The sequence below is a fragment of the Paenibacillus mesotrionivorans genome, assembly GCF_046098205.1.
Taxonomy (GTDB): domain Bacteria; phylum Bacillota; class Bacilli; order Paenibacillales; family NBRC-103111; genus Paenibacillus_AR; species Paenibacillus_AR mesotrionivorans.
Genome location: NZ_JBJURJ010000002.1, coordinates 230,687 through 461,372 on the forward strand (window position 1 = coordinate 230,687; position 230,686 = coordinate 461,372).

Annotated in this window: 179 protein-coding genes and 2 pseudogenes (2 of these 181 cut by a window edge); 48 read left to right on the plus strand and 133 right to left on the minus strand. The window is 55.2% G+C overall.

What is annotated here, in order from left to right; all coding sequences use genetic code 11:
- Nucleotides 1–770 carry the 5' portion of a class I SAM-dependent methyltransferase gene (locus ACI1P1_RS03465; RefSeq protein ID WP_416214968.1) on the minus strand. The gene continues 37 nt to the left of window position 1, outside the view, so only the first 770 of its 807 coding nucleotides appear in the window; the start codon lies at nucleotides 768–770; its stop codon lies beyond the left edge, outside the window.
- 102 nt (nucleotides 771–872) lie between these two features.
- Nucleotides 873–2,120: an S-layer homology domain-containing protein gene (locus ACI1P1_RS03470; protein ID WP_416214969.1), complete on the minus strand. Its 1,248-nt coding sequence runs from the start codon at nucleotides 2,118–2,120 to the stop codon at nucleotides 873–875.
- Between the two features lie 246 nt (nucleotides 2,121–2,366).
- On the opposite strand from ACI1P1_RS03470, the gene ACI1P1_RS03475 reads away from it, so the two are divergent.
- On the plus strand, nucleotides 2,367–3,959 hold the full coding sequence (locus tag ACI1P1_RS03475; protein ID WP_416214970.1) for an FAD-dependent oxidoreductase: 1,593 nt from the start codon (nucleotides 2,367–2,369) through the stop codon (nucleotides 3,957–3,959).
- 99 nt (nucleotides 3,960–4,058) lie between these two features.
- On the opposite strand, the gene ACI1P1_RS03480 is transcribed toward ACI1P1_RS03475, so the two are convergent.
- From ACI1P1_RS03480 to ACI1P1_RS03495, 4 genes are all read right to left on the minus strand, one after another.
- Complete coding sequence (locus ACI1P1_RS03480) at nucleotides 4,059–5,558, minus strand: DEAD/DEAH box helicase (RefSeq protein ID WP_416214971.1); 1,500 nt, start codon at nucleotides 5,556–5,558, stop codon at nucleotides 4,059–4,061.
- Nucleotides 5,559–5,651: 93 nt separating this feature from the next.
- Entirely contained in the window at nucleotides 5,652–6,236 is a 585-nt protein-coding gene (locus ACI1P1_RS03485) for an RNA polymerase sigma factor (RefSeq protein ID WP_416214972.1), read from the minus strand.
- A gap of 176 nt (nucleotides 6,237–6,412) precedes the next feature.
- Nucleotides 6,413–7,198, minus strand: coding sequence for an SDR family NAD(P)-dependent oxidoreductase (locus ACI1P1_RS03490; protein WP_416214973.1), 786 nt, complete (start codon nucleotides 7,196–7,198; stop codon nucleotides 6,413–6,415).
- A gap of 25 nt (nucleotides 7,199–7,223) precedes the next feature.
- Nucleotides 7,224–7,682 (minus strand): chemotaxis protein CheX, encoded by a 459-nt coding sequence (locus ACI1P1_RS03495; RefSeq protein ID WP_416214974.1) that lies wholly within the window; start codon nucleotides 7,680–7,682, stop codon nucleotides 7,224–7,226.
- A gap of 798 nt (nucleotides 7,683–8,480) precedes the next feature.
- On the opposite strand from ACI1P1_RS03495, the gene ACI1P1_RS03500 reads away from it, so the two are divergent.
- Both ACI1P1_RS03500 and ACI1P1_RS03505 read left to right on the plus strand, forming a co-directional pair.
- Nucleotides 8,481–9,752, plus strand: a complete 1,272-nt coding sequence (locus ACI1P1_RS03500; RefSeq protein ID WP_416214975.1) for a MerR family transcriptional regulator — start codon at nucleotides 8,481–8,483, stop codon at nucleotides 9,750–9,752.
- A 16-nt stretch (nucleotides 9,753–9,768) separates the two neighbouring features.
- Nucleotides 9,769–10,698: an NAD-dependent epimerase/dehydratase family protein gene (locus ACI1P1_RS03505; RefSeq protein WP_416214976.1), complete on the plus strand. Its 930-nt coding sequence runs from the start codon at nucleotides 9,769–9,771 to the stop codon at nucleotides 10,696–10,698.
- A 447-nt stretch (nucleotides 10,699–11,145) separates the two neighbouring features.
- Here ACI1P1_RS03505 and ACI1P1_RS03510 read toward each other — a convergent pair whose 3' ends face one another.
- The 7 genes from ACI1P1_RS03510 to ACI1P1_RS03540 all read right to left on the minus strand — a co-directional run bounded on the left by ACI1P1_RS03510 (nucleotide 11,146) and on the right by ACI1P1_RS03540 (nucleotide 19,213).
- On the minus strand, nucleotides 11,146–11,952 hold the full coding sequence (locus ACI1P1_RS03510) for an ABC transporter permease (RefSeq protein ID WP_416214977.1): 807 nt from the start codon (nucleotides 11,950–11,952) through the stop codon (nucleotides 11,146–11,148).
- The gene (locus tag ACI1P1_RS03515; protein WP_416214978.1) at nucleotides 11,936–12,754 is read right to left on the minus strand and encodes an ABC transporter permease; all 819 of its coding nucleotides are present in this window, start codon (nucleotides 12,752–12,754) and stop codon (nucleotides 11,936–11,938) included. Before ACI1P1_RS03515 ends, ACI1P1_RS03510 begins: the two co-directional genes overlap by 17 nt.
- Nucleotides 12,755–12,756: 2 nt before the next feature.
- Nucleotides 12,757–13,788, minus strand: a complete 1,032-nt coding sequence (locus tag ACI1P1_RS03520; protein ID WP_416214979.1) for an ABC transporter ATP-binding protein — start codon at nucleotides 13,786–13,788, stop codon at nucleotides 12,757–12,759.
- A gap of 271 nt (nucleotides 13,789–14,059) precedes the next feature.
- The gene (gene ahpF, locus ACI1P1_RS03525; RefSeq protein ID WP_416214980.1) at nucleotides 14,060–15,592 is read right to left on the minus strand and encodes an alkyl hydroperoxide reductase subunit F; all 1,533 of its coding nucleotides are present in this window, start codon (nucleotides 15,590–15,592) and stop codon (nucleotides 14,060–14,062) included.
- Between the two features lie 13 nt (nucleotides 15,593–15,605).
- The gene (gene ahpC, locus ACI1P1_RS03530; RefSeq protein ID WP_416214981.1) at nucleotides 15,606–16,169 is read right to left on the minus strand and encodes an alkyl hydroperoxide reductase subunit C; all 564 of its coding nucleotides are present in this window, start codon (nucleotides 16,167–16,169) and stop codon (nucleotides 15,606–15,608) included.
- Between the two features lie 164 nt (nucleotides 16,170–16,333).
- Nucleotides 16,334–17,752: an aspartate ammonia-lyase gene (locus ACI1P1_RS03535; RefSeq protein ID WP_416214982.1), complete on the minus strand. Its 1,419-nt coding sequence runs from the start codon at nucleotides 17,750–17,752 to the stop codon at nucleotides 16,334–16,336.
- A 42-nt stretch (nucleotides 17,753–17,794) separates the two neighbouring features.
- The gene (locus tag ACI1P1_RS03540) at nucleotides 17,795–19,213 is read right to left on the minus strand and encodes an NAD-dependent malic enzyme (protein WP_416215175.1); all 1,419 of its coding nucleotides are present in this window, start codon (nucleotides 19,211–19,213) and stop codon (nucleotides 17,795–17,797) included.
- A gap of 901 nt (nucleotides 19,214–20,114) precedes the next feature.
- Between ACI1P1_RS03540 and helD the strand changes: the two genes are divergently transcribed.
- From helD to ACI1P1_RS03575, 7 genes are all read left to right on the plus strand, one after another.
- Nucleotides 20,115–22,481, plus strand: coding sequence for an RNA polymerase recycling motor HelD (helD, locus tag ACI1P1_RS03545; protein WP_416214983.1), 2,367 nt, complete (start codon nucleotides 20,115–20,117; stop codon nucleotides 22,479–22,481).
- A gap of 5 nt (nucleotides 22,482–22,486) precedes the next feature.
- Nucleotides 22,487–23,272 (plus strand): HAD-IIA family hydrolase, encoded by a 786-nt coding sequence (locus tag ACI1P1_RS03550; RefSeq protein ID WP_416214984.1) that lies wholly within the window; start codon nucleotides 22,487–22,489, stop codon nucleotides 23,270–23,272.
- Nucleotides 23,273–23,362: 90 nt separating this feature from the next.
- Nucleotides 23,363–24,058, plus strand: a complete 696-nt coding sequence (locus ACI1P1_RS03555) for a response regulator transcription factor (RefSeq protein ID WP_416214985.1) — start codon at nucleotides 23,363–23,365, stop codon at nucleotides 24,056–24,058.
- Nucleotides 24,048–25,586: a sensor histidine kinase gene (locus tag ACI1P1_RS03560; protein WP_416214986.1), complete on the plus strand. Its 1,539-nt coding sequence runs from the start codon at nucleotides 24,048–24,050 to the stop codon at nucleotides 25,584–25,586. The genes ACI1P1_RS03555 and ACI1P1_RS03560 overlap by 11 nt, the downstream gene beginning before the upstream one ends.
- Nucleotides 25,587–25,818: 232 nt before the next feature.
- Nucleotides 25,819–26,721, plus strand: coding sequence for a LysR family transcriptional regulator (locus ACI1P1_RS03565; protein WP_416214987.1), 903 nt, complete (start codon nucleotides 25,819–25,821; stop codon nucleotides 26,719–26,721).
- Between the two features lie 37 nt (nucleotides 26,722–26,758).
- A complete protein-coding gene (locus tag ACI1P1_RS03570) occupies nucleotides 26,759–27,565 on the plus strand; it encodes a histidinol-phosphatase (RefSeq protein ID WP_416214988.1) in 807 nt (268 codons plus the stop codon).
- A 322-nt stretch (nucleotides 27,566–27,887) separates the two neighbouring features.
- Complete coding sequence (locus ACI1P1_RS03575) at nucleotides 27,888–28,859, plus strand: cation diffusion facilitator family transporter (protein ID WP_416215176.1); 972 nt, start codon at nucleotides 27,888–27,890, stop codon at nucleotides 28,857–28,859.
- Nucleotides 28,860–28,979: 120 nt separating this feature from the next.
- Here the strand turns inward: ACI1P1_RS03575 and ACI1P1_RS03580 are convergent, their stop codons facing one another.
- Nucleotides 28,980–30,116, minus strand: a complete 1,137-nt coding sequence (locus ACI1P1_RS03580) for a glycoside hydrolase family 88 protein (protein WP_416214989.1) — start codon at nucleotides 30,114–30,116, stop codon at nucleotides 28,980–28,982.
- 51 nt (nucleotides 30,117–30,167) lie between these two features.
- Nucleotides 30,168–31,190 carry a LacI family DNA-binding transcriptional regulator gene (locus tag ACI1P1_RS03585; protein ID WP_416214990.1) on the minus strand — a complete coding sequence of 341 codons (1,023 nt, stop codon included), beginning with the start codon at nucleotides 31,188–31,190 and terminating at the stop codon, nucleotides 30,168–30,170.
- Between the two features lie 696 nt (nucleotides 31,191–31,886).
- On the opposite strand from ACI1P1_RS03585, the gene ACI1P1_RS03590 reads away from it, so the two are divergent.
- Nucleotides 31,887–34,025 (plus strand): HelD family protein, encoded by a 2,139-nt coding sequence (locus ACI1P1_RS03590; protein WP_416214991.1) that lies wholly within the window; start codon nucleotides 31,887–31,889, stop codon nucleotides 34,023–34,025.
- A gap of 55 nt (nucleotides 34,026–34,080) precedes the next feature.
- On the opposite strand, the gene ACI1P1_RS03595 is transcribed toward ACI1P1_RS03590, so the two are convergent.
- From ACI1P1_RS03595 to ACI1P1_RS03615, 5 genes are all read right to left on the minus strand, one after another.
- Nucleotides 34,081–35,379, minus strand: a complete 1,299-nt coding sequence (locus tag ACI1P1_RS03595; protein WP_416214992.1) for an MFS transporter — start codon at nucleotides 35,377–35,379, stop codon at nucleotides 34,081–34,083.
- Nucleotides 35,376–35,855 (minus strand): MarR family winged helix-turn-helix transcriptional regulator, encoded by a 480-nt coding sequence (locus tag ACI1P1_RS03600; protein ID WP_416214993.1) that lies wholly within the window; start codon nucleotides 35,853–35,855, stop codon nucleotides 35,376–35,378. The genes ACI1P1_RS03595 and ACI1P1_RS03600 overlap by 4 nt, the downstream gene beginning before the upstream one ends.
- Nucleotides 35,856–36,044: 189 nt before the next feature.
- Nucleotides 36,045–36,806 (minus strand): succinate dehydrogenase iron-sulfur subunit, encoded by a 762-nt coding sequence (gene sdhB, locus ACI1P1_RS03605; RefSeq protein ID WP_416215177.1) that lies wholly within the window; start codon nucleotides 36,804–36,806, stop codon nucleotides 36,045–36,047.
- Nucleotides 36,807–36,808: 2 nt separating this feature from the next.
- Nucleotides 36,809–38,572, minus strand: a complete 1,764-nt coding sequence (gene sdhA, locus ACI1P1_RS03610; protein ID WP_416214994.1) for a succinate dehydrogenase flavoprotein subunit — start codon at nucleotides 38,570–38,572, stop codon at nucleotides 36,809–36,811.
- 135 nt (nucleotides 38,573–38,707) lie between these two features.
- Nucleotides 38,708–39,370, minus strand: coding sequence for a succinate dehydrogenase cytochrome b558 subunit (locus ACI1P1_RS03615; RefSeq protein ID WP_416214995.1), 663 nt, complete (start codon nucleotides 39,368–39,370; stop codon nucleotides 38,708–38,710).
- A gap of 213 nt (nucleotides 39,371–39,583) precedes the next feature.
- Between ACI1P1_RS03615 and ACI1P1_RS03620 the strand changes: the two genes are divergently transcribed.
- The gene (locus ACI1P1_RS03620; RefSeq protein ID WP_416214996.1) at nucleotides 39,584–40,510 is read left to right on the plus strand and encodes a LysR family transcriptional regulator; all 927 of its coding nucleotides are present in this window, start codon (nucleotides 39,584–39,586) and stop codon (nucleotides 40,508–40,510) included.
- A 45-nt stretch (nucleotides 40,511–40,555) separates the two neighbouring features.
- Here ACI1P1_RS03620 and ACI1P1_RS03625 read toward each other — a convergent pair whose 3' ends face one another.
- The 7 genes from ACI1P1_RS03625 to ACI1P1_RS03655 form a co-directional block, all read right to left on the minus strand.
- Nucleotides 40,556–41,413 carry a polysaccharide deacetylase family protein gene (locus ACI1P1_RS03625; protein WP_416214997.1) on the minus strand — a complete coding sequence of 286 codons (858 nt, stop codon included), beginning with the start codon at nucleotides 41,411–41,413 and terminating at the stop codon, nucleotides 40,556–40,558.
- A 666-nt stretch (nucleotides 41,414–42,079) separates the two neighbouring features.
- The gene (locus ACI1P1_RS03630; RefSeq protein WP_416214998.1) at nucleotides 42,080–42,370 is read right to left on the minus strand and encodes a CD3324 family protein; all 291 of its coding nucleotides are present in this window, start codon (nucleotides 42,368–42,370) and stop codon (nucleotides 42,080–42,082) included.
- Nucleotides 42,371–43,107: 737 nt separating this feature from the next.
- Nucleotides 43,108–43,890, minus strand: a complete 783-nt coding sequence (locus ACI1P1_RS03635; RefSeq protein ID WP_416214999.1) for a LamB/YcsF family protein — start codon at nucleotides 43,888–43,890, stop codon at nucleotides 43,108–43,110.
- 35 nt (nucleotides 43,891–43,925) lie between these two features.
- Nucleotides 43,926–44,960 (minus strand): 5-oxoprolinase subunit C family protein, encoded by a 1,035-nt coding sequence (locus ACI1P1_RS03640; RefSeq protein ID WP_416215000.1) that lies wholly within the window; start codon nucleotides 44,958–44,960, stop codon nucleotides 43,926–43,928.
- A 179-nt stretch (nucleotides 44,961–45,139) separates the two neighbouring features.
- Nucleotides 45,140–45,886 (minus strand): 5-oxoprolinase subunit PxpB, encoded by a 747-nt coding sequence (pxpB, locus tag ACI1P1_RS03645; protein WP_416215001.1) that lies wholly within the window; start codon nucleotides 45,884–45,886, stop codon nucleotides 45,140–45,142.
- Nucleotides 45,887–45,909: 23 nt separating this feature from the next.
- The gene (locus tag ACI1P1_RS03650) at nucleotides 45,910–46,707 is read right to left on the minus strand and encodes an alpha/beta hydrolase (protein ID WP_416215002.1); all 798 of its coding nucleotides are present in this window, start codon (nucleotides 46,705–46,707) and stop codon (nucleotides 45,910–45,912) included.
- A gap of 659 nt (nucleotides 46,708–47,366) precedes the next feature.
- Nucleotides 47,367–48,410: an acyltransferase family protein gene (locus ACI1P1_RS03655; RefSeq protein ID WP_416215003.1), complete on the minus strand. Its 1,044-nt coding sequence runs from the start codon at nucleotides 48,408–48,410 to the stop codon at nucleotides 47,367–47,369.
- A 281-nt stretch (nucleotides 48,411–48,691) separates the two neighbouring features.
- On the opposite strand from ACI1P1_RS03655, the gene ACI1P1_RS03660 reads away from it, so the two are divergent.
- From ACI1P1_RS03660 to ACI1P1_RS03670, 3 genes are all read left to right on the plus strand, one after another.
- A complete protein-coding gene (locus ACI1P1_RS03660; RefSeq protein ID WP_416215004.1) occupies nucleotides 48,692–49,012 on the plus strand; it encodes a YbjQ family protein in 321 nt (106 codons plus the stop codon).
- The gene (locus ACI1P1_RS03665; RefSeq protein WP_416215005.1) at nucleotides 49,009–49,278 is read left to right on the plus strand and encodes an HD family phosphohydrolase; all 270 of its coding nucleotides are present in this window, start codon (nucleotides 49,009–49,011) and stop codon (nucleotides 49,276–49,278) included. Before ACI1P1_RS03660 ends, ACI1P1_RS03665 begins: the two co-directional genes overlap by 4 nt.
- A gap of 82 nt (nucleotides 49,279–49,360) precedes the next feature.
- Nucleotides 49,361–50,179, plus strand: coding sequence for a sugar phosphate isomerase/epimerase family protein (locus ACI1P1_RS03670; RefSeq protein WP_416215006.1), 819 nt, complete (start codon nucleotides 49,361–49,363; stop codon nucleotides 50,177–50,179).
- A 92-nt stretch (nucleotides 50,180–50,271) separates the two neighbouring features.
- Here the strand turns inward: ACI1P1_RS03670 and ACI1P1_RS03675 are convergent, their stop codons facing one another.
- On the minus strand, nucleotides 50,272–56,430 hold the full coding sequence (locus ACI1P1_RS03675) for an immunoglobulin-like domain-containing protein (protein ID WP_416215007.1): 6,159 nt from the start codon (nucleotides 56,428–56,430) through the stop codon (nucleotides 50,272–50,274).
- Nucleotides 56,431–56,751: 321 nt separating this feature from the next.
- Entirely contained in the window at nucleotides 56,752–57,840 is a 1,089-nt protein-coding gene (locus ACI1P1_RS03680) for a ParM/StbA family protein (protein ID WP_416215008.1), read from the minus strand.
- A gap of 247 nt (nucleotides 57,841–58,087) precedes the next feature.
- Between ACI1P1_RS03680 and ACI1P1_RS03685 the strand changes: the two genes are divergently transcribed.
- Nucleotides 58,088–59,077: a M23 family metallopeptidase gene (locus ACI1P1_RS03685; protein WP_416215009.1), complete on the plus strand. Its 990-nt coding sequence runs from the start codon at nucleotides 58,088–58,090 to the stop codon at nucleotides 59,075–59,077.
- Nucleotides 59,078–59,079: 2 nt separating this feature from the next.
- Entirely contained in the window at nucleotides 59,080–59,526 is a 447-nt protein-coding gene (locus tag ACI1P1_RS03690; RefSeq protein WP_416215010.1) for a bactofilin family protein, read from the plus strand.
- A gap of 97 nt (nucleotides 59,527–59,623) precedes the next feature.
- Here ACI1P1_RS03690 and ACI1P1_RS03695 read toward each other — a convergent pair whose 3' ends face one another.
- On the minus strand, nucleotides 59,624–61,471 hold the full coding sequence (locus ACI1P1_RS03695; protein WP_416215011.1) for an ABC transporter ATP-binding protein: 1,848 nt from the start codon (nucleotides 61,469–61,471) through the stop codon (nucleotides 59,624–59,626).
- 724 nt (nucleotides 61,472–62,195) lie between these two features.
- Here ACI1P1_RS03695 and serS point away from each other — a divergent pair.
- Entirely contained in the window at nucleotides 62,196–63,485 is a 1,290-nt protein-coding gene (serS, locus tag ACI1P1_RS03700; protein WP_416215012.1) for a serine--tRNA ligase, read from the plus strand.
- Between the two features lie 546 nt (nucleotides 63,486–64,031).
- On the opposite strand, the gene yyaC is transcribed toward serS, so the two are convergent.
- The 4 genes from yyaC to xylA all read right to left on the minus strand — a co-directional run bounded on the left by yyaC (nucleotide 64,032) and on the right by xylA (nucleotide 70,527).
- Nucleotides 64,032–64,604, minus strand: coding sequence for a spore protease YyaC (gene yyaC, locus ACI1P1_RS03705; protein ID WP_416215013.1), 573 nt, complete (start codon nucleotides 64,602–64,604; stop codon nucleotides 64,032–64,034).
- A gap of 146 nt (nucleotides 64,605–64,750) precedes the next feature.
- Nucleotides 64,751–66,439, minus strand: a complete 1,689-nt coding sequence (locus ACI1P1_RS03710; protein ID WP_416215014.1) for a formate--tetrahydrofolate ligase — start codon at nucleotides 66,437–66,439, stop codon at nucleotides 64,751–64,753.
- Between the two features lie 122 nt (nucleotides 66,440–66,561).
- A complete protein-coding gene (locus tag ACI1P1_RS03715) occupies nucleotides 66,562–68,955 on the minus strand; it encodes a PAS domain S-box protein (protein WP_416215015.1) in 2,394 nt (797 codons plus the stop codon).
- 255 nt (nucleotides 68,956–69,210) lie between these two features.
- Entirely contained in the window at nucleotides 69,211–70,527 is a 1,317-nt protein-coding gene (gene xylA / locus ACI1P1_RS03720) for a xylose isomerase (RefSeq protein WP_416215016.1), read from the minus strand.
- 208 nt (nucleotides 70,528–70,735) lie between these two features.
- Between xylA and ACI1P1_RS03725 the strand changes: the two genes are divergently transcribed.
- Nucleotides 70,736–71,989 carry an ROK family transcriptional regulator gene (locus ACI1P1_RS03725; protein ID WP_416215017.1) on the plus strand — a complete coding sequence of 418 codons (1,254 nt, stop codon included), beginning with the start codon at nucleotides 70,736–70,738 and terminating at the stop codon, nucleotides 71,987–71,989.
- 299 nt (nucleotides 71,990–72,288) lie between these two features.
- On the opposite strand, the gene ACI1P1_RS03730 is transcribed toward ACI1P1_RS03725, so the two are convergent.
- The 12 genes from ACI1P1_RS03730 to ACI1P1_RS03785 form a co-directional block, all read right to left on the minus strand.
- Nucleotides 72,289–74,694 (minus strand): hypothetical protein, encoded by a 2,406-nt coding sequence (locus ACI1P1_RS03730; protein WP_416215018.1) that lies wholly within the window; start codon nucleotides 74,692–74,694, stop codon nucleotides 72,289–72,291.
- A 115-nt stretch (nucleotides 74,695–74,809) separates the two neighbouring features.
- Entirely contained in the window at nucleotides 74,810–79,555 is a 4,746-nt protein-coding gene (locus ACI1P1_RS03735) for an immunoglobulin-like domain-containing protein (protein ID WP_416215019.1), read from the minus strand.
- Between the two features lie 19 nt (nucleotides 79,556–79,574).
- Complete coding sequence (locus ACI1P1_RS03740) at nucleotides 79,575–84,260, minus strand: immunoglobulin-like domain-containing protein (protein WP_416215020.1); 4,686 nt, start codon at nucleotides 84,258–84,260, stop codon at nucleotides 79,575–79,577.
- 171 nt (nucleotides 84,261–84,431) lie between these two features.
- Nucleotides 84,432–86,219 carry a beta-glucuronidase gene (gene uidA, locus ACI1P1_RS03745; protein ID WP_416215021.1) on the minus strand — a complete coding sequence of 596 codons (1,788 nt, stop codon included), beginning with the start codon at nucleotides 86,217–86,219 and terminating at the stop codon, nucleotides 84,432–84,434.
- Between the two features lie 278 nt (nucleotides 86,220–86,497).
- Entirely contained in the window at nucleotides 86,498–88,201 is a 1,704-nt protein-coding gene (locus ACI1P1_RS03750; protein ID WP_416215022.1) for an S-layer homology domain-containing protein, read from the minus strand.
- A 105-nt stretch (nucleotides 88,202–88,306) separates the two neighbouring features.
- Nucleotides 88,307–90,604 (minus strand): GH36-type glycosyl hydrolase domain-containing protein, encoded by a 2,298-nt coding sequence (locus ACI1P1_RS03755; RefSeq protein WP_416215178.1) that lies wholly within the window; start codon nucleotides 90,602–90,604, stop codon nucleotides 88,307–88,309.
- A 556-nt stretch (nucleotides 90,605–91,160) separates the two neighbouring features.
- Entirely contained in the window at nucleotides 91,161–93,452 is a 2,292-nt protein-coding gene (locus tag ACI1P1_RS03760) for an AraC family transcriptional regulator (protein ID WP_416215023.1), read from the minus strand.
- 49 nt (nucleotides 93,453–93,501) lie between these two features.
- The gene (locus tag ACI1P1_RS03765; protein WP_416215024.1) at nucleotides 93,502–95,049 is read right to left on the minus strand and encodes an extracellular solute-binding protein; all 1,548 of its coding nucleotides are present in this window, start codon (nucleotides 95,047–95,049) and stop codon (nucleotides 93,502–93,504) included.
- Between the two features lie 72 nt (nucleotides 95,050–95,121).
- The gene (locus ACI1P1_RS03770; RefSeq protein ID WP_416215025.1) at nucleotides 95,122–96,003 is read right to left on the minus strand and encodes a carbohydrate ABC transporter permease; all 882 of its coding nucleotides are present in this window, start codon (nucleotides 96,001–96,003) and stop codon (nucleotides 95,122–95,124) included.
- A 101-nt stretch (nucleotides 96,004–96,104) separates the two neighbouring features.
- Nucleotides 96,105–96,998, minus strand: a complete 894-nt coding sequence (locus tag ACI1P1_RS03775) for an ABC transporter permease (RefSeq protein WP_416215179.1) — start codon at nucleotides 96,996–96,998, stop codon at nucleotides 96,105–96,107.
- 397 nt (nucleotides 96,999–97,395) lie between these two features.
- On the minus strand, nucleotides 97,396–99,381 hold the full coding sequence (locus tag ACI1P1_RS03780) for a methyl-accepting chemotaxis protein (protein WP_416215026.1): 1,986 nt from the start codon (nucleotides 99,379–99,381) through the stop codon (nucleotides 97,396–97,398).
- Nucleotides 99,382–99,515: 134 nt separating this feature from the next.
- On the minus strand, nucleotides 99,516–100,421 hold the full coding sequence (locus ACI1P1_RS03785; RefSeq protein WP_416215027.1) for a LysR family transcriptional regulator: 906 nt from the start codon (nucleotides 100,419–100,421) through the stop codon (nucleotides 99,516–99,518).
- Between the two features lie 141 nt (nucleotides 100,422–100,562).
- Here ACI1P1_RS03785 and gdhA point away from each other — a divergent pair, with 141 nt between their 5' ends.
- Nucleotides 100,563–101,942 (plus strand): NADP-specific glutamate dehydrogenase, encoded by a 1,380-nt coding sequence (gene gdhA / locus ACI1P1_RS03790; RefSeq protein ID WP_416215028.1) that lies wholly within the window; start codon nucleotides 100,563–100,565, stop codon nucleotides 101,940–101,942.
- A gap of 62 nt (nucleotides 101,943–102,004) precedes the next feature.
- On the opposite strand, the gene ACI1P1_RS03795 is transcribed toward gdhA, so the two are convergent.
- From ACI1P1_RS03795 to ACI1P1_RS03805, 3 genes are all read right to left on the minus strand, one after another.
- On the minus strand, nucleotides 102,005–104,038 hold the full coding sequence (locus tag ACI1P1_RS03795) for a methyl-accepting chemotaxis protein (protein WP_416215029.1): 2,034 nt from the start codon (nucleotides 104,036–104,038) through the stop codon (nucleotides 102,005–102,007).
- 125 nt (nucleotides 104,039–104,163) lie between these two features.
- On the minus strand, nucleotides 104,164–104,325 hold the full coding sequence (gene sda / locus ACI1P1_RS03800; protein WP_416215030.1) for a sporulation histidine kinase inhibitor Sda: 162 nt from the start codon (nucleotides 104,323–104,325) through the stop codon (nucleotides 104,164–104,166).
- The gene (locus ACI1P1_RS03805) at nucleotides 104,306–104,641 is read right to left on the minus strand and encodes a hypothetical protein (protein ID WP_416215031.1); all 336 of its coding nucleotides are present in this window, start codon (nucleotides 104,639–104,641) and stop codon (nucleotides 104,306–104,308) included. Before ACI1P1_RS03805 ends, sda begins: the two co-directional genes overlap by 20 nt.
- 322 nt (nucleotides 104,642–104,963) lie before the next feature.
- On the opposite strand from ACI1P1_RS03805, the gene ACI1P1_RS03810 reads away from it, so the two are divergent.
- Nucleotides 104,964–105,413, plus strand: a complete 450-nt coding sequence (locus tag ACI1P1_RS03810; protein ID WP_416215032.1) for an AbrB/MazE/SpoVT family DNA-binding domain-containing protein — start codon at nucleotides 104,964–104,966, stop codon at nucleotides 105,411–105,413.
- A gap of 64 nt (nucleotides 105,414–105,477) precedes the next feature.
- On the opposite strand, the gene ACI1P1_RS03815 is transcribed toward ACI1P1_RS03810, so the two are convergent.
- From ACI1P1_RS03815 to uptA, 5 genes and pseudogenes are all read right to left on the minus strand, one after another.
- A complete protein-coding gene (locus ACI1P1_RS03815) occupies nucleotides 105,478–105,747 on the minus strand; it encodes a hypothetical protein (protein WP_416215033.1) in 270 nt (89 codons plus the stop codon).
- Nucleotides 105,748–105,962: 215 nt separating this feature from the next.
- Nucleotides 105,963–106,589, minus strand: coding sequence for an MBL fold metallo-hydrolase (locus ACI1P1_RS03820; RefSeq protein WP_416215034.1), 627 nt, complete (start codon nucleotides 106,587–106,589; stop codon nucleotides 105,963–105,965).
- 36 nt (nucleotides 106,590–106,625) lie between these two features.
- Entirely contained in the window at nucleotides 106,626–107,189 is a 564-nt protein-coding gene (locus tag ACI1P1_RS03825; protein WP_416215035.1) for a thioredoxin family protein, read from the minus strand.
- 34 nt (nucleotides 107,190–107,223) lie between these two features.
- Entirely contained in the window at nucleotides 107,224–107,676 is a 453-nt protein-coding gene (locus ACI1P1_RS03830; protein ID WP_416215180.1) for a nuclease-related domain-containing protein, read from the minus strand.
- Nucleotides 107,677–107,736: 60 nt separating this feature from the next.
- A pseudogene (gene uptA / locus ACI1P1_RS03835) lies at nucleotides 107,737–108,324 on the minus strand (undecaprenyl phosphate transporter UptA); the annotation flags it as partial.
- A 338-nt stretch (nucleotides 108,325–108,662) separates the two neighbouring features.
- Between uptA and ACI1P1_RS03840 the strand changes: the two are divergent.
- Entirely contained in the window at nucleotides 108,663–109,115 is a 453-nt protein-coding gene (locus ACI1P1_RS03840) for a cupredoxin domain-containing protein (RefSeq protein WP_416215036.1), read from the plus strand.
- 186 nt (nucleotides 109,116–109,301) lie between these two features.
- Nucleotides 109,302–109,622, plus strand: coding sequence for a dehydrogenase (locus ACI1P1_RS03845; RefSeq protein ID WP_416215037.1), 321 nt, complete (start codon nucleotides 109,302–109,304; stop codon nucleotides 109,620–109,622).
- 61 nt (nucleotides 109,623–109,683) lie between these two features.
- On the opposite strand, the gene ACI1P1_RS03850 is transcribed toward ACI1P1_RS03845, so the two are convergent.
- From ACI1P1_RS03850 to map, 4 genes are all read right to left on the minus strand, one after another.
- On the minus strand, nucleotides 109,684–111,222 hold the full coding sequence (locus ACI1P1_RS03850; protein ID WP_416215038.1) for a PAS domain S-box protein: 1,539 nt from the start codon (nucleotides 111,220–111,222) through the stop codon (nucleotides 109,684–109,686).
- 126 nt (nucleotides 111,223–111,348) lie between these two features.
- Complete coding sequence (locus tag ACI1P1_RS03855; protein ID WP_416215039.1) at nucleotides 111,349–111,732, minus strand: VOC family protein; 384 nt, start codon at nucleotides 111,730–111,732, stop codon at nucleotides 111,349–111,351.
- Between the two features lie 22 nt (nucleotides 111,733–111,754).
- The gene (locus ACI1P1_RS03860) at nucleotides 111,755–113,311 is read right to left on the minus strand and encodes a sensor domain-containing diguanylate cyclase (RefSeq protein WP_416215040.1); all 1,557 of its coding nucleotides are present in this window, start codon (nucleotides 113,309–113,311) and stop codon (nucleotides 111,755–111,757) included.
- Nucleotides 113,312–113,506: 195 nt separating this feature from the next.
- Nucleotides 113,507–114,253, minus strand: a complete 747-nt coding sequence (gene map, locus ACI1P1_RS03865) for a type I methionyl aminopeptidase (RefSeq protein ID WP_416215041.1) — start codon at nucleotides 114,251–114,253, stop codon at nucleotides 113,507–113,509.
- A gap of 80 nt (nucleotides 114,254–114,333) precedes the next feature.
- On the opposite strand from map, the gene ACI1P1_RS03870 reads away from it, so the two are divergent.
- Together ACI1P1_RS03870 and ACI1P1_RS03875 are read left to right on the plus strand one after the other, a co-directional pair.
- A complete protein-coding gene (locus tag ACI1P1_RS03870) occupies nucleotides 114,334–115,101 on the plus strand; it encodes a sulfite exporter TauE/SafE family protein (protein ID WP_416215042.1) in 768 nt (255 codons plus the stop codon).
- A gap of 499 nt (nucleotides 115,102–115,600) precedes the next feature.
- Entirely contained in the window at nucleotides 115,601–117,340 is a 1,740-nt protein-coding gene (locus tag ACI1P1_RS03875; protein WP_416215043.1) for an NAD(P)H-hydrate dehydratase, read from the plus strand.
- 75 nt (nucleotides 117,341–117,415) lie between these two features.
- On the opposite strand, the gene ACI1P1_RS03880 is transcribed toward ACI1P1_RS03875, so the two are convergent.
- From ACI1P1_RS03880 to ACI1P1_RS03895, 4 genes are all read right to left on the minus strand, one after another.
- On the minus strand, nucleotides 117,416–118,282 hold the full coding sequence (locus tag ACI1P1_RS03880; protein ID WP_416215044.1) for a YitT family protein: 867 nt from the start codon (nucleotides 118,280–118,282) through the stop codon (nucleotides 117,416–117,418).
- Nucleotides 118,283–118,607: 325 nt separating this feature from the next.
- Nucleotides 118,608–119,090, minus strand: coding sequence for a dihydrofolate reductase (locus ACI1P1_RS03885; RefSeq protein ID WP_416215045.1), 483 nt, complete (start codon nucleotides 119,088–119,090; stop codon nucleotides 118,608–118,610).
- On the minus strand, nucleotides 119,087–119,779 hold the full coding sequence (thyX, locus tag ACI1P1_RS03890; protein ID WP_416215046.1) for an FAD-dependent thymidylate synthase: 693 nt from the start codon (nucleotides 119,777–119,779) through the stop codon (nucleotides 119,087–119,089). Before thyX ends, ACI1P1_RS03885 begins: the two co-directional genes overlap by 4 nt.
- Before the next feature lie 35 nt (nucleotides 119,780–119,814).
- Entirely contained in the window at nucleotides 119,815–120,960 is a 1,146-nt protein-coding gene (locus ACI1P1_RS03895) for a metallophosphoesterase (RefSeq protein ID WP_416215047.1), read from the minus strand.
- 174 nt (nucleotides 120,961–121,134) lie between these two features.
- Between ACI1P1_RS03895 and ACI1P1_RS03900 the strand changes: the two genes are divergently transcribed.
- On the plus strand, nucleotides 121,135–121,266 hold the full coding sequence (locus tag ACI1P1_RS03900) for a hypothetical protein (RefSeq protein ID WP_416215048.1): 132 nt from the start codon (nucleotides 121,135–121,137) through the stop codon (nucleotides 121,264–121,266).
- 86 nt (nucleotides 121,267–121,352) lie between these two features.
- Here the strand turns inward: ACI1P1_RS03900 and ACI1P1_RS03905 are convergent, their stop codons facing one another.
- Together ACI1P1_RS03905 and ACI1P1_RS03910 are read right to left on the minus strand one after the other, a co-directional pair.
- Nucleotides 121,353–121,694 carry a Uma2 family endonuclease gene (locus ACI1P1_RS03905; RefSeq protein WP_416215049.1) on the minus strand — a complete coding sequence of 114 codons (342 nt, stop codon included), beginning with the start codon at nucleotides 121,692–121,694 and terminating at the stop codon, nucleotides 121,353–121,355.
- A 65-nt stretch (nucleotides 121,695–121,759) separates the two neighbouring features.
- Nucleotides 121,760–123,796, minus strand: coding sequence for a molybdopterin-containing oxidoreductase family protein (locus ACI1P1_RS03910; protein ID WP_416215050.1), 2,037 nt, complete (start codon nucleotides 123,794–123,796; stop codon nucleotides 121,760–121,762).
- Nucleotides 123,797–123,926: 130 nt separating this feature from the next.
- On the opposite strand from ACI1P1_RS03910, the gene ACI1P1_RS03915 reads away from it, so the two are divergent.
- Nucleotides 123,927–124,808 (plus strand): radical SAM/SPASM domain-containing protein, encoded by an 882-nt coding sequence (locus tag ACI1P1_RS03915; protein ID WP_416215051.1) that lies wholly within the window; start codon nucleotides 123,927–123,929, stop codon nucleotides 124,806–124,808.
- 148 nt (nucleotides 124,809–124,956) lie between these two features.
- Nucleotides 124,957–125,313, plus strand: coding sequence for a hypothetical protein (locus tag ACI1P1_RS03920; RefSeq protein WP_416215052.1), 357 nt, complete (start codon nucleotides 124,957–124,959; stop codon nucleotides 125,311–125,313).
- Between the two features lie 296 nt (nucleotides 125,314–125,609).
- On the opposite strand, the gene ACI1P1_RS03925 is transcribed toward ACI1P1_RS03920, so the two are convergent.
- Nucleotides 125,610–127,655 (minus strand): Na+/H+ antiporter, encoded by a 2,046-nt coding sequence (locus ACI1P1_RS03925; RefSeq protein WP_416215053.1) that lies wholly within the window; start codon nucleotides 127,653–127,655, stop codon nucleotides 125,610–125,612.
- Nucleotides 127,656–128,066: 411 nt separating this feature from the next.
- Nucleotides 128,067–128,984: a Gfo/Idh/MocA family protein gene (locus ACI1P1_RS03930; RefSeq protein ID WP_416215054.1), complete on the minus strand. Its 918-nt coding sequence runs from the start codon at nucleotides 128,982–128,984 to the stop codon at nucleotides 128,067–128,069.
- A 117-nt stretch (nucleotides 128,985–129,101) separates the two neighbouring features.
- Here ACI1P1_RS03930 and ACI1P1_RS03935 point away from each other — a divergent pair, with 117 nt between their 5' ends.
- A complete protein-coding gene (locus tag ACI1P1_RS03935) occupies nucleotides 129,102–129,662 on the plus strand; it encodes a hypothetical protein (protein WP_416215055.1) in 561 nt (186 codons plus the stop codon).
- 185 nt (nucleotides 129,663–129,847) lie between these two features.
- On the opposite strand, the gene ACI1P1_RS03940 is transcribed toward ACI1P1_RS03935, so the two are convergent.
- The 11 genes from ACI1P1_RS03940 to ACI1P1_RS03990 form a co-directional block, all read right to left on the minus strand.
- Complete coding sequence (locus ACI1P1_RS03940; RefSeq protein WP_416215056.1) at nucleotides 129,848–131,389, minus strand: extracellular solute-binding protein; 1,542 nt, start codon at nucleotides 131,387–131,389, stop codon at nucleotides 129,848–129,850.
- A gap of 106 nt (nucleotides 131,390–131,495) precedes the next feature.
- Nucleotides 131,496–132,371: a carbohydrate ABC transporter permease gene (locus ACI1P1_RS03945; protein ID WP_416215057.1), complete on the minus strand. Its 876-nt coding sequence runs from the start codon at nucleotides 132,369–132,371 to the stop codon at nucleotides 131,496–131,498.
- Between the two features lie 20 nt (nucleotides 132,372–132,391).
- Nucleotides 132,392–133,273 (minus strand): ABC transporter permease, encoded by an 882-nt coding sequence (locus ACI1P1_RS03950; protein WP_416215181.1) that lies wholly within the window; start codon nucleotides 133,271–133,273, stop codon nucleotides 132,392–132,394.
- A 183-nt stretch (nucleotides 133,274–133,456) separates the two neighbouring features.
- On the minus strand, nucleotides 133,457–135,307 hold the full coding sequence (locus ACI1P1_RS03955) for a sensor histidine kinase (protein WP_416215058.1): 1,851 nt from the start codon (nucleotides 135,305–135,307) through the stop codon (nucleotides 133,457–133,459).
- Between the two features lie 17 nt (nucleotides 135,308–135,324).
- The gene (locus ACI1P1_RS03960) at nucleotides 135,325–136,935 is read right to left on the minus strand and encodes a response regulator (protein WP_416215059.1); all 1,611 of its coding nucleotides are present in this window, start codon (nucleotides 136,933–136,935) and stop codon (nucleotides 135,325–135,327) included.
- Between the two features lie 161 nt (nucleotides 136,936–137,096).
- Nucleotides 137,097–138,368, minus strand: a complete 1,272-nt coding sequence (locus ACI1P1_RS03965; RefSeq protein WP_416215060.1) for an anti-sigma factor domain-containing protein — start codon at nucleotides 138,366–138,368, stop codon at nucleotides 137,097–137,099.
- Nucleotides 138,365–139,078, minus strand: a complete 714-nt coding sequence (gene sigI, locus ACI1P1_RS03970) for an RNA polymerase sigma factor SigI (RefSeq protein ID WP_416215061.1) — start codon at nucleotides 139,076–139,078, stop codon at nucleotides 138,365–138,367. The genes ACI1P1_RS03965 and sigI overlap by 4 nt, the downstream gene beginning before the upstream one ends.
- Nucleotides 139,079–139,180: 102 nt before the next feature.
- Nucleotides 139,181–139,504: a hypothetical protein gene (locus ACI1P1_RS03975; protein WP_416215062.1), complete on the minus strand. Its 324-nt coding sequence runs from the start codon at nucleotides 139,502–139,504 to the stop codon at nucleotides 139,181–139,183.
- Between the two features lie 51 nt (nucleotides 139,505–139,555).
- Nucleotides 139,556–139,849 carry a hypothetical protein gene (locus ACI1P1_RS03980; protein ID WP_416215063.1) on the minus strand — a complete coding sequence of 98 codons (294 nt, stop codon included), beginning with the start codon at nucleotides 139,847–139,849 and terminating at the stop codon, nucleotides 139,556–139,558.
- Between the two features lie 142 nt (nucleotides 139,850–139,991).
- A complete protein-coding gene (locus tag ACI1P1_RS03985; RefSeq protein WP_416215064.1) occupies nucleotides 139,992–140,204 on the minus strand; it encodes a hypothetical protein in 213 nt (70 codons plus the stop codon).
- Nucleotides 140,205–140,337: 133 nt separating this feature from the next.
- Nucleotides 140,338–141,132, minus strand: coding sequence for a helix-turn-helix domain-containing protein (locus ACI1P1_RS03990; protein WP_416215065.1), 795 nt, complete (start codon nucleotides 141,130–141,132; stop codon nucleotides 140,338–140,340).
- Between the two features lie 148 nt (nucleotides 141,133–141,280).
- Here ACI1P1_RS03990 and ACI1P1_RS03995 point away from each other — a divergent pair, with 148 nt between their 5' ends.
- Entirely contained in the window at nucleotides 141,281–143,242 is a 1,962-nt protein-coding gene (locus ACI1P1_RS03995) for an FAD-dependent oxidoreductase (protein ID WP_416215066.1), read from the plus strand.
- A 140-nt stretch (nucleotides 143,243–143,382) separates the two neighbouring features.
- Here the strand turns inward: ACI1P1_RS03995 and ACI1P1_RS04000 are convergent, their stop codons facing one another.
- Complete coding sequence (locus tag ACI1P1_RS04000; RefSeq protein ID WP_416215067.1) at nucleotides 143,383–144,447, minus strand: stalk domain-containing protein; 1,065 nt, start codon at nucleotides 144,445–144,447, stop codon at nucleotides 143,383–143,385.
- A gap of 205 nt (nucleotides 144,448–144,652) precedes the next feature.
- Here ACI1P1_RS04000 and ACI1P1_RS04005 point away from each other — a divergent pair, with 205 nt between their 5' ends.
- On the plus strand, nucleotides 144,653–145,231 hold the full coding sequence (locus ACI1P1_RS04005) for a cupin domain-containing protein (protein ID WP_416215068.1): 579 nt from the start codon (nucleotides 144,653–144,655) through the stop codon (nucleotides 145,229–145,231).
- A 77-nt stretch (nucleotides 145,232–145,308) separates the two neighbouring features.
- Here the strand turns inward: ACI1P1_RS04005 and ACI1P1_RS04010 are convergent, their stop codons facing one another.
- The 11 genes from ACI1P1_RS04010 to ACI1P1_RS04060 form a co-directional block, all read right to left on the minus strand.
- Nucleotides 145,309–146,382 (minus strand): ABC transporter substrate-binding protein, encoded by a 1,074-nt coding sequence (locus ACI1P1_RS04010; RefSeq protein WP_416215069.1) that lies wholly within the window; start codon nucleotides 146,380–146,382, stop codon nucleotides 145,309–145,311.
- Between the two features lie 40 nt (nucleotides 146,383–146,422).
- The gene (locus tag ACI1P1_RS04015) at nucleotides 146,423–147,199 is read right to left on the minus strand and encodes an ABC transporter permease (RefSeq protein ID WP_416215070.1); all 777 of its coding nucleotides are present in this window, start codon (nucleotides 147,197–147,199) and stop codon (nucleotides 146,423–146,425) included.
- 48 nt (nucleotides 147,200–147,247) lie between these two features.
- Nucleotides 147,248–148,033, minus strand: coding sequence for an ABC transporter permease (locus ACI1P1_RS04020; protein WP_416215071.1), 786 nt, complete (start codon nucleotides 148,031–148,033; stop codon nucleotides 147,248–147,250).
- Between the two features lie 12 nt (nucleotides 148,034–148,045).
- Entirely contained in the window at nucleotides 148,046–148,921 is an 876-nt protein-coding gene (locus ACI1P1_RS04025; RefSeq protein ID WP_416215072.1) for an ABC transporter ATP-binding protein, read from the minus strand.
- The gene (locus ACI1P1_RS04030) at nucleotides 148,914–150,473 is read right to left on the minus strand and encodes a nitrogenase component 1 (protein ID WP_416215073.1); all 1,560 of its coding nucleotides are present in this window, start codon (nucleotides 150,471–150,473) and stop codon (nucleotides 148,914–148,916) included. The genes ACI1P1_RS04025 and ACI1P1_RS04030 overlap by 8 nt, the downstream gene beginning before the upstream one ends.
- A 37-nt stretch (nucleotides 150,474–150,510) precedes the next feature.
- Nucleotides 150,511–151,851, minus strand: a complete 1,341-nt coding sequence (locus ACI1P1_RS04035; protein WP_416215074.1) for a nitrogenase component 1 — start codon at nucleotides 151,849–151,851, stop codon at nucleotides 150,511–150,513.
- Nucleotides 151,848–152,795: a cysteine synthase A gene (gene cysK / locus ACI1P1_RS04040; protein WP_416215075.1), complete on the minus strand. Its 948-nt coding sequence runs from the start codon at nucleotides 152,793–152,795 to the stop codon at nucleotides 151,848–151,850. Before cysK ends, ACI1P1_RS04035 begins: the two co-directional genes overlap by 4 nt.
- A 21-nt stretch (nucleotides 152,796–152,816) precedes the next feature.
- Complete coding sequence (gene nifH, locus ACI1P1_RS04045) at nucleotides 152,817–153,695, minus strand: nitrogenase iron protein (RefSeq protein ID WP_416215076.1); 879 nt, start codon at nucleotides 153,693–153,695, stop codon at nucleotides 152,817–152,819.
- A 20-nt stretch (nucleotides 153,696–153,715) separates the two neighbouring features.
- Nucleotides 153,716–154,063, minus strand: a complete 348-nt coding sequence (locus ACI1P1_RS04050) for a NifB/NifX family molybdenum-iron cluster-binding protein (protein ID WP_416215077.1) — start codon at nucleotides 154,061–154,063, stop codon at nucleotides 153,716–153,718.
- Between the two features lie 18 nt (nucleotides 154,064–154,081).
- Nucleotides 154,082–154,978 carry a radical SAM protein gene (locus tag ACI1P1_RS04055; RefSeq protein ID WP_416215078.1) on the minus strand — a complete coding sequence of 299 codons (897 nt, stop codon included), beginning with the start codon at nucleotides 154,976–154,978 and terminating at the stop codon, nucleotides 154,082–154,084.
- 256 nt (nucleotides 154,979–155,234) lie between these two features.
- Nucleotides 155,235–157,001 carry a methyl-accepting chemotaxis protein gene (locus ACI1P1_RS04060; RefSeq protein ID WP_416215079.1) on the minus strand — a complete coding sequence of 589 codons (1,767 nt, stop codon included), beginning with the start codon at nucleotides 156,999–157,001 and terminating at the stop codon, nucleotides 155,235–155,237.
- A gap of 268 nt (nucleotides 157,002–157,269) precedes the next feature.
- On the opposite strand from ACI1P1_RS04060, the gene ACI1P1_RS04065 reads away from it, so the two are divergent.
- On the plus strand, nucleotides 157,270–159,270 hold the full coding sequence (locus ACI1P1_RS04065) for a glycoside hydrolase family 15 protein (RefSeq protein ID WP_416215080.1): 2,001 nt from the start codon (nucleotides 157,270–157,272) through the stop codon (nucleotides 159,268–159,270).
- A gap of 497 nt (nucleotides 159,271–159,767) precedes the next feature.
- On the opposite strand, the gene ACI1P1_RS04070 is transcribed toward ACI1P1_RS04065, so the two are convergent.
- From ACI1P1_RS04070 to ACI1P1_RS04080, 3 genes are all read right to left on the minus strand, one after another.
- Nucleotides 159,768–160,097 (minus strand): glycine cleavage system H family protein, encoded by a 330-nt coding sequence (locus ACI1P1_RS04070; RefSeq protein ID WP_416215081.1) that lies wholly within the window; start codon nucleotides 160,095–160,097, stop codon nucleotides 159,768–159,770.
- 329 nt (nucleotides 160,098–160,426) lie between these two features.
- Nucleotides 160,427–161,416 (minus strand): lipoate--protein ligase, encoded by a 990-nt coding sequence (locus tag ACI1P1_RS04075; protein ID WP_416215082.1) that lies wholly within the window; start codon nucleotides 161,414–161,416, stop codon nucleotides 160,427–160,429.
- Between the two features lie 246 nt (nucleotides 161,417–161,662).
- The gene (locus ACI1P1_RS04080) at nucleotides 161,663–162,211 is read right to left on the minus strand and encodes a peroxiredoxin (protein ID WP_416215083.1); all 549 of its coding nucleotides are present in this window, start codon (nucleotides 162,209–162,211) and stop codon (nucleotides 161,663–161,665) included.
- A 1,367-nt stretch (nucleotides 162,212–163,578) separates the two neighbouring features.
- Here ACI1P1_RS04080 and ACI1P1_RS04085 point away from each other — a divergent pair.
- A pseudogene (locus tag ACI1P1_RS04085) lies at nucleotides 163,579–164,748 on the plus strand (right-handed parallel beta-helix repeat-containing protein); the annotation flags it as partial.
- Nucleotides 164,749–164,933: 185 nt separating this feature from the next.
- Here ACI1P1_RS04085 and leuB read toward each other — a convergent pair.
- The gene (leuB, locus tag ACI1P1_RS04090; protein ID WP_416215084.1) at nucleotides 164,934–166,013 is read right to left on the minus strand and encodes a 3-isopropylmalate dehydrogenase; all 1,080 of its coding nucleotides are present in this window, start codon (nucleotides 166,011–166,013) and stop codon (nucleotides 164,934–164,936) included.
- 150 nt (nucleotides 166,014–166,163) lie between these two features.
- Nucleotides 166,164–167,075 (minus strand): helix-turn-helix domain-containing protein, encoded by a 912-nt coding sequence (locus ACI1P1_RS04095; protein ID WP_416215085.1) that lies wholly within the window; start codon nucleotides 167,073–167,075, stop codon nucleotides 166,164–166,166.
- A 139-nt stretch (nucleotides 167,076–167,214) separates the two neighbouring features.
- On the opposite strand from ACI1P1_RS04095, the gene ACI1P1_RS04100 reads away from it, so the two are divergent.
- Nucleotides 167,215–170,100: a family 78 glycoside hydrolase catalytic domain gene (locus ACI1P1_RS04100; RefSeq protein WP_416215086.1), complete on the plus strand. Its 2,886-nt coding sequence runs from the start codon at nucleotides 167,215–167,217 to the stop codon at nucleotides 170,098–170,100.
- 307 nt (nucleotides 170,101–170,407) lie between these two features.
- Here the strand turns inward: ACI1P1_RS04100 and ACI1P1_RS04105 are convergent, their stop codons facing one another.
- From ACI1P1_RS04105 to ACI1P1_RS04160, 12 genes are all read right to left on the minus strand, one after another.
- Nucleotides 170,408–171,814 (minus strand): amino acid permease, encoded by a 1,407-nt coding sequence (locus ACI1P1_RS04105; protein ID WP_416215087.1) that lies wholly within the window; start codon nucleotides 171,812–171,814, stop codon nucleotides 170,408–170,410.
- Nucleotides 171,815–172,364: 550 nt separating this feature from the next.
- A complete protein-coding gene (locus ACI1P1_RS04110; RefSeq protein ID WP_416215088.1) occupies nucleotides 172,365–173,243 on the minus strand; it encodes a carbohydrate ABC transporter permease in 879 nt (292 codons plus the stop codon).
- Between the two features lie 16 nt (nucleotides 173,244–173,259).
- Nucleotides 173,260–174,237: an ABC transporter permease gene (locus tag ACI1P1_RS04115; protein ID WP_416215089.1), complete on the minus strand. Its 978-nt coding sequence runs from the start codon at nucleotides 174,235–174,237 to the stop codon at nucleotides 173,260–173,262.
- Nucleotides 174,234–176,093 (minus strand): hypothetical protein, encoded by a 1,860-nt coding sequence (locus tag ACI1P1_RS04120; RefSeq protein WP_416215090.1) that lies wholly within the window; start codon nucleotides 176,091–176,093, stop codon nucleotides 174,234–174,236. Before ACI1P1_RS04120 ends, ACI1P1_RS04115 begins: the two co-directional genes overlap by 4 nt.
- A 136-nt stretch (nucleotides 176,094–176,229) precedes the next feature.
- Complete coding sequence (locus ACI1P1_RS04125) at nucleotides 176,230–177,918, minus strand: type 2 periplasmic-binding domain-containing protein (RefSeq protein ID WP_416215091.1); 1,689 nt, start codon at nucleotides 177,916–177,918, stop codon at nucleotides 176,230–176,232.
- 749 nt (nucleotides 177,919–178,667) lie between these two features.
- Nucleotides 178,668–180,920, minus strand: a complete 2,253-nt coding sequence (locus ACI1P1_RS04130) for a helix-turn-helix domain-containing protein (RefSeq protein ID WP_416215092.1) — start codon at nucleotides 180,918–180,920, stop codon at nucleotides 178,668–178,670.
- 114 nt (nucleotides 180,921–181,034) lie between these two features.
- Nucleotides 181,035–181,709: a DUF6609 family protein gene (locus tag ACI1P1_RS04135; protein ID WP_416215093.1), complete on the minus strand. Its 675-nt coding sequence runs from the start codon at nucleotides 181,707–181,709 to the stop codon at nucleotides 181,035–181,037.
- 123 nt (nucleotides 181,710–181,832) lie between these two features.
- On the minus strand, nucleotides 181,833–183,380 hold the full coding sequence (locus ACI1P1_RS04140; RefSeq protein ID WP_416215094.1) for a 2-isopropylmalate synthase: 1,548 nt from the start codon (nucleotides 183,378–183,380) through the stop codon (nucleotides 181,833–181,835).
- A gap of 96 nt (nucleotides 183,381–183,476) precedes the next feature.
- On the minus strand, nucleotides 183,477–184,466 hold the full coding sequence (gene ilvC / locus ACI1P1_RS04145) for a ketol-acid reductoisomerase (protein ID WP_416215095.1): 990 nt from the start codon (nucleotides 184,464–184,466) through the stop codon (nucleotides 183,477–183,479).
- A 939-nt stretch (nucleotides 184,467–185,405) separates the two neighbouring features.
- Nucleotides 185,406–185,897 (minus strand): acetolactate synthase small subunit, encoded by a 492-nt coding sequence (gene ilvN, locus ACI1P1_RS04150; protein ID WP_416215096.1) that lies wholly within the window; start codon nucleotides 185,895–185,897, stop codon nucleotides 185,406–185,408.
- Nucleotides 185,857–187,644, minus strand: coding sequence for a biosynthetic-type acetolactate synthase large subunit (gene ilvB, locus ACI1P1_RS04155; RefSeq protein WP_416215097.1), 1,788 nt, complete (start codon nucleotides 187,642–187,644; stop codon nucleotides 185,857–185,859). Before ilvB ends, ilvN begins: the two co-directional genes overlap by 41 nt.
- A 796-nt stretch (nucleotides 187,645–188,440) precedes the next feature.
- Entirely contained in the window at nucleotides 188,441–190,873 is a 2,433-nt protein-coding gene (locus tag ACI1P1_RS04160; RefSeq protein WP_416215098.1) for a hypothetical protein, read from the minus strand.
- A 121-nt stretch (nucleotides 190,874–190,994) separates the two neighbouring features.
- On the opposite strand from ACI1P1_RS04160, the gene ACI1P1_RS04165 reads away from it, so the two are divergent.
- The 4 genes from ACI1P1_RS04165 to ACI1P1_RS04180 all read left to right on the plus strand — a co-directional run bounded on the left by ACI1P1_RS04165 (nucleotide 190,995) and on the right by ACI1P1_RS04180 (nucleotide 195,450).
- The gene (locus ACI1P1_RS04165) at nucleotides 190,995–191,870 is read left to right on the plus strand and encodes an AraC family transcriptional regulator (RefSeq protein ID WP_416215099.1); all 876 of its coding nucleotides are present in this window, start codon (nucleotides 190,995–190,997) and stop codon (nucleotides 191,868–191,870) included.
- Nucleotides 191,871–192,050: 180 nt separating this feature from the next.
- Nucleotides 192,051–193,226 carry an iron-containing alcohol dehydrogenase gene (locus tag ACI1P1_RS04170; RefSeq protein ID WP_416215100.1) on the plus strand — a complete coding sequence of 392 codons (1,176 nt, stop codon included), beginning with the start codon at nucleotides 192,051–192,053 and terminating at the stop codon, nucleotides 193,224–193,226.
- A gap of 120 nt (nucleotides 193,227–193,346) precedes the next feature.
- Nucleotides 193,347–194,444: a flavin monoamine oxidase family protein gene (locus ACI1P1_RS04175; protein ID WP_416215101.1), complete on the plus strand. Its 1,098-nt coding sequence runs from the start codon at nucleotides 193,347–193,349 to the stop codon at nucleotides 194,442–194,444.
- Nucleotides 194,445–194,463: 19 nt separating this feature from the next.
- On the plus strand, nucleotides 194,464–195,450 hold the full coding sequence (locus tag ACI1P1_RS04180; protein ID WP_416215102.1) for a DUF3231 family protein: 987 nt from the start codon (nucleotides 194,464–194,466) through the stop codon (nucleotides 195,448–195,450).
- A 40-nt stretch (nucleotides 195,451–195,490) separates the two neighbouring features.
- Here the strand turns inward: ACI1P1_RS04180 and ACI1P1_RS04185 are convergent, their stop codons facing one another.
- Nucleotides 195,491–196,348, minus strand: coding sequence for an RCC1 domain-containing protein (locus ACI1P1_RS04185; protein ID WP_416215103.1), 858 nt, complete (start codon nucleotides 196,346–196,348; stop codon nucleotides 195,491–195,493).
- Nucleotides 196,349–196,544: 196 nt separating this feature from the next.
- On the opposite strand from ACI1P1_RS04185, the gene ACI1P1_RS04190 reads away from it, so the two are divergent.
- The 3 genes from ACI1P1_RS04190 to ACI1P1_RS04200 are packed head-to-tail and all read left to right on the plus strand — an operon-like array spanning nucleotide 196,545 to nucleotide 199,793.
- The gene (locus ACI1P1_RS04190) at nucleotides 196,545–196,919 is read left to right on the plus strand and encodes a GntR family transcriptional regulator (RefSeq protein ID WP_416215104.1); all 375 of its coding nucleotides are present in this window, start codon (nucleotides 196,545–196,547) and stop codon (nucleotides 196,917–196,919) included.
- A 5-nt stretch (nucleotides 196,920–196,924) separates the two neighbouring features.
- Nucleotides 196,925–197,827, plus strand: coding sequence for an ABC transporter ATP-binding protein (locus tag ACI1P1_RS04195; protein ID WP_416215105.1), 903 nt, complete (start codon nucleotides 196,925–196,927; stop codon nucleotides 197,825–197,827).
- A complete protein-coding gene (locus ACI1P1_RS04200; RefSeq protein ID WP_416215106.1) occupies nucleotides 197,802–199,793 on the plus strand; it encodes a hypothetical protein in 1,992 nt (663 codons plus the stop codon). The genes ACI1P1_RS04195 and ACI1P1_RS04200 overlap by 26 nt, the downstream gene beginning before the upstream one ends.
- 83 nt (nucleotides 199,794–199,876) lie before the next feature.
- Here the strand turns inward: ACI1P1_RS04200 and ACI1P1_RS04205 are convergent, their stop codons facing one another.
- The 3 genes from ACI1P1_RS04205 to ACI1P1_RS04215 all read right to left on the minus strand — a co-directional run bounded on the left by ACI1P1_RS04205 (nucleotide 199,877) and on the right by ACI1P1_RS04215 (nucleotide 203,128).
- Nucleotides 199,877–200,275 (minus strand): hypothetical protein, encoded by a 399-nt coding sequence (locus ACI1P1_RS04205; protein WP_416215107.1) that lies wholly within the window; start codon nucleotides 200,273–200,275, stop codon nucleotides 199,877–199,879.
- 497 nt (nucleotides 200,276–200,772) lie between these two features.
- Nucleotides 200,773–201,912, minus strand: coding sequence for a carboxynorspermidine decarboxylase (nspC, locus tag ACI1P1_RS04210; RefSeq protein ID WP_416215108.1), 1,140 nt, complete (start codon nucleotides 201,910–201,912; stop codon nucleotides 200,773–200,775).
- A 16-nt stretch (nucleotides 201,913–201,928) separates the two neighbouring features.
- Nucleotides 201,929–203,128 (minus strand): saccharopine dehydrogenase family protein, encoded by a 1,200-nt coding sequence (locus tag ACI1P1_RS04215; RefSeq protein ID WP_416215109.1) that lies wholly within the window; start codon nucleotides 203,126–203,128, stop codon nucleotides 201,929–201,931.
- Between the two features lie 467 nt (nucleotides 203,129–203,595).
- On the opposite strand from ACI1P1_RS04215, the gene ACI1P1_RS04220 reads away from it, so the two are divergent.
- Entirely contained in the window at nucleotides 203,596–203,928 is a 333-nt protein-coding gene (locus ACI1P1_RS04220; protein WP_416215110.1) for a helix-turn-helix domain-containing protein, read from the plus strand.
- 55 nt (nucleotides 203,929–203,983) lie between these two features.
- Here ACI1P1_RS04220 and ACI1P1_RS04225 read toward each other — a convergent pair whose 3' ends face one another.
- On the minus strand, nucleotides 203,984–204,757 hold the full coding sequence (locus tag ACI1P1_RS04225) for a DODA-type extradiol aromatic ring-opening family dioxygenase (RefSeq protein ID WP_416215111.1): 774 nt from the start codon (nucleotides 204,755–204,757) through the stop codon (nucleotides 203,984–203,986).
- A gap of 312 nt (nucleotides 204,758–205,069) precedes the next feature.
- Between ACI1P1_RS04225 and ACI1P1_RS04230 the strand changes: the two genes are divergently transcribed.
- Nucleotides 205,070–205,621, plus strand: coding sequence for a helix-turn-helix domain-containing protein (locus tag ACI1P1_RS04230; RefSeq protein WP_416215112.1), 552 nt, complete (start codon nucleotides 205,070–205,072; stop codon nucleotides 205,619–205,621).
- Between the two features lie 42 nt (nucleotides 205,622–205,663).
- On the opposite strand, the gene ACI1P1_RS04235 is transcribed toward ACI1P1_RS04230, so the two are convergent.
- The 9 genes from ACI1P1_RS04235 to ACI1P1_RS04275 all read right to left on the minus strand — a co-directional run bounded on the left by ACI1P1_RS04235 (nucleotide 205,664) and on the right by ACI1P1_RS04275 (nucleotide 213,927).
- Nucleotides 205,664–206,221: a type 1 glutamine amidotransferase family protein gene (locus tag ACI1P1_RS04235; RefSeq protein WP_416215113.1), complete on the minus strand. Its 558-nt coding sequence runs from the start codon at nucleotides 206,219–206,221 to the stop codon at nucleotides 205,664–205,666.
- A gap of 150 nt (nucleotides 206,222–206,371) precedes the next feature.
- The gene (htpG, locus tag ACI1P1_RS04240; protein WP_416215114.1) at nucleotides 206,372–208,246 is read right to left on the minus strand and encodes a molecular chaperone HtpG; all 1,875 of its coding nucleotides are present in this window, start codon (nucleotides 208,244–208,246) and stop codon (nucleotides 206,372–206,374) included.
- Nucleotides 208,247–208,854: 608 nt separating this feature from the next.
- Nucleotides 208,855–209,472, minus strand: a complete 618-nt coding sequence (locus tag ACI1P1_RS04245; protein WP_416215115.1) for a nitroreductase family protein — start codon at nucleotides 209,470–209,472, stop codon at nucleotides 208,855–208,857.
- Between the two features lie 164 nt (nucleotides 209,473–209,636).
- Nucleotides 209,637–210,659 carry an SDR family oxidoreductase gene (locus tag ACI1P1_RS04250; RefSeq protein WP_416215116.1) on the minus strand — a complete coding sequence of 341 codons (1,023 nt, stop codon included), beginning with the start codon at nucleotides 210,657–210,659 and terminating at the stop codon, nucleotides 209,637–209,639.
- 72 nt (nucleotides 210,660–210,731) lie between these two features.
- Nucleotides 210,732–211,655, minus strand: a complete 924-nt coding sequence (locus ACI1P1_RS04255) for an aldo/keto reductase (RefSeq protein ID WP_416215117.1) — start codon at nucleotides 211,653–211,655, stop codon at nucleotides 210,732–210,734.
- Nucleotides 211,656–211,824: 169 nt separating this feature from the next.
- The gene (locus ACI1P1_RS04260) at nucleotides 211,825–212,595 is read right to left on the minus strand and encodes a TetR/AcrR family transcriptional regulator (protein ID WP_416215118.1); all 771 of its coding nucleotides are present in this window, start codon (nucleotides 212,593–212,595) and stop codon (nucleotides 211,825–211,827) included.
- 8 nt (nucleotides 212,596–212,603) lie between these two features.
- Nucleotides 212,604–212,909: a hypothetical protein gene (locus ACI1P1_RS04265; protein ID WP_416215119.1), complete on the minus strand. Its 306-nt coding sequence runs from the start codon at nucleotides 212,907–212,909 to the stop codon at nucleotides 212,604–212,606.
- Nucleotides 212,910–213,066: 157 nt separating this feature from the next.
- Nucleotides 213,067–213,459, minus strand: coding sequence for an iron chaperone (locus ACI1P1_RS04270; protein ID WP_416215120.1), 393 nt, complete (start codon nucleotides 213,457–213,459; stop codon nucleotides 213,067–213,069).
- Between the two features lie 15 nt (nucleotides 213,460–213,474).
- Complete coding sequence (locus ACI1P1_RS04275; RefSeq protein WP_416215121.1) at nucleotides 213,475–213,927, minus strand: HEAT repeat domain-containing protein; 453 nt, start codon at nucleotides 213,925–213,927, stop codon at nucleotides 213,475–213,477.
- Nucleotides 213,928–214,068: 141 nt separating this feature from the next.
- Here ACI1P1_RS04275 and ACI1P1_RS04280 point away from each other — a divergent pair, with 141 nt between their 5' ends.
- Complete coding sequence (locus ACI1P1_RS04280; RefSeq protein ID WP_416215122.1) at nucleotides 214,069–214,620, plus strand: CDP-alcohol phosphatidyltransferase family protein; 552 nt, start codon at nucleotides 214,069–214,071, stop codon at nucleotides 214,618–214,620.
- Here the strand turns inward: ACI1P1_RS04280 and ACI1P1_RS04285 are convergent, their stop codons facing one another.
- The 3 genes from ACI1P1_RS04285 to aac(6') form a co-directional block, all read right to left on the minus strand.
- The gene (locus ACI1P1_RS04285) at nucleotides 214,621–215,151 is read right to left on the minus strand and encodes a hypothetical protein (protein WP_416215123.1); all 531 of its coding nucleotides are present in this window, start codon (nucleotides 215,149–215,151) and stop codon (nucleotides 214,621–214,623) included.
- A 222-nt stretch (nucleotides 215,152–215,373) separates the two neighbouring features.
- Nucleotides 215,374–215,910, minus strand: a complete 537-nt coding sequence (locus ACI1P1_RS04290; RefSeq protein WP_416215124.1) for an AAA family ATPase — start codon at nucleotides 215,908–215,910, stop codon at nucleotides 215,374–215,376.
- Between the two features lie 30 nt (nucleotides 215,911–215,940).
- Entirely contained in the window at nucleotides 215,941–216,378 is a 438-nt protein-coding gene (gene aac(6'), locus ACI1P1_RS04295; protein WP_416215125.1) for an aminoglycoside 6'-N-acetyltransferase, read from the minus strand.
- Between the two features lie 218 nt (nucleotides 216,379–216,596).
- Here aac(6') and ACI1P1_RS04300 point away from each other — a divergent pair, with 218 nt between their 5' ends.
- Nucleotides 216,597–218,372 carry an ABC transporter ATP-binding protein gene (locus ACI1P1_RS04300; protein WP_416215126.1) on the plus strand — a complete coding sequence of 592 codons (1,776 nt, stop codon included), beginning with the start codon at nucleotides 216,597–216,599 and terminating at the stop codon, nucleotides 218,370–218,372.
- Entirely contained in the window at nucleotides 218,359–220,134 is a 1,776-nt protein-coding gene (locus ACI1P1_RS04305; protein ID WP_416215127.1) for an ABC transporter ATP-binding protein, read from the plus strand. Before ACI1P1_RS04300 ends, ACI1P1_RS04305 begins: the two co-directional genes overlap by 14 nt.
- A gap of 88 nt (nucleotides 220,135–220,222) precedes the next feature.
- Here ACI1P1_RS04305 and ACI1P1_RS04310 read toward each other — a convergent pair whose 3' ends face one another.
- The 6 genes from ACI1P1_RS04310 to ACI1P1_RS04335 form a co-directional block, all read right to left on the minus strand.
- A complete protein-coding gene (locus ACI1P1_RS04310; protein WP_416215128.1) occupies nucleotides 220,223–220,471 on the minus strand; it encodes a zinc ribbon domain-containing protein in 249 nt (82 codons plus the stop codon).
- Nucleotides 220,472–220,510: 39 nt separating this feature from the next.
- The gene (locus tag ACI1P1_RS04315; RefSeq protein ID WP_416215129.1) at nucleotides 220,511–220,831 is read right to left on the minus strand and encodes a carboxymuconolactone decarboxylase family protein; all 321 of its coding nucleotides are present in this window, start codon (nucleotides 220,829–220,831) and stop codon (nucleotides 220,511–220,513) included.
- Between the two features lie 2 nt (nucleotides 220,832–220,833).
- Nucleotides 220,834–221,052 carry a hypothetical protein gene (locus ACI1P1_RS04320; protein ID WP_416215130.1) on the minus strand — a complete coding sequence of 73 codons (219 nt, stop codon included), beginning with the start codon at nucleotides 221,050–221,052 and terminating at the stop codon, nucleotides 220,834–220,836.
- Nucleotides 221,027–221,665 (minus strand): TetR/AcrR family transcriptional regulator, encoded by a 639-nt coding sequence (locus ACI1P1_RS04325; RefSeq protein WP_416215131.1) that lies wholly within the window; start codon nucleotides 221,663–221,665, stop codon nucleotides 221,027–221,029. The genes ACI1P1_RS04320 and ACI1P1_RS04325 overlap by 26 nt, the downstream gene beginning before the upstream one ends.
- A gap of 104 nt (nucleotides 221,666–221,769) precedes the next feature.
- Nucleotides 221,770–222,198 carry a MarR family winged helix-turn-helix transcriptional regulator gene (locus tag ACI1P1_RS04330; RefSeq protein ID WP_416215132.1) on the minus strand — a complete coding sequence of 143 codons (429 nt, stop codon included), beginning with the start codon at nucleotides 222,196–222,198 and terminating at the stop codon, nucleotides 221,770–221,772.
- A gap of 17 nt (nucleotides 222,199–222,215) precedes the next feature.
- Nucleotides 222,216–223,253 carry an epoxyqueuosine reductase gene (locus ACI1P1_RS04335; protein ID WP_416215133.1) on the minus strand — a complete coding sequence of 346 codons (1,038 nt, stop codon included), beginning with the start codon at nucleotides 223,251–223,253 and terminating at the stop codon, nucleotides 222,216–222,218.
- Between the two features lie 563 nt (nucleotides 223,254–223,816).
- On the opposite strand from ACI1P1_RS04335, the gene ACI1P1_RS04340 reads away from it, so the two are divergent.
- Together ACI1P1_RS04340 and ACI1P1_RS04345 are read left to right on the plus strand one after the other, a co-directional pair.
- Nucleotides 223,817–225,067 (plus strand): multidrug effflux MFS transporter, encoded by a 1,251-nt coding sequence (locus ACI1P1_RS04340; RefSeq protein WP_416215134.1) that lies wholly within the window; start codon nucleotides 223,817–223,819, stop codon nucleotides 225,065–225,067.
- 122 nt (nucleotides 225,068–225,189) lie between these two features.
- Nucleotides 225,190–227,382: a GDYXXLXY domain-containing protein gene (locus ACI1P1_RS04345; protein WP_416215135.1), complete on the plus strand. Its 2,193-nt coding sequence runs from the start codon at nucleotides 225,190–225,192 to the stop codon at nucleotides 227,380–227,382.
- 95 nt (nucleotides 227,383–227,477) lie between these two features.
- Here the strand turns inward: ACI1P1_RS04345 and ACI1P1_RS04350 are convergent, their stop codons facing one another.
- From ACI1P1_RS04350 to bglB, 4 genes are all read right to left on the minus strand, one after another.
- Nucleotides 227,478–227,822, minus strand: coding sequence for an ArsR/SmtB family transcription factor (locus tag ACI1P1_RS04350; protein WP_416215136.1), 345 nt, complete (start codon nucleotides 227,820–227,822; stop codon nucleotides 227,478–227,480).
- Nucleotides 227,823–227,824: 2 nt separating this feature from the next.
- On the minus strand, nucleotides 227,825–228,250 hold the full coding sequence (locus tag ACI1P1_RS04355) for an SRPBCC family protein (RefSeq protein ID WP_416215137.1): 426 nt from the start codon (nucleotides 228,248–228,250) through the stop codon (nucleotides 227,825–227,827).
- A gap of 107 nt (nucleotides 228,251–228,357) precedes the next feature.
- Entirely contained in the window at nucleotides 228,358–229,197 is an 840-nt protein-coding gene (locus ACI1P1_RS04360) for a ribosomal RNA small subunit methyltransferase A (RefSeq protein ID WP_416215138.1), read from the minus strand.
- Between the two features lie 463 nt (nucleotides 229,198–229,660).
- Nucleotides 229,661–230,686, minus strand: partial view of a beta-galactosidase BglB gene (gene bglB / locus ACI1P1_RS04365; protein ID WP_416215139.1) — the 3' portion only. Its footprint extends 60 nt past the window's final position; 1,026 of the gene's 1,086 nt are visible here — the last part of the coding sequence; its start codon lies beyond the right edge, outside the window; its stop codon occupies nucleotides 229,661–229,663.

Below are 230,686 nucleotides of genomic sequence, written 5' to 3' on the forward strand. Positions count from 1 at the left end.
ATTTTGGGGATACCTTTGTCAAATACCTCCGAGGACTGGTTGGGCTCCTCCACCAAATGGCGGATAATTAGCCCCGATTGGGCTGCGGCCGTAACGACCTCCCCCAGGTTCCAATAACGCACCTTGGCCTTGGGCAGTACGGCCTGCTCCTCCTCTGGCAAAAACTTGCCGTAGGCTACATCCACCTCTTTGATAGAGGTATCGAAGTAATCTCCCGTCACCTTATGCTTGCGGATGTTGGCTGTCGTTCCCCTGGAGGTGATAAGCTTCATGGTAACGGGATGGAAATCCTGGAGCACCAGCCGTCCACCCGGCTTCAGAAGTCCCCCAACCAGCTTCATCAGAGGCTCGAGATCGGTAAAATAATGGAGGATTCCCCCTTCCATCAGCACCAGATCATAGTCGCCGCTTATTTCCTCCCGGGGCAGCTCCAGCACATCGGATACCACATAATGCAAAGGAACTCCGGCTTCACAGGCCAGCTCACGGGCGAACCGGGCATTCTGCTCGGAGATGTCCACCACCGTGGAGTCTGCACCCAATAACGCCATCGCGATTGCCTTAGACCCGTGGGAACCCAGCAGGTTGGCGGCCTTTTTCCCTTTTAAATCTCCCATGTACCCATACAGGCCCTTCAGCCGGGCGGCGGGGTTGGCCTTGATCCGTGCCGCCGCCTGCTCCACAGAGCCGAATCGGCTGATCCAGGCCTCATAGGTACTGTTGTTCCACGCCTTCTCATTGGCGCTGGAATGTTCTTTTTGATCCGGCATGCAAGCCCTCTCCTCCGAAAAGTAAGCTCAATCATTGCTATCTTACTTTAGCGGTTATCGGGGGCGCATGCAAGCGCGGAATACAATCACGCGGAACCGGAATTATTGAATCTTGATTTCGGTTACCAGGGCGTTGGAGCCCTTCAGCTCCACCACACGGTCTGTAGCAGGAAGGCTGCCTCCGGTAATGGAAACCGTAGGCGCCACATTATATACCGCCTCTTGGACAGAACCGCTTACCGTCTGGGCAATCTTGATCGTGGCAATTTTACCTTCAGTTGTCAGTGTCATATCCTTATAAAGCCCGATAACACTAAAGGTCGGATTCGTAACCGCACTGGTCACCTCCACAAAAAGGGCAGTGCCGTTATAGGTGCGAATTTTCAGCGTATCGCCTGCCACCAAAGCATTCAACGCCACCCGGGTTCCATTGCGGTAAATAAAGGCGTTGGCGTCAACCACTACGGAAACCGTTTGTCCGTCCTTCTCCACCAGAAGCACGTTGCCGGCAGGAGCGGCGGACAGCTTGCCGGTTACCAGAGTTTGGTCCTGGCCGGAGCCGTTACCGGGAAGCTGCTCACCGGTGCGGTCCAGCAGGGCTGCCAGCTCGGCACGGGTCACAGGGCGTTCGGGACGGAACGTATTGTCCTCATAACCATCGATGAGTCCTTTTTCCAAGGCTACCTTCACATAACCCACAGAGCCTGCGGGAATCTGGTTGGCATCCCGGAAGGTCAGCTTGTCGTTCATTCTGGCTTTGGCTTCTGCATCCAGCTTCAGGGCTTTAACCAGAAGCGTAGTGGCCCATAAACGGTCGGCCGGCTTTTCCGGCTGAATCTTGTCGTCGGTCTCCAGGAACAAATCATTCTCGGCAGCTACCGCCACATAACCGGTTGCCCAGCCATACTGCCTTTTGATCAGATCCGCGTCCTTAAAGTTTAGGTTGGAGTTCATTTCCTCCTGGGACTCGGCCTTCTCCCGCAGGCCCATCAGACGAACAGCCGCTGTCAGCGCTTCAATGCGGGTGATTGGCTTACGGGGCTGGAAGCTGCCATCCTCATACCCTTCGAAGACCCGTTTGGAAGCCAGGCTGGCAATATACTTCATCGCCCATTCCACGTCGGCCCCTTTGACATCGGGGAAATTCAGAATAATATTGATGTTTCCATTGGCTTTGTAGTTGTCCTTGGTTTGGCTGGTATACTTGTTATCATTGTTTCTGCCTTGGTCCTTACCGTTTCCATTTCCCTTGCCGTTGCCATTGGCCAATGCAGAGGCGCCGCCTCCCGCCAGCATGGATACAGCCAGTCCTGCAGCAATCATCGCTTTCATTGTCTTCTTTGTCTTCATTCGTAGAGCACTCCCTCGCTTTGGATTAGGTTTGTCTGGTTCTGGCCAAGAACCGCTTCGCGAAGTGGGGGTTGATGCTACAAGGTTTCGGGTGGCAAGAAGAGATTGAGGGGGTGGGAGGAACATGTTAGACTGGTAAAGGTATAGGGAACCCCCAAAAGTGAAGCAAAGCGTTGCAGCAAATTCCGATTACTTTTGGGGGAGCCCCGCCTGTTTTAACCAAATTTACATAAGAAGGAGATGTACATGCGCAGAAAAAAGAAGTCCACCTTGCCTAAATGGGGGCTGCTTGCCCTTCTGGTTGTCATTCTGGCAGGCGCCGCCATCGGGTATGCCAAGCTCCGCAGCGGGGATGGGAGCAGTGCCTCCGCCCCGGAAACACCGGCTGGCTCCGCCCCCGTATCCAGCCACAGTCCGGCTGCCGCCTCACCTGCCCCTACCAAAACACCCATTCCTTCGGAAACCGTAGATGTGGCCATCATCGGCAGCGAGCTGGAAGGGATGTATCTGGCCCGGGCTGCAGCGGATGAAGGATTACGCGTCAAGATTATCGACCCCAGGGCCAAGGCCGGCGGTCAATTGCTCCAGGGAGAGATGCTGTTCCTGGATGAAACCCGGGACGCCAGCGGCAAGCTGCTGGTGCAAGGCCGGGCCAAGGAGCTGTTCGACGGCTTCCGTGCCGGACGGATCCGGAAGCTGAGTGAATTCCAGACCTATTACGCCAAACTGGCCAACGGCATTCCGATGGAATCAGGCATCACGATACAGGATGTGGCTGTTGCCCCGGGAGTTCAGGGAACAGAAGCCGTGCAATCCGTCATTTACAAAACCGCAGACGGCAGTGAGAAAAAGCTGACCGCCTCCTACTGGGTGGAAAATTCAGATTTTGCCGCATTGGCTTCCCGCTTGAAGGTCACCCGTCTGCCGGGGCTGGAGAAATTTTACGGCCAGGATCAGATTGAATATATGAGTGCGGGCATGATGATGAAGTTTAAGAATGTGGATTGGGCCCGTTTCCAGGCTGCCTACAAGGAATCCGTCAATGAGAGCTTCGCCATCGGGCTCACCGGGGTGACCCGGGGGTACAAGCCTACCAACGACAGCGTCTTTTTGCGGGGGCTTAATGCAGTCAGCCAGCGGGACGGGGAAGTCATTATCAATGCCTTCCTGATTTACCAGGTGGACCCCTCCGACGATGCCTCCATTGCCGCAGCCAAGGAGCTGGGCCAGAAGGAAATCCCCCTGATCCTGCAATACTTCAAGAAGAATATGACCGGCTGGGAAAACGCCGAGCTGAACGGCTTCCCCGACTATCTGTACATCCGGGAATTCAACCACTATGAAACGGATTATGTGCTGAAGGTATCCGATGTGCTGGGAGCCCGGATGTTCCCGGATAATGTGAGCATCGCCGGATATCCCCTTGACCTCCAAGGCCTGAAAGCCAACAAATGGGGGATTGAGATGGGCCGCCCGGACAAATACGGCATGCCCCTTCGCAGCTTCCAGCTGAAGAATTACGAGAACGTGCTGATGGCCGGCAAAAATGTGGGCACCACCGCCATTGCATACGGCAGTGCACGGATTCAGCCCAATACCTCCTTGGCCGCAGAGTCCATCGGTGTCATTCTGGGCCAGATCCACGGCAAGAAGAAGCTGCGGGAGCTGACCGAAGCGGATTGGAGCACCCTGCATCCGTATCTGGAGAGCAAGTATAACATCAAGGTGACCGGTGTAACCGGCACCAACAAAATCGCGGGCTGGACAGCGGAGGAAATCGCCAAGCTGGATACCGGCGCGATTATCTACCCGAGCTATGTGAAAACACGGAAGCCGTAACCGTCCATGTCTGCGGACAAAACAAGCGCCAGTCCTTCCCGGTTCAGGGGAGGGACTGGCGCTTGTTTATTGTTTGCAGCCGCTACAGAAGCGACCGGCTTACTCCTGGGAGCCCCGCTTTTCCTTGAGCCAGCGCGGCGCCCCTTTATTCTTCTGATCGGCCTTGCGGGCCACCTTGCCGCCGCGTGCAGGGGGCTTGGCCTCCTGCTGCCGGGTACCGGGAGCTTTATCCCGCCGCGGCGATGCAGCAGGACTGGAGTCACGCCCGTAAGCACGTCCATCCTCGGAGCCCTGGCGGCGTCCGGCAACAGTGCGGCCGCCCTTCTCCCCTGATTGCTCACGGAGCTCAGGCGCTCTGCCGCGTGCCTCGCCCGCTCCTCTTGCCCGGTCAACTACAGGGGCACGTCCGCCGCGTCCTGTCTGTGCGTTCCCCTCTTGGTGAAGGAGACGTTTGGGCAGTTCGTTTTCACGCACAAGCCGGCCCTCAAACAGCACTCTTTTCTCAAAATCAATGCCCAGACTCTTGGAGAACTTCTCCAGAATAAACAGCTGGTTAGGGGCACACAGGGCTACCGACACACCCTGCCGGCCCATCCGGCCCGTCCGTCCGGAGCGGTGTACGTAATGGTCCGCATCCACGGGGAGATCGAAGTGGAACACATGGGTCACCTCGGGAATGTCCAACCCCCGGGCAGCCACATCCGTAGCCAACAAAAGCTGCAGACGGCCTTCCCGGAAGTCCTTCATCACCTTGGCCCGGTCCTGCTTGCCCGCCTCACTGTACAGACCTTCGACAGAAAGCCCCGCATACTGGAGCTTGGCCAGAATTTCACCAATGTCGTTCACCTGGTTGGTAAAGATAATTCCAGACCGGGGCATCAAGGTCTTGACCAGCCTGCGCAGGGTATCGATGCGCTCCCGGTCCGGTGTAACCACGTAGAGATGCTCCAGTGTGCTTGCCGTTTTTTGCTCGGGTTCGATCTGTACGGAAACCGGGTCCTGCATCCAGCGGTCCGCCAGATAACGGACCGGATCGGGAATAGTCGCCGAGAAGAAACAAAGCTGCCGGTCCCGCATGGCGCTTTTGATCACCGTTTCCACCTCACGGCCTTCACCCTGCTCGAAGATATGATCCGCTTCGTCCACGATAATGGTTTTGACATGGTGCATGGACAGCTTCCGCAGCTTGATCAGCTCCAGCACCCGTCCGGGGGTGCCGATGACCACCTGGGGATGCAGCCGCAGCCGGTCGATTTGCCTGCTGATGGAGGCGCCGCCGATCAACAGCTGCGCATCCACCCCGGTGCCCTGGGCGGCCTGCTCCATCACCCGGAAGATCTGGGCCCCCAGCTCCCGGGTAGGGACCAATATCAGCGCCTGCTGCTTCTTCAGAGCAGGATCAATCCGTTCCAGCACGGGAAGGGCATAAGCCAGCGTTTTGCCGGAGCCTGTCTGGGACTGGGCAATCAGGTCTCGCCCCTCCAGAATCACAGGAATCGCTTCCTGTTGGATGGGGGTCGGTTCGGTTATATTCATGCTGTGCACATTTTGAATCAAGGCCTTGCGAAGGGGAAGGGCCTCGAACGTATGAATGGTCATATAAAACTCCTTTATGCTTCAAGGATGGCGCCTGCCGGCGTTTTTCCATTATAGGATGCCCCGGGACCAAAAGTCCAACCCTGCAGGCTGCCCCTATTGTCTGATCCTCACACCATCCCAATTTTCCTTCAGCTTGTCCCTGACCGTTTCTCTGGCCCGGTAAAGCTTCTGGCGTACCACATTCTCGGTTGTGCCCAAAGCAGCGGCCATTTCCCGGTAGCTCAAATTGCTGTACCAGCGCATCTCAATCAGCTGGCGGTACTCCGGCTTCAGAAGGTTTAGATATTTGCGGATATCCTCCTTCATCAGATTCACTTCCACCTCTTCCTCCAGGGAAGGGCGGACAATCCCCGCAGGAGTCCCGCTGCTGCCGAAAATCTCGTCCGTCTCCAGCTCATTCCGGTTGCGCTTGAGCTTCCGCAGATAATTCAGCGCAACCGAACGCGCCACCATCCGAAGCCAGCCCTCGAGCCTCCGTACGTCCTGCAGCTGGTGAGACTTCTCCAGCGTACGCAAAAAAGACTCCTGGATGACATCCTCCGTAGCCGGATATTCCTTCAGAATAAAATAAATCAACGGATACACCAGTTTATAGTATTCTTTATAAATCTCCTGCTGGGTCGCTCTGGGCAGGGACATATAATCCGATGTGAACAGCATGGACAGGTATGTAGACATGGAAAAAAAACCTCCGATAAACTGCTGAACGCATATGTCGCTTTTAATCTTATATTAGGGGAAGTTGCGCCGGGAAACAATGCAAATTTCTCAGCTTGACCATCTTTGTGAATTTCCAAGGTATCAGACGGAAAAAGCACACCCCCGCTCTCCCGGAGAATGCGCTTAGCTGCCACCTATTTTTTGTTCATAAGACGCCCCACCGGGCCATCGGCCAGACGGGGAAACAGCCGGAGAATCCGCGCTCCCGCAGCCGAAAAAAAAGGCAGGTCCGCTTCCTTGCGGCCCTTAACAATCGCCTCCGCCGTTTTGCGGGCCACCTGCTCCGGACGCAGCATCATCCACCGGATATTCTTCACGTAATGGCCCTCCGGATCAGCCTGGTCAAAAAAAGGAGTGTCAATGGGCCCGGGATTAATGGCCGTGACCGTAATCCCCGTTCCCGCCAGCTCCTGCCGAAGGCTGTCGGTGAAACCCAGCACCGCATGTTTGGAGGCGCAATAGCCGCTGCCCTTGGCTGTACCGATTTTGCCGGCGAGGGAGGCGATATTCACAATCTGCCCTTTGCCCGCCTTCTGCATATAAGGAAGAACGGCCTTGGTGCAACGGACCGTCCCCATATAATTCACGTCCATCATCGCTTCAAAATGCTCCAGAGGCGCATCATCCGCCCTCTCGAAGATTCCGAAGCCGGCATTGTTAATCCATACATCGATACGCCCATGTCTCGACACAATCTCCAAAACGGCTGCCTGTATGCTCTCAAAAGAGGTGATATCCATCGCCATCCAGGAGGTTCGTTCCCCCAGCTTGCCTGCCAAAAGACTAAGCCGCTCCGGAGAACGTCCTGCGAGCACAACATAAGAGCCCCGGCTGACCAGCTCCGCCGCCAGGACGGAACCAAGCCCGCCGGAGGCGCCGGTAATGACAGCGACCGCTCCGTCCAGGGAGATTCCCTTCATTGTATCAATCGTCCCTCCTGTCCGATCAGGAAATCAGCACTTGAATATCCATCTCGCCGATGCCATTGATAATCAGCGGAATAGTAAGAGCCTTTTTGGCGGTAAACCCAGCATGGTTGGCCGATTGCAGTACCACCGGAGGCGTAATGTCCACCTTTACTCCTTGATTAAACAAAATGGTGCTGGCATTGCCGCTAATCATATTGCCCAGCTCGGAGATGGCGCTTTTGCTCATTTCGTCCATTTCGGTAATGGTAAAACCGCCCATCATCGCCGAAACCAGCTTCAGCGCAACCGATTCATGAAGCCCAAATACGATATCCCCTTGCATTTGGCCGGTAAGCCCAATCTGAATCCATATGTAATTGTCGGCAAGCTTCACATCTTTAATGCCGAGCTCCCCCGTGGTCGGGCGCACGCATATCATCTGCTCCAGCACAATACTGGCAGATTCCAGAAATGGATTTATGTATTCCGCCTTCATTATAGGCCTCCTAACCGCTCCCAGGGATCCTGCACAAACTTATTTTTTTCATTATAAACGATAGCCTAGGACTAGTATACTACAAAAAACGCTAATTTTTTCAATTTTTCATTTCCAATAAAAGAAAATAAATCCGATTCGGAATGACGGGCAGGTCTGGAAAGACGGACTAAGGGACTAAAATCAACTTTTTGGTCTATTTTGAAACCAAATGGGATGGGGCGGTATCTAATCCTTTTGTATAGACTTGCCTGCTCCCAATGAAGGAGGACCATCCCAATGGATATTTGTTCCGTGCTTATACTCAAGATATGGGGGAAGGGCAGACTGTCCAAAAATCCAGTTCTTGCTGGGTAATCCCAATGTAAGCCAAGGTGACACTGGGAGAGGAGTGATTCAATAACTTTTGAATTCGGGTGATATCGACGCCATTTTGATATGCATGTTTGAAGACAGCCCCTAGCCATACGAAAAAACAGAAGGGAATTCGATTCAAAATATCGAATTCGCTTCTTAATTTGGAATATACTCATTCAGGCCACACAACCCTAGGGCCTGTCTTCAAACCCGCTTAAGGGCACCTTTGCCCGTCTTTTCGCCCCTTGCTTCGTTACTTCCGCTTGACGTACCCCCGGTACGCCTTCGCGAAAGTGCCTTGCCATGAACGAAAATCCGGCCAAATCTGCTCCCCTCGGAGTTTGAAGACACACCCTAAAAAAAGCTTGAGGGTGACGTAGGGTCACCTTATACAATACATTCAGGCAGGCAAAAACGCCGCAATCATGGAGGAGCTTGCATATGCAGCCGCAAGGACTAAGAATGACAGCAGGCCAATTCGCCAAAAAAGCGGGGGTGACAATCCGGACAGTCCGCTTCTACGACAAGGTAGGTCTGCTGCCAGCGAGCCACAGAGCAGACAACGGCTACCGCTATTATGAAATGCAGGATCTGGCGCGCCTTCAGAGAATCCTGACCTTAAAATACATCGGTCTATCCATCGATGAGATTAAGAAGGTGATCCGCAGGGACGGACAGGAGGAGGACTTACGGGAATCCCTGCGGGTGCAGGATACGATTATCCGGCGCAAAATGGAGCATCTCCGCCTTGTCCGCAAGGCTGTTGCTGAAACACTCACGGAGCTGGAGGCACGTGATGCGGAAAAGCCGGCAGATCACGGCGTGTACCAAAACGGGCAATCTGAAGGAAAGGAGCTTGCCGGGAACAACGGGTTGTGGGAGCTCTTCACCTCCATTATCCGCGTCGTGACACAGGAGGAGCAATGGGTGGAGCAGTATCACAATGCATCCAATCTTCATACCCGAATCAGGCTGCATGACGGCTTCAGTGTCAATCCCTGCAGCTGGCACCAATGGCTGTTCGACTGCTTGGAGCTGCCTTCTTCCAGCCGCATTCTGGAATTGGGCTGCGGGGACGGGAGCCTATGGCAGCGTAATATGGGCCGCATCCCGGAGCATTGGGACATTACGCTGACGGATTTCTCGGAAGGCATGCTGCAGGATGCCAAGGACCGGCTAACGGAAGATGGATCTCCCCGCTCCTTCCGCTTCATGCAGGCAGATGTGCGGGCCATTCCTTTTCCAGACGGCAGCTTCGATGCCGTGCTGGCCAATCACATGCTGTATCATGTCAACAGCAGACATGAGGCGCTGCAAGAAATATACCGGGTGCTAAAGCCCGGAGGACGCTTCTATGCCTCCACCATAGGACGCAACCACTTAAGAGAAATGAAGGAGCTGCTGAGGGGCTTCAACCCGGAGCTGGTCCTCTCTGAGAAGGATTTTGCCGACGAGTTTGGACTGGAGAACGGTGAAGTGCAGCTGGAGGCGGCGGGATTCCGCCATATTGAACTTAAACGCTACAAGGATTCTCTTCGGATTACGGAGGCGGAGCCGCTGATTGCTTATATCTGTTCGACCACGGGAAATAGCAGAAGCGCACTATCCGGAAGCAGCCTGGATAAATTCAGAACCCGTGTGGAGAGTCTTCTGCACCGTAAGGGCTTCATTGGTATTACGAAGGATTCCGGACTGTTCACCGGATATAAATGAAGGGAGATGTCAATCCATGAAAATACTAATTACAGGCGGGGCCGGCTTTATTGGCTCTCATGTGGCGGAGACATATTTGGCAGAGGGGCATGAGGTTGTTATTGTAGACGACTTAAGCACGGGACGGCGTGAGCAGCTTCCGGCGCAGGCTGTTTTTTACAAGCTGGATATCCGCTCAGACGGAATGGATGCCATATTGGAAAAGGAACGGCCGGACGTGGTAAGCCACCATGCCGCCCAGAAGTCCATTCCCAAGTCTGTAGCAGATCCTCTCCATGATTCCGATGTGAATATTACCGGGACACTTAGGCTCTTGAACTCCTGCGTCCGTTACGGGGTCAAGCGAGTCATCTTCGCTTCAACAGGCGGTGCTCTAGCCGGAGATTCCGCGGCCATTCCTACACCGGAATCCGCTCACCCCATGCTTATGTCGCCTTATGCCGTAAGCAAGTACGCCATAGAGCAATATCTGCGTCTCTACCAGCTGAGCCACGGCTTGGAATTTATTGCACTGCGGTATGCCAATGTGTATGGGCCCCGCCAGATGCCGGACGGAGAATGCGGTGTTATTCCCATCTTCATGAGAAATGCTGCGGCAGGAATATCTTCAACTCTCTACAGCTACCCGGATATGCCTAAGGGGACAACAAGAGATTATGTGTATATCCGGGATGTATGCCGGGCTAACGTGTCAGCCTTGTCCTGTGAGGCCGGGCAGGTAGTGAATATCGGCAGCGGCCAGGAGCTGTTCATTGCGGATATCTATGAAGCGGTATGCCAAGCCATGAAGCTAAGTCTGCCGCTTAAGAGAGCAGGCGTCCGTGCCGGTGATCTGCGCAGAAGTGCTCTGGACTGCTCCAAGGCAGCCAGCCTCCTCCATTGGTCGGCAGAAACGCAGCTCCCGGATGGACTTCAGGAAACCGCCGCATGGTTTTATGCCTCTTAGAATCCGCCTTAAGTGGAAGAGAAACCGCCAGACATTCCGGCAGGAATGCCTGGTTTTCTTATGCCATGGTTTGCCCCGCGTCTGCGGTAATGATCTGCCCGGATGGTCTTCTGCTCCAGACCCCGGACCATTTGGAACGCGTAAACCCTTTAACGGAATTAAGCGACGCTTAGACGGCGAAAATGCCCTCCGCGGTTTTCTAACGGAACTCTCCGACTCTTAGAGGCATGGTAGTGGGGGGAAATCAGACAAATTGAGCTGTAAGCGCCGCTGGGTTCCGTTACATTCCAAATCAGATGGATTTTGCCTGCTAAGAGCCGATGAGTTCCGTTACAGCAATGCGGCCCGTATGTCGCCCGTATGTCGCCCGCCTGTCGTCTGCCTGCCATCTGCCGTCTGCCTTTCGCCCGCCTGTCGCCCGTATGTCTCGCCCATATCGATGAGCGGTCAGCTCTTCATACCGATCCGGTTGCCGGAGCTGTAACGGGCCAGCCCTTTATAAAATACGGTGATGGCGCTTATTCCCAACAGTGCTGTCACCAGCAATAGACCGGCCAGAAAACCAGCCTCCGGCGTCCGCAGCAGACCGATGGGCATATAGCTGATGAATCCGGCGGGGATCACGGTGAAGAGCAGAATTCTGCCCATCCCCTTAAAAATATCCGTCGGATACGTGCTGAAGGTAACAAAACCGATGAAAAACTGGTAGCCCAAATTTTCGGCGTTGCCGATGTAGAAGGCCAGGGATTGCGTGAGGATGTGAAAAAAGGTGAACAGCAAAGTGGAAAAGAGGGCGGCTATTGCGAACCTCCCGAACCCGGCAAAGGCGTGGTCGCCGAATATCCCGTAGCACACCAGCCCGAACAGCAGGTCCCCGGCGGCCAGAAGGGACATCCGGTTAACCAGCACATTCAGCAGCACCGGCTTCGGCTGGATCAGATAGGCATCCAGGTCCCCTCCCGCCACCAGATTGGCAATCCGCAGCGCATTGCCGAAGAGCACGTTGGAGATGCCGTAGCCGGTGGTGCTCACCGCCCACACCATCATCACATCATTCAAGGACCAGCCGTTCACCAGGGGAAACCGCTGGAAGTACATGGCCCAGAAGAAGAGGAACACCGCATTATTCAGCATCATCATCCCCGCCGTCAGGAAAAAGCTCATCCGGAACTCCATGGCGCCTGCCAGATTTAGCTTCCACGCTGTCAGGACAAAACCGTATTTGCGCACCAAGCCTTTACCCGCCGTTGACATTGAGCCGTCTCACTCCCTTCCGGTACACCACAAACAGGATAGCACCGAATCCCCCGATCCATAACGCCTGAATACCCAGCATTTGCACCATACGCAAAGCATCGAACTGGATAGCTGATTTCACCGGAAAATAAATCATAGTCTGGAAGGGCAGGAAGCGGCAGATGGTGCGGAAAGGCTCCGCAAACAGCTCCAGCGGCAGCAGCATACCCCCTATGGTAAACAGCAGCTTATCATAAACAAACACCAGCCCCTGGATTTCCTCTACCCAAAATGCGCAAAGAGCCAGCAGCATCCGGATCATAAAGTTCAGCGTCGCTCCTCCGATCAGAACGGGAAGAAACCCCAGCCATCCCCAACCGAAGTCCGGCAGGCCAAACAGGAAAATGCCTAATGCGCCGCCTACCAGCAGGTTGGAGACAAGCCGCACCAGAAACTCTCCGGCGAATTCCGCATACCGGTAGCCTACATAGCTCACGGGGCGGCAGAGCAGATAACCGATGCCGCCGGATTTAACCTCCTCCTCCACTGTCACGTGGAGCTTGGGCATAGCCATGGTCAAGGATTCGGAGAAAATCAGATACCAGATCAGCTCGTGGTAGCGGTAGCCGCCGATGACCGTTTCGCCCGAGCCTTCATAGGTCACGCTCCACAGCTGGGTAAACACATAGAGGATCAGGAGCAGAAAAAGGGTGCGGATAAACAGGTCGGCGGCATACATGAGCTGGTTCTTCACGGTAATTTTGCCGATGGCTCCATATTTCCCCCAGCCGGACTTGCCCCATCTGAACACAAATTGCACGGCTAACTCCCCCCTGCGAGAGGTGCGGAATCCGCAGGTCGGTCCGCCACCCGTTCTGTCCGTTCATAAATTTTGGCGATGATCTCCTCCATGGGCGGGTCCTCAATGGTGACGTCTCCGATCTTGCAGCACGCCACCAACTGGCCCAGCACCTCCTCCATCCCGATGACCGAGGTATCCACGTTGAGCTTGAGCCCGTTAGCCGTTTGCTTCAGAATCCGCACGCCCGGCAGCGGCGGCAGAACGCAGACCTCGCGCAGCCGCAGCTCGATGGTTTTGTAGGTGAGATATTCCCGTTTCATCCGGGATACCCGCTCATCCAGAATGATCTCCCCGTGATTGATGACGATGGCCCGTTTGCACAGCTGCTCGATGTCTCCGGCATCATGGGAGGTCAGGAACAGGGTGGTGCCCTCCTCCCGGTTCATCTCCAGAATCAGCTCGCGGATTTTCTGCTTGACAATTACATCCAGACCAATGGTCGGCTCATCCAAAAAAACAACCCGGGGCCGGTGCAAAAGCGCGGCCACAATTTCACAGCGCATCCGCTCCCCAAGAGACAGTCGGCGTACGGGAGTGTTCAGGTATGGCGTAATTTCGAAGCGCTCCGCCAGCTCGTCGCGGCGGCGGATGAAGTCGGCCTTCGGCAGCTCATAGATGCTTCCCAACAGCTCGAAGGAATCCACCGGGGGCAGATGGTACCATAGCTGGGATTTCTGACCGAAGACCGAACCCACCAGGAATCCCAACCGGCGCCGCTCCTCCCAGGGACAAAGGCCCAGCACCTCCGCCGTACCCGCTGTGGGATGGAGGATGCCCGTCAGCATCTTGATGGTGGTGGATTTGCCCGCTCCGTTTGGCCCCATAAAGGCCAGAATCTCCCCTTCCTCCACCTGGAAGCCGATGGGCTTCACCGCCAGCTTCTCTTTGTACACCGGCCGGAACAGCGCCTCTGCGCTTCCTCTTAAGCCGGCCCGTTTTTCCTTCACCCGGAACGTCTTCTGCAGCCTCTCCACCCGTATTGCCGCCGCCATTTGCCACACCCTCTCCTTTGAGATCTATCTGTCTTCCAGATACGAAAAAAAAGACCTGGCAAGCCCGTTGAAACGGAACTTGCCGAAGGTCTTTTATCCCTACGGTGTTGCGCATATGGTATGGTACGCGCCGGCCTCGCTCGGTTCGGCGGCTGCACACGGCAGCCCCGGCTCCCTAGAAGCCCTTCCAATTATTGTTCCCCATGATAGCACAGGGGCAAGCCGGCTGACAAGAACAATTTACATGGTTTGTCAGGTCGCCTACTTACTGCTAATTGCGGATCAGATAATCGAAGGCGCCCAAGGCCGCGGTAGCGCCGGAGCCCATGGAAATGATGATCTGCTTGTAGGCACTGTTAGTGCAATCCCCGGCCGCAAACACACCAGGCACATTGGTTGCACCGTGGCGGTCCACTACGATCTCGCCGAAGCGGGTACGTTCAACGGTATCCTCCAGCCACTCGGTGTTGGGCACCAGACCGATCTGGACGAATACACCCTCCAGCTCGATGTGCTGCTCCTCCCCGCTGTCGCGCATCAGGTACGTGAGCCCGTTCACCTTGTTGTCGCCGGTGATTTCCTTGGTCTGCACATTCTTCAGCACCGTCACGTTGGGCAGGCTGTAAAGCCGCTTCTGGAGCACCTCGTCCGCCTTCAGCTCCGGCATAAACTCCAGAACCGTCACATGCTTCACAACACCGGCCAAATCAATAGCCGCCTCAATGCCGGAGTTGCCTCCGCCAATTACAGCCACATGTTTGCCGGCAAACAGAGGTCCGTCACAGTGGGGGCAATAGGCCACACCCTTGTTCTTGAACTCGGCTTCCCCGGGGACACCGGTGTTGCGCCAGCGGGCGCCGGTAGAAAGAATGACGGTTTTGCTTTTGAGCACGGCACCGCTCTCCAGCTCCACCTCAATATAGTCCTTCTTGTCCAGGTGTCTGACCCGTTGGGCCTTCATCACATCAATGGGGTATTCACTCACATGCGCCTCCAGGCTGGCAGCCAGCTTGGGGCCTTCCGTGTAGGTCATACTGATGAAATTTTCGATACCCAGCGTATCCAGCACCTGGCCGCCGAAGCGTTCGGCCACAATGCCGGTGCGGATGCCCTTACGGGCCGCATAGATGGCTGCGCTGGCACCTGCGGGACCGCCGCCTACAACCAGAACATCGTAGGGCTCCTTGGCAGACAGCTGGCTGGTATCCTGTCCGCTGCCCAGCTTGCCCAGGATCTCCTCCAGAGAGGTACGTCCGCTGTTGAAGAACTCGCCGTTTAGGAACACGGCGGGCACGCCCATAATTTCCTTCTTCTCCACCTCGTTCTTGAACACACCGCCGTCAATCATGGTATGGGTAATGCCCGGATTGAGCACGCTCATCACGTTCAGAGCCTGTACCACGTCAGGACAGTTATGGCAGGTCAAGCTGACATAGGTTTCAAAATGGTATTCGCCCTTAATGGCTTTGATCTGCTGGATGACAGCATCCTCCACCTTGGGAGCTCTCCCGCTTACCTGCAGGAGCGCCAGCACCAGGGAGGTGAATTCATGACCCAGCGGAACGCCGGCAAACACGATCCCGCTATCCCCCGCTCCGGCGCGGTTCACGCTGAAGCTGGGGGTTCTGGCCAAGGCGGTTTTCTCCACCTTGATCCGGGGCGACATACCGGCGATTTCCTCAACGAGGGCCAGCATCTCGGCCGAAGCAGCATCCGCTCCTGCGCTTACTTGAAGAAGGAGATCCCCCTCCAGAAGCTGCAGGTATTGGGCAAGCTGCGCTTTAATATCGGCTTCTAAGGCCATTTATCTCAGCCCCTTAAATTTTTCCTACAAGATCAAGGCTCGGCTTCAGAGTTTCGCCGCCTTCTTGCCACTTGGCAGGGCAAACCTCACCTGGGTGATTGCGCACATATTGGGCCGCCTTGATTTTGCTGACGACGATGCTTGCGTCACGGCCGATGCCGCCGGCATTGATTTCAACGGATTGGATCACGCCGTCCGGGTCGATGATGAAGGTGCCGCGGTCAGCCAGGCCGCTGACTTCGTCCAACACATCGAAGTTGCGGGAGATGGTGTGGGACGGGTCACCGATCATGGTGTAGGTGATTTTGCCGATAGCATCGGAGGTATCATGCCAAGCCTTGTGGGTGAAGTGGGTGTCCGTGGAAACGGAATATACCTCAACTCCAAGTCCCTTCAGGGCTTCGTATTGATTCTGCAGGTCCTCCAGCTCAGTGGGGCAAACAAAGGTAAAGTCTGCCGGATAGAAGCAAACTACACTCCATTTTCCTTTGAAATCCTCTTGGGAAACATCGACGAAATTGCCGTTGCGGAAAGCGGACGCTTGAAACGGGAGCACTTCTTTTCCAATCAGAGACATACTGTAATTCCCTCCTAAGGTTTATATTTACTTTCTTATTATAACGCTTTGACGAAGAATTTCATGCGAACCGGGCTACATGACTAAGAATATCACTGTTTTTCTTCCGAATCATGAAGGTGGGATGAAGATAGCATGAATATCGTGTGAATAAATGAAATCCGTTACCCCTGCTCCTCCAAAAAGCGCGCTCCCGCTATCCCCGGTGATGTCATCTGGTACGGGTCAAGGATCTCTTCCAGCTCCTCCGGCGAAAGCAGATGCTTCTCCGTGATGATTTCCTTGACGGTACGGCCGGACTTCATCGCTTCCTTCACCAGCTGGGCGGCCACCTCATAACCCAGATGGGGGTTCAAGGCCGTAATAACGCCGAAGCTCTGTTCCACATAGCGGCGGCATCCCTCCCGGTTGGCCTCCATTCCTTCCAGAGCGAATTCCCGGAAGGCGTCCAGACCGCGTGTCATGATCTGGAGGGACTGCAGCAGATTGAAGGCAATTACCGGTCCCATGACATTCAATTCGAACTGGCCCGCCTCACAGGCCACACAGATGGTATGATCGTTGCCCATCACCTGGAAGGCCACCTGGTTCATGACCTCCGCCATCACCGGATTCACCTTGCCGGGCATGATCGAGGAGCCAGGCTGGCGCGCTGGCAGCAGGAGCTCATACAGGCCCACCCGGGGCCCGGAGGCCATCAGGCGGATGTCGTTGCAGATTTTGGACAGGTTCACGGCGCAGACCTTGAGGGCTGCGGACAGCTCCGTATAGGCATCCGTATTCTGGGTGGCATCCACCAGGTCGGCGGCGGGATGAACGGGAAGCCCCAACTGCTCGGACAGGCATTCCGAAACTCTGGCGATATATTCCGGCTTGGCGTTCAGCCCGGTGCCTACGGCAGTGGCGCCCATGTTCACAGTAAGAAGCTCGGCGCCGGCTCGGCGGATGCGCTCCCGGTCCCGCTCCAGGACGGCGGCATAAGCCGCGAATTCCTGGCCCATGCGGATGGGCACCGCATCCTGGAGATGGGTGCGTCCCATTTTGATTACATCGTCAAAGGACTTGGCCTTCTCCCGAATTTCGGCTGTGGTCCGGTCCATCGCCCCCAGCAGCTCCTGGGACAGCCAGTAGGAGGCGATCCGCAGAGCGGTGGGAATGTCGTCATTGGTGGATTGGGACATGTTCACATGGTTATTGGGACTGCAGTGGAAGTATTCCCCCTTCTGCTTGCCCAACAGCTCCAGAGCACGGTTGGCCAGAACCTCATTCATATTCATATTGATGGAGGTGCCTGCGCCCCCTTGAATGGAATCCACAATAAATTCCCGGTCCAGCTTTCCCTCCGCCGTTTCCTCAGCTGCCTGGACAATGGCCTCGCCCACTCTGCGGTTCAACAGATGCGCCTCCATGTTGGCGCGGGCCGCTGCCTTTTTTACCTCGGCCAGTGCCTTCACCAGCGTCCGGTGCACAGGCACGCCTGTAATGGGGAAGTTCTCCACTGCCCGCATGGTCTGGATGCCGTAATAGGCTTCGGCGGGAACCTGCTTTTCTCCAAGAAAATCCTTCTCCGTACGGGTTTCCATAGGGCTGTCTCCTTTATGTCGCTGCGTTTCTTTCGTTGAAATCTAACGCTTGTAGCTGTCGGACAAGCCGTAGCCGGTGTAATCACAGAGGCTGCGGAACTCCGGCGGAATCCGGCGGGCCACACCCGTATCGATTGCGGCGGTGATGACGGCGCTGCGGACAGAATCCACCACTTTTTCATTAAAGATGCTGGGAATGATATAGTTCTCGTTGACTTCATCATCGGATATAACCGAGGCGATGGCACGGGAAGCAGCCAGCTTCATCTCTTCATTGATGAGGCGCGCCCGGCAGTCCAACGCCCCCCGGAAGATACCGGGGAAACAAAGCACGTTGTTGATCTGGTTGGGATAGTCGCTCCGTCCGGTAGCCAGCACCCGCACATGGGGCTCGGCCAGCTCCGGGTCAATCTCCGGCTCAGGATTGGCCATGGCAAATACAATCCGGTCCTCTGCCATACGGACAAGGTCCTCCACCTTCAGAACACCCGGGCCCGAAACTCCGATGAACACATCGGCGCCTTCAATCACATCGGATAAACCGCCGGTCAGCCGGTCGGGATTGGTGCGTTCAGCCAGCCAGTTCCACATTTCATTGGCATAGGTCCGGTCCGCCGTAATGGCCCCTTCCCGGTCAACAGCCACCAGGTTTTTGACGCCGGCGGCCAACAGCATTTTGCAGCAGGATACCCCTGCCGCTCCGGCCCCCACCACCACTACGCGGATAGAGCCGATATCCTTATCCGTCACCTTCAGGGCATTCAGCAGCCCGGCCATCATCACCACAGCGGTGCCATGCTGATCGTCGTGGAACACAGGAATATCCAGCTCCTCGGTGAGCCTGCGTTCAATTTCGAAGCAGCGGGGTGCACTGATGTCCTCCAGATTGATGCCACCGAACCCGGGAGACATGGCCTTGATGGTGCGGATGATTTCCTCGGTGTCCTTGGTATCCAGACAGATGGGGAAGGCGTCAACATCCGCCAGTTGTTTGAACAGCATCGCCTTGCCCTCCATCACTGGCATCGCCGCATGGGGACCGATATCCCCCAGCCCAAGCACAGCTGTTCCGTCGGAGACCACCGCCACCGTATTGCGTTTGATGGTCAGGGCAAAGGCCTCCCGGGGTTTGTTGTGGATAGCCATACAAACCCGGGCTACGCCGGGGGTATACACCCGGGACAGGTCATCGCGGTTTTTGATGGGCATGGTAGGTTCGATGCGGATTTTGCCGCCCAGGTGAACCAGAAAGGTCTGGTCGGACACATGCAGCACCGAAACGCCGCTCAGGTCCTCCAGGGCGTCCAGCAACTCCTGGTACGCCGGCACCGGAATATTCACCGTAATATCCCGGGTGGATTTTTCCTTGCTGGAGCGAATGACATCAATGGCCACCAAATCCCCGCCAAATGAGCTTACTGTGGACACCACGCTGCTGAAGCCTACTCCGCTTTTTTCCATTTCAATACGTATAATAATGCTTGTCGTTGCTGCCAACAGAATTCATCCTCCGATTAAACCGTTATATAATCGTATTCAGTATACTTCCCTTGCCCCGCCAATTCCAGCCATTGGTCAAAAAAGACGGGGATCCTAATAAAAATAATTTTAAGGTGATTTTTATCCTGTTTTAAGCTTCTTTTCAGGTTCAGGGGTTATTCTGTTCATACTCCCTTTCTTTAAATATAATGTCACTTTTCCCCGGCATCTGGACGGGGGCTTTTTTTTTGTATGCTGACGCTGAAGCTAGTGCATCCGGGCTCGCGCCAAAATCTTGGCTCTCCGCAAGGGTCCAGCCTTCCTCTGCTTGACTCCTTATGGTGACTTACGCTCCTAACGGCGGTGAGCGCCGCTATTTGGGACAAATCGGCATCCCAAAAAATCTAACGGAAGCAGGGGACGTTATTGCGCCAAAAAGGGGCTTGCGGCCGGACATTTTGCCCAAATAGCGGCTGTGGCCGCCGTTAGATTTTTTGAAGGGCTATTTTTGTTAAAAATAGAGGCTTCTACGTCCGTTAGAATCCCCCGCCCCATTAACGGGCTCCATCTCCGTATGAGAAAGCGCCGTTAACCGAATCAAATCCGCCTTCTAACTCCCCGCTCTGGTCCGGGGAAAAAGGCCATAAAAAAACACCCGCCGCCTCTCACAGGCGTCCGGGTGTTGCTGTTCGTGGGAAGACATGGTACAATGATAGTTGCACCATTCTACATAAATAAAAATAAGAAAAACCAAAATTGATTTTCCTACGCTTATTGTAGCAGAAAAAAAATAGCCCGTCAAACTTAATTTTTGGCCTCCTCTCAAAAAAATGAAGAGTTGCTGCCCTTTTACGCTAACCAAACTTGATATGGAGGTACACCCATGAGCATAAATCCTGAAGCTCAAAAAGCGGAGGAAATCCGGCTGGCTCTGACTCTCCGGGAAATCGACGCCCAGTTGGTCAAAAACCAAAGCGTATCCGACGACCGGAGAGATGATGTAATCGATGTCCGCAAGATGATTTGGGAAGAAATGCGTCTGGACAACGCCAACTGGGCATTTAAATTCGAGGCTGCCGGGGACGTAGTTATGAACTCCCTGGAGCTGGCCCGGATCGAGCGGGGTTATCTGAGTGCGCAGGCTGCCGCCCGGAAGCTTCGGCTGATGCGCAGCACCCCATATTTCGCCCGTATCGACTTCCAGGAGGACGGAGCCCCCGCAGGGCAGGAGCCGGAGCAAATCTATATCGGTTTGTCCTCCCTGCTGGATGACCGCACACTGGAGCCCATTGTTTACGACTGGCGGTCACCGATTGCCAGTATGTACTACGATTTTACCTTGGGCGACGCCCGCTACCCTACCGATGAAGGCCATGTGGACGGGGAAATCCTCCTGAAGCGCCAGTTCAAAATCGTAAACGGCCTCCTCCAGCTGATGTTCGATTCCGGCATTCGGATCGGAGACGACATGCTGCAGTTTATGCTGGGCAAATCCTCCGACGACAAGATGAAAAGTATCGTAACCACCATTCAAAGCGAGCAGAATCAAGCTATCCGCTACGAGGAGCATCCTATTCTGATCGTCCAGGGGGCGGCGGGCAGCGGAAAAACCTCCATCGCCCTGCAGCGTGTCGCTTACCTGCTTTACAAATACCGCAAAAGCATTCAGGCAGATCAAATGATCCTCTTTTCCCCCAACCCCATGTTCAGCGACTACATCTCCAATGTGCTTCCGGAGCTGGGTGAGGACAATATGCGTCAGACCACCTTCCAGGATTTTGCCGAGCACCGTTTGTCCGGCTTTATATTACCGGAGGACCGCTACACACAAATAGAAGCCATGCTGACAGGAAATCCGGGTGAACCGGGATATGATGCGAAGGCAGCAGGAACCGCATACAAGTCCTCTCAGGCTTTTCTTCAAGTTATCCGCAATTATCTCGTCCTTCTTGAGGAGGAAGGGTTGGCCTTCGATGCCATTCCGTATGGAGCTCAGGTCTGGAAGAACGAAAAGGCCTTGGCGGCTCTTTTCTACGGCGACTTCCGCCATCACCGGATGGATGTCCGGCTGGAGCGGATGGGCGAGCTGCTGCTGGGTGAAATTCCCCTCCTGGAGGAACGGCAGGCCCGCAAGCTGTACAAAACCATGCTCCGCCACCCCAAGTATCTGGGTACCGAGGATGAGCTGAAGCAGCAGAGCAAGAAGCATGTCCACACCAAAACTAACGCCATAAAATCCTTTGTCCGCCGGCTTCAATTCATTAATCCGCTGCGCACCTACCGGCAGCTGTTCGCCGACCAGGAGCTGTTCCTCCGCGCTGCAGCCGGTACGCCGGGAATTCCGGAGCCGGAGGTATGGAAGGATATCTGCACTTATACACTGGAGCAGCTGGACAGCGGGACCGCCCCCCATGAGGATGTGCCGCCGCTGCTTTATTTGCTGGAGAGCGTTACCGGATGGAACAGCTTCAACAGCATCCGTCATGTAATTCTGGACGAAGCCCAGGATTATTCTCCCTTCCAATATGAAATTATCCGCCGCCTGTTCCCGCGCAGCAAGCTGACCCTGCTGGGCGACTTGAACCAGGCCATTACTCCGAATATGCGGATCGAGTCCTACGGCTATGTGGAGGAGCTGTACGGCAAGGAGCAAACCGGGATTCTCCGGCTCTCCAAAAGCTACCGCTCCACATCCGAGATTGTGGAGTTCACCAAGGCGCTCTTGCCCGGCGGCGAAGCCATTGAGGCCTTCAGCCGGAGCGGGGAAAAGCCCCAGCTGGTAAAGCTGGCAGCGGAGCCGGAACTGAAAGCCCGGCAGGTGGTTGGGCTGATCGGGAAGCTGCGGGACGGCGGCTCCCCTTCCGTTGCTGTGATCTGCCGGACAGCTGCGGAGAGCCAGGCTGCTTACGAAGCGCTTCAGGCCGCAGGTGCTCCCGCCCACCTGCATCTGGTGACACGGGAGGAAACCAGCTTCCGCAATACGCTGGTGGTGATCCCCGTTTATTTGGCCAAGGGGCTGGAATTCGATTCTGTTATTGTGTGGGATGGAGGCGCATCGGTTTATGGGCGTGAGGAGGAGCGGAAGCTGTTCTATACCGCCTGCACCCGGGCCATGAATACTCTGTATGTAGGTTACACCGGGGAGAAAAACCGCTTCCTGGAGCCGGTGAACCATTCCCTGTATGAAGAGCAGGCAGCACCGGGTTTTGTTGGAGAATCCGCAGGTGCAGGCACTCCTGCAGGAGGTTGAGAGAGATGCCGGGATTTATTATTGATTTGGACGGAACCATGTACGCCGGACGGAATCCCATTCTCTATGCGGATGAGTTCATCGGGGCTCTGCGGAGCGAAGGCTGGCCTTATCTGTTTCTGACCAATAACTCCACGGTCCATCCCGGTGAGGTAGCGGCGCTTCTGGAAGAGCTCACCGGGATTCCAGTGGCCCCCGGGGAGGTGCTTACCTCCGGAATGGCTGCAGCGCGCTATATCCGCTTGCACGGACAAGGGAACCGGGTATTGTGCATCGGGGAACAGGCGCTTCAGGAGACCTTGGCGGCAGCGGGCTTTGTGCTTACGGCAGAGGCTCCCGATTACGTGGTGCAGGGCATTGACCGGGAATTCACCTATGCCAAGCTGACCCAGGCCGTGAACGCCATCCGCGGCGGGGCCATGTATATCCAGACGAACCCGGATCATCTTCTTCCAAAGGAAAACGGACCCATCCCCGGCTCCGGAGCCATCGGTGCCGCCATCCGCACCGCCTCCGAGACGGAGCCGGTGGTGATCGGCAAACCATCCCCCATTATCAGCCGGTACGGTATTGAACTGTTGGGGCTGCCGCCGGAGGAGATTTGGATGGTGGGCGACAACCTGCGTACCGATATCGCCGCTGGCGCCGCGGCAGGTACCCGCACCGCACTGGTGCTGACCGGGCTGGCGGGGCCTCATAATTATGAGGCGCTGATTGAGAGCACCGGCATCAAACCGGATGTCAGCGTCCATCATCTGATGGACTTTTACCGGTGGCTGAAGGCTTGCTAAGATATTCTTAAGAATTGCCCGTAGGCCCTGTTAAGATTTTGCCGGTAAAATGAAACTCGAAGTATGTGCGTATCCGAAGGAGTGAATCCCATGCCCTCCGAAACGATCCTTGTGGTGGATGACGAAAAGGACATCCTTGATCTGTTGGAGATTTATTTGACTAACGATGGTTATAACATTCTGAAAGCCTCGGACGGTTTGGAGGCGCTGGATGTGGTGTCCAAGCAGGTGGTGGATCTGGTGATCCTTGACGTGATGATGCCCAAGCTAGACGGTATCCAGACCTGCCTGAAAATCCGCGAGCAGCGCAATATGCCCATCATCATGCTGTCCGCCAAAAGCCAGGACATGGACAAAATTATGGGGCTGTCTACCGGAGCCGACGACTATATGTCCAAACCCTTTAACCCTCTGGAGCTGATGGCCCGGGTGAAATCCCAGCTTCGCCGTTACACCCGGCTGAATGTGCCCAACGCCCGGAAGGAAAACGAAATCGAGATTGATGATCTCATTATTAATACCACCACCCATGAGGTGAAGGTGGACGGCCGCGACGTGAAGCTGACTCCGCGGGAATTCGCCATTCTGGATCTCTTGGCCCGCAACCGCGGCATGGTGTTCAGCATTGAGCGGATTTATGAATCGGTGTGGGGCGAAGCCTTCTTCGAATCCGACAACACCGTGATGGTCCATATCCGCAAAATCCGTGAAAAAACCGAGGAGAACCCGCGCCAGCCCAAATATATCAAAACCGTTTGGGGGGTCGGCTACAAAATTGAAGCTTAAACCGGGGATACGCAGGCTTCTATTCTGGAACCGCCTCCAGCGGCTGGCGAGTATCTGCCGCAGAGCCGCGGAGACCACCCGACTCAGCATTATCCGCAGCATCCGGCTTCAGCTGATGTTTACCTTTGTGCTGTGCCTGTCCGCCGCAGCTCTTGTTTACGTTGCGGTGAACGTTTTCTTCGGGGAGCTGAACCGTTCCCCTGTTCTGGATTACCAATACGGCATCGAAAAAATCGACGACCAAGCCCGAGCCATCGCCTCCTATATTAAAACCCCCGATGTCAGCTACCAGGGGATTACCGACTACATTACCCGCAATGCGGGTTTTTCGGGTAACAAGGTGCTTTTGACGGACCTGGAGGGAAAGGTTTTTTTCAAAACGCCCGATGCCATTGAAACCCAGGTGGACATCCACAGCATCATTTCCAAAGCTATGGAGCGGCGCTATACCAGCACCCCGGTTCAGGAATTCACCAGCTTTTACCCCGTTGATCTGAAGGACCAGCCTGCTTATCTGATTGTCAGCGGCGTTCCCCAGCCCAGCATTTCCTACAAAAGAGGCTCCAGCCCCTTCACCCTGATGACAGCTATTGCGGCCTTTATCTTTCTGTTCTATTGGCTGACCAAACGGAAGATGGATTATATCGAAGAGCTGGCCAGCGGCCTGCAGGAAATCTCCAAGGGCAATCTCCAATTCCGCGTGCCGCTGCGTTCGAAGGACGAGTTGGCCTCCTTAGCCTCCACCATTAACCGGATGACCGCCGCCCTCCAGACCACCATGGAAGAGGAACGCCGGGCCGAACGGACCAAAAACGAGCTCATCACCAATGTTTCCCACGATCTAAGGACTCCGCTGACCTTGATTATGGGGTATTTGCGGCTTCTGAAGGACCGCCACTTCGAGGACGAGGCCCAAGCCCATAATTACGCCCAAATCGCCTACAGCAAATCGGAAAAGCTGAAGGTATTGATCGATGATCTGTTTGAATACACCAAGCTGTCCAATCAAATTGTCAACATGAATCTGGAACGGGTCTGCGTAAATGAGCTCTTGGAGCAGCTGACGGAGGAATTGGTTACCTATGCGGAGGAAAGCGCCCTGGTGCTGGTGAAGGATATTCTATCCGAGCGGCTTTACGCCATGATCGATGCCGCCCAGATGATACGGGTTGCGGAGAACCTCCTGGTCAATGCGGTGAAATACAGCCACAAACCAGGTGTTGTCACCGTCAAAATGGATCGCGACAACGGATATGCACGGGTTTGCATTATTAATCAGGGCGACCCGATTTCGGAGGACGAGCTCCACCGGGTATTCGACCGGTTCTACCGGGTAGATACCGCCCGCACCTCCGCCGGAGGAGGCTCAGGCTTAGGACTGGCCATTGCCAAAAGCATCGTAGAAGCCCATTCCGGGAAAATTTGGGCAGAGTGCGAGGGCAATGAAATCCGCTTCTGCGTGTTGATCCCGCTGGACCTGCCTGCCGGTCCTGAATTAGGGCCCGGCTCCAAACGCCCCCGTCCATAATCCCTATATATAAAGTACAAAAGGCCCTCCCTGCAGGGCCTTTTCCGCTAAGTGCCCATCCCCCAAAAAATATGCCGAAAGTTATAATTGCGTCCAGAGTTTGAATCGCATATAATAGGAGGGATTGAGAAAATTATTTTATATACGTGATTATTTCCATAAATTAAATCTATATTTTTATTTCGGTCAACCGCCGGAATGCTGCAGCCGTAGTCCAGGAGGGCCCAATCAAATGAATATGAATCAATTGGAAACCTTTATCACTATCTCCAAAACCATGAGCTTCCGCAAGGCGGGAGAGATTCTCAACCTTACCCAACCCGCGGTATCTGCCCAGATCAAGAGTCTGGAGGACGAATACCAAAGCGTGCTTATTGACCGCAACCAGCCGGTTACCCTAACGGACAGCGGGCGTGTTTTTCTGGAGCATGCCATGAAAATTGTCCGCACTGTAGAAGAACTGAAGCAGCGCCTGGCCGACTTGGAGAATACCCCTCAGGGCCATATCCATCTGGGAACCACTACCTCCATCGCCATGCAGACGCTGCCGAGGGTTCTTTCCTATTTTCAGAACCAGTTTCCGCTGATTAAAATCACCATTCACTCCATGCCCTCCTCCCAGATTATGGCCAGTGTGGAGAACGGCAGCGTGGATATTGGAATCGCGTATCTGTTCGAAAAAAATCCGTATCTGGAATCGTCTATCCTGTATTACGATACCTTCGAGCTTGTGGTGGCCCCGGATCATCCGCTGGCATCACATGAATTTGCTACCATTGAGGAGCTGCGCCATATTCCCCTGGTGATGCTCTCCCAGGATACGGCTGGACGCCGGTTTGTGGATGCTCTGTTTAAGAAGCTGGACATTGTGCCGCAGACGGTGATGGAGCTCTCTAGCAGTGAGGAAGTAAAACGGATGGTGGAGCTGAATATGGGCGCAGCCATTATCTCCAGATTGTCCATCGCCAAGGAGCTTCGCCTCGGCACACTCAAGATGATTAAGGTCAATGAATTGGAGATTAGCCACCCGGTTGGGGTAGTATATAAATCAGGGCGCTACCTGAGTTCCGCGATGCAGCAATTCCTGAGCGACCTGAAGGGAATGCCGCAAAACCAGTTTCTCGGTTCGGAATAAAGCGCCGATAACGCATACGTTTTAAAGGAGAACAATCATGAAATTCGATTTGCATACCCATCACAGCCGTTGCGGCCACGCCCGCGGCCAAATCCGCGATTACGTCGAAGCAGCACTCCGCGGTGGATTGCAGGTCATCGGCATCTCGGACCATTCCCCCTATTTCGGCGAAAAATCCGACCATGCGCAGCCACGCATCGCCATGGCCAAAAGCGAATTTCCCCGCTATGTGGAAGAGGTGCTGGCCCTAAAAGAGGAATACCGCGGACGGATTGAGGTGCTGCTTGGAGTGGAGTCGGATTTTTTCCCTGAGCATGTGGGGGCGTACCGGGCTATCTATGACAAGTATCCCTTTGATTACATCATCGGGTCTGTCCACCAATCCGGAGGAGTCAGCATCTTTAACAAAAGACGGTTCAGGGGTTTGTCGGAGCAGGAGAAAATCAGGGAGAAGGAGCAATATTACGATCTGATTCTCCAGTCGGCCAAAAGCGGCATGTTTCAGATTCTTGGACATATCGATGCCATGAAGGGCTTTTATCCCGCCTTTTCGGATATCCGCACGGAAGCAGTGGAAAAGACGCTCCGGATCATCGGGGAAGCGGGTATGGCTATAGAGGTGAATACCTCCGGAAAAACCAAGGATGTGGGAGGCTGGTATCCCTCCGATGAGATCTTGGAGATGGCCCTGCGTTACGGCGTTTCCGTTACCTTCGGCTCGGACGCCCATGACCCGGAACGGGTGGGCGATGATCGGGAGCTGGTGGCCCGCCGCCTGAAGGAAATCGGCTATAAGGAATGGGTTTATTTCAGCGCCAAGAAGCGGATTGCTGTCCCCCTCTGATCCGCCATCGAGGATCATATTATTTCGCAGAAACCGGAGCCGGACTCCGGTTTTTTGCAGTTCATAAAAAAAGTGACCCTCGCCGGTAGCGGCAGGGCCGAATCCATCATATATGAAAAAAAGGGGGTCTTGCTGTTATCATAGCCCGGACTTGTTAGAAAAGGGTAACGCTTGTATTTCATTTGTGTTACAAGTTGGATGAAAACAAGGATTGTCCCCAATCTGGAGCAATTTTCATTATCAGGATCCATAAAATGCTCATTTGCCACGGATTTCCACTATTACGTATACTACAGATATAGACTACAAAAGGGAGGGCGGCATCTTGTTTCAGGACTTCCACCATCAGCTGCATGTAAAGCAGCAAACGGCATCCAAACGTACACTGTGGATTACCTTATGGATTACTGTGTTTTTTACGCTTGTGGAAATTATCGGCGGGCTGGTGTCCAATTCTTTGGCTTTGCTTTCGGATTCGGCCCACATGATCTCGGATGTGATTGCCCTTGCTCTTAGCATGGTAGCCATCTATCTCGCATCCCGGCCTCCGACTCCGCGGTTTACCTTCGGCTTCCTCCGTTTCGAAATTATCGCGGCTTTTCTGAACGGGCTGGCCCTGGCGGCAATTTCCATCGGTATCGTCATTGAGGGCATCCGGCGTATGATTAACCCGCCGGAGGTAAATTATCCGGTGATGCTTTTCATTTCCACCATCGGCCTTATCGTTAACATTGTGCTCACTTATGTTCTGAGCAGAAGCATGAAGGAAGAGGATAACCTCAATGTGAAAAGCGCCTTATGGCATTTTATCGGGGATCTGTTAAGCTCCATCGGCGTTATTGCCTCCGCTCTCTTGATCCTCGCCACAGGCTGGCATTGGATGGATGCCTTCATCAGCATAGCCATCGGCGGTGTCATTCTTGTGGGAGGCGCCCGCATTATCCGGGAATCCTGCCTGGTTCTGATGGAATCTGTCCCCGAGGCCTACGATCTTCAGCAGATTCAGCAGGACATTCTGTCCATCCCTGGAGTGGAGGATGTGCACGAAATGCATCTGTGGGCCATTTCCAGCGGGCATTATTCATTAACCGCCCATGTTTTCGTCAACAAGGATATGCAGCCGCTGTGTGTGATTCTGGCGATTAACGAAATGTTAAAGGAGAAATACAGCATTGTTCATGCCACCATTCAAACGGAGCATGCCCAGATCCATCCCCACGGCGAATACGGCCGCCGCTTTCTGGCGGAACGGGGGAGAGAGGACGAGGATCCCGGGTTTTCTTGCCCGGTGTGACGAATCGCAGAAGAAACCAAAAACGCCGGTCCCGATGAAGGGCGCCGGCGTTTTCTTTATTTGTTCATAGGAGGCTCCGCTTAGTGCCTCCCGCGGTCAAGCTCCGCTTCCAAATGAGGCTTATTCGTACCAGTAGCCTTTATGATTTTTTTCAAGACGCATCAAGGCTTCCAGGTAGTAGTAGTCGCCCCAGATCATGAAGTCGTCGGGGCTGTGGCCCAGGCGCACGGCATAGGAGCCATGCTCGATAAAACCTTCGGCGTCCGGCTGGTTCATGGTGGAGTAATGCTTCACCAGACCCTCCATGGTCTTCTGCACACCTTCCTCGAGATAAGCGCGGTCAGGGTCATTTTCAGGCAGATGCTTCAAGAGCTCCAGGATACCGCAGGCCGTGATGGCCGATGCGGAGCTGTCGCGTTTGGTTTCCGGTGTGATTTCCACGTCGAAGTCCCAATAGACCACGTTATCTTCCGGCAGACGCTCCAGGAAGTACTTGGCCATTCTTTTGGAGGTATCCAGATACCGGTCATCCTTGGTGTAATGGTAGCCCAGGGCAAAGCCGTAGACACCCCAAGATTGGCCGCGGGTCCAGGTGGAGCCGTCGGTATTGCCTTGGTGGGTGCCGCCGCGGACAGGCTCGCCATTCTCCGGATTAAACCAGAAGGTATGGTAAGAGGAGTCATCGCCGCGCACCAGGAACCGGCGGGATTTTTCGGTATGCAGGATTGCCTTGTTCTTGTAATCCTCGTTGCCGGTTTGCTCGTAGGCCCAATACAGAAGAGGCAGATTCATCAGGCAGTCGATGATAATCCGTCCGCCGTTCTCGGTATCCCCTTCTCTGCCCCAAGCTTGGATCAACCCTGCCTTGGGACGCCAGCGGCGCAGCAGTACATCGGCGGCGGCGATAGTCAGCTCGCGTGCAGCCTCATCCTTTTCGATCATCCATTGAGCCTTGGAGGAAAGGGAATACAGAAAGCCGATATCATGGTGGTCCAGGCTCTTCATGGTATTCAGGCGGTCGCGGAAGTTCTCCACGGTTTTTTCGGCAGCATCCCGGATGGCTTCATCCTTGCTGTATTCATAGGCGAGCCAGAGAATGCCGGACCAGAAGCCGTCCGTCCAATCGGTATTGTCGTTTAACAAATACTTGCCGTTTTCACTGACATGGGGGAATTGGCCTCCAAAACGCGCGATATTCGCTCTTGTTTTTTGAACCGCATCTTCAATTGCCTGTTTCCAAAGACTCAATCTGCTCATCTCCTGTTTTTAGATACATGTATAAAAGTGCGTCTTCAAGTTGGGAGAGGGTTATTCGGTGGACATCCGGGGAATCAGCCGCATGGGAATATGAATCTCATGGGCCGGACTGCCGGTTGGTTTCACCGTTTCAAATCGCTCCAGGGAAATATTCCGCAGCGCCGCACCTTCCTCCAAATGCTGAAGCAGCATACATACCGCATGGGAAACCTGATTGTCCAGATCGATATCCAGACTGGTGATGGAGGGCCAGTTATGCTGGGCCACCGATTGGTTATTGATGCCCACAACCTTGATCTGGCCGGGAATATCGTACCCGCGGGCCTGCAGCCGGGAGATCAGCATAAACGCGTCGCCGTCGTCAAAGGCCAGGATACCCAAGGGCTCACCTTGTTTCACTACATCTTCAATAGACTCAAAAATCTCGTCCTCATACATGCCTTGAGTCGGAATGATCCGATGTGGAATTCCGCAGCCCTCCACACCACGCTGAAAGCCGACAAGCCGCTGCTGGTTGGTAGTCCGGGCTCTTACGCGGCTAATATAGAACAATTGCCTGCAGCCTCTCTCCGCCAGATGCAGCACCGCCTTCTCCGCTCCTCCGGCAAAATCCAGATTAACGGCACCCAGCGCCACGTTCTCCGGCCAGTTATAGGCGTTAAACAGCACCATCGGTGTGCCTTCGCCGACAAACTTGCGGGTGGTCTCCGGATTCATGGCCAAGCCGTGGCAAAACAGTCCGTCGACCCGGCGGCGCAGAAGTGTTTCCATATGCCGCTTCTCCAGCTCCGGCTTCCCGGTGGAGGAGTATACGGACAGATGGTAGCCGAATTGATGGACCACATCCTGCATGGCGTGGGCAAAATCCGCAAAATAACCGTTAAAATGGGGCAAAACCAGGCCCAGCTCATAGGTTTTTTTGCGGCTGAGGCTGGCCGCCATCTCATTGCGGCGGTAGCCAAGCAGCTGCACCGCGTCCTCCACCTTGCGGATGGTTTCCTCCGCCAGGGGAACATTCCGCCGGTTCAGTACATTGGAAACAGTGGCAATGGAGACACCAGCGGCCCTAGCCACGTCGATGATGGTAATCTGTTTGTTTTTCAGGGCCGTGCACCTCCGGTTATCGGGTTACAGCTTGAATACGTTTACTTGATTAGTTGAAACGTTTAAATAATGCTTTAGATTTATTTTAGCCTAATTAACAGTTGGCGTCAATGATAGACATGGCAGTCATTGGGCAAGCATGTGGCTGTCCAGCCGCCCCATCGAATATGATTTTTCGAGTACAATTTTTGTAAACCACTGTTTTCGGCGGGTTATATATGAAATTTCGAGTTCATTCCGAGGAAAAAGGTAACATCGGGGAATTTATATATGATATTTCATATATAACACACTAAATCAAGGCTGCTCTACAATTTATATATGATTTTTCGAGTATAGCCTCTAGAGGAGTTTCCAACAAACGGTTGCGCCACTCCACCATTTGTGATATTCTTACAGTTCCGCTTTATCGGCCTAAAACATATGGTGAAACCTTAGCTTATGCTTACGATGCCGGTTTTTACTGGCGTAAAAACCTTAGCTTATGCTTACGATGCCGGTTTTTACTGGCGTAAAAACCTTAGCTTATGCTTACGATGCCGGTTTTTACTGGCGTAAAAACCTTAGCTTATGCTTACGATGCCGGTTTTTACTGGCGTAAAAACCTTAGCTTATGCTTACGATGCCGGTTTTTACTGGCGTAAAAACCTTAGGAGGTAACTGAATATGGATACCGACATTCAAAGTGCCTATCAAGAAGAGCTCCTCCGGTTGGAGGAGGCCGGACGGATCATCAGCCGGCAGCTGGATGAATTAAACGCCATGTCCCGGTATAACGGGAGTGATTTTACGGAGCAGGTTCTGGAGGGACTCCGGGAAGAAACCCGGCACAAGCTGGCAGTCGCCCTGCCGGAGCCCTACTTCGGAAGACTGGACTTTCAGGAGGCCGGACATAGCGACCCGACTCCCCTCTACATCGGCAAGGCGGGAGTAGAGGACCGGATCGGCGGCCATCCGCTGGTCATAGACTGGCGGGCTCCTGTAGCCAGTCTTTTCTATTCCTTCACAGGCGGCGACGGGCCGGCGGAATACGATTCCCCCGACGGGCTGGTGGAGGGGCTGGTTTACCTGAAGCGGAACCTGGTCATCCGCAAGCAGATTCTCCAGCGGGTGACGGACAGTTACCTGCGGGGCAGCAGCCAAGGTGCAGTGACGGATGAGTTCCTCCTGTACCGTCTGGGAGAGAACAAGGATAACAAGCTCCGGGATATCGTCTCCACCATCCAGGCGGAGCAGGACAAAATTATCCGGGCCGCCAAAAACAAGGCTCTGATTATCCAAGGCGTTGCGGGCAGCGGCAAAACCACCGTGGCCCTGCACCGGCTGGCCTTCCTGCTCTATCAGTACCGGGATCAGGTGAAGGCGGAGCGGATGATTATTTTTGCCCCTAACCGGATGTTCCTGGATTACATCTCCGGGGTGCTGCCGGAGCTGGGGGTGGGAGACATCGCCCAAACCACCTTTGCCGATTGGGCGCTGGAACGGCTGGACGACAACCTCAAGCTGGGCAGCGAGGCCCAGGATCTGGAGAAGCGGTTTGCGGTTGCACCGCACCAAGATACCACCGGGAACCCTGCGGAATCAGAAGAGCCGATTCCCTCAGGCAGATGGAAAGGCTCCGCGGAGCTGGCAGACCGTCTCAGCCGGGAGCTGGACGTATACGAAAAGGAATATTGCGCTCTGCAGGATTTCACTCCCTGGGAGGGGACCCGTCAGCTGCCAGGCAAAACCATTCGTCATTGGTTCTATGTAGAGACTGTCCATGAACCCATCGGCAAACGGCGGCAGCGGGTGGAAGCCCGGATCAGACGTTGGCTGGAGATGGAGCTGGAAGCCACACGAGACCCTAAGATCCGTAAGGACCGCAAAAAGCTGGCTGGCGCCAGACTGAAGGCTTATCTGAAAAGCTGGAGCCCTCCCTCGGCACTGGATTTCTACCGGAGACTGTTCGAGCCGGAAACCCGGCCGCAGTGGGTTCCGGAGCAGCGGGCAGAGGAATCCAGGAAACGTCTGGCCAAACGCGAGGTGCTTCAGGAGGATTTAGCCGCCCTGTTATATATTCATAACCGCTTCTACGGCATTCACGGCAATGACCGGTTCGACCATATTGTAATCGACGAAGCCCAGGATTTTTCCCCGCTCCAGGTATTGGTCCTGAAGCAGCACAGCAAAAATCATTCCTTCACCATACTGGGCGACCTGGCCCAGGGTATCCATGATTACAAGGGTGTCCATAGCTGGGAAGAGTTCGCCGGACTGTTCGATGGGGAGGAAACGGAAACCTTCCAGTTGAACCGAAGCTACCGCTCTACTATGGAGATCATCCAGTTTGCCAATGGAGTTATCGCCCACAGCGGAGTAGCGGTCAGCCCGGCTGTCCCTGTTTTCCGCAGCGGCGAGCAGGTCCGGGTGGAGCAGACCGCCAAACGGATGCCCGCTATTGTGCAGGCTGTCCGCGAGCTGTCGGAGGAGGCACACGGCACCATCGCCGTTATTGGCCGCACTGAAAAGGAATGCGCCGCCATCCACAAAGAGCTGGTCAATGCAGGCTTTTCCCCTGCATTGCTTACTGCCTCCCAGCAATCCTATGGCGGCGGACTTTCCGTGCTTCCTGTCTATCTGTCTAAAGGCTTCGAGTTCGATGCCGTGCTGGTGACGGATGTGGATGAAACCCGCTACAAGGCTTCCCCCCGGGATGCCAAGCTATTGTATGTGGCCTGTACCCGGGCGCTGCATGATCTGCGGCTCCAGTATACGGGTCAACCATCACCGCTGCTGCCTGATGAAGAGGCAACACACTCATAAAACCGAAAAACCTCGCTTTCCCAACGGGATATTCCCATGGAAAGCGAGGTTTTATTTATGGCTCTGTGCGGACTGGCGCGGCAAGCTCCGTTTCACCGAGTCTCTTCCGCAGCCTGCCGCCGGCAACGGCCACCGCCAGATATAGCACTAGAAACAGAAGCATAATTCCTGCGGAAAACCGGTACATCACCGCATAGCTGGTGGCCGCAGCCACCACTCCCAGGCCCATGGAGCCCACGGCAACCCCCAGATCAATGCTGTTGTAAAACAGGCTGTTGATCAACCCATGGCTGGACCGTGGAGATCCGCCCAGCATCCAGGCCTGCACAGTAGGCTGGACGGCGCCATAGCCCAATCCGAACAGGAGTGCGGAGGACATGAGCATCACCATGGAGTGGGTATAGGACAGCAGTCCGAGGCTTGCCACCAAAACCATAGCGGCGGGCACCAGAACCACAGCATGCCCCCGGGTATCATAAAGCCAGCCCGAAACCGGCCGGACAGCCAGCACCGTGAGGGCATTAAACAGGAAAAACAGGCCGATATTGGCCAACCCGATGTCCCGCCCGTACAATGCCAGAAAGCTGAGAATGCCTCCGTAGCAGGAGGACAGCAGCGTGTTCAGTGTTAACGGCAGCCACAGCCTGCCGGCCAGCCCTGTTGAAGGCGGCTCCTCCCTCTGCCGGACACCGCCGGAAGCATTGCCGGCTGCCCGTTGAACTTCCACAGCGCTTCTTTTGCTTGATTCAGCCTGGGAAGATACTCCCGCCGCCCGCGTAATGGCCAATAGAGGAATAACCGCCGCTGCCGCAACCGCTCCCCACACGGTCAACACGCCGAAGCCGAAGCCGTCCAGAAGCGCCAGGCCGATCATTGGCCCAAAGGACATGGCCAAGCTGGTGGACAGGCCAAAATAACCGATGCCCTCCCCCATCCGGCGGGTGGGGATAATCCGGCTCACCAAGGTGGGCATCACCGTGCTGCCCATGCCGAAGCCGATCCCGAATAACATACGTAAAGCCAGCAGCGAACCCAAGGAATCTGCCAGCGGATAAGCCAGCGTAGCCGCTACGGAAATCCCAAGACTGGTATAAAGCAGCCCTGTTTTGCTGATCCGCTTCATCAAGGCGGCTGTGGCGAAGCGGGCCGCAATAGCCGTCAGCGCAAACAGGCTGGTGACCAGGCTGAGCGCCACATCCCCCGGGGCGAACCGGTCCTTCACGTAGGACGGAAACGGGGACAGCAGCATTTGGAGACACATGAACATCAGGAAATAGCTGATGGTCAGAACAATAAAGGAGCGGGTCCATAATGGCTCGGCACCGCCCGGCTGGGACAAAGGTTTGCCGCTCATTCCTTAACCCCCTGTTCCTTCTCCAGGAGGGCATCGGCGAAACGGATAATCTCCTTCAACCGGGCTAACAGTGCGTCATACGCCTCTTCCCCTAAACTATCCGCCAGCTCCCTGTTTACTCCACGCTCCAGCGGCTCTGTGTTCTGTGCCAACTCCCTGCCCTTACCGGTAGGATACAGACGGAAGGATCTCCGGTCCTGTTCCCCCGGCTTCCGGGAAATCAGCCCCTTCTCCTCCAGTACATCCAGAATCCGGGTCACTGTCGGTTTATCCTTACAGGAACGTTCGGCAATCTCCTTCTGGATCAGACCCTCCTGCCCGGCAATCAAATGAAGCACCGACCATTGTTCGGGACTAATCCCATACTCCTTCAGACGCTGCCCAAAAAGCTGGGACATCCGCCGGGAAGCGACACCTAATGCAAAGCCTAGCGATTGGTTCAGCTCCCACTTCACATCATCCAATGATTCCTTCAATTCAATCCCTCTTCCAAAATAGTTGTTTAAACAATTATATGTAAAACAACTATTGTGGGTCAATACCAGAAAAGCAGCCTTCCCCAAAAGGGATAGGCTGCTTGTAATTTAAAATAGATTTCTCCGGGGGCTCCCCCAAAAGTAATCGGAATCTGCTTCGAAGCATCACGTCACTTTTGGGGGACCGCTTTACATCCCCAGCCATTTTTTGAACAGACGTTTGGTGGTATCCGCATTCATGGCTCCGATGGAGGTGGTCAGCGGAATACCCTTCGGGCAGGAACGCACGCAGTTCTGGGAGTTGCCGCAGCCCTCGATGCCGCCGTCGGTCATCAGAGCGTCCAGGCGTTCCTCCTTGTTCATTTCCCCGGTGGGATGGGCATTGAACAGACGCACCTGGGAAATAGCGGCAGGCCCGATAAAGTCCGTTTTGTCGTTGACATTGGGACAGGCCTCCAGACAAACGCCGCAGGTCATACATTTGGACAGCTCATAGGCCCACTGGCGTTTGGATTCCGCCATCCGCGGTCCTGGCCCCAGATCATAGGTGCCGTCAATGGGAATCCACGCCTTCACCTTCTTCAGCGCCTTGAACATCCGCCCCCGGTCAATAACCAGGTCCCGGACCACCGGGAAGGTGGACATAGGCGCAACCCGGATCGGCTCCTCCAGGTGATCCACCAAGGCGGTGCACGCCTGCCGGGGTTTGCCGTTAATGACCATGGAGCAGGCGCCGCAGACCTCCTCCAGACAGTTGGACTCCCAACAAACGGCAGAGGTTGAACCTCCTTCCGCGTTTACGGGATTCCGCTGGATTTCCATAAGCGCCGTAATCACATTCATATTGGGACGGTACGGAATCTGGAACTCCTCCGTATACGGCTTGCTGTCCGAGCTGTCCTGCCGGGTGACGATGAATTTGATGGAGCGTTTCGCCGCTGCTTCAGCCATAGTCATTGCGCCCCCTTCTTTTTCTTGTCGGTGGTGTAATCCCGCTTCCGCGGGGTAATCAGCGAGGTGTCCACAGCCTCATAGGTGATCTTCGGCCCGTCGGGATGATGGGTGGCGATGGTGGTTTTCAGGAATTGTTCGTCGTTGCGGTCCGGAAAATCAGGCTTGTAATGGGCACCGCGGCTTTCATCCCGGAGCAGCGCCCCCAGCGTCATGGCATCCGCCAGCTCCAGCATATTCCACAGCTGCCGGGTGAAGGCCACACCCTGGTTGCTCCAGCGGGAGGTATCGTTTACATTGACCCGGGCATAACGCTCCTTCAGTTCCTTGATCTTGACAATGGTTTCCTCCAGGCGTTTGTTCACCCGCACCACCGTCATATTGTTGGTCATCCAATCCCCCAGCTCCTTGTGGAGGACATAGGGATTTTCATTGCCGTCCTTTTTGAGCAGGTCCTCATATTGCTTTACCCGTTTTTGGGCCTCCCGCTCGAATATGGTAGAGGAAAGATCCTCGGCATGCTTGTCAAGCCCGCGGACATATTCAATGGCTTTCGGCCCCGCCACCATTCCGCCAAAAATCGAGGACAGAAGGGAATTGGCCCCCAGCCGGTTGGCGCCGTGGTACTGGTATTCACATTCCCCTGCGGCGAACAGCCCGGGGATATTGGTCATTTGATTATAATCGCACCATAGTCCGCCCATGGAATAGTGGACAGCAGGGAAGATTTTCATGGGAATCTTCCGCGGGTCCTCACCCATGAATTTTTCATAGATTTCGATAATGCCGCCCAGCTTGATGTCCAGCTCCCGGGGATTCTTGTGGGACAGGTCCAGATAAACCATGTTCTCCCCGTTGATCCCCAGCTTCAAATCCACACAAACGTGGAATATCTCACGGGTGGCAATATCACGGGGCACCAGATTGCCGTAGGCGGGATATTTTTCCTCCAGGAAGTACCAGGGTTTGCCATCCTTGTAGGTCCAGATCCGGCCGCCTTCGCCCCGGGCGGATTCGCTCATCAGCCGCAACTTGTCATCCCCGGGAATGGCTGTAGGGTGAATCTGGATAAACTCCCCGTTGGCGAAATGGACCCCTTGCTGGTAAACAGCAGAAGCGGCCGTACCGGTGTTAATCACCGAATTGGTGGTTTTTCCGAACACGATACCCGGTCCGCCCGTGGCCAGGATGACGGCGTCCGCCTTGAACACCTCAATCTCCATACTCCGCAAATTCTGGGCGGTAATGCCGCGGCATACCCCTTCATCATCAAGAACGGCGGACAGGAACTCCCAATGCTCATATTTGGTTACGAGCCCCGCTTCCTCCTGGCGCCGGGCCTGCTCATCCAAGGCATACAGCAGCTGCTGGCCGGTAGTCGCTCCCGCAAAGGCAGTGCGGTGGTACTTGGTGCCTCCGAAACGCCGGAAGTCCAAAAACCCTTCGGGTGTCCGGTTAAACATAACCCCCATCCGGTCCATCAGGTGGATAATGCCCGGTGCAGCCTCGCACATGGCTTTGACCGGAGGCTGGTTGGCCAGAAAGTCCCCGCCGTATACCGTATCGTCAAAATGCTCCCACGGGGAATCCCCTTCCCCCTTGGTATTGACTGCCCCGTTGATGCCCCCTTGAGCGCATACCGAATGGGAGCGCTTAACGGGAACCAGGGAAAACAGATCTACATGAACGCCGGCTTCCGCGGCTTTAATCGTTGCCATCAGACCGGCCAAACCGCCGCCGACCACAATAATGTTCGAAGTCGCCATATCCGTCCCCTCCTAAGGGCTTTCCGTAAGGAAAGCCAGCATCGTAAGCATAAGCTTGGGTTTTCTGTAAGAAAACCTGCGTCGTAAGCATAAGCTGGGGCTTTCCGTTAGGAAAGCCCGGAATCGATAGAATAATCAGGGCTGCAATAGCGCCGTCACGGGCCGCTGGCTGAAGTCCATACCGGCGAAAGCCGTCAGCGCCAGAATAAACATCACGGACATTACCACGAATACGCCCATCCACACATAGCCGGAAATCCGCTGGGAGCGAGGACCAATGGTGATGCCCCAGCTGACCAGGAAGGACCACATGCCGTTGGCGAAGTGGAACGAAACCGAAACCACCGCAATCACATAAATCACAAACGCCCAGGGCTGGCTGATAATCTCATGCATACGCACGCCTAATTGGTCATGGGCTACATTGCCCAATGCCACCTGGACCCGGGTTTCGAACACGTGCCAAACAATAAACAGAAGCGTAATCACTCCCGTCACCCGCTGCAGAGTGAACATCCAGTTGCGGAAATAGCCGTACTGCTTGGGGTTGTTGCGGGCGGTATAAGCTACGTACAAGCCATACACGCCATGGTACAGGATGGGCAGCCAGATGCCGAAGAGCTCCATAAAGAATACCAGCGGAAGGCTGTTCAGCCACTCCACCTTGGCAAGAAAGCCCTCATGCCCCTCGTGATACGCTGCGTAGTTGGTATAAAGATGCTCCACAAGAAATGCGCCCACCGGAATGACACCCAGCAGGGAATGCAGCTTACGGTAGAAATAGGAATTCCCCTTCATACGCAAAAACCCCTCTCAGCAGCGTTGTCACAAACCGTTCACAAAACTCATATTACCATTTTCCCTATTATTTCTCATGTAAACGCTGCATTTCTAAATGTGAACATTCTGTGTCTCCCCTTATGTTAACGCTTTATGGCTTAATAGGGAAGTGCATTTTTATTATAATGGGTTATGTATGTTCGCTATATGAGAGAAAAGAGGATAACTTCCGTGCAGAATAACCTGGATATATTCGCTGTTGTTGTGGAGCAGGAAAGTCTGAATAAAGCCTCCCGTGTACTAAATTTGTCCCAACCCGCATTGTCCCGGAAAATCATGCACCTGGAGGAGGAGATGGGTGTCGCCCTCTTCGAGCGCAGGGGCAAACGTCTGGAGCTGACCCGGGCAGGCCGCATTTGCTATGATTATGCGCTGCGGATGCGGGAAATGACCGCCGAGTTCGAAACCCGGCTGCGGCCCTTCATCTCCCCCGAGATGCCGTCGAGCATTACCATCGGAGCCAGTCTCACCACCCTGCAATCCAGTCTCCCGGAGATTATTTCCCTGTTCAATAAGGACCACCCGCAAACCGACATTCAAGCCATTACCGGCAAAACCCATGAAATCGTCGAACTGGTGCGGGAAAATAAGGCGGATTTTGGACTGGTCGCCTCGGTGATCGACCATCCGCGGCTGGAGTGTTACCCCTTGTTCGATGACCACCTGTCCCTGGTGCTGCCTGCCGGGCATCCGTACCTGAGCCGGACGGATCTGACCATGAAGGACCTGCATCAGCTGCCTATGATCCTCTTTTCCAAAGGAACCTGGTATCGGGTGCTCATGGACGAGCTGTTCGAGCAGCATGACGCTTATCCCAATGTCAAAATGGAGATCGACTCCTTCGAAGCCATTCTCCGATTAGGCTCCGTATTGGGCTGTGCCACGCTTCTGCCCGCCTCCTACCTGGAGCGGACCCTTGGCGGAGGGAGCTCGGAGATGAAGGCTATCCAGCTGCCCGAGCTGTTGGCCGCCATCCGCACCACCTCCCTGATCTTGAACACGGAGGGAAGCGTTCAAACCGCCGTACATGCGTTTGTGGCGCGGGCGCAGGAGTTTTACCGGGCGGAAGGGAACCGGAGGGTGGATGGGCAAAAGTAGGCAAAAAAAGCCCGCCCCCGTAAACCGGAGGGCAGGCCGTCAAATTTAATGCAGCTTTCTCATTATATTTTTGTGAACCCGCTTCGGGGTCATAAACGGGGAACCGGCATTGATCCGCGGAATCTCCATCCAGTTGGTTTTGCGGGTCACTATGCCTGGCTGAACGGTGAAGGCATAGCGGAAGCCGCCTTCCTGGAGAAGCCCGGGAACCTTGGCGTTGAACATACCATACGGATAAGCATAAGCATCTGCCTTGGACCGGAAACGCTTCAGCTCCGTTGAGCAGGACAGGGTATCCTGCCGGATGCGGCTGGTGTACTCCTCATCCGTTTCCGGTTTGCCTTTGTTTTCGAGCTTCCCCGACAGATAGGATTCCTTCGGATTCACCTGCTTGTGCAGGGCATTGGAGTGACATTGCAGCTCGGCGCTATTATGATCGGCAAGCTCCGTCATCTCCGCGGCGCTTAGGGAAGGAATCGTGCTCCTCTCCGGATGCCCGATAAATTCCGTCACAATAAAATTGACGGCCTGCACCTGATTCCGGGACAGCACCGGGACCGCATGGGTATAAAAGCTTTTGTATCCGTCATCAAAGGTAACCAGCACCGCATTGCGCGGCACCTCACCGCCCTGGGTGAAGCGGCGGAAATCCTCCATGGTAATAAAGTGGTAGCCCCGCCGCTTCATATCCTTCAGCTGGCGGTCCAGAAGCCCGGGTGTAATGGTCACCGAGCCCATATCCTCATCCGCCACGTGATGATAGACCAGCACCGCTACCTTATCCTTATAATAAGGGCGGGAATGGTTGTTGTCGGCAACGGCAAGGCACAGCATGGTTAACAGCACAACAACGAACAAATAGCGGACAAGCGACGGAAGTGCAAAAAAACGGTGTTGCGGCAAACGAATAAACCCCTCTCGACAATATAAGAAACCGTATCCATTGTACGGCAAACCGCGATAGAAAAAAAGGGAAAGAATAGGATAGAGGCATTCCCTCTTAAAATAAGCCCGGCAAAGCTGCATAAGCCCACAAATGTTAATGGGGGCTTACGTTTGTTGTTGGGGAAGCGGATGGCTCCGGACAGTTGGAGAGTCCGAGCCAGACTAGGTGGGCCATCCGGGACGGACACCGGAGCGGGGATGGGAGGTTAGCTTGCAAGGGCGGACTCCGGAGCGGCAGGTTAGCTTGACTTGATGGGGTGGCCGAGATAAGACTGGTGTTTTGCTTGAATAGAAGAGGCTTCCCGATGGGATGCCCATCTAACGGCGGCCAGAGCCTCTATTTGGCTCAAAAGGCCTGCGGCAATTTTCTAACGGATGCCAGCGCCGTTATTGGCTCCAAACAGGCCTGTTTCTGGCCATTTTGCTCCACATAGCGTCTCCCACCGCCGTTAGAAAAATATCAACGCCGATATCGCATAAATAGCGGCTCTCACCGCCGTTAGCCGCTCACTCACCCTCTCACGGGCAAACCAAAAAAAACACCCTCACCTTGCCGGACCGGCAGGATGAGGGTGTTTGGGGATAGCGGGGACGGTTATGGAGCCGCGACGGGAGATGGCTTCTCTAGGGCGCTGCATTCGTAACCCGTTCCCTGGTTTTGACGATAATCTTGCGGATGCTGTCCTCAGACAGATGGTACATCTGGATCAGCTCGAAGATGGTGGAGCCGCTTTTGTAGCGGCCATAAATTTCACGGTTGCGTTTTTCAATGATCAGCCGGGTGCCGTTGTTTTCGCCCCAACCGGCACGCTTCTGTTCTTTTTTGGGAATATAAATGATCTCCCCCTGGATGTAATCCTGAAGCTGCTTAAGCAAGCTAGGGGGAAGAACGTCCTTTCCGTTTTTGTAACTCATACAGTACCTCCTGGTTATTTGTCATTACGATGATAGAGCGGACATGGGTTCCGGTAAGCTGATTGAACAGCACTCCTGCAACTTGCTTCATCATTTGACACACCTCCTTAATTTGGTATTTTTTCAATATTTTTCCGTAATGGGGAATAAAAAAAACACGATAACCACATCGTGCCACAACATGCGCGTACGCATACGTATTGTTGGTCCGGGGGATGGTTATAGTCCTGCGTTTATTCAGTTGGCAAGCACCTCATTATTCATTCCAAACCCAACAGTAAACAGCTTTTTCATTGTCGCCATCTCCCTTCGCATCATGTTTACCGGCTATACCGCCGATAACGTTACCATTATATAACACATGCCTTATGTACATCAAGCAAAAAATTTCTTATCTGTGAAACCTCTCCAGCGGGGCTGTCCTGAAATAACACGGTCCATGCCGCAAGCCGGATGTGTTATGGAAGCCTCGAAATCGGTGAAGCCAATTGGAGGCGGGAATCGCAGCAGAAGCGATTATCAACTAAAAGAGGGACCTTGCGGTCCCTCCCCTTTCTACAGCTGACTCCCGCTAATTAGGCGGAAATCACCTCGTGGAAAGTAATCATGTCGATCACACTCCTTTCGTAAAGGATTCGCCGGCTCCTTTATTAAACCCCATAGGAAGCCATGTCCTCAAGGGAAGAAATGAATATATCGAATCTCTCCTGATTCTCTACCGCAAGCTCCTGCACGGATCAGCCCATTGGCGGGCAAACCCGGATGCCGTTCTCCTCCAGCTCCAGACGGATACGCCGGGCAAATTCCGCTGCCCCGGGATGATCCCCATGGATGCATACAGTCTCTGCGGCCATGGCTACCCGGCTGCCGTCCGAGGCGGCAACCCCGCCGGTCCGCACCATCTCCAGCACCCGGGCGATGGCCTGACTGCTGTCATGAACAACAGCTCCCGGCTCCTGCCGTGGCGTGAGACTGCCGTCCGGACGGTAGCCCCGGTCCGCGAAAACCTCGGAAACCGTAGACAGCCCTGCATCCTGTCCGGCCCGGATCAGCCGACTTCCTGCAAGGCCGTAGAGCAGAAGCGATGGGCAAAAGTCCCGGACGGCCTCCGCCACAGACCGGGCCAACACCCCGTCAGCCGCCGCCATATTGTAGAGGGCGCCATGGGGCTTCACATGATGCAGACGTTCCCCGTAGGGACGCAAAAAAGCCTCCAAGGCTCCCAACTGGTACAGCACCGCCCCATAAATCTCCTCGGGAGACAAACGCAGCTCGCGCCTGCCGAAGCCCTGAAGATCCGGCAGGCCGGGGTGGGCACCGATTCTGACCCCATGCTCCAGGCACAGCCGGACGGTGCTTGCCATCACCGCAGGATCTCCCGCATGGAAGCCGCAGGCGATATTGGCGGAGGTCACATAAGGCAAAATAGCGGCATCGTCCCCCATCCGGTAAGGGCCGAAGCTCTCTCCCAAATCGCAGTTCAAATCCACAGCGGGTTGGCCGCCGGCACCTTCCGTCATGAGACCTTCTCCTCCTTTTTTAGCGCAAACAACGTTTACTCTTCACCAAACCAATGCAACAATGCGGCCTCGAAGCGGGCCAGTGCTATACGCCGCTCCAGATACAGCTCCTCCGCTTCCGCCAGTTCGATCTCCCGGAAGCGGAGCTGCACTCCGGGACGCAGCTGGCCCAGCAGCGGCAGGTCCACCGCCGCCACCTGGGCGATGCGGGGGTAGCCTCCTGTGGTGCCGCAGTCCGGCAGCAGCACAATGGGCTGGCCGTCCGGAGGCACCTGGACGGCTCCCGGGGCTACCGCTTCCGATACCATGGAAGCGGTGGTATCTATGGGCGTGCCCTGCAGGCGCACGCCCATGCGGTCGGCTTCGGGCCGCACCGTGTACGGCCCGGCGAAGAAGCGCCGGAGCACCTCCGGCGCGAACAGGGCGGCCTCCGGCCCGCGCAACGCGCGGACCGTCCAGGCCGCCTGCCCTGGCAGCGGCGCCGGCGTGGCCAGCCCCGGCGCCGCTGCAAACCCGCTGCGCCCGCCGGGCTGCCGGCGCAGCAGAGCCACTAGCCGCCGGGCTGTGCCGGACGGCGGCCCCAAGAGCAGCAGGTCGTCCGCCTGCAGGGGACGGCCGCCAAACCCGCCCAGGCGGGCGCGGGCATAGGTGCTGCGGCTGCCCAGCACCTCCGGCACGGCGATGCCGCCCGCCACAGCCAATACCCCCCGGCAGCCTGCGGCAGCACGCCGGATGGTTAGCACCGCGCCCGCCGGCACATAATACGGGCGCATAGGCTCCAGGGCCTGACCGTCCAGCCAGGCCTCAAAAGGAGCGCCGCACAGCGCCACAGCCGCTTCACACCCGAACATGAGTGTTGGCCCGGACAAGGTAAGCTCCAGCCCCGCCGCACCGGGCCGATTGCCCACCAGCAGGTTGGCTATGGCCAAGGCCTGCGGGTCAGCCGCTCCCCCCGCAGGAACACCAGCGTCACGGAAGCCGGAACGGCCCAGATCCTGCACCGTAGTGGACAATCCGGGAGCCAGCACGTGGAGAGCTCCGGCTTCCAGCATATCGTCTTGCGTCATCATGCGAACAGCCATCCACCTCTTTCTGCCAATCTGAACCGGGCAAGGGAGAATGTTTCCCGAGTAAGCTTCCCCTTCCCGATTCCCCTCATAACCATAACACCTCTAACTGTTTCATCTGTCTAAAAGTATGGCCGATACCGCAGGATGAACATCCCGCCTGCGGCAGGGGCCTTGTTCCTTCAGGGCAGCCGCTCCTCCACAGGCACAAATCTGACCCTGTCCCCCGTCCGCAAAAGCGACGGCTCCGTATGGTCTGGCCGGAACAAGGAAAGAGGCGTCCGGCCCACCAGTCTCCAGCCACCGGGGGATTCCAGCGGGTAGATGCCCGTTTGGCTTCCGCCCACCGCAACGGAGCCTGCCGGAACCCGCAGCCTGGGGGTAGGCAGCCGGTCAACTGCCAGCTGCTCCGGCAGCCCGTCCAGATACGGAAAACCCGGCACAAACCCGATCATCAGCACACGGTATTCCGCAGTGCTGTGCTGCCTGATCCACTCTTCCGGAGTGGTACCGCATAAGGCGGCCACCTCCTTAAGGTCAGGTCCCCACGGTCCTCCATAACGCACAGGAATGTCGATCAGCCTAGGCAGGGCTTCTGGCTGCTCCTGCACCTTGTCCCATTCCAGCTCCAGCAGGCCGCATACCACATCCTGCAGGCTTTCCGGCCGCAGAGCCTCCAGCTCAGACCATACCGGCATGATCTTGTCCAATCCCCGGTACAGAAGATAGGGATCATAATAAACAGTAGCGGTATGGATACCCGCCACCGCCTCCACAAAGCCGGGAAAGGGCGACGCCTCCAGATGCCGGACAAAAGGCAGCCAAAAGCCCGGAGCGATACCGGAACTGTCTGATCCGCCCAGGCTTACCGTTACCGCCCGCTCACCCATGGAGCGGAACACCAGAAGCTTACTTTTATCCGCTTTCACATCCCCCGCCTCCTCACAGAGCCTTAAATGAGCTCCCGCCGCTTAAACCAGCGTGCGCATAATTCCGGCCATACCCAAGCCTCCGGATGATCCTCCGCCAACCCCAGCCCGTGGGAACCGGATTGGAAGGAATGCAGCTCAAAAGGAACCTTGCAGCGGCTTAACGCCCCTGCGAACAACAGGGCATTCTCAACGGGAACAGACGGGTCGTCGGAGGTATGCCACAGGAAGGTAGGCGGCGTATCCGCCGTTACCTGAAGCTCATTGGAGAAAAGCCGGATATCCGCTTCCGACGGCTCCGGGCCAAGCAGGTTGGTGCGGGACCCGTCATGCCGGAATTCCCCCATGGAAATAACAGGATAACACAGCACCATAAAATCGGGGCGGCAGCTGAAGCGCTCCACCGGATCCTGTGCGGCGGCGTCGCCTGCATCATAATGGGTACCGGCAGTAGACGCCAGGTGCCCGCCAGCGGAAAACCCGAGAATCCCCAAACGTCCGGAATCGATTCCCCACTCCTCCGCCCGGGAGCGGACATAACGCAACGCCCGCTGGGCATCGGAAAGCGGTGCGGGATGCTGGTACGGCGCAACCCGGTAGCTCAGTACAAAAGCATGAAATCCCAGGGAATTGAGCCATTGGGCAATAGGCTCCCCCTCATGATACGCCCTCATGCCGTAGCCGCCGCCCGGCAGCACAACCACGGCAGGGACATTGGCCCCCGCCCCCTCCAGCAGATACGGTGTAAGCGCCGGACGGTCCTCCAATTCCTCGCCTTTGCTGTATGGCGCCCCTTCCGGCCATAACTCGATACGTTCCATTGAAATATCCCCCATTCAAAGGTTGTCAGACATGTTGGCTATCCATTTTGTACACATTGCAACTCCCATTATACCGCCAACGGCAGGCTTGGAATATATGGATTTTCCGCAGAGCCATTTCCATTGCTCCGGCTTCTCCCCACTCCCACTGCCCTATTCCCCCACCGCCCTCTCTCTAGTCCCTCCTTTTTCTCTCCAGCAGCTGCCAAAGGTCTACTCCACAGGTTGAGCTGTACTCCTTACGGAGCTAAGCGACCCTTATACCGGATTTTGGTGCTCATTGCCACGCTAACGGAACTCAGATACCCTTACCCGCCACCCAGCCCCATTTCTACCCCGCTTCCCCCGTCTAAGGTGCTCTCAGTTCCGTAACAAACCAATTCCCCGCTTTTTGAGCCTCTAAGAGCTGGTGAGTTCCGTTACAGCTGCCACAGACTTCTAACTAGCCGTTCACGCTGCGGTTCCCGCCGCATCAAGGAACGATGACATGTCGAAGAAGGCCCATCAAACCGACTCTGCCGGTATCGAGGCTTCCATAACCTATCCGGCCTATGGCTCGGACCATGTTATTTCAGGGTAGCAAAAAGAGCAGAACCCCACCCTACGGGCGGAACTCTGCTCTGTCCCCGTGAACATGCTGCCAACCCACACGTTGTTCTTTACCTGGCTCCAAGCACACCTCTTGCCTTCTCCTCCATCCGGTTCAACCAGGAGGTGTTCGGCTCGATGACCAGATGGGTCCATTTTTTGACGAAGGGCTGGGCCAGAAGAATCGTTGCTCCGATGGTGCAAACCAGAAGGGCCGCGATTTCCAGCGGATGATCAATATGCGCATAGATCCCGGAATACACGGTAAGGCGGACTAGAAACCCATGGAGCAAAAACACATATAAGGTCCGGGTGCCCCAGTCGGTCATGATGGATTTGCCGTGGGGAACAAAGGCCAGCAGCCCGACGGATGCAACCAACTGAAGTCCGTACAGCACCAGCCGGTAGAGACCTGCGTACCATTCGCCGTGGCCCATCTGGGTGTAATTCAGGGCACCCACCAGCCAGCGGGGTTGAAGCTCCATGGCATTGGCGGCGAAGTAGATAAACAGGCCAACCGACAGAGCGGCGGCGATCACCCGTCGGTAGCCGGACAGAAATGCGCGGAAGCGGGTATAATCGAAATAATAACCGATGACGAAAAAGGGCAGGAATACTAATGCCCGGGTGATGCTCAGTACCCCGCCGTCAAATCCGCCGTAGCCGATGAGAACGGCAATGCCTACCGCAGCAAGCACCGGATGCTTCAGCTTGAGGAAGGTGAACAGCAGCATCATAAGCCGCCAGATGATATGTCCCATTAGAAACCAGCACAGCAGGTAAGGCATAAAGAAGGAATGTTTGATGCCAGGCACCTGGAACGCCAGGATATCCAGCACGGAGTATAACGTTTGGAAGATAAAATATTGGAGTGCAATGGTTTGCAGCACCTTTTTCCCCGGCTGTCCGGTCAGGGAATAACGGGCAAAATATCCGGTAACAAACACAAACAGGGGCATATGGAAGGAAAAAATCCAAAGAAACAGCGCCCGCATTTCTTCGTTCCGGCCAATCAGGGGTTCAATGATATTGCCCACAAACACACTGACAATCAATAAAAAGCGGGTATTGATCAAAAACGTATCTCCCGATAAGCCTGCTTTATTTTCTCCCATTTCTGCCGTTCACTCCATCCGCCGCAGTAGGTGCCGCTATATATGTTTTCTCCCCTACAATATAGCAATCCCCTATTCCCGCGGTCGATAAGCAGCCGCCTCTTGTCAAAAAGAGTTCACATCATTTTGACCAAAATAAAACATTTTTCACCTAAAAATGGTTCTTATAAAGAATATGCATGAAGCCTTATTCACAAAATGGAAGAAACCTTACGGCGATCCCGTCGTATATAGGGTAAGAAGTTATAAGAAGAGGCATCCGAGAAGAGGAGGAATTATAGATGTTGATTTCAACAACAGAAAATCTTGCAGGACATGAGGTTACAGAGGTGCTGGGCACCTCCTTCGGTGTAGTAGTGCGGGCCAGAGGGCTGGGCGGGGATATTATGGCATCGCTTAAAGGACTGGTGGGCGGTGAAGTCAAGCAATATACCCAAATGATCGAGGATGCAAGACGCCAGGCCATTGACCGGATGGTACAGAATGCGGCGGCAATGGGTGCCAATGCCATTGTGATGATGCGCTTTGACAGCGGCGATATCGGCAATAACATGAGTGAAATTGTGGCATACGGCACTGCGGTCCGGGTTATAAGGCAATGAGCGGCGCGGAGTCTTCCGGCTTTGATTTTGCCGCTGTATTCGCCTTCCTCTATTTACTTTTGTGGATCGTAATTCCGATCGTTATCCTTGTGCTAGGCTGGCTGGTGTACGACAAACGCTACAAGTCCAAAACACCCGGCCGGGAAAACCAGCCGCAGAACGGCTTTCTCCCCACTCCCGAGGTTTTCATCGACCCCAAGGACGGGCTCCGCTACCGGGTATATTACAACCCGTACACCGGCGAACGGGACTACATCCGGGAATAGAACGGGCCACTGACTTACACTTCCTGATGTGGTAAAATGGAAATGTTCGGATTTTAGCACATTTTCGGGAGGTTGCAGGTTCATGGAATTTGGTTTGTTAGCGCACTGTGTGGGGCAGCAGCCCCTTGATACCCTGCCGCGGCTTGTGGCAGAGCATGGTTTTAAATATGTTCAGCTGGCTCTGGCCAAGGCCCTGTCCGGTGTGGATACCGGGCTGGGCAAGCTGAGCCCCGGGCTGGCCAATGCGGTAGCGGAGGAATTTGACAAGTACGGGGTCAAAATCCCGGTGCTGGGCTGTTACATCGACATGGTGAATCCCAATGAAGAAGCCCGCCGCTACGGCATCGACCGGTTCAAGGAGCATATCCGCATGGCCCGTCATTTCGGTGCCGCCTTCGTGGATACGGAAACCGGGCATGTATCGGAGAAATATCCGTCGGAAGCTGCATGGGAGCTGACCCGCCGCACGGTAGAGGAGCTTCTGGAGGAAGCCGAGAAGTGGGGCGTGATTGTCGCTGTCGAGCCTGCCAACGGCCATATTATCGGCACGGCACGGGACTGGAGAAGGCTGCACGATGAGGTGAAATCCTCCCATCTGGCTGCGGTTATCGATCCCTGCAATATCCTGCGGGACAAGGAATTCCCCCACGACCAGGATGAGGGGATCCGTGAAGCGTTCCGCCTGATGGGCGACCACATTGTGCTTGCCCATTGCAAGGACTTGTATGTGGATGCGGACGGCAAGGTGAAGGAAACCTTCGCCGGCAACGGCACGCTGAATTACCCGCTGTTTGTGGAGCTGCTGAAGCAGCATAAGCCCCATGTTCACATGACATTCGAAAGTGTCGCCCCCCACGAGATGGCCGAGGCGCTCCGCTTTATGAAGAGCCACTTCGCCTAACATGGCGTCTGCGTGCCAGCAATGGAAAAAGGCCAGCCCCGGATAACGGAGCTGGCCTTTTTTTGGTGTGGGTTCCCTGGTTGGTTCTTTGTTTACTGCTGCTGTTCCAAAACCTGCATAAACCGGTAGATCAGCGTGGCCGCTTCTCCCCGCAGGGTTTCACTATCCGGAACAAAATAGTCAGCGCTTCTCCCTTGAATCAATTGGAGGAGCTTGGCGGCATACACATCGTGATGCGCCCACCCGCCGATTTGCTCCGAATCCTTAAATTGCTCCGCTTGGCGGATCTGCTCCGCTGTCGGCTCCTGATGCTCTGTCGTGCGGTAGGCCCGCATAACCATGGCCGTCATCTCTTCCCGGGTAACCACCCGGCCCGGCTCAAACTCGGTTTCGCTGACGCCCTTGACAATCCCGGCCTGTCTGGCTGCCGCAATGTACGGGGCAAACCAATCCCCGTCCTTCACATCCGTGAAGTCGGCTGTAACAGCGGCTGCCGGAAGGTTCATCACCTTGGTGATAATCGTGGCGAACTCCGCTCTGGTAATACCCATGTTCGGGTTGAAATTGCCCGCGGCATCCCCATCCAGAATCTGCCGCGCAGCCAACAGCTCCACAACCTGCTTGGACCAATGCCCCTTCAGGTCCGGAAAGCTTTTGCTCAGCTCCATCACGGCCACCTTGCCGGGTTTGCTCATATTCACGGTCACGAAGCTGCCGGACTTGTCCACGGTACCGCCTAGATACACCCATTTCCTGGCGCCTTCGTCATAGACGAACACACCAAGGTGATCCTCATTAACGGCTTTGGTTTTGTCATAAGAAACGCGGATCTGGCCGCTTTTGCCTGCCGCATCCCCCGTAAAGGATATTTCATACACACCGCTTAGCCGCTTCATTTCCTTGTCCGCAGGTTCTTCCGCCGGGGAAGCGGAGGCCTTGACTTGGATGTAATCCTGGCCCTCCAGAACCGTAATCTCCTTAGCCGGCTCCGGGGTTTTCGGAGTTTCGCCGGCTGTCTTCTCCGGCTGGGTGGAATCATCATCGGAGGTATACACCTGAACAGTCCGCTTCTTCACAGCTTTATTGCCAGCCAGGTCAGAGACTGTATAGGTCACGGTGTAGATGCCTGCCTTTGCGGTATTGACCTCACCCGTAATGATAATCTTGCCTGTAATGTCCCCTTCCAGATTGTCCGACGCGGTTGCCCCATACTCCGTATAGCGGCCGTTAAGGGGAATATTGATGGTTTGTTTACCGGTTATGACAAGCTCCGGTACGATGGTATCCCGGTTAAGCTCCCCGTAAATCCGGTTGACGATGGAGTTGAATGCCTGCTCCATATCCCGGTAATCCACATAACGGTCATCCGGCCGTGCGGTTCTTCCATCCAGAAGATCCCGGGCGGTATCATTTTTGTATTCCGCATTAAAGGAATTATATGTGCCGTATTCCCCCAGATCCAGATCCTCGTCCTCCAGAATGGTCAGAACCTCACGGAGGGTAATACCAGGCTCATTGATCAGCTTGGTGAGCTCCTCGCGCTTCTGCTCCACCGTCAGCTCCATTACCGAATAGATGCTCAGGTGATTGGTGAGGATCTCAACCGTACCCAGGCCCTTCAGATATTTACTCCGCACGTACTCCCACTTGCCGGTGCCCGGGTTGAAGTAGAAGGACATCAGGGCCTTGTCACCCTTTATTGCCCCCACTGCAATTCTCAGGGCAATATCCTGCTGGGAGGTAAAGTTTGTAATCTCCTCATCACGGATCAGATTTCCCTGATCATCCTCTTCAATCACTCTCATTTTGAAGTCAAATACCCTGTTTTCATAAATCCGCATGGATTCATGAATGCTGCTGACCGCCTCCACCATCTCATGATTGGCCGGATCGGCAGTATTCACCTGCTCGGCAACCAGCTGCAGTCTGGCATTGGCCCCCAAACCGGCTGTATCCACCGCATCAACGGGGATCAGGATAGACGTGTTTTGGGTTTCGAATTGGATATTGACGCCCGCTTTTTTGGCATGCTCCAGCTGCTTTTTGCTGATGCTCACCTTGATCGGATTGGCCGTGGTCACCTCATCCTCCACGATAATGCGCACGGAGGGTTCTCCGGTTTCCTTGGCGCCCTCTACAGCATCCTCCCATACGGAATCCGTTACCTTCTCATCATCCTCGGCTACAATGGTGGCATCCTTGGACACTTGCTTTTCCACTACGCGGATGGTTCTTTCCACCATTCCCTCATTGCCTGATTGGTCAACTGCCTTATAGGTAAGGGTATACAGGCCTGCCTTCTTGGTATTGAAGTACCCTTGAATCACAACCTGGCCGGTCAGGTCCCCGTCGGTATCATCCAGGGCCGTAAAGCCTTTTTCCACATAAAGAGCGCCTAATTCCAGAACAACCTCAGCATCACCCTTCAGCGTGATAACGGGTGCCGTAATATCGGCCATCACCCGGATGACGAACACCTTGGTTTCTACTGCAGAACCCTTCCGAACCGTGGCGGTCAGCGTAACGGCCGTGTTCTCCAGAGGCGGATGCACCAGAATTCCGTCTTCGCCGATCATGTCCTTATTGCTGCTCTCCCAGGTCACCGACACTCCTTCCTCCAGCTCCGCCGGAAGGAATACATCCTTGGTCACCCGATCCTTGTGATTGCCCTTCTGATAAACAATCTCCAGCGTATCCAGGCTGTTCTTCACCGTTTCCACATCGTTATCAATGGTGAAGCTCACCGTTGAGGTGTTGCCGTAGGCATCCTCAGCCACCAGGGTGTAGCTTCCATTCTTTGCAACGGTGCTTCCGCTGGCAAATGGCATCCCGTTCAGTAAAGCCTTCCCGTCACTGATGGTAATGCTTCTGTATTCCTTGTAAATCCCGCCTTCCTCCACACCCTGAATGAGAGGCGGTGTTCTGTCCACAATCACCTTCTTCTCACTTGCGGGGGAAATATTGCCTGCGCGGTCAATGATATACACCCTGTATTCGCCATCCTGGGGCGGCGCCTGGATCGTATCCGCATTTCCCGCTGTTTTGTGCATGGTATCCCCTTCAGTAAACACCTCTGTACCCGGCGGTGCCAGCCAAATGGTGTCTGTAGGATCGCCTGTACCGCGGATATTCACGGTGTGCCCGTCCATCCCGGCAATGATTTTATCCTCCGCCAGAATATCGTTTTGAGTGTCCGGGGCGGATTTGTCCAGATGTACAATTTTGGTAACCGTCGTTTCATTTCCGGAACGGTCAATCACCTTCACACTGATTTCATAAACGCCTTCCACATCAATCACAAAAGGCTCGGTATACGGTACAAAACCCTCCATACCGGTGAAGGTGTAATACACTTGTGCATAGGTTGCCTCGGTTACCGATCCGTTGTCTGTTTCCTTCCGGATGGACACGGTATAATCTCCGTTGCTGTATTCCTTGTCCGGATGAAGGAGCAGGGTGGGGAACACATGAAGCTCTCGGTTGATGGCTACAGTTTGGTGGGCCGCCGGGCTTTCATTGCCGGCGAGGTCGAAGCTTTTGGCCTCCAAGGTCACGGTTCCGGTTCTGGACACGGTGACCGGCCCTGTATAAACCACCCATTCACCGATCTCGTCTCCATACACCTGGCGGGTTACCGTGTAGGCAATCCCGGATCCCGCATCCGAACCGGGCGTTACGGTGAAGATAAAATCCTGGTTGTAAAAATCGCGATCCGGCATCCTGGTGATAACCGGCTCTTCAGGCGCTTGTTTATCGATATTGGTTATTTCGATGGTGTTGATGCTTTCATTGCCGGCTGCGTCCTTGGCATATACCGTGTATATTCCATTCTCCTGGACCGTGAAGAACCCTTCAAAGGAATTTCCCTGGGTTTGGAAAGCGGCCGCAGTTACTTCCCCGTACGCATATTTGGTCACGGAGATACCGGTGCCTGTTCCGTCATGGATGGAGGCCGCAACTGTCACATTCCCGTTGGTCCAGTCTACGGTGCTTGCTGTCAATGCCGCAATCGAGGGAGGAGTTGTATCCAGCAGCAGGGTCTCTCCTTGTGGAGCAGAAGAGTTACCGGCTCCGTCTACAGAACGGAGATGCACGGTGATGCTGCCATCCTGAAATCCGCTCAGATTCAGCTTATCAGAACCAAGTGACCATTTGCCGTCGGCATCCGCGCTCACCTGCTTCACGATTTTATTCCCGGCGCTGTCCTCCAGCGCAATCTCCACAACAGCAAGCTGCTCGGCGCTGCCCGACAGGCCAACGGCTGTTTTCTCCAGGCCGTTAATCATGCCGTCTTTGCCAACCGGCTTGTCCAAGGTGGGGGTTAAGGGAGGTGTGGTATCCTTCTCTACAATATCTGTGGCCGGATTGCCTTGGTTACCCGAAGCATCCACCAAATATACGTGTAAGGTGACCATGCCGTCAGCCAATCCACTGGTGTTAATCCCCGTTACAAGCTGGTCGGCTGCCGTAATGGTTCCTGTTCCGGTGACCGGTGTTCCGCCTTTATTGCTGGTAAGCGTGTAGTGGAACACCGCTCCCAACTCAGCCCCGGAGAAACGGAAGGAAACCGCGGGCGCATACGTGCTGTTGATCACATTCTGATCGATCAGGGCTGTGTAGCCTGCCGGTGCCACAGTATCCTGCACAGTTATGATGCGGCTTATTGTAGCGGTGTTTCCCGCCGCATCGGTTACGCTGTAGGTCAGCGTGTACGTTCCCGGCACAGCCGTATTTACCGTTCCTGTAACCTGTATGTTCTGCGTGACATTGCCGTCCACAAGGTCCGCAGCCGACACACCCGCCAAGGGGTCAAAGCTGCTGCCTGCTTCAATGGTTGCGGCAGCTGCACCGCTAATGGACGGCGCTGTCCGGTCGGCTACCGTTACCTTACGGGTTACGGTAATAGTTCCCCCGTCCCCATCCGCTACGCTATAGGTGAGTGTGTATGTGCCCGGCACAGCCGTGTTTACATTGCCTGTTACCTGCAGGGTTGCCGTAATGTCAGCCCCCAAAGCGTCTGTCGCAGTTACTCCGGACAGCGCATCGAAGGTTCCGCCCGCTTCTATCGTTGTATCTGCAGCACCGTTAATGGCGGTAGCGGCAATATAGAAGGTGAGCTCCTTCAGCGTGGAGGTTACACCCGTATCATCCATCAGGTACACCTTCAGGGTGTGCGCTCCGGGAGTTAAGCCGTGGGGGATGGTGTAGGTATATTGGAAGTCCTTGTTTTCCCCCTTAAGCACAATCACCGTTCCCAGCACTTGACTAAGATCATCACGGTCATCCACAATGGCGACAATATCCATCTCGGTTCCTACATCATCATTGTTTCCGGCTTTGCCGCCGATAATGACTTCATCTCCGGACTTGAAGGTTTCCCCATCAACCTCGGGGGAAAAGGTGGGGTCCGACAGAATCGGCGCTTCGTTTTTGGGTCCTACGCCGATAATGGTCGAGATAGAACGGGACTTCCCGGCGTCTACGGAAACCGGGTCATACCAGGCCGCTGCCGCCGTATCCTTGGATGTAACAATTTCTCCGATCTTCGATTCATGCTCAGCCCAGGACATGCGAGGATTATCGTCCCAGCTTAGAGTTATATCGTTCCACATGCCTACCCACAGGGCATCCGCCTTGGTTACATGCATCGTATCCTTAAAGAAGGCGGAAACCTGAAAGCCTTGATCGAAATTTCGCCATCCGTTGGGAACCAATTCAAAGGGAGAACCGTCATTCTTGTCAATTTTGGTATCCCAATAAATGAAAGTGCCCATATTTTGAGGAGTGTTCTTCAGGTTTTCCATCTTCATTTCAACCTTCATGTACCCTCCCTCCAGCGTCGCATTGACAATGGAGAGCATCAAGGTGTACCGGGCTACTCCGGGATCGACTCTTGACATGCGGATGACATTATTGCTGACTGCAAACTCTTCAATTTCAAGGTTGTACCAGCTTCGTTTTCCATGGTCATCCTGCACATCAATATTGGAGGTAGAGCTAGTTTCGCCATTATAAAATGCCAATTTGGGTCCGCTTGGCGTATTGAGCATGACCGCATATCTGCCGTCCTCATCCATGGTCACGGTAATTTTGGTGGACTTGATCTGCTTCTTGGCAGTTGTATCCGCCGTTACACTCACCGTATCCAGGATGACTGCGTGCGCCGGTTTGGCCCACCCTCCCATCACCGCAAATAGGACCATTAGCCCTAAAAGACTAATGATTGCTCCTCTGGTGTAGCTTCTGTTCATCCGCTTCTCCCCTTGCTTTCGTTTTTCTTCCCTCAGAGCTCACAGCACCTAAACTAAAATAATTATAAAACAGACTGATCTCTCTATGTTATAGCATCAAAAATAGCGCCAGTCTAACAAATTTAGATCAATTTCGATTCAAATTTAGGAAAAATTTGTCGAATATAGTCGGAACTGCGGAATACAATCAAGTAGAGGAGGCATCCTAGCTCACGTTGGGGGCTCCCACCTAGAGATAACGCCCATGCTGGGCGTACGCGCAAAAAAAACGGCCTGCCGCGCAAGCCGTTTTTTGCGTTTCTATTTTTTTGTTTTGCTTGGTTAGGCCTTCTGCACCGCAGTTTTGCTCTTCGCCAGCTTGTAATAGCCGTATACGTTCAGCAGCTCGCTTTCGTCAGCGAAGCGCAGCTTCAAGCTGCCCGCAGCGGCCTGGAGGTACGGCTTTAATGCCGCCGCGCCCCCTCCAATGACATAGAAGCATTGGATATCGGGAACCTTCTTCCAGCGTTTTTTGATCAGCTCCACCATACGGTTGGCCGCCCGGGTAAAGTACATATCCACAATGGGCTTGATATCCGTTTGCCCCTCCCCCATTCGCCGGATGGTGAATTCACGGGCTTTGATCCGCTGGGCCAGCTTGGAGCGGCTGGGGAACCGGTAGCCGTACTGGTCCTCCACCTCACGAATGATCATATCCATGTAGTGGGCCAAGCCGATTTGCTCTCCGGTGCTGAACTGGTTGTCGATATTCATCCGTTTGATCAAGGGAAAATCCGTGGTCAGGGCGCCGATTTCACAAACCCCGATAGTGCCGTGGTACAGCTCCTCATCACGGATTTGCAGGGAATCGTGAGTGGCCATGTGGAATACCGCTGCCGCACCCTCAATGGATACAATGGCCCGTCTTACGATAACCTTCACCTTGCGGTTGCGCAGCCGGGGAGTGGTGAGAAAGGTCACCTCATGCTCTCCCACCAGCCGTTCCTCGAAGCTTCTGTTATACCGGGAAAAAGCCCTCACCGGCAAACCTGTGCCCAGGACATATTCCACCTCGTCATACCCCTGGTAGCCGCTCTGGCTGGCAGAGCCTGTAGCAACACCGGCATAAGCAAGTGCGGTCAGCGCCACAATCAGGGACTGATCGGATAGAGCCTTGTTATCCATATCCTCCAGCTCCGTATTATCCTCATTCTCCATGGCCAAAAGGCCTACGAAAGAGCGCTCCCCGTTTTTTGCCAGCTTGGGGCTATGCACGATTACATCCAAGGCCTTTAACGGCTGATCCTCCTCCTGCAGAATATGGCGCTCAAAGCCGGGCGCCACTACGTTGGGAACCAGAAGAGGCTCTCCTCCCCCATCCAGCACAAGCTTGATGCTGTCATTCCCCAGATCCAGGCCAGCCACTTTCATTATGTATTCCCCCTGACAGGTCATTAAAATTCCCGGACCGTACCATGTAGTCCATTGGTTAGAATTTCTATTTTTTATGCCAAAATCCTCCGGGACTATGGAATCATTTTCTAATTATTATTCAAAATATGCAGGTTTTCGGCATTTTTTGACGAACTTCAACTCTTAAAAGTCTACATCACTTGCGGACCGGGCCTGCCCGGCGAGATGCCGGCGCAGCGGTTAAACTACCATCAGGAGAACGTTCATGAAAGCAAAACTGCAGCTGAAGCACTACACCGTCATGCTCATCCGCGATCCCCGCCAATCCGTGCTGCGGCTGCGTATCCCGGTTTTGGCCATGGTTGCCGTCCCTCTGCTGTTTGGAGCCGTATGCTCTTGGGCCTATTTGTCCACCTACCATGCCTTCTCCGCCAAACGGACCAGCCATGAGCTGCAAACGGTGCTGAACGAACAAACCCGGATCTATGAGAGCAATGTGTCGGGACGGGATACAACCATCGACCATCTTCAAGAGGAGCTGCTGCGGCTGTCCCAGCAAGCCGGGGAGCTGGACCAGAGGATGGAGGAAATCCGCAAGCTGGAGGAGGAAATGCAGCGGTTGGTCGGACTGGGCGGCGGTTCAGGAGGGCAGGCCGGAGTCCTGCCGAAGGACGAAGATTCCGCGGGTATAGGCGGCTCCAGCAGAGCCGTAACCGACCAGGACACAGATGAGCTCATCGCCCAAACCACCGAGCATTACAATACCATTTTCGACTCCATGGAATCCTTGTACACCCAGTTAAGCGAGACCAAAATCCGGGTAGTGGAGCAGCAGCTCCGTCTGGCCCACATACCCAGCATCTGGCCGGTGGAATCCCGGACCATCACCTCCCCCTTCGGCATGCGTCGGGACCCCTTTACCTTCTCCATGGTCTATCACAGCGGTCTGGACATTGGAGCCAAAACAGGTACTCCGGTCCACGCAACGGCAGACGGAAAGGTAAGCAGCACGGGCAATGATTCCTATCATGGCAACAACATTGTGATCGACCACGGTAACGGCCTCAAAACGTGGTTCATGCATTTGAGCAAAATCGGAGTGGAGAAGGGGGAAGAAATAACGAAGGGTCAGGAAATCGGGCTTGTGGGCTCCACGGGAAGAAGCACAGGTCCCCACCTCCATTACGAGGTGCTGAAGGATAATAAAAGCGTTGATCCCAACACCTATCTAAAGGGTACGCGAAAGGAAGAATAACCATGTTCAGCAAAAAGAAAACGGCAGGTACCAACCCCGACGCCATGGATACGGTCATAGGAGAGGGGAGTGTGTTCGAAGGGAAGATCCGCTCCCAGGCAGGGGTGCGGATTGAAGGCACCATCCACGGGGATGTGGAAAGTGCAGGAGATGTGGTCATCGGTGAAAAGGGGATTGTGAAGTCCAACATTCATGCGCGGAATGTGGTGATTGCCGGGGCAGTCCACGGCAATGTGACCGCCAAGGAGAGCTTGACCATTCTGACCAGCGGGCAGTTGAACGGAAACTCCAGCGCCTCCCGTCTGGTGGTCAACGAAGGAGCCGTCTTTAACGGCGGCAGCCGTATGGAGAGCAAGGCGCCGGAAGGTCTGGAGCTCCCCTCCGTGCCGCAGGAAAAGGCGCCCCCGTCCATGATGGGCAGCGCCTTCGGCGATTCAATCGCCATGTAAAGGGCCCCCAAAAGTACCCGGACTGCGCTTCAGAGCTTCGCTTCACTTTTGGGATTTTGGTTTCCGGGGGCACCCCCAAAAGTACCCGGACTACGCTTCAGAGCTTCGCTTCACTTTTGGGGGTACTCTTCAGGAATTGGGTCCGGTACAGTCTGGCGTAGAGACCGTTTTGGGCCAGCAGCTCCTCATGGGTGCCCTGCTCGGCCAGTCTGCCTTCCTCCAGCACCAGGATCCGGTCAGCTGCCAGAATGGTGGACAACCGGTGGGCAATCACCAGCGTAGTGCGTCCCAGCATCAGCCGCTCCAACGCCGCCTGGACATAGGCCTCCGATTCCGAATCCAGATGGGAGGTGGCCTCGTCCAGCACCAGAATCCGCGGATTGCGGAGGATGGCCCGGGCAATCGCCAGCCGCTGGCGTTCGCCGCCGGACAGCCGGTGTCCCCGTTCGCCGACCATAGTGTCGTAGCCTTCGGGTAACCCGGCGATCATGTCATGAATGTAGGCATCTCGGCAGGCCTGCTCCAATTCCGCGTCCGTGGCATCCAGCCGGGCAAACTGCAAATTCTCCCGGATGGTGGCGTGGAACAGGAAGGAATCCTGAGTGACGAAGGCCAGGCCTTTGCGCAAAGAGCTTTGGGTAATCATCCTCAGAGCCTTACCGTCCACCTCTACTACCCCTTCGGTTGGATCATGCAGCCGGGCCAACAGGCCAATCAGGGTGGTTTTGCCCGCGCCGCTGGGGCCGACAATGGCTACCAGCTCTCCCGGCTCCGCCTGGAAGCTGATGCTGCGAAGAGCATGTTTCCCCTGAGAAGACCCGCCATAGCGGAAGGACACATTCCGGTATTCCACACGCCCCGCTATATTATAGAGCTCCTGCGCCTCCGGCGCATCCTTGATGTCCGGCTCCATATCCATGTACTCAAACAGCCTGACGAATATTCCCATGGCCGTGGCCGCCTCTACATGAAGGTTCAACAAGGTCGTCACAGGCCCGTAAAGCCGCCCCGCATAAAATACAAACGCGACAATGCCGCCCACCGTTAAGCTGTTATTCATAACGGAAACCCCGCCGTACCAGAAAATCACGGCCGTTCCCAATGGTGCCAGCAGCCCAACTGCCATGGAGTACCAGCGACCCACCAGATTGACCCTCAGCTCCAGCCCCATGACTTTTTCATTGAAGGTGCCGAACCGCTGCTCCTGGTATCCCTCTCTCCCGAACAACCGGGTGAGCATTGCTCCGGAAATACCGAACAGATCCCCCAGCATGGCGGACATCTCTCCGCGGGCCCGCTGGGTTTCCACCCGCAGCCGCTTCCGGGTAGCCGATACCCGGCGTACGGGCCAGATGAACAAGGGCAGAATAACAAGGGCAATCAAAGCAAGCTGCCAATTTAGCCGGATCAAAATAACCGCTGTGGTGATGGTAATTGCCGCTTGGGTAATGGCATTCACCACGGTCCCCGTTACGATTCCTTGTACCGCCTGGACATCTCCTGTCAGCCGCTGGATAATCTCTCCCGACCTGGAGTGCGTATAGAAGGCCATGGATTGCCGCTGCAAATTCCCGAACAGCTTATGCCGCAAGTCCCGCATGACGCTTTGGCCGACCTTGTTATTCAAGTGGTTCTGCCACACGCCCAAAAGTCCGGCTGCCACTGGCAGCAGCACCATCAGCAAAACCATCTCCAAAAGCAAGTCTTTATTCCCGTCGGGAATGGCATGGTCCACCACCTCCTTGACAAGCAAAGGCGGCACCAATCCGATCAAAGCCGATGCCAGCGCCAACAGCAGAATCAGCCCCAATAGACGGGTATATGGCTTGAACAGCTTAAAAGCTCTGGCAAAATCCATTTCGCTCCACTTGGCTTTGGGCGAATCCGGCCCCTTATGTATTCCTCCCGGCGGCATTCCCCCGCCGTACATCCCGCCCATCCGCATGATGACTCCTCCGGTCCATTCATCGTAAACACTCCCATGCTCTCCATTTTCCCACGCATGCGGGTCCGGTGCAACCATCTGCCGGTATACAGGCTCGCCCGCAGTGTTTTATGGGTGTCGTGTTCCTGATTGTACCGCCGCAGGGCTCCAAAGAGCCGCATATGCCCAATGGCTGAGCTCGAAATTTCATACACAAGTTGCCTCTCCGGGCCTAAATTATTCGATTATACTCGTAAATTCATACATAACTTCCTGAATTCGGCGCTGACACAGGAAATATAGTCGATATTTCATATACAATCGTTCGTTTTGCGGATTTTCCAGAGATTATACTCGAAATTTCATATCCAGCATCATCCATCAGGTTACCATACTTCTTATTCCCAGCCGAGCCTCCCTTGCAGCCGCCCCTGGAATCATGTATACTAGCAACTAATTCAAAAGCAGCATTAGCCGATGACGAGCTTCCAACTCCGAGGCGTATTCGCTAAGAAGAGCGGAGCTAGCTACCCTCTCTTCCAAGTTTACCGGCCCGCCCGTTACCGCGGAACCAAAGAGGATCGGAATTATCCGTCGAGGAAATTCCGGTCAAGTTGGGTGGCACCGCGAGTCCAAGCGCTCCTCGTCCCATACGGATGAGGGCGCTTTTTGCATTTTTCCGGGAAAAATGCCCGTTCGGGCACATTTTCTTACGGAGACATTCAGCGGACAGGAGCGGATACGGATGTTAGACATGAAATGGATTCGGCAGCACAGCAAGGCTGTACAGGAGGCGGCGGACCGCAAGGGGATCGCCTTTTCGGTGGAGGAGCTGCTTCAGGCGGATGAGAACAGGCGCCGGCTGCTCACCCAAACCGAGGAGGGGAGGCAGGCCCGCAACCGGCTTTCCCAGGAGGTGGGGCGCCATCTGCAGGAGGGACGACAGTCCGAGGCTGAAACAGCTAAGGCCCAAGTCAAGGAATGGAATTTGCGGTTGTCCTTTCTGGAGGAGCATTTGCAAAAGGCAGACACTGTGGTCCATGAGCTGCTGCTGCTAGCTCCGAACATCACGTCGCCGGATACGCCGGCCGGTGCTTCGGATGCGGACAATGTGGCAGTGCGCCATGTAGGCAGCCTGCCGGAGTGGGCGTTCGCGCCACGGGACCATATGGCCCTGGCGGAGCTTCACCGCTTGGCGGATGTTCCCCGCGGTGTCAAAACCGGAGGCGCCCGCAGCTATTATTTGACGGGAGCGGGCGTGGCGCTGCACCGGGCTGTCCAGCAGCTGGCCATGGATATGCTGGCAGAGCGGGGTTATCAGTGGATGGAGGTCCCCCTGTTAGTGCGGGGAGAAGCGCTGGTAAATACCGGGTTTTTTCCGTTGGGCCGGGATCAGGTTTACCGGGTGGAGGGTGCGGACAGCTACCTGGCAGGTACCTCGGAGGTGCCTTTGGTATCCTTTTATGCCGGAGAGATTGTGGATGTGGACCAACCTCTGCGCCTGGCGGCATCGTCCGTTTGTTTCCGCAGCGAGGTGGGTGCTGCCGGCCGGGATGTCCGTGGACTGTACCGGGTGCACCAGTTTTCCAAGGTGGAGCAGGTAGTGCTCTGCCGGAATGATCCCGAAGAGTCGGAGCGGCTGCTCCAGGAGATTACAGCAAACGCCGAAGAACTGCTCCGGCGTCTGGAGCTGCCCTACCGGGTAATGGCGGTTTGCGCCGGCGATATGTCCCAGAAAACCTATAAGCAATACGACATCGAAACCTGGATGCCCAGCCGGGAGGCCTACGGGGAAACCCACTCGTCGTCCAACCTGCACGACTTCCAGGCCAGACGCGCCAATATCCGCTACCGGGACAGCGAAGGCAAGCTGCGTTTTTGCCATACACTAAACAACACCATGGTGGCGACGCCGCGGATTCTCATCCCGTTATTGGAAAACCACCAGGAGGAGGACGGCTCGGTCCGGATCCCGGCCGCCCTGCAGCCGTATATGAACGGGTTGACCAAGCTGGAGCCTCCACAGGTGCTGTGATTGGAACGTCAAAAGTTAGCAGCGGTGTCAGCCACCAAAGGGGGGTACCCCGCCCGGTCACCGTACCGGGGGGTGACAGCCGTGGCCCTGCTCCTTCACACAATGGCTTTTTGAGGTCCGTCTACGCGCTTCACCGACAGCTGGGATTGCGTGTAACGGAACTCAGCGCCTCTTAGCCGGGCAAATTCGACTGTTTATCTTTTTAACGGAACTACGAAGCGCTTAGCGGCTGAATTGCGGTAAAACAGGAGCTCCGAAGGGCGCTAAGCGCTTCTGAGTTCCGTTACAATCCGGATTAGTCCCAAAGAACCTCGTAAGAGCTTCTGAGTTCCATTACAGTTCCAGTTAGCCCGAAGATGCACGTAAGCGCTTCTGAGTTCCGTTAGCGCAGGAGCGGCATAATGACGTAGTAGATGAAGAATTGCGATGAACAATTGCAATGAAAGATTTCGAAGAGCGTTATGCGCAATATAACGCCAAGAAGCCCGGCCAATTAGGCCGGGCTTCTTCACATTATGCGGCATACACACTTACCACCAGGCGTTATCACGCCTCCGCCGGGAAAATCTCCAGCGCCGCCTGGACCACCTGGCGGGCCATCGGCAGCACCCTTCCCAAGGGTGCTGTTTGCAGGGCGGTGTAGGGATGCGCCCTGTTCTCGCAGACAATGCCGCCGATGGAGTAATCCCCCACCGGCGGCAGTCCACGGCGGAGCGAAGCCCCGGGAACCAGGGGCCCCTCCCGCATCAGGAACAGACCCGTGCTGGCGGCGGTTCCCAAGCAGGCGTCCACCGCCACCAGCCTGCACCCCGGAGCGGCCAGCATAGCCTCCAGCTCCAAAATGCGCTCCCCCCAGGTATCCCCGTCGCAGGGGCGGTCCAGCGTCCCAACTACGCGCGCGTAGCCTGCCTCCTGCAGCAGCGTCCCTGTCAGCGGACCGAAGGCATCGCCGCTGGAACGGTCGGTGCCGATACACAGGAACACCAGCTGCTCCCGGCCCACACCCGACATACGGAGGCGCCGGAATAGCTCCGGCAGCTTGCTTCCGCCCGCCGTTTTGCGCCAGCCGCTTCCCGCACCTGGAGAAACTACCGGTCCCCCGGACCACTGTTGGGCCATCTGTCCAAAACCTCCATCTATCTTTCTCCCGCATTGTCCTCGGCCCAATCATAGAACAGCCCGTATTACAGCACGTCCTGAAATCTGCCTTTTTTGCCTCCAACTGCGCGTATCATGCCAAGGATGCCCCTGTCATGCGTGTCCACTTAGAACAACCCGTGAACGGTGCCGTCCTGGTCGATGTCCATCCGCAGAGCCGCCGGCACCTTAGGCAAACCCGGCATCCGCAGAATATCTCCCGTCATAGCTACAATAAAGCCTGCACCCAGGGAGGGCTTCAGCTCGCGGATAGTAATGGTAAAACCCTCCGGCCTGCCCACAAGAGCTGCCTGATCGGAGAGGGAATATTGGGTTTTGGCCATACAGAGGGGCAGCTTGTCCCAGCCGTTCTTCTTGAACTCCTCAATCTGTTTGCGGGCTTTATCCGAGAAGTTTACACCCTCCGCACCGTAGAAGGTCCGGGCAATGGCCTCCGCCTTGACCGGAATCTCATCATCTGCCCGGTATGCGGGAACAAACCCTTCCCCCGCCCCTTCGGCAGCTGCCACAACGGCCCGGGCCAGACCCTCGCCGCCGGCTCCGCCCTGCTCCCATACCCGGCACAGCTCCACCGCAAAGCCATGCTCCCGGCACAGCTTCTTCAACAGCTCCACTTCACCTTCGGTATCTGTGGGGAACTCATTCACCGCCACCACAAAAGGCAGGCGGACAGCTGCAATGGACTCCGCATGCTTCTGCAGGTTGGCAAACCCACGGGCCAATGCAGCCAAATCCTCGCGGGCAAGCACATCCTTGGCTGCGCCGCCGTGCAGCTTCAGCGCCCGGACCGTAGCAACGATTACTACCGCTGCGGGACTCAAGCTCCCTTTGCCGCATTTGATGTGCAGGAACTTCTCTGCACCCAGATCCGCGCCGAAGCCCGCTTCCGTCACGGCATACTCACCCAGCTTCAGCGCCATCCGGGTTGCCGTAAGGCTATTGCAGCCGTGGGCGATATTGGCGAAGGGGCCGCCGTGGACCAGCGCCGGGGTATTCTCCAGCGTCTGCACCAGATTGGGCTTCACCGCTTCCTTCAGCAGCACCGCCATGGCCCCTTGAGCCTGCAGATCACGCACATATACCGCTTGTCCTGTATAGGTGTAGCCGATGAGCATCCGGGAGAGGGCCTCCTTCAGCTCGCCCAGCCCTTCAGTCAGACAGAGAATCGCCATAATTTCGGAAGCGACGGTTATTTCGAAGCCGTCCTCCCGGGGCACACCCTCCGTTTTGCCGCCCATGCCGATCATAATATGGCGCAGCGCGCGGTCATTCATGTCCACCACACGCTTCCACACGATCCGGCGGGGGTCCAGCCCGAGGGAATTACCCTGCTGCAGATGGTTGTCGATCAGAGCCGCCAGCAGATTATGGGCCGAGGTAACGGCATGCATATCCCCGGTAAAATGCAGATTGATGTCCTCCATCGGCACCACCTGGGAATAACCCCCGCCTGCCGCTCCTCCCTTCAGCCCGAAGCAGGGGCCCAAGGACGGCTCCCGCACCGCAAGCACGGTTTTGCGCCCGATCCGGTTCAGCGCCTGGGCCAAGCCCACACTGACCGTTGTTTTGCCTTCGCCTGCTGCAGTGGGGTTAATAGAGGTCACCAGAATCAGCTTGCCCTCCGGCTTGTTCTCCAACCGGCGCAGAACGTTCAGGTCAATCTTGGCCTTGTAACGTCCATACCCCTCCCACTCTTCTTCGTGAAGCCCCAATTCCGCCGCAATGACGCCGATCCGCTCCATGCGGGCCTGCCGTGCGATCTCAATATCACTGACGATTGCTCCTGTTGCCATCATTTCACCTGGTCCTGTCCTTGATTTATGGAAAACATCCTTGCACATGCCAACAGAATACCATATTTGGACAGGAAAAACGACTGCCCCCCGATTTGGGGGGCACCAACTTCTAGTTCACCCTTCTAGTTCACCCGGACCGGCAAATTAACGTCGAAAATCGTCCCGATGCCCACCTCACTCTGAACCTTCACCGTGCCGCCGTGCTCCTGGATAATCCGGAAGCTGACCATAAGCCCCAGGCCGGTTCCTTTTTCCTTGGTGGTATAAAAGGGCTCTCCCAGCTTCTGCAGCCTCTCCGGAGGAATGCCCTGCCCCTGGTCCTCGAAGCGGACGTTCACCCTGCCCGGAACGGGGTGGGAGAGGCTCACATTGATTGTTCCGCCCATGGTCATGGATTCCACCGCATTTTTCAGCAAATTAATAAAAACCTGCTTCAGCTGGTTCTCATCACAATCCACGATCACCTCATCCTCAGTCAACACATGGGTGACGATTTGAACATTGTTCAGAAGAGCCTGGCTGGTTAAAAACGCGATGACCACCCGGACAACCTGCACCAGGTTGCGGGGCTCCATCTTGGTAATCTGCGGCTTGGATAACACAAGAAACTCACTGACAATATTATTGATCCGGTCCAGTTCCGACAGCATCAGCTCGAAGAAAAACTCGTTCTCGTTGGTTCTTTGCTGGAGCAGCTGCAAAAAGCCCTTCAGCGAAGTTAGCGGGTTGCGGATTTCGTGGGCAACTCCGGCGGCAAGCTGCCCAACCACCGATAGCTTCTCCGATTTCAGCAGCATTTCCTCTGCCTGCTTGCGCTCGGTGATATCCCGTCCTACAATAAGCAAATTCGTCTCTTCCCCCAGCTCCAAATCGGGGATACAGCGGCAGGACACCTCCAATACAACCCATTGGCCCGCCGAATGCCGGAACCTCAGCTCCACCACCTCCACAGCTTGGGAAAAAATGGAGTCCTGAAGCAGCTTCTTTAATTTGCTTCTGTCATCCTGGTGAATCATAAGGCAGACGCATTGCCCCATCAATTCCTCCGGCTCCGTTCCCAGCAGAAACCGGCTGGAGGGTGACCAATATTCGATATCGCCCTGCGGAGTCAGCACGCCGATGATATCCGTCATATTTTCCGCGATGAGCCTGTATTTCATTTCACTGCGGCGGAGTGCCGCCTCTACCCGTTTGTTGTCGGTAATGTCCCGTGAGATGGAAGCGATGGCGATGGCATTCCCGGCATTGTTGCGGATAGGCGAAATGGTAACGCTCACATCAAACTCCTCGCCATTGCGCTTGATCCTCCGGGTTTCATAACCGCTGATATGGCCGCCGAATTCCACCACCTCATGAAAGTTCTGCACCTCCTCCTGCAAGTCAGCGGGCACAGTAAGATAGACGCTTTTGCCGATACATTCCTCGTAGGACCATCCGAACAGCCCCATAAACGCCTCATTCACATGCAGGGTGTCCCCGTTCAAATCTGTCACACAAATGGCATCGGAGGTATTGTTGAAGAAGGACTCCAGCATCTCCTTGGTCCAGGTCAGCTCTGCCTCCGTTTCCTTCCGTTCGCTGATATCCATACAATAGCCCAGAATTTCCCGTCCCTCCGCCTCACCTCCGAAGGGCTGCAGCGTAATCAGGCATGGAATGGATGCGATGCTGGTCTCAAAAACCACCTGCCGCTCCTCCTCCCACGCGATGTGGAAATAGTAGCGGATCGACTTGGCGGTTTCCGGCGGGAACACCTCCTGGAGCGTACGGCCGATGATCCGTTCATCGGGAAGTCCCAGCTTCAGAGCAAGCTCCCCCGTCCAGAGCGTACACTTGAAATCTCCTTCGGCATTGCCTATGTATTTGAAAATAATGCCCTGCTGATGGCGCAGAATTTCGTTAAACGAACGCTCCGATCGTTCCAGCTCCTGACGGATCCGCCGTTGCCCGAACAACCCGCGAATGGTCACCTGCTGCAAGAGCCTGCCGGAAGCGAGGAAACAAGTGAATATCCATTCGCTCTCCTGCTCCAGTCCCTCGGGGCTTAAGCTGCGCAGCTCCATCCGTCGGAACTGGTCCGGCTCCGGGGCGGCAATGCCCTCCAGCCTTTTCCTGTCCTCGGGATGAATGAATTGGAGCAGTTGGCGGTAGCTTGCCAATCTGGTGGAGGCCAGCCATTTTTCGGCGGCGGCATTCAGGTAGACAGGCTCATTCCCATCAAACAGAAACACAGGATCCGGCTGGATGCCCAACAGCTTAAATTCCTCCTGCTTGTCCTGCGCTTCCGCAAAAGATGCCGCACCGGTTTGCCGCTGAAGGTCAGCCCGGCTGCGCCCCTCCGCCTTGTCATAATAATAGCCGGCAGCATAGGCTGTACCCACAAATCCCAGAAGCCATACCAGCCCGGCAGGCTGGAACGCGGGGAATCTCCCGTCACGAAACCAAACTGTCATATGCATCAGGCTGACGAACGCCACCGAAATCAAAACTGCAACCGTTTTGCCTCTCCGTATCATCCTTAAGATGTCCCCTTCCAACTCCCATGGCTTACCTTGCCAGTGGCAGCAAGAGACGCCATTCCCTATAAGCTAATTCTACGTTAAACCTTACCAGTTTCCCAGTTAAAAATGAAAAAAACTCCTGTCAAAGGAAATTCAAGAAGTGTATGGTCAGAGCGCAGCCCTTAAACGGGTATAGCAAAAAACCGAAAGCCCTTTTGGAGGGCTTTCGGCTTATATGCTGCTGTTGCTTTTGCCTTAGGTTACAAGGTCTTAAGCGTTCAACAGGTATTGGTTCAGTACGGATTTGATCAGCTCTTGACGGCCGGAAGCATTCACAATGGGGTTGTTTTGCAGCGCGTAAGCTTCCAGGGACTTGAAGTCCACCTTGCCGGCTACGATATCCGCACCGATGCCGGTTTTGAAGGAAGCATAACGGTCGTCAACCACATTTTCCAGAACCTTGTCCTCAAGCAGCTTGGCGGCTACTTCCAGACCTCTGGCGAAGCTGTCCATACCGGCGATGTGGGAGTAAACCACGTCGATCGGCTCGAAGGAAGCGCGGCGGGTCTTGGAGTCGAAGTTTACGCCGCCGCTGCCCAGGCCGCCGTTTTTCAGGATTTCATACATAGCCAATGTGGAGCTGTACATGTTGGTCGGGAACTCGTCGGTATCCCAGCCCAGCAGCTCGTCGCCTTGGTTGGCGTCGATGGAGCCCAGTGCGCCGTTGATCCGGGCAACAGTCAGCTCATGTTCGAAGGTGTGGCCGGCCAAGGTAGCGTGGTTGGCTTCCAGGTTCAGCTTGAAGGTTTTATCCAGATCATAGCCTCTCAGGAAGGAGAGGGTTGTAGCGGCATCAAAATCATATTGGTGCTTGGTAGGCTCCTTCGGCTTCGGTTCGATCAGGAATTGGGCTCCAAAGCCGATTTCCTTGGCATAATCCTTGGCCATGTGGAAGAAGCGCGCCAGGTTGTCCAGCTCCAGCTTCATGTCGGTGTTCAGGAGAGTTTCATAACCTTCGCGGCCGCCCCAGAACACATAGTTTTCAGCACCCAGCTCCTTGCCCACTTCCAGCTGCTTCTTCACCTGTGCGGCAGCGTAAGCATACACCTCAGCGTTGCTGGTGGTAGCGGCGCCGTGCACAAAGCGCGGGTTGGAGAACATGTTGGCGGTATTCCACAGCAGCTTGCGGCCGGAGGACTTCATGTTTTCCTTGATTTGGGCAACGATAATATCCAGGTTCTTGTTGGTTTCCTGCAGGGTGGAGCCTTCCGGAGCGATGTCGCGGTCATGGAATGCAAAATAGGGAGCATCCAGGATTTCCATCAGCTCGAAAGCGGCTTCTACACGGGCCTTGGCCAGATCCAGGCCGCTGAAGCGGTCCCAATCACGCTGCATGGTGCCTGCGCCGAACGGGTCAGAGCCGTTATAAGTGAAGGAATGCCAATAAGCTACGGAGAAGCGGAGCCATTCCTTCATGGTTTTGCCGGCGACAATAGCCTCCGGATTGTAGAATTTGTAGGACAGCGGGTTGTTGGAGTTTTTACCTTCATAAGCAATTGCCGAAACGTTTCCAAAATAAGCGGCCATTTATGATTCCTCCTGTAAATATCAATCTCGTTTTTCTTCACCCTTATCATATCACCGGATACTTAGTTTGTCTATTGATTAAACTAACTTTGACAGAAATTCGTTTTATCCGCTAAAATAATAGTATTCACATGGAATCCTACCCTTTATAATGAGTAAATATTCCGGCAAGCGGTCCGGACCGAATGCGGCCTGAGGTGAGCAACTTTTGAAGATAACCGGCGATTTGAACCTGATGAAAAAAATTAATAAATCCATCGTCCTGGAGCTCCTGCGTAAGGCGTCCCCCTTGTCCCGGGCCGAAGTGGCTAAAACCACGGGTCTGACCAAAGCTACGGTTTCCACTCTGGTGGCCGAGCTGATGGAGGAGAACCTGCTGTACGAAATCGGTACAGGCGAATCCAGCGGCGGGCGCAAGCCGGTCCTGCTGGTGTTCCGCCAGGATGCAGGGTATGCCATCGGCGTTGATCTGGGTGTGCGGGATATCCATGCGGTCCTGACGGATCTTAAGGGCACCATTGTCCATGAAACCCGCTCCTCCTTACGGGGGATGGATACTCCCGAGCAGGTTCTGGGGCGGCTGAAGGATTGCCTGCGGCGCCTGATGAACAAAGCACCGGCCAGCCCCTACGGCGTGGTCGGTATCGGTGTCGGTGTGCCGGGCATTACGGATGATAAGGGCACCGTCCTGTTTGCTCCCAATTTGGGCTGGCGGAATGTGCCGCTCCAGTCGCTTTTGGAGGCGGAATTTAAGGTGCCCGTGATCATCGACAATGAAGCCAATGCCGGAGCTGTGGGTGAGAAGGAATTCGGCATCGGCCGGGATGTCTCCAACCTGATCTATATCAGCGTGGGCATCGGCATCGGCTCGGGCATCATCCTGAAGGATGAGCTTTACCGTGGGGCATCGGGCTATTCCGGCGAAATGGGCCATTTCACCGTGCATGCGGACGGCCGCCCCTGCCGCTGCGGCAACGTAGGCTGCTGGGAGCTGTACGCTTCGGAGCAGGCCATCCTGGCCGAGGCGGAGGCGCTGCTTAGCCCCGATGCGGCCGATGACGGCAGCGGGGCGGAAACGGCCGCCGAAGCGGATGACAGCGCCACAGAGGTGCCGCGGCAGGCAGAGCTGGAGGCGCTGGCCTCTCTGGCCGATTCGGGCAATGAAGCGGCTCAGGAGCTGTTCCGCCGGACGGGGCGCTACCTGGGGGTTGGTGTGGTGAATATCATCAACACCTTTAATCCCGAGCTCATCATTATCGGCAACCGGTTTACCCTGGCGGAGAGGTGGCTGGCCCCGTCCGTCCGGGAAGTGATCCAGGAGCGGGCCTTGCCCTATCACCGGGAGCGGCTGCGCCTGGAGTTCGCCGGCTTGGGCCTGCGCTCCAGTGTGGCCGGCGCCGCCTCCTTTGCCGTATCCGGCTTCTTCGCGGACCGGCAGGTCAGCGTGGGTATGAACGGCTAAAGCTAAAGAATGGAAAACGGGCATCCCAAGAGGGGGTGCCCGTTTTTTCTCAGCTATGTTTCTAACGGCGGTGGGAGACGCTATTTTGCCCAAAACGGGGTTTTGCAAAATCTAACGGAAGCAGAAGCCGTTATTTGACATAAAAAGAGCTTGCAGCAGGGTTATGGGTTTGAATAAAGGCTGTGGCCGCCGTTAGATTTTTGGAGGTGGTGTATTCGCCAAAATAGAGGCTTTCACTGCCGTTAGAATCTCTCATCGCCCAAGGCTGCTCTTTCGAATAGAATCTGCCCCCGCTCTTCCTACGGCTCCAGCCGGATGGTGTCCAGGGACAGGTCGTAGCCGGTGCTGGCGCTGTTTTTGCCGGTTACCTGGAACCGGATCTCCTTTATGCCCGGCTTGTCGAACACCACCTTACCGATGAGCGTATCCGCATAAGTCTCCGTTCCCGCATACTGGTCCTGCACGCCGCCAAGGGCCATACCGTCCACGTACACCTGATATTTACCCCGGGTGGTATAGGTTTTGCCGCTGATGTACAGCTTGTACTCCCCCGCCTCCTTCACATGGACCAGAAAACGGATATGACTGTTAGCCCCCGCACCAGACGCGGCAAACTTGACGAAGGCGCCTCCCGAGGCGGCTGCATCAGCAATAAAATAGTATGGAGCGTGATCAGCGGGTGTGCCCGTCCGCGGTGAAAGCTGCTCCAGCTCGCCGACAACCGCGCTCCGGGGAACCAGCTCGATAAAATCAAACCCGGCATCATACCCGCTGCTGGCGGCATTCTTATCCTTGGCCGTCAGCCGGAACTTCTTCGAACCCGAGGCCCCGAAATATTTGTTTCCCACATTGATTTCCTCGTAGCTCTGGTCAGCTGCGTACAGATCATTCCAGCCGCCTACAACGGCACCGTCCACCGTCAGTTCGAACTTGCCCCGGTCGGGTCCTTTTTTGACCCGGGCCTTCACGGCATAGGTCCCCGTCTGCGGCACATTCAGCGTATACTCCACATAATCCCCCGCCGCATTGGCGTCGAACTTGTTGAAGGCCCCGCCTGAGGCGGCAGGGTCGCTGACATTGGTCTGAGCATCCCCGGCGGAGACGGTTTTGCCCACGCCGGAGGCTTCCGTCTCAAAACGGTGCACCGGCGTCAGCACCATCAGGGTGGTGGTGTTTTTGCCCATATAAAAGGACGGCCGTGTCAGCGTGCTGCTGTAGTCCAGCACCACATCCTCGATCTTCTTCAGCGGGGCATTGTCCGCGCCGCTGTTATAGTTGCTGTTGGTATTGTCAATCTGATACCGCTCCAGACGCATCTTCCGGCTGCCGGAGAACAGCCCTGCGGGAATGTTGTTGATGGTGGCCGTTACGTTATAATCCATCCCGGCCCCATCGGCAACCTGGTCCCATTGGTAATTGACGAGCAGCACGGCAATCCCCGTGTCATCCCGGGTGGCCAGACTATGTACGCCTAAGCCGGTGACGGCATTCAAGGCTCCGGCTGAGGTGGAGGAGGCGATCCGGGAGTTTTTCAGCATGGATTGCATCCTCAGCACGTTGTAGTACGGCAGGGGCACACCATCCAGACCGTCCACGAACATATCCTTGCGGGGATTGTCGCCATGGTCAATGGTCCAATGCATGGGCATGGACATGCCGCCCTCCACATAATACATGCCCGTTGTGGCCATAGCGGCGGCCTGGGTCAGCTGGTCCGGGGCCTCCGTATTATCTGAATGCTCCTTGGGGCCGCTGGCGGGACCGGGAAAAACACCGTATTCCGTGACGAACACCTTGGTCTCTGGGTCTAACCCCCGGTTGGTCAATTTGGTCTCCAAAATGGATTTTTCATTCTTCACCGCTGCAGGCCCGGGATTCTCCGTCACCCCTGTCCCTCTTTGACGGTATTGATGGTAAGAGATAAAATCCAGCCGCTTGCCGGAATTGGGATCATCCCGGAAGGCATTCAGGAAAGCATCCAGATAGATGGTATTGTAAAAGCCCAAAGCAGGTCCGCCCAGCTTCAGGGGAATCGGCGGATTCAGCTCCGCATTGATTTCGTTGATGATACTGCAGAATACCTTGTACCATTCGTAATACAGCTTGGGGCTGGGAGCGTAGCCGGTGCTTTTGGGCGGTACCGCAGGCATTTCGTAGGCTTCCGTGTCCCAATCCTTGTCCGGTTCATTGAAGGCCTCAATATATTCGATCTGCGGATAACGGGTTTTGTATTCCTTGATGCCGTTCTTCAGGATGTTCCGGCAGGCGGTGGCATCGGTTAAGGTCATGGTGGACGGATTAAAGCCCATATCCGCCTGATCACACTGGTCCACATTCAGGATGATCCGCTGGGCGTACTGGTCCAGCTGCTCCATGTACGCATTTTGGTAATCGTAGTTGTACACCCCCGTTGTCCGGTTGTAATACTTGACGGGTTTGTACCAGGCCCGTACGTAGCGGGTATCGTTCAGCTTCAGGTTCTGCCAATAAGCCGGCCCAGCCGTAGCTGCGGATTTCTGCCCCGACTGGTTCAGATACCAGCTGGGATTGTTCATCCCGCTGTCCAGCACAGTCCCCGCATTGACGGTGACCGCCGCCGCGGCAGCCGCCTCCGCCTCCTCCGGTGCAGCCTGCGCCAGAGGCATAAGCAGGGCCAACGCCATCAGCCCCCTCCCCAATTTATCTGCCCATTTTGCCTTCATCATCAACTCATCCTTTCTCCACATTAGTATGTAAGCGCAATCATTTCATTTGAGAAAAGCGGGATTGCCGCATTCCTTCAAGCGTTGGCAATCCCGCTGCAGCTCCAATTTTGTTGTGTTATTGCAAAACTACTTTATCCGACAAGGCTTCAGGCAGCGCGCCACCCGCAGGGAGCAATTGATCCACTACCAGCACCCGGATGGAATACGCCGGATTCTCCGGGTCAGCCACATCGAAGTGTGCAGCCAAGGTGGTCAGTCCGGCAATATCGGTCTTGAGAGCCGCATGAGAAACCGGAGCATCCCCCTTCATCAGTTGGAAAAAGACCACCTCATCCCCTTCATGGGCCAGAGCACCGTCTACCGGAATAACCGTAACCCGGGCGGTTAAACCTTGGGTCCTGTCTCCCACCAGTCCGCCCTTCACCATAAAGGGCTTGCCCTCTCCCACAGTGCCGGACACCGTAACCGTCCGGATCACCTCTTGGGCAGCATTGCCCGCCTTATCCTGAACATTGTACCGCAGGGTGTACACACCGGGCACCGCCGTATCCACCTGGCCCGTCACCACAATGGTGGCCGACAGGTCACCGTCCACATTGTCCGTAGCAGCAGCACCGGGGTCTGTGAATACACTGCCCGCGGGAATGGACATTACTGCCTCACCGTTTAGTGTAATGACCGGCTTCACCGTATCCGGCACCGGAGTGGTATCCCCCGGCAGCAGGGCCACCACATAGTCGTCTATCTGCGCCGGACGGTTGGCAGTCCGGATGCCCGCTTTGCCTTGGGTCAGCGGGGGCGGGTTGTCGGGGAACAAACCGCTGCCCGTATCGGTAACATCGAACACCAGCTTGTCGTCGACATATCCCATCAGACGGCTGCCGTTCACAACCAGCCGGAGCTGGTACCATTTCCCCGCTTCATAAGGGAAGGGCTTCTTGATGGAGGATTCCTTCAGACTGTTGTTGACCATTCTGCCCAGAGCAATATAGCCTGTGCTGCCCCCGGCCAGATTGTTCTCGCCGTTATGGATGCGCAGCATGTAGAAGTTCTTCAGATCATCGGACGCACGGGCGATAATGCCTGGCAGACCGGTATCCGCATTGGCTTTGACTCTGGCCCGCACCTCATAATTGGTCCAGGAGCTGCTGCCGACACTGAAGGCCATATTGTCGTTGGTTGTTTTTTCCAGAGCTCGACCAGATACATCCTCCGTCACTCTCAGGTGCTGGGTTTGGGTATTGTCTGCGTTTCTCCAGCCTGTTGCCGCATCCTGATTGTAGGTGCCGGTTTCGAAGGTTTCAGCCAATAACACCGTTCCAAGAGGCGCCTCCTCATTAGCCGTAAAATGAAGGGTGTATACCTGGCTGTTGCCCGCCTCTGCGGTCACCTTCACGCTCAAGGTACCAGTTCCGCTTACGATGGGGGCGTTTACCACCTCCACTGTGGCCAGATTGCTCACCGTAGCCATGGCTTCCTTCACGGAGACAAACGCTGTACGGGAGGGAATCTTCACCTGGTAGTCATACACACCGGGGGCAAGAAGGATATCGGCGGGCTGCAGCACAGCCGGATTGTAAGCTCCACTATCCGGAATCACCGACAGCTTCAGTGAGCTTAACGTGGCATCCTCGCTGGCCTTGCGCAGGCTGACACGGTAATAGGTAGCCCCGTTGCCCTCCGTGGATTGGGCGGCGATCAGATGCACCACCTCTTCCCCGGTTCCTCCCAAAGGAAGCGCACCGGAGCTGGCAGGAGATACGACCGCATTGGCCCCTCCGTAGACCGTCCCGGTTACCGTAGCCTTATCCGAGCCGGGGCCGGATAGCTTGACCAGATAGTCGTTTTTCAGCGGATTGAAGCCGCTGATGGACACTCCATTTACCTGAATGTCACTGAGCAAAGGCATGATGGGATACACCCGGATATCATCAAACTGTACCTTGGTTTTGCTGCCGCGAATCCCCGCCAGACCTGCAGGAAGCAGGGCATCCTTGCCGTCGTAGACGTCATGGTCGGTGTATTCCACCATCAGCATACCGTCCAGATACCCCTTCAGATTCGGCCCAACCGCCTCCAGCCTGAGGGTGTACCAGCGGGCGGGATCGATGCCATCCAGCACAACGCTGTCCAGCTCGATATTATTCTTTTTGCCGGTAGGCATATCGGTGTTGTCCCGCTGCAGCACCAGCTTGGAGATGCCGCCGTCCTTCACCAGCAGGAGGGAATAATGCAGGTTCCGGTGCTCATCGGCACGGCCTTTGCCTGCTCTGGCGGTAACCCCCATTTTTACATCGCCGGTATAAACAGGGTTATCCATTTTCACCTTGGCTTCCATACCGTAATCCGCCCAGGAGTTCTCCCCGAAAAAGCCGAAGTTATCCGACACAGAGCCGAAGGTTTCATGGGGAACAGTATAGGTGCTGCCCGTCACCGTATCGGTGCCGTAGTCCCAAACCGTGTATTTGCTGCTGTAGCCTTTGGTTTTCCAGCCGGACAGGTCACGGTCCTCCGCTGTTTCGAAGCCGTTCTTGTACAGCCCGTCGGCGAAAATGCTGATATCGTCAATGGACAAGGGCTGCCCGGTGTAGGAGCCGGTCACCGTCAGCTTCACATAACGGGCGGCAGCCGGGAACCAATGCAGGGAATTCCCCTTGGACCAGGCGCCGTAGGTGGCGTCCACAACGGTGGAATATGAGCTGTTGTCCGCACTGGCCGAGATGGAGTACCGGTAGCCCTGCAGCTCCGCCTGGCTCCACTTGATCTCCGCGCCGCTCACCTGGAAGGTCCTACCCAGATCGATGACCACCGATTGGGGATAGTTGCTTGAAGCTGCCGATGCAGCCGTACGCCCGTCGCCGTCCACCAGAGCCGGCAGATTCTGCAGGTCCCCGGTTACCGTTTTGCCGGCGGACACGATGTTATTGATGCTGGCATCCACGGCCTCCAGCTCGATGAGCATCACCGCATTAGGCGCCAGAGTTTCGTTGAATACCTCTGTGCCGGTGATGTTGGCGGTTCCTTGGCCCACGACCTCCAGACTGTCGATTTTGTTATACGCATAATTGCTGTGGGTGGCATCCACCAAATATTTTTTGTAGCGGAGAGTTTTCCCCTGGAAGCCGGCAGGCAAATTCTGCACCTGAACGCTGACTTCCTTGGTGGTGGTCCCGTCCAGCTGATGGTTCCAGACCATCAGGGTAGCTTTGGCGTCGCTGTTTTTGGTGGCCAGCATCCGTACACCCGTATTGCCTGTATCATTGCCGGTGACCGCAACCTTCTCGTCTCCCAGCATGGCCAACAGCCGCATGGTATTAAAATACGGGGTGAAATATGTTTTGCCCAGCACCTCGTAATAGTGCAGCTTGTCGGTGGTGCCGACGATCTGGAACTTGTTGACTTGGGCATTGCCCCAATGAATCCTTACCTTGGCAATCTGCTGGGGGGACCCCAAATCAAATTTCAACCAGCTCCAATAATCCCCCTGCAAAAACTCGGTAGCCGGATCCCCGTCTGTAACAGCGGCAATGGCGGGATCATTGACGGCGTTAGGAACCGTGATTTTTTGCCCGTCCACACCATAAAACTCAATATCCCGGATCTTCATCTGCTGGGAGGTGGCGGATTCCCTCCAGCCGCGCAGATTCATGTACTGTACAGGCTTCGGATCGTTGGCCGCATACTCCTGCCAGCCAACAGCACCGCTGCTCAGAGCGTAATCCACATCGAACTGGTTCTTGAAGTACGCATTCAGTGTATGGACCGCCACCCAGTTCATGGGGATATCCACAAAGCCCTTTTCATAAAAATACGCCGAATCCGTCATAAAGGCCGCCTGTTTGGCCAAGGCCACATTGCTGGTGCTGTCGCTTAACCCCCCGCCGCCCTTCCAGCCGTATTCACTGACGATCAGGGTCGCGTTGGGGTATTTATCCTTCAGATAATTGCGCATCTCCACCGCTTGGGTTTCATTCTGGGTCACCTCCTGGCGGTACCGGTGCCAGGAGACAAAATCCACCTGGTAATGATTCTGGTAAGCAATGTCCACAAATTGCTTTTGTTTGGCAAAATCATAGCCGGACAGCACCGGGCCGCCCACCTTCAGGCGGACGCCGTTGGCACCGAAGGTATCATTCAGGCCCAACTGCTGGTTCACCCAGACCACCGCCTTGGACATCCCCTCGTACATCCGCATATAACCGGGGATATCGTTCTTCATATGCCCGTAATAGGCAGGCTCCAGGTTGGGCTCATTGCCCACCTCGATGTACTCCAGCTTGGGATTCTTCTCCTTGAGGGTTTGGATAATTACCCGTATGGCCTTGTCGTACTCATCCCAGTTCATGGTTTCTTCCCCGGCCAACAGGCGGTTTTTGCCCGGATTGGCATCACCCCCGTAGGAATAAGCCAGAGAGATCAGGAGGGATTCCGAAAACTGCCCCATAAAATCATAGGTTTCCTTGCGCCCGCTGAGCAGGTCCGGATTGGTGGCCAGATTCTGTGGGGTATCGATGCTGTAAGCCAGACGGTCCGGATTATTGGCGTCCTTGTTGTAGTACCAGTTAATTTTGACAAAATCCCGGACCACCTTGGTCTTGATTCCCGCCAGTTCCTCCACCACGTGGACAGGCAGCGGGGAATAGTTGGTATTGTTAAATTGCTCCGTGCGTATTAATGTGCCGTCGCTGACGCCGTAATCGGCGGTCAGTACCTGGGCTGTGGAGGAAACCTCCGCTTGGACGGTCCCTGGGAAGGCGGGAGCCAGGCCCAGGGCCATGGATGCGGCCAACAGTCCTGCCGTCAGTGCGCTGAAGGGAGCTTTGCCCCGTTTCCAGCCCTTTTTGCTGGTTAAATCGCTCATATCGTTGGTACCCTCCTTTTTAATTCAATACCGCCACATCGGATAACGCGTAGGGAAGGCGGCTTTCATTGAGCTCCAGGCTGTCCAGGACAAATACCCGTACGGTATAGGCCGTATTCTCCGGATCGGCTGCGTCGAAGGTGGCGGACAGGGAAACCGGTTCTGTGCCGGTTATATCCTTCTCAATGGCTGTATAGCCCACGGGTGTTATGCCGTTCATTAGCTGGAAGAACACAGCCTCCATCCCGTCATGGTCTGCTGTCCCGCTCAGCCGCTCTACAGCCACAGTTGCGGTTAGGCCGCCGGTCCGTTCCAGCGTGCCGGTGATCCCGAAGCTTTTGGCTACGGCAAGCACGTATACGGTCCGGGTTACCTCCAAGGCGCTGCCTCCCTTGCTGTCCGTCACATTGTAACGGAGGACATAGGTGCCCGGCACCGTAGTGTCCACCTGCCCGCTTACGGTAATGGCCGCCGCAAGATCGCCGTCCTCCGCATCCAGAGCCGCCGCACCCGGATCGGTGAAGCTGCTTCCCGCCGGAATGGACATCACCGCCGGGCCGTACAGGGTAATGACGGGCAGCGCATTTTCGCCGGAAATCCCGGTCACCAGAAGATCGTCGAAGGCCGCTCTGGCATTGGCTACACGGATGCCGGCTTTGCCGGAGGTCCAAGGGGTGAAGGCCGTATCAAATACATCCGGTCCGTCCGTTACGTCAAAAAGCAGCTGGTCATCCACATAAGCCTTGATGTGGTTGCCCTGAAGCACCATTCGGAGCTGGTACCACTTGTTCACATCAATGGGAGCGGAAACCGTCAGATTGTTGGGCTCCTTCAACGTATCGTTGATCACCTTGCCCAGGGAAATCTTGCTTTCATTGGGCTTGATGCGGAGCATGTAAAAATTCTTGTTATCCGCCGATACCCTCGCCGCCAAACCGGGATAGGAGGTGGGGTCAACCGCTTTGACCCGGACGGAAATATCCGCATCTCCCGAAACACTGCTGCTGTTGGACATGATGATATTGTTGGCGTTGACATCCCGCTGGGCGAATTTCTCTCCGTAAACCTCATCCACTACGCGGAATTGCCCAACCGCAGGCTGGGTCCAGCCTGTGTGGATGATGCCGTCGTTGAAGTGTTCCTGATACGTAACGGCGCCACGTGCAGCCTCAGGCCGTACGGTGAACCGTAAGGTGTAATCCTGCACCGCACCGCTTTCGGCTGTTACACGAACGACCGCGGTTCCTTGTCCGTTAACCAGCTGCGGCTGTTGAATCACCTCTGCTCCAGCGCCGTACCCTGCACCTGCAGGCACCGCATTCCGGATGGTAACCACCCGGGTCAAGGAGGGAAGCTGCACCTGGTACTCGTATTGCCCCGGTACCAGCACAGGATCGCTGCCCGCAGACAGCTTCACAGATGCCAATTCCGTGTTTGCGGACACGGCACGCACATACAGGGAATACGGCACGGCAGCACTGCCGTCTGCAGACTTAGCCAGTACGGTAACCTTGCGGGGTGTGTTGCCTGCTGTGCCCAGATCCAATTGCCCGTTCCCGCTGATCCAGGCGGTGCCACCGGAGGGCTGGACGGTTGCGGCAATGCTCACCTTGGACAGATCTGTTCCGTGGGGAAGCACGGCTGCACCAACGCTTTGTCCGTTTGCCATAGAGGCCACCGGCTTGCTGTTCACCTGAATGCCGCTTAATTGGGGCAGAAGCGGCGTTATCTTGATATCCGTGAAATCCGTATTCACATTCCCGGCGATCAGCCCCGGTTTGCCGCTGCCGTAGTCGCCCATGGCTTCATCCGTATAATCCAATACGAACTGGCCGTTTACAAAAAATTTGAAGGTATTGCCAACGGCCTCCACCTTGAGGGTGTACCAGGTCTGCGGCTCCACCTGGAAAGGCAGGCTGGCCTGCTTCAGAATACTGCCTGCACTGCCGTTTACCACCTTGTATACCCGGGCATCGTTATTGCCTGTAATCCGGAAGCGGTAGGCATTATTGTGAGCGGAGGTGCCATGGCCTCGGACCAGCAAACCGGGATTGAAGGCGGCGCGTTCCGAGGGCATGTCGGCTGCCAGCCTGGCCTTGGCCTCCACCGTGTAGTCCTTCCAGGCTGCGCTGCCGAAGGTGGCTTGAGCCACCTGCGTATTGGCTAGGCTCGCCCTTGTATACCCTGCTGCGGGAGCCCAGGAGCCGTTGCCGCCGGTTGTCCAGCCTGTCGGATTGGCAGCGCCGGCAAAGCTATGCTTCAACAGCGCCGGTTCCCCCAGCACCTTGATGTCCCGGATGGATTCGGGAGCCACAGGAGCGTCCTGGCCCACAATGCCGGTAACCGTCACCCGGACGTACCGGGCGTCAGCCGTGAAGCGTTCATGGGCATCCCCCCATGTGGGTTTATATTCCGTTCCGCCGACACCTGCTCCGGCGGCCATGGTGTGATCAACCGCCTTGGTGAAGACAGTGCCGTCCAGACTGGTTTCCACCATGTAGCGGAAATTGTAGAGAGCATCGTTGGCCCAGTCGATGTTTATTCCCTTCACTGCGGTTTCTGTCCCGAGGTTCAACGTGAGCACTTGGGGATAAGCGGCATTGGACGCCGTCCATACGGTGGCCGGATCGGCATCTGTCAGCGCCGCTCCGTCGCCTGATGGAACCGTGGCTGCTGCATTTACGGATACGATGGCATCTGCTGCCTCATCCGTGGCCATAAGCTCGATGAAGCTCACGGCATTGCGGGTGAGGGAGAAATCCAAGCCCGCACTACCGCCATGCGGCATAATCCGGTCTTCCATCACATCGAGACGGTCGTCATTGTCGTATTGAAGATTGCTGTGCACCTCATCCGCCAGATAGCGCTTCATATGCACATTTTTTCCGGTAAAGCCGGAGGGCAGATGGTCCACATTGATCCTCACATCAAACCCTTCCGCCCCATCCAGCTGCGTATTCCAGACCATCATGGTCACCTTGTCGCTGCTGTTCCGGGTGGCCATCATCCGCACGCCGGTGGCGTCGTTGCTGCCTCCATGGGTTGCAAGCAACGTATCTCCCAACCAGGACTGCATCTGCAGCGCGTGGAAAAAGGGTGTTGCCTTGACATGGCCCAGATAATCGTAGATGACAATCTGGTCATCGGAGCCGTAGGACCGGAAGCGGTATACCGGCATTTCCGGGGAGGCGGTTACATTATGCCATTTGATGGAGACGGTTTTGACCGTTGGGGCGGCGGCACCCAGATCGACCCGCAGGGCCACCTTGGACTCCACTGCTACAGTAGTGTCGCTGCCGTCCCAGAAGGTGCTGTCATTCCCGTCTGTCACTGCACCTGTAGGCGCATAATTGCCTGCCCCGTTGCTGGCGCTGACGGCCCCGGCGGGAATGGCGATTTCGGCACCCGCTTCATCATACAGCTTGATTTCCTTAATGCCGAGGACGGGTTTCCCCCGGTTGGCGGCCACTGTTTCACCGGGAGCGGTATCCCCGACTCCGCGAATGTACAGATACTGGCGGGCCGCAGGCTCCTGGATGTCATAATTTTCAAAGCCTGTGGTTCCCCTGCTCAGCTGGTAGCCCGTCAAAAATTCATTCTTGAAATAGGCGGTATCATGGCTGGTCACCCAGGACATGGGCATAATAGGATGCCCGGCGCTGCCCAAGCTCATCTGGTAGGAAGTGTCCGCCATAAACGCAGCGTTTTTCGCCAACAGCTCCTTGGAGGGGTTGTAGTCGGTCCCTCCGCCCACAAAGCCATATTCGCTGACCACCATGGGGATGCTGAGGTTGCGCTCATCCAGCAATCGTTTCACAGTGGCGGTCTGCTCCTGGAAGGCAGCGGAGTCCGGACGGTAATGATGCCAGGAGATAAAATCCACCTGATCCCCTGCGGCTGCCGCACGGTCCAGAAAACCCACCAGCAGAAGCTCGCTGAATTGAGCCAAGGTGGGGCCGCCCAGCTGCAGCGGTTCCCCGGGCAGACCCAGGCTGTTGACGTGCTTCACCGCGTTGGAGAAGGCTCCGTACATCTTCATGTAATCGTCCAGATTGGCCCGGGTGGTTCCCTGGAAGGCTACATCCAGGTCGAATTCGTTGCCCGCCTCGATGTACTTCACCTTGGAGTTGGCCCGTTTGATGCCCTCCAGAACCACCTTCATGCCCTTTTCCAGCTCTGCAAAATTGGTCCCGTTGGGTCCGAGCACACGCTTGGACAGGTCAGCACTGCTGAACTTAAACACCAAAAGCATATTTTCGGAATACCGGGTAAAAAAATCATTGTCCGCTTTCCGCATCCCCTGCAGATAAGGATTGCTCTGATTAGCCGGGTCATCGATGGAGGAAACGTTTTCATTATAGAACCAGTTAATCATGATAAAATTGCGCAAGGCTTGGGTTTTGAGACCGTCGGGTCCCAACGCTTCTACAACCTGCTCCACGTTATTAATGTTCTTGTTGATGTTATTGGCGTTGTTGTACTGCTCCGCCTTGGCCCGCGCTACCGTATCGGCCCCGGCATCCACGTTGAACTCCACCAGCCTGCTTTGAACGCCGCTGTCTCCCTGGGTTGCCCCCGCAGGAATGGGTTGCGCCCCAGCCGCACCCGCTCCGGCCAAAATAGAGGAAAACAGGCAGGCCGCAGCGGTAACTGCCGCCAATACGGGCCGGCGTTTATTGCTTTGGTTTTTCCAATCCGGTGACATGATTCGTTCCTCCTTCGAAAAGGTAATAGTCCTTCCTGCCTTAGCCCAGTTGCTGCTTTATGTAGCGGATCATGTTGAAGGGCCGGCTCATCTCTACTCCCGACTGATGCAGACTGCCGGGCTGCGCACCCGGTGTTCCGGCTTGACATGCGCAGCCCGCAGCATGCGGGTTTATTTCACGGGATAGCTCCCCATCTGCTCCCATCTGTCCTTCAGCAGCCTGGCAGCCATCTTGGGCTGGCGCTGACGGGTGAAAATCCCTTTTTTGTTCCCGTTGATCCGGGTGGTTCCTTGTTTGGTGGCAAAATCGGCAAAGGCCCAAACATGCTCGCCGATGACAAAATCCAGCCGGTCAAATACATTGTGATACCGGGTCAACAGCTCGCACTGATACTCCTCGGTAAACATCACCGGCGGGTCCTGGTGGAAGCCGGCAATGGCATCTGCGCCGTATTCGCTCATAATCACCGGCTTATTGAAGTTGCGGTTCCAGCCGGTGAGCTCCCATTCGATCTGATGCTCGATGAGCTCCAGAGCGCCGGGGTCGTTGTACCAGGAATAATAGCGGTTCACACAGATCACATCGAACATCTGGGCCACCTGGCATTTATCCGGCAGCGCCCATTCCACAACGGTAATTGGGCGGGTGGCATCCAGCTTGCGGGCCAGGTCGGAAACTTCCTTGTAGTAGGGCACCGCTTCCTCCTGAAAGGTGGACGCTTCGTTAGACAGGCTCCACATGACGATGGACGGGTGGTTTTTGTCCCGGGCGATCATGTCTGTCAGCACATCCTTGTGATGGGCCAGTGTTTCGTCGTTGGCCTTATCCGGCGTATACACCTTCTCATTGTAATTGAAGAAGGTGAAACCTACGGCCGGCACCTCGCCGATAACCACAATCCCCTCCCTGTCCGCCATATCGAGGATTTCCTCCGCGTAGGGGTAGTGGGAGGTGCGGAAGGAGTTGGCGTTGATCCATTTCAATAGGTTGAAGTCCTTGACGTTGATAGCCTGGTCCAGACCCTTGCCCTTGATGTCGCTATCCTCATGCTTCCCGAAGCCTTTGAAGTAGAAGGGCTCACCGTTGATGAGGAAGCGGTTCCCCTCCACCTTTACGGTGCGGATGCCAACGGTCAGCGGATAATGATCCAGGAGGGCGCCTTCTGCGTCCAGCATCTCCACGTGCAGGGTATACAGGTAAGCGGCAAGGGGCTTCCACAGCTTGGCCTTCTCCACCGTCAGGCTTCCCGACGCACCGTTTGCCTCCGCCACCACTGTGCCCGCCTTATCCGTCAGCTTCACCCGGACAGCGGCCTCGGGGTCGGAGCATTCCACTGTGTAGTGGACCAGTCCATTGGCGCCCTCCACCTCCGTGGTTACCGCTGTGTCCCGGATGTACTCCTTCGGGGTGCAGTACAGCTTCACCGGACGGTGCAAACCGGCATAATTGTAGAAGTCATGGAAGTATTCCTGGATTTGGTACCCCTCCGGGTGACGGGGGTCGTCGAAGGTTTTGATCCGGCCGGGGGGCAAGGTCTGCCAGGTAAGGATATTGTTGACGACAATCGTGACACGATTTTCTGCGCCGGAGCAGACCAGGTGGGAAATGTCCATTTCGAAGGGCAGGAAACCGCCCTTATGGGAGCCGGCCTCCGCTCCGTTCACCCACACCACCGCATGATGGCAGGCGCTGCCTACACGGAGCATAATGCGCTGGCCGTTCCACGAACGGGGGATGAGGAAGGTTTCCTCATACCACACATCGCCGATATGGTCACGGATGGCCATATCCTGGGTGATATCGTTGTAGCTGGCCGGTACGGGCATGGGAATGGTGTCCGTCAGGGGTTGGGCAAACCATTGCTCCTGACGGCCCACATTGTCCAGATCGGCCTTAAAGCGCCACACGCCGGACAGCTCCTTCACTTCACGGGAGCAGGTATCTTTGGGGTACAGCATGGTTACATCACTCCTATTCTGTCTGTAATAACAAGGTCCAGGCCAGAGGCCGGATTTGTTATGGAAGCCTCGAAACCGGCAAGGCCGGTTTGAGGGCAGCTCCTGTAATAACAAGGTCATTGGGAATCGGATTTGTTATGGAAGCCTCGAAATTGATGCAGGCAATTTGAGGGCAACTCCTGTAATAACAAGGTCATTGGGAATCGGATTTGTTATGGAAGACTCGAAACAGGCAAAGCCGGTTTGAGGGCAACTCCTGTAATAACAAGGTCCTGCCTTTATTTCATCTGGTAAATCCGGTACATCAGCACGGCTGTTTCGGCCCTGGTAGCGGGAGCGAGCGGCAGGAGCCGGCTTCCGTCACCCTCCAGCAGCTTCGCTTTGTACAGAGTTGCCAAACTGTCCGCTGCATAAGAAGCCACCGAGGACGCATCGGCAAAACCCTGCAGATCCGCCGCCGTGCCCTGAGCCTTCACCGCCCCGGCAAGCGACAAGGCCCGGTAGGTCAGGGTAAACATATCCTGGCGGGTGATTTCGGCAGCCGGATGAAAGCTGTTGCCTTCGGCCCCTTCCGTGATACCGAGCTTTTTGGCAATGCTTACGGAAGTATAGTAATAATCATTGGGCGAAATATCATCGAAGGAACTGTTGAATTCGGCTGTAAGTCCCAGCGTTTTCACCAGCAGATGCAGATAATCGGCCCGTTTGATATTGGCGGCGGGGGCAAAGGTGTCCCGGGAGGTGCCTTCGATGATGCCTCTGGCTGCCAGCGCTTCAATTTGCTTTTCTGCCCACGGGTAGCTTGCAGTGTCACTAAAGCCAACAGGACTGTAAACCACGGCATATTTGCTGAAATGTGTGGTTTCAAAGGTGACCGCCCCATTGTTGTACCGGCTGCTAGGGATTACGCTGGTGTTCCCGTTGTCACCGATATGCCAGACCACGATCAGGTCGGTTCTTGCCTGCTCGGAGGCGGCAGGCTGGTAAGGAACGGTGATGATTGCGGGAACCGGACTGCCGGACCAGGAAGCGGGTTTGCCATCCACGCGGAACGCAAGCTCCAGCACGGGTTTCCCACTGGCTGCTTGGGCAGCCTCCGCAGGAAGCGAAGCCGGATCGGCACGGCCGATGACCAGAGCAAAATTAGAGGTTGGTGGAGTCTCCAGACCTGCCAGCATAGCGGAGGTTACGGTGACGCTGGCTAGCTCTGTCTTCACCAGCAGCGACTGTCCGGTTGGCAGAGCTTCCAGTACCGCCGACGGCAGGCTCAGCTGATATTCCTTCGCTCCGCTGACGGCATCGAGCTGGATGGCAACTTGCCCGCCAGTTGCTTTTTGGAGGGCTTCCTTTAACGCTTGCTCCGATACGGACGCTGTAACAGCTCCTGCCGCATTCATTGCGCCTTTGACGGCAATATCCGCTTGTTCGGCTGGTTTAGCCGTTGAAGCGGGAGAGGCCGTTGGCGAAGGGGCAGTGGTGACCCCCGGGCCATCCTGTGATCCACTATCCGGCGAATCACTGGGCGACTGGCTCGGCGATTGACTAGGCGAGGTGCTAGGCGACACGCTCGGTGACTGGCTTGGTGACACGCTCGGCGATACGCTGGGGGAGGTGCTTGGTTCAGGCCCGTTGCCCCCTGCCTTCACCTGAAAGGTAACAACGGCCACATCCTGTCCCATCCCTGCGCTGACCTGATACGTTCCTTCGGGAGCGGCAGCGGGAAGGGTAACTGTTTGGCCTGCGGCAAGCTCATCCTTGCTAAGCAAATCCAGCTCCAGCAAGGTGCCGTTGGGACGGAGAATCCGGACCAGTACCTCTTCCAGCGCTGTGTCTCCCCGGATGACGACGCTTTCACCAGGTTCGGCAGCAGATATGGAATCCAGCCGGGTTGATGCCCCTTCCGCCAGAACCAATCCCGGCAGAAGCAGCAGCACCACCAGCAGGGCAGAAACCGCCCTGTATTTCATTTGCCATTTTTTCATCCACTTATCACCTCTCGCATCATATTAAGGAGGCTGCCCCGAAGAGCCGGAAGGCTTCTTCCTTTCTCCGGGGGTTGGCCTCTATTAAATTGTCCTGTTATCCCATTAACCCAGCCAAACGGTAACCAGATACTCCTGGCCGTCCTCGTAAGGAAGGGTATTTCCCTCCCATGTTCGGCCATTGATCTCAACCCTGCGGACACCGCGGGCTGTACCCTCAGGATTCAACACGGTCACTTGGTAACGGGCGTTCCGGAAAACCCGGTCTACCCGGTATTCCCGCCACTCCTCCGGAATACAGGGATCGATCACCAGTCCTTCGGCGGTGGCACGGGTACCCAGCACATACTCCAGTGTGGTCCACAGCATCCATCCCACTGTCCCCGTAGAATGATGATGGCTGGATTGGCCGAAGTTCGGTGAGTCCTCCAAGCCGAAGTAGAAATTGGGCACAAAAATCGGCACCTGCAGGTTCACGGCAGGAGGATTATCCGGGTTGGTGGGCAGGGTTTTGCTGATGGTATCCAGCGCTTGTTTGCCCCGTCCCACAACACAATCCGCGAAGGCCTTGAACATGGAAGCGTGGCAATAAACCGAACCATTCTCCGTAGTGCCCTCCAGCTTGATGCTGATGCGCCCCCACTTGGGGTTCCATTCGCTGAAAGACGGCTCCAGCAGCTTCGGCCCGAAGGGAGTGTCCAGGCTGTCGATAGCGGCCAAACAAGCGGTAAGCCGTTCGCCTTGAGCGATGCCGCTCATAATGGCCCAGGTTTGGGTATTGAGGAACAGCTTGCCCTCCTCATCCTTGACTGTCCCGAAGGGAACGCCGAAATCGTCAAATCCAGCCACATACCAGGCGCCGTCCCAGCAGGTGTCATTGACGGCCTTCTCCAGCTTCCCGGCGGCCGTTTCCAGACGTTCGGCTGTTTCCATATCTCCCCGCTTCAGGCAGAAGGGAAGGATGGATCGGATGGCATACACCAGCGCCATGGTGCTCCAGGCGGATTCACCCTTGCCCAGACGGCCGGGACCGTTGATGGGATCGTTCCAATCCCCATCCCCCATGAGGCACAACCCGTGTGCACCCACCGCTTGGGTCATATAATCCACGGCCAGCAGCAAATGGTCGTAGATGGAGGCGGTTTCGTCCGTATTCTTAAAGCCTATCGGCCGGTCAAGCAGCTCCAGGCTGCCGTTTTGGTTTACTAATGCGGCAAAGCATACCAACAGCCAGATAGGTCCGTCCGTATGGTTCAGCAGGCAAAGATTCTTGGGCGCCGAGCCGTCGGTCATAATCCATTGTTTGATAAATCCGCTTTTCTCCTGGCCCTTCAATACGGAAACCATGTATTCCACGGCGCCCGGGGCATCTACCAGGGCATAACCCAACGCATCCTGCAGTTGGTTGCGGATGGGGCAGTAGTTGGACATCCGGTTGGTGCGGGTTTGCAGCACAATTTGCTTTTTTAGCCAATAATTCATGAAGGCATCCACATTGGAATCCGGCGTATTCACCAGGAACGCATCGGTTCTGGATTTCCAGATATCCTCCACCTCAGCCAGGAGAGATGCCCAGCCTTTTGCCAGCAGCAGTTTCCGGCTTTCCTCAATCTCACCCATGGAGTTGGCAACGCCCACTACAAACCGGATTTGGATTTCTTCTCCCGGCTGCAGCTCCAGCTCATGCTGGAGGGCACCGATGGGATTCTCCGCTTCGGCAATCTTGTTGGAGCAGCGTCCTTTCTCCAGAGCCGCCGGCATATCGCGGACATCATCCCCGCCAAAAAAACGCCGTTGGCTGCAGTCCCAATAATCCGCCTTCCGGTCGGCATACACATACACCCAGTTGGTGTGGTCGTGTACCTTCTCCTTGTCGTCATAGGTAACGTGGTAGGGGAAGGAGAAGCTGGCCAGGATTTGCTTTTGTTCGTCAAAGGTACATTTGCTTCCCATAACGCCGCCGTTTTCCAATGAGAACACAGAAAACAGGGAAAACCGGCGGACCGCTCCGCTGGTGTTGCGCAGAGTAGCCGTCCATACCTCCTGCTGGCCCTCTGCCGGGACAAATACGTGTATCGACGCTTCGATCCCCTTGTACACGGAGCGGAGTTCGCTGTATGCAAGGGAATGGGCGCAGGTAAACTGCTCCACCTCGGAGCGGAGCGGCTGGTAGCCCGGGCACCAAACCTCGGCGGAATCCTGATCCCGCAGATAAAAATACCGGAAGCCCCGGTTAAATGTACGGTTCTTGGGCTGGAAGGCCACGCTGTTTCCTTGGCCGGTTTCGCTCACTTCCATGTAGTAGGTATCGTTGAACAAGTAGTTAAACCAACGCGCCGGAGTGCGTGGTGTTGTAATCACAAACCTCCTGCCGTTCTCTTCAAAATGTCCATACTCCTTCACCTGTTCCAAACTGAAAAACTCCTCTCCTCTTGAATAACCTGGTCCACGCCGCAGGCCGGATAGGTTATGAAAGCTTCGAAATTGGTGCAGCCAATTTGAAGGCCACACCTTGAATAACCTGGTCCACGCCGCAGGCCGGATAGGTTATAGCGGCTCCCTTCCACGGAGGCGCATGTACCCGGTTTTTCGCGTTTAATTTGGCCTTACGGCCCAATTAACACGGTTATACTCGGTTTTTCATATATAATATGGCCTGCTCGTCCTGCAGCGCGTGATTATATATGATTTTTCGCATACAACAACGCATTTCGCCCATTTCAGGGAAATTGTATGCGATTTTTCGTGTTCAGTCGGCCCAACTTCCCTAGGCCGTGTTTACAAACCCGCTTGAGGGCATCTTTCACCACCTTTTCGCCCCATGCTTCGTTACTTTCGTTTGACGTACCCTCCGGTACGCCTGCACAAAAGTGCCTTGCCTGGATCAAAAATTCGGCAAAATCTGCTCCACTCGGAGTTTGCAAACACACCCTCACCCGGGCAAAAGAACAGGGAGCTTTTACACTCCCCTGTTTTTGTCCCGGTATTGGCCCGGGGTCATTCCCTCCATTTTGCGGAAATAACGGATGAAATTGGCCGGATTATTGTACTTGAGCTTTTCGGCGATGTCGGTGATGGTAAGCTCCGTTTCCTTGAGCCACCGTTTGGCCACCTCCAGCCTGTATTGTGCCAGATAATCCGTAAAGGTCACGCCGGTTTCCTGACGGAAAACACGGCTGATATATTGCGGATGATAATTGATCCGGGCCGAGCATTTTTCCAGCGTCAGATCGGTATCGAAGGCCTCCTCGATGAGCCGCTTGACCTCCTGGGAGATAGACGTAAACTGCGCCTGCCGCCGCTCCTCCAGAAGATCGATGCCGGGAATGATCAGATGGGACAGGAACCAGTCCTCGATTTCCCTGCCGGTATGCAGCTTAAGCAAATCCTCAAAAAAGGAGCTGCTGTCCGACTGGAGCAGGTGAAGGGAAATGCCCGCATCCTGCAGCAGCTTGGTCAGGTCCATCATCAGGCGGATCAGGGCCAGCTGGTAATCGTTATGGTCGTAATCCTGCCGCCACAGCTCGGCCATCAGCTCGGACAAGGCTTTCCTGGCGCCTTCGGAATCAAGAGACTTGATGCATTCCAGCACGTTATCCCCCAGCTCCTTGGGATACACAGGGTTTTTCCCCTTGTCAGGCTGCACATCCTCGATAAACAGAATGGCCTCCTCCCCCAGCCGGGCCCGGTATTTCAGGGCATTTTTGCTTTCCTCATATCCGCGGGAGGCATCTGTCCATTCCTTGAAGGAGCGGCTGATCCCGGCGCTGGTCTCCATCTGCAGGTATTGCTTCACGGAAGCCTGGACACGGCTGGCCACATCAAAGACGGATTCCTTGAACAGCTCCTCCGATTGGGCGGCACTGCCGACGAGAATCACCACAGATTCCTGAATCACCACCGGGGACAAACGTTCCTCCTCCGGCACAATTTCCGCTGCAATATTGCTGATGGCGAACAGCAGAAGATCCATATCCTTTTCCGTAAACCGGTTGGGGTCCAGCCGGTCGATCTGGAACATCAGCACCCGCATCACCGTCCATTTTTCCGCATGGGATTGGCCGTAATACGGGAGTCTGTTCTGGATTTCCTGTCCCTTCACCTCACCCAGCATCAGCTTCCGCACCAGGAGCTCCGTTAATTGGTGCTTCTGGCCCTGGATTTCAAAACGCAGCCGGGACTGGTCGGTGAGAATCCCCTCAATCCGCTCGGAGATGGCGGTGAACTCGTCCTTCTTCCGGTCCGGCCCCTCCTTGCCCTCCAAGAGGGTGCGGTACATCCGGCCTACCGGGCTGTACATTTTCCGCGAACCGACCAGAGCCACAAGAACAGTGGCAGCCAGGACGCCGACACTGACAAGAATGGAGGTCAGCCCGATGGCAGTGGCTTGGCGAGTAAAAGCGGAGGTGGGGACAACCGATACATAGGTCCAGCCGTTATAGGCGGATTTTCGGTAAGAGACGGTTACCTTCTCTCCTCCCTCCAAGCCGCTGATGGTTCCGAAGATTTCCGGATTCTTGTTGATTTCGGAAATATAGGGGACATCGTTCACCACCGTGCCGATTCTGGCATTGTTGGTATCGGCGATAATCCGGCCGTCCCGGTCAACGATAAAGATACTTCCGGCTTGGCGCTCACTGTCAATCTGCTGATTCAGCTGCTGGGCGGACAGCACAACGCAGATCAATCCCCTTGGATTAGCGGCATTGATCGGCCATTTTTTCACACTGATGATAGCGTTTTTCAAATCGACGGTTCCGCCTTCTCCTTGAGTAGGGGCAGGCAAACCGCTGATCCACACAGAGCCTTGGGGAAATCCGGAAAAACCACGGATCATGGACTTCAAACCCGGATCATTATAGTCGTTGAGCCCTGCATTGGTAATCAGCCAATCCTGTTGAAGACTGTACAGATAAACATCCTTAATGCCCATTTCAAAGGTTTGAATGGAGGTCAGGATGTTGTAGATGTCTTGGATAAGCACTCGATTTTCCGTCCCCAAAGGAAGGGGAAAGGCGCTGGCCACGCTGGGGACGCTCAGCACCTGGGAGGTGGAATAGTCCACCATCTTCAGGGTTTGCTCCACCCGCAGCTGGCTTTGCCTCAGAATCTGGGTATTGCTCTCCTCCACCTGCTCAAGCACGGATTGGGAGGAGTAGTGATAGGAATACCAGCCCAGCGTCAGAACAGGGAATGTTCCGACCACGATTGTAAGCAACACTAGTTTTAACAAATAGCTGGATCTGCGCATGCTATCACTACCCCCGGCACGTTATTTGGTGCCTTCCATTATATCATGATTATTTCTTGGTTTTGTTGTAGGCGGCGGTATACTCCTCCATGATCTTGTCGCCGCCGTCCTTCTTCCACTTGGCTACTGCCGCATCGAAGCCGGCTTCATCAATTTCGCCCATAATAAACTTGATGCGTGCGTCCTCAATGATCTTATCCAGCTCGGAGCCCTTTTCGCTGTAGGTATCGGATACATAAGATTGCAGCGGGTTGGCAACGGCAATGGAGGCATTCTTCTTGTACAGCTCATCGCGCAGCTGGTACAGCGGGCCGCCGTAGCCCTTCACCTTATCACGCAGCACGGCCAGCTGGGAGGAGTCGCCCATTCCGTATTCCACCAGCATCTTGGAGTCTGTGGTTTTCACATAGTTGCCGTTTTCGATCTTGTACTGGCGGCCTTCCAGACCGTTCACCAGCATGTTTTGAATGTCTTCGTCACACAGCTTGTCGAAGAAGTTCAGGACGGACTTCAGATCCGCTTCGGTTTTGACACTGGTTTTGGGGATCATGAACAGTCCGTAGGAGCCGGAGCCGCCGGCAGCCTTCGCGCCTTGAGGACCCTCCAGGGTGTTGGTCATGGTGATGGCGCCAGTCGGAACAACCTTCTTCACAGCTTCCTCAATGCCTTGGCCGTCGTTAAGATTGGCTACCCATGCACCGGCTTTGTTGCCGTTGATCAGTTGTTTGCCGTCCTTCACTACAGCGAAGTCCAGATTGATCAGCTTTTCAGTGTAAAGCTTTTTGTAGAACTTCATGGTTTCCTTATAGGCAGGGGACAGGTGGGCCGGGCTGGCCTTGCCGTCCTTGATCTCCCAGTTCGCCGGGCCGCCGTGCCATACCAGCATGGAATTCCAGCTGCCGGACACCTGGGACTCGGCCATGCCGGTGGTGTCGGCTTTGCCGTTTTTGTCCGGGTCATTGTTCACAAACGCTTTCAGAACGTTGTAGAAATCATCGATGGTTTTCGGCACCTGCATACCTACGTTATCCAGCCAGTCCTTGCGCAGCATAACGCCGTCCCGGGCCAGATCCCGTTCGCGGTAAAGACCGTACACCTTGCCGTCGATGGACACGGCGTCCAGGGCGATCTTGTTCATGCGGCTCAGGTTGGGATAATCCTTCAGGTACGGGCCTACTTCCCAGAACATGCCGGAGCGTACGGCATTGACAATGTACGGCAGCTTTTGGTTCAGCACCAGCACAGCACTGGGGAGTTCGCCGGAGGCTACAGTGGCGCTCAGCTTATCGGAATAAGTGGAAGAAGGAATCCAGGTCAGGGTCAGCTTGGTATTGGTGCGCTCCTCCAGCTTCTTGAAGATTTCGCCGTTGGTGTCGAGGAACTCAGGGTTGTAGCTGGTCAGCATCAGGGACATTTTGAACGGAGCCTTGGGTGCAGTGCTGGCTTGAGTCGTAGACCCAGCCGGCGAGCTTGCGGAAGGTGAAGCCGCGTTGTCCTTGCTGTCGCCGCCGCAGCCTGCCAACGTGCCGGCGGCAATCGCCATGGCGCTTGCCAAGGCTGCGGATTTGATCCATGCCTTTTTGCTTGTGGTGTTCATAAAATGTGATCCTCCCTTTTATTGTGTACAGATAATGAAATTAGTATATACAATTGGCGCCGGTACAGGTTTTTAACCCTTCACGGACCCCAACAATACCCCTTTGGCAAAATGCTTTTGCAGGAACGGATAAACAATCAGAATCGGAATGGTGGAGATGACGATAACCGCCATTTTAACGGCTTGGTCGGGCGGGACAAAATCCTGCTCGAAGGCCGTGGTGTCTCCCAGGCTGCCGCCTTGGGACAGGATGACAATCTGGCGAAGCAGCACCTGGATCGGCCACTTGGTGGAATCGTTGATGTACAGGACGGCGCTGAAGAAGGTATTCCAGTGTCCCACCGCATAAAACAGGGAGAAGGTCGCCAGCACCGGCATGGACAAAGGAAGTACGATCTTGACCAGAATACCGGGATCGCTGGCGCCGTCAATCTTCGCCGATTCCTCCAATCCTTCCGGAAGCTGCTGGAAGAAGCTGCGGATAATAATCAGGTTGAAGGCGCTGATGGCGCCGGGCAGAAGCAGGGCCCAATAGGTATCGATCATATGAAGATTCTTCACCACCAGGAAGGTAGGGATCATACCGCCGCCGAACAGCATGGTGAAAATCACCATCAGTTGGATGGGCTTGCGGAAGTCCAGATCTCTTCTGGCCATGGGATAAGCCATCAGACAGGTGAAGATCAGGTTGATAAGGGTACCCACCACCGTAATAAAGATGGTGACCAGCAAGCTTCTCACCAGGGTGCTGGTGGAGAAAATAAACTTATAGGCGCTTAGGGAAAACTCTGTGGGAAAGAGGATAAAGCCTCTTTCCAAGAGCTCATGCTGCGTTGCAAAGGAGCCTGCTATCACATAGAGAAACGGAATAACCGTGACCAGTGCAAACACACCCAAGACGATCACATTGGTTGTATCGAAGATTTTGTTGCCGATTGATTTATCCTGAACCATAAGGCTCTCTCCTTCTCTGTACGCTTACTTTTTGGAATTATGGGGGCTCCCCCGAAAGTAATCGGAATTCACTTCGTAGCATCACGTCACTTTTGGGGTACTTAAAGTATCCCCTCTTCGCCGAAGCGTTTGGCCAATGCATTGGATGCGAAAACCAGAACCAGGCCCACCAGAGATTTGAACAGCCCTACTGCGGTACTGTAGCTATACTGGCCTTGGGAAATCCCGATGCTGTAAACATAGGTGTCGAACACTTCGCCAACCCCGCGGTTGATGGAGTTGAGCATCAGGAAAATTTGCTCGAAGCCGGTATCCAGGAAGTTGCCCAGCCGCAGAATCAGAAGAATGATAATCGTCGGTTTAATGGCCGGCAGAGTAATATGCCACAGCTGGCGGAAGCGGTTGGCGCCGTCCATTCTGGCGGCTTCGTACAATTGGGTGTCCACACCGGCAAGCGCGGCCAGGAAAATAATCGTGCCCCAGCCTGTCTCCTTCCAGATGACCTCACCTGTGATAAAACCGCGGAACCACTCGGGCGCCATCAGAAACTGGATCTTATCGCCGCCCATGGAAGCGATGGCCTCATTGACCAAACCACCCTCGGTAGTAAAGAACAGATAGGCGATGGAAACAATGACGACCCAGGACATGAAGTGAGGCACATAAATCATGGTTTGCACAATCCGCTTATACCCTTCCATCCGCAGCTCATTCAAAAGCAGCGCGATTACGATGGGAAGCGGGAAGAAAAAGGCGATGTTGTACAGCGCCAGAATCATCGTGTTCTTCAGCAATTGCCAGAACAGCGGGTCGCCGAAGAACCGGCTGAAATGCTTCATGCCCACCCATTGGCTATCAATGAAACCCAGGAACGGCTGATAGTTTTTGAAAGCCAGCAGCACTCCGTACATGGGTGCATATTTGAATATCAGAAAATACAGGATTCCGGGCAGCATCATAAAATAGAGCCAGCGGTTACGGGCGATCCGTTTCATTTTCTGCCGGCGGTGTACCTTGCCCAAGGCAGGCACATGAGGCACAACAGCTTCATTGCTCATATCAGTCTCTCCTTTTTTTGTGTCACATTCGCAATCTTTGTGTATGGTCCAGCGTCTCTCCTCGCTACATCTGCATCTTAGCCTCCGGCATCCATTGCAGTCCATAGTCATTCCTGCACGACATTCCCGCCTGTCCTCCAGCCGCAGCAGCCGCAAAGCCTTGCGCCGCAAGGATATTCATTTCGAAACCTGTTCTTTGTCATTGTTTGATGAGGGGATTCCGGGTGGATTGTCATGAGAATCAAAGCTTTTGTCGCCATACAAAAAAGACAACGCTGCTGCGTTGCCTTTCGGACTGTTTCCGGCTTTCTCTGCTTTGGAGAAACCGGGTTGTCTATGATTTGAATTTGCTAATCTCCCGGGACAAGGTTTGGGCCACATCCTCCAGCTGCCGGGCCAGATGATTCAGCTGCTCCATGGAAGCGGTTTGCTCCTGAACCGAGGCGGAGACCTCCTCCGTGCCGGCCGCGGTGGCCTGGCAGATGGCTTGCAGCTCCGAGGTGTTGGCGCTGATCTTATCCTTCTCCGCCGTCAGGGCTCCTACCGCGGCTATTACCCGGGCAATTCCCTCCAGGTTGGCTTGCACCGTCTCCTGGATGGAGACAAAGCCGGAGCGTGTTTCCCGAACGACAACGGCTTGCTTGGACATGGATTCGCCAGCCTTCTCCGTCATCTGTACGGCTTCACGGGTATTGCGTCCCATACGCTCCACCAGCTCCGAGATGGAAGCCAAGGCTTCCTCTGAGTGAGCGGCCAGCTTGCGGATTTCTGCAGCCACCACTCCGAAGCCCCGGCCCTGCTCTCCGGCCCTGGCCGCTTCAATGGCCGCATTCAGGGAGAGGATATTGGTTTGGGCGGTAATTCCGGCGATTACAGACACGAATTCACCGATTTGCCGGGAGGATTCCCCTAAGGAATACATAGCATCCTTAACCGAAGCTGCCGCCTCCACCGTATTGCGGGTTTGAACGGACAGCTGCTCCAGCCGTTCTCCATTTACCGCAGCTACCTCCATCATCGATTGGGTCAAGCCGTGCATGGTGCCCGTTTCCTGTTCCACCGAATCAATATGGCGGGCCATCTCCTGAACGACAATGGCATTATGCTCCACAATTTCCGCCTGGTCGCCTGCCCCCGAGGCCATCTCCTGCATGGTCACCGCCACCTCGGAAGAGGAGGCCGTATTCTCCGCGGCACTGAGCTTGAGAATATGGGAGGATTCCGCCAACTGACTGCTGGTCTGCCGGATATGGTCCATTAGCGTGCCCATCTGTCCGGCCATCTCGTCGAAACCATCGGCCAACTGCCCGATTTCATTGCGCTTTCGGATGCCGGAGCGTACGGACAGATTGCCCTGCCGGAACTCCAGCATAGCGGCTTGAAGCCTGCGGATCGGCCTGATAATGGCCTGAGTTAACGGCCAAGATAATAGCCCCGCCACCATCATCACAGCCAAAAGGCTGATCAGACTCGGGGTAAGGAGACCTGCCGCCTTGTCCTCAAATTCACGCAGATTGGCTACACCGGCGATTTTCCAGCCGGTTTTGTCGTTGGTCACATAGCTTAATATGTTATGGCTGCCGTCACTCTTATACTGCACAGTGCCGGCTGCACCCTTCTCCTGCATTTGCTTCACAAATTCCGAGCCGCTTTGGTCGGAGCCGATCTGGCCGTTATCCCGGTGGGAAATAATCCTGTTTTGGGCGTCCAGCATGAAGACATGCCCTGTATCTCCCAGCTTCACGCTATTGATTAGCCCCAGAATGGAGTCGATTTTCAAATCTGCCCCTACGACACCCACAAGCTTGCCGTCCGCCACTACTGCCCGTGAAACGGTCAGTACCAAGGTTTTAGTAGCTGTGTCGATGTAAGGCTCTACCCATACATTTGCGCCCTTCTGGGCCGCTGCCTTCTGGTACCACTCCCGTGAGGTTGGGTCGAAACCGTCAGGCAGATCTGCCGCCGGTTCCACCAGCATCCCCTTGTCCCCCAAACCCACATATACATTGGTTAGCTGATCATCCGCCTTCAGGGCTTCCTGGAAAAGGTTTCGCACGGCAGGGAGCAGCGTTTGGCTTTGTTTGCTGTTCAGCCCGTTCTGGATGACATGGGCAAGCTCATTATTGCCGGCCAGCATCTCCACCAGCCGCTCATGCTCCTTCAAATATAGGCCCAGGTTTCCGTTCAGCAGATTCATAGCGGTTTCATTACCCGCTGTTTGGTTTTCCACTGTCATCCGGGTAGCAAAATAATAGCCCAGATAAGTTACGATCCCGCTGGCAGCAATAATCAATACTAAAAAGGGGATCAAAATTTGCATACGAAGACTTTTTCTCATCGCCGGAGTCCTTTCGTCATTGCATTCTCGCTGTTTGTCAACTCTATTACTCTATCATATCTCCGGTATGAATAGTACGGTTTTCCCATGCAAATTTCGACACTTTTCAGCATTTTTTACTCTCTTCTATCATGTTCCTTCGAATAAAATTCGGACAAAAAATTATAAAATAACTCTTCTGTGGGCAGCAGCTTCCGGTGGGCCGGACAGATCACCCCGATGGTCCGGGTTACGCCGGGATTAACAACCGGTATTTTGACCGTAGCGCGGGGAAGGCTGTCCATCAGAGTGACCTCCGGCATCAGTGCATATCCGAGACCCGCGGACACCAGTCCCTTCAGGGCGTCGATATCATCCCCCTCAAAGGCAATAACAGGCGCGAACCCAAGCTTAAGACAGGCGCGCAGCACAAGCTTCCGGAAGATCGTGCCTTCAGGCAATGTCACCATGGGCACGTCCTTCAACTCCTGCAGTTGAAGGGACGGGCGGTTGGCGAGGGGATGCTGGACCGGCAATAAGGCGACAATATTTTCGGTAAATAAGACCTTCCCCTTAATCCTTGTCTCCTCTTCCGGGACGGGAGCAATTAAAGCAAGGTTAAAATCACCGCTTATCACTCCGTCGATTAAATCCTGATACAGCCCTTGTCTCATCTGGAACTTGGCCTCCGGGTATTGCTGGCGAAACGCAAAAATGGCCGTTGGCAGAACATGAGCCGCCATACTGATGGGGAACGCTATACGGACTGTCCCTTTTTCCGGCTCCAGATATTCCTTCACACCCCGTTCCGCCTCGTGGATCATATTCATGGCCTGCTCCACCCGCTCCAGGAAAATTCTCCCGATGGGGGTCAGCTTCACCCGCCGGCCTTCATGGACAAAAAGGTCCACCCCTAATTCACTTTCCAGATTAATCAGCTGCCGGCTTACGGAGGACTGGGCCACATGCAGAGCCTTCGCCGCTTCGGTCACATGCTCCCGTTTGGCAACCTCCATAAAATACCGCATTTGTCTGATCTCCATCCTGCACCTCCCGTTCATGCGCAAAACACATGAGCTATATCGTATTTTAATATTGGAGCGATGATTTATTAAATTATAGAATGAAAACACAACATAAGAAAGATAAATTGGCTTTCATTTATTATCGAAGGAGTGGACCCATTGACTGTTTCAGCGAATGTAGAGCAAACTTACACCCAACAGGCACAGGATTACATGAACACTGTTTTCGAAACTGTCCGGACGCGGAATCCCCATGAAACCGAATTCCATCAAGCGGTGAAAGAGGTTCTGCATTCCTTGATTCCTGTCTTCAGCAAAAATCCGTCCTATATGAAGCTCGGTATTCTGGAGCGCCTGGTTGAGCCTGACCGCCTGGTTTCCTTCCGGGTGCCCTGGATGGACGATAACGGGAACGTCCGGGTCAACCGCGGGTTCCGCGTGCAATTCAATAATTCCATCGGACCTTACAAAGGCGGAATCCGGTTCCACCCTTCCGTTAACGCCAGTATCATCAAATTTCTGGGCTTCGAGCAAACCTTCAAAAACTCCCTGACCGGGCAGCCCATCGGCGGCGGCAAAGGCGGCTCCGACTTTGATCCCAAAGGGAAATCGGATTTGGAAATCATGCGTTTCTGCCAAAGCTTCATGACCGAGCTTAGCAGATATATCGGACCGGACAAGGATGTCCCGGCCGGGGATATCGGCGTCGGAGCCAAGGAAATCGGCTATATGTTCGGCCAATATAAGAAGCTGCAGGGTGTTTATGAAGCAGGTGTGCTCACCGGTAAGGGAATCGGCTACGGCGGAAGCTTGGGCCGCAAAGAAGCTACCGGATACGGCACCGTATACTTCGTGGATCAAATGCTGGGTGATGCGGGACTTTCCTTCAGTGGCAGCACGGTCGTTGTATCAGGATCAGGGAACGTCTCCATTTATGCAATCGAAAAGGCGATGCAGTTGGGAGCGAAGGTGGTAGCGTGCAGCGATTCCAGCGGATATATCTACCACAAGGACGGCATCCGGCTGGATACGCTGAAGCGGCTGAAGGAAGTGGAGAAGAAAAGATGCCGCGATTATATTCTGGAGCATCCGGATGCGGTGTATACAGAGGGCTGTTCGGGGATATGGAGTATTCCCTGCGATATTGCGCTGCCGTGTGCCACCCAGAATGAAATCGACAAAGCATCGGCTGAGCTGCTGGTTCAAAATGGGGTGAAAGCGGTGGGAGAAGGGGCCAACATGCCCTCCACACTGGAGGCCATTGGGGTTTTCCTGGACAATAAGGTTCTGTTCGCTCCCGCAAAAGCGGCCAATGCAGGCGGCGTGTCCGTATCGGCATTGGAAATGGCCCAAAACAGCGCAAGGCTGTCCTGGTCCATGGAAGAGGTGGACGCAAAGCTGCAATTGATTATGAAGGATATTTACCGGTCGAGCATGATGGCATCCATGGAATATGGAGCGCCTGGCAATCTGGTGGTCGGCGCCAATATTGCCGGCTTCCTGAAGGTAGCCGACGCCATGATGGCGCATGGGTTCTAAAAGAGTGTAGCCGCAAGCAAAAAAGGCAGCCCAGCGGGCTGCCTTTTGTTTGAGGGAGAACGTTATAGGGAGAACTTGGACAGCTCAGACTGCAGCTCCCCTGCCAGTACAGCCAGGCTCTGGCTGGAGGCGGCAATCTCCTCCATAGCCGCTGAAAGCTCCTGGGTGGTGGCGGATACCGCGGCGGATTCCATCAGTGCCGTGTGACTGGCATCGTCTGTATCCTTGGCCGCTTCCGCGAGAACCTCCGCTCCGCGGACAATCTTGCCGATGGACTGGGAGATGCTGGCCACCTGCTCCGACAATCCCAGCACCGACTCCTTGATCAGACTGAAGGATTGGTTGGTTTCGTCGGCCAGACGGATCGCCGACACAATGGAATCTCTGCCGTCCTTGGTTACAGACAGCGCCTGGCTGAGGCTGGCCTGGTTGCGGGCGATCAACGCCGTAATCTGGGAGGCAGCGCCGCTGGATTCCTCGGCCAGTGACCTGACCTCCGACGCCACCACGGCAAAACCGCGCCCATGCTCGCCTGCCCGGGCAGCTTCAATCGATGCGTTCAAGGCAAGCAGGTTGGTTTGTCCGGAGATGGAGGAGATGATGCCGACTATTTTACTGATTTCGGCGAAATTCCGGTCGAGCTCGTCCATAGCTACGCCAATTTTGTCAGAGCCGCTGCCCACCGCATGAATTTGCGCCAGGGTTTCCGCAACCGTCCCGGAGCCGGTGTTTGCCGACTCGGAGGTTTTGCGGGCCACCTCCGCCGCGTTATCGGCAGCCTCCGCAATTTGGCTGGTGTGGGCGAATAAATCCTCGGCTACCTCATTCAACCGGTTGACGGAGACGGCCTGCCGCTCCGAACCCTGCACAATAGAGGTGAAGGACTCCACCACCTGGTTGACGGCCACAGAGGACTGATGGGCGCTGGCTGTCACCTCCTGGCTGGAGGCAGCCACCTGCTCGGATTGGGCATACACGCGGGTGATAAGCCCCCGCAGGGTGGTGCGCATATCCCTGAACCCGTCCGCAAGCTGGCCGATCTCGTCCTCAGAGCGGATTTGGCGGGCCTGCTCCTGCAGATTTCCGGAGGCCAGCATTTTGCAATCGTCACGGATGACAGTAATGGGTTTGGCGATCAAACGGCTTATGTATGCAATAGCTGCTGCAGCCAGGACCAGACACAAGAGAGAAATCACCAGAATGCTGACGGCCAGGCTGGACAGCTCACGGTTAACCTCATCTGCCGGCGCGGTGACCATCATCATCCAGCGGTTCCCCCCGGGAAGGTCAAAAGGGGTAAACACGGAAATATGCGTGACCCCATCCACAAATTTATAAGTGCCCCGCATCTGGCTGCCCGAATCCGCTGCGGACTTAAATAGCGTCAGAAGCCGGTTATCCAGCTGCTTTTGCTTAACCTGAAGCTCCGGAGCAATTTCCTTCTCCGTCAGCTTCAGCTTGCCAGCCAGCTCGGGCATAGCCGGATGTACGATAATATCGCCGTTGGCGTCGGCCAGCATGCCATAACCCGTATCCATGAAGGTTAGGCCCTTCATCAGCTCCCCAAGCTTGTCCAAGGCAAAGGAGCCGGTGAGCACACCGTTCAGCTTCTCCCCGTTCAGAACCGGAACCGCCACGTAAAAAGCGGGTTTACCCGTTGTAGAGGAGATCTGCAGGCTGGACACGGCAGGCTGCTTGGTTTCCACCACGGTTTTGAAAAAATCCATATCCGCCATGCTCATGGAGGTGGCGTCGGACCGCACTCCCGTACCGTCCGGAAAAACAAAAAACATGCTTTCCAGATAGCCGGAGCGTTTTTTGTTATCCTGCAGCACATGAACCACATTCCAGAGGTTGCTCACATCCTGCAAGCCGGGAACGGAGGCAAAATCAGCGGATTGGATTACCGCTTCATTAATGAAGCCCTGAATCCGGTGGCTGTAATCCTGGCCGATGGCCAGGGCCGTATCTTCCACACTATTCGAAAGAGATCGTTGGGCAAAAAAATAGCTGATCCCGGAGACCAATCCGAAGGAAAGAATCAAACAGGGAAGCAGAAACACAAGCAGTTTCAGATAAAGGCTACGAATTTTCACACTAATATTCCTCCCGGTGTAAGGATACCTCTCAAGCAGTCAAAAAAAGGCACATATCGAAGATTGTACACCGAATTTGCCCAAAACAAAAGCGTTGACCGGAACAATTCCGGCCAACGCCTATATCAGGCACCCATTTTGCAGTTGTTGCCAATATATGATGTGCTGCAATCCAGATCTCTTCGTTTCATTTCCATGGCCAGCAGATCTATGAATGCTTGCTCCAATCCGAGCCGAACGGCATCGCGGTAACAATGAACCAGCACTTCATTGCTCAGCAATTCCATTGTTTTTTTCCCTCCTCTGATGAACATGCTCCAGGTGACGCGCCACTGTTTCCCAGGAAGATTGGATCGAAAAAGCCTCCGGAAGTTCTACCTGTTCCATTTCTTCTTTCACAGCGTCGATAAACAATTGGGAAAAAAGCTCATCAAAAGTCAGTTCTTCCAACCCAGACACGTCCTTTATTTCCAAATATATACTCATATTGTACATGACCCCGGTCAAATGTTCAGCACATTTCACGTTCGCACCCATGCAAAAGTGCTTGCAACCTCGCGCAAAAAAAACGAGAATAAAAGTATAAAAAAAGCACTTATCCATATACAATCTCTCTTAGGTTTGGTAAAATCTAGTCAAGATATCGATGATTGCCCATTCACTTCTCTTTTCGTAAAAAGGATAGGCCCTCCGGTGCCGGTTTCCCTCCGCTCCAAGCGGCGGCAGGCTTTAGGGGGATGCAGATAGAGGGATTTTTGATCATGGGCAGCTGCATGATTTACATACAACTGGATGCATGCACTTCGGTTTAATTACAAGGTATTGCAAGTTATAATTGCACTGAAACGAAACGTCCACTGCAGCCCTGCGTGCCGCGGACGCAATGCGGATCAGTTGAAACAGGATAAAATTGGAGGTTTTTTACATGGACGGCAATTATAAAACGTTCGGAATCGTACGCGAGCTGGATAGTCTGGGCAGAATCGTCATCCCCAAGGAAACCAGGGATCTGTTGGGTATCCGGCTGGAGGATCCCATCGAATTCTTCGTGGATGAGAACACCATTATTGTCCGGAGGTACAAGTCCAACTGCTGCCTGTTTTGCATGGATTCCCATGACCTGGTGCACTTCCGCAACCAGCTGATCTGTAAATCCTGCATTAAGGAGGTGCTGAAGCATAACCGGGAGCAAGGGCCGGCTGTGCAGGCCCCCCCTGTTCAGGAAGACAGACGCCGCTCCAAGTCGGATAAGCTCAAGCAGGTGGAGGACATCCTCAAAGAAAAGCCTAATCTGCGGCAGCAGGAGCTGGCGGAGATGCTGGGAATTTCCCAGGGCTATGTAAGCCAATTGCTGCGCAAGCTGAACAACAGCTGATTCCGCTGCCTAACATAAAGAGCCGCCCTTCCTTTTGGGAAGAGCGGCTTCTTGGACGTACGAATTAGCACTTGCCGATAAATCCGACTCCGCGGCTGATGATAACCAGAAGAATGAACAGCACCAGAATGAGAGCCGCATCGGAATATACCGGAGGCTTCGGTTTGGCATAGGGGAACATGTAGATGTTCTCTGTGACCGTTACATTCGGCATGACATTAGGCATTGCATTGGGCATTGCATTGGGCATTACATTCGGCATCATGTTGGGCATGGCGTTGACGGAAGCAGGCGAAACCATAGGGGACATATTGTTGGCATTACCATAATTCATATGGGTGAACCTCCTTAGGTTGTTGGGATACACCAACAGTCTATGGGTGGAGATCACTGGAAAACACGGTATTCACCCATACCCGGCAAAATAGGCGCCACCCCGTGTGGACTTCCTGCCCTCTATGTCCGACCATTTTTTTGATTTATTTCGGGGGCTCCCCCAAAAGTAATCGGAATCTGCTTCGAAGCATCTCGTCACTTTTGGGGGAATGGTTACTCGATATACGGGTTGTTGGCTCTTTCAAAGCCGATGTTGGTCCGCTGGCCATGGCCCGGATAAACCTGTACACGGTCATCCAGCTTCATCAGCTTGTTCTTGAGGGTATCCATCAAGGTTTCGTGATGGCCTCCCGGCAGATCCGTGCGGCCCACCGAAAGCTTAAATAGCGCATCCCCGGCAAACAGGATATCCCCCCATAAAAAGCTCACGCTGCCCGGGGAGTGTCCGGGGGTATGGATGACCTTAAAGGTTTCACCCAGCAGCTTCAGCACCTGGCCGTCGTCCAGGCCATATTCCGCCGGATCGGTAACCACAGGCGGCCCTACCTCGGGCCACATCAGGGAACCGTTCTTCTTGGGATTGGTCAGCCAATCCGCCTCCAGATCATGCAGATAAACCGGGCAGCCCTTCAGCTTCCGCAGCTCATCCACCCCGCCGATATGGTCAAAATGGGCGTGGGTCAGCAGAATGGCGGTTACCTCAAGGTCCTGCACACGGCGGATCAGCGGCTGGGGATTGGTCCCCGGGTCAATGACCACCGCTTGTCCCGCTTCGGCGTTGGTCAATAAATAGGCGTTGGTCCCCAAGGGCCCCAAGGGGATAGTCTCAATCTTCAGCAAAGCGGCAGCCTCCAATACGAAAATCTATCATTTCCATTAAAAAGAAGAAATCAGCTCACGCAGCTCCGTCACGATCACCCGGTGATACCCGGTGCCCTCGCCGTAGCGGCGTCCCATTTCCTGGCGTGCCTCCCCAAGCTTCTCCTGGTAATCCGCTGCTTCCCGGTCTGGATTGGCCAGCTTGAAGGCGGTCATCGCCTCCTGCACATGCTTGGGACGAGGTCCCCAATGCCCCAGGACATACCCGCCCGCATCGGTAAAAATTACAATGGGAATCGCTTTGCCGCCCATGGTCAGGAACTGGTCCATCACTTCCGGATGTTCCTCCATGATCAGAATCCGCACAGGGATACCCGACGGCTCCAGAGCCTTCAGTACCACGGGAACATTGCGCACCACATCTCCGCACCATTCGGCGGCCAGAATCAGACAGCGCAGATCATCCCGGTTGCGCAGGGATTCGAAATAAGCGCGTTCCTCCTCCTGCCAGCTGAAGCTGTCCGTCCATTCCTGAAACTTCTCCTTGTTCTTCGTCATGCCCTCGATAAATTGCTGCGGCTCCAAGCCTGCTCCAAGCAGGGAATACAGATTTTTGCTCATTGGATCTCCTCCTGATCTGTTGGGTAATGAGGTTCTACCGAATGGGGGAGCCGGATTCCTCCAACAGCCTGACCACTCTGTCCACGTCTTCGGGAGTTAACCCCCGTTTGGTGTGATGGCTCCGGATGGCATCCGCCAGTTGCTCCGGCTTCACGGCTGCAAAAGCTTGGCTTTTCCCGCTCAAGGTACAGTCCGGGTTGCTAAAGCACAACACCCCCGTCACATCCGCCTCTATTCTATTGTCCCGCAAAAGCTCCTTCAGCACAAATTCTTGGCGGTACAATTGTGCCGTAGGGTCCTCCTTATGTCCTCCATTACCGCGCTCCACCCCTCCGGAAGTAAATGTAACGGCGCCGTCCCAGTCCTTCTCCTCAATATGGAACACCCCGTTGGGGCCGACCACCAGATGAGCAAACTCCCGGGAAGCGCTGCTGGTGCTGATGGATCTGCTATGGAGCACGCGATAGCCGCTGCCGATGGCATTCAACCGGACGGCGATGGTTTCTCCGCCTTTCGGGGAGCCGGTATCCGCTGCGACGGCGGGATTTTTTTTGCGGAAAATGACTTTATACAGAACATATAAGACCGTCAGGGCCAATGCGCCCCAAAGAATAGGCTGAGTGTAGGGCCCTGCCTTCTCGTCGATGCTTTCCCAATTTTCGCCCAGCTTTTTGCCCAGCGTAATAAACAAAATTGCCCAAGGGATAGAGGCTAACCCGGTATAAATCAGGAACTTGGCCAGGTTCATTCTGGCAATTCCCGCCGGGATAGAGATGGCCTGCCGGACCACGGGGATAAACCGGGAGGTAAACACTACACCCGCCCCATACTTGTTGAACCAGCGTTCGGTCAAATCAATGTGCTTTGGTTTGATGTGCAGATATTTGCCGTATTTGTCCACGAAGGGCCGTCCCCCGTAGATGCCGATGGCATACAGCACAATTTGCTGGAGCAGACAGCCGATGGTGCCGAAAATCACGGCCTCCACCATATTGATCTGGCCTTGATAGGCCAGATATCCCGCATAGGCCAGAACAATTTCGCTCGGAATCACCTCAATGGCCAGTCCGATCAAAATACCCCAATAGCCCATACCTGTAATGACTTCCAGAATGCGGTGCACAAGCTCTCCCATCTTCATCCTACCTTTTCCGGTCCTCACGGACATTTTGTTTTCATTCTAAAGTGTTGCTTTACGTAATAATTTCCGGGGGCTCCCCCAAAAGTACTCCGTATTCGCTTCGAAGCATCCCTTCACTTTTGGGGGATTGCTTTGGGGATTAACTCATCCTATTCTATCACAAATCCGGCTAGTACCCAATTGCTGCCAAACCGGACAGGGTTCGTACTATCCGGCATTACGCCCGCATAGTTTTAAGCGTAGGACGTGCCCCGTGGCGCAGGGGGCAACAGGGCGTGCCTAAATTTCAGACACCGCCCAACAACCATATTTATACGGGAGAGTGAGCCCTTATGTCAAAGGTAATCATGCTGAAGCGTCGCCATCTGTGGGTCGGTGCCCTGGCTTTTATTTTCCTTGCAGGCGGGCTGTTCTTCTACCGGCTCTATCACTCCGGCGACCAGCCGGTTGACGGCCAGCCGGAGGGTCCCCGGACCATTCACATGGTCACGGCAGAGGCCAAATCCACCCTGGAGGACGGCACTGTCATTGAGGCCTACAGGTGGGACCCGGGTACCATATTCGTGGAAAAAGGCGAAATCATCAACCTGGTGCTGTACGGCGTCAACGGAGACAGCCATCCCTTTTATATCGAAGGCACCCGCATCAAGGGGGAAGTGAAAAAGGGCAAGGAAACCACCGTGGCTTTCCAGGCCTCCAAGGAGGGGGTTTACCGGTTGATCTGCCTGACCCATCCGGACAAAAACCACAATGGGCCGATGATCGGCTACATAGTGGTGGATTAAGGCAGACCTTAGAGACTGCGACGAAATAAGTAGCGCTAATTTGTTGATAAAACTCCCAAAACCGTGGAGATTTTGTCAGCAAAAGCGGATACTAATTTCCTCGCAGCTTCTTAGTCTGTCGCCCATTGGGCCCTCGCCGCATACACTACTTATGTCTTCCAAGATACAATTAGGCTGGTGGTATCCATGCAAACCAATCCCATGCGCAATGCCAAGCACGAAAAGCCTCTTCCCACTGCCCGTCAAATTCGCCGCTCCTGCCAAAAGGAGCTGTACCGGACCATCAAGAGGCTGAAAACCTATATTGCCCCCGAACCCTTGAAGCAGGCGGAGGAGCTGTATTTCAAAAAGGTAGCCCTGAATCTGCTGTGGATTGTGGAGAACGGGAGCAACCGGAAGGCTCTGGCGGACTGGTGGGAAAAGGAAGTGAGCCCCTCCATTGCCCCGCTGTGGAATGTGGGGGAGGAGGAGCTGAACCGGGCGTTCCGCGATTCCTTCGGCGGATAACCGTGACAGCAGAAAGCGGGCATGCCCTCGGCATCGCCCGCTTTCTTCGCATCCCGCCGGGTCAGTTTCCTCTGCCGGTGGTGGTAATATGAGGAGGACAGGCTTGGACTGTGACCCTGGTTTCGGGCAAGGCCTCGCAGTCCTCCGTGTCCAGGTCCTCCGACAGCTGGCGGAAATTCACGGGAAACACAATCTCCACACAGGTGCCTCTGCCTAACTCGCTGGCAATATGCAGCCTCCCCTTATGATTGGCAATGATCTGCTGGCTAACCATGATTCCCAATCCGGTTCCATTCTTCTTGCTGGTCAGGAACGGCTCTCCCAAGCGGCGCAGCATATCCGGGGGGATCCCGGACCCGTGGTCCATGAACCGGAACTTAATCCGTTCCTGTCCCTCAAGAGCCGCATCAATCCTCATTACTCCCCCTTCAGGCATGGATTCCATTCCATTTTTGATGATGTTCAAAAACACCTGCTTCACAAGATTTTCCTCACAGAGCATCCGGGGCAAATTCTGCTCAATGCCGGCTTCAAGCCGCACGCCGCTCATGTGGGACTGGGGCTGCAGCGCCCGTAGTGTATCCTCCAGGAGCTCACCGGGGTCCTTATACAGGAATTGGTTCAGATGGGGCTTGGAGAGAATGATAAACTCGCTGACAATAAAGTTGATCCGCTCCACTTCATCCAGCATCAGATCCAGATATTCCTGGTTTCCGGTTTGGCGCTGCTTGAACAGCTGGACGAAGCCGCGCAGCGTGGTCAGGGGATTGCGGATTTCATGGGCTACACCGGCGGCAAGCTGGCCGATCACCGACAGCTTCTCGGAGCGGCGGAGCAGCTCCTCCGTCTCCTTGCGTTCGGTAATATTGCGGCAGATGGCTGCCAGCGCAACCGGCTCTCCATCATCCAGACGGACGGGAGACAGGGTCAGACTGACATGAATTTCTTTGCCTTCCTTGGTTTGGCGGACGGTTTCGTACCCGCTTACCTCTTCCCCGTTTTTGACCTTGCGGATCAATTCCAGAAATTCCGGCGCGTCCTTGTCCTGCAGGAAAGGCTGAAATGCGCCGGTCACCTCCTCCTCCCTGTAGCCGTACAGCGCCTCAAAGGCCGGATTGGCACGCTGGATGTTCCCGTCCAGATCGGTCAGATAGATAGCATCCGTGCTGTGTTCAATCAAGGAGCTCCAAAAAATGTTGGCTCTTCTCAGACTCTCCACCACCCGCAGACGCCCGGCCGTATCCGTATCCTGCTCCAGGGATACGTCCAGATAATGAGGGGAGACATCCGGTACGGCCAAGCTTTCCGGCTCCACCGCCGCAGCACTCTCAGCAGCGGACAGGATGGCGGAGGGATACGGTGATGGCTTTCCTGCAGCTGCAATAACCGGCAAACGCAGGACAAGCACAACCCCGATAATCAGGGCCGCGATAGAAAGAACATCGGATAACGCCAAATACCAAAACAGACTCTTGTCCAATGATCCGGAACGGAGGAACAGTTCCACTGTGGAGGCCAGAAGGCCATTGGCAAGGACCAGGATGCAGGAGATAAACCCGAAATGAAATGGCGATTTCCAACGGCGAATGAAATGGGTCATGGGTCTTTCCTCCCGTTCAGGGAATGTGGAGGACATTCTTACTTAATATTTCTTCCTTTTTTTCCGGAATCCTTCACATCATTACAGGATGGAAAACTTTTGACCCATTCTCTCCATCCCAAGTGCTCAGAGGGCGGGCTGGAAAAACTCTAAACGCTCCCCGTTGGGGCCGAAAAAGAAAGCAATCCGGGTCCCGCCCAGTATGGTCCGGGGCTCCTCATCCAACAGCCGGATGCCCAACCCCTTCAGACGCTCCAGCTCGGCTTCGATATCCGTTACCGTAAAGGCGATATGATGGACAATTCCACTGTCCGACATCCCCTCCGTGCCTCGTCCGATCAGCTCAATTTCCGTCTCCGGGTGGCCGGGAAAGGAAAGAAACGAAAGCTCCACTCCGTTATCCAGCTGCTTGCGTGACGCCAGATTAAGACCCAGCACCTCCGTATAAAAGGCGATGGATTCATCCATATCATTGACGTATACTCCGATGTGCTCCAGTTTTTTGATCATGTGTTTTCCTCCAAGTAATTTTTTAGGGGGTGGGGACAGTTTGTCCCGACAGCTCCACCCGGTTTCTTCCCATCCGTTTGGCTTGGTACAAGGCCTGGTCCGCCCGGGATATCATATCCTCCAGCGTGGATGTGCCGTAGCTGTAGTCCTTCCGGTAATCAGCCACGCCGATGCTGACGGTCAGGGGGATTTCCAACTCCTCCTCCCTGTATGGCTGTTCCATAAAAGCCTGGCGGATCCGGTTCCCCAGCTCAACTCCGCCTTCTGCCGGGGCATTGGGAAGCAGAATCAGAAACTCCTCGCCCCCGTAACGGGATACCATATCGCAGGACCGGATGCAGGACAGGAGAAGGGAAGCGGCGTGGATAATCACGCGGTCACCCACCAGATGGCCGAAGGTATCATTCACCTTTTTGAAAAAATCAATGTCCAGCATAAGCACGGAGCAGGGCTGTCCCGCCCGTATGCAGGTTTCCAGAAGCCGCGGCCCTTCGGTCAAAATATGCCTGCGGTTATATACTTCCGTCAGTTGATCCACCACCGCCGTCATTTCCAGCATCTGAATGGTGGACTTCAGCTTTTTGCCGGTACGGTTAAAATTCTCGCACAGCTGCTGAAGCTCCTCGGGAGCGGAGGCGAACTGGTTGGGAGGAATGCGGAAGTCATAATCCCCCTCCCGGATCGTGCTTGTCCCACGCAACAGAAGACCGATGGGACGGAGAAGCCCTTCCGTAAACTTGAAGGTTAAAACAAAGCTTAGCAGCAGCATGGCGATTACAATGATGGCCATCAGCAAAATATCGGTATAGAGGGCCCGGAAGATGTCGCTGTGCTTCATTTCGGCCACAACCAGCCACTCCTTGTCCTTCACCCAGCCGTACTGCCCCATTACCCGTTCGCCGGCATAATTGGCATACGCCTTGTTGGAGGAGGTTCCGGCTTGGGCCAGATCGGCAATGGGTGAAGTGTTGACCAGATTCAGGGGAGTCCCCTCCACTCCAAGAGGAACGGTAATGAATTGCCCGCTTCTGTTCAGCAGATATGTTTCTCCGGCATTGCCAAAATCGAACTGGTTCATCACCTTTTCCAGGATGCCGATATGGATGACGCCGCAAACCAGCCCGTTGAAGACGTTGTTCTCATCCATGATAGGCGAGGAAATGAACAAGAAGGGTCTGCTGGAATTTTTGCTGATCAATACATCGGTAATCAAGCTTCTCCCGGCCTTGGCCTCCTTGAAGTAGTCCCGGTCGGACACATCCCCGCTGCTGTCGGGACTCTGGGAATCCATGATAATCTTCCCTTGGGCGTCTACATATAGGACAGCTGTATATTCTCCTTCCTCCGACATGAAGGATTTGAAGATGCGGCTGATTTCATCCTTGCTTCCGGTCCGTCCCGACATAAGATGGGATAAAAGCCCGATCTGGGTGCTGTGGTTCTCCAGCCAACGGTTGATGAAGGTGCTTTGCAGACCGATGGCATCCTTCAGCTGCTGCCGCGTTTCTCTTGTTTTGTAGCGCGCCTCCGTTATGGAGGTGCTGATGAGAATCAAGGCTCCCAGCACAACAATAATCAAGCTGACCCAAAACCGGAGTCTTTGTTTAAGGGTGAGCAGTCCTAAGCGGCAAGATAGTCGGTCCAGCAATGGCTCACCTACTTTTTCATTGGTGCAAACGCGTAGATGCGTGTGTCTATTCCATTATAAAGTCGGTATCTGCCTCCGGCAATCGGCGGCGGCAATTTGATAACGGCAGCCGCCAATCCGCCGGAATCAATGCTCCGTCAGGATCAAAGGCCCTTGGGCGGTTATCGCGATGGTATGCTCGTATTGGGCGGACAACCCTCCGTCCACAGTCCGTGCCGTCCAGCCGTCCGCGTCCACCTTGGCATAGTAGGACCCGGTGTTCAGCATAGGTTCGATGGTGAAAACCATCCCTTCCTTGATCCGCGGTCCCTTGCCCTTGGGTCCGTGATGGGGAACCTCCGGATCCTCATGCATGTCTTTGCCGATGCCGTGACCGATAAAATCCCGGACGACGGAATATCCCTCAGCCTCGGCGAAGGTTTGGATCGTGTTGGAGATATCGCCGATGCGGTTGCCGGCTACCGCCTGGGCGATCCCCCGGTACAAGGCATCCTTGGTGGTTGTCAAAAGCCGCAGGCCCTGCTCGCTGACACTCCCCACGGGATAGGACCAGGCGGAGTCCGCCAGCCAGCCGTTCAGGTTCACCACCATATCGATGGTGACAATATCGCCATCGGCCAGAGGCTCCAGCTTGGGGAAGCCGTGGCAGATCACATCGTTTACCGAAGCGCAGGTGGCATATTTATAACCATGGTAGCCCTTCTGCTCCGGAGTGGCGCCGTGCTCCTTCATGAAGCGTTCGGCAAACTGGTCAATCTCCCAGGTGGTGACCCCGGGGCGGATCATCTTCTCTATTTCACGGTGGCAGGCGGCTAAAATCCGCCCCGCCGCATGCATCTTCTCAATTTCTTCTTTTGTCTTCAGAATAATCATCTTGGCAGGCTCCTTTTTTTCGTTATACTGGGATGAGACCGCTTTGGGATACGAATTATGGATTAAAGGAGAGAATGGTAGTGGATCATCCGGATTTGTACATGCTGCTATTTTTGGTGGGCGCCGGGTTCGTGGCAGCCTTCATTGATTCCGTGGTAGGCGGCGGAGGGCTTATTTCCATGCCGGCGCTGTTATTTGCGGGGCTTCCTCCCGGCCTGGCTTTGGGGACCAACAAACTGGCGGGCACCATGTCCTCGCTGACCAGTTCGGCCTCCTTCCTTTTTTCCGGAAAAATGAATTTTCGGCTTGTGGCATGGCTGTTTCCGTTATCGCTGGCAGGAGCGGTGCTGGGGTCCCTGACGGTCCAGCAGATTCCCGCCACCTTCCTCAAGCCCATGGTGGTGGTGATGCTTATCGCGGTAACTCTCTATACATTATGCAAGAAAAGCTGGGGAAATCAAAGTCATTTTGCCGGAGCCACAGGGCGAAACCGGACGGTGCTGATCAGCGGTGCGGTGGCCTTGGGCTTCTATGACGGCTTCTTCGGACCGGGTACCGGCTCCTTCCTAATTTTTATGTTCCTCCTGCTGGGCTTTGATTTTGTCGGAGCCTCCGCCAACTCCAAGGCGCTGAACCTGGCCAGCAATTTGGGGAGCCTGGCCACCTTCTTCGCGCTGGGGGTGGTCAATGTCCCCTACGGCCTGCCCATGGGCATCGCCATGATCGCCGGAGCCTTAACCGGCTCCCGGTTAGCGATCAAGAACGGCAGCACCTATGTAAAGCCGCTGTTCCTCGGGGTGACTACCCTCTTAATCGGCAAGCAGATCTGGGATCTGCTGGTGGGGTAAAGATGGGTAAGGTCCGCAGAGGAAGCTCCGGCCGGGAAGGCGGGAGAGGGGGGACGAAAGGGCTAAGGACGGCTGAGCGCAGCGCGGGCTAGTGAAGGTCGGTGGTGGCTATGTGCGCATAGCGGGATAGTGCAGAGCGTTGGCTGGCTATGTGCGCATAGCGGGATAGTGCAGAGCGTTGGCTGGCTATGTGCGAGACAGGTTGGTGTAGTGCGTTTACCGGCTATGTGCGCATAGCGGGATAGCGCAGAGCGTTGGCCGGCTATGTGCGGGACAGTTAACGGAATCCGGTTTCCGCTAATTAGGCCGTGCTGCTGCCAAAAAGCGTGATAGCGGAAGAGGCTTTCCGTTATCCATATTGGGAAGGCAGCAAGCGGGCCGTTTTTTGCGGAATAACGGAAACGGGTTTCCGCTATGATCATTTTTCCCTGCTCCTGGAGCAAATAACGGAAATATGCTTCCGTTATCCGAAAACCATTCTTTTAGGGAGGTTGGAAGCATGTTTGTGGTAACGTCGGAGGAAATGCGCAGACTGGACCGCCTGACCATCGAGGATATCGGCATCCCGGCCATGGTGCTGATGGAGAATGCGGGCAGAGCCATTGCCCAGGAGGTGCTCCGGGTCGCGGCGGTGCGAGGCGGCGGGGACGGCGGCCTGGTGAGTGCGGAGTCTGACGGCAGAAGCCAGGGCGTGGAGCACAGCAGCAACGCGGTGGACAGCGCACACCGCCGGGAGTGCTGGCTTGTGCTGGCCGGCAAGGGCAACAACGGCGGCGACGGTTTTGCGGCGGCCCGCCATCTGATGGAGGCGGGTCTTGCCGTAGACGTGGCGCTGGCGGTGCCCGCCGCTGAGCTTGAAGGCGTTGCCGCGGCCCAGGCGGCCATCGCCGCCCGCTTCGGCGTGCCCTGCCTGGACGCGTCGGCGTCCGGAGTACCGCTCCGCTGGGAGCGGTACTCCGGCATCGTCGACGCGCTGCTGGGCACCGGCGCGGCCGGGCCGCCGCGGGAGCCGTATGCGGCGTTGATCCGCGCCGCCAATGCAAGCGGGCTGCCTATCGTGGCAGCCGATATCCCCAGCGGCATGGACGCCGATACCGGCGCCGTCCATGCCGCCTGCATCAGGGCCATCTCCACCGTGGCCCTGGCCTTCTTAAAGCGGGGGCTGGTGCAGCACCCCGGCGCAGAATACGCCGGGCAGGTCACCGTGGCGCCCATTGGCATACCAACCAGTCTGGCCCGCGGGGAGAATGTGCCGGTGCGTTACGTCAATGCCCAGACCGCGGCAGCGGCCCTGGGCATTGACCCGCACCGCTCCCGGGCCGCCGACACCCACAAGGGCACTTACGGCCATGTGCTGGTGGCCGCCGGCTCCGCCAGCATGATAGGCGCGGGCCTGCTCTCAGCAGGTGCCGCGCTGCGGGGCGGCAGCGGCCTGGTGAGCTGGGCCTTGCCCGCCTCCCTATCGCCGCTGGCCGTCAACCGCCCGCCGGAGCTGATGCTGGCGCCATTGGCAGAATCGCCTTTACCTTCCCATCACCTGACTCCCGACCAGGCAGCTGCTGCCACTTCTCCACCACGTTCCCGTTTCACAGCTGCTGCTGACTCACCAGACTCCCGCTCCTCAGCTGTGCCAGCCGGCTGGGCTGCCGTCCCGCCCCAGGCTCTGGCCGGGCTGGCCGCCTCCCGCAGCGCCATGCTTATCGGCCCCGGCCTGGGACGGTGGGCATGCGACACCGCCTGGCTGCGGCGTGTCTGGGAAGAAACCCGCTGCCCCTTGGTGGTGGATGCGGACGCCCTCAATATGGCGGCAGAGGCAACTGACTTCTCCGCCTGGAAAGCGCCCGAAGGCCGGCCGACTATCCTCACCCCACATCCAGGGGAAATGTCCCGCCTTCTGGGCATCCCTACTGCTCAGATCCAGCAGGACCGCATCGGCACGGCCATCCGCTACGCCAAGGAGCATGGTGTGGTACTGGTACTGAAGGGAGCCTGCACTGTTACCGCACTTCCCGACGGCCGCGTTTATATAAATGGCACCGGCAATCCGGGCATGGCTACCGGCGGGGCAGGAGATGTACTGGCCGGCTTAATCGTATCCCTGCTGGGCCAGGGTCTTCCCGCGGGTGAGGCAGCTGCCTTGGGGGTATATTTGCATGGCGCCGCCGGTGACAGGGCGGCACAACTGCGCCCCGGCGGCCCTGCTTCTCTCCTGGCAGGAGATATAATCGCGCAGCTCTAGTCCATTTTTGCAAACACGTCCTAACATAAACACCCCCGGCTTTTGTCCATCCGGGGGTGTTTCCACATTCATTTTTTATCCCAGCCGCCGGAAGCGGCCCATAACCTCCACCGTTTCCAGCACATTGACGAAGGATTTGGGGTCTGTCTCCAGAATGGCCTTGCGCAGCTCGGCCAGCTCGTAGCGGGTGGTAACGGTCATCAGCATACAATTGCCTTCGTGGCTGTAGCCGCCCTCCGCATTCACCACCGTGACGCCATGGGGCAAAAGCTTCAACCGCGCCAGCATCTCATCCCGCCTTTTGGTGACGATAAAGCAGGTGACCTTCACATGGCGGATATGGATCATATCCACCACCTTGCTTTTGACGAAGGTACACAGCATGGTGCACAGGGCCAAATCCCAGCTTTTGAAATAGCCCAAGGTCAGAATAACCATACCGTCCATAATGAACAGCACTGTTCCGATAGGAATGTCGCGTTTACGCGTAATGATGGAGCCCAGGATATCGAACCCGCCTGTAGAGCCGCCCGCCCGCAGAGAGAAGCCGATGCCCCCGGCAATAATTACACCTCCGGCGATAGCCGCCAGAATCGGGTCGCTGACCACCTTAACACTGGGCAGCACACTGAGAAACCAGGTGGTGGAGGCAACGGATACGATGCTGAGGAAGATATAACGTTTGCCAACAGCAACCAGGCCCCAAATGAGAATAGGCAGATTCATGCCAAAATAAAACAGTGAAATATATTTCGGATTGCTCAAGTACCCGATCACCGAAGCAAGACCTGCGACGCCGCCGGAGAGCAGCTGGTGCGGAATCAAGAACAGCTTCAGCCCAACGGAAACCAGCAGAGCGGAAACAATAATCATCACCACATCACGTGCCTGCTTCATAAGTCCCTCCATGGAAACTGGGGTGGCCAGATTACGAATGTACATGATAGAATCCCCTTTTTTCTTTTCCTCATGATGATGCATGAAGGAAACCCGAAAACACTCGGTTGAAAGTATTAGAAAATAATTTTATCATGGTGATTATATTTTTTATCGGAAACAGTGACTATGATTTCCCTCACACTTTATGTGAGGTTATGAATGAGCTTTTTTATCTTCGCCCCGGTGCCCGAAAGAAAATTAAAATAGACGAAATGTTGTGAAAACAAGGATTCGGAACACATCCAGACACGCCAAAAAACCGCCTTCGTTCAGAAGACGGTTCTTTGTCAATGTAGAGAGCTTGGGGCAGGGTCCCTATGATTTCAAGTTAACGCCGCCGGAACTCCCGGAATTCGTAGGAATAAGGGTTGTCCTTATCGGTTACTCCCGGAACAGCTTCAGCCTGCTCCCACTGCTCCTCATCCAGCTCCGGAAAAAAAGCATCCGCCTGAAACTCCCCGTGAATCCGGGTGAGCAGGAGCCTGTCCGCCCGGGGCAGAAACAGGCTGTATATCTCGGCGCCGCCGATAATAAACACTTCCCCGTTCCCGGCTACCCGGAGTGCTTCCTCAGGTGAAGCGGCCCATAGCACACCCTTCGCTTCCGCAGGAGCCGGATGGCGGCTCATTACGATATTCGTCCGCTCCGGAAGGGGCCGTCCAATAGACTCCCAGGTTTTGCGGCCCATCAGCACCGCGTGGCCGGTAGTAATCCTCCGGAAACGGTCCAGATCGGCGGGCAAACGCCAGGGCAGCCGGCCCTGCAGACCGATTCCCCGGTTTTGGTCAGTGGCTGCGATTAGTGTAATCATGCCTGCTCGAAAAAGGGATCCAGCCACGGTTCGGCTTTGACCACCTCTTGCCGGAGCTTCTCCGCCAGCTGGGCAATTTCCCACTGTGCGCCGCGGCCGGGGCGGCGTTTGCTGTAGAAGGTCAACAAGGCACGCAGGTTGGCGGTCATGGTAATGTTGGTGGACGCTGCGTTCGGCAGCACAAACCGCGCATCCTCCCGCGGCACTCCCAGCTGCGCCAGCTTGTCGTAAGCAGCCTGCAGGTTTTCCATCAGCTCCGCATAATACTCCGCAGCCTCCGGTATATCGGCAATCTTCGGCGGCACAACATAATGGAAGCCGCCCTTCTTTTTGTCGGAGGCATCCGAGACGTACCGTTGGGACTGGACGGAGAAGCTGAAGCCAGCCCGGTGGCGGGTCAATTGGGCCAGCAGAACCCGTGATACTCCTTCAAGAGCAAAGGTGAAGTTGATATGCTCCATGGTGGAGGTATGGCCGGAGCCGACGATATGGCGGAACAACCGGTCCGCATCGCTGCCCCCTTGTCCGTCCGTAGCAGTTTGCTCCTGATATTTTTCGTACTGTACACCTTCGAACAGATCGCTGGGCTCCGTGGGGCTATAGCAGGTTCTGATAGCGGTAAAGGCGATTTTTCTGGCTTCGGGTGTATACGTCAGCAGCTCCACGTGCATGTTGATTTCATTTCCCATGATGGCGGTTCCCCCTTATGAATGATTGTCCTGTATTAAATAAATTTCAGACGGATATCAAGAATTTCCGAACGGCTTCCCAGCCGGATGGGCGGCCCCCACAATCCGAAGCCGGAGGATACAATGACATGCATGGCGCCTTTTTTCAAATAACCCCAATCCAGCTCGAACAATCTCCTCGTCACCAGATGTGCCGGCGCCATTTGCCCTCTGTGGGTATGACCGGATAACATCAGATCTACTCCCGCCTCTGCGGCGGTTTGCAGGGCATAAGGCTGGTGGTCCATAAGAATTACCGGGCGCTCCGGATCCGCCTCCGCCAGCAGCTGTCCCACACTAAGGCGGCCTCCCGCTTCAATCTGCTCTGCCGCCCTGTCCTTGCGTCCGGCAATGTAGAAGCTGCCCCCCACATCCACTACCTGGTCTGTCAGGACCTTGATGCCGATGTCCTTCATCCGGCGGATATAATCGCCGATATGGCCGCCGTAATACTCATGGTTGCCAAGGGAGGCATACACGCCAAGCGGCGCCCGGAGGAGCTTCATGGACCGGGCCATGTTTTCCCGGATAAAAGGCTCCAGACTGTCATCCAGCACATCCCCGGCCAAAAGAATCACATCAGGCTTCAGCTTGTCCATCGTGTTGGCAAGCCGGACCAAATGCGGATTACCCACCACAGCACCCAGATGAATATCCGACGCCGCGGCGATTCGGAGCTCCTTACGTCCGTCCCCGCAGGCCTTGGGCACCTCCAGCTCATAATGCCGGACAACCGGCTTCCAGGCGTTGCGCGTTCCTGCAAGCATCACGCCTGCCAGGACAACCGCAGTGGTCCAGCCTGTATAGAGCAAAGCCGGGCTTCTCTCTATACCCGTAAGACGCAGCAGACCATAAGCCAGATCCGCCAAAGGCACCAAAATCAGCATATAAAAAAGAATGGCCAGGCCGTAAGAGCCGATAATTTTGAGCCATTTGCCCAGGGTATAAGGCAGCGCCTTCCGCAGCAGCATGGCGGCGATATAGGACAAGGCCAAGATGCCATACCCCAGCCAAAACCACCAAACAGAAACATCCGGTATGGCTTCGCGCCAGAAAACCGCCCCGTTCCAGCCCAAATACAGATTTAGCGCCGCAAAAACGGCCAATGACAATATAGCTGATAGAATCATGCCAGGTTTCATATGATCGGACTCCTATCCGTTTTCCGTTAATCCGTATTGTCTCATATCCGGCAAGTTATTTTCAAACGGTTGAGGGGGTATATCCCCTCCGGCAGCAGTTCCCTTGTTTAAATGCCTGGCGGGAGCCGCAAGCTAAGCCTGTTTCCCATCATAATGCCCATAGGAGGATAACCAATGGCTAAGAAAACCCTGAAGCAGAAGATGCAGGCCATGGCTGACGAATCATCCAACGCCCAAGGCACCAAGGATTCCAAGCTGACGCAGAATGAGGCCAAATTCCACGTCCCTAACCGGCCTTCTATCTGATCTTATCCGCACAATCCGATTTCAGCAAGAAGCTCCGGGACAACCAACGTCCGGAGCTTTTATTTCACCGCAATTCCTTAATAGGCTTATTCAAAAACCTCACTAAGAGACAGCTCCCATTCGGGAAACAGCCCTACCGGATCACAGATCACCGATAAATCCGGCTGGACCACTGTATCCGTTTGGTCGTCCTGTTCGTTTCCCTTGGGCAGGCGGACATCAAAGGGGGCAATATAAACTTGGCAGCGGCGGCCTTTCAGAAAGTTGGAAAAAGCGTTAAAGGCCCTGCCCAGAATCTCCTGATGGATCCGGTTAGGCGCCGGAGTCATAGCATACACCTGTCCGTCCACCAGCTCCACCCGTTCATCCTCGGGCCATGTCAGATAATCCGCATAGGTGTACCGTTTATTTTCCGGTGGCATACTCATTTGCTTTGCCCCCTTTTCCGTTTATGGTAACTCTACTCTACCATAAGTCCGCAGCCGGGAAACGCCTACAGGCGCTCAACCTCCACCCGTCCGGAGAAAAAGACGGCTCCCCCGCCCATATCCGCCGTACGCGCAGGCGTCAGGGCATTGACCACCCGCTTCTTTCCTGTGGCATCCGCCCACAGCCCTTGGCTGACCAGCGTACCTGGGAGCACATCCTCCCCTACAGCCGCCTTCATTACACACTCGCCGCGCCGGTTCCACACTTTGACCATATCCCCGGCGGTAATTCCTCTTGCAGCAGCATCCGCGGCATGCATATGGAGCAGCGGCTCCTTTTCCAGACGGACATGCTTCTCATTATTGGAAAAGGTGGAGTTCAGGAAATTATGGTTCGGCGCCGGCACAAACAGGAACGGCAGCCCGTCCTCATCCGGCAGGGGTACATACTCCGGCAGCGGCGGATAACCGTCCTGCAGCATGGCTTTGGAAAACAGCTCAATTTTGCCGCTGGCCGTAGGCAGCTTGCCCGGGAACAAGGGGCGTACCTTCCCCTTCACAAAGCCGTGCTCCTTCAGCAGCTCATAGGTAATCCCCTCCAGCACGGGGTTTTTGGGCGCATCCAGAGCCTGACGAATGATCTCCTCCTCGCTGTCCTTCAAGGCCTGATCCTCATATCCCATCCCCACTGCCAGAAGGCGGAACACCTCTACGTTGGACTTGCTCTCCCCCAGCGGCTCCAGCACAGGCTCCTGCAGGTGGATATAATGATGCCAGTAGGATTCATAGAGATCCGTGTTTTCCAGGGAGGACGTTGCCGGCAGCACAATGTCCGCATAACGGGCCGTTTCCGTCAGAAACAGCTCGTGCACCACTGTAAACAGATCCTCCCGGGCCAAACCCTCCCGCACCTTGTTGGCATCTGGTGCCACAATAGCCGGATTACTATTGTAGATATACAAAGAACGGATAGGCGGTGTCAGCTCCAGCAGCGCCTCACCGATGCGGTTCATGTTAATTCTCCGGGTGGATCTCTTCAATAGATCATGCCGTTGGAGCGCCCGTTCATTCAGGGTCAGGTACCCGCTGTTGCTTTTGATGGCGCCTCCGCCCTTGTGCAGCCAGGCGCCGGTAATCGCCGGCAGACAGGCAATGGTCCGTACATTCATCCCGCCATTGTCATGATGCTGCAAGCCGTTGCCGATACGAATGAAGCTGGGTTGCGTATTGCCGTACATCCGTGCCAGCTTGTACAGGTCATCCACGGGGACGCCCGTAATAGTTGAAACCCTTGCCGGATTATAGGCACGGACATGCTCCCGCAGTTCCTCTGCCCCGACAGTATACTCCCGTAGAAATGCTTCATCCGTCATATTTTCCGCGAAGAGAATGTGCATCATCCCTAACGCCAGCGCCGCATCGGTGCCCGGACGCAGAGGAATAAACCAGTCGGCCCATTTGCCGGTCCGGTTCTTATGGACATCAATGGCCACGATCACCGCCCCCGCCTTGCGGGCCTCCTCCGCCAGCATAACCTGATGCATATTGGTGCTGACCGCATTGACACCCCAGAAGATGATCAGCTTGGCATTCACCGTATCCTCAGGGCTGGTGCCGAAGTCGCCGCCCATGGTATACCCGTAGCCGACGCCTCCCGCGGCAGAGCAGATGGAGCGCTGCAAACGGCTCGACCCCATCCGGTGGAAAAAACGGCGGTCCATCCCCTCCGTGCCCAGATAGCCCATATTGCCATAAAAGCTGTAGGGAAGGATGGATTCAGCCCCTTCCTCCGCAATCAGAGTTTTCCAACGGGAGGTAATCTCATCAATGGCTTCTTCCCATGTAATCGGGGTAAATTCCCCTGACCCCTTGGGGCCGGTACGCTTAAGCGGTGTGCGGAGCCGGGCCGGATCATGAATCCGCTCGGGGAGATTGCGGACCTTGTTGCAAATGGCTCCTTTGGTAACGGGATGGGAGGGATCCCCCTCTACTTTGATAATCTTGCCGTCTTTTTTATGGATCAAAAGCCCGCATTGGTCGGGACAGTCCAGGGAGCAAACGGAAGGAAACACGCCGTCAGCGGCGAATCGGGCAGCAGTCATGGAGCTTGTCTCTCCTCATTTATGGTTGATGTTTTTCGAATATGATTGTTATTCATTATAATCAATCCGTAGGTGCAATGCGAACAAGCTGGTATAATGAAGTATCAGCGATAACGGATTGGAGAACGCAATGAAAGCCTTCCAAAAAGTCTACATCGAGATCACCAGCATCTGCAACCTGTCCTGCAGCTTTTGCCCGCCTACAGAAAGAAAGGCGATGTTTATGGAGCAGGAAGCCTTCCGGGATATTCTGAAGCAGGTGGAGCCCTATACCGACCAAATATGCCTTCATGTCAAAGGAGAGCCGCTGCTGCATCCGTCCATCGGGGAGCTGCTGGATATTTGCGCAGAAGAGGGACTAAAGGTCAATCTCACGACCAACGGCACGCTGCTCCCCAAAAAAAGCGCTAGCCTTCTCGGTAAGACGGCTTTACGGCAGGTGAACCTCTCGCTGCACAGCATGGGAGAGCACCGGGAAAAGGGCGAGGCATACCAGCTGGACTATCTGCGGCAATGTCTCCGGTTTGCCCAAGAGGCGGCCGGCCAGGGGATTTATGTCAGCCTGCGTCTATGGGATGCCCCGCGGACGGAGGAGCCGGGCGGGCTGGAGCTGAACCGGCGGTTGACGCAGATCATGGAGGAAACCTTCGCTCTGCCGTCCGAAGCCTTGGAAGCAGCGGCGCCCGGCAAAGGCCTGCGGGTAGCGGACCGGATTTATCTGAACCGGGATTACCGGTTCGAGTGGCCCAGCCTGGATGCCACCGAGGATGAGGGCAAGGGCTTCTGCCATGCGCTGCGCACTCACGCAGCCATTCTCTGTGACGGCACTGTGGTCCCCTGCTGCCTCGACGGGGAAGGTGTTATTGCCCTGGGCAATGTGCGGGAGCAGCCGTTTGCGGAGATTCTGGAAGGCGACCGGGCCCGCAGGCTGCGGGACGGCTTCTCCGGCAGGCGCGCCGTAGAGGAGCTCTGCCGGAAATGCGGCTACCGGAAGAAATTCGGCGGCGGGTAGATGCATCCATACCTTTTCTATCAAAAAAATGAAATGGTACATGTCCCCCAGTCTTGATATAATGATACCAATCGTCTGGGGAACCTATTGTTTACGTTATGTACTGTTTGTCCGTTCTGCCAGACTCCACCAGGGAGGCTTGTCCGTTATGTCCACCAATGATCCCATTCTGCTCCAAATCCTGCAAGCCGTCCAGACCCTGGGCGAAGATATGCAAACGGTCAAATCGGATATAAAGGACCTCAAGGGCGACGTCACCAATCTTAAAGCTGGACAAGCGGAGCTGTTCCAGCTGTCCTCGGCGATCCGCAATGCCCAGGAGCTCACCAATGCCAAGCTGGAAGGGTTGACCCTCGATGTGCGCCGGGCGGAGGGCAATCTTGTGCGGATCGAGGAGAAGCTAGGAGAAGAGATCCTCGATATGCGGGGTGAAATCCGCTTTCTCAATCACCGTATAGCCGATGTGGAGCTGACGGTGGACAAACTCAAGGAAAAGCGCTTGTAAGCTTTCATCCAACACCCTATGTATGCAGCGGCTTCCGGCAACGGAAGCCTTTTTCCGTTATGGCGGGCAAATGCCTTTATAACGGGAAATAAGGGAAGCATATTTCCGCTATTGCCGCAAAGTCACCCCTGTTCATGGCCCTTAACGCCCTATAACGGAAATCCCCTTCCGCTAACGGGCCTACTCCAGGCCTCATCACTCCGATAGTGGAAGTACGCTTCCGTTAAATCATTCAAAGCATCCCGCGCCTCTACAAAAACCCCGGTTGCCGCGAGCAACCGGGGTTTTCCGCGTATTTACACCATTTCATCCTGCTCCAGGAGCACGGCCTCCCGCGCCTTAATGCGGCGGCGCAGCTCACCGGCGGTTTCACGGTTGAGCTCGCCGGTTTCGTACATGGCTTGCACCACATTCCGCTCGGCTTGGATCGCAAAACCATGAAGCTCCTTCCGCTGCTCATGGAAGCTCCGGTCATTGCGCCGGGCCATGGAGGAAATCCGGTTGAACCGCTCCAGCACCTCCCGGTAATGGCTGATTACCGCAGCCCGCTCTTCCTTATGGACCGGTGAACCGCTTTGCGCCACCAGGAACTGGAGTGCGGCCTCACTGCTTTGCAGCTTCAGCTTTCTTACCGCTTCAAGATCCTTCCGTTTTCCGGCAAACCGGTCAAAACCGGCCTTATGGCCGAATGGACGCTTCAATCTGCGGAAAAACAGCTTCATCATTGCTTTCCACATCCGCATGGGATTGGCCATCAGGGCCTCCATCTGATCCATCATTCTGAAGAAGATTTCCGCCTGCTCCGGGGTAATGCGTCCTTCGTCAAGCTGGATTTGGGCGAATTGGCGCTCTGTATGCAGGGCATCAAGCCGCAGCTGAATCTCCGTTCCTTTGTTCAGCCGGGCGCCTTTGCCTGATGAGGTTTTTCCCTCCGTCTGCCCGATCCATTGGCGGTAGTCGGCGATCACCGAGGAAACAGCGGCTTCATTCTCCTCGGAGGACTCATGGCGCACCGCCTGGATGGCTGCGGCCAGCACCTTAATTTGGGCCTCCTCCAGCTGGGACTGGCCGGACGCGGCATCCTTCCGGCGGGCAAGCAGCGGAAGAAACAGGCTGGCCGACAGAAGCGACAGCAGGATCACCACCGCAGCCAGGAAAATAATCAGGTCCCGCTCCGGAAATGGCGTGCCGTCATTCAGCACCAAGGGAATGGAGAAGGCACCTGCCAGAGTGACGGCCCCGCGGACACCGGAAACTGAGGTCATCAGCAGCATTTTCAGGGAAACAGAGTCGGTTTTGCCTTCGCCCTTTCCCACTCTCGTGAATACCAGCGTCCACAGAAAACGCAGACCCAGCAGCATCACAAATATGGCGGCGGCATAACCGAACATATGCAGGTTATTAAGCAGGGGATTGCGGATGACGGTAATGCTCACATCCGGAATCTGCAGGCCTAGGATCACGAACACCAGACCGTTCAGGATAAACAAAATAACGGACCAGGTGCTGGAGGAAACCGTGTTGAGCTGGGATACGTTCAGCTGGTTAAAGGTGGAGTAGTCACGGGAACGGTCATCCTCCACTGCGTGGACAATGCCGCCTGCAACGGCCGCAAGAATGCCCGATACGCCCAGATGCTCTGCGGTCAGATACAGCATAAAGGGAGTCAGCAGTTGGATCAGCATGTGGATGGTCACATCCTCCATGCCGAACCGGCGCAGCAGGTTACGCACCCCGATGATCACAAAGGCCAGAGCTGCACCGAAGAGAAGACCGCCTACCGAAATGACCAGAAAGCTGAAGGAGGCTTTGGGCAGAGAAAACACTCCTGTAACGGCAGCCGCGATGGCAAATTTAAAGGCCACCAGACCGGAGGCGTCATTCATCAGTGCCTCTCCCTCCAAGAGGCGCATGAGGCTTTTAGGCAAATGCAGCCGTCCGGCTAACGAACTGACTGCCACCGCATCTGTAGGAGACAGAATCGCCGCAAGGCCAAAAGCCGCCGCAAGCGGAATGGAGGGAAGCATCCAGTGGATGGCATAACCTACGGCAAAAACCGTCACAAACACCAGACCCACCGCCATCAGCAGAATGGGAGCCCGGAGGCGCCACAGCTCCTCCCTGGGTGTGTGTTTCCCGTCATTGTACAGAAGCGGTGCAATAAACAGCACGAAAAAAAGCTCCGGCTCCAGCTCCAGATGTACGCCGGAAGGCATCATTGCCAATAATGCGCCAAGAGCAATCTGGATCAGCGGAACCGGAATCATCGGCAAAAACCGATTTACCACATTAGAAACGCCGATCAGGCCCAGCATTACCAGCACTGCCAGGAAAATATGCATGATCTACTCCTCCGCCATGAACTGTCATAAAATAGGTCGATCCTTCCATTATACCCAATGCGTATGACCAACGACAAGGAGCAGCAAAAGCGTAAGGTGAAGGAGCGGTGAGGATGGAGGTATGAGATTCACCAAATAGAGGAATGGAAGGTTCCGCTAATCCATTCCCAGCTGCGGGAAGGGGGCCTTAAGGGAAGGCCAACTTTCCTTATTCCCCACCACAGTGTATGAGCTCCTGCGGCAACGGCAAAATAACGGAAGCAGAGCTTCCGTTATCCGCCCACAAACGTGTCCTTGCATTTGAATAGCGTAGCTTTCCCTTCCGTTATTTCCGCTACCTGAAATAACACAAGCCTCCGCCGCCTGGGAGTGTATTTTGGAAGCTACGAAACTGGCTGCCTGTCTCCGCGCTTACAGCCGTTCAATCAGCCGGTGGACCGGCAGCACCTTGTCAGCGCTGATAGTGCAGGCTGCCGGATTTGACAGGCTGGCCAGGAAATGCTCCACCGCCCCGGTAAAACCGCGGCGCTGCGGAACCGGCTCCCAGCTGCCGAACCCAGCCTCACGGACAGCACCGCCGGCTTCGGCAAACGTGCCCTGCTCCAGATTCACCACCCGCGCGCTCCGGCCGCCTCCGTGCAGCTCCAGCCGCTCCAGGTCCAGACCTGCGCTGCGGACCATGCTGAAGGACGCTTCACCGGAGTCAAGCGCCAGAGTACCCGTCCCCCACAGCAGCCGCCCATCAGCATCCGCCTGCTGGCGGTACCGGACCTCCGGCTCCATCTCGCCGGACAACCACAGCACCAGATCCATCATATGGATCAGATCATCATACAGGGTTTGTTTGGCGCTATGCTTCTGCTGCCGGATGCGATGCTTCTCCGCGGAGCACAGCCGGAAGCCGCCGGCCTCTTCCATCCAGGCTTTGGCTTCCACATAAAGCGGGGCAAAACGGCGGTTAAAGCCCACTGCCAGCAGCTTTCCCGTTTCCTGGGCACATGCGGCCATCTCCTCCGATTCTCCGATTTCGTAGGAAAGTGGTTTGTCCACATACACAGACACACCGGCCTGAAGACATTGCATTACGATCCCGTAATGGGTTTCCGTGGGACTGTGCACAAATACGGCATCCAGCTCCACCTCTCCCAAAAGCCGGTCCAGTCCGGTATACCGTCCGGGCACCCGGAGACTATGCCCCACCCGCTCCACCGTCTCGGCAGAACGGCTCATCACAGCGGCGATATCCACACCGCTGTGGGCAGCCAACACGGGTATATAGGCCTTCTGCGCAATGTCCCCCAAACCGATGATCCCTACTTTTGCCCTCATTCGGATTCCTCCCGCAATTGTCATTTTTCAACAGCTTTTAACCCGGCTCCGCTTATGGTAAGATAGTCATGTTATCCATATTGTCTTCATGATCGACTTAGGAGGCCTTCTAACCTAATGACCAAATCCAAACACAGCCTGGCCCTTATCGCCGGCCTGATTCTTTTCTTTGGCCTGATTGCTTCGGCTATCTTGCTGGAATCGGCTTATTTGCTGTATGCCGCTACCGGTATCCCCATTCTGCTGGTTCCCTTCATTCCCGATCTGAAAACCAGCCAGACGGTGAAGCCCGGCCAAGCCGCTCCCCGGATGCGGGTATACCGCACCAATAATGAAAGCGGGGAAGGGTTTATTATTCTGGAAGCTCTCCACGGGGGCATTCCCTGGAATAAAAAGCGCCTGTATTTCCCCTTGGATGGACTGCCGGCTGCCGTACCCTCTGCTTATCCAGCCGGTACCGCAGGCATTCCCGTTCTGCAATACGACTTGGTTCCCCACCGCCGCCGCAAGGACATGTACGGCATTGAGCTGGCTAATGTGGCCGCCCGGTTCCGCACTCTGTCTTATACCACCGACGAGGTGACCCGGCTTGTGATCCGCTTGGAGGACCTGCGTCCTGCCGACCCGGCCAAAACGGAGCATCGGACGACTCCCGTCCGCAAGAGCTTTCCCGCTTAAGCCTGGCAGCTTATTGTGATGTTGTGTTGTGATGTTGTGAAAATAGTAACATATCCCTTTTCTAAATAAAAGAAGAACACCGGGTGCTTTAGACCCGGTGTTCTTCTTTGCAAATCTGGAGTCCGGAGCTTTTTCTCCTGCCTCATCACTTTACAAATTATGGAATATATACATGCAGGTGCACATTATTTCTTGGTTGCATACCACTCATTAATTTCCTTATAGCTGGCTTCCCCGCCGGATTGCTTGTATTTATTCGTAAAGGATTCCACGCTAGTCAGAGGCTCTTCACCAACAATGACCTTGATTGCAAAGTCATTCATCATCTGGTTCAGCTGAGAGTTTTCCTTCGAGTAGGTAGGCATAACAGGCGCAACCCCCAATGGATCGGGAATTCTCATTTCCTTCGGCATGACCTTGTTCAGGTAAGCCCAGCCCTCATACAAACGGGCGTCCTTTTGTACCCGTGCTTGCCAGTAAGTGGGGAAATTCTTCTCGTCGATTCCGGTCAAATAGTTGCTGGACTGATTCCGCTCGTCTGTGAAGGCAGGCTGAATGGGAATGTACATGCCATCCTTGACCGAATAGTGTTTGCCTTCTACACCAAGTGCAATTTCCTTAAAGGCTTCTTTTTCCAGCTTGGCGTTCATCCACTTGATGGCATCCTCCGGATGTTTGGAGGCCTTGGGGATGAAGGTGAGTCTGTCGAAACCGGATCTGCTGCCGAGCCCAGCCTTGCCGTCTTTACCCTTGAGAATGGGCAAATAAGCGAATTTGGCATCAGGGAAATTCTTGTTCAGAGCGTCGCCGATGGAGGGAATGTCTGCCCAGTTCAGCGAAATCACCCCAGCTCTGCCGCTGGTGAACTTCTCCTTCATGGTGGCATCCTTGTTAACGGCAAATTCCTTGTCAAGCAGCCCTTGCTTGTAGAGATCGGCTACATAGCTCAGATAGTCCTTGAAGCCCGGGTGCAGCGGCCGTGGCACAAGCTTGCCATCCAAAGCATTCCAGTTGTTCGGCATGCCGAAGGAGCCGATCAGATTCTCGATAATGGGAGCACTGCCATTAATGGTCATAGGGGCGTTCTTATCGCCGTTGCCGCCCGGATCCTTTTCCTTAAAGGCCTTCAGCATGGCAGTGAATTCATCCACTGTCGTCGGCATTTGCATACCAAGCTTGTCGAGCCAATCCTTGCGGACCATAAGACTGGTGCTTGAGAATTCCTGTGCTCTGTTGGGAATGGCATAGATTTTGCCGTCAACCTTTACTGCATTAAAGCTTTCTTCAGAAACCGCCGCTTTAATATTGGGACCGTACTTGTCAATCAACGGGCCCAAGTCCACCAATGCCCCTTTTCTCGCATAATCGGTATATAAGGGCCTGCTATCCGAATACGTGATGGAATCATACGGCTCCGCCGAGGAGAGCAGCAGATTCAGCTTATCATCGGCCTTGTCCGCAGGGAGCATGTCGTACTTCACTTTATAACCGGTTTTCTCTTCAATGACCTTGGCAACAGGATAGTTGTTATAATCATCCTTCATCCAAATTGACAACGCTCTCAAATCAGGCTTGGGACCGTTGCTTGGAGCAACCGTTCCGTTTGCGGCAGCTGACGCGCCGGGAGACGCTGCAGTATCCTTCCCGCCAGACGAACCGCCGCAGCCAGCCGCAGTGACTGCAAGACCTGCAGAAACGGACAATAGAAGCCATTTGCTTTTTTTCATGTATACCCCTCCATATTTAAGTAATGAATCCTGCTTGTATAGGTAAGCCTCTGCCGAATAAGTTCCGCCAGAGGCGCAGCCTACGTGCCATTGCAACTCTTTTCCATTAACCTTTGACAGAACCGATCAGTACCCCTTTGATAAAATACTTCTGCAGGAAGGGATACACACACAGAATCGGAACGGTGGAAGCTACAACCGTAGCTGCCCGGATGCCCTCTGGTGACATATTCATCAGATCATCGAGACTTTTGTTGGCGGCGTTGGAGGTATCCGCATCCATGACCACATCCCGGAGATACAGCTGCAGGGTTTTGAGGGAGGTATCATTGATGTACAGCATGGGATTGAAGAAGTCATTCCAGAACCCTACCGCATAAAACAGCGAGATCGTGGCGATCACCGGCATGGACAGGGGCAGGATAATCCGGAACAGAATGGTGTACGTTTTGGCCCCGTCGATCCGTGCGGACTCCTCCAAGGCTTCCGGAAGATTCTCGTAATAGCTTTTAATAATCAGCATATTGAACACACTGATCATGCCGGGCAAAATCAAGGCCCACAGGTTGTTGATCAGATTGAGATTGCGCATCAGCAGATAATTGGGAATCATTCCTCCGCTAAACAGCATGGTAAATACGAACAGTACCATGACGAAGGAAATGCCTGGCAAGTGCCGCTTGGACAACGGATAAGCAGTGACGGCCGTCAGCAGAATGGACAACACCGTTCCCACAACCGTAACTCCTACAGAGACCGTAAATGCCCGGATGAAGATATCCGAGGATATAACCTGCCTGAGCGTATCCAACTGGAAGCCCACAGGGAAAATCCCCACCTTGCCTGAAATGATCGCCCATTCCTCACTGACGGATTTAGAGAATACATTGGCTAATGGCAGAAGCATGGCCATACCCATGATGATCAGGAACAGATAAACAAAGCTGTCCAAAAACCAATCCCCGGCTGTTCTATTTTTCATTGTGCCACCCCTCCTTTACACTACCAGATTCCCCGGTTTAGCAGTTTTTTACTGAGATAGTTGCCGGAAATCACAAGGATAAAGCCGACTACCGAATTAAACAGGCCCACCGCCGTACTGAAGCTGTAATCCATCTTCCCCAGACCGACACGGTATACAAAGGTGCCGATGACATCCCCGGTTTGGTAAACCACGGGATTGTACATGGTCAATATCTGCTCGGTCCCTGCCTCCAGTACATTACCCAGGCGGAGAATAAACATCAATACGATGGTAGGAAGAATTCCCGGCAGGGAAATATACAGCATCTTCCGGATCCGGCCCGCTCCGTCGATGGAGGCGGCTTCGTACTGCTCCTGGTCAATACCGGAGATGGCTGCAATGAACACAATGGCATTCCAGCCCACTTCCTTCCAGCCCGCCGTGAATACTACCACACTCCGGAAGTATGAATTGCTCATAAAGAAGCTGATGGGCTCTCCGCCAAACCACTGGATTATATTGTTTATCAATCCGCCCGAAGGGGACAGAATAGTGATGAATAATCCGGAAATAATAACCCATGACAGGAAGTGGGGCAAATAAATAATCGTCTGAATGGTCCGCTTGAATACCATCACCCGAACCTCATTCAATATCAGTGCAATAAGAATGGGTATCGGGAACAGCAAGACAATCTTGTATACGCTGATCAAAAGGGTGTTGGTAAACACCTGGGCAAATTCCTCAGAATGAATCAGCTTCTGGAACTGCTCAAAGCCCACCCAATCGCTTCCACCGATTCCTTCGAAGATGTTAAAATCCTGAAATGCAATAACCACTCCGTACATGGGCGTGTACTTGAAGATCAATAAAAAGATAAGCCCCGGAATCAATAATAGGTAATAGTCCAAATTCCGCATGGCCAGCTTCCATTTGCTTGAGTTAGCACGTTTGGTTGCTGCAGCATGTGCCTTTTTGTTCAAATCTGTTGCACTTACGCTCACTCCGGTCACCTCCATGTCCTCTGTTTATCTGATGTCATTATTATACACAGCACATGAGAACGCTTTACAGGAGGTAATCCTACTATTTCTGGTCTCTCGTTATTGTTCTTGCGGACCGATGGCTTTGACCCGGACATAGATGGTTGTTCCTTGGCCAGGTATGGTTTCTATGGACAATCCGTACTGCTCACCTGCAAAAATGCGGATTCTTTCGTTCACATTATATAAGCCGTACGAGCTGCCCGAGCCGTCAGCCCGCATGTCCGGGCGGGGCAGCAGCAGCAGCTTCCTGGCCGTCTCTTCCTCCATGCCGATTCCGTCATCCGTGACCGATAGCAGCAGGGTATCCTGCTCCAGCTTTGCGGCAATCCGGATGCTGCCCCTTTTATCCTTGGCTTTACGGATCCCGTGAAGCAGCGCATTTTCCACCAGAGGCTGCAGAGTCAGCTTAGGAATCAGATACCCCTCCAGACCGGGCTGCGCTTCAATGTGGAAGGAGAAGGTTGAGGGAAAGCGGTTTTGCTGAATTTCCAGATAGACCTGGGCCAGATTCAATTCATCCGCGACACTGACGTGATCCTTGCCCTTATTCAGGCTAAGCCGGAAATATTGGGCTAGGGCCTCGATCATTTGGCTGGTATCCTCAGCATGATGGGCAATGGCCGACCAATTAATCATGTCCAGAGTGTTATACAAAAAATGGGGATTGATTTGGGCCTGCAGCGCCTTTAGCTGCGCCTCCCGCTCCAATACCTTGGCTTGGTAGGTTTCCTCCATCAGATTATTGACCTTGCGGATCAGCTGGTCCACACTCCGTTCCAAAAGACGGAAATCCCCTTCCGGTGCATGGCGGTACTCCTCCAGCCAGCCCACACCCTCCTTGCGCATCATTTTCAATACCACCTGAATCCGTTTGGTTAGACCTTGTATAGTAAAGGTCAGCAAAACAAAAACCAGAACCAGAAACAGGACGGTGATGGCTACGACCGTAGCGATACTGGTGAACTGGTTCTGGGCTACGGCACGGTGGGCGATTTCCGATTGGGATACCTCAGCCAGCAGCTTCCACCCGGTGGATTCAATCGACGCGAACATCACATACACATTCTCTCTGCCATTGCTCCGTTTCACAATGCCTTCATCGGTCTGGAGTACGGTGTGCATGATCTCCTCCGGCAAATCGCCCCCTGTATACTCTCCACCGCTTACATTCGCAGGAGCCTCCAATGCATAGATCAGCTTTCCCTCCTTATCCACGATATAAGGGGAATAAACCGCAGATAAATTGACTCCCGACATGACCTCCTTCAATACCTGATTCGAGATATCCAGCATAAGCACACCTAATATCTCCCCGTATTGAAGCGGATTGCGGAGCACCCTCCCTACAGAGAAAACATCCTTTTCCTCCATATCCAAGTAATTCTCCCGATACACGCCAGTCCAGACCATGCCTCCGCCGGCATCCATGATGTCCTTATACCACGGACGTTTTTCCAGCATGGACATGGGCAGAAGATTGATCCGGTCTCCGGCATATAAACGGGAGGGATCCACAAAAATTCGAAACCGTTGGATATCCGTATTGGTCTGCACCGTATCCGCCAGATTGCGCAGGCTCTTCATCTGCTCCAATTGTTCGCTAATCGTGCTCTGGGGCAACAGGCTGGTGTACATCTCCTTATTCATAAAAACCGAATTACTGATATCGAGAATGTGATCCAGCTTGTAGGTCAGATTCATCCCCGCCTGACGTAAGGTCTGCTGCATAGAGCGGGTGACCTCCTGCTCCAAAATCTCCGAGGAACGCTGATAATAAGAGGCCAGCATGATTGTAACGGGCACAAGAATAAATACAACATATGCTAATATCCATTTTTTGGCAGAAATAATCCCTTGCCATAGATCCTTCAAATAATCCCAATTTAGTTTCAGCGATTTTTTTCCCAAGGTTCTCCCCCTTTTACCTATAGCTGATCCCTGTAAGCACTTGGTGTGAACCCGGTCATTTTCTTGAACAGCTTGCTGAAGTGGCTTGGGTCCACATACCCTACGGCATGACATATTTCATAGAACTTATTGCGGGGGTCGCGGAGCAGCTCTTTGGCCTTTTCAATCCGTACCTTGGTCAAATATTCGAACAGGGTCTCGCCTGTTTCCTGCTTGAAGAGAAGACTGACATAAGTAGGACTCAGGAAAACACCTTCAGCAATTTCGACTATAGTGAGGTTTTCGGCATAACGCTCCTGGATAAGCCGGTGAATGCGGTCGATGACACTGCCTGTCCTGCCGCTGCGTTTCTCCCTCACACAGGAGCAAACCTCATCCAAATAGCTGCTTACATGTTTTTTCAAATCCTGGATGGTTTCCTGGCGCAGCACCATCTCCCAAGCCTCTGTCTCCTTGGCCTCCCAGTCCCCGTTAAGCGCATTCAGCTCCAGCAATACTCGGGTGGACAGCAGAATAAGCTGTTGACTTATGTTTCTTCCATAACGAAAGCCTTCCTTGCGGCTCCGGCTCATGGAATCGAAGATTTCGTCCAGCTCCCTGCCCAGTCCGGTATTATCTCCCGATTTGATGGCTGCCAGCACCTGCTCTGCGGTTTCGGCCAGCCGGTAATGTTTACTCTCAACGGATTGCAGACTGTCCACCGTCAGGATCTGGTTCTTCCCCAAGTACCATTTTTGGGAGGCCGCCTCTCTGGCTTGCTTGTAGGATAGAGGCAGCTCGGACAGCTTATTGACATATTCCCCTACACCAATGGTTACACTGAGCTTCAGCCACCGGCTCAGGTTATCCCGGACCGCCGCAGCCAGGACCAGCAGGCCGTCCTCCTCGCCCTCCATTTCCGGTCCCTGCAACAAAATACCGACATATTCACCGGTTACCTTCTCAAAAACAACACCCCGTTTCGTTTTATCCATTAGCTCTTGAATGATATTCAGCGCCGCGTAAGACAAAAGCTGCTTGTCCCGTTCACTGCGGGAATCCATAACCTGGGAAAGATCGTCGATGACCACAACCATTACAATATAGGCCTGAGCATCCAGCAGAGGCAGGTTCAGAAACCGGATCCTCTCCCTGACCCTCTCCTCCTTGAAGCCGTCGGAAATAACGGACAACAGGAATCTTTCCCGAAGAAGCGGCAGACTCTCGGTGAGTTTGACCTGCATCTCATTGACCAGCTCCTTCGCCTTTGCCTCTTCCTGGAGAGAGGTGAGGACCCGGGTAATCACTGTATGAAGCTCCTTACGGCTGACCGGCTTAAAAATATAGTCCACCGCATGGACCTTTAACGCGGACTTCAGATATTCCGCATTATCAAACCCACTGATGAAGATGATTTTGGCATGGGGAAGAATATTGCGGATCTCCGTTGACATGGCAATGCCGTCCATAGAAGGCATCTTCACATCTGTCAGCACAATATCCGGCTCCACTTCTTTGATCAAGGCCAGTCCCTTATCCCCGTCGTCCGCCGTCCCCACCAGCTCGATCCCGTACGCGGCCCAATCGAAATAAGTACCAAGCCCGTTTACCACTGACGGTTCGTCATCCACTATGACAAGCTTGTACACCCTGCTTCACTCCTTGGTAATTCGAATCGATACGTCCAGTATACTGCATTTGCCCGAGGATAATAAAAGGAATACCGCTGGAAACCACCCGTCGGGCAATAACGCAAAAAACCGGAGGCGGTTTCCTCCGGTTTAGCCTTGGGTCCGATATATCACTGATATTAGTGTCCGGGGCCCTTTTTCTCATCATCCTTGCCGTTATTCCGTCCGTTGTCGTTGTTGCGGTTATCATTATTCTTGTTGCCGTTGTCTTTTTTGTCATCCTCTTTCTTTTTGTCGTCCTCTTTTTTGTCCCGGTCGTTCCGGCCGTCATCCTTCTTGTCGTCGTCCTTCTTGCCGCTCTGGCCGTTATTCTTTTTATCGTCGTCCTTTTTATCGTCGTCCTTTTTGTCATTGCCCACAGCCGGGGTTTTCCCGGGGGCACTGCCGTTCCTGACCGGAGAGGACGAGGCGGCAGGTTTTACGGAGGACTTAGGTGTAGCCGTGGGCGTAGGAGCCGTGTTTTTGGTTGGTGTTGCATTGGCTTTGTTGGTGGGTGACGTGGATTTCTGCGGAGATTTGGTAGGTGTCGGCGTCGCTTTTTTCTCCTGCAGCTTCTTGTCCAGCGTACCGTCCTTCTCTTCCTTCAGCAGCTCCCGGATGCTTTCCTTCTCCAGCTTTTTCGGGTCCACCAGCTTGGCGATCCCGCCCTCCGTATTGGCGATATTGTGGATGGAATCCTTCTGCAGGTCCTCCACCTTAATATCATGGCCTGCATTTTTGGCGTTCAGGTAGACGGTATATTTGCCCAGAGACAGCCCGTTTTCCTTGGCGGTTTCCACAATTTCCGGCGGCGCCGCGAAGGCGGTAACCTGGATTTTATCCGCTTCCTGCGGATGTTTGGTGACCACATGGGCCAGAACCTGCTGTTTCAAGGCCTCCGTTACCTGGGTATCATCCAGGGAGGAGTCCTCCTTCACGATGGTACCGGCGATGACGATGTCGGCCTCCCCTTCGGCAAAAATCTTCATTTCTTCGGCTTTTTGGAGGATTTTGTCCGTAACGTCATCCATGGACCGGCCCTTATAGGAGACGCTGCGGGTAATTTCCAGACCCTTGTCGTTCAATCCCTTCATTTCACGGACCCGTTTGTTCTTATCGATGCCCAGTTCAATACTAGGATTGATATCGATTGAAATATACGCCACGACGGATTTATCGGTAAATACGGAGGTAAGTCCGGTAAACAGGATCATAACCAGCATCACGGCGGCCACAAAGCCGGACAGTAGAGCAAATGCGGGACGGCGACTGCGGCTTATTCCGGGGGTATAGACAATTTCCTCACCCACGTCGCAGCTCCGGTCCATCCGGGGGATACGTTCAAACAAACCTGACGGAGTCATGACGATGAGGTATTTTCCGCTGACTTCCATTACAATGCCCTTGCTCATGGCTCCATCCTCCCGTCTTCCTCCGGCCTAGCAAATCGCAGATATTCACGTAAATAGGGAAAAGGCCCGTTATAAATAATGGCCACCGCTATAATATACTTGCGGTTGCGCTCCAGCGTCTTCCGGGAAAATCCGGTCCGCTCCAGCATCTCCTTAATGGGAAGCATTCGTTTGCCCAAAAGCAGGCGCATCAGCCCGCTATCCTGGGCCAGCATCAAACCGACCTTGGCCAAGCTTTCACGGGAATCGGCATGTTTGGGGGAAGCCTCCACCAGATCGGAGAAGCTGACGCCGAAATCATTCAACACATGGTTCAGTTCCATAATCTCGCTTTTGCGGTCCTCCATATCCTTCTGCAGCTCATACTCCCGGATCGCCTGATGGATATCCACCGGATTCATCAGGTTCTCTTCTTCATCCTCCATATCGAAGGAGCTGTAGGGCACCTGTTGCTGGAACCGCTGCTCCTTGCGGATGAAGTCGATGAGCCTGCGGCGGATAACCATCTCGGAGAAGCTGAGAAACGGGCGTCCCGTTTCGGGGGAATATTGGCTTATAGCTTCATTAAACGCAGACAAGGCCACCGCGAACTCATCGTCCCGGGAGGGATCAATGTACCGCTTGCAGAAGCGGCTGGTGACCTTGGCCACATAAGGCTGGTAATCGGTAATAAACTGGTTGCGCAGACGCATATCCCCTGCTTGGATCAAACGAACCAGCTCCTCCGGGGGCCGGCTGCTCCCGGAGGTGTGAGATTGGCTTTTGCCTAAGAAGCGCTTCATTAAAACAAGTATCAAAAGTCCCACCTCACACTACAGGTTTCGTTTCGCCGCATCGTCTTGCGGGGGTAAATCAAAATAATTTGCAGGCTGCCCCACACGGGCAAACGCCTCGGCCGGCGTTAATTCGGAACGCAGCAGCTTCTTGAAATCCCGGGAGCCTACCAGATCCAGATATCCTGCAATAGCAGGGCGATAGGACTTCAGAATGACCATCAGCTCCTCCAGCGGCACCTTAAAATCATTCACAGCCATCTGCTCATTCAGAAAGCCCGTCACCATCACGGATTCCTCGGAGTCATCGGGAAGCTCCCGCAGGAGCTCCAGGTACTCCACCACAAATTCCTCATATGTCATATCCGTTCAATCTCCTTTTTATTGGATTTACGCGTCAGACCATTGGCCGTCTTATGTATCGGAGCGGGCCTCCAGCCGGCCGTCTTCCCGCATATATAAGCGTTTGGCCGGATTGTTGGCCAGCTTCACATTGCACATTTTGAGGGTGTGCTCCTCCTCCAGATCGAACACTTCCCATTTCTCCGGTTCGTCATATCCCTGCCCCGCCAATACCGATGCCATCTCTGCAGCAGCAGTATCCTCGTCCTCCCAGGACTTTACGCCATGGTACATGAAGTCATAGATATTTTTCTGGCTGCAGGAAAATATTTCACCCGTCTCTTTATGCTTCAACACATAATACATGTAAATGCCTCCTTAGACCACAATCGACTCATTATATCATATTTTCCACATGGCACTCCATGTCAGACTTTGGACAGGCCCCCGCGGGAACGGCGAAAAAGCCCGCGTTTGTGCGCGGACCCTAAGTGATGGTTGTCTTTAGTCACTGCTGGCTGTTCTCCTCCTGCAGCCGCGAAACCTGCTCCAGCGGCAAACCGGTAATCTCCGAAATCTCCGGCGGCGTCATAATCCCCCGGCGCAGCAGCTGCTCGGCCACTTCGATCTTGCCTTCGATCTTGCCTTGCAGCTTTCCTTCCCGGCGTCCTTCCATCAGGGCTTTCCGCTTCACCTTCGGGTCGATCCAGGGTTTAAGCATTTGCCTGACCTCCTCATCCAGCTTAACTTGTTCCCGCGGCTTTTTCCGTTTATCAGCCATAATCGTTTTCTGTTGCCATCAGTATATCATAGTTAATGAACCGCTAAGCTATTGACGCAAACAACGCCTCCCACTACAGCCTGTACATCCGCCTGTATACCGAAGGCCGCAGCTTAACGGTTTTTTCGAAAATCCGGCTGAAGTAGTAGCCGTTGTCATAGCCGCATAAGGAGGCCACATGCTCCATGGTAAAATCCGTATCCGTCAGCAGCGCCTTGGCTCTTTCCAGCCGGAGGGCGGTGAGATACTCCTTGGGCCCGGTCCCGAAGGCTGCCTTGAACTGGCGGGTTAAGGCCACCTGGCTGATGCAAAGAGAATGTGCCAGCTCCGTCAGCTGCGCTTCACCGAAGGCGTTCGTCTCCAGCCATCTGCGGGCCGCCAGCATACGGGGCTCGGGAGCACTGCGGGACAGCCCCGCCTCCTCTGAAATTTCGTGCATGATGAGAAGCAGCAGGTCATGCAGGTAGTGGGTGGCCGCTGCCTGTGCCTTCTCCTCCTGGCGGTCGGAGGAGGGTTTGATCAGGCGCAGGGTGGAGAGCAGCCGGGCTCGGTCCGTTACAGAAAACCGGTACCTGCCGTTACGGGTTATTCCGTCCAGCAGGGCTTGTCCCTCAGAATTGGAGGGCTGAAAAACTAGATAATGGATATTCATAAGAGACAAGGATTCTCGTTCCAAAACCACACCGGGCGGGCCCAAAAGCACTACTCCCGGCACCATCTCCCCCTCCTGTCCGCCCAGCTTGTACCGGAAGCTGCCCTCCTCCAGAATGAACAGCGTCCACTCCTTCTCCAAAACCGCCCAAGGCTGGACAAACCGGCGTTTGTTAATGGAATAGCCATATGAACGCATGGTAACCGGATAGTGCATGGCGTCGTCTCCCCTCTTATTTGTATTGTACTAAACCAAGAGAAGCTTTTGTGAAAAAAAGTGCATCTTTCTCATGTTTTCTGCATGGTGGTTCCCTGGAGAACGGCGCTATAATGAGCTCAACACAGGTGACGAAGGAGAATGCCGCATGTCTGCCAATTGTGAAATCTTTGTTTATGGGGCCACGCCGGGAGGAATCGGAGCGGCTATAGCTGCCGCCAGAAGGGGCAGGCGCGTAGTGTTGGCTGAACCCACCGGGCATATCGGTGGATTGATGACCAGCGGTTTGGGCAGGACAGATATTGATTGGCCGGAGGCCTCCGGTGCCATTTACCGGGAATTTCTGCACAAGGTTCTGACCCATTATACGGACCGTTACGGCGCCGGCTCCCGGCAGGTGGAAGAGTGCCGGGGCGGGATGTTCTTCGAGCCGTCCGTGGCATCACAGCTGTTCGCGGAAATGCTGGAGGCGGAAAAACCGAATTTGACCGTCATCACCCGCTGTTTGCTGAAGCGTGCCGTCACCGAACATGGCCGGCTGGTTGCCGTGGAAGCACCTGCGGCCGACGGAGGGGTGACACGCTGGCAGGCAGATGCTTTCATTGACGCCACCTATGAGGGCGATCTGGCTGCCGCCGCTGGAGTGCCTTATCTGACAGGCCGGGAATCCCGGGATGACTGGAACGAGGAATATGCCGGAGTGCTGTATATGAATTTTGATCCCACCAAAAAGGTTTTGCCAGGAAGCACAGGTGAGGGAGACCACCGGATTCAGGCGTACAACTATAGGCTGTGCCTGACAGATGTGCCGGAGAATCGGGTAACCTGCTATAAGCCGGAGGTATACCAAAGAGAGGATTACACCAGTCTGATCGGCGATGTGGAGGCCGGAAGGGTGAAGTCCATCCGGGATGTGCTGAATATTCTTCCCGTCCCCAACGGTAAAACCGATGCCAACAACCATCACTATTGCATGTGCTCCAGCGATCTGCCGGAGGAAAATCAGGAGTACCTGGAGGGGGATGAGTTTGTCCGTCAACGCATCCGCACCCGGCAGCGCCATTATCTGGAGGGACTTCTCTGGTTTCTCCAAAATGATGAGTCTTTGCCTGCCGCCTTCCGGCAGGATGCCCTACGGTTTGGTTATGCGGCCGATGAATTTGCCGATAACGGGCATTTCCCGCCCCAGCTCTATGTCCGGGAGGGAAGACGGATCTGCGGCGAATACATGTTTACGGAAAATGACGCCAGGCTTGCCCCCGGACTGGACCGGACTCCGATTCACGCAGACAGTGTGGTGGTGGGCTCCTACGCCATCGATTCCCATGCTACGCGCAAGCGGGAGCCGGAAGGGGAGCATGTGGCTCTGGAGGGTTTTCTGGGGTTGGGCTGGATTACCGAAATTTATCAGGTTCCTTATGGGGTGATGGTGCCGCAGAAGGTGGACGGCCTGCTGGTTCCCGTAGCCGTTTCCGCCACACATATGGGGTTGGGCACCATCCGTATGGAACCGTGCTGGATGCAGCTGGGTTTTGCAGCCGGTGTTGCGGCGGACATGAGCCTTGCACTGAACATCCCGGAGCGCAGAATGCCCATTGACCTGCTCCAGGACCGGCTCCTGGAGGAAGGACAGATGATCACCTATTTCCGGGATGCGGCCCCGCTTACGGAGGAGGGGACAGCCCTGCAATATTGGGGGGCAAAGGGTGTGTTTGGCGGCTATGAAGCCCGGCCGGATCAGCCGGCAAGCATGGCCTTCGCTTCCAGGCTGTTGGCTCTGGCCCGGCTGTTGCCCGGCGGACGCAGTCTGCCCGCTCTGCCTGCATCGGCCTCTATATTGCCCGCCGGTGTGGATATGGGCCCGAGGCTGCCCAAAGATGAGCCTTCACCGGCTGCATATTGGCAGGCGCATCCCATGCTGACCAGGCCGATGCTGGAGCGTTGGGTGGAGACACTGAACCGCCGCTTGTCGGCAGGGGTCAGCTTGAGCGGGGACGCGGGCCTGAAGAGCGGCTTCTCCGGCGGTGCCGGCGATTCATCCGGGAGCATCATACGGGTGGGTGAGCTGTGCCGCATTGTCTACCAGTTCCTGAAGAATAACCGCAGCTGAGGGAAAGCGGAGCCGCTCCTCCTCTTTCTCCCAGCAAACAGAGCCCTTATTATGCGGAGTGTCCGGCTTAAGGCCGGCCTCCGCATAATAAGGGCTCCTGCTGTTGTTACATATATTTCTGTTAGGGAACCTTCAGCGAATTAGGCCTCAGAGGCTTCCGCCACAAGAGTCATCTTCAGTGCCGTGCCGATAGGAGGCAGGCTTTTGGTCAGCATCGGTGTATAGAAACCAACCACCCGCGCACCCTTTGTCAGCTCGCTCACCCCGATGTCCTTGCCTTCTGCATTCTGCAGCACCGTATCCTTGGCGATCCGGAGCACGACCTCTTCAGGGGAGGAATCTGTCAGACCGGCGCCCTTCACCCGGACGGATACGTCTCCGTTAACACTTTGCAAAATTTCTTCAATAGTACCCCAGGTTCCGAGGACATCCTTGGCTTCCAGGGCAGAAACAACCTTGATCCGGAAAGCCGCGGTTTGGGGAGGCAGGCTCATGGTCATCGCCATGGAATGCTCCACTTCAACCTCCATCCCGATGGTCAAGGCGGAGAAATCCAGCTTGTTTCCGTCCGCACCGAGAATTTCCGTTTGTTCTCCCACATTCAACACAACGCCGTCTGTCCCATACCCCTTAATGTGAAGGGAACGGCGTCCTTCATGATCCCGTACAGCGGTGACTACGCCTTTAGCCTGAACCGATTTTCTCTCCTCCTTGGCAGTGATGGAGATCCCGTCATTGCCGGATACAACCGCACCAGGCAGCACTTCCACGAAGAAGGACGCCGGAACATACAGCTTGCTTTCAACCAAAGCAGGCGCGGCCTCCAGCTTCTTCAGCATTTTGTTCACTGCATACTCATTCTCTCCGGTTTTCACTGTGGTAAATAAATTGTCCTTCGTCAGCTCCACAGAATACGCTTGAGCATTCCATTGCAGCTGGAAGCCCATAGCCTCCGCTACGGCGCGAAGGGGCAGCATCGCTTCTCCGCCTTGGCCCAGGTATCCGGAGTCCTCGAGATTTTGTCCGTTTACCTGGACGGGTACAACGGCCTGCTTCAGATGATCGGAGCTGATGAGCGCCAGGGTGGGAACAGGCTGCCCCTGCGGCTGGGTCGCCGCTTCGGCTTGAGCCCAGGCAGCGCCTCCTCCTGTGACTGCAAGTGCCAGCGCTATAGCCACCGCCGTTTTTTTCGTTGTGTGATGCATACTTGTCCACTTCCTTTCGCTATGATCATGATGATGTACATTTTCCTTAACGGTACGGTACTGGCAAATGTTGCACTTGATAATATATCCATAATTTTACATACACATACAAATAAAAAAATGGGCGGGTTTTTCACCCTTTTGCCTATTGCACATACAGTGAATAGACGAATATCCCGATGGACAATAGAAAGGATGGATGAGTATGAATCCCGTTTTACAGGACCCCCGTCTGTGTCTGTGCGCAGACTCCACTCAAACCCTGAATTACCGCAGAGACAGCCGCAATTACGTAACCCAGCTGTTCGGGACAGAATTCCCGGCCATCAAAACCGGCTTCTTCAACGTCCATATGAGCCAGGGCATGATCGTCCCGCCCCATTGGCACCCCAACGCCGATGAGATGGTATTTGTGATCTGCGGAGAGATTGTTGCCTCCGTATTTAATCCCTTTACCCGCCGCCTCATGACCTGTACCCTGAAGCCCGGCCAGGTGATCCAGCTGCCCAAAGGCTGGTATCACTGGTTTGTTGCCGTGACCGACAACACCCATGTGCTCACTATATTCGATGTGCCTACCCCTGACGTGGTATTCGGTGCGGACTTCCTGAGCTGCACCCCTCCCGAGGTAATGAACCGCGCCTTCTGCATAAATCCGCAGGAATATGCCAAGACCGTAGCTCCCATTCAGGATGCGCTGCTTTTAGGGCCGCCGCCCGGCTGCCTGCCGGTAGTCCAGGATCAGCAGCAGGGCTGCGAATTCCCCGGACCTGTGTTCCGGTAACCGCCCGGCCGTCCTGCGTCACAGAAAGAAGCCTGCCGAATTCGAAATCCGGCAGGCTTTCTTATTTTATCTACAGATCAATGCTTAAATTGAGTGGTCACCAGATCCGCTACCTTCACCTGATCCTTCTTCAGGGCACCGGCCGCTACCAAATCGTCCACCCACGGCTGGAGCAAATCGGTGGACAGCTTCGCATCCGTGTAGAAATAGTGGGTTGCATTCACCGGCTGGCCGATGTACTCCGCTGTCAGCTTCACCGATTCATCCGTGTTGGCGTTGGCCCACTCCTGAGCCTTCTCAATGGCGTGGACAAACCGTTGGACGGCTTCCGGATTCTCTTGAATGAACTTTTCGGAGAAATAGTAGGTGGACACGCCGGAAGCAGCGCCCAGCCCCGTGTCATTGGAATCCGCCAGCAGGGCCAGCTTGCTGTCCGCAGCCAGCTTGTAGAACGGGGGATGGATACCCGCAATGTCCAGATTGCCCTGCTGCACCGCCTGAATCGCCGCCGTATCCGTATCGAAGGTCACATACTGAATCTGGCTGGCATCAAGCCCGGCATGACGGAAAATCTGGTTCAGAATAAAGGTATTGCAGCTGGGAGCAGTGCCGCTGACGGTGATTTTGCCGCCTTTTTTGGATTCCACAAATTCCTTCAGTGTTTTCCCCTCGAACTTGGAGCTCGCTACATAACGCATGTGCCGGAATTTCGGGTCCACATTGGAAGGCGGGTCCACCTCCTTCAGGGTAACGGCCTTGATCTTCGCACCGCCTGCTACGAAGGTAGCCAATGCATTGGGAAGCGCCGTCCCGATATCATTAGTGCCGTTCAATATGGCAGGTAGCTTCTGGGCGGTGGTCAGCTCGCCGGTATATTGGATATTCAGCCCCTCGGCAGCGAAAAAGCCCTTCTTCTCCGCCACCACCCATGGGGTGGAGGAACAATTCTTCTGGGTATCCACCTTCAGGGTGATCAATTCCTTGCCCGAAGCGGCGGCGGCAGGTGCACCGCTCTTCAGATCCTTTAGCCCCTCCGCTCCGGCGATGGAATCCTGGGTTCTGCCGTAATAAGCACCTACGCCTACTCCTCCGGCAATCACCAGGGCAATTCCTCCAATCAGAATAAACCGCTGTTTTTTTTGCAATGCCATATTCTGTTCCTCCTTAAATTGAATAACATTGGTCCAAGCCTTATCCGATCTCCACTGCTTCCTTCCACACCAAAAAATGCTTCTTCAGCCGGCCAAACACCAAGTTGATGATGATGGCAAGCAAGGTGATAAACAGGACTACCCCATACATCAGCGGCAGGTCATACCGCACCGTAGCGTTGACATAGTACCAGCCCAGACCGGTGCTGGCTCCGATCACCTCTGAGGCGATAATCATAAAGAAGGAGATTTGGGCGGCCATTTCGATCCCCGTAAAAATATTAGGCAGCGTAAACGGAAGAATCACCTTAAAAAACAGCTCCTTCCGTGAGGCCCCCATAGACCTGGCTGCCCGGACCAGCTGCGGATCCACACTTCTTGCTCCGGCAATGGTCTGGAACAGCAGGGGCCAGTTGGCCGCCCAGAAAATCACCGCTACCTTCTCCGCCGTTCCGATTCCGAAGAAAATCATAAAAATCGGGATGATGGCAAAGGGATTCAGCTTTTCGCACATCCGCAAAAAGGGCAGAAGAAGCCGTTCGAAGCCTCTGAAGAAGGTCCCCAGCAAAAAGCCTAATGGCACCGCGATGACAAAGGACAAGCCAAACCCCAGTCCCACCCGTCCCAAGCTCACTCCCATCTGCTTAAAAAGGGTGTCTGACATGGCGGAATGGTAGAGGGAACGGATGGCTAGAGACGGCGAGGAAATCACCCCTTCCGGGACCAGTCCCGCCCCGATTTCCCACAGAACAAAAAAGAGCAGAATCGGGATACTGCCATAAGCCGCTTTTCGCAGCCCTCGCTGAAACCTGTTCATATTCGCGTACGACCTCCTCCCGTAAATGGCCAAAATGCTCGAGCTCCGTCAAGCATGTCTGCCCTCAGGCGTCTCCTTCCAATCCACAATGCTTTTCTCCAGCGCCTCCAGCAGCACATTCAGAAGCAGTCCTACCCCCGCCACCAGAATAGCTCCCAAATAAATCCGGGGCACAAAGCCCATGCTCTGGGCATTATGAATCAGCCAGCCCAGACCGGAGTCGGCTCCCATACTCTCCGCACCGATGAGCATCAGGAAGCTCATGGTCAGACCGCTGCGGATGCCGGTCATAATAGCCGGGAAGGCAGCAGGCAGCACCACCTTGAAAAAGATGGTCGCCGGACCGGCGCTCATGGCCTTGGCGCAGCGCACCAGAAGCGGGTCCACATTCTGAATGCCTGCCATGGTGGTAAAGAGAATCGGCCAGAAGGAGGACCAGAAGATAACCGTATAAATCCCACCTTCACCCACACCGGCTATCACAACAAAAATAGGAAACAGGATAAACGGGGGAATCTGTGACAGAAATACCGTCAGAGGTTTAAGGAACCGGGCCACGGGCGGCAGCGCGCCTGCCAGAATAAAGCCTACAGGCAAAGCCAACGCGGCAGCCAGCAGAAATCCGATGAACACCCGCTTGAGGCTAACGGAGATGTATACAATCATTTTGATCACGGTCATATCCAAACCTACCCGTATCACCTCGGAGAAGGGCGGGACAAAAACCGGGCTGACCCATCCCAACCGGGGAGCAAGCTCCCAAATCAGGAGAAGCAGCAAAAACAAGTACCAGCTTAAGAGCTTGTTGTGAACCACATTCAGTGTTCGACCCATGGCAGAGCCTCCTTATAAGACAGCAGAAGCGGAAATCTGCTCCTCCAAATGGATGTCCTGTGCCGCGCGGGGAGTCTCTTCCACAGGCGGCAGCTGCTCCTCCTGGCTTTGGAGAAGCTCCCATATCCGGTACCGGACCAGCCTGAAATCCGTGGTGGACAGCACATCTCCCACCCGTCTCGGGCGGGGCAGCCCCACCTTCACAACCTCTTTTACGCTGCCGGGATTTGCTGACATCACAGCCACCCTGTCGGCCAGCGCTACCGCCTCATCAATGCTGTGGGTGACGAAGATAATGGTTTTGCGGGTTTCCTCCCAAATCCGCAGCAGCTCATCCTGCAGGGTTTCCCGGGTTTGGGCGTCCACAGCGGCGAAGGGTTCATCCATCAAGAGCACCTCGGGATCGTAGGCCAATGCCCGGGCGATGGCCACCCGCTGCTTCATGCCCCCGGACAGCTCATAAGGATAACGGTCTGCAAAGCCCGACAGATTCACCAGCTTGAGGAAACGGTCGCTGATTTCCTGGCGGTCCTTCTTGGGAACCCCCTTTACCTCCAGACCGAATTCCACATTATGCCTCACCGTCCGCCAGGGGAACAGGGCATAACCCTGCATCACAATCCCCCGGTCCAAAGCGGGTTTGGTAATTTTTTTGCCATCGATGAACAGCTCACCGGAGGTGGGCAGCGCCAGACCGGCGATCAGGTCCAGCAGTGTGGATTTACCGCAGCCGCTGGGACCCACAATAGTAAGAAACTCTCCCTTATTCACCGTCAGACTAACATTCTGGAGAGCGGAGAAAATCTGCTCCTCCCCACTGGCATTACGTTTAATCTGGTAGTCCCGGTTGACGTTCCGGATTTCGATTCTTGCCGGTGAATCAGCCATTGGCCACCACCTCCGCTTCATGTTCTTCAAGGGCAGAATGGTCAATGTAGCGAAACGGGTCCTCGCTGTACCAGGATTCCCGGTACGGGAGTTTGGTATTGCCGCCCAAATTGCGGTTAAAGGAGGAGTTGCGCATAATCCGGGCCACCCGGGTCGCCACCTCGAATACCCCCTGGTACCCAAGATAATCATTGCTTTGACCGAATAGGGGGAAGATGGAGAAGCCCTGCTTGGAGGCGGAGCCATTGCCCCCCAGATGGCCTACATACAGATCCGGCTGGATACGGCGCAGCAGGTTGGCCTGCTCGAACAGCTGCCCCGCGCCTATATTGAACACCTTGTCGTCCACACCCGGCACATCCTGCAGGAAATCATCCAACAGCGCCTCGCCGTATTTGTCAAAATGATAGCCCCGCAAGCCCACCACTTCCATCCCCAAATTGTACAAAAGCTCCGCTGTGGTCATAATGCGGATTTCGCCGCCGGTGACAAACACCTTTTTGCCCTGCAGCTGCCTGCGGTACGGCTCCAGCGCCTGGTTCAGCTCGCGGTTCTCTGCATCGATGAACCGCTCCGCCTGCTCCTCGATACCGAAGTAAGCGGCGATATCGCGGATCCACTTGTTGGTATTGGTAATGCCGATGGGAATGGTCCGCATGACATAGGGAATGCCGTATTTGCTCTGGAAATGCTCCACGAAATAGTCGTCATGGGTGGCGCAAATGCTGACGTTGAGAGCCGCCTCATAAGAGTAGGTGAAATCGTCGGGATGGGAGAAGCAGGGCAGCACCCGCACCTCCAAATCCAGGGCGTTCAGAATGCGGATCAGCTCCACCTCGTCCACCCGACTCATGGAGCCCACATTCAGCAGATTAACAGTCCGGCTGATGCGCGCCTGGCGTTTGGCCTCCTCCAGCGGATCCTCAGGCAGCACACGCTTATCCCTGGCTTTGTCCTCCCCTACGAGATTCCGCAAAATTCCATGATACACGGCATCATAGGCCGTCGCTTGAATCCGGGTTTTGAAGCCCTCGCAATGGATGGGAACAATCCGGGCATTCACCTGCGTCTGGAGATCATCCAGAATGCTGTCGATGTCGTCGCCGATCAAAGCAGGTACACAGGCATTCATCACGATAATGGCCTCCGGACGGAATTCCTGCTCTGCCTTCAGCACCGCTTGGCGCAGCTTTTTCTCGCCGCCCTGAATCACGTCCACCTGGTCCAGATTGGTGTTGATCCAGCGCAAGCCCCGGGCGGAGGCGCTGCGCAGCTGCTGGAATACCTTGTTGATGCCCGCCATCTGCAGCATATTGGCACCGCAGCCTACCGGACTGTGCACCACCACCACCGAATCCCGCATGGAGGCAACCATCCCCAGGCTGAGACTCAACTGGCAGCCCTGGGTTTGGGAAAAGGTACGTTTGGTATTAAACAGGCAGCCGCCCTTCTTGGATTGGCCGGACAGATCGCAGCAGGAGCCGCCGTAGGCGCCGCAGGCCGCCAGCCGGTCCTCCCGGATGGGGGCCGCTTTATTCTTCAGATAATCCATGTGTATCCCTCCAGTTTATGAATGCCGAAAAAAGCTTCTACCGGTGGCTGACCAGCAGGGAGATGGCGTCCTCGGCCAGAGTCAGGCCACCCTTGAAACCCGCATACGTCCGGTTCAGCACTACCCGGTTGGTAATGGGATAGCTGACTGCCAACAGCGGCACCTTGAACTGCTCCGCCGTGTCCCGTTCCATGACGCTTCCTGCAATAAAACCGGGCAGAAAACCATCGTAATACCGCTGCCCCTTGGATTGGGGCCATTGGCGGTTTATATGTTTGGCTACGTTGGAGGCATCCGTATCGAAGACCACAGTGGGCTCCAGCCCGGAATGGTAATCCCGGAAGCCTGCCCGAATATCGTCCTCCTCCTCCGGCAGAAGCGGGTCCGTCACAATGGCAAGCTCCGGCAGCCAGCCCAGATCATCCGCCAGGAACCGGGTTAAGGCTTGGGCATAGTTGGCATCGCCCACCACCGTGGCATAACGCTGGAAGTCCAGGTCATTGTAGGAATCGGACAGCCGCTGCAAAAAGTCATAATAATATTTGCGCTCTCCGGCGATAACCTGCTCCACCTGCTCGGCCGGCACCCCAGCTGCCTCACCCACTTTACGGAGGAAAGCGGAGGTGGCATGGTCGCCAATGGGGAATTCCGCCGTCAGCCAAGGCACATCATGAACCTCCTGGAAGGTTTGGGCCGCCTCCTGGCCGTATACCCGGGACAGCACAATATTCAAGGAAGCCGAAGCGGCATAACGGAGATTGTCCATGGTTTCCCCGGTGCCGAAGAAGGTGTTGACCGTTAGACCCAGCTTTTCCAATAGCTCCTTCAGGGTATCGATATTGCCTTTCCAGAAGACATCCTGCAGGGGCACAATCCCGAACAGATTCACAGTTCCGGCTTTTTTCACCGGCGCGGGCTCCGTAAAATCCCTGAACAGGGCCGAAAGCACATAATCGTAGCCCTTGTAGGAATTCCCCTTGAAGCTGGTGGTTTCCGTTCCCACCACCGGATGCTCGCCGCCACGGAATTGCTTGACCACCTGGTTCACATCGTCGCCAATCATCTCCACCATGCAGCCGGTCACCACAAAATATAAATCTCCGTCCATGATACGGATGGTATTCTCAATCTGCTCCGCCAGCCGTTCCTCGCCGCCGAACACAATATCCCGCTCCGCTACATTGGAGCTGGGCAGAGTTTGGCCGCCGCAATAGCTGCCGCCGTGGTAGCCCGACGCTCCGGATAAGGCACCGGCCAGATTGCCGCCGCAGCCGGGAGAGGTGTGCAGTATGGGGATCGCCCGGGGAAGGGCCTGGACCGTGCCGATGGCTCCTCCCAGTGCACAGGTAAACCGGGGTCTTTCAATAACTTTGCTCATTTCTGGTTAACCTCCTCCTGAAACAACACGGTTGACAGATAACGTTCCCCCGTATCCGGCAGCAGTGCCACAATGGTTTTGCCTCTGTTTTCCGGGCGTTTCGCCAGCTGGGCTGCGGCGAACACAGCCGCACCCGAGGAGATGCCTACCAGCAGCCCCTCATACTTGGCCAGCTCCCGGGCGGTTTCCAGCGCTTCATCATTCTTCACTTTATAGATTTCGTCCAGTACATCCAGATTCAGAATCCCCGGCACAAATCCAGCCCCGATGCCTTGAATCTTATGGGGGCCGGAGGCGCCGCCGGACAGGACGGGCGAGTCATACGGCTCGACGGCGACGATCTGGATATCGGAGCGGCGGGATTTCAGCACCTCTCCCACACCCGTTACCGTTCCGCCTGTACCCACCCCGCCCACAAAGATATCCACCTTGCCGTCCGTATCCCGCCAAATTTCCTCTGCGGTGGTTTTGCGGTGGATGGCCGGATTGGCCGGATTGTTAAATTGCTGCGGCACATAGGAGTTGGGTGTTTGCGCCGCAAGCTCCTCCGCCCGCCGCACAGCCCCCTTCATCCCCTCCGGGCCGGGGGTTAGCACCAGCTCCGCACCCAGCGCCTTAAGCAGGTTGCGGCGTTCCACGCTCATAGTTTCCGGCATGGTCAGGATCAGCCGGTATCCCCGGGAGGCGGCCACAAAAGCCAGACCAATGCCGGTATTGCCGCTGGTGGGTTCGATAATCACTGTATCCTTCCCAAGCAGCCCCTTCTCCTCCGCATCCTTAATCATGGCATAGCCGATCCGGTCCTTGACGCTCCCCGCCGGATTAAAATATTCCAGCTTGGCGACAAGGGAGGCGGGCAGCCGTTTGGTGCTGCCGAACCGGCCCAGCTCAAGCAGCGGGGTATTGCCGATCAGATCAGTCAAGCTTCTGGCAATTTTGCTCATGGGTATTACTCCTCTCGTATCTTATAAATTCCCTACCGCTTGGGGATTAAGAACGCCGTTTTCCAGCTCCACCAGCTGTTTTCCCCACTTGGCCGCCCACTCCCGCAGCTCACTGACCTCCAGAGGCGCAGGCACCTTGGATACCTCATGCTCATCAATCTTCCGGGCCAGCTCCTTGTAAATCTTGGCCTGCTGGGAGTCCGGCGCCGCCTCAATGGTGGTTTTGCCCTGCAGCTCGCTTTGGGTGACGGTTACCGAACGGGGCACATATTCCACCACCTGGGTTTGGGTTTTGGCCACAAAATCATCAATAATATCCTTGGAATACGGAGCATTGATGGAGTTGCCGATAACGCCGCCCAGCAGCGCGCCACCCGCTTTGGAATATTTGTGAATCCCCTTGAACAGATTGTTGGCGGCATACACGGCCATAAAGTCGGCGGAGGAAACGGTGAACACATGCTCCGCAATCCCTTCACGGACAGGAACGGCAAAACCGCCGCAAACCACATCACCCAATACGTCATAAATCACGTAATCCAGGTCCAGCTCCTCAAACACCTTCTGCTGCTTAAACAGCTCTACGGCGGTAATGATCCCCCTGCCTGCGCAGCCTACACCTGGAGCGGGTCCTCCTGCCTCTACGCAATAAATGCCGTTAAAACCCTTGAAAATAACGTCATGGGCTTTTATTTTCGTTTTTTCCCGGAGCGTATCCAACACAGTCGGGATATAGTCGCCCCCCCGCAGGGTATTAGTGGAGTCACTTTTGGGGTCGCAGCCGAATTGCATGACCTTATAACCCGCCACCGATAAGGCGGCGCTGATATTAGAGGTTGTTGTGGATTTGCCGATTCCGCCTTTCCCGTAAATTGCGATCTGCTTCAGTTTTTTTGCCATTGCCGCCACTCCCTGTTGGATTATCGTTTGGTTGTTCCGTTTACATATTTGATCAGCTTATCAATGGCCCGGTCAATCCGGTCGTAGATCTCGAAGGCCTTAATGCCGTGGGAGGCCAGAACCTTATCTGCTCCGGGACCGATCCGTGCCACCAGGACAAAGCTGCAATCCTGAAGCTCCTTTGCCGAACGGACCAACGTTTCCTCTTGATGCTGCCCCTGCCCGCATGGGGCCTTCAGCTCCCGGGTTTCCACCAGGCCGTACTCACCATTATCCTGTATCCGGTATATCAGGAATTCTCTATTTTTCCCAAAATGCTGATTAATTAGGATGCCATCCAGACTGGCTACCGCCACCTGAAATTCCATGCTTCCTCCTCCTGTCCGTTACCCGTGTGAAAAGGTCTCCGCCACCGGTTTGTCATACAGCTGGGAGGCCAGGTCCCGTCCGGAGCCGGGGATGCCGCAGGCATCTGCACGGCATTGCTGACAGTGCCGGAATACAGGCAGGTATTGCTCCGCCGCTTCCCGGGCATCACCAAGCTGGAAACAATCCGGCGCTTCGATATGGCTAAGCTCATGCTGGGGAATAAGAGGGATAATATTGATTAGGGATGCCCCCGCATCCCGGGTTTGTCTGGCGATTTCGCCGATGTGGCCCTCGTTGATGCCGGGAATCAGCACCGTATTGATCTTGATGGTGATACCCAGTGCGCTGGCCTTCCGGATACCCGCCAGTTGGGCCCGGATCAGCGTTTCTGCTGCCGCCCTTCCCATAATGAGCTTCCCGTCCAAAGCGATGGAGGAGCAAATCTGCTCCTGTATAGCCGGTTCAACTCCGTTGACTGTGACGGTTACAGTCTGTACGCCCACGTTGGCGATACGCTCCGCATGCTGCTCCAGCAGAAGCCCGTTGGTGCTTAAACAATTGATCAGCTCCGGGTAACGCTCATGCACCTGTTCGAATGCCTCCAGCGCATGGGGGGTTGCCAGGGTGTCTCCCGGACCGGCAATCCCGGCTACAGTAAGCTCCGGACAAAGACGCAGCGCCTTCTCAATGAGAGCATTCACCGCCTCCGGCTTGACCAGCTCCGAGGCCACACCCGGACGGTGCTCGGATTTATTGAAGCTGCGCTTGCAAAACTTGCACCGGATGTTGCAGGCAGGGCTGACAGGCAAATGAATCCGCCCGAACTTAAAATGACCTTCCCCGCTGAAGCAGGGATGCTTGCGCACCAGATGGCCGAACCTTTCCTCCGGCAACGCACTTCCGCAGCTACCCATATGATGTCCTCCCTTCTTAAATTCCGTTACTGTCCTGAATGAATGGCTTTTCCCATCCGATACCGGCAAAAAAGGCCGAACCCGGCGCCCTTAGTGAGGGTTGCGGAGATTCGGCCTCTGGAAGTCCAGTCAGCGGATATTTAATTCATACTTACTTTATCGGAATTATGCTTATATCTTACTTTCTTTCGGGCGCTCCCGTCAATAAGCTGATCCATAGTGTCACTGTACTGTCACAAGTGTCCAACACACCCTTTTATAGGCTGAACTCGCCCATAACCCGGCTCAAATCCTTGGACTCCTGCTCCAGCCGTTCGGAATAACGGCGGATTTCCTTCATGGCGGAGACGGTTTCCCCGGCTTGCTCCGCTGCTTTTTTCGAACGGTCGAAGCTCAGATCCGCAATACCCCTCAATCCCTCCGCCTGGCTGACGATCTCCTCCGAGCCGGCGAAGGCCTCCTCTACCGCTGCCGACAAATCCGTCATCAACGCCGAAACGGAATCTACCTCGGCAGCAATCTCCTTGAACATTGCTCCAGCCTCCAGGGCCGATTTCATACCGGCTTCCGCCCCCTGGGCATTGCGCCGCATCTGCTCCGCCGCCTGTTGAGTGCCTCTGCGGAGCAGCTTCACAGCATCCGCCGCCCGCTCCGAGGACTCCTTGGCCTCCTCCGCCAGCTTCCGCACCTCCTCCGCCACCACAGCGAAGCCTCTTCCATGTTCACCGGCTCGGGCCGCTTCAATAGAAGCGTTCAACGCCAGGAGATTGGTCTGGCTGGATATCTCCTTGATCAGTCCGGCAATCTCCGATATCCGTGCCGCTTCCTTGTCCAGCTGCGTCATCTGCTCCGCAGCCTCCTGTACGTCATGGCAGACCGTCTCCATTTCGGCCATAGCCCGTCCAATCACCTGGAGCCCCAGTCCCGCCTGCTCCGCCGAACGGGTGGAGGCTGACGCAGCGGATTCACCGGAGGCGGCCGTCATGCGGATAGCTGCTGCCATTTCCTGCAGAATACCTGTCATTTGCCCTACCTGGATGCTTTGGGTCCGGGCGCCCTCGTCAGTTTCATGGACGGCTTGGGAGATGGCCAGCCCTGCGGCTTCCGTGCGCACCGCCTGGTCCAGCAGCACCCGGGAGGATTGCTCCACCACTGTGGAGGAAGCCGCCAGCCGGTGAATCAGATTCTTCAAGGATTCCAGCATCCGGTCCACAGAACCTCCCAGCTCCCCCAGCTCATCCTTGCGGGAAATGGCTAACGGCTCCACCCGCAGATCCCCTGCCGCCACCTGCTCCGCCACCCGGGCAATCCGCCGGATGGGAATGGACAGCTGCCGGGAAATCCACCAGCCTAATGCAGCAGAAAGCACCACCGCCACACCACCCAGCAGCAGAATACTCCGGGATGCTGCCTTCGCACTGGCCTCCACTTGGAGAGTCACTTCCTTGGCCATGTCCGTGCTGTATTCCGTCAGTTCTTGAATGGCCGTTGCCAGCTTGGCCAGCTGCTCCTGGCCCGCCTCGAAGGGAGGTGCCCCTTCTGCGGCAGCCGTAGCCGCCCCTCCAGGCACAGCCCCCGCAGCTCCCGGCTGTCCTCCCGCTCCTCGGTTGGCCATTTCCTGCAAAACCGGCACCATATCCTCCGTATATTGAGTAAGCGCGGCCTCAATCGTAGTCAGAAGCTCCTGGGATTTAGCATCCAAATCCCTCTGTTTGATGGTATCCAGAAGCCCTGTCAGCTGAGTCCGCTGATTCTCCATAGCTGCAGCAATTTGCTCCTGGCGGTCTGCCGCAGATGCCCCCGAATATTGCATCAGCCCCTTCTCCATGCCACTGCTGGCATTTTGCAGCTGGATCAAGGCCGCAATAGGCACCACCGTATTCTCATACATCGCGTTCATATCCCGTGCCGCCACATGGAGCTTCTGAAACCCGATCCCTCCCGTCAACAGCAGCATGACAATCATCAGCCCTACCAAAAACCCCATTTTCTGCGATGTCTTCCGGTTGGCAAACCAGTTCATATCCCGACGCCTCCTGTATGTATGCCTGATCTTTCCATATGCGATGGACCAAGCATACCCCGGCAATATGAGAAGGAACTGAAGCCAAGCTTAAAGGTTGCTGAATTCACCAGGAACCTGAATTTGCCCCTGCCCATAAGATAGTGGAGGGAGTTTTTACCGATGCATACCTGCTCCGCTCTCAAAAATTTTTTCCGCCGCTTCCGGTTTTTTCTTGCAATTTTTGCCCATCATTGTAATAGTAGATTCATAGAAGGGAAGTGATGACATGCCTCGACATTATTCGATTGGCAACGGTAATTTTCTGATCAATTTGGATGACCATTCCTTTATCCGCGATATCTACTATCCCTTTGTGGGCCAGCTCAATCACGTGGGGGGCTACCAATGCCGGGTCGGCATGTGGGTGGACGGCAGCTTCGCCTGGCTTTCCGATGCGGGGTGGTCATTCCGGCATGCCTATGAAGAGGATTCCCTGATCACCAATTTGCAGGCAACGCATAACGGCCTGGGCATAACGCTAACCATCAATGACGGCGTCCACCAGCGGGAGGCCATATATATCAAGCGGATCGTCATTAAGAATGAACGGGATACGGAGCGGGAGGTCCGCTTCTTTTTCCAGCAGGATATGATGATCAATGAAACGGAGGTCGGCGATACCGCGGCCTATTATCCGTCCAACAATACCTTGTTCCATTATAAAAAAGACCGCTACTTCATGTTCAACGGCTCCACGGGCACAGAGGGCATCTACCAATACACCACCGGGGTCAAACGGTTCCATTCCGCCGAAGGCACCTGGCGCGATGCGGAGGACGGGGTGTTAAGCGGCAACGGCATTTCCCAGGGCTCCGTAGACAGCACCATCAGCTTCCGGCTGAAGGTCCCGGCTCAAGGCGAAGCCACCATGTATTACTGGATGAGCATCGGCAAAAATCTCGAGGAAGTCAAGAAGCTGGATAAATACGTCAAGGACAGCCAGCCGGGCAAGCTGCTGGACCGGGTGAAGATCTACTGGCAGCGGTGGGTGAATAAGTCCGAGCGCAACTACGGTGATCTGCCCCTGGACGTGATTAAGCTCTTCAAGCACAGCCTTCTCATCGTGCGGACCCAAACGGATGTGAACGGCGCTATTGTCGCCGCCAATGATACGGATATTCTCCAGCACAACCGGGACCATTACAGCTACATGTGGCCGCGGGATGGGGCGCTTGTGGCCTACGCTATGTCCATGGCCGGTTATTCGGGCATGGTGGCCCCCTTCTTCAAATTCTGCTCCGACGCTTTGACGCCAGACGGCTTTCTCCATCATAAGTACAACCCGGACGGTACCGTGGGCTCCAGCTGGCACCCGTATATCTATGAAGGCGCCACCCGCCTGCCTATCCAGGAGGACGAAACAGCCTTGGTGCTGTATGCCCTGTGGCAGGACTTTGCCAAACACGGCAACATCGAGCTGCCCCAGTCCCTGTTCCGCACCCTGATCCGCCGGGCGGCCCGTTTCCTGGCGGCCTTCATCGATCCGGAGCTGGGGCTGCCCCAGCCCAGCTATGATCTGTGGGAGGAGCGCTACGGCATCTTCACCTTCACCTGCTCCGCCGTTTATGGCGGGCTGGTGGCCGCCTCCAACTTCTGCAGCCTGTTCGGCGACGATGACCGCAGCAGCCGCTTCCTCCAGGCAGCCATGAACATCCGCTCCGCTATGCTGGAGCATCTGTGGGATGAGGATTTGGGCCGTTTTGTCCGGGGCCTATATCTGGAGGATGGCAAGTGGGTGAAGGATACCACGCTGGAGTCCAGCATCTACGGCATCTTCGAATTCGGCGTATTGCCGGCGGATGATCCCTGTGTGGTGAAAACGATGACCGCCATCAAGGAAGGCCTCTCCGCCAAAACCTCCGTGGGCGGCATTGCCCGGTACTACCATGACTACTACTTCCAACGCAGCTCCAATATTGAGCTGGTGCCCGGCAACCCGTGGATCATCTGCACCCTGTGGACGGCGGAGTGGGAAATCGAGATGGCCAAAACCTTAGGCGAGCTGGAAACGCCGCGGCGCACGCTGGAATGGGTGGTCTCCCATGCCATGGAAAGCGGCATCCTGCCGGAGCAGCTGGACCCCTTTGACGGCAGCCCGGTATCCGTGGCTCCCCTGACCTGGTCCCACGCCACCTTCATTCTGGCTGTGGTCAAATACGCCACCAAATACCGGCAGCTCAGCGCCATCCAGGACCCGGTGGCCAGCCGTATGCCCGGTTTTATGTAAAGGCGGAAGCCTCAATTGTACGCTAACAAAGCCAAGCGGAGCTTCCGCCTGGCTTTGTTTTATTTTTGCGCTTGGTCTTGGTATAGTTTAACGCTTGGCCTTGGTTTTGCACGTGCACGTGGCTGTGGTTTTCGCTTGGCCTTGGTTTTGCGCCTGATATGCCCCCACTTTGGCTTATCTTCGCTATTTCCCTTGGTTTGGCCCTCTCCTCCAGGATGTAAGCGTCATAAAATGTATGCTATTCCTCCGCAGAGTCCCCAAAAATGCCAAATAGCGTACATAAAATGTACGCTATCCCTTCCGATTCCCCTCAAAATGGCCGATTCTGATGCCTTAGCATACATTTTATGTATCCTATTGGGCAAAAAACCGGCCTGCTGTGCCAATAGCATACATTTGTGGACCGTTATCAGCATCTACGAGGTCATGCCCCCACTCCCACAGCCGGAATAGCCACCCATGCTGCGGTTGTTTCAGGATAGCGGCTGGGCTCCTTGTCAGAACCCCTCCGCCTCCTCCACTTCAATGAGCCAGCAGCGGTCCCCCGGCTGATGATGCAGGATCCCCGGGTTTTTCTCCACCAGCCCGTTGACCAGCACCACCTTGCCCGAAACCGGAGGCGGCAGCTCAATCTCCCCCGCCAAGGTTTCGATCAATAGACAGGGATGCCCCCGCAGGACATGATCCCCCTCTACCGGAAGCTCCACATGGACGATCAAGCCGCATTCATCTGCGGCATCCTCTGTTAAACCAACGGCCGTTTTGCCGCCTGCCAGCTTTTTGGTCCACAACCAGGAGGTTGGGCCGATACGAATTTCATTCAGCATGGGATAACCCCTTTACATGTCATTGAATATCAGTCAGTGGATATTGTTTACTGGATTTTACTCATCAGCCATGCCAGTTGGCTCTTTTACCCGTTTTTGCACGCAGTCTCCAGCGTCCGGAAACCCGCTCTTCCCATCGTTCCGCTCACAAGACCATGACGGCTCGCAGCTCCGTTCCCCCTTATTTTACCTCCGGGTGGCAGGGCTCAAAACGGCTATAACGCTTACAATATGACATATCTATGACGTTCTTCGGAATTTCCTCAAAATGCCTGTATAGAAAACAAAAAAACACCGGCTCTCTTAGCCCGGTGTTCCTACGTACATACCTAAAACATCAAACCCAGCCACTGCTCCCGGGTCATCGGGCCAAAATAACGGGACAGCTCCACATCCTCCAGCAGCTTCTCCACGGCGCTCTCCTCATACCGGACACCCTGCAGCTTCGCCGCAAACTCGGCCGCATCCTCCGCACCGAAGAAATCGCCGTAAATAACGGCGCCGGCTATAACCCCTCCTGCCACATCCAGCCTAAGATCGAAGGTACCGATTCCCTCCAGCCTGCCCGTTTTGCGGATATTAAAGGCGGGGGACTTGCCGTAATTCCAGTCCCAGCTTCTGTAACGCTCATCCGCCAGCTGCCGCACCGCTGCCCATTCGGCTTCACTGAGCTGGTACTCGGGAATATCCTCACCGCCGAAAATCGAAACCAGCAGCTTCCGCTTGAACTCGTCCATGGTAATGGGCTCTGCCAAAAATTCCGAAATATTGGCCACCCGGCTGCGGATGGACTTAACTCCCTTGGACTTAATCTTGTCCTGATTCACATTCAGCGCCGAAACCACATTCTCGATTTCCGAGGCCAGCATCAGGGTGCCGTGGCTGAACATACGGCCCTTAGTTACAAACTGGGCGTTGCCCGAGATTTTGCGTTCCCCAACCTGGATATCATTGCGTCCCGTCAATTGGGCATCTACGCCAAGGGAATGGAGGGCCTGCACCACCGGCTCCGTAAACTTGCGGAAGTTGTGGAAGGATTGCCCGTCGTCCTTGGTAATGAAGCTGAAGTTCAGATTGCCCAAATCATGGTAAACCGCTCCCCCGCCGGACAACCGCCGCACCACATGGATGCCGTGCTCCTTCACATAAGCCCCGTTGATTTCTTCTACCGTATTCTGGTTTTTGCCGATGATGATGGAGGGTTCATTAATATAGAAGAGCAAGAAGTCCTCACCGGTGTTGATGTGCTTTAATGCATATTCCTCCAGGGCCAGATTGACCGCAGGATCGGTAATACCCTTATTGTCGATGAACAGCATGGAAGGCCTCCCTACAGATTATTTTGATGAACCGTGCTCTGCCATACAGCGGCTTGCCCTTCTTTCATGGCCAACTTGTCCGACTTATCCGCCGGTTCTTCTATTATATAAGAATAGGCAATAATTTGAACACCAAACCTGGCATAAGCTTTCCGTCCGAAAAAAGAGCCCCGCTGCAAAGGAGATCCCGTGCAACGGAGCGCTGATGTTTTGTCTAATCTGAAATGCTGCCGGTTTAGAGTCTGTCTAGTTAGCTACCAGGTGCTTGTCACCCTTCTTCCAGCCTACCGGGCACAGTCCGCCGGACTGCAGAGCCTCCAGCACACGGAGAGTTTCCTCCACGCTGCGTCCTACATTGTTGTGGTGGACCACCTGGTATTGAAGCTCACCTTCCGGATTGATGATGAACAGGCCGCGCAGGGCAATGCCTTCTTCTTCAATGTAAACGCCGTAATCCTTGGATACCGACTTAGTGATGTCGGAGGCCAGCGGGAAGCTCAGCTTGCCCAGACCATTGGCGGATTGCGCAGTGTTGATCCATGCCTTATGGGTATGTACGCTGTCGATGCTGACGCCCAGGATCTCGGTATCCAGCTCCTCGAATTTGGAAGCAGCGTCGGAGATCGCCGTAATTTCCGTCGGACAAACGAAGGTAAAATCCAACGGATAGAAGAACAGAACCAGCCACTTGCCTTTGTAGTCGGCCAGGCTTGCCTTGCTGAAGCCTTCGCCATTGCCTAGAGCCGTCTCCATTGTAAAATCCGGTGCCGCTTTGCCTACCAAACGTTCTGCCATGTTCAAAAACCTCCTGAGATGATCATAATATAAGGAAAGCCACGCTGCTATGGACGCGGCTTTACGGGCGGTATAGGTGATAACCCTATCTAATTGAGTGGTAATCTATTATTTAACATTTTACAAACCAAATCCTAACACTCAACTAATAGAAAGTCAATTCATGAATTTAATATTTACTAGTAATAAATATAAACATTTTGTGAACATACACAGGGGTTGGGGACGAATCATATATAAGGAATTATTGTAAAAATTCCCCTTGAAGTTTAATGTGGAGTATTTTATAATGAAAACGTGTGCAAGGGAAGATTACACATACAAACTTTCATCTGTTTGCCCTGTGCATAGAGTTGGTTATCCATTGATCCCACAGTCCAAGGAGGCGGTCCTGCATTTCAAATTCATGTTCATCCGAGGCGGCAATTGTTTTGAACTTTTCAAAATGTAACCGTTGTCAAAACGCTTCTAAAACAAGGAGGATGTAAATGATGAATGCCAGTAAACCTGCCCATCCGGGCAAAAGAAAATGGCGGCCGTTGTTAAGCCTGATGCTGTCCTTTGCACTGTTACCCGCCGTAGTCCCGGCCGGTGCCGAAGCAGCGGGGGCTTATCCGGGAGCTTGGAATGCCGCCAATATTCAAGGCTCCTCCAGCCTGGGCACAACCGCATCCAGCTTTGCCAATGGACAGTTCACTCTGTCGGCTTCAGCAGGCAAGCTGCAATCGGCTGACGATAATGTTCATTTTGTCTACATGCCGGTTGGAACCGGAGACTTCAGCATTACTGCCAAGGTGGCCTCGGCAACGGGGGTTTCCAACAACACACGGGCCATGCTCATGGTCAAAAAAGACCCGGTCACCAATGCCGCCACCTCCCCCAGCTATTCCGTAGCCTTTAATTCGTATACAACACCTTCCATCACCACCTACAAACGCTTCACCAGCGGGGGCATTGCCGCATCCAGCAGCACAACTGTCACAGCTCCGGTTTACCTGAAGCTGGAGCGCACGGGGAATGTTTTTAAAACCTACTATTCCACGACCAGCACCTTCAGCTCTACTCCTTTCCGCTCGGACACGGACTCCGGCAGCACCATCGGGACGGGGAGCGCCTATGTGGGTTTGGCGGTTTCGGCCACCACAGCTGTGTTCAGTGAAGTGAAGGTGATTCAGAACGGCAGTGTGCTGTATGATTCCGCTTCAGGCACAACACCGACTCCGACCCCAACAGCCACTCCTACGGCAACACCAACGGCCACTCCTACAGTTACGCCAACAGCTACGCCAACAGCCACTCCGACTCCGACACCTACCGCAACGGCTACACCCACACCAACGCCTACCGCTACCGCAACACCTACGCCTGTGACCGGTGATTTATTCGTCGCCCCCAACGGGCTTGACAGCAATCCCGGAACCCTGAGCAGCCCGACTACCTTAACCTCCGCCCTCACCAAAATCGCTGCAGGCAAAACCATTTACCTGCGTGGCGGCGTTTACGCTTATTCCGTGCCTGTCATTATTGACCGGAACAACAGTGGCAGCTCCACCAGCAGCCGCAAGAGCATTGTGGCCTACGGCTCCGAAAAGCCGATTCTCGATTTTTATGGCCAAACCTTCGATTCTACCAACCGGGGCCTGCAAATCAACGGCCATTATTGGCTGGTGAAGGGTCTTGAGGTCAGAGGAGCCGGAGACAACGGCATCTTCATCGGCGGCAACTACAACCGTATCGAAAATGTGGAGACCCACCACAACCGGGATTCCGGCCTGCAGATCAGCCGTTATGCCTCCACCGCCGCCTCCATGAGCGAATGGCCCAGCTACAACGAAATTATTAATGTGTATTCCCACGATAACTATGATCCGGACAACGGCGAGGATGCGGACGGCTTTGCCGCCAAGCTGACCATCGGTCCGGGCAACGTGTTCGACGGCTGTATCGCCGCCTGGAATACGGATGACGGCTGGGATTTGTACACCAAAACAGACACCGGCCCCATCGGCGTCGTCACCATCCGCAACAGCATCGCCTACAAAAACGGGCAAACCTCCGACGGCAACACCACGGCCAACAGCGACGGCAACGGCTTCAAGCTGGGCGGGGATAAAATTGCCGTCAACCACATCGTGCAGAACTCCATCGCTTTCCAGAACAAAAAACACGGCTTTACCTACAACAGCAATCCCGGCTCCATCCAAATGACCAACAACACCTCCTGGAGCAACGGCCAAAGCAACTTTGCCTTTGACTCCGGTACCCATGTGTTCACCAATAACCTGAGCTTCGCCGGCAGCTCCAGTGACAAAACCAGCGGAACGGATGTATCCAGCACCAACGTCTGGTGGAAAAACAACAAAAGCACCAATGCCAAGGGACTGATCGCCGACAGCAGCGACTTCCTCAGCCTCACACCCAGTGTCACCCGCAATGCCGACGGTTCACCCAATCTGGGCAACTTCCTGAAGCTGGCCTCCGGCAGTGATCTGATCGGCTCCGGTACACCCTCAGGGAAAAATATCGGGGCACGTTAACGGCAGCTGTTTGATTGGTACAATTAATTGTAAAATTATGTAAACATCTAAGAAGCTTCCTTCTTGCCCCCTGCAGGAATGAAGCTTCTTTTTTGTGCCGGCAAAAAAAGACCCGCTCCGGAGGTCTTGCTTCCGGTGCGGGGGAAGGGGCTTGGTTTGGGTATAACGTACTTCCGTGAAATGCGTTACGCCTTGATAGCGGCGACAATCAGATCGCCCATGGCGCCTGTGCCGATAGCCGCGCTCTTGTCGGTAGCGATATCCCAGGTGCGGTGGCCGGCGTCAAGAACCTCCTTGACCGCCTTCTCTACCGCTTCGGCAGCTTCATGGTAGCCGAAGGTCAGACGGAACATCAGGGCAACGGACAGAATGGTGGCGATGGGGTTGGCAACACCCTTGCCGGCAATATCCGGCGCGGAGCCGTGAATGGGCTCGTACAGGCCGAAGCTTCCTTCACCCAGGGATGCCGAGGACAGCATACCGATGGAGCCGGTAAGCATGGCGGCTTCATCGCTTAAGATGTCGCCGAACATGTTCTCGGTCACAATAACATCGAAGCTGGAAGGACGGCGCAGCAGCTGCATAGCGCAGTTATCCACCAGCACATGCTCCAGCTCCACATCGGGATAGTCGGCAGCTACACGAATGACCGTTTCCCGCCACAGACGGGAGGTCTCCAGCACATTGGCCTTATCCACAGATGCAACCTTTTTCTTGCGGGTTTTGGCGATTTCGAAGGCAGAGCGGGCAATCCGCTCCACTTCCTTCACGCTGTATGTGCAGGTATCCACAGCTTCTTGGCCATTGGGGCCTTCGCGGCGGAGCTTGTCTCCAAAGTAAATGCCGCCGGTGAGCTCACGCACCACAATCAGGTCGGTTCCTTCCAGAACCTCCGGCTTCAGGGTGGAGGCTTCCTTCAGACAATCGAAAATAACGGCGGGACGGATGTTAGCATAAAGGCCCAATGCCTTGCGGATGCCGAGAAGCCCGGTTTCGGGACGCAGCTCCTTGGGGTTGGTGTCCCACTTGGGTCCGCCTACGGCGCCCAAAAGTACAGCGTCCGCTTTTTGGCAGATGGCCAGGGTGTCCTCCGGCAGCGGGGTGCCGCGTTCGTCGATGGCAATACCGCCGAATAAACCGTATTCCAGCTCAAACTTGTATCCGAACAGCTCTTCGGTGCGCTTCAGTACCTTTTCCGCTTCCGCAATAACCTCCGGGCCGATGCCGTCACCGGCAATTACCGCGATCTTCTTTGCATCCGACATGGATGAACACTCCCTTGTTCTTACGTTCTTAAGTGTTACTGTAGCTTATATTGTGCCATACTTCCAGTGGCCTGCGCCAAGATATAATAACTATGGATTCTATAGGCGTTTCCTATAGAGACGATTCTTATGGAATAACCCCCGGCGGTGTTACCGTTTCCCGACCTCAGTTGACTCTGCAGTGAAGATGCGGTACTGCCTGGGCGTTTTGCCGGTTTTGCGTTTGAACAGGCGGTTAAAAAACTTCACATCCAAAAAACCCGCCTCTGCAGCAATATCGGCAACCCGGTCGCCGGAGCCCGCCAACCGGACGCAACACCGCTCAATCCGCAGCGTATGAACATAATCCAAAAAGCCCATCCCCGTCCTGGCGGTAAAACGCCTCCGGAACTGGCGCTCGCTTAAGCCTGCCACAGCCGCAGCCTGGCCTGCAGTTAACCGTTCCACCGCGTGCTCGCGGATCCAGTGTATAGTCTTGTCCATCAGATCGTCCCGTCCCGCGGCGGGCGCTCCTGTTCCTGCCTGCTCCTCCAGCCGATGAAGCTGGACCAGCAATTCGATGAAGCGGGTCTGGAGCATGAGCCTGCTGAAGGGCCTGGGGTTAGCGTAATCCTCCAGCATAGCGCCGAACAGTCTGCGGATTTCCCCGTCCCGGTCCTTCCACTGCTTCCATCCTGGTTCCAGCAGATCCAACCGCTTGTTCAGCATCTCCAGCAGCTGAGCGAATTCCCCGCCCCGGGATACCAGGCTCTCCAGCAGCTCCGGTCCAAACAGGCAGTTGCAGACGATCAGGCGGTTTTTGGTGGCATCCGCCCCCGCCGGACGGAACACATGGGACGTTCCCAGGGGCAAATAGAATACATCTCCCGCCGCCACTTCCATCACCGCGTCACCTATGTGCTGATATCCTCTGCCTTCCATCACATAGTTCAATTCGATGAATTCATGGGTGTGCTCCTCCAGCTGGAAGGATTCCTCCACCCGGTTCATATATAGATCAGGGCCTTCCGCCAGAAAGAGCTCCCTGGGTGTAGTCCAAATATACCGTTTGGCTTTCTGCACGGTGCTGTCCCCTCCAGCCGTATGGAATGTCCGGATACACCCTTATTATTGTCCGGATCGGCGAAATTCTTCCTTACCTCTTAGTTTATAGTATGGGTGTACAATTGCAATTTAAAAATGATGGAGGGTGGCTCTATCTATGCAAAATGACCTTAACATGTGGCAAGCCCGCTGGATATGGGGCGGTGGTGCAGTCAGCCCCCGCAATGAATGGCGCTGCTTCCGTAAAACCTTTTTCTATGACAATGCAAACGGCAGTGCAAGCCTGAAGCTGACCGCCGATTCCCGGTACATCCTGTATGTAAATGGTGTACGTTTGGGGAGAGGGCCTGTCCGCTCCTGGCAATCCGCATTGTCTTATGACGAATATGATCTTACCGGCCTTCTTATTCCGGGAGCCCATAATACCATTGCCGTGCTGGTGAACCATTATGGAATTCCCACCTTCCAATATTTGCGGGGCAGAGGTGGGCTGCTGGTTCAGCTGGAAACCACCGGAGAAAATCCGCAAGTGGTGCTTGTTACCGACGGGACATGGAAAACAGCGGTATACGAAGGGATGAATCCCTTCACCGCCCGGATGTCCTGCCAACTGCCGTTTGTGGAATCCTTTGATGCCCGGGTGCAGGATGAAGCCTGGACTGGCTGCGGTTACGACGACAGTCACTGGGAATCAGCTGATGAGCTGGGGACTGCCGGTATGGAGCCCTGGACCGGGCTTGTTCCCCGGGATATCCCTATGCTGACGGAAGAACCCGTTTATCCCGTGCGGGTGGAGGAGCTAAGCCGGGTACGGCCGCGGTCATGGGGAACCGTATTGGACCTGCGGAACCATTTTGTCCCCAATAGCCAACATCATGCCAATAACGTGCAATTTACCGGATACTTGGCCACCGTGATCCGTACAAAGGCTGCGACGAAAGCTACCATCGGCATTCCGGATGGCGGCCGGACCTCCGTTTCTATCAGCCTGAACGGCAACTGGCTGGACACATCAGGCTGGTATGGGGAGATGGGGGAGCGTTATCTGGACGTGGAGCTGGCTGCGGGAGATACTTTTCTGCTGATGGATCTCAAGGGGACCATCCACGGGCACGGCTTCCATTTCGGGATCCACAGTGAGGAGGCCTTTCAGCTGCTTTCACCTCTTGGGGCGTCCGCAACCACCCCGTTTATGGGCATCGGGCCCTTCAGCAGCTTTGAGGAGGCTGTGGAGGGGCAAACCTGGGACCCGGAGCCTGCAGGCTATCTTCGTGCACGCGGTATTGCCGGTGTTGGGGATTTGGAGAATTTCCGCGATTGGATCAGGCCCTTCAGTAGAGAGCATGTAAGTGACGAGGACCTGTTCGGGCTGTTTGTTTGGACCCCGGAGAAGACGCGCTTGGCGGTGCCACACACTCTGCAAAATGCGGTGATGGCCAATACAGCCTCAGCTATAATTCCGGTTTTTCCCGGTGCGGATACGGAAATCGTAATTGACTTTGGGCGTGAATATTCCGGTTATGTGGAGTTTGAGGTAGAGGCCGCAGGGGGTACGATTCTCGATTTGTACGGCTTTGAATATATGCGGAACGGCTGGCGCCATCATACCTACCAATTGGATAACACCCTGCGCTACGTGTGCCGGGAGGGCAAACAGCGGTATTCCTCCCCCATCCGCCGGGGCTTCCGTTATCTGGCTGTTGCAGTACGCAATGCCTCCGGGCCAGTGCGGCTGCACCGGGTGAACCTGCTGCAAAGCAACTATCCCGTGGCCCAGGTGGGCCGTTTCCACTCCTCCGATCCAATGCTGAATGATATATGGGAAATCAGCCGCCACACCACCCGCTTGTGCATGGAGGATACCTTCGTGGATTGCCCGGCGTATGAGCAGGTGTTCTGGGTGGGGGATGCCCGCAACGAAGCCCTGGTGAATTATTATCTGTTCGGCGGAAGCGAAATCGTCAAGCGCTGTCTGAGGCTGGTGCCCGGCTCCCGGTTCCAGTCGGAGCTGTATGTGGACCAGGTACCCAGCGGCTGGAACAGTGTCATTCCCAACTGGACCTTCTTTTGGATCACTGCATGTGCGGAGTATGTGCAGTTTACTGGAGACACGGACTTCGCGGCGGAAATGTATCCGCATGTTCGCTCCACCCTGGACGCCTACCGCCAGCGGCTGGATGAGCATGGGCTGTTGAACATGAAGGGCTGGAACTTCCTGGATTGGGCGCCCATTGACCAGCCCCGGGACGGCACGGTGGCCCACCAGAATATGTTCTTGGCCAAGGCGCTGGACACGGGCGCTTTTCTGGCGGATTACACGGACCGGACTGGGGGAGCGGAGCTGCGCCGGCAGGCAGAAGAACTGAAAGCAGCCATCAACCGGCGGCTCTGGCGGGAAGAGAAGCAGGCCTATGTGGATTGTATCCATGCTGACGGCACCTTCTCCCATGTGTTCAGCATGCAGACCCAAGTGGCGGCATTCCTGGCCGGCGTGCCTGACGGGGAGAAGCTGAAGCGGGTGGCAGACATGATCCAATCCCCTCCGGCGGGGTTTGTCCAAATCGGCAGCCCGTTTATGTCCTTCTTCTATCACGAGGCGCTGGCCAAGCTGGACCGCTACGATCTGCTCTTCGCCGATCTGCGCAGCCGGTACAGCGAGATGGTGGACGAGGAAGCCACCACCTGCTGGGAAACCTACCCCAAGCCGCTTGAGGAGCGGGCCCACCCGCTGGAGCTGACCCGCAGCCACTGCCATGCCTGGTCCGCCGGGCCGGGGTATTTCCTGGGCAGGCATGTGCTGGGTGTGCGCGGGGACAGCGACGGCTGGAGCCGGGTCATTGTGGAGCCGCAGATCGGCTCCCTGGACTGGGCCCGCGGCGCCGTGCCCCTCCCCGGCGGCGGCCGGGTGGATGTGTCGTGGCAGGCGGATAAAGGGAAGCGCACCATCCGCATCCGGGTGGAAGCGCCTGCGGCAGTGGAGCTTCAGGTGATTCCACCTGAAGGCTACACCGCAAGTGTGGAGGAGGTGCGGGTGAGCGAATAACGGAAGCATTTTTCCGTTATGAGGACAGGATCCGCTTATCCCAGCCGTTAGCGGAAGCCATTTTCCGCTAACGGCCTGATGCAGAGAGCTCCACGCCCAGTGAGCACGGTTTAGCGGAAATCTCTTTCCGCTATCCAGCGAGTCACCCCCATTCGGGAGATAATAGCGGAATATGTGTTCCACTAAAAATTCCCGGTCCTTCTCCTCGGCCTCACTTGTACAACAAAAAACCCCGGATCAACTATTGATCCGAGGCTCTTACCGGCCCAAGCTTGGGCCGGTTTTTATATGTTAGACTAAGCTGCTCCTATTTCCCGGTCCGGTTCAACGCACTGTGGCGGTATCCGTAAAGGAAATAGATGCACAGACCGATAATCAGCCAAACCCCAAAAGCCATCCAGGTGAACAGCTCCAGCTGCAGCATCAGGTAACCGCAGGAGAGTACGCTCAAGCTGGAAATCACGGGCACCCAAGGAACCCGGAAGCCACGGCGGAGCTCCGGCTGGGTATGGCGCATCACCCATACACCAAGGGATACCACAGAGAAGGCAAACAGCGTGCCGATGCTGGTCAGACTGGCCAGACGGCCCAGGGGGATAAATCCGGCAACCAATGTAACTGCTGCGCAAATCATCCATGTGTTTACTGAAGGTGTTTTGGTTTTAGGGTTCATCCGGGAAAGAATGCCCGGCAGCAGGCCGTCGCGGGACATGGCGTAGAACAAACGCGATTGTCCGAACAGCAGCACTAGGAGCACCGTGGTAATCCCCGCAATGGCACCAAGGGACAGAAGACCGGCAGCCCAGTCCTGACCAATATATTCAAGCGCAAATGCCACAGGGTTCTTGACGTTCAGTTCGGTGTACGGCACAATCCCCGTCAAAACCAGGGAAACGACAACATAAAGCAATGTACAGATGGCCAGGGACGAAATAATGCCGATAGGCATGTCCCGCTGGGGATTGCGGACTTCCTCAGCCGCAGTGGATACACTGTCAAAGCCGATATAAGCGAAGAAAATGGCGCTGGCTCCGGAGGCGACCCCTTGGAAGCCGAAGGGCATAAAAGGCGTCCAGTTGGAAGGTTTCACATACCAAACACCAATCACAATAAACAGCAGCACAACCGCAATTTTAATGATAACCATAAGAGTGTTGAACCGGGCGGTTTCCTTTACACCCCGCGTAAGCAGGAAGCCGATCAGGAGGATAATCGCCGCCGCCGGCAAATCAAAGTAGGTGCCGTTGGCCGGATCGAAGGCGCTTGAAAGCGCATGGGGAATATGCAGTCCGAAGCCGTTTAAGAGACTTTGGAAGTAGCCTGACCACCCACTGGCCACGGCCGATGCGGCGACCCCGTATTCCAATATCAGGTCCCAGCCGAGAATCCACGCCAAAAGCTCACCGAAGGCAGCGTAGCTGTATGTGTACGCGCTTCCCGCCGCAGGGACGGTAGAGGCAAACTCCGAATAACAGAGCGCCGCGAACACACAGGCAATACCCGCAATAATAAAAGATAAGACCAACGCCGGCCCGGCATGCTCCGCTGCCGCCACACCGGTAATAACAAAAATGCCCGTACCGATAATACAACCCACACCCAGCATCGCAAGATCAAAGGCTCCCAAAGACTTGCTCAGCCTCACACCGCCGCCGTGACCCCCGTCATCCGCGCCGAGTAAAGTCGCAACGCTTTTCCTTCGAAACAAATTCATGCTGTCCGCACTCTCCATCCTATCAACGTTTCAATGCTTTACTTCGTTAAATCAAACTTGACATCCTTTGTTATTTTCTATTAAACAAGGGTCAATATCCGTGATCTTCATCACACATTTACGATTATTCACATATTGGTCAATTAATTTTACCTGGCGCATCCAGTATGCCCCGCCGGAGGTTTAGCTATGATTCGATAGAGCAGGAGCAGCTCCAGCAGCATAACAAGCGATAACCGAACAAGGCAGCTCTTGGTGTGCATCCGCGCTAACGGAAATCAGCGACGCTTAGGGACAGGAATCCGGCGTCCTGACGCGCTAACGGAACTAAAGAGGGCTTAGCAAACTTGGTGAGGGAGATTGGGCGGCGAAACAGGCAATAAGGAACTCTCCGTTCCGTTAAGACTCAAATGGGTTCATTTTCAGCCGCTAAGAGCTTCTGAGTTCCGTTACGCAAAAAAGGACTTCCCGACGCCTCCCCCTTCTCGGTCCCAACCACAGCAAAAAGACCCGCAGCACAATTCAGCTGCGGGCCTCACATCGTAACACCTTACCCTTTCACCGCACCGATCATAACGCCCTTCACAAAATACTTCTGCAGGAAGGGGTACACCACCAGAAGCGGCACCAGCATCACCACAACCCCTGCGGACCGGATGGATTCCGGCGTAATTAGCTGCTGCGCCTCCTCCGGGCTGATATTGTTCAGGCTCTGCAGCAGGGACTGGTTGGCCACCATACTCTGCACCAGCACCGACAGATTATATTTGGCCGTGGTGTTGATGTTGATGAGCAGGCTTTGGAAGGCATTCCAGTACCCTACGCCATAGAACAGCGTCAGGGTGGCCAGCACCGGCAGGGACAGAGGCAGCACGATTCTCGCCAGGAGGCGCATCTCACTGCAGCCGTCCATCTCAGCGGCTTCATATAGCTCATCGGGAATATTTTCGAAGAAGGATTTCAGCACCATCATGTTATAGGCGCTCACCAGACCGGGCAGCCACAAGGCCCAGTAGGTATCCAGGATGCCCAAGGCGCGGTTCACCAGAAAGCCGGGAATCAGGGGAACGCCCATCAGCATGGTGAACACGATGGCCATAGTCAGAAACTTCCTGGCGTAGAAGAACTTGCGGGCCAGCGGATAAGCCGCCAGAATGGTAAACACCATGCTGAACAGGACGCCGCCTGCCGTAATAACCACACTGTTCTGGAAGCTGCGCACAATCGGAGTGCCCTTAATCAGAGTTTCATACGATTCCAGCGTAAAATCCACCGGGAAGATGCCGACATTGCCGCTGGCGATGGCCCCGTAGCTGCTGAAGGAAAGGGACACGATGTTCATCAAGGGAAGCAGGCAGCTCAAGGCAGCCAGAATCAGCAGGCAGTTGTTCACAATGTAAAAGATCCGTTCGCCTTTTGACATTCTCATAGCGGGTAAGCTCCTTTCACCACAGGGATTGGTTAAATTTGCGGGCCAACTGGTTAGCGGCAAGCACCAGGGTGAAGCCGATCACCGACTCAAACAGCCCCATGGCGGTGGTAATGCTGTACAGACCGCTCTGAATACCGATGGTGAAAATGTAGGTGCTGATCACATTGGACACATCGGAGACAACGGCGTTTTGGAGATTGTATACCTGATCGAAACCAACCTCCATAATCCGTCCCATGGACAGAATGGACATCAGGGTAATGACAGGCAGAATACCCGGCAAAGTCACATGCCAGATTTGCTTCAGCTTGCCGGCCCCGTCAAGCGCAGCAGATTCATACAGATGGGGATCAATGCCCCCCACAGCCGCCAGATAAATGATTGCACTAAACCCGGCCTCCTTCCAGATTCCGGAGCCGAAGAAGATGGCCATCCATGAGCCGGTTTGATACAGGAAGGTAATGGGCTCCCCGCCCATTTTGACGATCAGGGCATTGATAGCCCCCGCCTGGGTACCGAACAGCGTCACCACGATACCGCCGATAATAACCCAGGAGAAAAAGTGAGGCATGTACAAAAGGGTTTGCACCGATTTTTTCAGCCAGGTTTTTCTCACTTCATTGAGCATTACAGCAATGAGAATCGGAAACGGAAAACCGATGACAATGGACAGGAGACTAATCATAAAGGTGTTTCGGATAATCAGAAGAGTCTGGGGATTGCTGAAAATCATGCGGAAATTATCCAAGCCCGCCCACGGACTACCCAACACCCCCTGCATCAGATTGTACTGCTTAAAGGCGATAATATTGCCCAGCATTGGTACATATTTGAAGGTAATGAAGAAAATTGCCACCGGCAAAAACATCAGAAGCAGCGGCATATTTCGCCGCAATCTTCCTTTGGAATTCCTTCTGAGGGCTGTACCTGCAGCGGGGTTTACCGCTCCGGGGATGCCGGCTTGTATGGTTTCATTCGCGCTCGATTTCATGATTCCGCTCCTTTCGGGACCGCTCCGGGAACGGAAATCTCCCAGGCATTATAGTCCCACCGTATCCCGCCGAAGCCCGGCTTACACTCCATAATTCCGCTGCCCAGCTCCGAATGGAGATGCCGGTTATGCAGCAGAGGCCAGCCCTCATAATCCACATCTTCCCCATTAACCTGTCTAGCGCCATCGTACCGGATAAAAAGTCTGTCTCCTCCCGGCACGGTGAAGGCTACCTCCGGTTGGTCGGCACCCAGATCCGCCTGGATATCCGTCTCTTCCAGGACCTGCTTGCAAAAGCGTACCAGCTCCAGATGGGCTTGGGCGGATTCGGAGTCTGACGCCGGCTCCCGGATGAACCTGTCCGGCTCTGCCGTTACCACCAGCAGAGCATTGCGCAGGCCCGGGCTGCGCAGCCTCTTTTCTCCCGCCGCTTCCGTCCAGATCCAGGGCTTCAAGGTTTTAAAGGCAAACATCACAGTACCGCCATGGGCAAACAGCCACCCGTCCTTTTCCTCCGAAACAAGCACTGCCGAAGGGTCCAGGAAACCGTCAATGTAGGGATCCCGGTCCGAAGGAAAGGGCTGCCGCGGCCCGTATTGATAGCTCTCCCCGGGAGGAATGTTATACAGTGCCACCAGCGCACCATTATGCTGCAGCACCTGCTCATACGGGGACGAGCCCAGCCACTTGCCTACATAATCCTCTGTCTCATGGCCAAAATCCGGGAATGGATGGGTAAAAAAGAACGCGCTCCGGTTCGCTTCCCCATCCCACATCAAGGACCAGCGTCTCATTTGGCCGGACCAGACAATATCCCCCTGCCTGCCGTCCCACATGCTTCCCAAGGTGTAACCGGGCGTAACCCAGCTAAGCTTGCGCACACCACGCCGGCTGATATAGCCGTAGCCCTTGGCACCGCCGCTCTCCGCCTGATGGGTTTGGTGTCCATCATGGGCTCGGTCCTCCCGGGCTACCAAATCATGAGTTTCCCGGTGGAGAAAGGACTCATCCCGTTCTTGGGCCGCCGCCGCCAGCGCATCAGGTACCCGGTAGCCGGACAAAGCCAGAATGGAGCTGTAATGGGGCTCGCCCAAGGACAGATCCGGTGTCCGCCCGCCGAAATACAGCCAGGAGGAGGCGATTCCCCCTTCCGCAGCACCCTCTTCATTAGTGGGATGGTAATCCCGGGAATGGGCCCCGGTGAACCGCCCGTTCTGCCAGTCCCCTGTTGTGTTGGCCAGATACCAGTCCATCATCATGCCCGCTTGTTTGGCCAGCTTCGGGTCCTCCGCGAAATCATACAGGCTGGCTAATGCGGTCAGATAAAACACACTATACGTAGTAGAATCGAATTCTCCTTGCCCGTAGCGGACCACCCGGGAGAAATATTGCTCCAGATAGGAAACGCATCTTTCCCTGATCTCCGCCGCCAGCTCCCAATCGGGCCAACGCTGCGCAGCCAGTATGCCTGCGGCCGCATGCATGATTTTATGGTTCTCCGTACCGCCCTCCATCCGGTAATGATCCTTGGCGGTAAGGTACGCCTTAATGTCTCCGGTGAGGCCCTCACCCATCAGCCCGCCGAAGCGGTACAGGCAATCCGCCAGCCCGTGGCGGACAAACATGGACTCTCCTCCCGGATCCTTGCACACCTGGGCCAGACTCTCCAAAGCCCAGTCCTTGTCCTTCCCCAAACCCAGCCGGCCGATGGCCAAAAACACATGTCTCCGGGAACGGTCCCACTCCGGAACTGCAAGCTCCGGCAGCTTCTCCAGCAGCAGCTGCGCCCGCCTGCGGAACTGTTCCTCCAGCGCTGTATCCAGCGACAGTATTGCTCTTTCCTGGTGGGTATTCATCAACCTCACTCCGTTTCCGATCTTCCTTCAGCCCGTCTGTCCACTCCGGTCACCCCCGGAAGAACCAGCCGGCAGGCGGAGGCTTTCCCTCCCCTGCCGGTCGTGGATTCCAGCCGTGATGCTCCGGCAGGTTGGCTTATTTTTTCAGAAGCTTGTCGGCTTGCTCGCCGAATTCATACAGGTCCTTCAGCATAAAGGCAGTGTCCTTGTTTGCGGTGTACCACTTCGCATAGAACTCATCCACCTTGGTGCCGCCAGCGGCTTCCCAGGTTTTCTTGGAGGTGTCCAGAGCTTGTTGGGCCGTGAAGGTTTTGCCGCTGACAATAGCCTTCAGCCAGTTATCCTTGATCTGCTGGTCCACATTCTTCGAGATCATGGTCAAATCGGCAGGCAGTACAGGCAGGTACTCCGGCTTCAGCGTAGGAATCGGACGGTCCTTGCTGACATAGGCGGCAATTGCGTCGTCAGACAGCTTCAAGAGAGCGGTTTGTGTATCATTTTTCGGCTTGAAGGTGGTATTTCCCCACAGGAGAGTAGAGCTCATCATCGCCAAGTCAGCGGTATAGGAGGCTTCGATCTTGTTTTTCTCAGCATCAATGGTTTCAGGTACACCCTCTGCATTCCGCTTCCAATGGACGCCTTCCAGACCCTTGCTAACGGTGAGGGAAACATCCGGCTTGATCATGAAATCAATATATTGCATGATGGCTTTTTGGTCCTTGGCTTTAGCGTTGACAATCCCAACCATTTGAATTGGGCTGGAAATAACCGGGCTAAACTGGCCATATTGAGTAGATGGCAAGGGGACAATCGCCAGCTTCATATCCGGCACATTTTGCTTCAGTGTATCGTAGTCCTTTTCGCCAATGCTGGTATCCAGGGTGCTCTGATGCAGATAGATTCCCAACTTGCCGCTCAGGAAATCCTGCTTGGCTTTTTCGCCGTTTTTGTCCGCCAGGAAATCCTTATCTACCACTCCAGCGTCAAACAGCTTCTTTTGGTAATCCACAGCAGCGGATTGACGTTCCCATTCGTGGATAAAGTTGCTGCCGTCCACACGCCAGGCCACTTCCCCATATCCAAACATATGGCTGATAATCGAGAAGCCATTGCCGCTTAAGTTAATACCGAAGGTATCCTTTTTACCGTTGCCGTCCGGGTCCTGCTCGGCGAAGGCCTTGGCTACATTAAACAGATCATCGGCAGTTTTGGGGGTGGAAAGCTTCAGCTTATCCAGCCAGTCCTGACGGATAAAAACAGCGTGACCAGCTACAAGTCTCGATACCTTGCCCACCTCATACAGCTTGCCGTCATCCTTGGTGCCAAGCTTCTTCAATTGGGGGAACTGCTTCATCAAGTCTTTATAGGTGGTGCTGTATTTCTCCACCATTTCGTCGATGGGGGCCAGCAGCTTTTGGCTGTACCACAAATTCCGGTAACCAGTATCATATTCCAGAATCAGATCAGGTGCAGAGTTGCTGGCGAACAGAGTGTTCAGCTTCTGCAGGGACTCCCAGCGGGGTACGGGAACATATTGGACATCCACGGGGCCGTTTTTGTTGATCCACTCGGTCCAGCGGTTTTTGTCCCAGTTGCCTTCCTGGGGAGGAATATTGTTGCGGTCATATATAGTTGCTGTGATTTTGCCTCTTGCCGCAGCGGTAGGTGCTGTTGAAGCAGCCGTGGTTGCGGAAGCGCCGGTGGTGGGGCTTGTGCTGCTGGATGCACCATTATCATTGCTGCCGCAGCCTGCCAGAAGCATACCTGCCGCGGTTACCATCACCGTGCCGCCCATTGCTGCCTTCTTCCAATTATGCTTTGCCATTCTTGTAAATCCCCCTTCGCATGGATAGATGCGTGCTTTACGTAAAACGCTTACTTGCGGTGATCGGTTTTCCTTTGACGATGCTCGGCGCTTTCGTAAAGCTCCTCGATTGCAGAATACAACAGCCGCAATGCCCCGGGCAATTTACATGTTTCCCGGACTAACCGATCGGCCAAAATCGTGGGCTAACCGGAAATCCCCGATAAACCAAACAGAAAAAAACATCGACTAACCAAGCAAAAAATCCAGGTGTGGCGCGGGTTTGCGGGGAATATCCAACCCGTACCCGTGATTTCCATAATGAACCAATCTGTTACCCGTGAAATCTCATGGCATACAGTATGCCTCCGAAACTCTGCTTCCCCTCACCTGGCAGATAAAATCTATTAGCAGCCAGCGTTAATTTATACCGTGTACGCCTCTTCCAAATTCTAACGGAAGTGAGCGCCGTTATTTGCCCTAAAATTGGCCCTTTTCAATTCTAACGGAAGCTACAGCCTTTATTTTTCTTCGACACCATCTCTTAGGCTCATTTTGCCGGGAATAGCGTCTCCTGCTTCCGTTAGAAAATTCAAAACCCTATCCGGGGCCTAATAAGGGCTCTCACTTCCGTTAGAATCGCCTCCAAAAACAAACAAGGGCCGCTATTCTCCCTTCGCGGAAGAACGCGGCCCTCGCCTTATGACCCGCCGCGCATGGGTCCAGCCAGCCAACTAACCAGTTTACGTGCCCGCCTGAAGGCACCAGGCTTACCCGGTATGGCTTTTGCGGTAATCACCGGGAGTGACCCCTTCGATTTTCTTGAACGCGCGGATGTATGAAATATCGTGGATGTAGCCCACCGCATTGGCGATCTGCTGCAGGGACAGCGACGTTTGCGTCAGCAGCCTCTTGCTCTCCTCAATCCGGACATGGACCATAAAGTCCACCAGCTTCACGCCGAAGGCTTCCTTGAACAGACGGCTCAAATATTTGCCGTTCAGCCCAAAGCGGTCGCACAGATGAGTCAAAGACAGATCCGGATTGGCGAATTCCGTTTCCATATAGGCCTTGACTTCCTTCATCAACGCCAGATGGCTCCGGCTTTCCCGGTAGGTCTCCAAGCGCTGATGGAAAGCCTCCAGGATCCCGAGGAAGCGGATTTCCGTATCCTCCGCCAAATCGAACTGCTCCTTGATAGCCAGGAGCTGAGGCTCCGTATCCTCCCGCCAGTCACTCTGGACCTCCTCGGGAAATTCCGAAAGCTCCCGCCGCAGCTGCCCGATAATCGCCTCCAGAAGGCGGGTATGCTCCTCACGGGTAAAGCTTTTATTGCGCTGCTCCCGGAAAATCTCCGAAAACAGCGGGCGCCAGTCAGGCTCCCCAGCCCGGTAAGCATGGGCGAAGCTGCGCAGCTCCTTGCCGTCATAAGGCAGGCCGCCTCCACTATCCGCAGGAGCCTGATCCCGCTGCCGGATAATCCGGTTCAGCCCCAAGGCGGGCTTGAAGGACAATGCCTTGGATGCCGTCCGGTAGCTGGGGGGCAGCTCAGCCAATTCCCCGGCAGCCGTTCCGATCCCCGCCGTCACCGTAAACTCCAGGTTATGCTCCACCCAGGCCCGAACCTGCTCCGCCAAACCGGCAACCAGCAGCTCGCAGGCCTCCGGTGAACCCTCAATCCGGTACAAGGCCGCTACCCGGTGCTGGTCCGTCCACTCAGTCCAAACCTCCATGGGCAGCGCTTCCTTCTCGGCCACCTCCCGGATGACGCTAATCAGCACAAATTTCAGCAGAGAGAAATCCCGGTAGGTGTATTTGCCAGTCACCTCGGCGTACCGGTCGATTTCGTACAGGCCGATGGCCATGGCTTCGCCTCCGCCCGGAGCCTTCATGCCGAAGCGCTGCAGCTCCTGCTCCCACTCCTCCTGGTCGATGCTGCGGTAACCCTCCAGCAGCTCCAGGAAAAAATGCCGCCTCCGGAATTGGGAGTCCTCCTCGTGCATCTTCCGGAAGGTGTCCGATTCCTCAATAAGCCTGTCGATGGCCCGTTCGATAAACCGGAACTCGTCCTCCCCTTTTTTACCCGAAGCCTCATTCTTCTTGAAGGCATATTCCTCCACTCGGTGAATCAGCGATTCGATGGGGCGGTAATTACGTTTGGTGATGAAGGTAATCCAGGCTGAACCGGCCACCACCACACCGATGCCGATAGCCGCCCAGATATAAGAGAACACCGAGAAGAATTGAAAAATCTTAATATCATGAACCCCGCTCCGGTAGGTCCATCCGGTGTACGGGGAGCTGATTTCCGTCAGAACGGAGCCGGGCACAGACCCGTTGGGGTTGGAGCTCAGCATCAGGGAGCCGCTCTTGTCCCGGACCTCCAGATAGCTGATGCTGGAGTTGGACAGCTCCACCAGAGACCGCTCCAGATTATGGAGACTGATGTTCACCACCACCAGCCCCTCGCCGCCGGTCAGCAGCGGGTACTTGCGGGTGATGGACACCACCTCCGGCGTCCCTGTGTCCTGACCCGGCAGCTCCTGATAACGGCGCACCTTGGACAGCTGGTACAAATCCGGCGCCTGTCTCATTTGCTCAATAAAACCCTTGTCCCCGAAGCTGTCCACCGGCAGCAGCATGTTGCCGCTTAACACAGTGGAGTCCGCAGTCCGGTACAGATAGACAGAGTCGATGTAATTATTATAATTGGACAGCTGGTTGATCTTCTTGGAAACCTCGTATATAGTATACGGCTGCTGCTCCTCCTGGGTGGATGCGAAAAATTGCTTCAGCAGAGCTGCCGATTCAATTTCCTGAACCAGCATGCTGTCGATTTCCTTCATGGAATGGTCAATAAGCTGGATGACATGATTTACATACGCCCGATTGGCGTTCACCGTTTCCCTGTGGGACAGCTGGCTGATCAGCAGGAAGGTCAGCACAATCAGCACGGATACCAAGGTGAAAAAAACCGGAAAATAGGATAAAAGCAACCGGTAAAACCATTTTTTCTGCTTCAATCTGCTGGCGCCTCCCAAAAGATGTCTAAGCTGCTCCCTCGTATGCCGAAAACCCTTACAGCTTGTTCTATGCCTATCTTACCCTATCTTCCAAGCCTTGCCTACCTGAAAGCCTTAATGCCCCTGAGTCAGACCCGGAGACACCCCCGCAGGTTTGCCAGACAGCAAGAGGCCAATCCCCCACAGGAGCTTAATCGCGATATCTATATATACAACCACATCAAATGAAATATCCTCCATCCATCTCCCTGCCAGCGCATCAACCGTCAACAGGATAGCCAGCAGAAACATGGATCGTCCATGCACCCATGCCATCGGAACAAAATGCAGCCCAATCGCCAGAAAAGCACCCAGCCAGACCAGCCGGAAATTCCCGTCCCCGAAATGGGGGCCCCCAACCAGTACCATGACCACAAACATAAAAATGATGGAGGCAAGCGTCAGCTTGTTTTGTCTGGAGGTTGGCGGTCCGTAGGAAAGCTTTCGGGCTAATTTTTTATTGGATAAAATGCCGAAAACCCCTGCCATATAGCCGAATGAAAACACGGGCATGGAAATAAGCTGGCTCCCCCCGACAAGCTTCCCGATCAGGATGACCGCGGCCACCCAAACCAGCCAGGGTGTGTTTGCAAACTCCGAGGGGAGCAAATTTTGCCGAATTTTCGTTCCAAACAAGGCACTTTCGTGAAGGCGTACCGGGGGTACGTCAAACGGAAGTAACGCGGGATGGGGCGAAAAGACGGTGAAAGGTACCCTCAAGCGGGTTTGCAAACACAGCCTAAACCCCACATACCCTTTTGTTCAAAAACGCTGCCTTCATTGCCCGCTCCTCCTTTGTTTCCCCTCATCCAACCAAAAAGCGCCCGGGCTCCGCAAGCAGAGTCCAGGGCGCTTTTGATGTGTTGATTTGCATTATATCAGCGTAACATTGTTCCGGCTGGCGGTTTGGCTGGAGCGTTTGTCCAACAGCCGGTTGACGGCATGGACGTACGCTTTGGCACTGGCCTCCAGAATGTCAGTGCTGATGCCGCGGCCGGAGACGGCGATGCCGTTTTGGCGAAGGACCACATGAACCTCACCCAGGGCATCCTTCCCCTGGGAAACGGATTTGATGGAGTAGTCGCCGAGCTCCACCTCTTCCTTGGTCACCTTGTCGATGGCCTTGTAGATGGCATCTACCGAGCCGTTGCCGATGGCCACCTCGTCGAACACCTCGCCGTCCAGCTTGCGGATACGAACCGTTGCCGTAGGTACCGACTGGTTGCCGTAGGACACCTGCATGGTTTCCAACGTGAAGGCCTCGGGAATGGAAACAAGCTTCTCGTCCAGAAGAGCGCGGATATCCTCGTCGCCGACTTCCTTCTTCTTGTCCGCCAGATCCTTGAACTTGGCGAAGGCCGCGTTCAGGGCATCCTCCGCCAGGTCGTAGCCCAGGTCGATGAGCTTCTCCCGGAAAGCATGGCGGCCGGAGTGTTTGCCCAGCACCAGCTTGCTCTCCTTCAGCCCGATGGTCTCGGGGGAGATGATCTCATAGGTGGTTTTTTCCTTCAGCATACCGTCCTGGTGGATGCCGGACTCGTGGGCGAAGGCGTTAGCCCCTACAATGGCTTTGTTCCCGGGAACCACCATGCCGGTGAGCTTGCTCACCAGGCGGCTGGTACGGGCGATTTCGTCCAGCTGCAAGCCGGTTTTGGCCTGGAAGAAGTCCTGGCGGGTGTTAAGCGCCATGGCGACCTCCTCGATGGCCGTGTTGCCGGCCCGTTCACCGATGCCGTTTACGGTGCCTTCAATCTGGTCGGCGCCGTTGAGAATGGCAGCCAGGGCATTGGCGGTAGCCATCCCCAGGTCATCATGGCAGTGGGCGGAGAGCTGGATTTTTTCGATGCCGGGCACATTCTCCTTCAACGTCTTGAAGATGTTGCCGAACTCCGCCGGATACAGATAGCCTACCGTATCGGGGATATTGACCACCGTGGCTCCCGCCCGGATGGCCATGTCCGTCACCTCACACAGGAAGTCCAGCTCCGTGCGTCCGGCGTCCTCCGGGGAGAACTCCACCTTGCTGAAAAATTGGCGCGCATACCGGATGGCGGCCTCCGCGGTTTCCAGCACCTGATGCTTCTCCATCTTCAGCTTGTACTTCCGGTGGATGGGCGAGGAGGCCAGGAAGAGATGGAGGCAAGGGTCCTGGGCGCCCTTCAGCGCCTCCCATGCCGCGTCGATATCCTGCATCCGGGAACGGGACAAACCGATGATGGTGGAGTTCCTTACTGCACCGGCCACCGCCTGTACAGCGGCAGAATCACCCGGGGAAGCGGCGGGGAAGCCTGCTTCGATCCGGTCCACCTTCAGCCGCTCCAGCTGGAGGGCAATCTCCACCTTCTCCTCCGTGTTCAGGTTTACGCCAGGCGACTGCTCGCCATCCCGGAGTGTGGTGTCAAAAATATAAATTTTCCGCATGATCATCACCTCCAGGAAATGTGCCCCATTATCGGGGAAAACGGCCTGCGCATGATGCACAGGCCGCATGTCCGGCTGATGGCCGGGGGTGGAAGCTTACTTCTTGATCCAGTGCATCATTTCACGCAGCTCACGGCCGGTCACTTCAAGCTGATGCTCGGACTCGGCGCGGCGGGTAGCGGTCAGGAACGCACGGTTGGATTGGTTCTCCAGGATGAAATCCCGTGCGAACTTGCCTTGTTGGATGTCGGACAGGACGCGCTTCATTTCCTTCTTGGTTTCGTCGGTTACGATGCGGGGGCCGGTCACATAGTCGCCGTATTCCGCAGTATTGGAGATGGAGTGGCGCATTGCTGCCAGACCGCCTTCATAGATCAGGTCCACGATGAGCTTCAGCTCGTGGAGACATTCGAAGTAGGCCATTTCCGGCGCATATCCGGCTTCCACCAGGGTTTCAAAGCCGGCCTTGATCAGTGCGGAGGTACCGCCGCACAATACGGCTTGTTCGCCGAAGAGGTCGGTTTCGGTTTCTTCGCGGAAAGAGGTTTCGAATACGCCTGCACGGGTGCAGCCTATGCCCTTGGCATAGGCCAGGCCGATTTGGGTAGCGAGGCCGGTTGCATCCTGGTGGATGGCTACCAGGCCCGGAACGCCGAAGCCTTCCACATAGGTGCGGCGCACCATGTGGCCGGGGGATTTAGGAGCAACCAGCAGCACGTCCTTGTCGGCGGAAGGCACGATTTGGCCGAAGTGAACGTTGAAGCCGTGGGAGAACATGATGGTGGCGCCCTTTTTCAGGTTGGGCTCGATTTCTTCCTTGTATACCTTGGCTTGGGTTTCGTCAGGCAGGAGGATTTGGATGACATCCGCTTTGGCGGCTGCATCAGCCACTTCCAGCACTTCGAAGCCGTCGTTTTTGGCAGTTTCCCAGGACTTGCCGGGGCGGAGGCCGATGATAACGGACAGGCCGCTGTCACGCAGGTTTTGGGCTTGTGCGTGGCCTTGGCTGCCATAGCCGATAATTGCGATTGTTTTACCTTGAAGTACACTCAGGTCTGCGTCTTTTTCATAGAAAATCTTGGCCATTGCGATATTTCCTCCTTGGATGTACGCCTGATGGGCGTCGTCAATAGTTCAAGTCCCTCCGAAGCGGACGCCGCAGAAGACGGTGGACACGGGCTGGCTGTGGGGCCGCTCAATTTCAACGTCTCTTAGCGAGGACTCCCTTGGGAGCCTGCCGCCAACTTCACAACGTCTCTTAGCGAGGACACCCTGGGGAGCCCCCCGCCAACTTCAACGTCTCTTAGCGAGATGCCTTTGGGGCCACCGCCTGCCACTCCACGCTGCCCGTCTTCTCGGGCGTCCGCTCCCGGATAGGGAGGCTTGTGATTAAACCCTATTATAACTCCAATCATGTAAAGCATTAAAGTGGGAAAATTAAATTTAGCAACTATTTAGCATCAATTGATGTAAGAATTCGCTTTTCCAGAGATTCTTACCGGAGCAGGGAACGCTCGAATCCGCCAACTTTCTCTGCGAACCCCGGGGTTCTACTCTCTAACGGAGCTGAGAAGCGCTTAGAAGGAAAATTCGTCTTCTTCAGTTCCGTAACGGAACTGAGACGCCCTTAAACACTAATTTTACTCTCAGATCCGCCTCATTTGCCCCGTAAGAGTCGCTGAGTTCCGTTAGAATACAAACGGTGCGATTTTAGCCGACTAAGGGTCGCTGAGTTCCGTTAGCGTCCCAAGGCCATCGTAGCTTTGCAGGTAAATGCCACTGAGTTCCGTTTGAGTGGAATCAACGCGATTCGTCGGCTAAGGGCTGCTGAGTTCCGTTAGAACCCAGCATAGGGGAGTTTTAACCGCTAAGCGTTGTAGCGTTCCGGTAGCGTCGTACAGACTTCGGTGTTTTGTCAGTAAGGGCTGCTGAGTTTCGTTTGTGTCCCGGCCAGCGCAGCCAACTTAGCGTCCAGCCGCCGGAGTCAAACGTAAGCTCCGGCAGCCGTTCCTGCTCAACAAAATTCTACTTAACCGCCCCACGCACCATCGCTGTGGCTCCCGTGCGGGACAGCTCCTTGATCCGGTAGGGGCGCAGCACCTCGACCATGGCGTCGATTTTTTCGGAATCGCCCACCACCTGCACGATCATACTGCTGGGGCCGATGTCCACCACCGAGGCGCGGAAGGTTTCCACGATGCTCACAATCTCGGGGCGGGCGGAGGGTTCGGCATGGACCTTGATCAGGGCAAGCTCCCGGGCCACCATGGGGTTGGCGCTCAGGTCCACCACCTTGATGACGTCGATGATCTTGTACAGCTGCTTTTCCACCTGCTCCATAGTCTTATCGTCGCCAGTGGTCACGATAACCATGCGGGAGAGCCCCTTTTCCTCGGATTCCCCCACCGTTATGCTTTCGATATTAAAGCCCCGCCGGCCGAAGAGGCCGGACACCCGCTGCAGGACCCCGGGCTGGTCATTCACAAGAACTGATATAGTGTGCTTCGTTGGCTTCATCCACTTCATCCCCCATCAGCATCTCATCTATCGTGCTTCCAACTGTAACCATGGGATAAACATTCTCATGCTTGCGGACCACAAACTCCACCAGAACCGGACCGTCGGTATCCATGGCTTCCTGCCAGGCCGCCCGGGCTTCCTCTTTGTTCCGGGCCCGCAACCCCTTCACCCCGTAAGCCTCCGCCAGCTTCACAAAGTCGGGGCTGCCCGCCAGATCGATATGGCTGTAGCGGTTATCGTAGATGAGCTCCTGCCACTGCCGGACCATCCCAAGCACCTGATTGTTGATAACCACAATCTTCACCGGGATTTTATTGAGGGCGCAAACTGCCAGCTCCTGGGAGCACATCTGCATACCGCCGTCACCGTTGACGGAGATAACCAACCGGTCCGGATTGCCCATTTGGGCTCCGATCGCCGAAGGGAAGCCAAAACCCATCGTACCCAGTCCGCCGGAGGTAACCAATGCACGGGGATGGTTGAACTTGTAATATTGAGCAACCCACATCTGGTGCTGGCCTACGTCGGTGGTGACGATGGCTTCACCGTTGGTGGTGTCATGCAGCATTTCGATGACCCATTGGGGCTTCAGCTCTTTGTCCGAATCGTTATAGCGCAGGGGGAAATTCCGTTTACTTTCGGCGATCTCCGCGATCCAGGCCTCCGAGTTGGCGCGTTTAGCCTTGGTGTTGGCGTAAGCCAGCACGTACTTCACATCGCCTACACAGGGAATCTCTGTAGGTACGTTCTTGCCGATTTCCGCCGGGTCCACATCGATGTGGGCAATCTTCGCCTTGGGGGCAAAACCCGCCAGCTTGGAGGTTACCCGGTCGTCGAAACGGGCGCCGATGGAGATGAGCAGGTCCGCATTCTGGATGGCTTTATTGGCGGTAAAAGTTCCGTGCATACCGGGCATGCCCATCCACAGCTCGTGGGCGCTGGGGAAGCCGCCAAGGCCAAGCAGAGTAGTAGTGACGGGAATCCGGGTTTTGTCCACGAATTCGATAAGCTCTGCAGAGGCTCCTGCGTAGACAACGCCGCCTCCGGCGAGAATGACGGGGCGTTCTGCCTTTTCGATGGCCGCCAGGATTTTCTCTACCTGCTTTTTATTCGGATCGGTGGTGGGGTTGTAGCCCCGGATGCTGATTTTATCGTTAATGGCCGGTTTAAATACCGTTGTATGGGACGAGATGTCCTTGGGAATGTCGATGAGCACGGGGCCCTTGCGTCCCGTATTGGCAATATGGAAGGCCTCATGGATCACCCGCGGCAGGTCCTCCACGTTGCGCACCAGATAGTTGTGCTTGGTAATCGGCATGGTGATGCCGGTAATATCCGCTTCCTGGAAGGCATCGGTACCAATGAGTGGGGTTGCCACGTTGCCCGTAATGACCACCAGCGGCACAGAATCCATATAGGCGGTGGCGATGCCGGTTACCAGGTTAGTTGCACCAGGGCCGGAGGTGGCGATACAAACGCCCACTTCACCGGTGGTGCGGGCATAACCGTCGGCTGCATGGATGGCGCCTTGCTCATGGCGGGTTAAAAGATGTTTAAAGTCGGGATTGTTGTGCATGGCGTCATAAATGTATAGGACCGCTCCACCAGGATAGCCGAAGACGCATTCCACACCTTCCAGCAAGAGGCAGCGAAGCAATATTTCCGAGCCGGAAATCACATCGGGCGCCAGCAGCCTTTCTCTCAGTTCCCCATTCAGCACCTTAGCCTGATTTTCGATACTCATAGTGATCCTCCCCTCAATGTATGGAGCAAGCATATATCAGCTGCTTCACCAGAAAACCAAAAAACCCCTTCCGTCCCGACGCTAAAGAAGCGTACGAAGGGACGAAAGGGGTTAGCTTCCGTGGTACCACCCATGGTTTGCGGCCGCTCTCGCGAACGGCAGCCTTGACAAGTACGAGCACCGCGCATGCAGCGGTCCTGATACTCCGACACGGTAACGTGTGTCCTCCCGGTTCCCCCTAATAGCCATATCCGGTTTTGCCTCCGTATATGCTTTTCAGGAAAACAGCTCCGAGGTGAGCTCGTTAATAAGGGATTAAGGCATTGGTCTCAGCTAACCCGCTGCTCTCTGGTTCATAAGAGCCCTTATCACTTCGTCCTCATCATAGCCGTTGCAGCAATTTTCTTAATATTGAGGATTATTATAGGCAACATTACTCGGTGTGTCAAGGGTGATTCCGGAAAAAAATCGGAGTAAAAAATTCCCGCCGCCAAGGCAAATCACGGCTGAGAATGGCTGACCCGCCTTATCTCCGGGTTGTAACCGTCTACACGAAATGCAAAACTGCAGTTATTTTGGGCGTTTCATGTCACAAATGCAGCCTTAACTGCAAAACTGCAGTTATTTCACTAAGCCGGTGGGGCAAACGGGATTTTCGAGTAAAATAAATGTATTTTTGCAGGATGGAGCATAGTTTGGAGCGGGAGACGGCAAATAACTGCACTTTTGCAGCTGAGTGGGTCATCTCCAGCCGCCCAACCGCCCGACCAGCAGCAGCCTCCAGCACCAGTCAACCTTACGCCCTCCCGGCTTCCTCCACCACGAACAACCGCGCCTCCCCTGCGGGAAGCACCATGGTGAATCTTCCGCCCGCCAGCAGAATCTCGCCGGATGAGGCCAGCTCCCGGAGGAGAACAGCTGACGTACCGGCTGGAAGCTCACCTGCCGCACTGACCCCTTGCTCACCAAAATTGGCTGCCAGCAGATAACGCAGCCCGTCAGCACCCTTCACCAGCACCACCCGGACAGCTTCTGCCGCACCCTCCACAGAAATAGCAGCGCATCCCCCGCCTACAGCAAGTTCCCCCGTCTCCTGGGGACCGGCGTCCGCCAATACGGCAAAGCCCGTATCCACCAGCACCGTATCCGGCGGCACATCCCGCAGACTGTTCCAAAACGGGCTGCAGATTTCATCGGCATACAGCATACCCAGCGTATCGGACTGATGCCTGTGCTTCAGGCCGATCTGCCTGCGGCCGGGACGGTACAAGGTCAGCGGCTCATCCCCGTAAGCCTGGACCACCCCCAGCCTTCCGTCCACATTCAGCCAACGCGAACCCGTGTTAATCCGCTGTCCGCTCCCCTGCTGATCCGTTTCAATTCGCTGTCCGTTCCCCTGCTGACCCGTACCAATCCGCTGTCCGCTTCCTCCGGTCAGTCCCCCCATCCCGGCGCGCCCCTCCGCACCGCCTGCCGGGTTTGTCCCGTTCCTCCGCTCGGTGCCAATATGCTCCCCGCCGCCTGCTCCCTCCAGCACTGCTTCCGTCTGCCCGTACCGGTACGTCCTGCGGCTGCCGTTGAACACATCGTTGGGCACATGAAGCAGCAGTCCCCGCACGGAGGAGATATAGCTGCGTGTGACGGTTTTGGCATATTGCAGAGCCACCACGGTGCAGTCATCCGGCAGCGCGGCAACAGCCGTCTGCGATACCGCCAGCACATCCCGGCTCTGCTGCTCGGCCAGAAGCTCCCCGGAGCAGGCCAGCGCCTTGCCCCAGGTCACAAACCCGCCTTCAAACATCCGATGGGCATGGGATACCGTCTGATACTCATTCAACACCCCGGTTCCCCGGATCCGGCCCGCCAAATTATAACGCCACTCCGCCAGATCGCTGCCGTCCGCCGGCAGGCAGAGTCCCTGGGGCCCTTCGGCGGCCAGCCATGTCCAGGAGGCGATACGCCTCTCTCCCTTGACGAAGCAGGCCCCATGGTACGTGTCCTTCCAAACATACGGCACAGCGGGTTTGTACAAGCCGCCCTCACCCCGCCCGCCGGGTAGACCCTCAAACAGCCTCCGCCAATATGCGCCATAGGACAAGCTCACCGCCCGGTCCGATTCCAGCCGGGTGTAATACAGGGGAGACACCCGCTTCAGCTCCGCACACCGGGCGGACAAATAGCTGCCGTCCCCATTGGCCGCCATTTCCGCCTGCACCTGCCCAAGCCAGCCCGCCTCCAGAGCCGGGCAATCCTCATCCCCGAACACATCCGCCGCCAGCAGCAGCGCAGGAAGCAAATAATCCTGGCAATAGCAGTATCTCACCCGGGTATCTCCGCCCAAACGAATCAGCCGCCCGTCCGGGAACAGCATGGGTTTCACCGTGTCCCACAGCTCCCGCACATGATGGTACAGCGCTTCAGGCGGAGCTATACCCAGCCCTTTGAAGGTAAAATGGAGCATGGCCGCATTGGACAGGCAGATGACCATATACCCCACATTCAGATACCCGTGGTGGTTCAGGGCATACGATTCCTCGAGGAAGTTATCCCCCACAAACCACTCCAATACCGGCCTGCCGTCAACCACAGCAGCCGACAGAGCATCGGATGCAACCGATACAGCATTGACCAGAAAACGCGAGCCCTTCTCCCTGTATGCCTCCGCCCGGGGTGTACCCGGATAAAGGGCGGCAGTACGGTGCAGCAGGCTGCCGTTCCACAGATTGGATTCCGGCTTATTGCGGCCGGATTCGTTCAAGGGATGGCCCAGAATCTCATAATGGTCCAAGAGCCAGTCGCTTTCCGACACCAGCATCCTGCGCAGAAGCTCCCTGTCCTCTGCCGTCAGATGCTCTTCAATGGCCTCCACACCGTGCATCATCCGCTCCACGCCCAACGCACTGATCCAAGTATGCCCCCAGGAGGTGCCGTCCTCGCACTGATAACTCCCCTCCACATGGCTCTCCAGCGTAAACCGGAGCATCCGCAATGCGCTGTCCAGCAGCTCTGTCCGGCTCATGCCGGTCCGGGTGCTGTCCGTCCCGGGGTCTGCAGCCAAAACGGCGATGGCGGCAAAAGCCTTTTGATGGGTCTGCATCCCCCAGCCGTTATATCCGGTTCCGTAACAAAGCAGCTCCTTCCGCGCCGGAGGCGTATAGCAGTATTCCGTGAACGGCTTCACCCACGGCTCCAGCAAACGCAAATAATCCGCATGTCCAATCGTCCCCATTCTTCCACCCCGCTTGTAGAATTGGTTTCTCCACAATCCTGATTATAGGCCTGGAAGATAAGAACGTATTTAGGTATAGTAAGCTTATATTTGTATAAAACAAACCGAAGGGACCGCCGCCATGACCGGTATACCCGTAACCGCCTTAGCCTTCAGCGATATTGCACCGCATGTCCGTTACGTCCAGCACGTTACCCTGGACCCCGCCATCACCGGCCTATGGAAAAAGCTCTACGACCACCGGCTGACCTACATATGCAGCGGCACCGGAGAAATTCATATCGAAAACCAGGCGTATGTCTGCCAAAAGGGCGATCTTTTCTATTGGGGGCCGGATGTGCCCTACGCCGTCCACCGGGATGCGGAGAATCCGCTGACGGTTATGAATGTCCACTTTGACTTTACCCAGGCCCACCGGCAAAAGCGTTTTATGCCTCCGGCCCCCTTCCTCCCCCAATTCCGGGCGGAGCTGATTACAGAAAAGGTGGAGCTCTCGGATGCCCCCTTGTTCACCAAGCCCTTCCGCCTGCCTGCCAGCTTTCAAAGCGAACGCCCGCTTCTCCAGATGGTGGAGGAATACAGGCTGCAGAAGCTGTTCAGCGGCCCCGCCCTCAATGGAATGCTGTTGAGCCTCCTGGTCTGCGTATACCGGCAATTGGCCCATCAGGGGGAATCCGCCCGACAGCACCGGGAGCTGGTTGAAGTAATCATGGACTATATCCACAGCAACCTGAACCAGCCTTTGACTAACCAGGCCTTAGCCGACCGCTTCAGCTTCCATCCCAATTATCTGAACCGCCTGTTTGTCCGGCATACCGGGACGCCGCTCCACCGGTATATCCTGAATACCAAAGCGGATAAGGCCGTAGAACTGCTTCACTCCACGGCCATGCCTGTTACCGAGATCGCCCAAACCCTGGGCTTTTGCGACCTCAGTCATTTCTCCAAATTCTTCAAGGAACGGTATGGTATAAGCCCCTCCGGCCTGCGGCTGTAACCGGATTGCTTCTTGAAATCCTCCGTTCTGCCCTTATAATGCTGATAGAGACACTCATGCTGCGGTTCCCGCTGCACCATAGACCGATGAAATGTCGGAGAAGGCCCTCAAATCGGCTTTTGCCGTTTTCGAGGCATATACCGCAGATAAAGCGGAATTTCGGGAAGAGAAGGGAAACCAGTGGATAATTTTGTATTTTACAGTCCTACCTGTTTTGTATTCGGCAAGGATGAGGAAAACCATGTTGGCGCGTATGTGCGCCGTTTCGGCGGGAGCCGGGTGCTTATCCATTACGGTGGCGGCTCCGTGATCCGCTCGGGCCTGATGGTCCGGGTGAAGCGCTCCCTGGCGGAGGAAGGCATCTCCTTCGTGGAGCTGGGCGGGGTAAAGCCCAATCCCCGCAGCGGTCTGGTCTATCAAGGGATTGAATTATGCCGCAAGGAGCAGGTGGACTTTGTGCTGGCGGTGGGAGGCGGCAGCGTCATTGATTCGGCCAAGGCCATTGCCGCAGGCGCTCTTTATGAGGGGGACTTCTGGGACCATCACCAGGGAAAACCCATCACTAAGGCGCTGCCTATCGGCACCATTCTGACTATCGCCGCGGCAGGCAGCGAGGGCTCCCCCAACTGTGTCATCACCAAGGAGGAGGGCATGTACAAACGGGGCGCCAACAGCGACCATCTCCGCCCCGCCTTCTCCATTCTGAATCCGGCGCTGACCCAGACAGTTCCCCCCTACCAGATCGCATGCGGGATAACCGATATCATGGCGCATCTTCTGGAGCGTTATTTCACCACCACAGCAGATGTGGAAGTAACCGACCGGCTCATCGAGGGTCTGCTTCTGGCGGTGATCAAGGAAGCTCCACGGGTGATGGCCGATCCCTCCGACTACCAGGCCCAGGCCAACCTCATGTGGGCAGGGATGATGGCCCACAACAATTCCTGCGGCGTGGGCCGTACCCAGGACTGGGCCAGCCATTATATCGAGCATGAGCTGTCGGCGCTCTACGACTGCGCTCACGGAGCGGGACTAGCCGTCGTGTTCCCCGCATGGATGACCTACACCATGGGGCATAACGTCAGCCGGTTTGCCCAGCTTGCTGTCCGGGTTTGGGGCTGCCAGATGGACTTCACCCATCCGGAGAATACCGCCAGAGCGGGGATTACCGCTCTGAAGCAGTTCTGGACCTCACTGGGTATGCCAACCACTTTTGCGGAGCTGGGAGCCAAGCCGGAGGATATTGAGCATATGGCCCGCCTTGCCTGCCACGGCGACGTGCGCAAAGGCTCCCTAGGCACCTTTGCCAAGCTGGATGCGGAGGATGTGGCGAAGATTTACCGTCTGATGCTGTAACCATCCTGCAACCATCTATCCCATGAACTAACCACCCTTCTTCCGGGGTGGTTTTCTTGTTTTTAAGATGCATAAAAATTACTGATAATACCAAATTTAAGATTAAAAGGTGGTGTTGTAATGAAAGTGGCGATAATGGGTGCAGGTTTATCCGGACTGGCTTGTGCCCTAACGTTAGAAAAACACGGTATTATCCCGGATATCTACGAAACCGGCGCCCAGGTTGGGGACCGCTTTGTCTATGCCGAAATTTTCTTCGGCGTAACCGCCAGACCTGCCAGGGATTGTGTAACCTACCTGGCCAATGAGCTGGGGATTTACCTCAACCCCGTGTACATGATCCGCACCATGTCCATTCACGGGCCCGGGGAAACCGCTGTGATGGAGGGAAGCCTGGGTCATTCCAATATCCGGGGGCGGCACGAAAAAGCCTTGGAGAAGCATCTCCAACAGCAGCTGCAGTCCCCAATCCGCTTCCGTTCCCAGGTAACCTATGAGGAATTGCTGGAGGATTATACTCACGTGGTGGTGGCCACAGGCGAAACGACCATTGCCCGGCGGCTCAAAAATTATGATCTGGCCTTGACCGTATCCATGAAGGGCTGCACCGTATCGGGGAGCTTCGATCTCAACCGGGTGTATACCTGGCTGAACGATGCCTATTGCCCCAAGGGCTACGGATATCTCATCCCCCTGTCCGAAAAGGAAGCCAGTGTCGTCATCGCCTATCCGGATTACCCGCTGAACCAAAACGTGGATATCCACTCTCTTTGGGACAAATTCTTCCCCAGGGTTTGCTCCGACCTCCAGCAGGCTCTGACTGTGACAGACGGCTTCGAGATCAATCATTATCCCATTGGCATATCCCGGGACTCCCGGATCGGGAATACTTTTTTTGTGGGAAACAACTTCGGCAGCATTATGCCCTTTCTCGGCTTCGGGCAATTTTCCTCCCTGGCAACCGGCGTGTACGCCGCCTGGGATATGTGCGGGCTGGGAGACTACGGGAAGCTGACCCGACCTTTACGCAAAAGCTATGACAATTCCCTTATCCTCCGCAAGGCAATGGAGCAGATTGGCAATGACCAGCTGGACTCCATCGTCAAGTGGCTGGATACACCCGTCGGGCACAAGCTGTTCAACATGAAGCAGGTTGATTTGCTACGTGCCGCTTCTTACCTGCTAAGACCCTGGGTGGGCATAAAATCACTGGTGTGAATAATTAGGGGGGGGTTTCTTGAATCAGACCCATACCGGGCTATGCGCCCTGGAAATCAGCTACTTGTGGGCGGGTTATGCTGTGGACAGCATGTCCGTCTCCATCCTGTCCGGCTACAGCCACCATGCAACGAATAATCAGGTCAAGGATCTCTTAACAACCACCGCAGAATTCGGGCAGGAGCAGGTGAACCGGAGAAGCCGGATTATGTCCGGTGAGGGCATGCCTCTGCCCAAGGGCTTCATCGTGGAGGAGGAGGTGCATATGTCGGCGCCGCGGCTGTTTTCCGACCGTTTCTATCTCATTTATCTGTCCATCGCCACCCGCCTCGGGCTGCTTTTCTATTCCCAGGCGTTGGGTGTCGCCTGCCGGGAGGACGTCCGCTTCTTTTCCTCGGACAGCCTGCAAGCCACGGAACGCTTGCAAAACTCTGTGCTTACTCTGATGCAGAACCGGGGTGAATATTTCCGCCCGCCTGTTCTGACCGCTCCCGACCATCCGGAGTTTATCCAAAAAACCAGCTTCCTGAACGGCTTTTTCGGTGACAAGCGGCCGTTGACCGGGATGGAAATCAGCGGCTTATACAGCTCCATGGAGCTTGTCCTGCTAATGGAAGCCATCAGCACCGGTTTTGCCCAGGTGTCCTCCGACGCCAAGGTCAGAGAGCAGTTTCTGCGGATGAAGGAGCTCACAGCCAGCCACAAGCAATCCATGGAGAAGGTTCTGGAAAAGGATGATCTGCCTGCTCCTGTTTCCTTCGTAGCTGAGGTCACCAACTCTACCAAGGCCCTCTTCTCAGAGCGGCTGATGCTCTGCCATGCCGCCGGTTTGAACGGAACCCTCATCGAAGCCTACGGCAATGCCCTGAGCTATACCATGCGCAATGATGTAGCAGCCCTGTACCTGAAGCAGATCGCACAGGTGGGAATGCTGGCGGAGAGTATGACCAAAACTCTGGTGGATTTCGAATGGCTGGAAAAACCCCCTGGGGCACTGGAGCGGTAGAGCTATCCGTTGACTGTTGAGACCGTCTCAACAGTCTTTTTTATTGCCGGATGCTGCCCCACCCGCTTACATCACATTGGCCATAATCGTTAGCTCCAACAGCCATCACGGTACCATCGGATTGAAGTCCGAGAGTATGGGAACACCCTGCTGCTACCGCCCTAATATCCTTCCAACCATCCGCTTCGCATTGGCCATGCAGATTCAAACCCGCAGCCAGCACCCTGCCGTCAGATGTAAGACCCACAGTATGATAACTCCCGGCTGAAATAGCTACTATATCGCGCCAGCCGCTTACGTTACATTGGCCATGCTTATTCCACCCTGCACCCGTAACCGTCCCATCCCATTTAAGCCCCACCGTGTGAAGATACCCCGCCGAAACAGCAGCTATGCCGCACCAGTCATTCACATTGCATTGGCGGTATTTATTGTTGCCTGCCGCAAGCACCGTTCCATCTGCTTTCAAGCCGACGGTATGCCAGTCACCGGCCGTGACCGCCACAATATCCAACCAACCGCCCACGCTGCATTCACCCTCGTTGTTACGGCCTACTGCCAGCACTGTACCATCCGATTTAACCCCAATGGTACGGCACCAGCCTGCTGCAATGGCTGCAATATCGCGCCAGTTGTGAACATTGCATTGGCCATGCTTATTCCACCCCGCCGCTATCACCCTACCGTCAGATGTAAGACCAACGGTATGCGCATTCCCCGTATTCGTGGCCATATGTACATTACCGGCAGCAACTGCTACGATTTGGCTCCAGCCGCTTACATCACATTGCCCGCATTTATTATCCCCGGCTGCTGTTACCGTTCCGTCGGTTTTCAAACCGACGGTATGGCGGCGTCCTGCCGCTAGGGAACCTTTATGCAATAGTTTGGTCTCCATGTTTTCCCCCGCCCATTCATATCTCCTGCCCGTCCATCCGTGTAGCTTATCTTATTCGATGTCGTAATCTCATACTCCTTGCTTGGACATGCTCATTCAAATTCCCCCTTGACACGCCTTAACTGTACTATTACTATTAATACAGTTAGTTCACGAACGGGAGCGCAGACCGTTACCGGGAGAAAGGGGCGAAGCCATGTTTGAATTGGATTTACGCAGCCGCAGGCCCATCTATGAGCAGCTCATGGACAAAATCAAGGATGCCATCCTCTATGGGGTCCTGAAGCAGGATGAGCAGCTTCCCTCTGTCCGGACGCTTTCCACACAGCTTACGGTTAATCCCAATACAGTGCAGAAGGCATACCGGGAGCTGGAGCGGGAGGGCTTCATTTATTCCCTGCCGGGCAAGGGCAGCTTCGTCTCCCCCGGCAAGGCCCACGCCAACCTGGCAAGATTGGCGGAGGTGCGCCGGGAGCTGGCCGGACTGATGGAGGAGGCCGCCCGGCTAGGCATGACCCAGGACGAAATTTTATCTCTTTATCAAAAGGTGCAAGCCTCGAAAAAGGAGTGACACACATGATCGAAATCAGCGGAATCAGCAAAAGCTTCCAGCGGGAGCAAGCGGTGAAGGAGCTCAGCCTGACCATACATAATGCGTCCGTCTTTGGCCTTCTGGGCTCCAACGGCGCCGGCAAAACCACCCTGCTGAAGCTGATGGCGGGCATTATGAAGCCCGATGAAGGCAGTATCCTGATGGAGGGGCAGCCGGTTTATGAAAATCTGGTGAATAAGGGGCGTTTGATCTTTGTCCCCGACGCTCCCCACTTCTTCCCCCAAACCAGCCTGCGCCAGATGGCCGATTATTACCGGTCGGTTTATCCCGGGTGGAGCGAGGAACGGTACAAGCAGCTTTCTCAGGTATTTCAACTGGATGAAAAGCGCAAGCTGCACCGCTTCTCCAAGGGGATGCAGCGCCAAGCCTCCTTCTGGCTGGCCTTAAGCTGTATGCCGGAGGTGCTTATTCTCGATGAGCCCATTGACGGCTTGGACCCTATTATGCGCCGCCAGATCAAGAATCTCATGTTCCAGGAATCCGCCGAACGGGGCATGACCGCCGTCATTTCCTCCCATAACCTGCGGGAAATCGAGGATCTCTGCGACCATGTGGGCATGATGCACCAAGGCAGATTAATCATCGATAAGGACTTGGATGTGATGAAGGCCGATACCCACAAGGTCCAGACCGCCTTCTGCAGCGCAGACGGGGAACCGGAGCTTCCCGGAAATCTCAGAATTCTGCATTCAGAGTCCCGGGGAAGCGTCAGGGTTTACATTGTGAAGGGCGAACGCGGGGAAATTGAGGAAACCTTCCGCCGCCTGAATCCGTTGGTGCTGGACCTCCTGCCGCTGACGCTGGAGGAGATATTCTTTTACGAAATGGGGGATGCGGGTTATGAAGTCCAACCGATTCTTCTTTAATTCCGGTGTCATCCGCCAGGACCTTCGCCAGCATGGCTGGATCGGCATTCTGTATCTGCTCGGACTCCTGTTTTCTCTTCCGCTTCAAATGATGATGACCGAGCTGTCCCCCCGCGCTCCGCGGATGGTGCTGCAGAACCTGTTTTCTGACGGGAACGGTGATTTTCAGAACCTTCTGGTTATGGTGTTTCCGGTAGCGGCCGGGATTTTTATCTTCCGTTATCTCCAGTCCAAAGGCTCTGCGGATTTCCAGCACAGCCTTCCTTTACGCCGTGACCGTCTGTTTTTATCCCATCTGGCCAGCGGGTTGATCCTGCTGGTTGTGCCCATTCTGGTCAATGCCTGTATACTGGCTATTGTGAAGATGATGCCTGACCTGGCGTATGTGTTCAGGTGGTACGTGCTTTTCAAATGGCTGGCAACCTTATTGGTCCTTACCGTTTTTATGTACATATTCACTGTCTTCGTCGGGATGTGTACCGGTCAGTCCATTCTTCAGACGGCGGTGGTGTTTATCCTGCTGCTTCTGCCTGCCGCCCTGGGCGAACTGTGGGGCTTTCATTTCCGGACTTACTTGTACGGATATTCCACATATTATGTCGACAACAGCATGAACTGGTCCAACTGGTCCCCCCTTGTCCAACTGCTGGAACAGAATTTGGAGCAATTCGACCGGTATTCCGCATTCATCTATACGGGCTTGTCCTGTGTGTTCGGAGCTGCCGCATTTTTCCTGTACCGTCTGCGCAAGACGGAGGCTGCCACCCAGGCCATCGCCTTCAGCTACTTTAACCCTCTGTTCCGCGGGGGCGTTATGGTATGCGCCATGATGGTGGCAGGCGCCTATTTTCATCAATCCAATAATAACCCCGGTTGGACCTGGTTTGGCTATATCGCGGGAGCGGTGATCGGCTTTGCCGGGGTGGAGATGCTGCTGCAGAAATCCTGGCAGATCTATAGCCGCAAGGCATTGATCCGCTTCGGGGGTTACACGCTGCTTTGCGCGCTGATCCTGTATGTGCCTGTGACCAATATCAGCGGATATGTCACCCGCGTCCCGGATACGGCCCAGGTGGAGAAAACCACCGTCAGCCTGGAAGGACAGGTTTACTCCATGTTCCGGAACAGTCGTACAAACAGCCAGAGAGATGAGGCTTACATTAACGCTATCCGCGATCTGCACAAGAAGCTGGTGGTTACCCGGGCCAAAGGCCCGTTGCCACATAGCCCCACCCCCATCCGGACCATCAATGTAAACATTGCGTATTGGCTCGAGGATGGTTCCGTCCTGTCCCGTGAATATCCGGCCATTCCGGTTCCGCTGATTGAGGAGCAATTGAAGCCGATGATGGAAACGGAAGGATACAAAAAAGCGGTCTTCGATTTGAATTTGTTGGATCAGCGCATTGACCGGATTACACTGGAGGGGGCGTATTATGCGGAAGGAAGGTATGCCGAAAACCCCAAAACTGCTGTAATCACGGATCCGCAGGAAATCAAGGAATTCCAGGAAATCCTGAAGCGGGAGCTGCTGAATATGACCTATGAGGACCACACCGACGGCCGGTTGGAGTGGGCTACGGTGAGCGTTCTGCCTTCCGGAAAGAACGACCAGACCCGGTATCTCTGGAAAAAATCCTTCAAGGAATTGGATGCTTGGATGACAGCCAAGGGTTATGCCACCAAAGTGAAGCTCATCCCGGCCAATGTGACGGATCTGGAGGCGGTGCTCATGGATCCGGTGCTTTCGGCAGACCGGTACAGCTTCCCTTCGGAGCAGGAATACCGGTTCCAAACCTCTGTCAGCACCCCGGTACCCATTACAGATAAGCAGAAGATCGAATCCATTCTGGAAAATATGTCGATCTACGAATCAGGTGCCGCCGGCTATATGATCAAATTCAAGATGACCGGCACCAATCAGGTGGTTTACGGCTTTATCCCGGAGGACCGGCTTGTCCCCTGACCAAGCCTACCTTAAACAAAAACACTCCCTGCCGCCGCATGCATAACTGCGGTGAACGGGAGTGTTTTGGTTTTAGGGAAGAGTCAGGAGGTCCTACGGAGACGGAGGCGGATATAACGAACGATTTCCGCCACGAAGCCCAAGGCAATTCCCGCTCCGGAGAAAAGCATGAAATAAAGAAAGCCGATCAGATCCCCCCAGGCGTCGATATTCAGATAAGCGCTGCGTATCATGGACGCCAGCCCTATACCGGTGCCTATTGACGACAACAGCCAGAACCATCGTGCTCCCAGCCAGCCCATTCCGTTAATGACCGCCGCCACAATGATGCTAAACAACAGAAGCCGGAGTGCAAGCCATATATCCGTTTCATTCCGCCAGACGGCGAAGCGGGCAAGCCACATCACAATGGTCATCATAATCGCATACCAAACGAACCAGACCAGCCAGCGTCTGCTTCTGGCCTGCGGCAGATAATTCATAATCCTCCCCCTTCCGTACAGTTCCAAATATCCCCTATACCATCCATTACCCCTGCTGCGCCCCGCTTAACATAGAGATAGTTTCCGCAGTTAGGCCCAGCCGCCTGCTATATATCTTATATGTTTAAGATACCAGTATAACCCGGAAGCATACAACCGAATCTTTACTTGCCTTTTATGATGCGGACTGTAGTTCCGCTATTTCGCTCAATTTGCCCCTTTTGGGGTTTTCGCGGACACAGGGGACGTTATTTGCTCCGTCAGGGGCTGCTCCAGCCTGATTTGGTTCAGATAACGTCTCCTCGGTCCGTTCAGAAGAAATGAATGCGTTTTTCGGCCTAATAACGTCCTCTGTGTCCGTTGGCTCATCCCGGCGGGGCAGCAGCACCACTTCGCCCAAGGCGCAAAAAACCCCCTCCGGCTCACACCGGAGAGGGTTCAATACCTATGCAAGGGTTGAGCCCTGCCTATTCGAAGTGATTCGGGCCGTCAGCTTCTCAGGACAGACGCGACGCGTAATCCTGATACCCGAACTCCCGCACGACCTTGATGCCGTTAGCTTCGTTGAAGGTGGCAATGGCCGGCAGGTTGACGCCGTTGAACATATTGGTTTTGACCATGGAATAAATGGCCATATCCGTAAACACCAGCTTATCCCCCCGCTCCAGAGGCTTCGGGAAGGAATAATCGCCGATCACGTCTCCAGCCAGGCAGGTCAACCCGCCTAAACGATACGTATGCGGGTATTGCTGGGGCTCACCGGCGCCGATAATCTCCGGCCGGTACGGCATCTCCAGCACATCGGGCATGTGGCATGCCGCGGAGGTATCGAGAATGGCGATATCCATGCCGTTATAGATAATATCCTCTACCGTCGCCACCATAAAGCCGGTGTTCAGCGCCACCGCTTCCCCCGGCTCCAGATACACCTGGAAGCCGTAGGTTTCCTTCAGGCGGTTAATCACACGAACCAAACGGTCCACATCATAATCCTCACGGGTGATGTGGTGTCCGCCGCCCATGTTCAGCCACTTGAGCTTCTTCAGATGCTCGCCGAACTTTTCCTCCACTACGGCCACGGTCCGCTCCAGGGTATCGGAATTCTGCTGGCACAGGGTGTGGAAGTGAAGTCCGTCTACCCCATCCAGCTCATCGCCCCGGAACTGGTCCAGGGTGACGCCCAGGCGGGAATGTGCGTAGCAAGGATCATAGATAGGCGTGCGTCCCTCCGAATACTGCGGATTGATGCGGATGCCCACCTCGATTTTTTTGCCGGGAACAGCCTGCACCTTGTCCTTGTACTTCTTCCACTGATGGAAGGAGTTGAAGACAATATGATCCACGTAGCCAAGCAATTCGTCGAATTCCCGGTCCACATACGCAGGGGCGTAAGCGTGAACCTCCTTGCCCATCTTCTCGTAGCCCAATCTGGCCTCGTGGAGAGAGCTGGCGGTCACACCCTTGAGATATTGGCCCACCAATGGGAATACCTCATGCATAGCGAAGCCCTTCAGGGCCAGCAGAATATTGCAGTCCGTGCGTTTCTGCACCGAATCCAGAATCTCCAGATTCTTCACCAGGAGCCGTTCGTCCACGATATAACAGGGTGAGGGCAGCGCCCCGAAGTCAATATCCATGTATGTGCTCACTTCCTTAATCGAGAAGCGTGGGGGAGAAATCCTCCTGCCACGGCAAACCTTGTTTGTTCAGTTCTTCCATAAACGGATCCGGATCGAACTCTTCGATATTGTATACGCCGGGCTTCTTCCAGATGCCCTTCAGAATCATCATAGCGCCGATCATAGCAGGCACGCCGGTGGTATACGAGATGGCCTGGGAGCCAACCTCTGCATAACATTCCTCATGCACACACACGTTGTACACATAATAGGTCTTCGGCTTGCCGTCCTTCACGCCTTGGATGATACAGCCGATGTTGGTTTTACCCTTGGTGCGGGGGCCCAGGGAGGCCGGGTCCGGCAGAATCGCCTTCAAGAAGTGCAGCGGGATAATCTCGCGGCCTTCGAACATAATCGGTTCGATGGAGGTCATACCCACATTCTCCAATACCTTCAGGTGGTTCAGGTAATTGTCGGAGAAGGTCATCCAGAAGCGGATCTTCTTCAAACCCTTGATGTTCAGGGCCAGGGATTCCAGCTCCTCATGGTACAGCAGGTAGATGTTCTTCGGTCCGATTTCCGGCAGATCATAGGTCTTCTTCTCGGATAACGGCGGGGTTTCGATCCATTCGCCATTCTCCCAGTACCGGCCGTTGGCGGTAATTTCCCGGATATTGATCTCCGGATTGAAGTTGGTGGCGAAGGGATAACCGTGATCGCCGGCGTTGGCATCCACAATATCGATGGAATGAATTTCGTCGAAATGATGCTTTTGGGCATAAGCGCAGAATACGCCGGTTACACCCGGGTCAAAGCCGCTGCCCAGGAGGGCGGTGATGCCGGCCTTCTCGAATCTTTCCCGGTAGGCCCATTGCCATTTATATTCAAACTTCGGCACTTCCGGCGGCTCATAGTTGGCCGTATCCACATAGTGGACTCCGGTAGCCAGACATGCGTCCATAATCGTCAAATCCTGATAGGGGAGGGCCACATTAATGACCACATCCGGGCCAAAGCTCTTAATGAGGGCAATCACCTCATCCGTATTATCAGCATCAAGCTTGGCAGTCTGAATCTTCGTCTTGCCTCCGTCAAGCTTGGCCGCGAGCGCGTCGCACTTCTCTTTCGTGCGGCTGGCAATGCAAATTTCCTCGAAAACGTCCGGATTCTGGCAACATTTGTGAACAACAACACTTGCAACGCCGCCGGCGCCAATAATCAGAGCTTTTCCCAACTCACTAACCCCCAATTCACAGATTAAAAATCAAACAAGCACGATTATACAGAAAAGGCCCAACATTATCAAGAAAAATGACAAAAAATGAGGCTCGCCGGAATGGGGCCCCATTTTCTTCATATTTCCTTCATAATACAGGGAAATCCTCTGGATTTCTTACTTTTCCAAAAATATGGTTTGCGGCGGATTCCCTCTCCGTTTTACACTACTCTTTTGTGGATTCTTCCTTCATTTTTTTCCTATAAGAGACCTCCAAGATCGTGATGATGGCAACTCCGGTGAAGCCGAGGCCGAACATAATGATGATAAGGGCCATCCATTAGCCACCCTTTCTTGTCTGAGGAACACAGGTTATGTAATTTTTTCCTTCCCCTATTATATACCAATGAACTTAGGGGTTCAAGTTGAATTTGCATGTATGTTTCCTTTTTTCCTGGATTGCTATAGTTTGGATAGGTGATCATATGGCATTTGACTACTCGGTAATCGGCAAAAGAATACGTCAGGCCCGGGAAGGCAAGGGGCTGACGCAGGAACAGCTGGCTGAAAAGCTGGATGTCTCCAATGCTTACATTAGCAAAATCGAACGTGGACGGACGCCCATTAACCTGGACCGTCTTTCGGAATTGTGCATTATGCTGGAGGAAACGCCGGAATATATTCTCAGCGGCGCCAACAACGGCACACGCGACTATATGCGCAATGAAATCATCGCCATGCTTGAAGGATGCTCCGCCGAAAAAATCCGGCTGATCTCCCAGATCATCAAACCGATTGTCGATTACAAGGAAAAATAAGTGCGAAAAGCCTGACCCCCAAACCATTCGGTGTGGGGGTCATTTTTTTGGGGGCTTATTGAAACTCCCAAGCACTCAAACTGAGGTTGCCATATTGGTAGCTCCGGTGCAGCAGCTCCGCCTTACGGGTGCCGTCGCCTGCACCCATCGCCAGCAGAAGCGGGATAAAATGCTCACTGGTGGGCACTGCGGCCCTGGCCTGGGGAGCCAGCTCCTGATAACGGAACAAAGCGGGCAGGTCCCAGCTCACCAGCTTTTCCTCCAGCCACTGATCAAAGTCCGCGGCCCAGCTGTCTACTCCTGCGGCTCCCCAATTCACCTGCCGCAGATTATGCACGGTGCCTCCGCTGCCCATGATGAGAATGTCATCCTTGCGCAGCTCCGCCAGGGCCCGCCCGATTTCATACTGCTGCTCATTGGACAGATGCCTGTTGACGGACAACGCCACAACCGGAATATCCGCATCCGGATACAGCAGCTTGAGAACCGCCCAAGCACCGTGATCCAGCCCCCGGGCTTCATCCTTTGCACTGACAATCCCCCGCTCCGCAAAGAGCGCAGACACCTTCCGGCTTAACGCCAGGTCTCCCGGCGCCGGATAGGTCATCTCGTACAGCTCCTTTTGAAAGCCGCCGAAATCATAAATCGTTTCATATTTTCCCTCTACCGCGCTGACCGTTTGCACAGGCTCCTCCCAGTGGGCGGAGAAAACCACAATCCCCTTGGGTTTGGGGTGGTTAGCGGCAAAGCTTTTCAGAAAATCATTATAAGCATGGTCCTCCAACACAATCGTAGGCGCCCCATGGGCGAAAAAATAAGATGGCATCATGATCCTTCACTCCTCTTCATTTATTTGGATAGCTCCTGTTCAAGCCAATTGGTAATATCCTGTATGATCTCCCCGGTCATTCCATGGCCCGCCTGGTAGATCCTGAAGGTCAATTCCGGGGCAAGAGGCCGGAATAAAAGCCGGTTGCTTCATGCTGAATCTCCCCTTCCCGACCGGTATCAAAAATATTAGTAATACGAATTGTTTATTTGTATTTATTTTAACTCCGAGGCAGCTGGCATGTCAAATGAAAATTTGCTAATATAAATATAACATTTGTTTTACTAATATTTTGATAAAGGAGAATGGGTTATGGATATCGGTGCCTCCATACGGGCCATCCGCAAGAAAAAGAGCATTACCATTGCCCGGATTTGCGAGGATACGGGATTATCCCAAGGCTTCCTGAGCCAGGTGGAAACAGGCCGGACCTCCCCCTCGATTGCCACATTGGAGAGTATTGCTCGGGCGTTGGGTGTACCGCTGCCTTATCTTCTTCTGCAAAAGGAAGAGCATATGACGATTATCCGCAAAAATGAGAGGAAGATTACGGCCAGCGGCTCTGAACATCTGCGGGTGGAGCATCTGGCGAAGACCCGCCACATGCGGATGATGATGGTGGAGGTTCCGTCCGGAGGTTCAACCGGTCCGGAGGTGCATGCCCATGACGGGGAAGAAATCCATCTGGTGGTGAAAGGGACCATTTGGGCCCGGCAGGGTGAGGATGAAGGGGTGTTTCAAGAGGGAGATTCTTTTTCCTGGAATGCTTGTGTTCCACATACGGTGAAGAATATCGGAGAGGAAACGGCCTTGGTGCTCATCGCCGTCCAGAGGGAATCGGAAGAAGGGGAAGAGTATATATAACTGCCGCGGCAGTTTCCCCTTCCCTCCCGTCTTAATATAAGTCTAACGGACAGCCCCATGGCGAAAGTTATCGAGCCACTGTGCCATCTCTTCGTCGCTGTCTACCTGTAACAGCTTGAAAATTTCATAAGCAAATTCAACAGCGGCTGTTTCATTGGCAGTAATAAACCCACCGTCAACAACAACCTGCGCGGACATATAATTCAACTGGCCGTTATAGCCCGTTTGATTTTGGAAAAGCTCCAGGCTGTCTCCCGTATGCTTTACATGGTCCAGTAAACCGTGTTTACACAAAAAGGTGGTTGCCCCGCATATCGCTGCAACAGGAATATCGGTGTTCTGGACTTTTCTAATGAAATCAGCAATCTCACCGTACTCATGTTCTTCCCAGGAAAGCCCGCCCGGAAGAATAACCATTGCCAGCGCATCAAAATTCTGATACTCACCTATGGAAACATCCACATATGCTTTAACGCCGCCCATGGACTGCTTGGGAGCGTGATCCAGAGCAATAGTCTTGACGGTGTAATCCGTAAAGGAATTCGCAACTGCAATAGCATAGCTTGCTTCCCAATCGCACCAGCGGTCAGTTAAAAGCAACAGAATTTCGTTCTTTATCCTTGTTATAAGCTACTCCCCCATACATGTTTATTCGACCAATCCATTATAGCCTGCCAATAGGCCCGATGGAACGGGAAGAACAGGTACAAAAAAGCTTCCCCCACCATGGGAGAAGCTTCTTTGTTCTATTTAAACCATAACCTTGCACAGATCGTTGGCGAAATCCACCGGATCGGCGACAGGCAGCCCTTCAATAAGAAGCGCCTGATTATACAGCAGCTTGGTGTAAAGCTCGAGCTTTTCCTTGTCCTGGGCCAAAGCACCGTTTAAGGACTTGAAGATATCATGGTTGACGTTGATCTCCAGCACCTTGTCCGCTTTCACGTCCTGGCCGCCGGGCATCGCCTTCAGGGTTTTCTCCATCTCGATGGTAACCTCCCCCTCGGAGGACAAGCATACGGGATGGCTCTTCAACCGTTTGGAGGCACGAACCAGCTTCACCTTGTCGCCAAGAACGTCCTTCATGGCGTCGAACAGATCCTTGTGGCTGCTTTCCTCGGCTTCGTCCTTGGTTTCCGTCTCCTCAATGCCCAGGTCTCCGCCGGACACATTGCGGAATTCCTTTTCCTTATAATTCATTAGCATCTTCACGGCGAATTCGTCGATATCATCGGTGAAGTAGAGGATTTCGTAGCCCTTATCGGCAACCAGCTCGGTTTGCGGCAGCTTCTCGAGACGCTCAACAGACTCGCCGGCAGCGTAGTAGATATACTTTTGCTCCTCCGGCATACGGGACACGTATTCGTCCAGGGTAACCGACTTTTTCTCCTTGGAGGAGTAGAACATCAGGAGATCCTGCAGATCCTCCTTGTTCATGCCGTAGTCGCTGTACACGCCGAACTTCAATTGACGGCCAAAGGCCTTGTAGAAGGTATCGTATTTCTCCCGCTCATCCTTCAGCAGCTTCTGCAGCTGGCTCTTGATGCGGTTTTTGATGTTCTTGGCAATCAGCTTCAGCTGGCGGTCATGCTGCAGCAGCTCACGGGAGATGTTCAGCGACAGATCCGCGGAATCCACCATCCCCTTGACGAAGCCGAAATAATCGGGCAGCAGGTCGCCGCATTTTTCCATAATCAGCACGCCGTTGGAGTACAGCTCCAGCCCCTTCTCATACTCCTTGGTGTAATAATCAAAGGGAGTGCTGCTGGGGATGAACAGGATGGAGTTGTAGTTTACCGCGCCGTCCACACTCAGATGGATATGCTTCAAGGGTGTGTCGAAGCCATAGCGTTTGTCACGGTAGAAACTCTCGTAGTCCTCATCCTTCAGCTCGCTCCGGTTTTTGCGCCAGATGGGAACCATGCTGTTCACCGTCTGCTCCTCGCGGACCTCCTCGAACTCCCCTTCTTCCCCATCCTTGGGCTTGTGGGTGGTAACCTCCATCTTAATGGGGTAACGGATGAAGTCGGAGTATTTCTTAACGATGGCCTTCAGACGGTATTCCTCGAGGAATTCATCGTACTTTTCCTCTTCGGTGTTTTCCTTGATCTTGAGCACGATTTCAGTGCCAGGTGCAGCCTTTTCGGCAGGTTCGATGGTATATCCTTCGGCCCCGGTAGACTGCCAGCGGTGAGCCTCGTCGCTGCCGAAGGCGCGGCTGGTGACGGTAACCACATCCGCTACCATGAAGGCGGAGTAGAAGCCTACGCCGAACTGCCCGATAATGTCGTGACCGTCCTTGGATTCATTTTCGGTTTTGAAGGACAGAGAGCCGCTCTTCGCGATTACACCCAGGTTATTGTCCAGCTCTTCCTTGGTCATGCCGATCCCGGTATCGGTGATGGTCAGCGTGCGGGCAGCCTTGTCCGCTGTAATCTTGATATAGTAATCTTCCCGGTTGAACTCCAGCTTGTCGTCACTAAGCGCCTTGTAATACATTTTGTCAATGGCGTCGCTGGCGTTGGAAATAAGCTCCCGCAGGAAAATTTCCTTTTGTGTGTAAATGGAGTTGATCATCATTTCCAGCAAACGCTTGGACTCAGCCTTAAATTGCTTCTTGGCCATGAATAAATCTCCCTTCCATGCCGGTCATTTGTTCGAAATGTTAGCACTCAGCAATAACGAGTGCTAATCCTTTATTTTTTATACCATAAAGTGGGGTTTCCAGTCAATAAGGAGCCTGCTCGCCTTGTCGTCCATTATCCCCTTTAGTCAGGATGGGCGTGTGAAGGCGGGACGGGGCGACTGCGGAATCCTGCCTGAGGGGAGAGTAGACGACAAAGATGGTGCAGGCACACCGGCAGCCGGAACAGCGGAAGTCCGCTTCCGTTATTCCGACAGAGGCTGCCTTTCACCTCTCAATAGCGGAAGGCAATTTCCGCTATTGCTCGAAACTGAGCGCTGAAGCAGCTACTTTAGAGGAAATAGCGGAATTGTACTTCCGCTAAACGCAACGAACACCCAACTGCTTAGAGAATAGCGGAAATTTGCTTCCGCTATCTGCGGCCCAAGCCGCTATCCGTAGCGCCCCCTGCCACCTGGTCCGCTATCCGTTGCGACAATTCAAACCTCTGCCGCCCTGGCCGCTTACCTGCGCCACAAAACAGCAAAAACCCCCGGTTTCCGGAACCGGGGGTTGGGAATGGAGGCGCGTCTGCGAAGAAGAGGCGCGTTTAGCGGAAGGTCACAAACTCACCTACCGGCTTGCGGTAGCCGCGGGGACGGATATTGTCCTTCACGGACTTGCCGATGGTGATCAGCAGCACCGGCACGTACCGGTCCGGGATATCCAGCACCCGCATCATCTCCTCCTGATTGAAGCCGATCATGGGGCAGGTATCCCAGCCCTTCTCCTTGGCGATGAGCATAAATTGCATGGCGGACAAGGAAGCGTTGCGGATGGCCTCATCCCGCTGGTAGGCGTCATTGTTCTCGTAAGCTCCGGTAATGGTGCCGATCAGCCCGTCATAATCCTGCTGGGACATCACGCCCAGGGTACGCAGGCCGCCATAAATCTCCGGCGCCTTCTCATAGGCCAGCTTATCCCCCAGCACTATAATGGCCGCCGAGGCAGTATGGACTTTATATTGGTTATAAGCCGCCGCACGCACCTTCTCCTTCAGCTCCGGCTCGCTGACCACCACATAATGGGCATGCTGCAGATTATACGCAGAGGGGGCAAGGCGGGTTTGGGCGAAGATTTCCTCCAGCTCGGCAGGGGAGATTTCCACGCCCTCTTCAAAATTCATCGCCGACCGGCGGGCCTGCACAACATCCAGCAGTTCACTCATGTTCATCCAACCTTTCTTTATAGTTATTATCAACTTACATTTTACAAGTAATTTCCGTAAAGTAAGAATACTGCTGTCCCGGGAGATTGTCAACAAGAAAATTCCAGGGTTTTCCGCATGCCCAAAAACCCCTTCCGTCACCGGAAGGGGCTCCTGATCATCACCTATTGCGCCGATTGTTTAAAATGGGCCAAACCTGCTTCATGGGCGGCGACCAGCCGGTCGCACAACGCATCCCATTCCTCATCCAGCTTGAGCAGCTCCGGTTGGCTGCGGTACCAGTCCACTGACTCTTGGATACCGTCCTTAAACCGCTTCACAGCCTTGTACTCAGGTACCAGCGCTTTGATCTTGGCATTGTCGAAGCACACGCTGTTCAGCTTGTCCCCCACCAGTTCACTGTGCAGCTCAGGCAGACAGCCGGTAATAAAATCCGCCGACAGATGCAGCAGATCCGGCTCATACCCCGCCGCTGCGCCCAGATAACGGGTAATTTGGTCCCAGGTCAGCACCTCATCGGAGGTGATCTGATAGGCTTCGCCGATGGCTTCCTTGCGTCCCAAGAGCCCCGCAAAAGCCACGGCAAAATCCGTGTTATGGGTCAGCACCCACAAGGAGGTGCCGTCACCCGGGACAATGATCTTCTTGCCCTGGCGCATCCGTTCCAGAATGCTCCATTGATGCTTCCGGCTGTTGAAGGCCGTAGGAAGCTTATCAATCCCGTAGGTATGAGAGGGACGCACGATGGTCACCGGAAAGCCGTTCTCCGCATGCGCCCGCAGCAAAATGTCCTCGCAGGCAATCTTATTCCGGGAGTAGTCCCAGAACGGGTTGGCCAGGGGCGTTTCCTCCGTGATGAACGGGCTTGCCGGGGGCTTCTCATAAGCCGAGGCGGAGCTGATGAATACATACTGGCCCGTTATACCCGAGAACAGCCGGATATCCGCCTCCACATGCTCCGGCACATAGCTGATCCAGTTGACCACCGCGTCGAAGGTCCGGCCGGACAGCAGCTCCCGGATAGAGGCTTCATCCCGGATATCCCCCTGCAGCAGCTTGGCCCCTTCCGGGACGAATGCCGTGCGGTTGCCGCGGTTCAACAAGTATAACGTATGCCCCTGGGCGATTACACGCTCCGAAACGGCCGAGCTGATCACACCCGTTCCGCCGATAAATAAAATATCCATTGGAGGTTCCTTCCTGTCCCTTTATATTTATCACCAAATGCAGCAAATGCGCGGACAGATATGACTACGGCGCTACTCCCGCCAAGCGGCGGGATGATCCGCAGAGACCATATCCAATTCGGCGGCCTTCAGAGCCGACTCCAGCTGGGCAACGCTTTTGAAGCCGGGGATGCAGGTGCTAACCGCTTCATGCTGCAGGCACCAGGCAATGGCCCATTGGGCCATATCCACACCCTCGGGAACCTCCCGCTCCCGGATGTCCGCTACCTCCTGCAGCCGCTTGTCCGTCGCTTCCCGATCCCGGCTGGAGCGGACGTCATCCTGCCCGAATACGGCACCCGGCTTGTAGTTGCCGCTCAAGAAGCCGCTGGCCAACGGAACCCGGGCCAGAACACCCAGATCATGGCGGAGACAGCTGGCGAAAACCTCTTTTTCCGGAGCGCGGTCAAGACGGTTATATACAACCTGGATGGCTTCCGCCTTCAGACGCGGAGATGCCTCCACCTGCCTTACATTCTCGTTGCTGCCGATGGATATGCCCAAGTGCCGGATTTTGCCCGCCTCCTGCTGCCGGTGGAGCACGTCCCACAGCTCGTCGTTCAGAAGCGCATCATCGCTGCCGGAGTGGAATTGGTATAGATCCACATAATCCGTGCGAAGCGCCTTAAGCGAAGCCTCCAGCTGTTTCACAACACCAGCCGGGCTCCAATCATCCTGCCTTTTGAGATGCCCGTGGAAATGATGCCCGAATTTGGTGGCAATCACCCACTCCGAACGGTTGCCTTGGATGGCTTCCCCGATCAGCGATTCGGAAAGATGGTCACCGTAGCATTCTGCTGTATCAATGAGATTACAGCCCAGCTCCAGCCCTCTTCCGAGAATCTCCTGCACCTCCTTCACTGTAAACTCCTTGCCCCATTCCCCGCCGTACTGCCAGGTGCCGATTCCGATTACGGGCACCTTCAGCCCGGTTTTGCCCAGCCTGCGGTATTTCATCGGTTATCCCTCCTGCCTCATGGGCTCGAATTTGATTCTACAGGCATCATATCATTATCCATTTCGGCTGTTCAACTTAGAGCGGGCGTAGTTCGGAGCCTTGGGTCTGTTTGCAAACACGCCCGCACGAAAAGCAGGAGCATATCCATAACGGACATGCTCCAGCTTCTTAAGCTTTTGGCTGCACAACACCGTCCCAGTGTCCTTGCGGGGTGACCGGCGTCAGCATCCCGGCGATGGCTGCCAGCACGGTGTCGGGGTCCAGTTTGTCCCTTTCGGCCGGCTCCTCGTGCTCACTGATGGACTTCTGGACCATCAGGCCGAACAGGAAGGAGATAATCATAGCCGAGGTCCGGCGCACAGGGACAGTAGGCGGCAGCAATCCCATGGACTGACAGGCCTCAATCCATTCGGCGGTGAAGGTGATCCAGCTTTGCTGGAGATTGACGACAATGCGGGACACATCCGGCTGCTCCTGGCGGCTGAGCAAATAGATGAAGCAGCGGCGCAGGACGATCTGCCGTTGGTTGCCCGGCTCCAGCAGGCCCCTGACAATCACCGTCAGCGGCCCCAGCCTTCCCGGGGCCAGAGACCCGCCCGTTCCACCGGACGGATGGCCTGGGGGTTGACCCTGCGCCTGCCCGAATCCATGGGGATGTCCTCCGTCCCCTGCCCCAGAAGGCGTTTGGCCCGCTCCTGCCCCCTGCCTCTGGTGGCCGGCCGCTTTATTGCGGTACTCCTCCACCTTCTTGATCATGTGCTCCTCCAGAATAAGCCCGAACAGCTCATCCTTGCTCTGCACATAGTGATAGATGGCGCCTTTGGACATGCCTGAGCGCTTAATAATCTCCTGAAGCGTCGTATTCTGGCAGCCGATCTCAGCGGCAAGCCGTTCGGTGGTTTCCAGCACAGCTTTTAGAGTAAGAGAGGTACGGTCCATTCATAGCTTCATTCCTTTTGGCTTTTTTCTTTGGAATAATAACTGTACGGGAAGATATTACCGCGGATGGACACCTTGCGAAGCTCCTTGGCGAAGAAAAGTTTAACCACCTCGTACCGTTCTTCCGTATCCTCATCCTCCAGCATCTCCATACAGCATTCCTGGAGAGAGCCGTAGAAATATTGATCCCCGTCATATTGCAGCATCAGCCGGCCGCCGTTGGAATTGAACAAGGCCATCAGACTGGGAATGTCGTTCCTTTCCTCTTCAAAAAGCACATTTCCGCCATCAAAGTCACAAAACAACACACGCATTGTTATCTCTCCTCATCTTTTATGTAAGATTATCTCGCAAATATCATAGCAAACCGACTGGCGGTTTATAAAGTGTCTATTTTTTGAATTGTGGGATTTGCGCGACAATAACTACAACAAAAAGAACCCCGCCATACGGCAGGGTCCGGAAAATGCTTTATTCTTGTTTGGGGGACCGTTTCTTCTTGCCCTTCGCCAGATTTTCCTCCACACGGAAGGCGGTAATCCGGCGCACCAGCTCCAGAGGCAGAGGGTCCTTAAAGGGAAACTGGACGGAGCCCTTCGCTCCCTTATATGCAGCCAGTTCCTCCTGGAAGGCCTCGATTCCGCTGGGGGCAGGGTAAAACCCGATATGATTCTTAAAAGCGGCAAAATGGACCAGGTTCCCGTTCAGATAAAAGGTCGGCATCTGGTAGCTGATGATTTCCTCCGCCTCCGGAGCCGCCTCCCGGATGGTCCGGCGCATGGACTCCAGCTTGTCCCGGATTTCCTGCGGGAAGTCCGCTATATAAGCATCAATGGAAGCATATCCGCTCTGGGAATCTGACATAACAACGCCCCTAACTTATTGTTCCCGGCGGGTAGAAATCCCCGACCATTGGGCTTCCAACCAAACGTCGAACTCGTCGCCTTTGTCACCTTCGAACGCATCATACAGATCCAGCCGCATTTTGCGCAGCTTCTCCTTAAACTCTTCGTAGGTGTGCCCTTCGGGAAGGCTCTTCTTGATACGGATCAGGGCCTTGCCTGCACCCTTAATCACCTCGCCCTTGCGCCGCGGCGGCAGCTGTACATGCTCTCCCAGCTGCTTCAGGGAGCGGTAAGCCGCCTCCTGAACCGCATACACCGGGTCATTCTCCAAGCGGTGCTTCAAAATATCGACAACCTGCTCATGCTTCAGCTGTCCCAGTTCCTTGACCGCGTCCAAACGGTCCTTCCAGCTGGATGTGCGGCTTGCAGCAGCCTTCAGCTCTTCGTAGCCGGCAGGCAGGGGTTCCTTTTTAGTGTTTTTTGCCAATTGATCGCATCCTGTTCCATTAAGAAATAGTTTTGGTACAAGCCATTATACCACATTCTTCCCTGCCCTGCCCATCTGCCGTCGAATTGTATGGCAAAAGCCCGGGCGCCCCATCATAATATAGTGAGAGGAGGGAAAACCATGCAGAAGAAACATACCGCCAATGCCATCACCCTGTCCAGAATCGCCCTGCTACCTTTTCTTCCCCTGGCTTCCGGGAATGTGATGCTATTCTGCATCCTGTATCTGTTGTGCGGAGCAACGGATATGGCAGACGGGTGGATCGCCCGCAAAACCGGCAGCCACAGCCCGTTGGGCGCCCGGCTGGACAGCATTGCGGATCTGTGTATGTTCGGCGCTGTTTTTGTCTGGTGCTGGCTCCGGATGGGTCCGGATGTCCGGCCGTTCCTGCCTTGGGTCATCCTCACCATCGCAGTCCGGGGGCTGAATCTCGCCGTAGCCGCGTGGAAATACCGCACCTTCGCCATCCTGCATACCTGGGGAAACAAGCTGACAGGAGCGCTTCTGTTTATCGCCCCCTTCATCATCGCCTCCGGCTATTACGCCTTTTTGTGGCCCGCCTGTATTCTCTCCGTCCTCTCTGCTTGTGAGGAACTGCTGCTCCATCTGTCCTCTCCGCGTCTGGATCTGAATAAACGGGGGTTCCTTTTCAAGGACCCGTCAAGGACGTAGCTAGGACTTACCCTTTTCCTTCAGCCGGAAAGGGTTGTTCACCGTAAGCACCAGATCCTCCCCCCTCCTAGAGGTCCCAATAATCACCTCATCCTGCCACCTCTGATAGAAATAAATCGGGATGGCGGTTCCGAACATGATCAGAAACGCACCCCAATAATTCAGCTGGTGGAAGCTGTAGAGCCAACCGTCAAGAAACCACGGATTCAGCACAAAGGTGAACCCCGCGTCGACAACCAGATTCACCAGGAAAAACAGCCACCACCTGTGATAGGTCAGCCGAAAAATCCAGAGGGTTCCAATAAAAAAAGGACCGAACAAAATCGGCAGAAGTGTAATGTTTCCCCATGCAAAAAGGTATTGGTCAATGGTCCACCAATTGTAATGGTAAGCGGCCTCCGAAACTAAGGGCATCGCCAGCATAGCCAGAAGGGTAGCCGGCATAAACCGCTTAATATCCTGTCTCTTCATGAAAAAAAGCGAAAACCATGGAGCAATCATGCCCACCCAGAGCAACATTTTCGTCATCATAGGGCTCCCTTTTATCCGGATATAGGATCAGGATGCCCCTTCCAATTCATTCCATACACGAAACTTCGTCATAACCGCATGATCTTCGGCAGCGCTTTCCTGTCAGGTTATTCCGGGAAACAGCTGTTGCTGTCGCTTACCGGGGCCTCCAGCTTTTTTGTCAGTATTTCCCGGGTAATGACAAGTTGGAGGCCTTGGTCAACCGGAGATTCCATCCATTCGTCAAATCCTGCCCTCAGCTTCCACTCTGACCAAAATTTCGTTGACGGTTTCCTCCGGCGTTTGCTCAGAATTATCCAGCCATAATCCGATTTTTGGCGTTTCTTCATGGAACAGACGGTAGAAGCCCTCCACTGAAAACGAGCCATACCCGGTTTTACCCCGCCCCGTTTCTCTTCTAGCGACAATTTCCGGCCGGGGGCAAAGCGCCACCACATAAAGCGGGCGATGGCGGATCATGTCCACAAACTCCCCCAGGGCTCGTCCGATGTAATTGTCCTGTACCACCACTTGAAACCCCGCCTCACAATAAGCCTCCGCCGTGTCTGCCGCCAGCCGGTAGCGGAGCCGAAGCTGCCTCATCGCCTCCTCCGAAGGTTCGGGGGACATCTCCTCTCTTCCCGACACCACCATTCTCCGGAATACATCCCCGCGCACATGGACACCCCGGTCAAAACGCTCCGCCAATAACTGTGACACCGTGGATTTGCCGGCTGCCATAACCCCGGTCACTACTATGATTCCTGCTTGCTCCAGCATGCTCTTTTCCTCCTCAAGAAATAATTTACCCTATATATCTTTCACAAAGTAAATAACCCGTTCCGTTTCCCGGAAGCCGCTGTTGTGATGGAAGGCTTGGCTTAGGGTATTGTCCTGCAGGCAGTCTGAGGCAAGCTGGGCCAGCCCCTTGTCTCTTGCGAATTGCTCGGCCCTGGCGATCAGCTGCCGGGCCACTCCCCGGCGTCTCCATTCCGGAAGCACATAGATGGCCTCCAGGAAAGCGACCGGGGAGCTATCCGTGCCATTCACATAGTCCTGCCGTACAGAAATATTCATAAAACCCACGGCTTGTCCATCCTGCATACACAGAAATCCGGTTTCTTTGCCCGTTGCCAAAAAATCCGCATACTCCGTCTCCAGCTCCCCGGCGGAATGTCCCGCAAACAAACGGGAGGCAAGCCCCACCCATAATCCCAGGTTCGATAAATCTGCCTGCACAATCTCCATCTCCATCTTCCTTTCTTCATATATAAATGAAAACCGTCTGTGCTGCGGTTGCCCGCTGCCCGGAAACGATGCAATTCTATTCAAATATACCACTTTATACCGATAGCATATTCTTATGGACAGATAAAAGAATAAATAAAAACTTTCTCTACCACCTGCCGTATAATCTTAGGTATAATCGACAGGTGCTTTTAAAAACAAAGAAATCTGGTGATGACATGTTTCAAATCAAGTGGTTGTGGCAGAATCTGAAAGGGGACCGGGCACGGTATGTAATAGCCCTCTGCCTGTCCGTGCTGACAGCCTCGCTCACTGTAGTAAACCCTTACATCGGCCAGCAGATTGTGGACACCTTCATCTCGGGAAGCAGTGCACTGGAAAATCTCAGCACCCAGAAAACGCTTCTCATTACCCTGTGTTTGTCCATGATCGGATTTTCTCTTCTGCGGACGGGTCTTGCTTATCTGACCTACATGCAGTACGAGCGTTCCTCCCAGAACATGATGTACCGGGTGCGTATCTTCCTGTATAACAAAATCCAGGGCCAGGATATGCATTACTACGACCACAACCGGACCGGGGACCTGATGACCAAGATGACAGGCGATCTGGAAATGGTACGCCACTCCATGGCGTGGATTGTCAAGATGATCATTGAATCGCTGGTGGTGTTTGCTGCGGCGCTGATTTACTTCTTCAGCATCGACGTGCAGCTGACCCTGTGGCTCCTGATTTTGTCCCCTGCGATTTTTATGACGGCCTTCCTGTTTGCCAAACGGGTCCGCCCCATGTACGTGGACCTGCGCGAGAAGCTCTCCCAGCTGAATACCACCACCCAGGAGAACATCGCCGGCAACCGGGTTGTGAAAGCCTTCGCCCGGGAGGAATACGAGGTAGAGAAATTCACCGAGAAGAACGTGAACTTTTCCAAGGCCAATAAAGCGGCCGCCATGGTCTGGCTGGATTATTTCCCGTTTCTGGAAACCTTCGCCCAGGGCTTCAGCGTCATTCTGATGCTGGCCGGCGGGATTTTCGTCATGAACGACCGGATTACCTTCGGTGAATTCGCCGCCTTCTCGTCGCTATTGTGGGGATTGTCCAACCCGATGCGGAACATCGGCATCATCATTAACGATATTCAGCGTTTTATTGCCAGCTTGAATAAGATTGTCGACGTCTTCTATGCCAACCCGCGGATTGCAAACGGACACAATGCCTTGGTAAAGCGCCGGTACCAAGGGCGTATCGAGTTCGATCATGTCACTTTTAAATATGATAACGTCACCGTTCTGGACGATATTAACCTGAAGGTGAGCCCCGGGGAAACCGTGGCCATTATGGGCTCGACCGGCTCGGGCAAAACCTCCCTGATCAACCTGATCCCGCGTTTTTACGATGTATCCAAAGGACGGGTGCTGGTGGACGGTGTGGATGTGCGCAAGCTGGAGCTTGACGAGCTTCGCTGGAATGTGGGGATCGCCACCCAGGATGTGCTGCTGTTCTCCGACACCATCGACGGCAACATCGCCTACGGCAACCCCGAGCTTCCCGAAGCCGACGTGGTGAAGATGGCCGAGCTGGCGGCAGCCCATGATTTTATCAGCAAAATGCCGGAGGGCTACGACACCATCGTAGGCGAACGTGGCGTCGGTTTGTCAGGCGGGCAGAAGCAGCGGATTGCCCTGGCCCGTGCCTTGGCGGTGCAGCCGCCGATCCTCATCCTCGACGATACCACCTCCGCCGTGGACCTGGAGACAGAGGAGCATATCCAGAAGAGTTTGCGGGAGCTGGAGTTCTCCTGCACCAAGATTATCATCGCCCAGCGGGTATCCACCACCGCCAACGCTGACCGGATCTTCATTCTGGACAACGGCAAGGTTATCGAGGAAGGCACCCACGCGGAGCTTCTGGCCAAACGCGGATATTATTATGAAGTCTTTATGCTGCAGAACGAGGGTATCGGAAGGCAGGTGAACGCCAATGGCAAGGAATAAGTTCGATATTGACGAAAACCTGGAATCGCCGTTTGACATCAATCACTTCAAGCGGGCCATGATTTATATCCGGAAGCAAAAAAGCCCCATGATTCTGGCCTTCACCCTAAGCGCGCTGTCTGCAGCCGTTGGCCTCTCCGCCCCGCTGATCATGCAGCATATCGTCGACGTGGTCATTCCCGATAAAGCAGTGGGCGCCCTGGTGGGCTGGTCGGCTCTGATCCTGTTCACCATCGTAGCCAGCGTCATTATGGCGACATACCGTTCCCGGATTATGACCCGGGTGGGCCAGGACATTATCTTCGATATCCGCACGGATCTGTTCAAGCATCTCCAGGAGCTGCCGTTCCAGTATTATGATGACCGGCCCCAGGGCAAAATCCTGATCCGGGTCGTCAACTACGTCAACTCCGTATCGGATGTGCTGTCCAACGGGATAATCAACTTTGTGCTCGAAATCGTCAACCTGCTGTTTATCGCCATCTTCATGTTTATGGTCAATGCCAAGCTATCCCTCCTGATTCTGGCGGGACTTCCGGTATTCCTGGCCCTGATGATCCTGATCAAGAACGGCCAACGCCGGGCCTGGCAGGCGGTTTCCAACAAAAGCTCCAACGTAAACGCCTACCTTCAGGAAAGCATCAGCGGTATCCGTGTCACCCAGATTTTCACCCGGGAGCAATACAATGAGGGCACCTTCACCCGGCTGGCGGGCAACTTCCGCAAGGCATGGATGCATGCCCAATTGTACAACGGCTTCATTCCGTTTGCCGTAGATAATCTGGCCACCATCGTATCCACCTCTATCTACCTGGTGGGACTGCTGATTCTGGGGCCGGAGGAGGTCACCTTCGGGGTCATCATCGCTATGACCAGCTATGCCGCCCGCTTCTGGCAGCCGATTCTGAACCTGTCGAACCTGTACAACTCCTTCATCAACGCTGTGGCTTATCTGGAGCGTATCTTCGAAACACTGGATGAACCGGTGACAGTAAGCGACATTCCCGACGCACTGGAGCTGCCGCCCATCAAGGGTGATGTGGCCTTCGATGATGTGACCTTCGCTTATGAGCCGGGCCGCAATATTCTGGAGCATCTGTCCTTCAAGGTAAAAGCCGGGGAAAGCATCGCTCTGGTAGGTCCTACCGGCGCAGGCAAAACCACCGTGGTGAACCTGATTTCCCGGTTCTACAACATCACCGGCGGACGGATTCTCGTGGACGGCTATGACATCAACCAGGTGACCCTGAAATCCCTGCGCAGCCAAATGGGCATTATGCTCCAGGACAGCTTCATCTTCTCCGGCACCATTCTGGACAATATCCGTTACGGCAGGCTGGATGCTACCGAGGAAGAAGTGATCGCCGCAGCCAAGGCTGTCCGTGCCCATGATTTTATCCAGGAGTTCGAAATGGGTTATAAAACCGAGGTAAACGAACGCGGCTCCAAGCTGTCCCAAGGCCAGCGCCAGCTGATCTCCTTTGCCCGGACCCTCTTGGCGAATCCGCGCATTCTGATCCTGGACGAAGCCACCTCCTCCATCGACGCCAAAACCGAGCGCCTGCTGCAGGAAGGGCTGAACGAGCTGTTGAAGGGCAGAACCTCCTTCATCATCGCCCACCGGCTGTCCACAGTAAAGAACTGCGACAGAATCATGTATGTGGCGGACAAGGGTGTGGCGGAGGCAGGCTCCCACGACGAGCTCATCGCCCGCCGTGGCCTGTATTACCGGCTGTATTCCGCGCAGAAAATGGAAGCATAAGCGCCTTGTAAGCGCCAAAAAACCCCCGGCCCTCTTGTGGAGGGCTCCGGGGGTTTTTATGTTGTCCTGCAGGCTGCAGCCGGCAGATTTAATTTGGTGCTGCGCTCTTCCAAGCCGGCAGCTTGGCCATGGTGCGTGCCGCAATGCCACGGGCGGCTTGTCCGTCCAGTCCTTGGGTCCGTACGAGAAAACCGGTCATCCCTTCCAGCCTTTCGTCATAAGACTGCATGGTTCCATCCGGCCTGGCGCAGAATCGGCAATAGTCCTTGCTTTCATCCCCGCCGGGATAATCTGTGGCTTGTGTCATGGGCATGCCGCAGGCAATGCATATGTTCATGCTTCTTCCTCCCTGGTTATAAGCAGCTCCGCTCCGTCTTCAGCCAGGCAGCTGAACCGAGTCGTACGCCTCCAATGCCAGCCCCAGGCACTGGGTAATCCCCGTTACACCGCTGACGGTCAGAGTCATCACGATGGTGTCCCGGATCTCCTCCCGGGTTGCTCCCGCCCGTTTAGCCATGGGCACATGTGCCGCCACCGCTCCCGCTTCCCCCCGCGAGGCCTTAATGCCGATGTAGATCAGCTGCCGCACCTTATCGTCCAAGGACGTGTGGGACAGGGTGCCGATCAGCTGGTCGAAGGCCTTGGCCGCATCCGGCGCCTCCTCCCGGAATAGTTGGAACGCATTTTTACTGGACATGATTACCGCTTCCCCTCGAATGGATTCACTCCCAAATCCTTCAAACCCTCTACTCCCAGCTCTGTCAGACAATAATGCTTGGGATTCTCCTCATCCCGTTGAAACCAGCCCAGCTCCAAAAGCCGTTCGAACAGCCGGTTGCCCAACGTCCCTCCCAGATGCTCGTAGCATAGCTTGGCCTTCAGGGGAATAGGGTCAGTTTGCGTTCTCCGCAACGCCATGGCAGATCAGCTCCTTCTTATGGATAAGCTTCAAATAATGCTCCGTCAGGGTCTGTCCATGGCGGCGGAGAACCCCTCCCTCCGGAGCGAATAAATCCCCGTTGCCCAGATAATAATGGACCAGCCCCATCCACGTGTTAAACAGCAGGCTCAAGGGGAGCTCCGCCTCTCCTTCCACACCGCCCGTTTCCGCTCGGTCCCGCTCCAGCACTTGGCTGAAGTGGAAGGAAACGGCTGACTGAAGCCCGGTCCAGGCATCCCTGGCCTCCTGCGGAAGCAGCCGGTTCTCGATGACCAGCCGGGTATAGAAGGGTTCATGCCTGCTTATGCCGGCAATATGGACGTCAAGAAACTCCCGGAGCGTCCGGCAGGAAACCGCCGACAGGTGGGTGTCTTGGGCAATTTCACCGCAATAGGCTTCCAGCACCTCTGCAACCAGCCGCTCCTGAGTGGGAAAATGGAGGAACACCGTACCGTGGGAAACACCCGCCGCCTTGGCAATATCGGCCATTCGGGAGGCTTGAATACCCTGGGAGGAGAAAACGTCATAGGCGGCCTGCAGCAGCGCCGTTCGGGTCTCTTCCTTCTGCAATTGGCGCGTTGTTTTCTTCATCGCTGACTCCTTAATCACTGACTGTAAAGTCATTATATTCCCAAAAGAAAATCCTGTCTACAGGGAAGACAGGATGACTTGCTCCGCACTGCACCGGGCCCCGGCTACACAATCCGCTGCAGCTTGCTTAACACCTCGAAAAAATCCTTCAGCCGTTCTATCCCGATTTCACGCTCTACAGCTGCTTGGGCCTCCTCCCACAAGGGCATCGCCTCATCCAGCTTGGTTTGGCCGCCGGCGCTTAGGGAAACGGATTTTTTCCGGGAATCCGCTTCATCGGGCTTTACCTGGACGTATCCTTTTTTGCGGAGGGTCTCCACATTCCGGGTCACGGTGGTCTGGTCCATCAGGGCCAGCTCCGCCAGCTCGCCGATGGAGATCTGGGGATGGGCGGAAATATCCACCAGCAGCCCGAATTGCGCCGCAGGCAGCCCTGCGGGCAAAAAATGCCTGTCATAAAATTGCGTCACCGCTCTGGCGGTCATCCGCATCTGCTTGCATGCGCATTTATGGACGGAATGGCCTGCTGCCATACTTGTCACTTCCCTCTTTATGCTTCCAGCTGCAGCTCCTCCCGGACGGCTTGGGCCATACGGCGGATTCCGTCATGGCTGCTGCCGCAGGCCTGTAGAATCGGGTTGCGGTAGCCATCCCGGTAATTGTTGCGCATATAGTTTAACACATTTATTTTCCACTTCCATAATTCTTCCGGGGATAAATAGAAAAATTTGGGCTGGATCTTTTCCCGGTATGTGTCCTCCGTCAGCTCCAGAATCCGCTCCGGCTCCAAAAGCTCCGCCACCTCCGGCAATCCGGGGAAATCCAGGGTCTCCTTCCATTGGTTCCGGTTCATGGGACAGGCATCCTGGCACAGGTCACAGCCGTAGATGCAGCTCCCGAAGCTATGGCGGAGAGGCTCCTGCCAGAGCTCGCGGCCGCCGAAGGTGGTCATGTAGGAGATACAGGCGGCGGGCTGCATGACGTATGGTGCCGACAAGGAGCGGGTGGGGCAGGCGGACTGGCATTTGGTGCAGTTTTTGGGGCATGGGGGCAATACTTCCTGCTGGCGCAGCTCCATCTCTCCATCGGTCAGCCACGCCTCCAGATGGACCCAGGAACCACTTTTGGTGTAAAGAAAATTATTCCGCCGTATGATGCCGAGCCCGGCCTCCAGAGCCGCCCAGCGCAGGCCCACCACACCGAACTTCCGGTTGCCGGCGGTGCGCAGCCCCAGCTCCTGCAGATATTCCTCCATCAAGAGACTGCTTTGGTATTCCGTGGTATTGGCATCCGCCCGGACATCCGTCAGATAGGTTTTGGCGATACGGCCCTTCACCTGCTCCGGAATCCGGTACTTGCCGTAAGGCATGGCCAGGACCACCACCGACCTCGCCCATGGGAAATGGACCAGTGGCTCCGTCAACCTCTGCTGGTTCCGGTAAAAGGGCACGGATTCCGGAAGCTTCTCCATCCGCTCGAGAAATTTATCGCGGTAGCCGTCCATAGCCCCAATAGGAATAATGCCGCAGCCCTCATACCCCAGCTCCTCCGCACGCTGCCGGATCAGCTGTTCCTTGGTAAGTGCCATGCCGGTGGCCTCCTTTATATGTATATGCATATATAGTCCGTAAATGATTCGCTGCGTCAAACAGTGAGGCTCGCAGCACCCGTCATCCGGTTTATATGTATATGCATATATTATTCCTGCCTGCCACAGGTGTCAAGCGGACTCCTGCAGGCAATCGGCGCGAGGAGGCGGAGGTCCCAAACACAGCTGTGTATGATTTTTCATATACAAAATAGGAAAATTTCCGCGAACAGGTCATTAAACACGAATTTTCATATATAATTCGGCCGATATGACCGCACCGGGCTATTTATATATGAAATTTCGAGTACGATCGCTCCCAACGGCCCGAATTCCAAAATTAAACACGATATTTCGAGTTCATGTATTTAACACTTACTGGATACCACTTCCGTTTACTCCCACCCTCTGGTCACTCTAATCCGTATCGCCAAATACTCTGGTTCCCCTCCCCGCTTCCCTCTTCGGCTTCACCGGAGACTCCGGCACGGCTTTCAGATTCATCCTGTTCAACCCTCACGCTTTGGTGTATTCTGGTAGGAACAGAAAGGCAGGTTCCGACCATGAATGAGACCTTAAACACAACACCCAAAGATCTAAGCACCTCCTCCAGCAGGGCAAAATCCGGGGCGCGACTGATCCTGATTCTCGGGGCCCTGTCCGCCTTTGGGCCCTTGTCCCTGGACATGTACCTGCCCTCGCTGCCTGCCCTGGCCAGGGATTTAGGCAGCGGCGCCTCCCAGGCCCAGCTCAGCCTCACCTTCTGCCTGCTGGGTTTGGCCGTAGGCCAGCTGCTGGCCGGCCCCTTAAGCGATGTGCGCGGACGGCGGGGTCCGCTGCTCATTAGCCTGGCGGTATATTTCGCCGCTTCCCTGGCTTGCGCCTACAGCCCAAGCATCTGGGCGTTCTGCGCCCTGCGCCTGATCCAAGGTCTGGCGGGAGCGGCAGGCATCGTCCTCAGCCGGGCCGTGGTCCGGGACATGTACACCGGCACCGAGCTGACCCGCTGCTTCGCCATGCTGATGCTGGTCAACGGCGCCGCTCCCGTCCTGGCCCCCATACTGGGCGCCCAGCTACTCAATTGGACCTCCTGGCGGGGCATCTTCCTGATCCTGGCGGCCATCGGTATCATCATGCTGGCCTCCGTCTGGCTGTGGCTGCCGGAAACCCTCCCCCGCGACCGCCGGGCACGGGGAGGGCTGCCCCAGACGCTGGCGGCATTCCGGGACCTGCTCCGGGACCGGCGTTTTGTGGGGCTGGCCTTGTCCCAAGGCTTTATGTATGCCGCCATGTTCGCCTACATTTCCGGCTCCCCCTTTGTGCTGCAGGATCTCTACAAGGTTTCGCCGCAAGGCTTCAGCCTGGTGTTCGCCGTGAACGGCCTGGGCATTATCCTGGCCGGACAAACCGCCGGCAGACTGGCGGGCCGGGTCCGGGAGGAGCGGCTGTTTGCTGCGGGCATCGCCATGGGACTGGCCGGCGGGCTGGGCCTGCTGGCTTCGGTGCTGGCGGATGCCGGGCTTGCAGCCATCCTGTGCTGCCTGTTCCTGGTCGTCTCCAGCATCGGCATTGCCTCCACCTCCGGCACCTCCTTGGCCATGGAGCACTACGGCCATGCGGCAGGCAGCGCCTCCGCCCTGCTGGGACTGGTTTCCTTCATCGCCGGGGGAATCATCAGCCCCCTGGTGGGACTGGGCGGGCAAGGAACCGCCCTGCCTATGGGTGCGCTGATCGCCGCTGCGGAGGTCGGAGCGCTGCTATGTTACGTCAGCCTGGCAAGCGGCACACGCAGAAAAGCCAGCCGCCGGACCTGACCGGAAACCGGCGGCGGTTAGAAGTGGCTTTTGGCATGAATAAGGGTATAGTTACATAAGCAAGTATGGTTCCGAATGGGAGTGTCCAGGTCCAAAACTCAACTTCGTTGGAGGGATCGCGCATGAAGAGTCCGGTTCAGCTTGGCTATACCTTGGGAACAAGCCTGCTGCTGTCTGCCGCAGCTTACTTTTATGCATCCAATTGGGGGGCGCTCAGCCGCGGGGAAAAGCTGGCGCCTCTTCTTGCTGCCATCATCTTGATGTATGCGCTCTCCGAATTCTTCGCACGGAGACCCGGCCGGGCGTTTCTCAGCCGTCTTTCCTTATTGGCAGGCTGTCTGTTTTTCGGCGTGGGTGTTGCCCTGGTTGGTCAAATGTATAACTCCCATGCCGACAGCTACACCCTCTTCGCGGTCTGGCTGATCCCCGCTCTGCTGCTGGCTGTAATCACACGCTGGCCGCCCTTTTCTGTGCTCAGCTTTATCTTGGCCCATCTGGCCTACCTGCTGTATTTCTTCCCGGGCTTCCGCTCCAGTGCAATTTCGGAATGGCGCATCGTCAGTGTTCTGCTGGCTGCAGCAGCCGTGAATCTGGTCATCCTCTTTTTGGCAGAACGCCGTCTGGTTGCTTCACCGGCCATCAAAGCCCTGTCCTTTATTACCGCCTTTGGCTTGATGCTGTATGCCTCCAATTCCTTCTTTCTTGAGAGCCTGGGCGTTTGGGTGAACCTGCCCCTGTTCCTGCTTCTGGCATTCGCCGCCCCTTACTACTACCGAACCCGTCAAAAATCCTTCCTGCTGCTGAGCGGGCTGTTCATCTCCATTCTGGCCATCGTAAAATATACGGAGCTGCTGATTCATTTCCTAGACGAAAGCTTCATTCTGTGGAGCCTCATCTTCGTTGTGTTATTTATCTGGGGAAATGTCCGTTTCCTGAATCTGGTCCGCTCCTCTCCCTCCGCCGCGGCGGAGGACAATCCAAACAGCGATGCCGTTTCTGCGCATAACGCCTTTACCATGTGGGCCTCCCGGATCCTGGCGGCAGCGGCGATTGCCATTGCCACAGTGCTGGGAACAGCTGTCATCATCGGCTTCCTCGTCCTCATTCTGGAGATTGACCATCCCGAATATGCCATGTGCGCGCTAGGCGCCATTGCCACTATAGGAGCCATTGCCGCCGGGAAGCTGAACGGAGTCGTACGGTACACCTTTTTGACCTGCGGCATGGTTGTGGGAATGTCCTCCGGCATTATCCTGGACAGTTTTCCGGTTCTGCTTTTCTTCTTGCTGACGGCGGTGGGGGCATTTGTCTTTATTCCAGGCACCGTTCAGAGGATTTACTGCCTGGTTGCCGGTGCGGTGATGGGCTGGGTGGTGCTGGATTGGATGCTGGACGGCGACCTTCCGGTGTTTTCCGCCTTGGGCGCAGTTCTGCTTATACTCCTGCTGGCCGCTTGGCTGCTCATCAAACAGCCTGGCGTGCGTTGGCCATTGTTATACGGAGGGTATCCGTCGTTTTTACTGGTCTTTTATATCCTCACCTTTATTACCGAAGGAACGGCCTATTATCTGATGAACGGACTGTTTTTCCTGACGGTTACGGCCGCCGTGCTGCTCAGCCTCCGTCGGTCTCTGACGTGGGTTTATGTCATCAGTCTGATTTTCTGGACCGCATTCCTGGTGTACAAATATTATGATTTGGCCTGGAAGCTGCTCCACAAATCCTTCAGTTTGGCCTTGGCGGGTTTAATCTTGCTGGGATTGACCCGGCTGTACGAAAGAAGGCTGGGCGACAGCACGGAGCTGTCCGCTCTGTGCACAAACCGGCGGCGCACTACCGTATGGCTGCTAGCAGCGGTAACCCTGCTGCAGCTCGGATTTCTCTCGGCGCAAACCGCCCGCAGTGAATGGCATCTGGCCCATGGCCAAACCATTAAGCTGGAATTGGCGCCTGTGGACCCCCGCTCCATGCTGCAGGGGGATTACGTGATCCTCTCTTACGAAGTTTCCCGTCCGGAATGGGACGAAGCACAATGGAACAGACTGGAGTCCAAAGGCAAAGCAGCCCTGGTGCTTGCTCCCGATGGGGCGGGGGTTTACCGCCTGGAGAGGCTGTACGAGGAAGGCAGTTCTCTTCAGGAAGGGGAGGTGCTGATTCGTGGCAAATGGGACGGATACCGCGGCTTTGATTTCGGCATCGAGCATTATTTTATTCCCGAGGGTACAGGTATCGATCTGGTCAACCAGGTCCGTTACGCTGAGGTGAAGCTGTCCTCAAAAGGCGATGCCATCCTGGTGCGGCTGACAAACGGATAGGCCGTACGGAAGCTTCCCGTTGAATCATGCTCAGCTTGCATTCGAAAAAACCGCCCCCAGGCTCGTTCCCGGAGGCGGTTCTGCTTGTTTATACCTTACATATTCCCGGTGTCAGCGGGCTCCTCCTGCTCCACAAAGGCCTTCAGGAGCGACAGCTTGTCCTCCCAATAGGCTTCGAAGAACACCAGCCATTCCCTGACCTCTGCCAGAGGCTCCGGCCGCAGCCTGTAGCGGGTCTCCCGCCCCGTTCTCCGGGAGCGGACAAGTCCGGCATCGGATAAGACATGCAGATGTTTGTTCACCGCGGTGCGGGAGATAGGAAAATGCTCCGAAATAGCGGCAATGGGCAGCTCCTCGTCCGCCAGCAGTCTCAGAAGCTTGCGCCGTGTCGGATCGGCGATAGCCTGGAACACATCATGCCTGAGAGCGGGTGCAGCCACGGTTAAGCCTCCACGTACTGGACAAGCGCCTTATGCACAATGCTCTCCCAGCCGCCGTCCATAATGCCGCGGATAACAGGATGGGGCTGCCCGAATTCGGTGAGTTTGTCCGCCTCCCAGCCGGAATGGATGAGGGTAAACTCCGTTTTATTATCCTCCAAGGCCACCAGCAGAAACTCCAGATGCCAGTCCTTCCCCCAATCGAAGCCCAGCTTGTTAGGCGGGTCCACCTCGGTTACCTTGCACGGAGAGTCGCCGAACTGCCCAGATTTCAGCACAAATTCATGTCCGGCCACAGGCTCAAAGGTATTCTCCATCCACCAAGCGGCAATACCCTGGGAGGTAGCCACCGCTTTCCACACCTTATCGACGGGTGCGTTCAAAATAACCGTTTTCCGGATTTCCGGCATTGTTCCCTGATGCTGCATCTATGTTCCTCCTCTAATCGTGACACCTATAGGTTTCATGAGTATAATAACACCCTATGGTTTCATATTGCAAATAGAACCTATTCCCAGCCCTCTGCAGCGCTGGATTAGCGTGGCCACCGGTAAGCAGGCACATACCGGAGCATAGCCTGGAATAACACGCTCCATTGGCGCAGGGTCAGGGAAGCCGCAGACTGGCTCCTCTCCGCTTCAGCCTCCCTCAGGACTACCTTTATTTGGGCCGCCGTAAAAATCAGCTTCATCGGTTCATGGATAGGATGCCCGGCAGCCTTCAGGAGAAAACGGGCAAAGGCGCAAAATCGCCCGTATTGCCCTTGCGGCAAAAGCGGCTCCTTCCTTCGCTCCACATAGAGAATGCTTCCATCCACCTTGGGCGGCGGCGAAAAACAGGTGCGAGAGACCAGCCCTCTTTTTTCCATATGGTAATTCATCCTCCATGCCAGCACACGCGGATCCGTACAGCTCGATGCTGTAAAGCGGATGGCAGCACCTTTTTCCACAATAAAAGCTCCCCGCTGCACATTCCAGCTTTCCCGTCCCAACAGCCTTTCCAACACCTCGGTAGTAATGGCAAAAGGCAGATTCGACACGGCAGTAAACGGCCGGTCCGGCAGCTTCATTGTTCGAAAGTCCCCTTGGTGCACGGTGATATGGGGAAAAGCTGCCGTTTTTGCCCGCAGGCTTTGCACAAATTCCGCATCCCGCTCTACGGCAATTACCTTGCCGGCAACAGCCAGAAGGGGCAGAGTCAGCGCCCCTTTCCCTGCACCAATCTCCAGCACGGTATCAGCAGGACCTGCTGCTGAGAGGCGGACCAGCTCTTCGATGGTTTTCCGGTGGTGCAGCAGATGCTGCCCGGAGAAATTGGCGGACACGGCGCGGGCCGCCCCGGTACTGGGTTTATTCCGGTTTCGTTTTCTATTCATTTCAAGCCACTCCCCATTGGTAACTTCCCGAGTCTAATAAAAAAAGCAGGCATCTGCCTGCTGCGGGAAAAACCGTTGGTGGGCCTAAGCCTCCTATAAAAAGACGTACCCGAATAAACCGGCCTGTTGGGCAGGTGCGGTTAAATATCGGCACTCCTGCAGCGTGGGCTGCGAATGCCAACAAAAAAAACGCCAAAAAGAGGCAGACCTGTCGTCCCCTCTCCCGGCGCTTCCTGTTCACGGGTATCCTCAAATGGGCAGACCGATTCCGTTTTGCTCCGCGTGCAGGCAGAGCCCTTGTACATGTTTAGTTGCTGCGAAGGCAATGTACAAAACGAAATCTTCCGTAAGAAATAACACCCATATGAGAACAACCCTCCGTTCCTCCGGGCGTGTTTGCAAACACGCCCTTGATGCTTGCAGCATATCATGCCCGTACTGGCGCGGACAAAGGAAAGTTTTCCTATACCTGTTGTTTCGGCTCCGGCTCCAGCTTAAGGACCTCGGTAAGCATCAAAACCGGCAGCGCTTGGCCGTATGTCATGGGACACAAGGGAATGCGCCGGTAATCGTCCAACGTCGCTCCCATGCCGGTGCCGTAGGATACCTGCCCCACCGTGCCGTCTTCGCCGATTTCCTGGATCACCGCCAACGCCGCTTTTTTTCCCACCGTAAGAAAACGGGGCTCCAGATAACCCAGACGGACCGCCTTCAGAATCCCGTAAGCAAATCCCGCGGTACCTGAGGTTTCCACATAGCTGTCCGGATCATCCAGCAGCGTATGCCACATGCCGCCTTCATGCTGGAGCCGCTCCAAAGCAGCAGCCTGGGCCTTGAGGGCGTCAAGCAGGAACCATTTGACCCCTGCATCCAGGTCCTCCACAATGTCCAAATAATCCACCACGCCCGCCGTGTACCAGCAATTCCCCCGGGCCCACAGCGCTTCGGCAAAATGATGGTGTCCTTGGAAGGTCCAGCCGTGGAACCAAAGCCCGGTTTTGCGGTCGGTCAAATATTTGATATGGACCAGGAACTGCCGTACGGATTCGGCCAGATAATCCTCCCGTCCAAACAGCTTGCCCGCCCGGGCCAGGAACAGCACCGTCATAAACAGGGTATCGTCCCACAGCTGTCCATCATTGGCTGCACCGGACACCACATGCTGGAGGCCCCGATCCTCCGTACGCGGCATCTCCTCCATCACCCACTGGGCCCACTCCCGGCACAAAGAAAGGAAATCCTCCCGTCCGGTTTCCGCGGCCAGGAAGCTTAGGGTCAGCATGGGGCACATGGTGTTGACGTTCTTCTCCGGTAGGCCCCTTCTGATGTTGTCCTCAAACCAGGCGATCAGAAAATCCCGTATCTCGGTTTTGCCAGTTTCCCGATAGTAGGCGTACAAGCCGTACAAACCTACTCCCTGAGCCCATTCCCAGGTATCCATACGAATGATACTGATGGGGCATTCCTCCTGAAGCCCCGTAACGTTACC

Coding starts and splice junctions, on each gene's coding strand:
- ACI1P1_RS03470 (WP_416214969.1), bottom strand. CDS start 2,120: ATGAAGACAAAGAAGACAATGAAAGCGATGATTGCTGCAGGACTGGCT.
- ACI1P1_RS03475 (WP_416214970.1), top strand. CDS start 2,367: ATGCGCAGAAAAAAGAAGTCCACCTTGCCTAAATGGGGGCTGCTTGCC.
- ACI1P1_RS03480 (WP_416214971.1), bottom strand. CDS start 5,558: ATGACCATTCATACGTTCGAGGCCCTTCCCCTTCGCAAGGCCTTGATT.
- ACI1P1_RS03485 (WP_416214972.1), bottom strand. CDS start 6,236: ATGTCTACATACCTGTCCATGCTGTTCACATCGGATTATATGTCCCTG.
- ACI1P1_RS03490 (WP_416214973.1), bottom strand. CDS start 7,198: ATGAAGGGAATCTCCCTGGACGGAGCGGTCGCTGTCATTACCGGCGCC.
- ACI1P1_RS03495 (WP_416214974.1), bottom strand. CDS start 7,682: ATGAAGGCGGAATACATAAATCCATTTCTGGAATCTGCCAGTATTGTG.
- ACI1P1_RS03500 (WP_416214975.1), top strand. CDS start 8,481: ATGCAGCCGCAAGGACTAAGAATGACAGCAGGCCAATTCGCCAAAAAA.
- ACI1P1_RS03505 (WP_416214976.1), top strand. CDS start 9,769: ATGAAAATACTAATTACAGGCGGGGCCGGCTTTATTGGCTCTCATGTG.
- ACI1P1_RS03510 (WP_416214977.1), bottom strand. CDS start 11,952: ATGTCAACGGCGGGTAAAGGCTTGGTGCGCAAATACGGTTTTGTCCTG.
- ACI1P1_RS03520 (WP_416214979.1), bottom strand. CDS start 13,788: ATGGCGGCGGCAATACGGGTGGAGAGGCTGCAGAAGACGTTCCGGGTG.
- ahpF (WP_416214980.1), bottom strand. CDS start 15,592: ATGGCCTTAGAAGCCGATATTAAAGCGCAGCTTGCCCAATACCTGCAG.
- ahpC (WP_416214981.1), bottom strand. CDS start 16,169: ATGTCTCTGATTGGAAAAGAAGTGCTCCCGTTTCAAGCGTCCGCTTTC.
- ACI1P1_RS03535 (WP_416214982.1), bottom strand. CDS start 17,752: ATGGAAACCCGTACGGAGAAGGATTTTCTTGGAGAAAAGCAGGTTCCC.
- ACI1P1_RS03540 (WP_416215175.1), bottom strand. CDS start 19,213: ATGGAAAAAAGCGGAGTAGGCTTCAGCAGCGTGGTGTCCACAGTAAGC.
- helD (WP_416214983.1), top strand. CDS start 20,115: ATGAGCATAAATCCTGAAGCTCAAAAAGCGGAGGAAATCCGGCTGGCT.
- ACI1P1_RS03550 (WP_416214984.1), top strand. CDS start 22,487: ATGCCGGGATTTATTATTGATTTGGACGGAACCATGTACGCCGGACGG.
- ACI1P1_RS03555 (WP_416214985.1), top strand. CDS start 23,363: ATGCCCTCCGAAACGATCCTTGTGGTGGATGACGAAAAGGACATCCTT.
- ACI1P1_RS03565 (WP_416214987.1), top strand. CDS start 25,819: ATGAATATGAATCAATTGGAAACCTTTATCACTATCTCCAAAACCATG.
- ACI1P1_RS03570 (WP_416214988.1), top strand. CDS start 26,759: ATGAAATTCGATTTGCATACCCATCACAGCCGTTGCGGCCACGCCCGC.
- ACI1P1_RS03580 (WP_416214989.1), bottom strand. CDS start 30,116: ATGAGCAGATTGAGTCTTTGGAAACAGGCAATTGAAGATGCGGTTCAA.
- ACI1P1_RS03590 (WP_416214991.1), top strand. CDS start 31,887: ATGGATACCGACATTCAAAGTGCCTATCAAGAAGAGCTCCTCCGGTTG.
- ACI1P1_RS03595 (WP_416214992.1), bottom strand. CDS start 35,379: ATGAGCGGCAAACCTTTGTCCCAGCCGGGCGGTGCCGAGCCATTATGG.
- sdhB (WP_416215177.1), bottom strand. CDS start 36,806: ATGGCTGAAGCAGCGGCGAAACGCTCCATCAAATTCATCGTCACCCGG.
- sdhA (WP_416214994.1), bottom strand. CDS start 38,572: ATGGCGACTTCGAACATTATTGTGGTCGGCGGCGGTTTGGCCGGTCTG.
- ACI1P1_RS03615 (WP_416214995.1), bottom strand. CDS start 39,370: ATGAAGGGGAATTCCTATTTCTACCGTAAGCTGCATTCCCTGCTGGGT.
- ACI1P1_RS03630 (WP_416214998.1), bottom strand. CDS start 42,370: ATGAGTTACAAAAACGGAAAGGACGTTCTTCCCCCTAGCTTGCTTAAG.
- ACI1P1_RS03635 (WP_416214999.1), bottom strand. CDS start 43,890: ATGACGGAAGGTGCCGGCGGCCAACCCGCTGTGGATTTGAACTGCGAT.
- ACI1P1_RS03640 (WP_416215000.1), bottom strand. CDS start 44,960: ATGATGACGCAAGACGATATGCTGGAAGCCGGAGCTCTCCACGTGCTG.
- ACI1P1_RS03650 (WP_416215002.1), bottom strand. CDS start 46,707: ATGGAACGTATCGAGTTATGGCCGGAAGGGGCGCCATACAGCAAAGGC.
- ACI1P1_RS03655 (WP_416215003.1), bottom strand. CDS start 48,410: ATGGGAGAAAATAAAGCAGGCTTATCGGGAGATACGTTTTTGATCAAT.
- ACI1P1_RS03660 (WP_416215004.1), top strand. CDS start 48,692: ATGTTGATTTCAACAACAGAAAATCTTGCAGGACATGAGGTTACAGAG.
- ACI1P1_RS03665 (WP_416215005.1), top strand. CDS start 49,009: ATGAGCGGCGCGGAGTCTTCCGGCTTTGATTTTGCCGCTGTATTCGCC.
- ACI1P1_RS03670 (WP_416215006.1), top strand. CDS start 49,361: ATGGAATTTGGTTTGTTAGCGCACTGTGTGGGGCAGCAGCCCCTTGAT.
- ACI1P1_RS03675 (WP_416215007.1), bottom strand. CDS start 56,430: ATGAACAGAAGCTACACCAGAGGAGCAATCATTAGTCTTTTAGGGCTA.
- ACI1P1_RS03680 (WP_416215008.1), bottom strand. CDS start 57,840: ATGAAAGTGGCTGGCCTGGATCTGGGGAATGACAGCATCAAGCTTGTG.
- ACI1P1_RS03685 (WP_416215009.1), top strand. CDS start 58,088: ATGAAAGCAAAACTGCAGCTGAAGCACTACACCGTCATGCTCATCCGC.
- ACI1P1_RS03690 (WP_416215010.1), top strand. CDS start 59,080: ATGTTCAGCAAAAAGAAAACGGCAGGTACCAACCCCGACGCCATGGAT.
- ACI1P1_RS03695 (WP_416215011.1), bottom strand. CDS start 61,471: ATGCGGATGGGCGGGATGTACGGCGGGGGAATGCCGCCGGGAGGAATA.
- serS (WP_416215012.1), top strand. CDS start 62,196: ATGTTAGACATGAAATGGATTCGGCAGCACAGCAAGGCTGTACAGGAG.
- yyaC (WP_416215013.1), bottom strand. CDS start 64,604: ATGGCCCAACAGTGGTCCGGGGGACCGGTAGTTTCTCCAGGTGCGGGA.
- ACI1P1_RS03710 (WP_416215014.1), bottom strand. CDS start 66,439: ATGATGGCAACAGGAGCAATCGTCAGTGATATTGAGATCGCACGGCAG.
- ACI1P1_RS03715 (WP_416215015.1), bottom strand. CDS start 68,955: ATGATACGGAGAGGCAAAACGGTTGCAGTTTTGATTTCGGTGGCGTTC.
- xylA (WP_416215016.1), bottom strand. CDS start 70,527: ATGGCCGCTTATTTTGGAAACGTTTCGGCAATTGCTTATGAAGGTAAA.
- ACI1P1_RS03730 (WP_416215018.1), bottom strand. CDS start 74,694: ATGATGAAGGCAAAATGGGCAGATAAATTGGGGAGGGGGCTGATGGCG.
- ACI1P1_RS03735 (WP_416215019.1), bottom strand. CDS start 79,555: ATGAGCGATTTAACCAGCAAAAAGGGCTGGAAACGGGGCAAAGCTCCC.
- ACI1P1_RS03740 (WP_416215020.1), bottom strand. CDS start 84,260: ATGTCACCGGATTGGAAAAACCAAAGCAATAAACGCCGGCCCGTATTG.
- uidA (WP_416215021.1), bottom strand. CDS start 86,219: ATGCTGTACCCCAAAGATACCTGCTCCCGTGAAGTGAAGGAGCTGTCC.
- ACI1P1_RS03750 (WP_416215022.1), bottom strand. CDS start 88,201: ATGAAAAAATGGCAAATGAAATACAGGGCGGTTTCTGCCCTGCTGGTG.
- ACI1P1_RS03760 (WP_416215023.1), bottom strand. CDS start 93,452: ATGCGCAGATCCAGCTATTTGTTAAAACTAGTGTTGCTTACAATCGTG.
- ACI1P1_RS03765 (WP_416215024.1), bottom strand. CDS start 95,049: ATGAACACCACAAGCAAAAAGGCATGGATCAAATCCGCAGCCTTGGCA.
- ACI1P1_RS03770 (WP_416215025.1), bottom strand. CDS start 96,003: ATGGTTCAGGATAAATCAATCGGCAACAAAATCTTCGATACAACCAAT.
- ACI1P1_RS03775 (WP_416215179.1), bottom strand. CDS start 96,998: ATGAAACGGATCGCCCGTAACCGCTGGCTCTATTTTATGATGCTGCCC.
- ACI1P1_RS03780 (WP_416215026.1), bottom strand. CDS start 99,381: ATGCAAATTTTGATCCCCTTTTTAGTATTGATTATTGCTGCCAGCGGG.
- ACI1P1_RS03785 (WP_416215027.1), bottom strand. CDS start 100,421: ATGGAGATCAGACAAATGCGGTATTTTATGGAGGTTGCCAAACGGGAG.
- sda (WP_416215030.1), bottom strand. CDS start 104,325: ATGGAATTGCTGAGCAATGAAGTGCTGGTTCATTGTTACCGCGATGCC.
- ACI1P1_RS03805 (WP_416215031.1), bottom strand. CDS start 104,641: ATGGATAAGTGCTTTTTTTATACTTTTATTCTCGTTTTTTTTGCGCGA.
- ACI1P1_RS03810 (WP_416215032.1), top strand. CDS start 104,964: ATGGACGGCAATTATAAAACGTTCGGAATCGTACGCGAGCTGGATAGT.
- ACI1P1_RS03815 (WP_416215033.1), bottom strand. CDS start 105,747: ATGAATTATGGTAATGCCAACAATATGTCCCCTATGGTTTCGCCTGCT.
- ACI1P1_RS03825 (WP_416215035.1), bottom strand. CDS start 107,189: ATGAGCAAAAATCTGTATTCCCTGCTTGGAGCAGGCTTGGAGCCGCAG.
- ACI1P1_RS03840 (WP_416215036.1), top strand. CDS start 108,663: ATGTCAAAGGTAATCATGCTGAAGCGTCGCCATCTGTGGGTCGGTGCC.
- ACI1P1_RS03845 (WP_416215037.1), top strand. CDS start 109,302: ATGCAAACCAATCCCATGCGCAATGCCAAGCACGAAAAGCCTCTTCCC.
- ACI1P1_RS03850 (WP_416215038.1), bottom strand. CDS start 111,222: ATGACCCATTTCATTCGCCGTTGGAAATCGCCATTTCATTTCGGGTTT.
- ACI1P1_RS03855 (WP_416215039.1), bottom strand. CDS start 111,732: ATGATCAAAAAACTGGAGCACATCGGAGTATACGTCAATGATATGGAT.
- map (WP_416215041.1), bottom strand. CDS start 114,253: ATGATTATTCTGAAGACAAAAGAAGAAATTGAGAAGATGCATGCGGCG.
- ACI1P1_RS03875 (WP_416215043.1), top strand. CDS start 115,601: ATGTTTGTGGTAACGTCGGAGGAAATGCGCAGACTGGACCGCCTGACC.
- ACI1P1_RS03880 (WP_416215044.1), bottom strand. CDS start 118,282: ATGTACATTCGTAATCTGGCCACCCCAGTTTCCATGGAGGGACTTATG.
- ACI1P1_RS03885 (WP_416215045.1), bottom strand. CDS start 119,090: ATGATTACACTAATCGCAGCCACTGACCAAAACCGGGGAATCGGTCTG.
- thyX (WP_416215046.1), bottom strand. CDS start 119,779: ATGGGAAATGAAATCAACATGCACGTGGAGCTGCTGACGTATACACCC.
- ACI1P1_RS03895 (WP_416215047.1), bottom strand. CDS start 120,960: ATGAAACCTGGCATGATTCTATCAGCTATATTGTCATTGGCCGTTTTT.
- ACI1P1_RS03900 (WP_416215048.1), top strand. CDS start 121,135: ATGGCTAAGAAAACCCTGAAGCAGAAGATGCAGGCCATGGCTGACGAA.
- ACI1P1_RS03905 (WP_416215049.1), bottom strand. CDS start 121,694: ATGAGTATGCCACCGGAAAATAAACGGTACACCTATGCGGATTATCTG.
- ACI1P1_RS03910 (WP_416215050.1), bottom strand. CDS start 123,796: ATGACTGCTGCCCGATTCGCCGCTGACGGCGTGTTTCCTTCCGTTTGC.
- ACI1P1_RS03915 (WP_416215051.1), top strand. CDS start 123,927: ATGAAAGCCTTCCAAAAAGTCTACATCGAGATCACCAGCATCTGCAAC.
- ACI1P1_RS03920 (WP_416215052.1), top strand. CDS start 124,957: ATGTCCACCAATGATCCCATTCTGCTCCAAATCCTGCAAGCCGTCCAG.
- ACI1P1_RS03925 (WP_416215053.1), bottom strand. CDS start 127,655: ATGCATATTTTCCTGGCAGTGCTGGTAATGCTGGGCCTGATCGGCGTT.
- ACI1P1_RS03930 (WP_416215054.1), bottom strand. CDS start 128,984: ATGAGGGCAAAAGTAGGGATCATCGGTTTGGGGGACATTGCGCAGAAG.
- ACI1P1_RS03935 (WP_416215055.1), top strand. CDS start 129,102: ATGACCAAATCCAAACACAGCCTGGCCCTTATCGCCGGCCTGATTCTT.
- ACI1P1_RS03940 (WP_416215056.1), bottom strand. CDS start 131,389: ATGAAAAAAAGCAAATGGCTTCTATTGTCCGTTTCTGCAGGTCTTGCA.
- ACI1P1_RS03945 (WP_416215057.1), bottom strand. CDS start 132,371: ATGAAAAATAGAACAGCCGGGGATTGGTTTTTGGACAGCTTTGTTTAT.
- ACI1P1_RS03950 (WP_416215181.1), bottom strand. CDS start 133,273: ATGCGGAATTTGGACTATTACCTATTATTGATTCCGGGGCTTATCTTT.
- ACI1P1_RS03965 (WP_416215060.1), bottom strand. CDS start 138,368: ATGAGCAAGGGCATTGTAATGGAAGTCAGCGGAAAATACCTCATCGTC.
- ACI1P1_RS03975 (WP_416215062.1), bottom strand. CDS start 139,504: ATGACATATGAGGAATTTGTGGTGGAGTACCTGGAGCTCCTGCGGGAG.
- ACI1P1_RS03980 (WP_416215063.1), bottom strand. CDS start 139,849: ATGTATTATGTGTTGAAGCATAAAGAGACGGGTGAAATATTTTCCTGC.
- ACI1P1_RS03985 (WP_416215064.1), bottom strand. CDS start 140,204: ATGCTTAAACCCTGGATCGACCCGAAGGTGAAGCGGAAAGCCCTGATG.
- ACI1P1_RS03990 (WP_416215065.1), bottom strand. CDS start 141,132: ATGCACTATCCGGTTACCATGCGTTCATATGGCTATTCCATTAACAAA.
- ACI1P1_RS03995 (WP_416215066.1), top strand. CDS start 141,281: ATGTCTGCCAATTGTGAAATCTTTGTTTATGGGGCCACGCCGGGAGGA.
- ACI1P1_RS04000 (WP_416215067.1), bottom strand. CDS start 144,447: ATGCATCACACAACGAAAAAAACGGCGGTGGCTATAGCGCTGGCACTT.
- ACI1P1_RS04005 (WP_416215068.1), top strand. CDS start 144,653: ATGAATCCCGTTTTACAGGACCCCCGTCTGTGTCTGTGCGCAGACTCC.
- ACI1P1_RS04010 (WP_416215069.1), bottom strand. CDS start 146,382: ATGGCATTGCAAAAAAAACAGCGGTTTATTCTGATTGGAGGAATTGCC.
- ACI1P1_RS04015 (WP_416215070.1), bottom strand. CDS start 147,199: ATGAACAGGTTTCAGCGAGGGCTGCGAAAAGCGGCTTATGGCAGTATC.
- ACI1P1_RS04020 (WP_416215071.1), bottom strand. CDS start 148,033: ATGGGTCGAACACTGAATGTGGTTCACAACAAGCTCTTAAGCTGGTAC.
- ACI1P1_RS04025 (WP_416215072.1), bottom strand. CDS start 148,921: ATGGCTGATTCACCGGCAAGAATCGAAATCCGGAACGTCAACCGGGAC.
- ACI1P1_RS04030 (WP_416215073.1), bottom strand. CDS start 150,473: ATGGATTATCTGAAGAATAAAGCGGCCCCCATCCGGGAGGACCGGCTG.
- ACI1P1_RS04035 (WP_416215074.1), bottom strand. CDS start 151,851: ATGAGCAAAGTTATTGAAAGACCCCGGTTTACCTGTGCACTGGGAGGA.
- cysK (WP_416215075.1), bottom strand. CDS start 152,795: ATGAGCAAAATTGCCAGAAGCTTGACTGATCTGATCGGCAATACCCCG.
- nifH (WP_416215076.1), bottom strand. CDS start 153,695: ATGGCAAAAAAACTGAAGCAGATCGCAATTTACGGGAAAGGCGGAATC.
- ACI1P1_RS04050 (WP_416215077.1), bottom strand. CDS start 154,063: ATGGAATTTCAGGTGGCGGTAGCCAGTCTGGATGGCATCCTAATTAAT.
- ACI1P1_RS04055 (WP_416215078.1), bottom strand. CDS start 154,978: ATGGGTAGCTGCGGAAGTGCGTTGCCGGAGGAAAGGTTCGGCCATCTG.
- ACI1P1_RS04060 (WP_416215079.1), bottom strand. CDS start 157,001: ATGAACTGGTTTGCCAACCGGAAGACATCGCAGAAAATGGGGTTTTTG.
- ACI1P1_RS04065 (WP_416215080.1), top strand. CDS start 157,270: ATGCCTCGACATTATTCGATTGGCAACGGTAATTTTCTGATCAATTTG.
- ACI1P1_RS04070 (WP_416215081.1), bottom strand. CDS start 160,097: ATGCTGAATGAAATTCGTATCGGCCCAACCTCCTGGTTGTGGACCAAA.
- ACI1P1_RS04075 (WP_416215082.1), bottom strand. CDS start 161,416: ATGCTGTTCATCGACAATAAGGGTATTACCGATCCTGCGGTCAATCTG.
- ACI1P1_RS04080 (WP_416215083.1), bottom strand. CDS start 162,211: ATGGCAGAACGTTTGGTAGGCAAAGCGGCACCGGATTTTACAATGGAG.
- leuB (WP_416215084.1), bottom strand. CDS start 166,013: ATGTCGGATGCAAAGAAGATCGCGGTAATTGCCGGTGACGGCATCGGC.
- ACI1P1_RS04100 (WP_416215086.1), top strand. CDS start 167,215: ATGCAAAATGACCTTAACATGTGGCAAGCCCGCTGGATATGGGGCGGT.
- ACI1P1_RS04105 (WP_416215087.1), bottom strand. CDS start 171,814: ATGAATTTGTTTCGAAGGAAAAGCGTTGCGACTTTACTCGGCGCGGAT.
- ACI1P1_RS04110 (WP_416215088.1), bottom strand. CDS start 173,243: ATGAGAATGTCAAAAGGCGAACGGATCTTTTACATTGTGAACAACTGC.
- ACI1P1_RS04115 (WP_416215089.1), bottom strand. CDS start 174,237: ATGAAATCGAGCGCGAATGAAACCATACAAGCCGGCATCCCCGGAGCG.
- ACI1P1_RS04120 (WP_416215090.1), bottom strand. CDS start 176,093: ATGAATACCCACCAGGAAAGAGCAATACTGTCGCTGGATACAGCGCTG.
- ACI1P1_RS04125 (WP_416215091.1), bottom strand. CDS start 177,918: ATGGCAAAGCATAATTGGAAGAAGGCAGCAATGGGCGGCACGGTGATG.
- ACI1P1_RS04140 (WP_416215094.1), bottom strand. CDS start 183,380: ATGCGGAAAATTTATATTTTTGACACCACACTCCGGGATGGCGAGCAG.
- ilvC (WP_416215095.1), bottom strand. CDS start 184,466: ATGGCCAAGATTTTCTATGAAAAAGACGCAGACCTGAGTGTACTTCAA.
- ilvN (WP_416215096.1), bottom strand. CDS start 185,897: ATGAAGCCAACGAAGCACACTATATCAGTTCTTGTGAATGACCAGCCC.
- ilvB (WP_416215097.1), bottom strand. CDS start 187,644: ATGAGTATCGAAAATCAGGCTAAGGTGCTGAATGGGGAACTGAGAGAA.
- ACI1P1_RS04160 (WP_416215098.1), bottom strand. CDS start 190,873: ATGGGGACGATTGGACATGCGGATTATTTGCGTTTGCTGGAGCCGTGG.
- ACI1P1_RS04165 (WP_416215099.1), top strand. CDS start 190,995: ATGACCGGTATACCCGTAACCGCCTTAGCCTTCAGCGATATTGCACCG.
- ACI1P1_RS04175 (WP_416215101.1), top strand. CDS start 193,347: ATGAAAGTGGCGATAATGGGTGCAGGTTTATCCGGACTGGCTTGTGCC.
- ACI1P1_RS04185 (WP_416215103.1), bottom strand. CDS start 196,348: ATGGAGACCAAACTATTGCATAAAGGTTCCCTAGCGGCAGGACGCCGC.
- ACI1P1_RS04190 (WP_416215104.1), top strand. CDS start 196,545: ATGTTTGAATTGGATTTACGCAGCCGCAGGCCCATCTATGAGCAGCTC.
- ACI1P1_RS04195 (WP_416215105.1), top strand. CDS start 196,925: ATGATCGAAATCAGCGGAATCAGCAAAAGCTTCCAGCGGGAGCAAGCG.
- ACI1P1_RS04200 (WP_416215106.1), top strand. CDS start 197,802: ATGAAGTCCAACCGATTCTTCTTTAATTCCGGTGTCATCCGCCAGGAC.
- ACI1P1_RS04205 (WP_416215107.1), bottom strand. CDS start 200,275: ATGAATTATCTGCCGCAGGCCAGAAGCAGACGCTGGCTGGTCTGGTTC.
- nspC (WP_416215108.1), bottom strand. CDS start 201,912: ATGGATATTGACTTCGGGGCGCTGCCCTCACCCTGTTATATCGTGGAC.
- ACI1P1_RS04220 (WP_416215110.1), top strand. CDS start 203,596: ATGGCATTTGACTACTCGGTAATCGGCAAAAGAATACGTCAGGCCCGG.
- ACI1P1_RS04225 (WP_416215111.1), bottom strand. CDS start 204,757: ATGATGCCATCTTATTTTTTCGCCCATGGGGCGCCTACGATTGTGTTG.
- ACI1P1_RS04230 (WP_416215112.1), top strand. CDS start 205,070: ATGGATATCGGTGCCTCCATACGGGCCATCCGCAAGAAAAAGAGCATT.
- htpG (WP_416215114.1), bottom strand. CDS start 208,246: ATGGCCAAGAAGCAATTTAAGGCTGAGTCCAAGCGTTTGCTGGAAATG.
- ACI1P1_RS04245 (WP_416215115.1), bottom strand. CDS start 209,472: ATGAGTGAACTGCTGGATGTTGTGCAGGCCCGCCGGTCGGCGATGAAT.
- ACI1P1_RS04250 (WP_416215116.1), bottom strand. CDS start 210,659: ATGGATATTTTATTTATCGGCGGAACGGGTGTGATCAGCTCGGCCGTT.
- ACI1P1_RS04255 (WP_416215117.1), bottom strand. CDS start 211,655: ATGAAATACCGCAGGCTGGGCAAAACCGGGCTGAAGGTGCCCGTAATC.
- ACI1P1_RS04260 (WP_416215118.1), bottom strand. CDS start 212,595: ATGGACCGTACCTCTCTTACTCTAAAAGCTGTGCTGGAAACCACCGAA.
- ACI1P1_RS04265 (WP_416215119.1), bottom strand. CDS start 212,909: ATGCGTGTGTTGTTTTGTGACTTTGATGGCGGAAATGTGCTTTTTGAA.
- ACI1P1_RS04270 (WP_416215120.1), bottom strand. CDS start 213,459: ATGTCAGATTCCCAGAGCGGATATGCTTCCATTGATGCTTATATAGCG.
- ACI1P1_RS04280 (WP_416215122.1), top strand. CDS start 214,069: ATGCAGAAGAAACATACCGCCAATGCCATCACCCTGTCCAGAATCGCC.
- ACI1P1_RS04285 (WP_416215123.1), bottom strand. CDS start 215,151: ATGATGACGAAAATGTTGCTCTGGGTGGGCATGATTGCTCCATGGTTT.
- ACI1P1_RS04290 (WP_416215124.1), bottom strand. CDS start 215,910: ATGCTGGAGCAAGCAGGAATCATAGTAGTGACCGGGGTTATGGCAGCC.
- ACI1P1_RS04300 (WP_416215126.1), top strand. CDS start 216,597: ATGTTTCAAATCAAGTGGTTGTGGCAGAATCTGAAAGGGGACCGGGCA.
- ACI1P1_RS04305 (WP_416215127.1), top strand. CDS start 218,359: ATGGCAAGGAATAAGTTCGATATTGACGAAAACCTGGAATCGCCGTTT.
- ACI1P1_RS04310 (WP_416215128.1), bottom strand. CDS start 220,471: ATGAACATATGCATTGCCTGCGGCATGCCCATGACACAAGCCACAGAT.
- ACI1P1_RS04315 (WP_416215129.1), bottom strand. CDS start 220,831: ATGTCCAGTAAAAATGCGTTCCAACTATTCCGGGAGGAGGCGCCGGAT.
- ACI1P1_RS04320 (WP_416215130.1), bottom strand. CDS start 221,052: ATGGCGTTGCGGAGAACGCAAACTGACCCTATTCCCCTGAAGGCCAAG.
- ACI1P1_RS04325 (WP_416215131.1), bottom strand. CDS start 221,665: ATGAAGAAAACAACGCGCCAATTGCAGAAGGAAGAGACCCGAACGGCG.
- ACI1P1_RS04330 (WP_416215132.1), bottom strand. CDS start 222,198: ATGGCAGCAGGCCATTCCGTCCATAAATGCGCATGCAAGCAGATGCGG.
- ACI1P1_RS04335 (WP_416215133.1), bottom strand. CDS start 223,253: ATGGCACTTACCAAGGAACAGCTGATCCGGCAGCGTGCGGAGGAGCTG.
- ACI1P1_RS04340 (WP_416215134.1), top strand. CDS start 223,817: ATGAATGAGACCTTAAACACAACACCCAAAGATCTAAGCACCTCCTCC.
- ACI1P1_RS04345 (WP_416215135.1), top strand. CDS start 225,190: ATGAAGAGTCCGGTTCAGCTTGGCTATACCTTGGGAACAAGCCTGCTG.
- ACI1P1_RS04355 (WP_416215137.1), bottom strand. CDS start 228,250: ATGCAGCATCAGGGAACAATGCCGGAAATCCGGAAAACGGTTATTTTG.
- ACI1P1_RS04360 (WP_416215138.1), bottom strand. CDS start 229,197: ATGAATAGAAAACGAAACCGGAATAAACCCAGTACCGGGGCGGCCCGC.